A 230,686-nucleotide genomic window follows, 5' to 3' on the forward strand; every position below is an offset into this window, starting at 1 on the left:
TGATGAACCGTGTGCATTATAATGATCTATTAAAAAGCCCAAAGATGAAAAAACTAATGAATGAAGGATCCTTAGGACTTATGAACACAAGGGCCCCGGGAAGGCAAAGTGATCCTAAGTCTTATCTTACAATAGGGGCTGGAACAAGAGGAGAAGCAGATAAAAAAACAGCGGAATTTAGTCAATTAAAAAAAGAAATTTCAGAAATATATTCAAGAAGGACAGGCCTTTTGAAAGAAGAAGGTGCTGTAAATTTAGAAATAAATAATTTAATTAGTCAAAATACTAGGGGAGACTATGGTGCTATACCTGGAAACCTTGGTGAAACACTTTCACAAAATGGTTTAAGTACAGCCCTGTTAGGGAGCAATATTTTAAAAGACAGCAATTTTAATCCAGCAGGATTCATTGCTATGGATCAAAAAGGTTATATTGCTCAATCAAAAATAGAAGATCAGTTCATTCAAATAGACCCTGCGAGTCCCATGGGATTTAAAACAGATTATACTAAGTTATATGATGCTTTTCAAAAATCATATGAAAAAAATAATTTTATCGTTATTGAAACTGGAGATACATGGAGACTTGATGAGTACGCAGTAAATCTGACAGAAGAATTATACCAACAACATAAAAACAAGATGATAACGGAACTTGCAGACTTTATTGAAAAAATCATCACAACTCCCCCAAAAAGCACGCCGGTTATGATTCTATCCCCATATCCTTCAAATGTTTATTCAGAGCAAGGGGATAGACTTACGCCAATCTTGTATTTTGGTCAAGAAAATGTAGCTGGGTTACTTACTTCAAATACAACAAGAAGAAAAGGAATCGTTGGGAATATAGACGTTGCACCGACGGTTCTTCAACATTTTAATATAGATTTTAAACAAATGACCGGGAGTCCCATAACAAGTATAAAAGAAATAAACCAAGTAGATTACATTTTAGGTCTAAACGAAAAAACTGTTTTTGTTTCAACGAATAGATACAATGTGCTATATAGTTATGCAACCTTCCACATAATTGTAGCTATGTTAGCAATATTGGTTATTTTACTCAACAATAATTTTTTAGCAAAAAAAATAACAAATAAACTACGAAAATACATTTTAGATTTGTTATTAATAAGTGGGCTGATGCCTTGGGCAATGCTGATGATACCGATGTTCCGTATTACTAGCGTGGCACTTACCTATATTCTAATTATTTTATTGCCCTTAGTCGTTATTTACATTGCAAACATAGTTGCTAAAAGAGACCCGCTTAAATTGTTCATTACAATAACAGGACTGGTATCTTTAAGTATACTAACGGATATTTTGCTTGGACAGCAACTTTTAAAACAATCACTTTTAAGCTACGACCCTATAATAGGCGCCCGTTACTATGGACTTGGAAATGAATATCTAGGCATATTAATCGGATCCTACCTTATTTTCTTGTGTAGTATTAGAGAAAGGTACAGAACTTCCATTAAAAAAATAACTACATTATTTTTTATAGCCCTAGTACTAATAAGTGCCCCTATATTCGGAGCAAATGTTGGAGGAACAATTACTGCTGCCTTTATTTTTATGTTTACATACTTAAAATTAAAAAATACTGATATAAAAATAAAACATATTTACTTTATCCTTTTAATGATAATATTAACTGTAGGAATAATTGCTAGCATTGATCTATTTTTAGTTGACTCAAAGTCCCATTTAGCCAGGGCAATCAGTCAAGTTAATGATCAAGGAATAGAAGTGATGTTTCAAATTCTAACTCGGAAAATTTCAATGAACTTACGCCTGATTAATGTAACTGTCTGGAGTAGAGTGCTGCTAACGGCGATAGTTGTATTAGGCATATTGTTTTATAAACCAAAAGGTATTTTAAAAGAAATGAAAAGAAAATACCCTGACATTACCGTGGCTTGGAATAGTATTATTCTAGCTTGTATACTTGTTTTCTTAGTAAATGATTCCGGTGTTGTAGCAGCAGCAACAACAAGTATTTATCTTTTAGTACCATTGCTTTATTTAGTTATTTACCACTTAGAAAATGAATTTTAACTACAAAGACATATATTTTAATTAATATGAAGCCATGAATTTTCTCATAGCATTCATTACCTATGGAGTGTTTAATATTGGAAAAAATAAAACTGGGAAATACCCTGTTGAATGTTTCAAAATTATGCTTTGGAACATTAACAATGGGCCCACTACAAGCAAACCTAAGTCCAAAAGAGGGCGGTAGACTTTTGACCTATGCCTTACAGCAAGGAATAAACTTTCTAGACACAGCAGAGCTGTACGAAACCTATGACCATATAAAATGTGCATTAGAAAACATACCTAGGCAGGAACTGGTTATAGCTACAAAATCCTACGCTTATAGTAAAGAGACTGCAGAAGCAAGCTTAAATAAAGCACTAAAAGAAATGGATACCGACTATGTGGATATATTTTTATTACATGAGCAAGAGAGTATACATACAATAAGAGGGCACTATGAAGCCTTAGAATATTTTATAAGAAAAAAAGAACAAGGGTATATAAAAGCTTTAGGCTTATCAACCCATAGAATTGAAGCTGTAGAAGCATCTTTAAAAATAAAAGAAATAGAAGTACTCCATCCAATCGTTAATATGTTTGGACTAGGTATACAAGATGGAAATATAGAAACAATGCTTAAAACCTTAGAACAAGCCTACCAACAAGGCAAAGGTATTTATGGCATGAAACCCCTAGGTGGGGGGAACTTTATAAAAGACTATAAAAAATGCTTAGAATTTGTATTAAATATAAAACCTTTACACGCCGTTGCAATAGGGATGCAAACAATAGAAGAAATCCAAGCGAATGTACTGACCACTTTGAAAAAAGAAATTGACACAGCAATTTTAAATAAAATTAACAAAAAAAATCGCAAATTAATTATTCAAGACTGGTGCGAAACTTGTGAAAATTGTATACAGGCATGCAGCCATAAAGCTTTATCAAAGCAATCAACTCAAATTAAAATAGATCATAGCAAATGTGTATTATGCGGTTATTGTGCAAAATATTGTCCGCATTTTTGCATTAAGGTAATTTAGGAGGAATATCATGGAACGTATTATGGGATTAGATGTAGGAGACAAAACAATCGGTGTAGCATTAAGTGATTTAATGGGATGGACAGCCCAAGGTTTAAAAACAATATTTAGAAAAAGTAAAAAACAGGATTTCTTAGAGCTAAAAGAAATAGCAACACAAAATGATGTTAAAAAAATTGTTATCGGACTACCTAAAAATATGAATGCAACATTAGGACCCCAGGGAGAAAAGGTATTAAAGTTTAGTGAGGATTTAAAAAAACAACTCGACATAGAAATCGTACACTGGGATGAAAGATTAAGTACCGTAGCAGCCGAGAGATCACTTATCCAAGCGGATGTTAGTCGTAAAAAAAGAAAAGCGGTTATAGATAAAATGGCAGCAGTTTATATTTTACAAGGTTACTTAGATCGACAACAAACAAATTAATTATAAAAATTAGTGTTTTTTCTTGAAATTTGGTATATAATACAAATAAGCTTAAGAATAGAAAGGAGTTTTTAAAATGGAAGAAAGAGATGATTTAATTACGCTAGTCGATGAGGATGGCGTTGAGCAAGATTTTGATGTAATTATGACTTTAGAAGTTGAAGAAAAAGAATATGCGATTCTCTCTCCAGTAGACGCAGATGAAGAAGAGGATGCTTACATATTTAAATTAGTTGAAGATGGAAAAGGCGAATATATTTTAGAAGCGCTAGAAGATGATGATGAATATACAAACGTTGTTGCGGCATACGAAGCTATAGTTGAAGAAGAAATAGGCCGAGAAGAAGAGTAACAAATAACAGTATATTTAAAAAGAGATGGGCTTATGCCCATCTTTGTCTTTTTAATTAGAAAACATTGACATACCCTTTAAATATAGATATAATACTACATGAAAAGAGTTTTTAATTGAGAATAGCAGGTGATATATGTGGACAATTTATTAGAGACAATTAAAGAAAAACTTAAAGAAGAAGGCTTAAAATTAACGCCTCAACGAAGAGCAACCCTTGAAGTAATTATTAATAGTCAAGGGAAACATCTAACTACAGAGGAAATATATGATGAAGTCAAAGTTAATTGTCCAGAGATTGGATTAGCTACTGTTTATAGAACCTTACAACTATTAGATGAGCTTTCCATAATATCAAAAATTAATTTAGACGATGGCTGCAGCCGATATGAGCTTAACACCCACGATGATGACCACCAACATCATCACCTTATTTGTCAGCAATGTGGTCATATTATAGAAGTAGAACTAGATCTATTAGAACATCTTGAAGAAGAAATTGAAAAAAACTACGACTTTAAAATACATGATCATAAAGTTAAATTTTTCGGATTTTGTTCAAAATGCTGTTAGCCTTGTAGTTACTTCTACGGGCTTTTTTATTTGTGGAAATATCCTAACTGTTTTAAAATGAGAAAACAATTATTTTTATTTGACTAATAATTCAAGTATATAAAATTCGCATTTATTTATAACCTATTTTAAAATGACCAAGGGATAAAAAATTAAATTATTCTACATACTATCTATATAAAAAAGCGCTATAATTATAAAAATTATAACTTAATTATAAAAAACAAACTTGAATGTAATGATAGATAAATCTATTTTTATATAAAATAAAACTTTAAAAAAACGTACGGAAAAATTAAAAGGAGTGATTTAGCATTGAATCGTAAAACAGAAAAAATTAGAGTCATACCATTAGGAGGATTAAATGAAATTGGGAAAAACATGACTGCAATAGAGTATAAAGACGAGATACTTATTGTGGATTGTGGCCTAAGCTTTCCAGAGGACGAAATGCTTGGTATTGACATTGTTATCCCAGATATTTCTTATTTAATTAAAAATCAAGAAAAAGTAAAGGGAATTGTATTAACCCATGGTCACGAAGATCATATCGGGGCACTACCTTATGTACTCAAACGAATTAATGTGCCGGTTTATGGATCAAGATTAACATTAGGACTTGTAGAGTTTAAACTTAAAGAACACAAAATGTCCGACGTTGTCACTCGTAGAGTCGATCCAGGAGATAAAGTAACCATTGGAACTTTTGATGTTGAGTTTATAATATCAACCCACAGTATTCCTGATGCTTGTGCACTGGCAATACATACGCCACTAGGAGTTATTTTTCACACAGGAGACTTTAAAATTGACTACACACCAATTGGGGATATGATTGACCTGCATAAAATAGCAGAACTAGGTCAAAAAGGTGTTCTTTTAATGCTGGCAGATAGTACAAATGTTGAAAGAGCAGGAACGACAATGTCTGAAAGAAGTGTTGGTCAAACCTTTGAAAAGGTTTTTGGCAATACAACTAGCCGTATTATTGTAGCAACCTTTGCATCAAACGTACATCGTATACAACAAATTGTAGATGCCGCATTTAAATTCAATAGAAAAATTGTCGTGTCTGGTAGAAGTATGGTAAACGTTGTTTCTGTAGCCCATGAGCTAGGAGCCCTTAATATACCAGATGGGATGATCATAGACGTTAATGATATGGATAAATATAACGATGATGAAATCGTAATCGTAACAACAGGAAGCCAAGGAGAGCCAATGGCAGCCCTTTCAAGAATGGCTAGCTCTGATCATAGAAAACTAGACATAAGACCAGGAGATACAGTTGTTATTTCAGCAACACCAATTCCAGGTAACGAAAAGTCAGTTACAAGAGTGATTAATCAACTATTTGAAAAAGGTGCTGACGTAATATACGAAAGTTTAGCCGACGTTCATGTATCCGGCCATGCTTGTCAAGAAGAACTGAAATTAATGCATCGATTAGCCCAACCTAAATATTTCATGCCAGTTCACGGTGAGTTTAGACATCTTAAACAACATGGTAAACTAGCCGAAAGTTTAGGGATGGATAAAGAAAATATATTTACGATGCAAAACGGTTCCGTATTAGAAATAGGACAGAATTTTGCAAAACTAAATGGCAGTGTACCATCCGGCAGAGTGTTAGTAGATGGTTTAGGAGTAGGAGACGTAGGTAACATCGTACTAAGAGATAGAAAACATCTTTCTGAAGATGGTCTAATGGTGGTTGTTGTAACAATCAATAAAGCAACTGGAAAAATAGCAGCAGGACCAGATATTATCTCAAGAGGTTTTGTTTATGTAAGAGAGTCAGAATACTTACTAGAAGAAGCGAAAAAAGTCATTAAAACCGCCCTACAAAAATGTGAGGAACAAAATATCACTGAGTGGTCTCAACTTAAAAATGCAATTAGAGACAGCTTAAAAGATTTCTTATATAGCAAAACCAAAAGAAGACCGATGATATTACCAGTAATTATGGAAGTATAAAATAGAAAACAAATCAGTCAGTGTACGATACACATCGTATCCTGACTGTTTTTTACTCAAAAAGGAGTGGTATGCTTGAGTGAAATCACACATTCATACGTTGAGAATTACATTCGTTCAATACTTCCGGATCAAGAAGGACTATTGAAAGAAATGGAGCAGTACGCTAATGATAACCATGTACCCATTGTTCACAAAGAAGTAGCAGCACTAATCAAAGTGCTAACAAAATCAGTACAAGCAAAAAAAGTACTTGAAGTAGGTATGGCAATAGGTTATTCCTCAATGATTTTTATTGAATCAATGGGAAAAGATGGGCACATCACAACAATAGAACGGGATGATAAAATGTATGAGCTAGCACTAAATTACATAGAAAAAGCCGGTATAGCAAATCAAGTAAAAATCATAAAAGAGGATGCCCTGGAAGTACTAAAACATCTAGAGGGAACATATGACCTGATCTTTCTTGATGGCGCAAAAGGACACTACAATGAGTTTCTTGAGGATTGTCTACGGCTTCTAAAAAAGGGTGGGATTATCATTTCCGATAACATCCTATTCAAAGGAATGGTTGCAACGGATGACTTAGTCACACGAAGAAAAAGAACCATCGTAAATAGAATGAGAGACTACTTATCCTACATAAGTCATCATCCCAAATTAGAAACGAGTATTTTGCCAATAGGTGATGGTGTAGCGATTAGTTATAAAAAGTAGGAGGGATTACATGGACAAAGTAGAACTGTTAGCCCCTGCAGGAGATTTAGAAAGACTAAAAATAGCAGTATTATATGGTGCCGATGCGGTTTACGTTGGCGGCGAGATTTTTGGTATGAGAGCCGCAGCGAAAAACTTTACCATAGAGCAATTAAAAGAAGGGGTAGAGTTTGCCCATGCTTACGGAAAAAAAGTTTTTGTAACCGCAAACATCATCCCCCACAATGAAGACCTAGATGCCCTACCAGAATACCTAAAAGCTATAGAAGAAATAAATGTAGATGCGGTTATCGTAGCTGATCCAGGTACATTTTCTACCGTCAAAGAAATAGTGCCAAACATGGAAGTACATATTAGTACCCAAGCAAACAATACAAATTATATGACCATAAATTTTTGGCATAAACTTGGTGCAAAAAGAGTTGTGCTAGCAAGAGAACTAGCCTTTGAAGAAATCAAAGAAATAAGAGAACACATTGACAAAGACTTAGACCTAGAAGCCTTTGTCCACGGAGCAATGTGCATGTCCTACTCCGGACGTTGTCTACTAAGTAACTACATGACGGGACGAGATGCCAATCGAGGTGAGTGTGCCCAACCCTGTCGTTGGAACTACCACCTAGTAGAAGAAAAGCGCCCTGGGGAATACATTCAAGTTTTTGAAGATGAAAAGGGAACTTATTTTATGAATTCAAAGGACCTATGCATGATCGAGTACATTCCACAGATTATTCAATCCGGGATTAATAGCTTAAAAATCGAAGGCAGAATGAAAACTTCCTATTACGTTGCTGTTGTTGTTAGGGCTTACCGTATGGCAATTGATGCCTATTACGAAGATCCAAACAGTTGGCACTTTAAACAAGATTGGTTACATGAAATAAAAACCGTTAGTCATAGAGATTTAACAACAGGATTTTATCTTAACAAACCAGATCATACAGATCATATCTATGATAGCAATAAAAGCTATGTTCGAGGATATCAATTTATTGGACTTGTGTTAGACTATGATAAAGAAACCCAAATTGCTACAATAGAGCAAAGAAATCGTTTCTATAGTAGTGATGAGATCGAAATCATAGGACCAGGAAAAGTACAATACAAAACCAAAGTAGGAGAAATGACAGACAAAGAAGGGAATGTCGTAGAAGTAGCACCCCACCCAAAACAAATTTTAAAAATAAAAGTACCCTTTGACCTAAAACCCTACTATATCTTAAGAAAAGAACTTAAAGAAGAACAACAATTAAAATAAACGCTTGTTATCCTGAACTTCTTAAAGAATAATATTTTAAATAAAGCAGTTTCGAATTCATTCGAAAGTAACACCCATCTGGATTTATTCAAAATATATCAAACTTAAATTAAGTACTAAGTTTACCCCCTAGATTATTTGTTAATAATAACAATAGTCAGGGGGTTTACCTATGAGAAAAGAAAGAAAAGAAAAAGAAAGAAAAATGAATACAACAAAAAATAGACTTAAATCAATCGGATATATATCAAGCGCATTACTACTTTTACTAGTGATGCGGTTGTTTTATCTACAAGTGATTATGCATGATTACTATAGCCATATGGCCGATAATCAAAGCGGATACAAAATAAACATAGACTGTGGTCGTGGTAATATATTAGACAGAAACTATAAGCAACTAACGAATAAAACAAATGAAAGAAAGATAATAGTAGACAGAAGAATTTTTAACGCAAGTGAAGAAAATCTAAATACACTAATGCAATTTAGTCCAAGAGAAGAAGTACAATCATTAACAAATAGTGTAAGAGCAACCCAAGAGTTAACATTGCTAGACCCTACAGTCAACTGGAATGATCCGAAAATCATTGCAATGAGAGGGGTTTTTGTTGTTGATAAATTTATAAGGTATGATAGTGATCAATTAGCCCCCCATCTTCTAGGCTACTTACATAATGACACACAGGAAGGTATTACTGGTGTAGAGGCATCTTTTAATCACATTTTGATGGGGGCTCCATATAAACAAAGATTTACCTTAGATGGAAAAAAAAGAATTGTGCCATCCCAAGGGAGTGTTATGGTACATAATGAAGAAATAAGAAAAAACCTACGGTTAACCATTGATCATTCCATACAAGAAATAGCCGAGGAGGCCTTAGAAAAGGAGAACCATAATGGCGCTGTCGTTATTTCCGATGTGACAACAGGAGAAATACTTGCCCTTGCAAGCACACCAAAATTCAATCCAAATAAAACAAATCAGTATAATAATAGGGAACTTATAAACAAAGCAACAAGCCCGTACAGCCCAGCTTCAATATTTAAAATAATTTTAGCTATAGAGGCATTAGAACAAAATCTTGTAACCCTAGACCAAGTCTTCTACTGTAAGGGCGTAGAAGATGGATTTGGCTGTATGGCGCATGATCATGAAGACGGAGAAGTAGCCCTTACCTTCAAAGAAGCCTTTGCTTCATCCTGTAATTCTACTTTTATACAACTAGGAAAACAAATAGGTGGAAAAAAAATTAAGCAGCGAGCCAAAAGCTTAGGATTAGGAGATTTTGAATTAGATGGTTTGGTTAAAATATCAAGTGCACTACCCACTGGAGACCATTTACTTGGCAGAGCAATAGGAAATATATCAATGGGGCAGGGGCAAGTAGAAACAACTCCAGTACAAGTTAATCAATTGATACAAATTATAGCCAATAATGGTGTTAAAAAACCACTTTATATAACAAAAGACATAGTGGACGATGAAAATAATCTACTAGAAGTTTTAGCTATATCTCAACAAGAAGAAAGGGTACTTACCTCAGAAACAACAAATAAAATTCAAGAAATGATGCAGTCAGTCACAAAAGAGGGAACAGGTACAAGAGTAGAAGAATTAGGAGAGGTGACTGCAGGAAAAACTGGCACTGCCCAGCGTGGAGGTAACCAAGAAAATAACGCCTGGTTTGCAGGCTATTATCCAATAGATAATCCTAAATATGCAATTACAGTGTTTATAGAAGCAGGACAATCTGGAAGCAGAGTTGCAGTACCAGTTTTTAAAGAAATAGTAGAAAAGTTAATACAATTGGAATTTTAAAAAAATAAAGATTTTTAATAGATGAACTTGAAAGTCGATAAATTTGAAGCAGGGAAGGTATATTTTTTATATTTATTCGACTAAACCTAATGATGCAATTTCCTCGTGCAAGAGAACAATCTTGCACTTTATTTTTTTATTAAGTACAGAAGTATCTATATTTATTTTAAAACAAATTGAAACATAGACAAAGCATTGAAATTTTAATTGTTCCGTACATGCACACATAACACAATACCCTCATATTATTTTAATATGACCAATTTATTTTTTTCACAATTTTAAAGATATGGGGGGAGATTTTAAAATGTTAGGTGTATTAGTAGGGTTACTACCAGCAATAACAAATCCCATAGTGTTGGCCGTTTCATATATATCGAGCAATACTTCTTTTCCAAAACCACTTTCCAAAGAAGAAGAGGAAAAGTACTTAGCACTTTTTGAACAAGGAGACGAAGATGCAAGAAATATTTTAGTAGAGCGTAACCTACGTTTAGTAGCACATATCGTTAAAAAATATGGAAATGTTGGGTTTGACGTAGATGACCTTATCTCTATTGGAACAATAGGACTAATAAAAGGCATTACCACTTTTAATCGAGAAAAAGGCACCCGCCTTGCCACATATGCAGCGCGGTGTATTGAAAATGAAATCTTAATGACAATTAGATCAAGTAAAAAAATAAAAACAGAAGTATCCTTGCAAGAACCTATAGGCATAGACAGAGAAGGAAATGAAATATCCCTAATAGATGTATTAGGTACAGACACGGATGAAGTTATAAACGAAGTAGAGCTAAAGCTCCAAGTAAAAAAACTCTACGAAAAAATGAAGAGCATACTTAAAAAAAGAGAGCAAATCGTTTTAGAAATGCGATATGGACTGTGCCAAAAAAGCAGTAAAACCCAAAGAGAAATAGCAAAAACCCTTGGCATATCAAGATCCTATGTTTCTAGGATTGAAAAAAGAGCCATAAAAAAACTTTACCAAGCCCTAGAAGCAAACAAAGATTAATGATAATTATAACAAAAATAGCTTCAATAACGGAGGCTGTTTTTGTTTTGGTGAAATAACATTATAAATATTTTTTAAGTCATAACAAAAGTGGCTAAAGAGGGACAATTTGTTATTTATTCAATCATGCCTGATGGAGTATTCCACAAATATCCACAATTAGACAAAATCCCTAGTAATAATGAGGAATCCTATCTAATTATATAATTAAATGTTGAAATTTAAATATTTCCAAGGCAATAAATAGGCCTAAAGTCCAATTATAAATTCCTTTTTAAAATTAAACATAAAAACGTTCTTTTACCAATAATTATGATATAATATATTAAAGATAAAAACATAAAATAAGGAAGTGAAGGCATGAAAAAATCTATAAGAGCTTGTAGGAAATGTAGAAAACCAATACATGAAAAATCCCTTCACGAATACTGTGAAAGCTGCTATAAAAAAATAGAAGAAGTTTTTGAACAAATTAGAGACTATTTAAGAGAATTTCCAGGCGCAACTTCCTATGAAATGGAGCAAAGACTTGGCATACCCGTTCATGTGATAAATAACTTCGTAAAAGATGGCCGTTTAGTAGAAATGCCCAACGAATTTCTCAATATACAGTGTATCAAATGTAATTGTTTGCTTTTATCTGCTTATCACAAATATTGCCCAGCCTGCGAAGTAAAAATGATAAGAGAATTAGACGATGCAAAAGAAGCCCTTACACCAAAACAAATAAATACAAAAGAAAAAGGAAAAATGCACTTTAAATCATTCAATCGATAATATAATAATGTATTGTAACCTTAATTAGGGTCATTCTATAGAATTATGCATGCCGGTTTGTCATTCTGAGCTTCGCGAAGAATATCAATTTAAATTTTGCAGACCCAAAATAGACCTTAGATTGTCATTCTGAGCATCAGCGAAGAATCTCGGTTTTGACTTTATAGATTTAAATTAGATTCTAGCCTGTCATTCTAAGCACCGCGAAGAATCTCGGTTTTGACTTTGTAGACTTAAATTAGATTCTCACTTGTCATTCTGAGCATCAGCGAAGAATCTCGGTTTTGACTTTATAGATTTAAATTAGATTCTCACCTGTCATTCTGAGCACCAGCGAAGAATCTCGCTTCTCAACAAAAAAATACTATAATTACTAATTAAATAAAAATAAACAAAAGAGGTGAAAACATGAAACTACTCACACCCCATATGTACGCAGAATCAATTTTTGACATAAACCTAGAAAAACTAAAAGAAAAAAACATTAAAGGACTTATCATCGACATAGACAACACCCTAGTAGCCTGGGATATAAAATACGCTAATGAAAAAACAACAAAATGGCTACAAAGTCTTCAAAAAGAGGGCTTTAAAGTCTGTCTTGTTTCGAATAACACAGAAAATCGTGTAGTAACTTTCAACGAAGCCCTAAAACTACCAGCCATCCATAGAGCCAACAAACCCAGAAGAAAAGCATTTAAAAAAGCATTAAAAATTCTAGAAACCGACATTGACACAACAGCAATTATTGGGGACCAAATTTTTACTGATATATTAGGGGGCAATCGAATGGGATTATTCACCGTACTTGTTGTACCTATTGTCAGCAAAGAATTCTGGTGGACAAACTTCGTCAGAAAAATCGAAAGACATGTCTTAAGGGTCGTTTTAAAAGATCATATTAAGGAGGGGGACAAATGATAAATATAGACGGAAAAACAAAAACTGTATGCCTAATTGGTAACCCTGTGGCACACAGTTTTTCTCCTTTTATACACAACTTTGGATTTGATTTACATAAAATAAATGCTGTATACCTAGCCCACAATGTTCAAGGTGAAGACCTAAAACAAGCAGTGGAGGGCATAAAAGTACTAGGATACCTAGGTGCAAATGTTACATATCCACATAAAACTGAAATAATCAAACACCTAGATGAATTAACCGAAAGTGCTAAATTTATCGGCGCCGTTAACACCATTCAAAATCAGAATGGAAAATTAATTGGACACAACACCGACGGGGATGGATTTGTTGCAGGACTTAAAAATAAAGGACATAATTTGGACAAGAAGACAATATATATTTTAGGAGCAGGGGGCGCAGCTAGAAGTATAATATTCTCCCTTTGCAAAACCTTTCAGTGTAATATTACTCTCTGTAATAGAAACCTTGAAAAAGCTCAGCAAATACAACAAACCGTTAATGAACACCCAAATCTATTAGGAAAAATAGACACCTGCTTAACCCCAGATCAAATAGATACAAACAAAACAATAGACGTGATCATAAATTGTACACCTATAGGAATGGAAGAAACGATGAATCAAATTCCCTTTGAACAGCATATTACCTTTAATGAACGTATGTTAGTTTGTGACCTCATATATCAACCTTATACAACCAAACTTCTACAAATCGCATTAGATCATAGCGCCAAAGTACACTATGGTTTAGACATGTTAATCTACCAAGGAATCCTATCCTTTGAAATTTGGACAAATGAAACCCTTCCTTACAATGAAATTGATGCATTATTAAAAAGAAAGCTGTATTAAATATAAACAATATTCCTTTGAACTTTCAGATTAATCTTTAATTATGATTGAAATTAAATCATAACCCTGATACAATGAAAGAAAATGTACATATTTCATACCATGTATCGATGGATCATATACATCTAAGGAAAAATATTTGAGGGGGATAAAAATGAAAAAATATTTTTCAAACCAAAGAGGCGCAAGCTTAACCTTAGTCCTAGTAGTGTTTTTAGTACTAAGCGTATTTGCAGCCGCCATTATTAACGTAACCTCCTCTGATCATAAAGAAACCCTATACCAAGAAAGAAATATGCAAGCCTACTATTTAGCCCGTTCAGGCGCAGAGGCAGTAGCCCAAAGAATAATTGATAAACCAGATGAAATTAATAATATTCTTGAAAAAGAAGGAAATGTAGTAGGTGAAAATATTGACATTGAAGTAGAAAAAGATAGCGACAACATCATCATTGAATCAACAGCAACAGTAGAATTTGGTAAAGGTACAACCAGTGAAACTGTGGTTATAAAGTTAATGGGTAAAGGTTCCGAAGGTGAATCAGTTAACTCTGGTTTTGATTATGCAATTGCTACTAGGGGAAATATATTAGGTGCTGGAGTCATCAATGGTAACGTTCGAACACTAGATGGTAATAGAAACAACGTTGAACCAGTGGTAAACGGGGAGGTAGATGGTGGGGAAGTTATTTTCCCTGAAATACCATCCTCAACAAGCTTTGATGAGGATATACATCCAATTAATGAAGAACAGCTTCAGCTCCCAACCCCCACATGGCCTCCAATAAGTGAAAAGAAAATAGAATATCCAAATCATTCGGTGTTCTCAAATTGGGGTTTAGGGGCAGGAACAAAAGTCATCATTGATACAGGTGCTAATAAAAACAATGTGCTTTTTATAAAAATTAATAATTTAGTTAATATAGGAGCTGCATTAGCTGGTGCCCCTATCGATATTGAGGTTACTGGTAATGGAACGTTATTATTAGAAACTAATGGATTTCAAATCACAAATGCCCACGCAAGTATTAGAACAACAGGGAATACAAAAGTTATTCTACACAACAGAAGCAATACTGTTCAGCTTACGGTCGGTGGAAGTGGAGCAAATATAAATATTATTAATGAGTCTAATATAGAGACATTACTTAATACAGGTGGAAACCTAACGGGTTCGATTTATGCCAAAGGGGATGTAAGGATTCAAAGTGGCTCCTCTGTAACACATCCTTCTTTCGGTAATGAAGATGGTGATTTAGAACCAATACCCTCAGGTGATGCAACTATAACTTATTCCCATGATCGAAAGGTTTATATAAATTAGTTTAATTTTAAATCAACCCTGAAAGGAGAATGCCCACCATGAAAAAACAAATGAATCAAAAAGGCCTTACACTAATTGAAGTATTGGTTTCCTTAGCACTTATCGGTCTAATCATGGTGAGTCTCATTCCTATTTTGACCTTTGGATTTAGACATGTTTTTCGTGGGGGCCACCGTACAACCGTAGCATTTGAAGCCCAGCAAGAAATTGAATCTGCCATTAGTGCAGGAACCTCAGATGGCGAAGTTGAATCAATGACAATACGTTTTGGCGACAAAGAAGACGGAAAAATTAAAGTTAACGGAACTTGGATCAAAGAAGGAAATATAAAATACTTTGTACCATTTGTACCGAATGAACAATAAGGAAAGGAGTTAGCCACTTATGTATAAAAAAATTATCAAAAATAACAAAGGCATTACATTGGTAGAATTAATTGTTGCCATGGCAATTGTTTCGATAATTGGTGGACTAACGATTTCCATGTTTTCCTTTGGTATTACAGCATTTAGTAGAAGTGATCAACAGTATCAAATACAATCAGACCTAAGGTTTGCTACCCAATTTATAACAAGGGAAGTAAGGAATGCAGGAAGTGTAGATTTACAGGGAAATATTCAGGATTTCGAACAAGACTTCGAACAAAGCTTGGAACAAGGCTACAATTATATTTATTATAAAAACGGGGAGCTCAAGTATAAAGCATCCACAGGGGAAAAACATTCCTTATTAAAAAATGTACAAATAGATGATCAAGAGATATTTTCTAGTAGTGATAATTTATTAAAAATCGAACTAAATGGAAACAAAAACAACGAAAGCTTTAGTCTGACTACAAAAGTAGCATTAACCAACGCAAAACTAGATACGGAAAACAAAGGCAACGTCATAAAATTTTCGAAGTGATATACAATAACATATTTTACCTATATAAATTCACTTTTTTGAGAAGGGAATCCTACAGCAGTGTAGAATAATATACAAAAAAGAAGCAAAATTCTCAAGGAAAAGCATGCAAAGTATAAATTTTCCAAATAAAAGTGCTTGATATACAAACAACTTGATAAAAAAGTTTGCCTAAAGTATTTTTAATTTGAGGCTAACTTAGGAACAGATGAATCACAGGTGTATTTGGACGCTTAAGCTGTGAGGATGTAGTGGCGTAACCGACCAAAAATACCTAAATGTTTTTGGTTTTTTTAAACAACAAATATCAGAATATTAAACCACTAATATGTTAAAATTCACATCAATAAGGAGGGGCTCATGAACAATTCTAAACGGAAACGATTAGGAGATTTACTCATAGAAGCGGGTCATATTACAACTGAGCAGCTCTACCATGTTCTTCACTTACAGAAAGTAACAGGGAAAAAACTAGGAGAAATCCTAGTAGATGAAAACTTCGTAACGGAAAAACAGGTTGTTGAAACCCTCGAAAGACAGCTAGGTTTTATTTATGTTGATTTAAACCAAACCTTTATCGATCCAGAAATACCAATTTTAATAGATGAAAAATTAGCGAAAAGATACTTTTTAATTGCTATTGATAGAAAGGATAATCAATTAACCGTTGCAATGACAGATCCCCTTAATATTTTCGCCTTAGATGATATTAAAATCGCCACGGGTTTTGATGTAGAGCCGGTAATAGCTACTAAGCAGGAAATTTTATCCGCAATAAATCAGTACTATGAAAAAGACACAGCGGAGGACGCCTTTAAAGAGTTTAAACAAAGTTTTGATATAAATGAAGAAGACATTGACGACGAAACCCTCAGTGAAGTTAACAATGCCCCGATAGTTCGGATTGTTAACTCCCTTATAAAACAAGGGGTAAAAATGAGGGCAAGTGACATACATATAGAACCCTTTGAGGACCATGTAAAAGTCCGGGTAAGAATCGACGGTGACTTACAGGAAATAATGAAGCCAGAAAAATCAACCCACTCAGCTATTGCCACCCGTATTAAAATTATGGGAAAAATGGATATTGCAGAAAAAAGAATTCCTCAAGACGGTCGTATTGAAACCCATGTTGAAGATAAACCCATTGACCTACGTATTTCAGTATTACCAACAGTGCATGGAGAAAAAATTGTTATAAGAATTTCTGACAGAGAAAATTTCAATATGACAAAGGAACAGCTAGGCTTTACAGATCATAACCTAAAGTTATTTGATCATATAATTAAAAATCCTAACGGGATTATTCTTGTAACAGGACCAACCGGTAGTGGTAAAAGTACCACCCTGTATACAACCCTACAAGAAATAAGTACACCAGATAAAAACATTGTTACCGTCGAAGACCCAGTTGAAAATCAAATTAATGGAATCAATCAGGTTCAGGTAAACAATAAAGCTGGTATGACCTTTGCAAACGCACTACGGTCTATTTTGAGGCAAGATCCTGACATCATTATGATTGGAGAAATTCGTGATGCAGAAACCGCACAGATAGCCGTAAAAGCCTCTATTACAGGTCATTTAGTATTAAGTACAATGCATACCAATGATACAGCATCAACCGTAACTAGACTTGTAGATATGGGGCTAGAATCTTATTTGGTATCATCGTCATTAGTGGGTGTTGTTGCCCAAAGACTAGTAAAAAGGATTTGTGAAAAATGCAAAATATCCTTTCAAGCAGATCCATTACAAAAAGAATTATTATATAAACAGGCAGATGAAACAGTAACCTTACATAAAGGTACTGGGTGTCGCCATTGTAACGAAACGGGGTATAAGGGGAGAATTGCTATACACGAAGTGATGGCAATTAATAAAGATTTAAGAATATTAATAGATAAAGAAGCCACAATAGACGAGATTAGAGATGCGGCAGTAAATCAAGGTATGATTACCCTAAAACAAAACTGCGTACAATTAGCACTACAGGGGATCACAACCACTGATGAAGTAATAAGAGTGGCCTATAGCTTGGATTAAGGGGGATACGCATGAATGCTATAGCATTACTAGAAAAAACACTAAATGCCGGTGCTTCTGACTTGCACATAACCGTTGGTGTTCCACCGGTTATCAGAATTAATGGGGACTTAGAACGATTAAAAGAGAATGCATTATTACCAAAAGATACAGAAGATTTGGTAAAACAACTACTGAACCATCAGCAGTTCAAAGAACTAAACGAAAATGGAGAGTTGGATCTATCCTACTCCTTATCTAGTCTAGGCCGTTTCAGGATAAATATGTACAAACAGCGAGGTAGTTACGGTATGGCAGTTAGGGTTGTAGCTGGGAAAATACCCTCCTTTGAGGAACTTAAGCTACCAGATTCCGTAAAGGATTTAGCAAGAAAAAGACGGGGGTTAATTCTAGTAACAGGCCCTACGGGAAGTGGTAAATCTACAACCTTAGCAGCAATGATTGACTTGATAAATAAAGAAAGAAGTGGCCACATATTAACCCTAGAGGACCCTATCGAATACTTACATAAGCATAATAAAAGCATTGTTAACCAAAGGGAAATCGGTCACGATTCTAAAAACTTTACCAATGCCTTAAGGGCATCCCTAAGGCAAGACCCAGAGGTTATTCTTGTTGGAGAGATGAGAGACTTAGAAACGATAAGTATAGCAATTACTGCAGCAGAAACCGGTCACTTAGTTCTATCTACTTTACATACTTTGGGAGCTGCAAAAACAATAGATCGTGTAATAGACGTTTTTCCACCCTACCAACAACAGCAAATAAGAGTTCAATTAGCTTCAGTAATAGAAGGGGTTATATCCCAACAACTAATACCAACCGCTGATGGAGAAAATCGAATTGGGGCCTTTGAAGTGATGATAGCAACAACTGCCATAAAAAACATGATCAGGGAAGGCAAAACCCATCAAGTCGCAAATGCAATTGCAACTGGCTCAAAATATGGGATGCAAACCATGGATAACGTGCTTTTAAAGTATTATCGAAACGCAATTATTACAAGAAAAACTTTTTTAAGCCAGGCAACAGACAAGGAGTTTGCACTTAAATACGGCGGATATTAAAGAAATGTAAGGGGTGAGCTTATGGCAACCTACAAATACAAGGCAATAACTAATGAAGGAAAAAATATAGAGGGTACCTACGAAGCATCAGACCAAGGTCAGGTTGTAAAAATGATAAGGGAACAAAAACAAATCCCTATAAAAATAAAAGAAATGAAAAAACAAAAAGACCTTGAAGACTTCTCCTTCGGGGGAAAAGTCAATGCTAGAGAAATTGCGGTCTTCTGCCGCCAATTTCATACCATGTTAAATTCAGGCGTACCTATTGTAAAATGCTTAGACATTTTGCGAAGACAGACAGAAAACAAAAAGCTAAAAGAATCCCTAAATGAAATTTATGGAGATGTTCAAAAAGGTTTAATACTTTCCGATGCCCTAAAAAAACACAGAAAAGTATTTCCTGACCTCCTAGTAAATATGATAAAATCCGGAGAGCTTAGTGGAAGTCTTGATTCAGTAATAGACCGTATGGCAACCCACTACGAAAAGGAATTTAAAATTAACAACAAAGTAAAAAGTGCCATGATGTACCCATTAATCGTTGCTATTGTAGCAGTATGTGTAGTTATTTTTATGCTGATGTTTGTATTCCCAACGTTTTTAGAAATGTTTGATGGAAGCGACCAGCCACTACCCGGTATAACCCAGCTACTATTAAATATCAGTGATTTAATGAGGGAATTTTGGTACATCTTATTCGGAGGTATTTTCGCAATTGTTTTTGGTACAAAAGCCGCTTATGAAACAGAAAAGGGCAAAAAAAATATTGATGGTTTAATCCTTAAAATGCCCGTGATCAAAAACTCTATGCAAAAAATATACACATCTAGGTTTACAAGGACCCTAGCCACCTTGTTAGCAAGTGGGCTACCCTTAATACAAAGCTTAGATACCTCTGGAGAAATTATCGGCAATGCAGTTATGAGAGATGGACTGATACAAACAAAAGAAGACGTTAGAAAAGGTGCAGACCTTTCAAAAGCTGTAAAAAGAACGGGACTTTTTCCACCTATGGTAGACTCCATGATCCAAATAGGAGAAGAGTCCGGCTCCCTAGACAGCATTCTTCAAGAAACAGCAAATTTCTATGACGAAGAAACCGAAACCGCCATACAAAAGATGGTCGCATTAATTGAACCTCTTATGATCGTTACAATGGCATTAATCATCGGCTTTATTGTAATTGCAATGATCCTTCCGATGTTTGAAATGATGAATACTATATAATTATCTAATAAATAAAAGTTTCGATGTTAAATAAACTTAAACCTTTTGAAAGGGGTGATGCACTAAAGAAAAATTGGCAAGGAAACAAAAGTTTCATTTAGTTATCTAAATTATAATAAAAAGGAGAGATTTAAAATGATTCAAGGAATTCAGAAAAGATTAAGAAACAGAAAAGGATTTACCCTAATTGAGTTAATCGTAGTAATCGCAATTCTTGGTATATTAGCAGCGATTGCAGTGCCAAGACTAGGTTCTTCAAGAGATGCTGCAGCGAACACAACTCATAATGGAAATGTACGTACTCTGCAAAGTGCAGCAATGATGTTTATAGCTGAAGAAGGAACGCCAAGCGAAGAGGAAACATGGAATAAAACCAAATTCGACGCAGATGAGGATGATATGGGCAAAAACGCAAGAAAATATCTTCAAGACTGGCCAGAAGTACCAAGAGGTTCAGAAGCATATACAGAAGATGCTGAATACGAAGTTAAAATTGGTACCAATGGGGATGTTACAGTCACTCCTGAAGCAGCTTCATTGGACTAAATTCATTTAGTAAATGTTAAACAATAAAGGCTTTATCCTAATTGAGCTGGTTATTGTTATTGGTACAATAAGCATATTAGCTTTTTTAGTGGTACCTAAATATGTAGATTATTCTGACTTGGCTAAAGAAAGGGTTGTCGAATCCGATGCTAGGGTTATTCAAGGGGTGGTTGCAGTATACTATGCAAACAATCAAGCGTTCCCAAAAATTTTAGAGGATTTGGAAGCCTATCTTGATGTTAATGGCTTGAAAAACCGGTATAAAGATATTGATTTTGACGCTAATACAGGGAAGGTTACCCTTGTAGTAGACGAATAATAAACTTAAAGTGAGAGGTTGTAAATATATGGAAGAAACTATCTTTATAACAATTGTTGCTATTTTAATAGGTTCATTTCTAAATGTGGTTATTTATCGCATACCTAAAAATGAGTCAATCGTATTTCCAGCCTCTCATTGCTTCAGTTGTAATGCTGACTTAAAGGCCTGGGATTTGATTCCGGTTTTAAGTTACCTATCAACAAAGGGTAAATGCAGATACTGCGGGGAAGGTATTTCCCTGCAGTATCCTATTATTGAACTAATGAACGGTTTGCTTTATTTCCTATTATACCTTCAGTTTGGCTTATCGATACAATTTTTGTTTGTTGCACTATTAACCAGCTTATTATTAGCTGTTAGTGTAATTGACTTGTACCATCAAATTATACCCGATGAAATGGTGTTGTTTGGCATTGGCCTTTGGTTCGCTTATAAAGTATCCAGTTACTTTACAAATGCTCAAATAGGAGTAGTTGATAGCATTGCTGGATTTTTATTAGGTGGTGGAATATTGCTACTCATTGCTATTGTTTCAAAAGGAGGCATGGGTGGTGGTGATATTAAGCTTATGGGAATGCTAGGGTTATGGCTCGGGTGGAAATATACGTTGCTGACCATGTTCTTATCCTTTTTTATTGGGGCTATAATCACCCTTGGTTTACTGGCACTTAAGTTAAAAGGCAGAAAGGATTTTATTCCCTTTGGACCTTTTATTGCAATAGCTGCCTTTCTAATGATCATCTATGGGGATATTATTTTTGACGCATATCTAAAATTGGTTTTCAGTTTTTAAACCATTTTAAATACTTTCAAAGGGATTGAAAGTATTTAATTAAGAAAATAATGTAATGGTGCAGAAACTTTGTCTACATAATATTATTATGTTATTTTCTTAGTTAAATACAATTTTCATTCTTTTGTTAGTCCTATCTTAATATAAAAGGGGGAGTCGATCTTGAAAAGCAAGCTAAAAACCATGCTTGGCAAAGAAATGATTGCGATTGACATCGGAAGCCAATCAACGCAGTTAGTTGAAGGAGTAAAGTTTAAAAAGGGAATTGTTGTTAAAAAAGCTGTTAGCTTCGAGACGCCAAAGGATACTTATGAAAATGGCCATATAATAGATTTTAACAAAGTAAGTAATTACTTAGATAGTAAACTGACAGAGCATAAATTTAAATCTAATTTACCAACGGTTTGCACCCTAGAAAGTTCTAACATTATTACCCGTGAGATTTCACTTCCTTATACAAAACCTAAAGACTTAAGAAGGTCTATTGAATATGAGGTTGGCCAATATTTGCCCGTTGAGGTCAATAAATATGTTGTACAATACAAATTAATAGAAGTATTTTTTGAAAGGGACGTAAAAAAAGCTAGGATTTTAATTGCAGCTCTACCAAGGGACATAGCAGAGGACTATTTTAACTTGGTAAATAGCTTGCATCTAAAACCCCAAGCTTTAGATATTCATTCAAATGCGATAAATCAATTGTTTGATCCAAAATTCGAAATTAATGATGGGATACATATTCAAGATAAAACCCTAGCACTCCTTGACATTGGTTATAACCAGCTAAATGTAATAATTGTAAAAAATGGAATCTTTAAGTTTAGTCGTTTATTAAACATTGGTATTAAAGATATTGATACGAACATTATGGATGCCTTAGGCATTAATATGGAAGAAGCGACAAAAAGGCGTAACCTAATTAGAGATTTAAGAGATAATGCTGATGCTACAGAATATGGAAAAACAATAAAAGCTGCCCAGGATGCTGTTGATTCATGGAACGAAGCAATACAACGGATTTTTAGATACTATACCAGTCGTAGCTCGGAAAATAATATCAATATGATTTATATTTATGGTGGTGCAGTACATATTACAGGATTAAATGGTTATTTAAAAGCTTTCTTTAACCTACCAACTTATAAAATCGAAAAAGTCAATAGTGTTGAATTTAAAAATGATCCGGGAAATATTAGTCCATTCTTAAATTCTATTGGCGCCATAATGGGACGATAGGAGGTAAGAAAATGAAAAACATTAACTTTTTTGAACCATTCTTAAGTAATAAAGAATTACAAACATTTAATATCAAGCGGGTACTAATGCCTGTTGTTTTTGCTATTTTTATACTGATGATGGTATATCCATTACTTAATTTTGTACAAATTCAGTCGATGCGTTCAGATATAACAAGTTTAGAAAAGACCTTAAACAATCCAACTATTCGTGAAAAGTCCACTGTCATTCAAGAGAAAAAAGCACAAAACACGGAAATGAAAAACCAAATTCGTACAATTGCAACGATTGATAATAAAGTGGATGTATTAAATAAAATCGATGAAGATATGTTGTTTGAGTTTAGGAGTTTAATACCGGATCCTGTTGTGCTAACAAGTATGACCTTCGTAGGTTATAACGGTCAGGTGCATGGAATTGCAAGGAATACACAAGCAATAGCAGAATTTGAAAACAGACTAAGAAACAATAATCGCTTTGAACAAATTTTTATACCAAGCATCTCTAAACAAGATTCAGGTTATCAGTTCTCGATATCATTTGTAGCAAAGGATGTGGAATTATGGGAGGAATAAGCATTTCAAAAAGAGAAAAAACAATTTTAATGGCCCTAGGCGTTGTTGTTTTTCTGTGGGGATATAATAACTTAATACTAACCCGTCAAGTTTCACAAGTTACAAATTTATCAGAGGAATTAGCAACAAAAGAAATGGAATATATGGAAATACAGAACAATTTAAATTTGGAGCAACAAATTGAAAATGAGTACGAAAGATTAACGGAAGAAATTATAAAAGCGGCTGAAAACTATTTCACTCATTTAAATCAAGAGGAACTAATTTTATTACTGAATATTTTTTCAAATAAGAGCAATATACAGTTTAGCAACATGGGCTTTACCCAACCAAGGATAGAATACTTAGATGAAGACGAGAATATTCCACTAGAAGTGGTAAGCTTAAGTTTAGCTTATACTGGCAGCAATAGTGGGTTAGATCGCTTAATAAGAGAAATCGAGGAATTCGATAAAAAGATTATGATTAGTCAATTAAGCACTGGAACTGACGACCAAGGCATTTCAGGGAATATGACTTTAGACTTCTATACATTAGGCGAAATAATAGCCTACAGAGATAGTATTTTTGATGAATCCTATCCAACCCTTAACCCAAAAGTTAATCCATTTGCTTCGAACAGTGGAAGAATACAACAAAATGACATGGCTTCAGAAGAACCTACTGAAGATGAGACTGAAACAGATTTGGTAACCGAAGGTGAAGTAGAAGAAAATGAAGAACTTGAAGATGAAGAACGAGAAGATGATCAATCAGATACTGATGAAACCCTGAAAGAAAATGAAGAATAGTTATTGAATCATTAGGAGACAATTTGACGTCACTCCTCTAAAATATGATCTGCGATTATATTTTATGAGTTTGTCGGTTGTCTCATCTTTTTTGAAAAATTGGCTATTGATTTTATCTTCGAAAGTTATATATTTTATAAAATCTAGCAATACTGCTTTTATTTTGTTTTTATTATTGTTTGTAGATTAGTCCATAATAGTGTAAAATATAGAAGGTATAGTGATATTAAAATATACGTTGTTATATTTAGAGGTGATTTTTTGTCTAAAAAAAGAAGCAACATTCACAGAAAGAAAAAAGCAAAATTGACAGGTGAAATACGTGGTCTTATAATTATTGCGATTGGTTTACTACTAACTGCAAGTATGCATAATGGAGCAGGGCATATTGGCGGAGGCATTAGATACCTTCTTCTAGGTTTGTTTTCTAGCCCTGCATTTTTGATTCCATATATAGTGATTGTTACGGGAGTACTAGTATTTACAAACAACTTATTTATTAAAAGCAAAGGGAAACAACTATACTTTTTATTTATATTTTTAAGTCTAACCGTTTTAAAAACCTTAATGGATCAACTGATATTAAATCAACTTTTTAACGATTCATTTACAAATATGCTTAGCAATGCATTTCAATTAGGTACAAATAACATTACAGGTGGAACCTTCGGTGTTACAATTTCATTTATATTAGTGCATCTTTTTGGCTATACCGGGACATATATTATTATCATTACTGGGCTTATTGTGCTAACAATGATAAATTTTAATATATCATTGTTGCAAAACATAAATAAGGTTAATACATATTTACCAAATGTTAAAAAATATTTTATAAAACTTAAAAACAAAGTATTACCCACAAAAAACAATGTAAAGAATACAGAAAAAATAGAAGAACAAAGCGATGATAAAATAGAAGAAAAAATTAAAATTTTAGATTATACGGAAACGAAAAAAGAACCTGTTAAGTCTCAGTCGAAACCAGATATGGTAGATAAAGAAGACAACTTTGAGGATGACTTGGATAATTTACATTCAACACAAGAAATAGAGAATGAGAACTTTAGTTTACCAAGTACAGATTTATTAAACCAATTAGATTCTGAACAACATCAAAAAGAAGATAAAAAAAGTATCCATAAGAAGGCTATAAAGCTAGAAGAAACACTGAAAAATTTTGGTGTACAAGCTAAGATAATACAAGTAAGTAAAGGTCCAACAGTAACAAGGTTTGAACTACAACCTGCTACAGGGGTTAAGGTAAGTAAAATTGTAAATTTAAGTGATGACATAGCCCTTAATCTAGCTGCCTCTGCAATAAGAATAGAAGCACCAATTCCAGGTAAAGCCGCTGTGGGTATAGAAATACCAAACGATAATATTTCAATGGTAACATTAAAGGAAATACTTGATCACGATGAGTATAAAACTAATCGTTTAAATGTTCCCTTTGCTTTAGGTAAAGATGTTTCTGGCAGTCCACTAATAACAGATATTACAAAAATGCCACATTTGCTTATTGCAGGAGCAACCGGTTCAGGTAAGAGTGTTTGTATTAATACATTAATATTAAGTATTTTATATAGTGCTACACCGGAATCTGTACGCTTACTTTTGATCGATCCAAAGGTAGTTGAATTAAACCAATATAACGGGATTCCGCATTTACTTATACCTGTAGTAACAGAACCTAAACGAGCAACAAAAGCGCTAAATTGGGCAGTACAAGAAATGAATCAGCGATATAAGTTGTTTGCTGAAAGTGGAGTAAAGGATATTACAGGCTATAATTCTAAATTTAGTGATAACAAACTACCTTATATTGTAATTGTAATTGATGAGTTAGCGGATCTGATGATGGTAGCATCTAATGATGTGGAAGATACCATATGTAGACTAGCACAAATGGCAAGAGCTGCGGGACTGCACTTAATTATAGCTACCCAAAGACCTTCTGTTGATGTTATAACCGGTGTAATTAAAGCAAATATTCCTTCAAGAATAGCTTTTTCCGTTACATCACAGACGGATTCACGTACTATTTTAGACAGTGGTGGTGCTGAGAAGCTACTAGGTAAAGGTGATATGTTGTTCTATCCAACAGGATTTACAAAGCCATCTAGAATTCAAGGTGCTTTCGTTTCCGAAAATGAGGTTGAAAGAGTCGTTTCCTTTGTTAAAAACCAAGTAGAAAATCCAGGTTATGAGTCAGAGGTTATTGAGACACTTAATGAGAATAACGATAGAAGTACGAAGGAAGAACTAGATGAGTTATATGATGATGCTTTACAAATAGTGATAGAAAGTCAACAGGCATCTATTTCTATGCTTCAGAGGCGGCTAAAAATTGGCTATAATCGAGCGGCAAGACTAATAGATTCTTTAGAAAAGACAGGCATTGTTGGTGGACACGAAGGAAGCAAACCTAGACAGGTATTAGTAGATCATGAGTCTTTAAAAAATTAATATTAAAATGTTATAACGGAAGGAAATTTAAAATGAACTTAAACATATATATGGAATCATTAGGATGTTCAAAAAACTTAGTCGACGCTGAAGTTATGCTTGGGATATTAAATAAGCATGGATATAAATTAACAACAAACATTGCAAACGCCGATGTTATAATTGTAAATACATGTGGATTTATAGAATCAGCAAAACAAGAATCCATTAATAAAATTATTGAAATAGGTAGTTTGAAAGAAGCTAGATTAAAACATTTAATAGTATCTGGATGTTTAGCCGAACGTTATCACGAAGATTTAATAAGTGAATTGCCAGAAATAGATGCCGTAGTTGGTACAGGAAATTACGATAAAATTATTGATATCATTAATGATGCGTTTGCAGGGAAAAAAGTAGTAAAAGTAGGCAATACTGGAAATGACTATGATGAGAGTCTACCAAGGGTATATACAACACCAAAACACACCGCCTATGTTAGAATATCTGATGGATGCGATAATCACTGTACATACTGTATTATTCCAAAATTAAGAGGAAAATACAGAAGTAGAAAAATGGAAAATATAGTAAAGGAAGTCCGAGACTTAGGAAAAAAAGGTGTTAAAGAAATTATACTAATAGCACAAGATACTACTCAGTATGGCGTAGATATATACAATAAATTTAGTTTGCCTGAGTTATTAAATAAATTGAGTAATATTGAAGAAATAAAATGGATACGAATATTATATAGTTATCCTGAAAGAATAACCGACGATCTAATAGAAACAATTGCAAATAACGAAAAAATATGTAAATATTTAGATATGCCTATTCAGCACTGTAGTGATGATATCCTAAAGCGAATGAATCGTAGAACCAGTAAAGAAAATCTAATAAATCTAATAACAAAACTAAAGAAATCTATTCCTGACATAATATTAAGAACTACGTTGATTGTTGGATTTCCAGGTGAGACAGAAGAAAATTTTGAAGAATTAAAAAGTTTTGTAGAAGATGTAAAATTCGATAGATTAGGTGTATTCACATATTCAAAAGAAGAGGGTACGCCAGCAGCTATGTTACCAGAACAGATTGATGAGAAAATAAAAATAACTCGCCAAGAAAATATCATGAAAATACAACAAAACATATCCTTAGAAAAGAATAAAAGTAAATTAGGAAAATGTATAGAAGTATTAATTGAAGAAAAGTTTGATGATAACGATGAATATATTGGTCGAACAAAAGGGGATTCTCCAGAAATAGATGGATTGGTTTATGTAAAGTCAAAAAGACCATTAGAAATTGGACAAATGGTCATTGTCGAAGTGAATCAAACCCTAGAATATGATTTAATAGGAGAGGTTAAGGATGAATTTAGCAAATAAACTAACGCTTTTAAGGATTTTTTTAATACCTGTATTTATGGTATTTCTTCTAAATAGAGTAAATATACCCTATGGAGCTGGCATTGCTGCAGGTATTTTTATACTTGCTGCTATTACAGATGCTTTAGATGGATATATTGCAAGGAAAAAAAATCAGATCACTACATTTGGTAAGTTTATGGATCCGCTTGCGGATAAACTCCTTATTTCTTCTGCTTTAATATCCTTAGTTCAAATGGGAAAAATTTCGGCTATAGTTGTTATCATTATAATCGCAAGGGAATTTACAATTAGTATTTTAAGAGCAGTAGCTGCATCTGAAGGCGTCGTAATTGCGGCTAGTTGGTGGGGAAAAATGAAAACAGTAACGCAAATTGTGGCCATTATAGCACTTCTTATAAACAATTATCCTTTTAGTTACATTAACTTTCCTTTTGACGTTTATATGACATGGGTCGCTGTTTTCTTTACAGTTATATCGGGTATTGATTATATAAGGATCAATAAACATATTTTAAAAAGTGAGTAATTCGCTTTAATATTGTTGACTTTTTGTTGAGGTAGAAATATAATATAATCAAACAGAACATACGTTCGACTAGAAAGGTAGGTGAACCAGAAATTTTCTGGTACTCATGGAAAAGAAAAAAGCATTAGAAATTGCAATTAATCAAATTGAAAAACAATTTGGCAAAGGTTCGATTATGAAATTAGGTGAAGAAAGTAAACTTAACTTAGAGAGCATTCCCACAGGGTCAATAGACTTAAATATTGCCTTAGGTATTGGTGGGGTCCCAAGAGGAAGAATAGTAGAAGTTTACGGACCAGAATCTTCTGGAAAAACAACAATAGCACTACATATAATAGCAGAAGCTCAAAAAAAGGGCGGACACGCTGCTTTTGTTGACGCAGAACATGCACTAGATCCTGTATATGCTAGAAAACTTGGAGTTGATATTGATAATTTAGTGGTTTCACAGCCGGATACAGGGGAACAAAGTTTAGAAATTGTTGAAGCACTTGTACGAAGTGGCGCCGTTGACGTAGTTGTTGTTGACTCTGTTGCTGCTTTAGTACCAAAAGCTGAAATTGAAGGAGAAATGGGCGACAGTCATGTGGGCCTACAAGCAAGACTTATGTCCCAAGCACTAAGAAAACTTGCTGGTGCTGTTAATAAATCTAGAACAACATGTATTTTTATAAATCAGCTTCGTGAAAAAGTCGGAATTATGTTTGGTAGTCCTGAAACTACACCAGGGGGACGTGCCTTAAAGTTTTACTCTTCAATAAGGCTTGATGTAAGAAAAATTGACATTATAAAAAATGGCAATGAAATTATGGGTAACAGAACTAGAGTAAAAGTAGTAAAAAATAAAGTAGCACCTCCCTTTAGACAATCTGAATTTGACATTATGTACGGAGAAGGGATTTCAAGAGAAGGGGATGTACTTGATGTAGCAACTGGACTTGAAATTGTAAAAAAATCAGGGGCTTGGTACAGTTATAATGGCAATAAATTAGGCCAAGGTAGAGAAAATTCTAAACAGTTTTTAAAAGACAATGAAGATTTGTTTATAGAAATTGAAAATGAAATAAGAAAACACTATAATCTTCCTTTAAACGAAGTAAAATCTAGCACTACAAAAAATAAAGATAAAGAAGTAACTGCCTAGACACAAAGAACAGGATAGCAATTATCCTGTTCTTTGTGTCTTTTTAACATACATAATATTGCTTGACACTTGATTCAAAAAGATATAAAATGAAAAAGACAAACCATTATATGGTGATTTTTAAAAGAAAGTTAAAGATGAAATTACATTATTAATCAAAAGTAAGATTCTGTAATTTGAAAACTTAATAAGGAGGTGTCCACATATCGAAAATTTTCTAAAAATACTAGTTGCACTAGTCGCAGCTTTAGTAGGATGCCTTATCGGCTATTTTATTCGAAAAAACATTGCGGAAGGTAAAATTAATAGTGCAGAGGAAATAGCAAAAAAATTAGTTGAAGAAGCAGAAAAAGATGCTGAAACTACTAAAAAAGAAATACTATTAGAAGCCAAAGAAGAAGTGCATAGGCTACGCAATGAGTTTGAACGAGAAAGCAGAGAAAGGCGAAATGAACAACAAAGAGTTGAAAGAAGATTAATCCAAAAAGAAGAATCATTGGATAGAAAATCTGAAGTTTTGGAACAAAAAGATGATAAACTAACTAAAAAATTAAAAGACCTAGAAGAGAGACAAGCAGATATTGAAGCCATTTACGAAAAAGAAACTTTAAAGCTTGAAGAGATATCTGGATTAAGTTGTGAAGAAGCGAAAGATATTATATTAAATAAGATTCAAAAAGAAGTTACTCATGAATCAGCAATGATGATCAAAGATATTGAATCTAAAGCGAAAGAAACTGCTGAGAAAAAAGCTAGAGAAATAATTGCTTATTCAATACAAAGATGTGCTGCCGATCACGTTGCAGAAACAACCGTAACGGTAGTTCAACTTCCTAATGATGAAATGAAGGGAAGAATCATAGGACGAGAAGGACGAAATATTCGTACCCTTGAGACATTAACAGGAATAGATCTTATAATTGATGACACTCCTGAAGCTGTAATACTATCAGGATTTGATCCAATACGTCGAGAAACTGCTAGAATTGCTCTAGAAAAGTTAATTGTCGATGGAAGAATCCATCCTGCAAGAATTGAAGAAATGGTCGATAAAGCTAAACGTGAAGTAGAGACCATTATAAAAGAAGAAGGGGAACAAGCTACCTTTGAAACAGGTGTACATGGCTTACACCCTGAGTTAGTTAAGTTACTTGGAAGATTAAAATATAGAACAAGCTATGGTCAAAATATGCTTAAACACTCTATGGAAGTAGCTTACTTAGCTGGAATAATGGCCTCCGAGTTAGGTGTAGATGTTAAAATTGCTAAACGAGCAGGTTTATTACATGACATTGGCAAAGCAATTGATCATGAAGTCGAAGGAACACATGTTGAAATTGGCATGGAGCTTTTAAGAAAATATAGAGAGTCTAAAGAAGTTATACATGCAATGTCTACCCACCATGGTGACTATGAGCCTCAAACTGTTGAAGCAGTATTAGTTACAGCCGCGGATGCAATTTCAGCAGCAAGACCTGGTGCTCGTAGAGAAACTTTAGAATCCTATATAAAACGATTAGAAAAACTTGAGGAAATAGCAAATAGTTACGAAGGTATAGAAAAGTCTTATGCTATTCAAGCTGGTAGAGAAATTAGAATACTTGTAAAACCTGAAGTTTATAATGACGATGAAACAGTTCTGTTAGCAAGGGATATGACTAAGCGCATAGAAAGTGATTTAGAATATCCGGGTCAAATTAAAATAAATATTATAAGAGAGACTCGTGCTATTGAATATGCAAAATAATAAAAGAAACAAAGAGTTTATGTATATATAACATAACTTTTTGTTTCTTTTTATTTTGTAAAATTTTAAATAATTAATGAAGGTATTTTTTCAAAAAGGTAGAATATAAAATTTAAGGTGATTTTAAAAATGAAAATACTTGGGGGGCTAATATAATGGAAGTACTAAAAGTATCGTCAAAATCAAATCCTAATTCTGTAGCAGGCGCTTTAGCCGGTGTATTAAGAGAAAACGGTGGAGTCGAAATTCAAGCCATAGGCGCTGGGGCTCTAAATCAAGCAGTGAAAGCAGTAGCTATTGCTAGAGGCTTTGTTGCACCAAGTGGTCTAGATTTAATTTGTATCCCAGCCTTCACAGACGTTACCATAGATGGTGAGAATAGAACGGCTATTAAACTAATAATAGAACCAAGGTAACTTTTAAAAAATCTGCTGATGAGGCAGATTTTTTTATATAGTAAGATAGGTAAGATAGGTCACTTTTTTTATTATATAGCTACTACTTTATAAAATTGAACTTTTATAGGATAATATTAAATAGCATATACTAATTGAATAAAGGAGGTTAAAATTAATATGGACCTTATCGATATGCACACCCATACAACATCATCTGATGGCTCATTATCTTCTAAATCCCTTATTGATTATGCAATAAAAAAAGGATTACAGGGGCTTTCGATTACTGATCATGATACGGTTGAAGGTTTGCCGGATGCAGTTGCCTATGCGAAAAAGTTTGAAAATTTCACATTTATTCCTGGCATTGAGCTAAGTACAGAATATAAGTCCGAGGAAATACATATTTTAGGTTATAATATAGACTTTAAGTCAAATAGTCTTATAACACTTTTAGATAAAATAAAGTTTCATAGGGAAAGTCGTGCAGAAAAAATAATAAACAAACTGAATAGTATTGGTATGGATATATCTTATGAGGAAGTGAGTAAATATGCTAAAGGAGTAATAGGCCGTCCACATATTGCACAAGTATTAATAGAAAAAAATTATGTAGAAACATTTGATGAAGCCTTTAGACTATATCTTAATATAAATGCACCAGCATATGTGCCCAGATATAAAATTACACCAAAGGAAGCAGTTGATGTAATAAGGCTGGCTGGAGGCTACGCTGTTTTAGCACATCCAGGCTTAATAAATAATAGGGATATAACTCAAGAAATTATTTCTTGCAAAATCAATGGATTAGAGGTTTTTTATCCCACACATACAGAAGATGATATATCAGACTTTCTTAAAATCTCTAACAAACACAATCTGATAACTACAGGGGGATCAGACTTTCACCGAATACCTGATAAAACAAGCAAACGTGCTGATTTAGGAACAAGTTCAGTGCCTGTAAAATTAATAGAAAATATGATTAGCGTTTAGATACATAATATTATATTGTTTTTAAAAAAAAGGATATATAAATTTATTGGAGAATATTAATCTTTTAGTAGTAAAAATCAATTGAAAAGTGGAGGTTAAGTATGGACATAAAATTATCTAATAAAAATCTAGGTCTTACGCCATCTGTAACTTTATCTATCGATGCAAAAGCTAAGGAAATGAAGGCTAAGGGAATAAATGTAATCGGATTTGGGGTAGGTGAACCTGACTTTAATACACCTGATAATATTAGATTAAAAGCAATAAATGCTATAGAGAATAAAAATTTAGGATATACACCTGCTTCTGGTTTACCAGAATTAAAAGAAGTAATTTGTAAAAAGTTAAAAAAAGATAATAATTTAGATTATGAAAAAGAAAATATTATCGTTTCAAATGGAGCGAAACATTCATTATATAATGTATTTCAAGCTATTTGTAATCCAGGTGATGAAGTAATTATTCCAACACCATATTGGGTAAGCTATCCGGAACTAGTAAAAATGGCTGATGCAACACCTGTTTATATAGAATGCTCTGAGGAAAATTCATTTAAAATGGATACCGAAGTGCTTAAAGAATCGATCACAAAAAATACGAAAGCTATTATTTTAAATAGCCCTTCTAATCCTACTGGATCAGTTTATACAAAAAATGAACTTGAAGAAATAGCAGAAATTGCCGTAGAAAATAATATATTAGTAGTTTCAGATGAAATTTATGAAAAATTAATTTATGATAATTTTGAACATGTAAGTATTGCAAGCTTAAACGATGAAATAAAAGACTTAACCATCGTTGTTAATGGAATGTCGAAAGCATATGCTATGACAGGCTGGAGAATAGGTTATACAGCTTCAAATAAATCAATTGCTAAGGTTATGTCAAATATACAGAGTCATTCAACATCAAATCCAAATACGATTGCTCAATACGCAAGTATCGAAGGAATTCAGGGAAGTCAACAGTTTATCGAAGAAATGCGTTTATCCTTTGATGAAAGAAGAAAATATATGGTTGATAGAATTAATAATATTGAAGGGTTGTCTTGTATTGTACCTAAGGGTGCATTTTACATCATGATGAATATCACTGAATTTATTGGTAAAGAGATAAAAGGAAAATTAATCATGAACTCTGTTGATTTTTCAGAATTACTTCTTGAAAAAGCTAATGTTGCAATTGTACCGGGAAAAGCTTTTGGTTCTGACAACTTCATGCGTATATCATATGCCAACTCAATGGAAAATATAAAAGAAGGATTAACAAGAATAGAAGCTTTTTTACAAGAAAAAACTGAGTAGAGACAGGTTTAAGCAATGAGGAAATTGTATAGATTTTCAATTATAAAATTATACAATTTCCTCAAGTAATAAAGTTCAGAACAAAGATTAATTACTTTCACTTGATAAAAAAATGAGAAGGTATTTCTTGTGAAAATCAAAAAGCTATATTATTTAAAAGAACCGAGGTGAACTGATGCGACTACAAAAATTTCTTGCAGCCTGTGGAGTAGCATCTAGACGAAAAAGTGAAGAGTTAATCAAAGATGGTTTTATAAAAGTAAATAATACGGTTATAAAAGAAATGGGCCATAAAATTGATCCTAATAAAGACATTGTTACTTACCAAAACAAAAGGGTAACTATTTCAGAAAAAAAAATCTATATACTTTTAAATAAACCAACTGGGTATGTAACGACAGTTTCTGATCAATTTAATCGTGATAAAGTAACCGACCTAGTGCAAATTAATAAAAGAATTCATCCTATAGGAAGGTTAGATTATAACACTTCTGGATTGTTATTACTAACTGATGACGGAGAATTAACATATAAACTAACCCACCCAAAACATAAAGTAGAAAAAGTATACATTGCTAAAATAAAAGGCACACCATCGAAAGATAATATAAATAAATTTCAAAAAGGGCTTGAAATTGATAATTATAAAACACAACCAGCGTATTTTGAAATTTTAAATTCCCAATCTGATATGAGTACTGTTAAGATTATTATAACAGAGGGCAGAAATAGACAAGTAAGAAAGATGTGTCAGGCCATAGGGCATCCTGTAATTAGTTTACAAAGGATTGCAGTAGGCAAACTTAATATTGGTAATTTAGAACTAGGTAAGTGGAGATTTCTTACAGAAAAAGAAATTAATTATTTGAAAAAACTATAAAAAAGGTAGGTTTGTATGATTACGATTAAAGAGTTAGAGGCTAATTCAATTGCAAATCTAATAGAATTTATTAATAAAAATAGAGGTGAAATAAAGACTGATTCTAGTCATAATATTAAATTTATGACAGTATATGATGGTAAAAGTATCATCGGTTACTCAAAATTAAACTTACACGCAGATTCAATAGCAATTATTGAAGATATATTTATCTCCGAAGGATTTAGGAATAAAGGATTAGGAGATGCGCTTTTTAAAGCGTCTCTACATTACTTAGAATATAATCAAATTGAGAATGTGGCTATAAAGGCCTGTACTGAAATGACTCAATTTTATCTTAATAGAGGGGCTAAACATGTAAAAGAAGCATTAACTATAAATAATCAACTTCCTATTGATCATATAGATGCTTATTTATTTTGTGATCCCAAAGTAATACGACAACAAAATTGTTGTCGATAGAAAGGGGTAAAAATGTCAACATTAAGAGCAACAAAATTTGTACAAAGGATATTATCAGACAAGCTAGCAAAAGAGTGTAATGCAATAGATGCAACTATGGGTAATGGTTATGACACCTTATTTTTAGCAAATTCTATTGGAACTTCAGGAAAATTGTTTTCTTTTGACATTCAGGAAACAGCACTTATTAACACAAAAAACTTGTTAGATCAGCATGGGTTTGAAAAAAAGGATAACTTGTTTTTAATAAATGATAGTCATGCTAATATCTTAAAATACGTTAACGAACCAATTGATGTAGCAATGTTTAACTTTGGTTATTTGCCTGGAGGTAACCATGAAATTGTAACAAAACCCCAATCAAGTATAACTGCACTTAAGTCAGTTATGCAGTTACTTAAAAAGAAAGGTATTATTTCATTAATTATTTATTATGGGCATATCGGAGGAGAAATTGAGAAAAATAAAATTATAGACTTCATTAATACATTAAACTATAATGAATTTTCAGTTTTACATTGTAGTTATCTAAATCAAGATAATAATCCACCTATTATTATCTTGATTGAAAAAAAGTGAAGATTATAAGTAGTTGCCTATAAAAATGTTACTATCATAGAGGGGTTTTTATATGAAAAAACTTAAGGTTACCGAAACAGTTTTACGTGATGCCCATCAGTCGTTATTAGCAACAAGAATGAGAACTTCTGAAATGCTCCCTATACTTGAAACTTTAGATGAAATAGGATATCATTCCTTGGAAGTATGGGGTGGTGCAACATTTGATGCTTGCTTAAGATTTTTAAATGAGGATCCATGGGAAAGATTGCGTATAATACGCAAGAAAGTGAAAAATACAAAACTACAAATGCTATTAAGAGGACAAAATATTTTAGGTTATAAACATTTTTCAGATGACGTAGTAAGAGAATTTGTAAAAAAATCTATTCACAATGGGATAGATATAATTAGAATATTTGATGCTTTAAATGATATAAGAAATCTAGAAACAGCTTTTGATGAAACGATTAAACAGGGTGGTCATGCACAAGGTGCGATTTCCTATACGATTAGTCCTGTTCATAATTTAAATCATTATATTAAAAAAGCAAAAGAAATGGAGAATTTAGGTGTACACTCAATCTGCATCAAAGATATGGCGGGTATATTAACACCCTATGTTGCATTTGACTTAATTAGTGCGATAAAGAGTGAAGTTAAGGTGCCCATACAATTACACACACATTATACTAGTGGTATAGCATCTATGACTTATATTAAGGCAATAGAAGCTGGTATAGATATTGTTGATGTAGCCATATCTCCCTTAGCTTTAGGTACATCTCAGCCGGCTACTGAATCTTTAGTAGCTGCGTTAAAGGATACCCCATATGATACAGGATTAGATTTAACAGCTTTAAATCAAGTTACTGAATATTTTAGGCCTTTAAGAGATAAATACTTAGATGAAGGACTAATTGATCCTAAAGTACTGGGAGTAGACGCTAAAACACTGGTATACCAAGTGCCAGGTGGTATGCTGTCAAATCTTATTAATCAATTAAAGGAACAAAATAAACTTGACAAGTTTGAAGAAGTGTTAGATGAAATCCCTAGAGTAAGAAAGGACTTAGGTTTTCCACCACTAGTAACACCGACAAGTCAGATTGTTGGAACACAAGCAGTACTTAATGTAATAACTGGTGAAAGATACAAAATGTCTTCAAAAGAAGTAAAAGATATTGTACGAGGACAATATGGTAAAACGGAAGTACCAATAAATGAAGCTATTAAAAAACAAATAATTGGAGATCAGGAGGTAATTACCTGTAGACCGGCTGATCTAATCGAACCACAGTTAGACTATCTGCGAGAACAGATAAAAGAGTATATTGAACAGGATGAAGATATATTATCATATGCTTTATTTCCACAAGTTGCGAACGCTTTCTTTAAAAAACGTTGGGCAAAGAAATACAAAATTGAGACAACTTTATATAATGAAAAAAATAAAATTCACCCAATATAAATATAGCTCCTTTAAATGTAGGAGCTATTCAAATACAATTATTATGCAAGTATATTTTATTTAGCTTATTACTTGTATACATTTTAACAGTTACTGTAGAATTATAAGGGATTGGTTGATTACATTTTAAACACAGTAGGTTTTTACTTTTAACAACTTCATAGTTAAATGCAACTTCAAGATTACTATATTTTTTCCAGCTTTTCCAACCCTCTTTACATAACTTGCTACGTGTTTTGTAATCCGCATAGACCCACTTTAAAATTCTGTGAAAATGAAATGGATATTTAGTATAGGTTATAAAACTAGAGGGCAAACCTAGCTTTATGGCATAATCTTCAAAAGACTTCTCGATAATACTTTGTAATGGTTCTTTAATTTCTGTACTAAAGTAATTATAGTTATTTTTATCAAACCATAGTTTAAGTTTATCGAACATATAACCTCTACAAACCTCTATTCGTTCATCCTTTGTAACGCCCATTTTCTTAAAAATATTTTCTATTATTTTAGTAACGTAATCTATATATACTTTTTTTTCAAAGTTTTCACCACTGTATAATTTAAGTGGTATTATTTCATACTCATATTCTTTAGTCTCAACTCTGAGAACTCCAATAATTGTTCCACCTAATAAACTACCGCTTCCTGCATCGTCTATTTGAATCAAAATATCACCTCACACTAATATTATGTATTATTATAAAATTAAAAATACAAATTAAAATACATTTAAATCTAAGGAGGAAAAAACATGAGAATATTAATAAGTAATGATGACGGAATTTTTTCTCAAGGAATACACGTTTTAGCCAAAATGTTAAATGAAATTGCAGAAGTAATCGTTATTGCACCAGATGCTGAAAGAAGTGCTACGGGTCATGCAATAACCATGCATCAACCACTTAGAGTAAAAAAAGTTGATTTTTTTAATTCGGATATAGAAGCTTACGCTGTAAATGGTACACCAGCTGATTGCATTAAATTAGGTGTACAAGCAATACTAAAGGATAGAAATGTGGATTTAGTTGTATCTGGCATTAACAATGGGCCTAACTTAGGAACAGATGTTATATATTCAGGGACTGTTTCTGCTGCTGTAGAAGCTGCAATATTAGAAATCCCTTCTATAGCTGTTTCCATGGGAAGCAGAAATATATCGACTTATAATGACGCAGCGGGATTTATAAAAAAAATTTCCAGTGACATACTTAATAGTAAAGAAATCCTTCAAGAAACAATTATTAATGTGAACTATCCTACATGTCCTCTTAATGAAATTTCAGGAGTAAAGATAACTACTCTAGGGATTACAAAATACGATAATAGCTTTAGTGAAAGAAAAGATCCTAGGGGTAATTCATACTATTGGATGTGTGGCGATGTTATTGAAATGGAGCAAGATAAGGAAAGCGATATACTAGCCCTAAAAGATAATTATATTTCTGTATCTCCCATACATTTTGACTTAACAAACTATAAAACATTTGAAAAATTACGTAGCTTAGGGTTAGAAAAATATCAGTAGATTTGAAATACTATTAATGATATAATTTTTTAAGTAGTTTATTATGAAAAATAGGATGATAATTATGAGTGATGATAGAAAAGATTTATTAGTTTATATACAAAAGAAAATTCCTAGCTTAAGTAAAAGTCATAGATTAATTGCAAATTATATACTCGAACATTATGATAAAGCAGCTTTTTTAACTGCATCTAAACTTGCCATTAATGTTCACGTTAGTGAAGCGACTGTTGTTAGATTTGCAAATGCCCTTGGATTTGAAGGATATCCAGATTTACAAAAAGAATTACGAGAACTAGTAAAGACCAAGTTAACAACGGTTCAAAGAGTCGAGATGTCTCCTGACTATTCGACTCACTCTAAAACATTAAAGAAAGTTTTAAAATCAGATATTGAAAATATTCGTTTAACATTAGAAAATATAGACCATGAAACTTTTCAAAATATAGTTAATGAGATTCTTAATGCAAAAAAAATATATATAGTTGGCCTAAGAAGTTCTTCTGCTTTAGCTGAATATTTAGGCTTCTATTTAAATTTAATTTTAGATAATGTAGTTTTTGTTAGGTATGGTATAAGCGATATGTTCGAACAAATAATGAGGATTTCTGAAGAAGATCTTCTTATAGGAATAAGCTATCCAAGGTATGCCAATAGAACGATAGAATTAATGAATTATGCACAAGAACAAGGTGTTAAAATTATAGGTTTAACAGATAGTACTTCATCTCCAATATATAATTTGGCTGATTATGCTTTAATTGCGGGAAGTAATATGGCTTCTTTTGTTGACTCATTAGTTGCGCCATTAAGTTTAATCAACGCGTTAATTGTATCTGTAGGGATGTGTGAAAAAGAAGAAATAACTAACTATTTTAATAAATTAGAGACCATATGGGACCGTTATAATGTTTATAATTCTAAAAAGAGATAAATAGGGAAGATAATTATGAAAAAAGTTTTTTTGGTAAGACATGGACAAACTGTTTGGAATTCTTTGGGAATAACCCAAGGTAAAAAAGACTCTAGTTTATCTGAGCAAGGAATTTATGAGGTTAAAGAACTTACTAAAGTTTTGAGTAGGGGTAATATTGATATTATTTATACAAGTAGCCTTGGACGAGCAAAGCAAACTGCAAATATAATTTCAAGTGGGATTAATATTCCGATAACTGAACAAGAGGGTGAAGGTTTAAAAGAATTTGATTATGGATTATGGGAAGGAAAAACATTAGATGAAATTAAAGCTAAGTATCCTGATCAGCTAAGTTTATGGCTGACCGACCCTGAAAACGCGAAAATTCCTTATGGTGAGAATATTTTAAACGCTCAAGATAGAATTTATAAAACAATTCTTAATATAGCCAGCTCTAATAAGTCAAAAAATGTTTTAATTGTTAGCCATAGTACGATGATGAAATTGTTTTTTATAAAATTATTAAATATGAATCTTAATAGTATGATAAAGCTTAAGCTGAGTAATTGCTCTATTAGTACTATGATTTTTGTAAATAACCAACTTATACTTCAAAAATTTAATGAAAATGTTCACAGGAGATAGTTACATAATGATTAATCGTAGAATTGTGATTATTGGTGCTGGACCAGCAGGTATATTAGCATCAATAATAGCTAGTAAGAATAATAACCAGGTCATATTATTAGAAAAGAATAGAGAAATCGGAAAAAAACTTTCCATAACCGGCGGTGGAAGGTGTAATATTACAAACAATTGTGATATTGATACCTTTATAAAGAATACTGTTAGTAATTCTCGTTTTTTATATTCTAGCTTTAATACTTTTGACAATCAAGACTTAATGAATTTTTTAGAAGGTAATGGATTAAATTTAAAGGTAGAGGAACTTGGAAGAGTGTTTCCTGCCTCAAACGCCTCTTCAGAGGTTATTGATTTCTTTTTAGAATTGATCCAAAAAGAAAGAATTGATTTAAGACTTAACACACAGGTAAAAGGTATAAAGGCAGATAAGGAAGCAGTTTATTCTGTGATCCTAAGTGATAATAGTGAAATAAAAGCAGATAGTATTATTTGTACAACTGGAGGAATGTCCTATCCGAATACCGGAAGTACTGGTGATGGCTATAATATTGTAGAAAAACTTGGCCATAAGATTGTAGATATAAAACCGGCACTAAGTCCTATAGAAATTGATGAAGAATGGGCTAAATCGCTTATGGGTTTATCCTTAACTAATATAGCTGTTACGTGCAAAATTAAAATAAAGAATAAGGTGAAAAAGAGCATTCATAAAGGATCAATTATTTTTACTCATTATGGTGTCTCTGGGCCAGTAATTCTTGAGATATCTTCAAAGATTAACCGTTATATTTTAGATGATAAATATGAGATAACGTTTTTTCTTGATTTTTTACCGGATATTTCTGATTCACAATTTGAATTAGATTTTAAGCACTATACTTCTCAAAAAGAGGTTACTACCTCTATTTTGCAATTTTTAAATAGATATATGCCCAAAAATCTAAGTAGAAAATTATTAGATATTTTAAAAATTGATAGGAGTACAAGCATTCAGACAATATCAAAAAATGAATTAAGCCAACTAATCGACATAATGAAGCGTTCAAAAATGACACCAATTAGACTTAGAGGAATTAAAGAAGCTATTGTAACCTCAGGAGGTGTTTCTACAAAAGAAATAGATCCTAAAACAATGGAGTCAAAGTTAATAAAAGGATTGTACTTTGCAGGTGAAATAATTGACGTTGATGCGTTAAGTGGTGGGTTTAATTTACAAATAGCCTTTTCTACAGGGTATGTGGCTGGTAGCAATGCATAAATTAAATGGCAGTGATAATAAGGAGTGAAAGATAATATGAAACACGTTCAAATTGCTATAGATGGACCTGCAGGTGCTGGAAAAAGTACTATTGCAAAAAAATTAGCGCTTAAACTAGAGATTTTGTATATTGACACAGGTGCAATGTATAGAGCATTAACATATAAAGTTTTAAAAAATGGTTTGTCAATTCACGATGATCAATCAATAGTTGAGATGGCAACTACAACAGAAATCAATTTTAATGGCGGAGATATTTGTTTAGATGGCGAGAATGTTTCCATACCGGTTAGGAGCCAAGATGTAACTAAATCTGTATCATTCATTGCACAAATACCTGAAGTTAGAGAAATATTAGTGGAAATGCAAAGAAATATTGCTGCTAATAATCATGTAGTAATGGATGGTAGAGATATTGGGTCTAATGTTTTACCTAATGCAGATTTTAAATTTTTTGTTACAGCTACAGTTGCTGAGCGGGCGAAAAGAAGATATCTTGAATTAAAGACTAAAAATACTGAAGTAACACTTGATCAAATTGAAAATGATATTAAACTTAGAGATAAAATGGATAGTGAAAGAACTGCTTCACCCCTTATTAAAGCGGAAGATGCTATTACTATTGATACAACATCAAAAGGAATTAACGAGGTAGTTGAGTTAATACTTAACTCACTTAAATTATGCATTTGCCATATTAACGGAGGGAATTTAATTGAAGAGAGAGCATAAATACGAGATAGATTCACATGATATTCAAAAACAACAAGAGTATATAGAAGCCCTTAATCAAAAAAACATAGAACACTTACACTTAACCGGACAACCTAAAAATGCTATGATCGTTACTTATGGTTGTCAAATGAATGAACATGACTCTGAGAAGTTATGGGCTATGTTAAAACAAATGAATTATAATGAAACAAAAAATAAAGAAGATGCAAATATAGTTATTTTTAACACTTGTTGTGTGAGAGAAAATGCAGAGTTAAAAGTATATGGAAATCTAGGTGCATTAAAAAATTTAAAGAAGAAAAATGAAGATTTAATTATTGCTGTTTGTGGTTGCATGATGCAGCAAACAGAAATAGTGGATGCTATAAAGAAAAAATACCCTTTTGTTGACCTTGTTTTTGGAACACATAATCTACATAGATTCCCAGAACTACTTGCTAACTGCAAGCAATCAAATAATATGCTTGTTGAAGTTTGGGAAAATGAAGGTGAAATTATTGAAGGAATCCCGTCTCAAAGAAAGCATGACTTAAAAGCTTTTGTAAACATTATGTATGGATGTAATAACTTCTGTACTTATTGTATTGTGCCTTATACACGAGGACGAGAAAGAAGTAGAGACCTTAAAGATATTGTTAAAGAAGCTGAAACATTAATTGATAATGGAACAAAAGAAATTACGTTATTAGGACAAAACGTAAACTCATATAGAAGTACCAATCAAAATGAAATAGATTTTGCTGATTTATTATTAGAACTAAATAAGGTTGAAGGATTAGATAGAATTAGATTTATGACATCCCATCCTAAAGATCTTTCTGATAAATTAATTGAAGCAGTAGCAACGGGAGATAAATTATGTGAACATATTCATTTACCCTTTCAAGCAGGTAGTAATAAAATACTAAAAGAAATGAATAGAAGTTATACTAAAGAAAGTTATTTAGACCTGGTATCTAGAATAAAAAATCGAATACCTTCTGTCTCACTTACAACTGATATAATTGTTGGATTTCCTGGAGAAACCGAAGAAGATTTTGAAGATACATTAGATATTGTAAAAAAAGTTAGATTTGATTCTGCATTTACTTTCCTATATTCAACTAGAAAAGGCACACCAGCTGCAAATATGGAAAATCATGTAGACGAAAAAGTTAAGCACGAACGATTTAATAGACTTCTAGAAGTTATAAATAATATTAGTGCGGAGATAAATAAAAGTTACGAAAATAAAGTTGTTGAAGTGCTAGTGGAAGGTAAAAGCAAAACTGATTCAAGTAAATTAATGGGAAGAACACGTCAAAATAAACTTGTTAATTTTGAGGGGGATATAAGCTACATTGGTAGCTTAGTAGATGTTGAAATCATAGAAGCTAAAACATTTTCATTAAATGGAAGGTTGATAAAAAAATAGAATGCTTAGCATTCTTTTTTTTATTAACTGAGGAAATTGCATAATTACATTATTGAAGGTTTTCATAGAATAAATATACAAAATGTTACCTGAGGTCACGCCTTATTTGTTGACTTGGATCATTGAATTTACAGCCAAAAATCAAATTGACAAATTCGAAGCAGGGGAAGGTATATTTTTTATATTTATTCGTCTAAATTTAATTATGCAATTTCCTCAACTAGTATTTATTTGTTATAATTAAATTGTGATTTATTTATAGGAGGGTAAAATTAATGAAAAAACTTACTCCAATGATGCAACAATATATGCAGATAAAAGATAAACATAAAGATTCGTTAATTTTTTTTAGATTAGGTGATTTTTACGAGCTTTTCTTTGATGATGCAATAATTGCTGCGAGGGAATTAGAAATAGTTCTAACTGGACGAGAATGTGGTATGAAGGAAAAAGCACCTATGTGTGGTGTGCCTCATCATTCAGTTGATACATACATAGATAGATTAATTTCAAAAGGATACAAAGTTGCGATCTGTGAACAAATTGAGGACGCATCTAGTGCCGTAGGTATTGTAAAAAGAGATGTAGTGAGGGTTATAACTCCTGGCACTTTAATAGATACAAAGTTGTTAGATGAGAAGACGAATAATTATTTAGTAGCAGTTTATGGTGAGTCTGAAAGTTGGGGTTTAGCATACACGGATATTTCTACAGGTGAACTTTTTGCTACTGAGTTAATTGGATCTAACAGCGATGCTATGTTAATGAATGAATTTGGTAAAGTTGAACCAAAAGAAATTATTTATTTTACTGAAAGTAATACGCAGAGTCAATTTCTTAAAAAAATACAACCTAGTTTTAATTATTATCTGAATTCATATAGTATGGATAATAACGAAATAGATGAGAAAATACTACAAATAGAAAGTTCATTTAATGTTATAAACCAGAATCAAATACACAGTGATAACATTAGCTTAAAAGCAACATGTCTATTACTGGAGTATATTAATGAAACCCAGAAAAGAACATTATCTCATATAAACAATCTAAATATATATAATATTAATAAAACAATGCCCTTAGACATTGTAACAAGAAACAATTTAGAGTTAACGGAAACTTTAAGAGCTAGAACTAAAAAGGGCTCATTATTATGGTTACTTGATAAGACTATTACAGCTATGGGTGGGCGAACACTAAAAAAATGGGTAGATCAACCTCTAATTGATGAAGTAGCGATAAAAGAAAGACTTAATGCAATTGAATTTTTAAAAGAGAATATTATATTAAAGTCTGAATTAAAAGCGTGTCTAAAGAAGGTTTATGACATTGAACGTATATCTGCTAAAATATCATATGGCTCTGTTAATCCTAGAGATTTAATTAGTTTAAAGATTTCTTTAGAACAAATACCTGAACTCAAAAGTATATTTAATGGGTGTAATAATAAACTTTTCTCTAATGTATTAGAAAATATAGAAGTACATGACGAGATTACAAATATGATAGATCATTCAATCATAGATGATCCTCCTACAAATATTAAAGACGGTGGAATAATAAAAACAGGTTATAATACTGAGCTAGATGAACTAAGACGAGGAATAACTGAAGGGAAGTTGTGGATTACAGACTTAGAAAAAAAGCAAAAAGAAATAACAGGTATAAAGTCTTTAAAAGTAGGTTTCAATAAAGTTTTTGGCTATTATATTGAGGTTACAAAGAGTAATTTACATCTAGTACCCGATCATTTTATAAGAAAACAAACTTTGGCAAATTGTGAAAGGTATATAACCTCTGAACTAAAGGAAGTAGAATCTAAGATTGTTGGTGCACAAGATAAAATAGTTATCCTAGAATATAATCTATTTATTGAAATCAGAAAGCATTTAGAAAAATACTTATTATCAATTCAGCGTACTGCTAAATTCTTAGGGCAATTAGATGTTATATACTCTTTAGCACAAGTAGCTGAAGAAAATAACTATATAAAACCTAATATAAACAATAGCAATACAATATCCATAAAAGAGGGACGTCACCCCGTAGTTGAAAAAGTTATGGATAATGAACTTTTCATTCCAAATAATACTAAAATTGATACAAATACTAATAGAATGTCCATCATAACTGGTCCAAATATGGCTGGTAAATCAACTTATATGAGGCAGGTAGCTTTAATTGTTTTGATGGCGCAAATAGGCTCATTTATTCCTGCCAAAGAGGCTGAAATTGGTATAGTTGATCGCATTTTTACTCGAGTAGGTGCAAGTGACGATTTATCACAGGGTCAGAGTACTTTTATGGTTGAAATGAGTGAAGTGGCACACATATTAAAAAATGCGTCTTCAAAAAGTTTGCTTATTTTAGATGAAGTAGGTCGTGGAACAAGTACATTTGATGGACTTAGTATTGCGTGGGCAATAATAGAATATATAAACAATAATATAAAAGCAAAAACCTTTTTTTCAACTCACTATCACGAGTTAACAAAGCTAGAAAATGAAATACCACATGTAAAAAATTATCGTGTAGCAATAAAAGAAAATGGAGATGAAATTGTTTTTTTACGTAAAATTATAGAAGGAAGCGCTGATAAATCATATGGTATTCAAGTTGCTAACCTTGCTGGACTTCCTGAAGGTGTAATTAAGAGGTCAAAACAGTTACTTAAAGACTTAGAAAAGCCTAATAAGACTATGGATAACAATTTTAGTGATCAATTTAATGAGAAAAGTGTACAAGCTAAAAATCATGAAGTAAATGAAGAAGCATTTGAAATATTAAAAAAGATTAATATTATGGAAACAACACCTATAGAAGCTTTTAATATTCTATATAAACTTTGTCAAGAAATAAAAAGTAAGTGAGGGGGCTTTTATGATTCAATATATACAAACTTTAGATGACACTGTCATTAATAAAATTGCTGCTGGTGAAGTTGTAGAGGGTCCCTACTCAGTAGTAAAAGAACTAACAGAAAATGCAATAGATGCAAAAGCAGATACAATTGTTGTTGAAATAAAAGAAGGCGGTAAAAAGTATATAAGGGTTACTGATAATGGTACAGGAATTAAAGATGAAGAAATTGAAAAAGCTTTTTTACGTCATACTACATCAAAAATTAATAAAATTAATGATTTAGACACTTTATTAACGCTTGGGTTTAGAGGAGAAGCTTTAGCTAGTATTGCATCTGTTTCACAAATAGAGTTGATAACAAAAACACAGGAACAAGAACACGGTATGCATATAGAAATTATAGGTGGCAAAGTTGTCAATAAAAAAGAAATTGGTTGTCCAACAGGCACTACAATTATTATAAGAAACTTATTTTTTAATACTCCTGCAAGATTAAAATTTATGAAGAGTACCCAGGCTGAAACTACTAAAATTTCTGAAATAATCTCAAGATTGTCATTGAGTAAAGATTCAGTGAGTTTTAAGTTTATTAACAATAATAAAGTTATGTTTACTACATCAAGGAATAGTAATTTGAGAGATAGAATACTTAATATTTTTGGTAAAGAAATTGGTAAAAATTTAATTGAAATAAATGGTGTATTTGATACTTTCAAAGTAAAGGGTTATATAGGACAACCTAATTTTGTAAGAGGAAACCGGTCATATGAAATTACATATGTTAACGGTAGGTTTATTAAGAGTAAATTAATATTTAGTGCTATAGAGGATGCATATAAAGGAACCGTTATTATTAATAAATTTCCGATTTGTTTTCTTTATATTGATATTGAACCTTCACAAATAGACATTAACGTACATCCATCCAAAACAGAGGTAAAGATATTAAATGAACAAAGTGTATATAACCAATTATTTAACTTAATAAGAAATACATTAACCTCATATACAAAGTTTACAGAATTAGAAATTAAAAATCAAAATCAAAATAAGTCAGCTAATACTTTTGATTCCCACAATTTAGATTATGCTGCTGCTGATCATTATAAAAATGACTTTGTCAAAAGTGTTCCTCAAGAAAATAAAAGTAGAGAAAGCATTGTAAAAGAAAACAGTACAGATTATAACTTGGAAATTGAAAAATACTTCCAGAAAAAATTAGATAGAAACGATATAGAAGAGGAAGATACTAATCAACAAGATGATTTTTTAAGTCATCTTTTAGTTGATTATAAAATCATAGGACAAATATTTAACACATACATTATGTTAGAAAAGGAAAATTCAATTTATTTAATAGACCAACATGCAGCTCATGAAAGACTTTTGTACAATAATTTAGTAGAACAACTTAACAATGAGAAAATACTTAGTCAACAACTTATTCAGCCATATGTTTTAGAATTTTCTAATGATGATTGCCTTATATTAGAAAAACATATCGAAAAATTCAGGAATTTAGGCTTCAATATAGAAAATTTTGGGGATAATACTTATGTAATAAGAAGTGTACCTCTTATTATGGATCAATTAAGGAACTTTAACTTTTTATACGATATAATTGATAACATTAAGAGTCAAAACAAATTTAACAGTGACTTAATGTTTGATGACATCTTAATAAAGAAAGCGTGTAAGGCAGCAATAAAAGCTTTGGATAAATTAGATATAATTGAGGTTGAAAACTTAATTAATGATATCTTAACTCTAGAACCTCCTTTGACTTGTCCACATGGTAGACCAATAATTCTAACCTTAACAAAACAAGATATAGAGAAAAGTTTTAAAAGAATACAGTAGGGAGCGATATAATCTTGAAAAACAATGTTGTCATTATCGTTGGACCCACAGCGGTTGGAAAAACACAAACATCAATCCAAATTGCAAAGAGATTTAATGGTGAAATTATTTCTGCTGATTCAATGCAAATTTATAAGTACATGGATATAGGAACGGCTAAACCTAGTGTACAGGAACAGGAAGGGATTCAACATCATTTAATTAATGTGATTCCACCAGATGAGGAGTTCTCAGTTGCTGTATTTCAAGAAAATGCCAAAAAATTATTAAATGATATTACAATAAGAAATAACCTTCCAATTGTTGTTGGGGGTACAGGATTGTATATAAATTCACTTTTATTTCATATGGATTTTTCAAAAACACAGATCAATTCGGCTCTGCGTGATAAGTTAAAACAAGAATCAATTGATTATGGTAACCAATATCTCCATGATAAATTAAAAAGTTTAGCTCCTGATGTTGCGGATAGAATTCACAAAAACAATGTTAAGAGAGTGATCAGAGCAATAGAAGTATGTATGCAAGGTGAAAATTTTAAAGATTTTAGTAAAGAGTTAAAGTTAAATTGTGATTACAATTATATAATAATTGGTTTAACTAGACAAAGAGAGGAATTATACGAAAGAATTAATAAAAGAGTGGATATAATGATATCAGAGGGCCTAATTAATGAAGTCAAGAAATTGCTCGATAGTGGGTATTCTAGTGAATTAGTATCAATGAAAGGCTTAGGTTACAAAGAAGTTATACAATACTTAAATAATGTAATAGATTATAATGAAATGGTTAACATATTAAAACGAGATACACGTAGATATGCAAAGAGACAACTAACTTGGTTTAGGAGATTTGAATTTATCAAATGGTATAATATTTCCGAATATGAATCAGATCATAATTTAGAATCTGATATCAAAAAATATATAGAAGATAGACTTAACTGAGCTAAATAATATGAGGAGGCGTTTTACAGTGAAAAATACAAATATTAATTTACAGGACTTGTTGCTTAACGAGTTAAGAAAAGAAAGTATTCCGACTACTATTTACTTAGTAAATGGCTTTCAAATAAAAGGATATGTAAAGGGGTTTGACAACTATACTATTCTTTTAGATTCGGATGGAAAACAACAACTAATATACAAGCATGCAATATCCACTATAACTCCAAGTCAATTAATTAATTTAAAAATATCTACAAAAAAAGAGGCTGATTAATAAATAAGTGTAGCTTTCTTAATTTTAAATGGCAAATTATATTATTATGCGCATATAAAGGGGACAAACTATGAATCAACTTAGAAAATTTAATGATAAAATTTCAGATGATCTATTCAATAAAATAAAAAACGTTGAAACATCGATTAAAGATCAGCATTCTCAAATAGAGCTTATTAAGGAATATAATCAATATAAAATATTAGATGCTATGCAATCATCAAATTTGAGTGATCAGCACTTTAATTGGACAACGGGATATGGCTATAACGATATTGGCAGAGAAAAAACTGAAGAGATCTATGCCAAAGTATTCTGTACGGAGGATGCAATTGTACGGCCAAATATTGTAAATGGCACCCATGCCCTAAGTCTTTGTTTAACATCTATACTTTCACATGGGGATGAAATGATAGCAGTAACTTCAAAACCCTATGACACTTTAGATGAATTAATAGGTTTAAAGGGTAATTATAAATTTAGTTTAATTAACAAAGGCGTTCTCTATAAACAAATTGATTTCCTCGAAGATGGCAATATTGATTTTCAAAATATTTCAGAATCTATAAATACTAAAACTAAACTAATTTATATACAGCGTTCAACCGGTTATGGCTTTAGAAATGCTGTTGACATAGAAACCATTGAAAAAGTTATTAAATTAGTTAAAAAGGTTGATCCATCTATAATATGTATGGTGGACAATTGTTATGGTGAATTTATTGAAGAGAAAGAACCTACAGAAGTAGGAGCCGATGTTATTGCAGGATCACTTATAAAAAATCCTGGTGGCGGATTAGCATTAACTGGTGGATATATTGTAGGTAGAAAGAAAATTATTGAAGATATTTCTTATCAACTAACTTCCCCTGGTATAGGAAAAGAATGCGGTCTTACTTTTGGACAGACAAGAACAGTATTGCAAGGATTATTCCTGGCTCCTCAAACTGTTAGTGAAGCTGTAAAAGGTGCAGTATTTTGCTCAAAACTTTTTGAAGATGAAGGATATGAAGTAAAACCTAGATTTAATGATAAGAGAAGTGATATTATCCAAGCAATAAAACTAGGATCTAAAGATAAAATTATTGATTTTTGTAAAGGTGTTCAGGCATCTTCACCGGTGGACTCATTCGTCTCACCAGAGCCATGGGATATGCCAGGATACGATAGTCCTGTTATCATGGCTGCAGGAGCATTTGTGCAGGGATCATCAATAGAGCTTAGTTCAGATGCTCCAATAAAAGAACCTTATGTAGTTTATTTCCAAGGTGGACTAACATATGCACATTCTAAATTAGGGGCCATAAAAGCTTTCACAAATATAAAACACCTATAATAGATACTAAACTAAAGCAATTTGAAAATCATGGAGCTTTAGTTTAGTATTTCTACATTTTCCTTAAAACAGCCACTACTTTACCTAGTATTTTTACATCATCTACAATAATAGGCTCCATAAAATCATTTTCTGGTTGAAGTCTTACATGATTTTCTTCTAAAAAAAATCTTTTAACAGTAGCTTCTTCATCATCAATTAATGCAACAACAATATCACTATTTGATGCATAAGATTGTTTTTTTACAACTATCATATCTCCATCTAATATTGCAGCATTTATCATACTATCTCCTTTTACATTTAACATAAATACATCATTCTCATTATTTACAAAGTCAGATGGAAGCGGAAAAGTATGCTCAATATTTTCTACTGCAAGAATAGGATTACCTGCTGTAACATTACCGACTAACGGGATATTTTTAATATTTAAATTTGTATCTGTGTGCTCGTTATTACCATACTTTGTATCGTTATCTAGAATTTCAATTGCTCTGGGTTTAGTTGGATCACGCCTAATGTATCCTTTTGACTCTAGTTTAGCTAAATAACTATGTACAGTAGAAGTAGACTTGAAACCTACAGCATGACATATCTCCCGAACAGAAGGGGGATACCCTTTAGTACGCAGTTCTTTTTTTAAAAAAGATAAGACTTGTAATAGATTGTTATTTAAATCTTCATACACAATTATAGATCTCCTTTCAAAATTCCTAATTATATCAATGATTATAACATATTTACAATAGACTATCAAACGTGTGTTCGTTATTGTTAGTCATCAATCCATTCAAAGTTTTTAATTATTTCTCTTTTAACATCTTTTTTATGGGCTGCATATAACTGTGTAGTTGTAATATTGTCATGATCTAAGAGGTTTTGAACATCATATATTGAAAATCCTTGCTGAATTAATGAAGTAGCAGCAGTAGCTCTCAATTTATGGGGACTATATCCATTTCCTTTATCCATTCCCAAAACAAGTGAAGTATATTTCTTTGTTAGATTACGAATTGTTCGCACTGTCATACGCTTTTTTTGTAAAGATAAGAATAAAGCATCTCTATTATCATCATCTAAGTTATTATTATCAGGACGTTCTTTTTCTAAATAATCGTTTATCACTTGTTCACAAGTACGATTGATTGGCATGAGTACTTCTTTTCCTCTTTTTCTATATATCTTAAATTCACCACGATTAAAATTAAATGAAGAAATATTTAATTGTTGTAATTCACTAATTCTTAATCCATATGTTAAAAATAAGACAATGATTGCTCGATCTCTATACTTTGTTTTACCCCAATAAATCTTTTCTTTTTCAGTAAGCATATTACCAGATTCAATTAGATCTATAAGTTTTACTACCTCATCTATGTCTAATCGTTTTATTGCGTCGGGCTGTGGTTTAGGTAGTTTTATAGGATTAAATCCATCAGTTATATTCTTTTCAATCATTCCGTCTCTATAGAGATACTTAAAAAAAACTGAGAGAGAGGATTTTTTTCTTGAGAGAGTCCGTACATTATTTTCCATAATTCTAAAAGAGTTTTCGTTCTCTATTACATAACGTGAGCAGTAGTTACCTATAAAGTGATTGACATCTCTAGAAGTAATTTTATTAAAATCTTCTATTTTAATATCTTGTACAATATTAGTAGAGCAAAGTGTAGTTTCTTTTATTAAGTAGTTACAAAAAAATAGAATATCTTCAAGATAGGCTAGTCTTGTTGATATAGCAACAGCATTTTTTAAATATAGAAAAAAGTCTTGCATAAAGAAGGGGAGTTGCCTTTCAATCAGGAGACACTGTTCAATAGTTTCTTGTTCATTATAAACAATGTTATCAGGCTTATCAGTTTTATTATGTATTTTAAGTTTTCTTTTCATTTTACCAGCTCCATAAATAATTATACTATTTATTATAATAGCTTAATTTAGAAATGTATATAGTCAAACTATTAACTATTCCCTAAATATACATTTAAAGAATAGTATACTTATATTGTTTTTCTCTACTATGCATTTTTATACTTTATGTGGTTATCTTTTGTAAATTATATATAACTCAATTTTAAATAATTAAATTCATTTATAGATTTATTAACTCTAGGTAGTAAATTGATATCTATTTCTTTTATATATTCATGTAATTTCTTCAATTTTATATATTAATTTGCGCTTTTCGACAATATCATTTATTTTCTTCTTCTCTACCAATTGAAAGTTGGTTTCAATTAATAAGACAAGGCGTTAGCCCTGTCTTAATACTTTAGATTAATTTTTCATTATATATGTCTAATAAATCTAATCTTTTTATTTTACTTTCTAGCTCCTTCTTATCTGTTGTATATAAACCTAATTTTTTCATAATAGCGAAATAATCCGATCCTGCAAAAGTGTACCGTCTCTTTAAGCCTTCTGCTAATTTTATTTGGTCATTTTGATATGCAATCAGGTGTCCTGATGCTGTATTTCGTGGTAATTCAAGTAAAGGCATACCTAGTACAAGACGCACGCTATTATGACCAGCTAAACTACCTGTTGCGATCGCTTCGGTATGCCCTACAAATAGTCCTGCTTTTTCTCCTGCACATAGTAAATTATCGATATTTTTCACTTTCATGTTATTATGTCTAGGTGCAATTGATAAATAACGTACTGAATTACCTACTCCACCTGCATATGGATCTTCAAATTTTGCATTTTCTAGTCCAGGTATCTTTCGAAGCTTATTTAATGGATAAAATGATGACATAAGCTTAGCATGACCAGTATCTAACAAAATTATATTTTCCGCATATTCTTTTAACGCATATTGCTGACAAACTTTTATATTTAGCTTATCATGATTAATATCTTCATTTGGAACAGGCAGTATAACAACCCCATTTTTATTTAATTTATCTCTTATTTCCTTTGACAGTGAATCTTTGTTCAATTTACATGATCCACTAAAAGCTCCGTAGGAGCCATCACTTCTCTGTCCAAGGGTATCATCTACTCCTGCTTTTTGACTTATGCTTACCCTAGGCCCAAATGAAGGACATCTTAATATACACATAGCACATCCATTACCATACTTCAAACAATTTCCCATGGATCCTGTGGAGCCAGTTGCTTCTATAAAAACATCAGCTTCAACTATATTATTATTAAACAATTCAATAGCAGTTATTTTTTTGTTTTTTTTCACAACATCTACTACTCTGTTTTCTAAATTTAGTTTAATCCCTAATGAAATTAAAAGATTTCTTACTTTTGACTCTACAAGGGTTACATCATATAAACTAGCATGTTTATGCCCTGGAAATTCAATACTCTTATGTCTTGAACACTTATCAGTTATTTCAAATAATTCCTTTGCACCTAGCAATATACTTTCTTCAGTAGCAGTAAACCTGCCATTGTTTCTCATTATTCCTCCTACATTGCCTAAGCCTAATAACATATCTGTTCTCTCATATATTTCAACTTCTGCACCTGCTTTTCTAGCAGTTATTGCAGCAGCACATCCTGCCCAGCCACCACCTATTACAACTATTTTTGCCACGTGAACCCCCCCTGTAAATTAAAGTAGATAATTATTAGAAAATAAAGACTTTACTTAATATTTAATTGCGTTTTACATGTTTTAATAGGTATACCAGAAATATCATACGTAGTACATGATCCACAGATCCCCTCACCACAACATATTTCACTGTTGTTTGTAGTAATAATCTTTTTATCTTGTAAGTTTTGGGTGTGATCGATTAACTGCTTATATACATAGTCTGACGCCCCAACAAAAACTAGATTATAGCTATGGTCAGCTAATATTTTATCAAGTTTTTTATATGCTTGATTTGAAAATAGATCCAAATTTTCAATTATTCTTACTTTGTCTGTTTCTCTTATAAAATCATGTCCAGGGGAGCCAATATCTAAAACTACATCTATATTTTCTGACCTTCTTGATAAGTACTTAATTAATAATAAAGCAGGGGCTTGGGCAACCCCTCTTGTAATAATTAAGGGTTTAGGATTTTCGATCTGTTTGAGATTTTCAAGACCGTATAACCCATTCCAGTAAGGACCTCTAACTAGTATTGAATCCTCTACATCTTGAATAGTTTTAGTTTTAACCCCAAATACTTGTACTGCTATTTTCACTTCATTTTTAAATGTATCTACATCCATAATGGACATTGGTATATCAAAAAAATGATTCATATTTTTATTTCTAATAAAGATATATGCTCCTGGCTGATTTAACTGCCGTGCTAATGTATGAGGTGCTTTAAAGGTTATAACTATTAATTTTTGAAACTTTTCTTTCTTAACTATTTTTACCTCTATAGATTCTCTTGTATTTTTTACACTATTCCCACAAAATTTAAATTCTTGGTAAACACAAAATCCATCCCAGCTACAATTACAAAACTTCTTATCCTGTAAATGCGAACATGTTATACAATCCATGGTTTCCGCAAGGTAACAAGGACAATATTCACTACCGACATCAATACATCTAGTATGTTTTTTAGTCATACATCGTCCCTCCTATTACAAAAAAATATCCTAGTAATAGAATATTTTTTTTAGTGGGTTTTGTTACAAATTTACATAGAAAAAACCAGTACAGTACCTAATTTTAACTTTATAGATATAAAAAAGTGGCTTTTAAAAAGCCACTCTTAAACAAAACTTAGTATTCAGATATAATTTAGTTTAAAATAAAAATCTCATAACTTTTTCTTTAAAAGTTAACTTTTCTATACTTTCTTCGATAATTAATTCAGTACTGTCTAGTAACTTTCCATTCTTATAAGTCTGCAATAATCCTATTTTTGTCCCTTTAGTTACAGGGGCATCGATTATATTAGGTGCTTTAACAACCGATATAATATCACTATCTGACTCAGATACAGGAACTATTAATTCTTTTTTTGTCACTGAGTAAGTTGCTTCTTTTTTACCATCTACAATAGATATATTATGTATTTTTTCACCTTTAGTAAAGTGTGTATATGGTTTATATAAATCAAAACAATAGTCAAAAAGTTCCATTGTTGTATTAAACCAATTACCATCATTTAATGTAACTGCAATAAGCTGCATACCTTCTCTTGTGGCTGATGCAACTAAGCACCTTCCGGATTTTTTTGTAAACCCTGTTTTTACTCCATCACCACCATCATATTGTGATAAAATTTTATTTTTATTGGAGAAATACTTATAACTTGATGATCTTTCTGCTACCCACATTTTAGTACTTACTATCTCTCTAAAAGTAGGGTTACTAAGGGCTTCTTTTGTAATTAACCCAAGATCATATGCTGTAGTATAATGATTAACATCATATAAACCATTTGGATTTACAAAGTTTGTATTATTAGCACCTATTTCACTAGCTCTAGTATTCATCAAATCTACAAATTCTTCAACTGATCCCCCTATTTCACATGCAATTGCAATGGCAGCATCATTGCCTGATCTTAACATAAGTCCGTAAACTAAATCCTTCATTTTAATTTTTTCATTTGCTTCTAAATAAATTGATGAACCTTCTATCCCTTGGGCACTTGGGTGTACTGTTACAATTTTATCTAGATCAGCATTTTCTATAGCGAGTAATGCTGTCATTATCTTTGTCGTGCTTGCCATTGGTAACTTTTCATATATATTCTTTTCATATAGAATCGTACCACTTGATACATCTAAAACGATTGCTGCCTGTCCTGATGCTTGAATTCCTCCCGAGACATCTACAGTGCCGAATAAAACGTTAATACAAATTGAAACAATCAATACTACTATATACTTTAATTTTTTTTTCAAGTTATCACCTCTCATTTTTTATAATATTTTACTTACTTTAGTATGAACTAAACAATTTTATTATATTTATCGATAATAAAAAAAGATAAGCATTTATAAACTTATCTCGTTATCATCTGTAATATATTTAATTTTACAGCCAAATTCTTTGCCTATTTTTCTAGCTTCTTCAAGGTCATCCTCACTCCAAATTGACCAACTACCCTTAATATGATTATTTACAACTATTTCAACCTTGTTTTTGTATATTCTCATTATTTTATTACTATTCTGTTGTGTTTTCATCTGTTCAACCTGATAAGCAATAGCCTCTTCTACATCAACATTTAATACTTTTAAAGCAATAAACATACAACTCATAGCATCTTTTAACTCTCGTTTTGCTTTTGCTATATCATCATTCATCAAAGCCTTTAGTGATTCTGCAACTTCTTCATTAAGATGACTGATAGCTGTTTTAGGATCGTTTGTGCTATATTTTCTATTGTTCCATATTAACTCTATAGCTTCTTTTATATCCACGTGCTACAACTCCTTACTACTAACTTAATCTATATATACATTATACTTTTTATAAGCAAAATATACAAATTAATTAAAAAGAGGACTGAAATATCAGTCCTCTTAAATATTTTGGCCATTATTGTTTATATTTTCTGTGTTTTTATTCTTACTATTATTCATCATACTTTGTAATCCAGTCATTACTTTAGGTGTCATACTCAATATATTATCTATCATATTGGATTTTTGGTCTACTGGCATTAATTTCATTTGTCCGTTTCCTACAACCATAAATGCTACCGGTTGAACAGATACACCTGCTCCCGTACCACCTGCAAATGGAAACTGATCTGGAGGTTTAATTTCTAATTCATTCTCATCTTCATGTTTATGTTTCTTTATTTCATTAGTGAAATCACCACCGCCAGATGCAAAACCAAAGGATACTTTTGATATTGGAACAATTACTGTACCTTCAGGTGTTTCTACTGGATCTCCAACAATAGTATTTACATCCACCATTTCCTTTATACTTTCCATTGTTGTTTTCATTAACATTTCAATTGGATGCGTATTCATTTTATCACCAACCTCTAATTTATTTTAATTAAAACAATTTTTATACAGGCAGTAATAATATGTGTTATTTTCAGTGAAAATATACAGTTAATCTTTGTCCTAAAAATACTTTGATTAAAATCAGGCTGTACTTTTATAACTGGTTGATTCATATTACCTATATTATTTGACATAATACTGATAATATTCCCTTTCAACATCCAAGACAAACCTAAAAGCACTGCAGTTTCGGCTGCGTCATTAGTTCCGATAATTGTTTCCCATAAAATTTTTTCAAGATTTAACTTTCTTTTAAAATATGTTATAGCTTTTTTATACTTTCGATTAATTAATATAAATTTCTCTTTCAGTAAGTTAATTTCTCTGTAATTAAATAGCCGGTCCACTTTACTTTTCTTTGCGTTAACAGATCCAACTTTTGCATAGGTATCAATTTCAGTTTCTATAATATCTTTATTCTTTGAGAATAAATTCATCATTTCAATGAAGGGTATTTTTTTTGTAAACGAAATGAGCCCAAATAAAAATCTCATATTTAGTTCTACATAATCATCTTCACCTTTTCGCAACACCAATATATGTATTTTAACACTTGATAATAATACGATAGCTATTAAAATCAAGAGACCTATTCCTATATATATCTTCAAATTCTCCACCTCAATAATGCCAAATATGTATTTTTGTATTCTTTCCAAATATTTAATATATACACATATTAAATTAATTTATTAACTTATACATATTTACATAAAAAATATTGACATTTATATTAAATACTTTATATTTAATAAGTGAATAATTGTTTTGCTTAGATGTAAAATAATGCTGTAGTATTTTAAAATATCAGTTTTAGGAGGAGATATAATGGAATTATGGTATACAGAGGAACACACTGAAAATGTAAAGTTTTCTATGAAAGTGAAGGAGCATATTTATTCTGGTAAAAGTGACTATCAAAAAGTTGATGTATTAGATACTTATGAATTTGGGAAATTACTAACTTTAGATGGACTAGTAATGGTTACTGAAAAAGATGAATTCATATATCATGATATGATCGTACACGTGCCTATGGCAGTTAATCCAGCTATTAAAAATGTTTTAGTAATTGGTGGTGGCGATGGAGGAACAGTAAGAGAATTAATGAAATATAAATCAATTGAACATGTTGATATGGTTGAAATAGATAAAATGGTATGTGATGTGTCTAAAGAATATTTTCCGACAATATCGTGCGAACTGGATAATGAGCGTGTATCATTATATTATGAAGATGGAATAAAGTTTATAAAAAATAAAGTTAATAAATATGATTTGATAATTGTTGATTCCACTGACCCGATTGGACCTGGGGAAGGATTATTTACGAAAGAATTTTACTCCGACTGTTACCAAGCTCTAAGTGATAATGGCATTTTAACTAATCAAAGTGAAGGTGTCATTTATAATGATTTAGCAAAAGAACTAATTCGATCCCATAGTAAGATTAAAGATATATTTCCAATTTCTAAAATTTATCAAGGGAGTATACCAACTTACCCAACAGGATACTGGCTTTTTGGATTTGCTTCAAAAAAATTGGACCCTCTAAAAGACTTAGATCATAAAGCTTGGGAACAATTAAGTATACAAACAAAATACTATAACACAGACTTACATAAAGGTGCTTTTTATCTTCCAAATCATGTTAAGGAGATTATAGAAAATGGAAATGTTTAATAAGTATTGTTTTATTGGATGTAATAGTACTTATGAAAATTCTTCTGTTGTTTTATTTGGTGCCCCTTACGATGGAACTAGTTCTTTTCGTCCTGGATCTAGATTTGCATCTAGTAGAATACGAATAGATTCCTATGGACTCGAAACTTATAGTCCTTATCTTGATAAAGACTTAGAAAACTTTACAGTACACGATGCAGGGGATCTAGAGTTTACATTTGGTAATCGTGATACTGTCTTAAACCAGATTAAACATTTTACTGAATCAATTTATAGTCAAGGTAAGCTACCCCTAATGATTGGTGGAGAACACCTTGTAACTTTACCTGCTGTTGAAGCTGCTTTACAATACCATGAAGATTTAGTAATTCTTCATTTTGATGCTCATACTGATTTAAGAACAGAATATTTAGGTGAAAAAAAATCTCATGCTACCGTTATAAGGAATATCTGGGAATTAGTTGGTGATAACCGTATATATCAATTCTGTATACGATCAGGATTAAAAGAAGAGTTTGAATGGGCGGATAATGGACATACAACATTAAATAAATTTAATTTCAATAATCTAGAAGATATAATTAAAAAGGTTGAAAATAAGCCAGTATATTTAACTATCGACTTAGATGTTTTAGATCCATCAATTTTCCCTGGTACAGGAACACCAGAACCAGGTGGTATATCTTTTTCTGATATGATGAATATTATAGGTTTAATTGCCCCATTAAATATTATTGGAGCAGATGTAGTTGAATTGGCCCCTGACTATGATGCAACAGGTGTATCAACTGCAGTAGCATCAAAAATTATAAGAGAGATTCTTCTAACAATAAGTAAATAATACCTAAAAAGATAGAATAACTGTGTATTCTATCTTTTTAAGATTTTAATTGCTCAATAAATCTTTTTCTATGCTGTTATTTGTTATATCATTATTTGTTTTATGTAAGTCTTTAATATCTGGTAAATCATCGACTGATTTCAGTCCGAAAGTTTTGAGAAAGTTAAGAGTAGTTCCGTATAAAATTGGTCTACCTGTTTTCTCTAGTCTCCCTGCTTCAGAAATAAGGTCTTTTTCTAATAATGTATTAATTGCCTTATCGCATTTTACTCCACGTATTTCCTCTATACCTGTTCTTGTAATAGGTTGTTTATATGCAATAATCGATAAAGTCTCTAGAGCTGCTTGTGTTAATCCCTTATTGTTTTTGGGTTCAATTAGTTTTTGTAAATATTTATGAAAATCAGGTTTTGTAGCTAACTGATAATAACCATTCATTTCTACAATTTGTATACCTCTCGTAGATAAACTATACTCTTCTTTCATCTCTTCAATTGCATTTTTCACTATATCTTGTTTTGCTTCAACAATTTTACTCAAATCATTTATTGAAATAGGTTCTGACCATGCAAACATAACAGCTTCAAGCACTGCCTTAATTGTTGGTTTATTCATTTTAATTTCACCTCTAGTTATTACTCAGTATCTTTATATCACAGAATAAGCTGTTTTGACATACTATAATTTTTTTAGATTTAATTAGTTCTAAAACTGCAAGAAAAGTTGTAATCAAATCAATTTTATCAGAATGATTAGAAAAGCATTTACTAAAACTAATTTGAGAATTATCATTTAATAAATATAGGATATCTTTCATTTTTTCTTCTATAGTTATAGTATCTCTTTTCATGCTTCTAAAGTTAATACTAGTATTACTGCTGTTACTTTTGGGACTATTAATAATCTTTTGAAAAGCTTTTAATAAATCATTAATTTCAACTTGTTGAAATTGGTCCTCACTGTTTGTTTCTTCTATTAATATTTCTTCTTTTTTCTTATAGAAAACTTTATTATTTTTTTCTTCCCTTATCTTGAATTGCTTTGCTATCTCTTTGTACTTCTTATATTCGACCATCTTCCGTACTAACTCTTCTCTTGGATCCTCTTCATCTTCTTCTATAAGATTACTTTTTTCCTGGGGCAATAACATTTTTGATTTAATTTCTATAAGAGTTGCAGCCATAATAAGAAATTCGCTTGTTATATCTAAATCCAATTGCTTCATTTTATTTAAATAACTTAAATATTGTTCTGTAATTTGATTTATCGGTATATCATATAAGTCAACTTTATTTTTGTCTATTAAATGAAATAATAAATCAAAGGGTCCCTCAAAAGCTTCAATTTTTATCTTGTATGCCATAGTCTTTCACCTCTAGATAAATAACACAGTTAAATTTAAAATACTATATACTAAGAAATCAACAATCGGAAATAGTACTTTTTCAATTACTCCTAAATATAATAGAAGAATTAAAAAAATAAAAGAATATCTCTCTAACTTATAAAATAAATTTTCCATCTTTGATGGTAACAATAACATAAGAATTTTAGATCCATCTAATGGTGGTATAGGAAATAAGTTAAATACGCCGAGTATGACATTAATATAGACCGCGCTTAACAAAATCTGATTCAGATAAGGATTTACTAGAAAATTAGTCTGTACTCCTAATATTATAGTAAGTACAATTGCCAAAATAAAGTTAGATAAAGGTCCTGATATTGACACTATAAAATAACCTAATTTTCTTCTTTTAAAATTATTAGGATTTACAGGTACGGGTTTAGCCCAACCAAAACCAAAAATAAAAAGCATAAAGAACCCAAAAGGATCAATATGTTTTATTGGATTCAAGCTTAATCTACCATACTTTTTAGCAGTATGATCACCTAAGTAATAAGCAGATAAACCATGAGAATACTCGTGTACTGTTAAAGCCAGTAATATCCCTGGTAAAATATATATAATTCGATTAATATTCATAATTCTATCTAGCATTCTCATAGGTCCTTTCTATTTAGACGGCTGATATATTCCCTAGCATATTTAATTTCATCTTCTTTATTTTTAAGGTTTCCTAATACCTTCTCCTTAAGTATTTCACGAAAAATACTTTTATATATTGGTCCTGGGATAACTCCTAATTCCTTTATATCGGAGCCTTTAATTTCGAGAATAATTTTACGTAGATTTTGGAGATAAAATATTAAGCTTTTCTTTATATTGGGATTATCAGTATCATTATAATAATAAACAATAGATTCTAGACTATATTTTTTTAGCTCTTCATATACATAAAATGAATTTTTATCTATATCAGAAAGTAAATCATATATATCATCTTTCTTTTTTAATGTATTGATTACTTCAATGGTTGTTTTTGCACTAGTAGTAATTATACTTATGATATCTTCTATATCTTTTAAAGGTACATCACTTAACAGCTGAATAACTATAATTATATACTTATTTATATCTTTAGTAATACATAATTCTTCAACTGATTTATCAATTTCTTCTATTTTTATCAATACTTTAGTAGTAATATTGAATTGGGGGTGTAAGGATTTCAATATATTGTAACAGTTTAATAGTTCTAGAGAATTTTTTAAATATTTATCTTCTTTGAGTATATGATTAATCTCTGCTCTGACTCTATCATTACTCAATTTTTTCAACATATTATCATGTATGGCTTTAATTAATAAATTCTTTGTATTTTTTTCTATATCAAATCCTAAGCGTGCAGAAAATCTTATTGCTCTAAAAATACGCGTAGGATCTTCAATGAAACTAAGATTATATAGCACTCGTAATTGTTGATTCCCTATATCCCCAAGTCCTCCGAATGGATCTATTAGCCTTCCAAACTCGATTGTATTTATCTTCAAAGCAATACAATTAATAGTAAAATCTCTTCTGAAAAGATCGTTTCTTATTGAACTATTTTCAATCTTAGGTAATGCTGCAGGGTGCTCATAATATTCTCTCCTAGCAGTAACAATATCAATTTGTTGGCCAGATGGTAAGATAACAGAAGCAGTATTAAACTTATCATGTATATCTATCTCTCCACCAAAGTAACCGCTTACTTCCTTAGCAAAGGCTATTCCCTCTCCTTCAACAACGATATCCATGTCATAGTTTTCCCTATTCATAACTAGATCACGTACAAATCCTCCGACAACATATACATTGCAAGCTAATTGATCTGCAACTTTACTAAGTTTTAGGATTATATTATATTGATCTTGTGGTAAATTCTTAATTTTTTCAGCAAGGTTTGTATATTCTAACTCCTTATTTTTAAATAATGTTTCATACCACCTAGGATAATCTCCACCATGAAAGGTTTTTATTATATTTGATCTTGTAACAATACCAATAACTTCATCATGTTTTAACACAGGTAAACGACCAATATTATATTTAGTCAATAATTCACTAACCTTATCAACTGACTCGTCATAATTTACTGTTTTAACATCTACAGACATAAATCCTTTTACAGGTGCATGTTTTAGATTGTGTATAATTGCTTTGTCTATGTCTGTTCTCGAAACCATACCAGTTATTCTTCCATATTCATTTACTACAGGCATTCCTGAATGCCCATGTCTTAACATTATATTATGTGCTTCTTCAATAGTCATATTTTCATATAATGATTTAACTGGAAAATTCATTATATCCTCAGCAGTTATTGATGGCTCCAGTTTTATATGAATTATACTTAATAGCTGGTTTTTTATATTAATAGGATCGCCGTCTTTAATTACTGCAGAAGCAGCACTGCTATGACCCTTGCCACCAAAATCAACCAGTACTTCTCTTAAATCCATTTTTATATTCGTTGAAATTCTGCTAACAATATAACAGCGATTTTCCATTTTTACTATATTAAATATAGCATCAGTTTTAACTAAGTCAATCATTTTATTTGTAATGTACCCTAATTCACCAATAAATTCATCAGTTTTAAATGTACAAATTATAAGTTTATGCCCATTTATAAATATTTCTTCCCTTTCTGAAAGAAGTCTTATTAAGAGATTGCTGTGTTTCTCATTAAGATTAAATTGTAGATACTTTTTAACAACTTCTAAATTTGCACCTTTATCTAAAAGATAAGCAACTGCTGTGGCATCATTAGGTTTAGTTTGCTCAAAAGTTAAGCAATTGGTATCAGCATATACACCTAATAGGCACAATGTTGCTTCAAAGTTGGATAAAATGATATTATTTTTTATTATTTCTTCAATTAGTATACTTGTACATGATCCTAAGATTTTAATTGTCTTATTTGCATTTTGTATTGTATCGTTATTACATGAATGATGATCATAAATTGTAATTGGGATATCTTTTTTTAGTATACTTTTAAATTTTCCAATTCTATTATATTTATTTTCATCTACTATTATTAATTCAGTTATTGAACTAATATCTATTTGATTAATTTGTTTTATTATTAAAATGTTTTTATATAGATTATAAAATTTTTTTACTTCCTTATCCAAAGAACCAGAAAAAACCATTACGCTGTTTGGATAAATCTTAGAACAAGCAACCATACTTGCTAGTCCATCAAAATCTAAATTTTGATGGCTTGTTATTACTCGCATATATGACCATCCCTTTTAAAAATATGTATAAGTAAATTATATCATATTAAAATCTTTACAAAAAGAAAGTAGTACAATGAATGTACTACTTTAATCATATATAATTAGTTTTAATTTCTAATGGCCAGTCATCCCTCTGAACATTCTACCCATTATTGTAAATATTGAAGATCTTTCTACTGATTCATTACTTACGATATTAGCCTTTTTAACTTCTTTTCCGTCCATAGTAATAATTATTTCGCCAATTTTATCACCTTTTTTTATAGGTGCATATATATTATCTTTTAAAACTATCTCTTTTTCCATACTTTGTTCTTCGCCTTTTTTTACTAGCATGTATATATCATCTTCAACGGTACTACTAATACTAGAATTCTTTCCTTTATCTACAGTAACATTTCCCAAACTTTCACCTTTTTTTGCAATTTCTATTGTATTGTAATTAGCAAAACCATAATCTAATAGCTTAGCACTTTCTGAAAAACGTATTGGTGATGTTGGTGCCCCTAGGACAACAGCAATAAATGAATTATTCCCTCTTGTAGCTGATGCTGATAAGCAGTGTTTTGCTTCACTTGTATATCCTGTCTTTAAACCATTAGCGCCTTTATATGAACGTATTAACTTATTAGTGTTAACTAATTGTTGTGTTGATTGCTTTTTAGTTCCAACTACAACTTCATCCATCCAAGTGTTCAACCATACCATAACTGTTTCATGTTTTAATAGCTCCTTCGACATTAATGCAATGTCATATGCAGATGTAACGTGACCTTCTTCAGGTAAACCATTAGTATTTTTGAATGTAGTGTTTTCCATCCCTAACTCTTTTGCTCTATCATTCATTTTTTGTACAAACAATTCTTCTGATCCTGAAATAAACTCTGCTATGGCAACACATGCATCATTTGACGAACGTATAGCAATTCCTTTCATTAGTTCCTCTATCGTTTTAATCTCACCTGGTTCTAAGTATAGTTGGGTTCCACCCATTTTTGAAGCTCTTTCACTGACAACAACCTGATCATCTAAACTAATTTTTTCTTCCTCTAATGCTTCCATAGCCAATAACATAGTCATAATTTTTGTAATACTTGCTGGTGGTAGTGCTTCGTGTATATTTTTTTCATATAGAACTGTTCGAGTGGATGCGTCAATTAGAATGGCAGCTCTAGCATCAACATCAAATAGTTGTGCTTCTGCAATATTTATATTTATGCACATAATGGAGAATATCAACAAACTAGACATAATGTACTTAAATTTAAGTTTATTCTTCAATACAATAACCTCCTCTTCTTTTATAAGATTATGATTTCCATAGAATCATTACCTTATGCACCAGAAGAGTTAATCTATTACAGAGTATCTTTAGTAATAATGTCAAAAATTAGAGGTCTAGTTTCAGGACGTCGTTGTGTTATTTTGTAAGCACTTACTAATTTTTCAATAGCTAATATTTTCTTGTTTATATCATTACTATGAATATACGCTAAAGGTTCCCCTGCTTCTACATAATCTCCACATTTTTTGTTAAGTACAATTCCTACTGCCAAATCAATATTAGAGTCTTTTGTCATTCTTCCTGCACCAAGTAACATTGCGGCCGTTCCTACAACATTAGCCTGAATATTTTCTATATAACCGGATTCTTTAGATAATACTGGGTGAATATCACTAGCTTGTGGTAATAAATCTGTGTTGTCAATGCAACTAATTTCGCCGCCTTGACTTAAAATAAATTTCTTAAAGGTCTCCAGTGCTAATCCAGAAGATATTACGTTTTTAATTTCTTCTTTTCCCTGCTCAATGTTATCAACACGTTTACCTAATAAAAGCATATAAGCACCTAACTCTATACATAATTTTTTTAAGTCATCAGGACCTTGATCCTTTAATATATCTATTGCTTCTTTAACTTCTAAACAATTACCTATAGCCCATCCCAAGGGTTGATCCATATCAGAAATCATAGCAACTGTTTCTCGTTTCATGTTCAATCCTATCTTCACCATTTCTTTCGCAAGAGAAATAGAGTCGTCTAAATTCTGCATAAAGGCACCACTGCCGGTTTTTACGTCTAAAACAATAGCATCTGCACCAGATGCAAGTTTTTTACTCATTATACTACTAGCAATTAACGATATATTATCGACAGTTGATGTAACATCTCTTAATGAATATAATTTTTTATCTGCAGGCACTAAGTTATTACTTTGACCTATTACAGAAATTCCAATTTCATTTACCTGTTTAATAAAATTTTCTTTAGATAAAGTAGTATTTAATTTTGGGATTGACTCTAGTTTATCAACAGTACCGCCTGTATGACCTAGTCCTCTTCCTGACATTTTTGCTACAGGTACACCGCAGGCTGCAACAATAGGAGCTAGAGCAATAGTTGTCTTATCACCAACACCACCTGTACTGTGTTTGTCAACCTTAATACCATTTATTAATGTAAGATCGATAGTCTCCCCTGAATTCATCATTGCTCTTGTAAGATTAGTAGTCTCATCACTATCTAATTTTTGGAAATAAATCGCCATTAATAGTGCTGATACTTGATAGTCCGGAATATTCCCTAAGGTATACTCCTGTATGAAAAAATTTATTTCTTCTTCTAATAACTTAAAACCATTTCTTTTTTTTACTATAATGTCAATCATTCTCACTAAGATGCGCTCCCTTGTAATTTATTTTAAAATGAAAAGATTATTAATCTTTTTCAATAATCTCAGTCATAAAACTATTGCCATGAGGTAATTTTGAAACACCTAATAAATCTGAAATTGTAGCACCAATATCAGAAAATGTTTCCCTGGTTCCAATGTTTACATTGTTTTTTATTTTTTTACCATAAATTAATACAGGTATATACTCCCTAGTATGATCTGTTCCTTTAAATGTTGGGTCATTGCCGTGATCTGCAGTAAATATAATAACATCATCATCTTTAAGGGCACTTAGTATTTCAGGAATCCGTAAATCCATTTGCTCTAATGCATGTCTATACCCTTTAACATCTCTTCTATGCCCATACTCCGAGTCAAAATCTACTAAATTTGTAAATATTATCCCTTTATTATCAGCTTTTATAAATTCGACAGTTCTTGTAATACCTTCGGTATTGTTTTTAGTAGGAACATATTTTGTTATGCCCTTACCATTAAAAATATCATTAATCTTACCAATACCTATAACATCTAATCCTGCTTCAACAGTCTTATCTAAGATAGTATCTTTAAAAGGATCTAAAGAAAAATCTTTTCTATTTGGTGTCCTCTTAAACGCTCCAGGTGCTCCGATAAATGGACGTGCAATAATTCTTGCTACAGCATAATCTCCTAACATAATATCACGAGCTTTTCTGCACATATCATATAATTCCTCTAAAGATATTATATCTTCATGAGCTGCAATTTGAAAAACACTATCTGCTGAAGTATATATAATTGGACTTCCATTCATTATATGTTCCTGGCCTAAATCTTCTATAATCTTTGTACCTGAGGCAGGTATATTCCCAATAACTTTTCGCCCTATAGCTTTTTCGAATGTGTCGATAATTTCTTTAGGAAACCCATTTGGAAATGTCCTAAAAGGTTTTTCTAATGGTAACCCAACAAGTTCCCAGTGCCCAGTAGTTGTGTCTTTACCATTTGATAACTCTTTTGCTTTACCGTAGCAACCGATAGGGTTAGAAACAGATTTAATAAATTCAAAATCATCAATATTTCCTATGCCAAGTTCTCTTAGATTTTTTAAGTTTATCCCATTTTCTTTTTTAATTATATTACCAAGTGTATTGGCACCTTCATCTCCAAATTCTAGAGCATCTGGTAGAGCTCCAATGCCCACACTGTCCATAACAAATAATATTACTCTATTAATCATATTTGGCCTCCTACTTTTTACATTTATCATACCCTATAATTGTATTTTGTAATTAAATATGTAAAATTTTATTACAAATAAAATAAGGCCTGTATTTCAGGCCCTTGGGTGGGTTTTATTATATACATCTTTTATTTTATTTTCAGTTAGATGTGTGTATATCTGGGTAGTTGATATGTCAGAATGCCCTAACATCTCTTGTACAGATTTTAAATCAGCACCATTTTGTATTAGATGTGTTGCAAAAGAATGTCTTAGGGTATGAGGTGTTATTGCTTTATCTGTATCTAGTTTTTTTGTATATGTTTTTATAATTTTCCAAAAACCTTGTCTAGTTAGTTTATTACCTTGACAATTTAAAAAAAGACTCTGATCATTAACATTTTTTTGGGTTATTAAATTCCTTGCCTCAGTGAGATATTTTTCTAAACACTTAATTGCAATTGACCCTAAAGGGATAATACGCTCCTTTGTTTCTGTATTACATCTTAAATATCCTAATTCTAAATTGAGGTCAGATGTTTTTAGGGTTATTAATTCTGTTACACGTATCCCAGTGGCATAAAGCAACTCGAGCATAGCTTTATCCCTTAAGCCTTTAAATGTTGTTTCATTGGGTTGGTTAAGTAACAGATCAACTTCCCTCAAAGTTAAAATGTTAGGCAATTTTTTTTCGCACTTTGGTGTATTTAACTTTAAAGTTGGGTTTTCATCAATTAGTTTTTGCGTAAGTAAAAACTGATAAAAACAGCGTATAGAAGCTAAATTTCTTGAAATTGTAGAAACGGCCTTTCCTAAATTTTGCAAATACATCATATAAGAGATAACAGTTGTTTTATTTGTTTCTGTAATTTCAGCAATACCGTTTTTTTCTATGTAATTAAAATATTGTTTTATATCTCGATTATATGATTCAAGGGAATTTTTAGAAAGTTGCTTATCCTTAATCAAGTAGACTTCAAATTTACACATTAAATCTTTCATTCTTTTTAACCCCTTTTATCTATAAAAAATATCTTAGTTTATACTTTCTACAAAAACATCTAAATTCCTGCAAAATAAAGAAAACAATTTACAAAATATGCGATTTTAGAACTTTATGTCAATTAAACACTTTAAATATTAATTTTATAAAAATTGGTCCAATAAATCCTTCAATCAGACTCGCTACAACAATAATGCACGTTAATATTAAGTAGAACATTGAATACATAATCACCCTTTTAGATAAATCCATCTGTTTTGAACTCTTTCTAAAAGTGTTTAAGGCAAATGATATCGAAATTTGTGTAGCAAGCATAAAAGTAGCAATAATAATCAGATTTTGTGGTAATACACCTAAAAAAAGTACCATTAAACCGATTCCACTAAACTTTTCTATTAATAATCCAGTACTAAATCCAATTATAAATCCTTTAAAAATAATTATTAAGATTATAAAGGGTGCAGTCAAGATTAAAAGACCTAATATCCATGATAGTCCTAAAAGAGGTAAATTATTAGATAATGATTGTCGTACTATTTCAATGCCTGCAAATTCATTACTAATAAAATTTTGAAAAAATCCATCAAGAAAATAAAATAATTCTTCTTTATGGTGTTTGTCTACAACTTTAATAGTAAAAGAACCTACGGAAATACCTACCAAATAAAAGAACACAAGCACTGAATAAATAATCATATTGCTTTTTATATGCTTCTTTACCTGTCTTATAAATTGATATACCACATGTTTTCCTCCTACTCTTTCGTATGCTACTATAATTCATATGCTAACGCAGGAGGATTTATGACTTGTCTTTATTTGACTTCTTCTATCATACGGCTATAATACAATATTGACATAACAGTCTTTGAGTCTTTAATTTCTCCATTTAATATTGCGCTCAAAGCATGATTTATATCCATTTTAACTATTTCTAAATTTTCACCATCATCAGGGCTAGCTAGCCCTGATTCTAAGTTTAAAGCTAAATAAATATGTATTTCCTCATTAGTAAAACCAGGTGAAGAATAAAAACTCAACATTTTTTTTACATTACTTGATGTATACCCAGTCTCTTCTTTTAGTTCTCTCAATGCAGCACTTTGTGGGTCCTCTTTTAATTCAATTCTACCTGCTGGTATTTCAAGTATTGATCTCTCTATAGGTTTTCTATATTGTTTAACTAAAATAATATTACCGTCATACGTGATTGGTAATACACCGGCAGCACCTTTATGTTCAACTACTTCTCTTTTAGAATATTTTTTATCTGCTAATTCAACTGTTTCAACTTTTAGATTTATGATTTTCCCATCATAGATTTTTTCAGTTTTAATTGTTTTCTCCATATCTATTAGCCACCTTTAGATAAATATTTATACGTAAACATACTTGATGCACTACAAGTTAAAAAATATGCTGCATCTTCATTAAAATTTCTACCCATTGTTCTAACCGTAAGATCAAAATGATGTAGTGCTTTCTTTAACATCGACTTTTTCTCCATTACTATATTATGTTTTTTGTTTAAATTTAGGTTCTCTATTTGTTGGCATATATAATTATACTGAAATTCTTCTAATTGATAAAGACTTATCGTACATTTAGTTTTAACGATATTATCAAAAACTGTTAAGCTATGATGACTTATACCATAATGACGTTCTCTTTGGTCACTAAAGCTTATTCTTGGCACACCAATTGCCATACCTCCCAAATCATTAACCGCATCTAGTATATGACCTTGCTCAATGCCAGAAAATCCATACCTAGTACCTGTACCGACAATTCCTGGTCCCATAGAAACAACAATTACATCACACTTTATAATCTCTTTAGCAGCAATCAATCCATTATATATATTAACTGCTTCTAAATCACCACCAAATGCATGACCTATTGTAATTGTCCCATTAATTAAATTTTTGTCAGTTAATATATTAACCGTGTCACTTAAATGTATAGGTAGACCTGCACCATCAGTCATAATGTATGCAATTTTTATATCTGTATTAAGATATTTTAGTGTTGAAACGATAGGTACCAGCATGCTATGAAGAGAACAGACAATCACAGGAGTTCCCTCTAATGATCTGAAACTATTAAAAATACTGTGATACTGACTGTTTTGTTCTTCAGCACTCATAACACATAATTGATAGGGAGTATATCTTAACTTCATTATGTGTCCTTTGTGTTCATTGCATAATTCACCAGTATTAAGATTATATATTACAAAGTGATAGCCTCCCGTTCCTAATTTTAAATTCTCTGCTGTCGTATTTATAAGTAAATCATCACCTATATTAACATTTCCCGTCATTTTATTATAATTAATAGCTAGTCCTTCATAATCATTGTTTAGCTTAACTCGTATTATAGTCTTATGTTTAAGCTTTTTTACTATTTCGATAACACTTCCTACCATAATATCAATCATAAAAACTCACCTGTTATTCTGACCTAATTTATCAAGAAAATTAAGAATAGAATTTCCTTCAATTATCTTGGTTAAAGAATACCTTTCAGTAATTATATGCATAAGCAGTAAAAATATCATAATCACAATTCTTGCGTTTAATGAGTAACTAATTGACATGATGATTCCTATACTAACACCTAAACTATTAGACCCAACATCCCCCATCATACTCAAACCCTTAATATCTTGAGGAAAGTAGGTTATAGCAAAACCTAGAATAATATATATGTATGGCTTCAAATTGGACTCAGCGGTTAATATGAATATAGCTAATATGATAATTATTATTTTTAAAGCTCTTCCAGGTCTTAAATCCATTAGATTAATAAAATTGCACGATAACGCAATAATTATTGCATTAATAAATATAGAATAATAACAGTTTGATAAAATTAAACTTACTACAACAGCAACTAATCCTCCAAAAATTAGTTTTAAAAATCCTGTTGTGATATCCCCTTTTATACAAGCTCTTAGGTGGCCTTTAAAACCTAATGACGTTCGATCACCCATAAGGTCATCAAGTAAACCGATAAAAGACATCGCTATTATAGAAAAAAGAAAGCACAGTGTAATAACTATATTTTGATTTGATGTAGAAATTAAAAACAAAAACGTAATGATAGTGACTAAAGGATATACTACTCCCATACAACATGGGACTAGCTCTCCTCTATAATTTCTAGCATATCTTTTTTTTCTAGATATAAGTTTGGAAATTGGTTGTTTAATTAGAAGCGTAGTTAAAATAGTAATAAGAAAAAATAATATATGCATTTTATAAGACCGCCCAGCGACAAAATTTATATTACTTCTTTATTAAAGCTTTTAGCACTTGTAAAAGCTGTTTTGCTCTATGTTTAAAGCCTTGAAAATTTCTTTTAGTCTCATTATGTGTCATATTGACGTTGATCTCTTTCACAGTATATCCTTTGTTTATTATATTAACTAACATGCTAACCTCTATTCCAAAATCGTCAGGTAAAGTAATATTAGTCAGTACATTAGTCTTAAAAGCTCTTTGACCACATAAAGAAGCATGAAATAATTGTCCGGTTCGTAGATATACACCATATCGTGCTGTACTCTTAACAAATCCAAAGCCTCCTTTTGTTTTAGCTTTAGGAAATCTTCCTATCACGACATCTACATTGTCATACAATAATGGTGTAATGAGTTTATAAACTTCTTTAGCACTGCTTCCTAAGTCACCGTCTAGAAAGACGATAATGTCTGAAAAATCAATAACTTCTCTTATTCCTGCTTTAATAGCCGCTCCTTTTCCCACATTAACGCTAAACCTATTCACTGATATTCCTTCTATATTACTTAATATACTAAACGTATTATCTGTTGACCCATCATCTACTACATGAATATTATTTATTAAATCAACTGATTGAATCGCCTTTATCGTTTCTTCTATTTTAAATTCTTCATTATATGCAGGTACGATAACCGAAATCGTTTTATTCAAAACAAAACACTCCTTTATTCTTATAGTGAAGTAAAGGGGAATAAATCTTCTGCATGTTTCTTGTTACCAAAATTTCCATATATACCATTAAGTACATAGACTAAAGTGGTTCTTCCTAATAAGCTATCTACATTATCTATTGTAGGTATATTATGTTCTTTAAATAATGGCACATACGAGTCGGCTGGTACTATGTTAGAATTTTCTACTGCTATTATTTTAATATTTTTTCTTTTTAAGTTTATGATCATATCTTTTACAAGACTATCTTCACTAATTAAGCCTGTATTAATAATAATATAGGAAGGAATTACATCAATAGATTCATATATATTTATCTTTAATAAATCATTTGGGTACATAAAATTAATTAATTCCGTTTTATTCTTAGTTAGAATAAAACTTATAATATAGTTAACAAATTCTTCAGATAAATTATTTAAACTCACATTAGGTAAATTTACATCCATCTCTTCCATATTTATAAAATCCTCAGAAATTTCAATACTAGTTACAACTTTTCCTCCTGCTTGATTAATTGTTTCGATCATTTTTTCTACGTCTCTATACTGTCCATTAATATTTAATATTGAGACACTAATATCCTCTAACTTATCTTTTATGAGTTCTTTATGAAACCTACTTAAATACTCACTCCTAATTTCAACATCAGTTTTCAATGTTTTATTATATTTTGTTAAGTAATATTTTTCATTTTTATATGTTTCAAATTGCTCCTCTAAATTATTTATTAGTAATCGCTGTTGTTCTATAAACAAAGTATCTTGTACTAAATTTGACCCAATTAATATACCAATAGTTAAAGAAATAAATATTGCAATTATTGAAGAGATAAAATATCGATAATCTACTCCCATTAATACCTCCTATAAATCTAAAAATAATCTTAATCTTAGCTTCAAAATTTCCAATATTAACGGTTGGCTTATAATTAAGATAACTAAAATCGGTAACATTGCTGCTAGACACAATGATGTTATATATTTTAAAGGAAACTTCTTACTATAAAGTTTACTTACACCTCTTGCATCTATAAGTTTTGATCCAACCTTTAATCTAACTAAAAAAGTACTACCCATACCTTTTCTTCCTTTTTCTAAAAAGTCAATCATATTGGTGTGTGTCCCTACTGCTACAATTAAATCTGCGCCATTTTCATAGGCTAATAACATAGCAACATCCTCACTTGTTCCAGCAGCAGGAAAAAGTGATTTGTTTAATTTTAACTTTTCAATTCTTTTTAAGCCTGGTGCTCTACCATCTGTATATGCATGTACAATAATTTCTTGACATTTAAGTAATGTCTTATCACTAACACTATCCATATCTCCAATAATTATATCTGGTGTACACCCAAAATCAACCAGTGCATCAGCACCACCATCAACACCTATTAACACTGGTCTCACATCCCTTATGTATGGTAAAATAGTGATTAGATCGTCTCTATAATTTTGTCCTCTAACTACAATTACAACTTGTTTATTTTTTAATTGAGTAGATAAATTAGGCATTGAAATATTACTATCAGTAATTATAGCCTTTTCTTGTTTTGCATAGGTTAAAGTGTTATCAATAAATTTTTCGAGTTCAATTTCTAAATTTTGTTTTGCTAATTCATGTAATACACCTAACTTTTCCGAGGACATAAGCTCTAACTGGGCAATCTCATTTTTATTTAAAAAAAGCTTGTTATGATTAATTAGTACAACATCATTATCAGTAACCTTTTCAAAAATATTATTTTCTTTTAAGACATCGTATAATGGTATATGATGTTTTAAAAGAACCTGTGGCCCTAGATTAGGATAACGCCCACTAACAGATTCTTCACAATTTATTACAGCAGATACATTCTTTTCGACCAAGGACATAGCTGCCATTTCATCTAAGTCCTGATGCTTAATGATAGCAATATCTTTATAATTTAATTTGTTGATTAGTTTTTTTGTGCTTTTTCCTAACTTAACCGGAGCTTTTACTTTAATCATCTTCTGTCCTCCAATTATAGTATCTGTATTATTTGACTAAAAATGCTACTTTGTATTATAATTTTCTAATTATTTAATTTTATCTTATTGCGAGGTGATATTATGAAAGATAAGTATTATAATAAGGCATTAAATTATTTAAGCTACAAGGCACGAACTAAACAAGAAGTTTATAATTATTTATTAGAAAAAGAAGCTACAGATGAACAAGCACAACTAGTACTTAAAAAACTTATTTATTATAATATGGTAAATGATGAGGTTTATACAAATAGTTATATTATTACTCAAAAACTCAATAATAAGAGTCCAAAAAAAATTAAAAATGAATTAATAACTAGAGGGGTAAGTATTATAATTATTGAAAATGTAATTGAGAAATTATATACTATCGAGGATGAACTATCAGTTGCTACTAAACAAATGGAGAAATTTCTTAGAACAGCAAAAGCAGCACCATTTAATCAGATAAAAAATAAAGTTTATAATAAATTATTAAGTCAAGGATTTTCTTCTACTACAATTAATCAATGTATTGAAGAACTTAACAATAATCTTGAGTTAAATAGTTGGTTGAAAGAAAATGAAACTAAAATCAAAGACACGGCTCTACAAATCGGCTATAAATATTATGATAAATATCGTAAAAAAAAGAATATCAACACATACAAAATTAAAGGGAATATATATAATACACTTCTTAGAAAAGGGTATGCAACTGAACTGTGTAGAGAAGTAATAGAAGAAATTTTTACATAAAAAAACCGCCCATTCAATTTAACAAAAAATATGAATGAGAGGTTTTTTGTTTATTACTTAAATTTATTGCTTTAAAAATAGTTTATGCGTTTTTAAATTACCATATCATTATTTACTTTGTTATAATTTCAATTTCAACTAACTTTTTGTTCCAATCTTAACTTATCAGCAACCATAGCAATGAACTCTGAATTTGTTGGCTTTCCTTTGTCATTGTTAACAGTATATCCAAATAAATTATCTATTGTATCTACTTTTCCTCTACTCCAAGCTACTTCGATTGCATGTCGTATTGCACGTTCTACTCTACTAGGAGTAGTATTGAATTTTTTTGCTATAGCTGGATACAATTCCTTTGTTACACCACTTAAAAGTTCAAGATTAGCTACTACCATAGTAATTGCTTCTCTCAAATATAAATATCCTTTTATATGAGCAGGTACACCAATTTCATGAATTATATTTGTTATTTCCGCCTCTAAACTCCTATTGTTTTTAATAAGAGAATTGTTTTTGTTTGGATTCACTTGTATAGATTGGTTAGAATTATTAACATTTGTAGTAATACCTCTTACTACCTGCCTAACTCTTTCAATGAGAACATCAAAATCAAAAGGTTTTATAACATAATAATCTGCACCTAAAGTAATAGCTTCTTGTGTTATTTTGTCTTGCCCTACTGCAGATAATACAATGATTTTGGGTTTGTTGGATAATCTTATCTTATTTAGCTTTTCTAAAACACCAATCCCATCAAGATGAGGCATAATAATATCTAATATTACAAGATCTGGCTCTTTTTCTTCAATTAGTTTGACTGCTTCTAAACCATCTTTTGCAATACCAGTAATATTAATATCCTCTTGCTTTTGTAGATACTCTACTAAAATATCACAAAAATCCTCATTGTCGTCTGCGATTAAAACATTAATTAATTGGTTATTCACCGTAATTCCCCCCTGATATTCACTTTTTTTTTTTCCTATTGTTAACTATTCGACAATCAATATAACATTCCTTCTCCCCTAATAAAATTATCTTAATTTTATTGCCATAATCGTTCTACTTTAAGAGCTAAATTTCAACAATAATTTATGAAATTTTATCGAATATTCTCGATTGATCAATCATCCACTCGATATATAGTCCATATCCTCGAGTAGGATCATTAATGAGTACATGAGTAACTGATCCAATTAATTTATTATTCTGTATGATTGGACTTCCACTCATTCCTTGTACAATGCCACCAGTTTTATCCAGTAGTCTATCATCTGTAATTTCGATCACCATACTTTTAATACTAGGACTATTTTGAGGTGTAGCTTTTACAATCTCAATATCATAACGCTCTACCTTATTATCTTCTGTAGTTGTTAATATATAAGCTGGGCCTTCTACTACTTCGTGTTGATAACCTATTGGAATCGAAGAGATCTTACTATCTGTTACCTCTCTTGTTATTTCACCATATACACCAAATTCTGTATTCTGTTCTAATTTACCTAAAGGTTGCCGCACATCATAGAATATGCCTTTAAGTTCCCCTGGTTTTCCTTTTTTTCCTTGTTCAACTGACACTATTTTTGATCTTATTACTTCCCCGTCTTTTACAGAAAGTAAAGAACCAGTATCAGCATCGGTAATAGCATGACCAAGAGCACCAAACTTTTTTGATTCCTCATGATAAAATGTCAAAGTACCTACACCAGCTGTTTTATCCCGAACCCAAAGTCCCAATCTATACTTTCCATCCTCACTTGATTTTATAGGTTCAACCTTCACGTTGTAATAGTTATTATTTCTTTCTAGTTTTAAATTTACAATATTCCCATCGCTTTCTTCTAATAACTCTGTAACATGCAGTGAGTTTAAAACTTTAATATCATTAATTTTATGAAGTGTATCTCCTATTTTAATACCGTGTTCCTCGCCAATATTTCGTTTAACATGTTCATTATCAATAATATCAGCTATGCCTACTACAAGTACTCCTTTAGTATTCATTCTAACACCAATGGATTGTCCTCCAGGTATTACATCTAACTGAGGTACAACATTTACTCTAACATTTTTATATGGTACAAGCCCAAATAACTTTAATTGAATGTCGAAAGCACCTTCATCTATTGCTTCAAGCATCAATTGATTTTTTACACTTACTATTTGATTTCTGAAAAAACTTTTTTTCTCATATTCGAAAATTTCATTTTGTTCAATTACACTATATGAAAAAGGAAATCTTGAATTTAGTATATGGCTATTACCTAAGCTAATATTGTATTCCTCCGGAATTCTACCACTAAATTCATTAAACGCAATATAACCTGTTACAAATAACACAAAAATAAGCATAATACATGCAAATTTTTTAGTATTTTTTATTATCATAGGTTCATCTCCCTATCAAACTTTAAAAATATTTTCATTAACATTAATTTGACCTTTTTCGGAGATGATTATAATTAAAAAAAAATAAAAAAGATGTTATATACATCCTTTTTATTTAAAAATTTCATATTATATAGCTTTATTAGTAGCATTATCTATCAATTCTTTAGCATGTTTAAGCGTAATGTCTGTTAATTTGCCTCCTAGAAGTCTGCCCACTTCATTTACTTTGCCTTCTTCATCTAACTTGATCACTTGTGTTTGTGTATTGTTTTTTGCTATTTTTTTCTCAATTAAAAAATGTTCTTCTGCCATAGATGCAATTTGTGGCAAGTGAGTGATACATATAACTTGGTGTGTGTTAGCAACTTTTTTTAACTTTTCCGCTACCACTTGTGCTGTATTTCCACTTATACCAGTGTCAACCTCATCGAAAATAAGGGTTTCTATATTATCAGCATCTGCTAATATGGTTTTAAAAGCGAGCATAATACGTGATATTTCTCCACCTGAAGCTATTTTTGTTAAAGGTTTTAAATCTTCTCCTATATTAGTAGAAATTAAGAATTCAACTTGATCTAAACCTTTTTCTAAAAAGTAATATTCACCATTTTCAAATTTTTTATTATTAAAAGATATTTCAAAAGAAACATTGCCCATATTTAAAGTAGTCAATATATTAAGTAAGTCCTTCTCAAATTTTTTAGCAACTTTTTTTCTTATTTTGCTTATATTAGTTGCTAATTTAACTAAGGATTCTTTTTGCTCAAAAATGTCCTTTTCATACGTTTTAATTTTTTCTTCACTCGATAATAATTCTTCTAACTCCTCACTTACCTGTTCACGGTAATTAAGAATCTCTTCAATGCTTGTACCATATTTCCTTTTAAGATTATTTATTAAATTTAGCCTTTCTTCAAATTGGTTTAATGTATTTCCATCAAATTCAACACTATCAGTATAGGCCCTCATTTCTCTAGCTAAATCTTCTATCTTGTACTTAATTTCCTCCATACTTTCGTAGTATGTATTAAGGGAACTATCCAGATCTGAAATTGTAGCTAGACTTCTTGCGTTTCTTGATATCAAGTCTATAGCAGCAGTTGATTGGTGACCATTATATAAGTCATTACAAGCATTGTCTACGATCGAATGTATCTTCTCACTATTCGATAAAATTCTTATATTTTCTTCTACCTTAATATCTTCACCAGTTTCAAGATAGGCTGAATCAATCTCATTCAGCTGAAATTGTAGCAAGTCAATTTTACGCTCTCGCTCCATCTTATCATTACAAATAGATTCTAACTCTTTGCAAAGCGTAACATAACTTTTATATCTAGTTTTATATTCCGACAAAGTTTTGGCTAGTTCATTTGTACCATATGCATCTAGCATATTAATATGATTTGTAGAATTAAGTAAAGATTGGTGTTCGTGCTGTCCGAGAACATCTATCAAATACTTAGATAGCAACTTTAAAACAGATTGGTTTACAATAACACCATTTATTCTTGCAACGCTTCTACCCGCAGCATAAAGTTCTCTAGTAATAATTAAATTTTCATCATCTTCATAATCAATTCCAAAGTTAGCTAATATTTCATTAATTTCATTATCATTATTAATTTGGAATACACCTTGGATTACAGATTTAGAAGTTCCACTACGTATTAATTCCCTATTCGCCCGTTCTCCAAGTATCATACTAATTGCACCAATAATAATTGATTTTCCAGCGCCAGTTTCACCTGTTAATACGTTTAGACCCTCACCAAAAGTTAGTTTAAGGGAATCAATCAATGCAAAATCTTTTATTGCTAACTCCAATAACATATATGTTCACCACCCTATTGAGTTAGAGTTATAAATTTCTGTTTCATCTCTTCCATTTGATTAACATCTTTTATTACAACAAATATTGTATCGTCACCTGCTACCGTTCCAACAACACCCTCAAGATTTGCAGCATCAATTGCTGATGCCCCGGCCTGACCACCAGCTGGTATTGTCTTTATAACAAGTATATTTCCCGCATGATCAATTGAAGTTATTACATCTTTAAAGACTCTAACCATTCGTTCTGATAAAATTGAATTTTGGCTCTCTAAGGTACCATATTTGTACTTTCCATTTTTTGATAATACTTTTATTAATCTTAATTCTTTAATATCTCTTGAAACTGTTGCCTGCGTTACTTTAAATCCATTATTTTTTAACGCTTCAGATAATTCTTCTTGGGTTTCTATTTCTTGACTTTCAATTAATTCTAGTATTTTTGAATGCCTTGTATATTTCATAATTACCTCCTATAATTTTAAATATGAAGAATAATAAATATCCACTAATGATGTATATTTATTATTCTTCATATTTAGATAATATCCTTCAAATATAAAATATAAACATTAAAAGTAATGATTATGCAGTAAAAAAAGTGGCTATCGCCACTTTATTACTTTAAGTTTATTAGGTAATAAAACCCAACCTCTTTTAACCATTTTTTATGTTTCTATTTTATTAAAAAAGTATGTGAGTCATTTACAATATCTTCAATGTTTTTAAGGTCAAACTGTCCCATGTCCTTATTATTGAGTAAATGTAATAAGTACTCAATGTTACCCTCAGGTCCCTTTACAGGGGAAAAGGTTATATTTAAAATAGAAAAGTCTAAGTTAATAGCGTATGAAGTAATCTCTCTAATAACTTCAATATGCGTGCTCTTTTCTCTTACAACGCCTTTTTTTCCAACTTTATCCCTTCCTGCTTCAAATTGCGGTTTAATCAACGCTACAACTTCTGAGTTTTCTTTTAACAAATCTTTCAAAACAGGTAACACTAATTTTAAAGATATAAAAGAAACGTCTATTGAGGCGAATTCAATCGAATCACTTATGTCGTTCTTAGTAACATTTCTTATATTAGTTCTTTCCATTACAACAACTTTTTCGTCCTGTCGCAACTTCCAGTCTAGCTGTCCATATCCTACATCGACAGCATATATTTTTTTTGCACCATTTAATAGCATACAATGGGTAAATCCACCTGTAGAAGCACCAATATCCATGCAAATTTTATTATCTACACTTAAGTCAAAGGTTTTGAGTGCTTTTTCTAGTTTTAGGCCACCACGACTTACATAGGGATATAGAGCACCTTTGATTAAAATATCAGACTCAACATTTACTAAGGTTCCTGCTTTGTCAATCTTTTGTTGTTCTACAAATACTAAGCCGGCCATAATAGCTCTTTTTGCTTTTTCTCTAGTTTCAAATAGTGCTTTTTCAACAAGTAAAACATCTAACCTTTTTTTATTCATTTGTGCACATCCTTAATCACAATTAAAAACTATACTTTACTATTTTACTATCGAAATCGTCAATAATTGTATCTACAATATTTTCAGCTGTCAAACCATAAACTTGAAATAATGTATCCATATCACCATGTTCTATAAATCGGTCCGGGAGGCCAAATATTTTTACCTCTTTTGTAATACCATTATTATTTAGTATACTTTGAATTTGGGAACCAAATCCACCTAGTTTATAATTATCTTCCACAACATAAACATTTTTGCATTTGCTCGTTCTCTGTAATATTGTCTTTTCGTCAATTGGTTTTATAAACCTTGGATTTAATAAAGTTGTTTTAATCCCACTGCTATTTAACTGATAGCATGCTTCTAAAGCTATGTTGTTTAAATGACCAGTAGCTATTACTAGTGCATCATTACCCGTTTCATAGATTATTTCTGCAGATTTTTTTTCTAAGGAAAGATTTGAACAGTGTTCAATTGTGCTAGCTTCACCTCTTGGATATCTTATAGCTAAAGGGCCATCAAAGGTAAGAGAATACTTCAACATTTCTTTAAGTTCAACGCCATCTTTTGGCGATAATATGGTTAAGTTAGGAATCGGAAATAACATAGAGATATCCATTATTCCATGATGTGTTTCCCCATCATTACCAACAATTCCTGCTCTATCAATTAAGAATGTAACAGACAAGTTCTGGAGACATACGTCATGTATCACCTGATCTAATCCTCTTAGTAAAAATGTTGAATATACAGCAAAATATGGCTTATGCCCTGCGGCTGCAATGCCGGCAGCAAATGTAACTGCATGCTGTTCAGCAATACCCACATCAAAAAAACGATTAGGATACTTTTTTGAGAAATCCATTAATCCCGTACCTGCAGGCATAGCAGCTGTAATAGCAACAACTTCTTCTTTTTCTTTAGCTAGTTCTAATAGTGTATCACCAACAATGTCAGAATAAGTAATTTGCTTGCTTCCAAGAGACTGACCGGTTTTCGTATCGAAAGGACCTACCCCGTGATATTTTTCTGGTTTATTTTCGGCGTGAGAATATCCTTTACCCTTCTTTGTTATAACATGAAGTAAGATAGGACCTGAAATGTTTCTAATATTCTTAAAAGCACTACAAAGTTCTTCATAATTGTGACCATCAATAGGCCCAACATACGTAAAACCTAATTCCTCAAAAAACACACCGGGGATAAAAAAGTGCTTTACGCAATCTTTTGCTTTTTCTGCGGTCTTATAGACACTTTTTCCTATCGCTGGTATTCTTTCAATAAAATGTTCTACATCATCTTTAAATCTTGAATAGATAGGTGTAGTTCTAATTTTATTTAGATAATTTGATATGCCACCAACATTTTCTGATATAGACATTTCATTATCATTCAGAACAACAATTACATCTTTTTTGCTTTGGCCTGCGTGATTTAACGCTTCAAGTGCCATACCACCTGTTAATGCCCCATCACCAATCACTGCAACAACGGCATTTTTTTCATTTTTTAAATCACGAGCCGAAGCCATACCTAGGGCAGCAGAAATTGAAGTACTACTATGACCAGTGTCAAAATGATCATGTTCACTTTCATACCGTTTTGGAAAACCGCTTATTCCTTGATATTGTCGTAACGTATGAAATCTGTCTTTTCTTCCTGTAATCAGTTTATGTACATAACTCTGATGACCTACATCCCATATAATTTTATCCGTAGGGCTGTTAAAACTACTATGGAGCGCTAACGTTAGTTCTACAACTCCTAGGTTAGATGCTAGATGTCCACCTGTTTTCGATACATTATCTATTAAAAACTCTCTTATCTCATTTGAGAGTGTATTTACGTCTCTGGAATTAAGTTTTTTTAAGTCTTCTGGAGACTTAATTTTATCAAGTAGTTTCATCTAATTACTCTCTCCTGTTCTTAGACTGATCTTTTATTATAGATGTACCAATCTTTTTATCAATATAATTTAATGCACGAGCAGTATTGAATACTATAATATGGGATTGGTTTATAGAGAGACTTTTCCCAATAGCCTTACCACCTACTGTTAAAGAGGCTACAAAAGCAGTAATTAATATTGTTAGTATAGCTCGGTTAATAAGAACGGGCCCTTTAGCTAATTGTAAAATAATATTAGCCCCAGCGACTCCACTTACAATACCGCATATATCTCCTACAACATCATTACAAAAATTTGAAACTGTACTGGCATTTTTAAGCAAATTAATTGCGTACCTAGCACCCTCCACTCTATCAGATGCCATAGCATGAAATGGCTTGTCAGAAGCTACTGTAACTGCAATACCTATCATGTCACTAAAAACTCCTAAGAATACTATTATGATTAATATAATAAATGATATGATCACTGTTGTATTCATCAAAACAACTTCTGCTGCTATACTAAATAAGATTGTAAGCAAAAATGTCCAAATTGAAACAACTATAACCCATTTCAAGTTATATTTCTTCCATAATCCAGTCGTACCATTACTTTTTTTTACATTTCTATTATTTTTATTTTTACCGTCCTTCGACAAATATATCCCTCCGAATCAAAGTAATAGCCATAATATAACGACTTCTTTTGATTTGGTTTTTTATGTAAACAAAAATTTAAAGCTGATAGCTAAGCCATCAGCTTTATCAGTGGTAATACGATAAGTAAATTTTACGGCTTAGGTCCAGTTAGTTTTCCCAAACTAGTACTGTCTGTCACCATAACAGCGGTTTCCCTTTAAACTAATTTCTATCTTGTCGCCATAGATAGGACTGGATTACCACTTAGTCCGCACTGTAATCCTTAACGTATCTCTGATGAACAGTCTAGGGGTTTTCCCCAACAACTTACTTTACTCTTAGCCTCTTTTGCAGAATTGGTTTCAAATAGCGATAACTTTAAATATCGGGCCCTGATCTCTAAAGTCTGATCTATTTATCTGCCAATTCCACTCAAGGCAGGCTACACTATGGTAAACCATAGGTTTCACCATTTATTTTATTAAATGGCCTCCACGAAGCGAGGGTCATCGCCCGCATGCCATTGCGGATCGCCCCCATCTCCTTACTCCCTGAAAAAACCCACGACTGGGCGTCGCAAGCAAAAACAAGGAACTTCATCGATATGCCCTTTGGCGGATTTTTAGCCCCGCCTTCAAAGCAAAATAAGTTGACTAGAATACTGTACCACTGAAATTAAATATATCTGATATTATAGCATAATCTTCAGTAGAATTCAAATATCATACTATTAATATTGCAATTATAATGCCTAAGATTCCACCAACTAGTACCTCAAAAGGCGTGTGTCCAACTAATTCTTTTAATCTTTTTTCATTTTTTTGTTTCAACTGCTTCTTGTTTTTATTATGTAAATCTGCAATCATTTTATTAATAATAACAGCTTGCTTACCAACGGCATTTCTTACTCCAGCAGCATCATACATTACAACCATGGCAAATCCAAAAGAAAGAGCAAAAAGCGGTGAATCCCAACCTTCAGTTAACCCGATACTTGTTGTTAACGCCATAACAAAAGCCGAATGTGAACTTGGCATTCCCCCTGAACCTACAAATCTTGATACATTAAATCTTTTATCAACTAAATAGGTATGTATCACTTTAAGGGACTGAGCAATAAACCAGGCAAGTAATGAAACTAACAAGATATTATTATTGCTAACCGCTTCAAAAAAATTCATTTAATCTCCTCCTTATAGATGCACTAGTATTCACGGTCAATTAGATATTGACTTAAACTTAATAAGAAGTTAGCTTTTTCTCCATACCCTTGAAGAACGTCATGAATACTTTCAGTAAGCTCCTTAACTTTATTAATGGAAAAATCTAATCCGTACATAACAGGATAAGTAGATTTTTTCTTTTCTTCATCACTACCAACCTTCTTACCTAATTTTTCAGTATCTCCTACGACATCTAATATATCATCCTTTATTTGGAAGGCTAACCCTAGATTTTTCCCAACTAAGCTCATATTTTGTATATCTTTTTCAGTTCCCTGACCAATAATAGCCCCTACTTTAAAGCAGGCAGTTAGTAAAGCAGCAGTTTTGTTCATATGGATATATTCCAGTGTACTCGCATTTATTTCTTTATTTTCACTTTCTAAATCTACTATTTGGCCACCTATCATGCCATTTATTCCTGCAGCTTTTGATATTTCATACATTGCTTTAATATGAGACATTGAGTTTTCTTTATTAATAGCATTAGCGAGCATAATCTCAAATGCATAATTCAATAAGCCATCTCCTGCTAAAACAGCTAAGCCTTCTCCGTAAACTTTATGGTTAGTAGGTTTTCCACGGCGAAAGTCATCATTATCCATAGCAGGTAAGTCATCATGAATTAATGAATAAGTATGTATCATTTCTAAAGCACAAGCATAGGGTAAAACTTCTTCGTTGTTTGTCCCAAAAACATTATAGGTTCCTAAAACTATAATTGGGCGTATTCTTTTTCCTCCAGCGAATAAGCTGTACTTCATTGCTTCAATAAGTTTTTTGTTATCCGATTTCTTAAAGTCAAAATACTGATTTAGATGTTTATTCGTTAAGCTAATATAATCTTGGTTTTTTTCCTTGAAGTTCAATTTTATTCCTCCAATTCATCTAGGGTAAGAGGTGTTTCTGTTAATTCTTTATTTTCATCTATAATTAGTGAAATTTTATGCTCTACTTCATTGAGTTTAGAATGACAAAGCCTGTAAAGTTCAATGCCTTCTTGAAACAAGAGAAGTGCGTCATCTAATGATAACTCCTTATTCTCTAATTGCTCAATTACTTTTTCTAATTGATTCAGTGATTTTTCGTAATCCATTTTCTTCGTCAAGTGCCTTGTCCTCCCTTATTAATTCATTTACTGTACACTTTGCATATCCATCTAAGAAATTTACAAATAAATTTTCATCAATCTGTATGTTTTTAACACTATTGACTGCTTTTTCATTTTTATCATAGACAACCGCATAACCTCTGGTAAGAATAGATAAAGGATTTAGACTATCAAGCCGCTTAGCTTGACTAAGTAATTTATTCTTTTTGGTACTAAAAAAATAGTCCATTAATTTATTTAAATCTTTACCAATTTGATCTACATATTGCTGTTCACTAAAAACACGATCAAAAGGGTGCCTAAAGTATTGGTTGTTTTTAATATAATCAAGATTCTTTCTATGTACATTCATTCTTTCATTCATTTTACTTATTAGTCGCTTATGTATCCCATCAATATATGCTTGCTGCTCTTTATAGCTCGGTACAGCAAGTTCTGCTGCTGTTGATGGCGTATTCGCCCTTATATCTGCAACAAAGTCAGCTATAGTAAAATCTGTCTCGTGTCCAACTGCTGAAATTATTGGTATCTTGCTATTAAAAATTGCTTTTGCAACAAGTTCTTCATTAAATGACCATAATTCTTCTATAGACCCTCCACCCCTAGCAATAATAATAACATCTATATCTAATTTAGATTTGTTGATCTTGTTTATTGCTTTTGTTATCGATTCTGCAGAACCTTCACCTTGAACAGGAACAGGATAAATTGATAATTGAACCTTAGGAAACCTTCTTAATGTTACAGTTATTATATCTCTTATTACTGCACCAGTTAACGAAGTTACTACCCCGATTTTTCTTGGTCTAAAAGGTAAATCTTTTTTATAACTAATATCAAAGAATCCTTCCTTTTCTAACCGTTCCTTTAATTGTGTATAGGCTTTATATAGATCACCAAGCCCTTTTTCTTCAATCTCGGAGGCATATAGTTGATATTGTCCGTCCCGTTCATAGACAGAGATATACCCACGTATAATGACAGCCATCCCATTTTTAATTTGTATATCTAATTTTTCAGTATAAGACTTGAACATAATACAATTTATTTTTGACTGTTTATCTTTTAATGTAAAGTAAATATGTCCACTATGATGATATTTTACATTAGATAGTTCACCTTCAATTTTTATATTATGCAAAATTGGATCGCTGACTAAAAGTCTTTTTATATAATCGTTTGCTTGAGATACACTAAGGGTTTTGATATTCATTTAAACCGCCTCTTCTGCTTCTTTCGCTGCTTTTAATGTGTTCTTCATCAACATTGCGATTGTCATCGGGCCAACTCCTCCTGGTACTGGGGTAATATAGCCTGCTTTCTTATAACATAAATCATACTTAACGTCGCCAACTAATTTTCCATCTATCATCGATGTCCCAGCATCAATGATGACTGTGCCATCCTTAATCATATCGTCGGTTATTAGACCTGGGCTACCAACTGCTGAAATAATTATGTCACTTCTTAAACATAGTTTTTGTAAATCTTTAGATTTCGAATGACATATTGTTACTGTTGCATTTTCATTTAGCAGCAAGTCTGCTGTTGGCTTACCAACAATATTGCTCCGTCCTACAACTAACGCTTCTTTTCCTTCTATCTCTATACCCACTTTTTTTAATAATTGTATAATACCTTTTGGTGTACAAGGAATAAAAGAAGCTCTGTTTAGTTGTAAATTCCCGATATTAACTGGATTAAAGCCATCTACATCTTTCTGAGGCAAGATACTTTCATTAATCGTAAACTCATTAATATGCTTAGGCAATGGTAATTGTACAAGAATACCATGGATCTCGGTATCAGCATTTAATTCTTGTATAACCTGTAATAACTCCTTCTCTGTTATTGTACTATCCAATTTTATAACCCTCGAATGTATGCCAACATAATGACACATTTTTTCTTTCATATCTACATATGTTCTGGAAGCCTCATCATCACCGACTAATACAACAGCTAAACCAGGGCGTATATCCTTTTTAAATTGGTTTATATGTAATTTTATTTCCTCTATAATCTCACTAGCTATTTCTTTCCCATCTATAATTTTTGCCCCCACTTTAATTACTCCCCTTTTTCTACAAGTTTACCAAGTATTCCATTAATGAATGAGCTTGAATCATCAGTACTAAACTTCTTTCCCAACTCTAAAGCTTCATTTATTGAAACATTTACAGGAATATCTTCTAAATAATTTATTTCTGTAACTGCTAGTCTTAAAATCGCTAAATCAACTTTAGCTATTCTATCAAATTCCCAGCTAACAGCCACTTTTTTTAATAGATCATCTATATTTTCTTTATTATTTAAAAAAGCATCAATAAGAGATTTTATGTATTCTTTTTGATTCCCAACATATAACTCATCATTTATGAAACGATCAGCAATACGTTTATCAAAGTTTTTATTAATGTTCATTTCAAACAATATCTGCATGCATGTTTCCCTAGCTAATCTTCTATTCATTTGCTTACCTCCTAAAGTAAATGCTATCCGCATTATTTCCTAATTCTAACTTTTTAATCCAACACTTAAACTCAAACGCTTAACCATTTTATATAGTAGCAACTCGTATATAACATAACTAACCCTCTTTGATTGAGAGGGTTAGTTATTAATACTATATTTAACTAATTAATTACTCTTTGATTCTTGCGGAAAGTTTACACCCTGAACATGGATATTTACTTCCGTAGCCTTAATACCAATCATCGTTTCTACTACTTTTTTTACATTGCTTTGTATATCCCAAGCAATATCAGGTATTTTTGTACCATAATCAACAATGATATATAGATCAATTGCAACTTCATTGCTAGAAATTTCCAACTTAACACCTTTAGATAAGCTTCTCTTTCCCAACTTTTCTGCAATTCCATTTGCAAGTCCGCCACTCATTCCTGCTACTCCTGCTACTTCAGTTGCTGCTAACCCAACTATCGTTGCTACAACCTCTTCTGCAATCTTTACTTCTCCATGTTCTAAAGTATTTATAGCATCCACATTATTCCCTCCAATAACTACAATAAACTACAAGTATTATACCAAATTTAAATCATATTTACAAACAATTCTATTTTTTATTCATTATAATTACGTTATCTAAAGGAATTGTACTTGCTTCTCTCCTAATTACATCTAAAATCTGAGCAACATCTTTTTCATTTAATGAAGTAGCGTGGACAACTGTACTAATCGAATCATCCGTTAAGTAAACAAGTGCATCATTAAAACCTTTTGCCTTTATCATATTTTCAATAACTACTTCTCTGTCAACGTTAGAAATTACACTTAACTTTAAATCCTCAGCTTGACTTTTCATCTCCGCACTCGTAGTTTCATCTACTATGATTTGATTTAAATGGCTGATCATTTCACTTCTTGTCTTGTCTCTTTCGATACGTCCCTCTATAAAGTAAGCACTGCTTTGCATCATCTCTTGGCTAGTAATTGATTCCGATAGATTTGTAGAAGCCTCTTGTGTTAATTCTAACATTCGACCTTCATCTCTACTGTCTACTACTGCTACTTCTTTATCACTTAATTCATTATCATCTGGCTCCTCTTCGCTGTCATTTTCAAGTATTACACTATCATCTTCAAAGAATACATCTTCATCGTTTAATAAGTCCGACAACATGCCGCTTTCTTCCATCATTGATAATTTATACTGCTCTAATTCGCTCGATGTTTGTAATAATGACTCTTTGTTGAGGTTATAATTAACATAACCAATTAAACATAACATCATTACTAAAGAAAATATTACAAAATTTTTTTTCCTTTTTTCAGTACTCATATATTCTCCCCCTTATATCATTGTTAGTGGTTATTTAGGATAAATTTGCACCTTATGACCAGGTACTTGTAATACTGTCTTAACAGCATCATAGAGTTTAGACTTAACTACTATATTTTCTGCCCCTTCTGCAACTACAATAACACCATTTACATTTGGTTTTATCTCTTTAAGTACTAAGGGAGATTGTGATTGACTATCATTTGATGTAACTACGGTTTGTGTGTCACTTTGTGATAGTACTGTTCGAGTCCCTCCATTAGCATCCTGTTCTTCAGTTGTATCTTGCGTACTCACAGTATTTGATGCAGGTATGATTTCTGTCCCTGTTTCAAAAGTTACCATAACAGTAGCTTCTCCCACACCCCTGATATTTTCCAATATAGCCTTAAGTCTTTGCTCTATTACCTCTTCTTCTGTTTTGGGTCCATTTGTATCTTGTACGTAGACATCATCCATTGGACTTTGCATAATATCTTTTGTACTGGATCCCTTAGTCGTAAAAAGATCTCCATAGGCAATAAGTCCAATAATTAGAATAGCAACAACAACAATTATATTTGCAACATATTTTTTTGACATAAATTGTTTTAACTTTTCCGTTAGTTTATTAAGATCCATCTACATTTCCCTCCTCACTCGTATTTTTATTTTTAATATATATATTTATATTTTCTTCTGGTAGATTATAAAACTCACTAAGATCTGTCTTTATACTTTGGCTTTTTTTATTGCTAAGTATCTTTCCCTCCCTTTCTACTTCTTGTTTCTTATTTAAATTTATATCTATGTTAACTGTTTCAATATCATTACTGTCCTTTTTAGGGCTAGTATTTATTAAGTCTTCTACTAAGTACAATTCGATAGATTTAATTAATCCAAAATTTTCATTATCTTTATATATTTCTAATACAATTTCTTTAGGGGTAAATTCAGTAGTCTGTTTTATTCGGTTTTTCATCTGTTCTATTAAATTAGATTTATAAATGTCTATAATTAATTGGTCTTGATTACTTTCCAGATTCTTAACTCTACTATGGGTAGTAATTGTCTCTAACTCATTTGAAGCTTGGACAACAGTATCACTAAAATTTAAACCTCGGTTATATATATGCATCACTGGATTTAATATAACTACAATTATTAACAATCCAACAACAACATTTATATACTTTTTATTTTTATTATTTGGAATGATTATTTCTATAAAGGTTACAAAGATAATGACAGATATAATTGTAATTATCCAGTTTCTTAAAAATTCCATATTTTATCACCTCATCATGACAGTTATATTACTCGTACTTACAATTATTGTTATTGTTATAAAGAAAATAATTGCCACAGATGTAATTGTTGCAAAGAGAAGGACTAAAGATCCGCTCATCTCATTTAAACACTTCACTAAATTGTTTTGAGATAATGGTTCAATTACTGCAGCACATAGTTTATATATAACTATTAGCGCTATTATTTTGATAATCGGTAATAGACAAATTAGAAAAATTGTTATAAATCCAATAGCGCCTAAAGCATTTTTTAATATTAATGAGCATCCTATAACAGTATCCATTGCATCTGCTAAAAAACCACCTACGATCGGGATAAATTTGTCAACTGCAAACTTAGCAGTACGTATGGTTACTCCATCAACTGTGGATGATGTTAACCCTTGTACAGAAATAACACCAACAAAAATAGTAAATATAAATCCCAATATAACTGCTGCAATTTGTTTTAAAAATGTTGCTAGTTTTGATACTTGTATTTTAGTTGAAAAATTATTAACAATTGATAAAACCGCTGAAAATAATATTAGAGGTAATACTACATTTTTTATTATTGTTCCTATAAAACCTATTGCGCCTAATAAAAAAGGATGTAAAAAAGCAGATGAAGCAATACCCCCTACTGCTAAAAGCATGGCAAGTAATATTGGTAATAAAACTTGCATAAAAGTAACCATTGTATCTATTGTTTCACTAGCTAAGTTAACAGCTATATAAAAGCTTCTTATTGTTAAACTGCCTATAACTAAGTAACATACGTTATATGCTAGCTTCCCTACTGCATCATTTTCAAATGCACTCTGCAAATTACTTAAGATTCCACAAATTACTGATAGAATTACTATTTGTCCAAGCAATTTCCAGTTTGCTACTATTTCTCTAAAAAGATACTGTAAGCTACTATTAATAATTTCTCTAAAAGATACGATTTCTTCCCCTCTAATTAGCTTTAATAAAAAATTTCTTATTTCAAGTTGTGGTACTAAATCATTTAGATCATGACTTACCCCATCTAAAATTTCTTGCAGCTCCTCGGTTTCTATATCATCCATTTGGTTAATAATGATTTCTTCAGGATTAATTATTCTGCTACTTTCTTCGGCATGTACAGAAAAAGGGAATACAATATAAAAGATTATAATAAAACTTACTAGTTTCTTCATAGATTCACATCCTCATCTTACGGTACAATATTTACAATCAGGTCCATAAGAGAAACTAAAATAGGCACAGATAAAAACATAATTAAAATTTTACCAGCGAACTCTATTTTACTAGCAATAACTCCTTCACCAGCATCTTTACAGATTTGCGCGCCGAACTCAGCTACATATGCTATGCCAATAATCTTAATAATTGTTGATAGATAAATCTCCTCAATTTGTATACTGCTAGCAAGTTGGTCTAAAACTACAAATACTGCTTGCAGGCGGGAAATAACAAACATAAAGATGAAAATTCCAGCTACAACACTTATATACATACCAATCTCTGGACTTTGTTTCTTCACTAATACAGATAGGATCGTTGCTATAAACCCAATTGCAACAATTTGAAAAATTTCCATATAATCACTTCCTTAATATAACTGAAACATGGTTTTAACCGTATCAAATAAGTGACTGATCATATTAATAACAATCATTAATACAACAACAATCCCTACTAAGGTTGTCATCATTGCTTGTTCTTCTCTACCTGCTCTTATTAGTACTTGATTTAAGACAGATACTAATATTCCAATAGCTGCAATCTTAAAAATCATGTCAACATCGATAATCATGTTTTTCCCCCTCTTCCTTTACAGTGTGTAGTGTTTATTTATATTAAAAAAATAATATTACAATCGTTACTCCGAATAAGAAGCCCAAGTTTTTACAAAGTTTTACATTGTTATTTTGAGCCAGTATTGCGGCTTCGTAATTTCTTTTTATTTCTTCCATGGCAAGCCTTATATGCTTCACTTGATCCTCTATGTCCGATGTTCCTAAATTGTTTCCTAATTGAACTAATAGTTCGATATCATCAGCACTTAATACTGTATTTTTTGTCTCTATGTGTATTGCTTCTTTCCATGCGTTAAAAAATGTACTCCCATCCTTTTTATCAAGTATATCTACGGTTTTAGAAAACACTCTATTTATATCTTGGTTATCCCGTGTAGATATTTTTCTTAATAAAAAGGGTAGCGGTGTAGCACAATACACAATTTCAGATTCTAATGTTTGAAGCGTTCCGATAATATTGTTTAATGATTTAGTTCTTTGGATATATGCATTCGCATAAATAATGCCTATAAGTGTACTGCCTACTACAATCAATATAGAAAGTATCATTTTTATCATCATGAAAAATCACCCTACTTTGTTTTTAATACTAGCTTTCGTTAATTCTTTTAACGTAATACCATCTAGTACCTTTTCTATCGTTCCAACCCCTTTTGAATTTGATAAAACAACTACCCTTTCAAAAACACCCCTTTTTATAAGGTCTCCTATATACATTCTCTGTAAAATATCATCCAAGGTTTTACCATGAACAGTAGTAATTAATTTTATCCCTGCTAATAATGCTTCTTCTATGGCATTAATGTCTTCTCCACGACCTATTTCATCAGTAGCAATAATATTAGGGGACATCGCCCTAACTAACATCATCATTCCAATCGCTTTTGGACATGCATCAAGCACATCAACTCTTGGTCCTAAATCATTTTGAGGTACCCCTTGAAAACATGCAGCTATTTCGGATCGTTCATCTACGACGCCAATTTTTTGACCACTAATACCTAATTCAGGAACGCCCTCACTAAAATTTCTAATAATATCTCTTAGTAAAGTTGTTTTTCCGCATTGGGGTGGAGAAACAATAATTGTATTTATAAACTCCTTTTTGTCATTCACCATATATTTAAGAATAGACGAAGCTATTCCTTTTTTCTCTTTTGAAATACGTATGTTCAATCCAGAAAACTCTTTCATTGATTTTATCTCATTTTTTGAAAGTAGAACCTTGCCAACGATTCCAACTCTATGCCCCCCTTGTACTGTTATATAACCGTTTTTCATCTCCTCTTCAACAGAATAAATAGAATAATTTGTTATAAACTGAAGGGTATTTTCAATATTCTTTTTAGTTACTATGTAACTAGCATTGGCACTTTCTTTTGTCTTTCCATTCACATCAATGAAGTGGTCTTTTCCATTACAATAAATCATCAATGGCCTGTGTACTCGTAATCGTACCTCTTCAATTGCATTTAATATGTCTTTAGGCAATTTACTAACTAATGCCCTAATTTCGGGACATAAAAACATTTCAATCTGATGAAAATAGTTTGGTTGCATTTGATTCATCATAACCTGTCCCCCCTTATATAAATATACATATTGTCGTACAAGCATTTTTATGCTAAAAATTCAAAAAAAAAAAATGGACAGACCAACAATCGTTGGTCTGTCCGTTAAAATTATGCTGTTTTAGTCTTCTTCTTCGAAAACAGTACAAGTGTCTACATGATCGTTACAATCACATACATGTCCAGTTTCTTCATACTCGATTTCTAAATCATCCACATCTAGTAATTCATCGCAATTTGGACACGCAATTGCATCGTTTTCAGAATTATCGTCATATAAGATTTCATCTTCTACATAGAATTTTCTGTCACATGTAGGACACTCTACTTCAACATAGTCAATTTCTTCATCTTCATCAAGTTCATAAAGATCATCTTCCACATCACCTAAATCCTCATCGATTGATTCAACATACTCTTCTAAACTTTCCTGTTCTGCTTGCATATGTTGCATCTCATCTGCAAAATCTTCTAAGGCATCAATGATTCCTAATAGTAGTTTGCCCTTTTTTGATTCCTCTGTTACTCCCATACCTTCTGATAACCCTTTAAGATATGCAACTCTTTCTTGTAAATGTGACATTATGAAACCTCCTTTTTTAAAATTCTTTTTATATTATTTCATAACTAACTTTTTTTATACTCTAGACATATATTCTTCTGTACGAGTATCGATACGAACAACATCTCCCTCATTTACAAACAAAGGAACTTGTACAACTGCACCGGTTTCAACAGTAGCAGCCTTTGTTACGTTAGAAGCTGTATCCCCTTTAACTCCAGGCTCAGTTTCTGTTACGGTTAATTCAACAAAGTTTGGTGGATCTACCTGAAAAGCTTTTCCTTGATAAAATCTAATGACAGCATTATCATTTTCCTTTAAAAATTTAATCGCACCTTCCACATCACTGTATACTAAAGGTACTTGATCATAAGTTTCATTATCCATGAAGTAATAAAATTCACCGTCATTATATAAGTATTGCATTTCCTTATTTTCAATGTGCGCCTTAGGAAATTTATCAGAAGGATTAAATGCTTCTTCTCTTGTAGCCCCGGTTTTTAAATTTTTATACTTTGTTCTTACAAAAGCAGCTCCTTTTCCTGGCTTAACATGTTGGAAATCTAAAACGACAAATGGCTCTCCGTTCATTTCGAATGTCACGCCTTTTCTAAAATCACCTGCTGATATCATGTTTATCCCTCCAAGTTCTTATGTAATTCATGAGATAGCTTATATTTACTTTCTCATTTTATATATTAAGTTCTATTAATTCTTTAGTTGATTTTGATAGAACTTCATACCCGTCATCTGTTACTACTACTAAATCTTCAATTCGAACACCACCAAAGTCAGGTATATAGATTCCAGGTTCTATAGTAATTACCATACCAGGCTTTAACGGTTCTTCGCCTAAAACACTTATATGAGGCAATTCATGTACTTCTAACCCTACCCCATGTCCTAAACCATGTCCAAAATATTGACCAAATCCTTTTTTCGCAATAATATTTCTTGCAATTTCATCTAATTCCTTACCTGTTATACCAGGTTTCACTGCCCTTAGGGCTGTTTCTTGTGCTTTTAAAACAGTATTATATATTTCCAGTTGTTTTGTATTAGCTTCTCCAATCACAATGGTTCTAGTCATATCAGAGCAATAGCCATGGTATACACAACCAAAATCAAAGGTGACAAAATCACCTTTTGTTATTTTTTTATTAGACGCAACTCCATGGGGTAAAGAAGAACGTTTACCAGAAGCAACAATGAAGTCAAAGCTATTTGCACTTGCGCCTTTTTTCTTCATAAAAAACTCTAGTTCCAAAGAGATTTCTCTTTCCACCATATTAGGCTGTATAAAACTTAATATATGATCAAAGGCTTCATCCGCTAAGGAAGCAGCTTTTTTTATGTAGTCTACTTCTGTCTGAGATTTAGCCATTCTTAACTTATTCACTTTATTACCTAAAGGTACTAGGTCAATATTATACTTTTTATTATATAGTTTATTATATTGCTGATATGTCATATATTCATCTTCAAATCCAACACGCTTTAAATTAAGTTTTTGAAAAATATTTTCAATTGGATTTTCTTTATTAATCTCTACTACCTTAAAGTCTTCACATTGTGATTTAGCTTGTTCAATATATCGAAAATCAACAAGTATATAAGGTGCTTCTTTTGTTATTACTAAAAAACCAACTGATCCTGTAAAATTAGAAATGTACCTTCTGTTTTCTGGTTTAGCAATAAGCACAGCATCTATATTTTCAGATGTAAGTATGCTTTGTGCCTTATTTAATCTTTCCTTTTGCAAAAAGATCACTTCCTAGCTTTATTATTTTGGTTCTTGTTTAGAATAGCATTCAAACCTAAGATGTAGCTATGTGATCCAAATCCACTTATTTGTCCGATACAACCTTCAGCTGTTACACTTTTTTTCCTAAAATCTTCCCTTGTATGTATATTGCTCAAATGAACTTCCACAGTCGGTAAGTTCGTAGCCTTAATAGCATCAAGGATCGCGATACTATAGTGTGTATATGCGGCAGGATTTATGATCATTCCACAAGCATTTTTATGCTTATGAATAGTGTCTATAATTTCCCCTTCACTATTCAACTGAAATATCTCTAAGGTTATGTTATACTTTTTTGCTTCATTATATAACATCTCATTAATTTCTTCTAAAGTTGTTGATCCATATATTTCTGGTTCTCTTGTTCCTAATAAATTTAAATTAGGTCCATGTATAACAATATATTTTTCCATGGTTACTAAACACTTCCTTTAGTTTAAATCATCTATCATCATACCACAACTCCTAGTATTTGAATAGATAATCTTTCCTTCGCATACCTTTAAGTAGTATTTGTTAAATTTAAAAGTTTCACGTATTTGGTCTATTATGCTTCGGCCTACTTTTAACTCGATCAATTGCAAATGTAATCGCTTTTGTTACATCGGTATCGAACTGTACAGACATTTCATTTACTCTATAGTATATTTCTCCATCGTCAGAAGTAAAATATTTTGGTTCTAGATAATTTAAAGCAATTGCTTTTATATCTGCCATGCATCTTTCACACTGACATATATCATATTTACCCACTATAACTGGTAATAACCTTTCTACTACACTTTCCATATGGTTTTTTACAATCATTTTTTAGTCCTCCTTAAAATATACTTTCTTTAATTTAAATCTACTATGTATCTGTTAAAACAAATGTAGTATGATCCTGGTAAATTTTGTATATTTCTTTTTCTAATCGTTTAACATATAACTATAAAATAGTATTATACACCAAAGCTTTGATAATAACGAATAATTTCAAAGGGTTTTATTTTTGTTTTCGGTAAATTATATTCATCAACGCCATCAATTATATCTACTGGTAATTCTATTTCTATTTTTATAAATCGCCTTGCTCTGTCATATTGTCCTTTCACTTTTACTTCAATTCTATTGTTAAATGGTTCATAATTTTCAATTTTAACCTCATAATGATGGGGTTTGGTATATTCTGCAAAAGGATTTATACGTTTTATCTCTATCCTATTCTTGTGTATATTAAAATAGCTACGAAACAGTTCGCAAAACTGTGGTAGGTTATATATCATACTGTCCACATCTCCTGCATTTAAATATTTTACTTTATATTCTTTTAGCAGTTCTAAGTAACTATATATTATTTCTTCACAGATTTCATTTAACTCATATAAAAAAGTATCCACCCCGGTTTCAGCCATATAGTGAGCTTTAGTAGCATTAATACTAGACTGAGTTAACTTATAGTGATTAATAACCAATTGATGTGCAGTCATAATCATAATCGAAATAATTAATCCTACAATTAATGTTACAACCAGAAGAGATCCTTTGCTATTTGTTAAATACTTTTTCATAGACATTACCTAACTTTATATGGGATATATATTTTTGTTTTTACTGAATCATTATTTTTACTCGATATAACTTTAATTTCAATCAACTTGCCTTCAATAATTTCTGTTACTCTAATATCTTCTATAAAAGTTGCTAAAACATTATGTTCATTACGCATATTAACTCTTATTTGATTGGTGGACCGATTAAAGTATAATAAAGTGTTAAATTGATTTCGCTGATTCCCACTTAAATCGACTCTCACATGTTTCTCTTGAGAATTAAAACCTTCAAAAGTTGTTCTTGACCGATGAAATGTAATCCTTGTTTGATCCATTTCTCGTAATGTTTTTTCAATATAACTCATAGCAAATCTAGTATGATAGTTGTGTGCTACACCTTCTATTTGTTTACTGGTTTGTCGATAAGCAAAGTTCAAGTAGGTAGATAGCGTCATTAAAATAATGGCACTAAAACTCAATGCTATGAGTATTTCAATTAAGGTAAAACCTTTATTATTTTTAAATACTTGCATGATTAATTACCTTTCAAATTTAAATGCTTTATATTGTAATTGTAATTGCTCAAAGTCCTCAGGTTTAATTTTAAACTCTTTATAATAAAAATCGCTCTTGTCTAAATGATTTAATAAAACACTTTTTCGATGTAGTATTGTTTCCGGCTGATTCAAATTATCTTTAATAATCATAGTCACATTATAGTATGGCTTATCTTCAATTTTTTCGTTTACGACAAAATCAATAATGTTGATATTATAATCATAAGTCGTAAGGTCTACTGGATCTTCTTCGTAAAAAAAATTAGTTGCTTTTAATTCTTCCATCACACCTTGTGCTATTTTGATATTTTTATACTGTTGGTCACTTAGCTGCTTAAATTGTATCGATTGAGCCAGTAATGTAAAAGTTGCTGTAAACATGATTGACAATATTAAAAGTGCGCCAATTACTTCTATAAGAATAATGCCTTTTTCTTCTTTTATTTTCAATTCAAAAACACCACCAGTCTTAAAACCTAGTCAAGATAATTTATTTGAACTCTGCCCGTAGCAATTAAGGTTTCTACTTGTACCCTTTTACCTCTTTGGTTTCTAAAAGTAAGTTGTAAGTAATTGGTTGTCCCACTACGACTATAAACTACATAATTACGATTCTTAGATTCAATTTCTATTCCTCTAGGTATTCTGTTTTGAAATACAACCTCTGATAGGGAAAAATTTTCCCTTATTCGATAGGTATTATCCACAATTTCAAAACGATAGGATCTTGATTCATCAATACTTAACTGTTGTGCCATTTGCTTGGCACTTCTTACTTCTTCTGCTAGATTCTTTAAACTTGTATCATGGTAGAAATTCAAATTGATTGGATTAGCTAAAGTCAGTATGATCCCAAGAATGGAAAGGACTAATATTAATTCAATTAATGTGTAACCGCAATTGTTTTTCATCATAATTCTTCCTTTTATTAACGTAATCATAATATTATTCTCCAATAAATTACATATTCCTGCAAAATTCTAGAAAGTTATAAAAAAATTAAGTAACTAGTTGTAGAAGGAATATCTTTAAGTAAAAGGTTATGGTTTTTAAGTTCTTTATAAATATTAGGAATTGTTAATGCTCAAGCTTTTTTTATTCAAAAAATAATGCACTTATTAAGAATACCTGCTAGAATTTAGTTGTTCAAACTAAAATTAAAGAAGGTATATCAATAAGTGCACTCTAATATATCAATAATCTATTAAATTTAAAAGGGTAAAAGTAAATAAAATTTCTCATGGTGGTCCTTTATAAGATTTTTCTATACAAATCTGCGTGAACATATTCTCGTTGCCAATGAAAACAGTACCGTATTTTTAATCACATTAATTACGATACTCCTCTCTTTCTAAGTTGATTTGTATTAATGAGTGTAAGGTAATGCTGAAATCAACAAATATAAATCTATTTTGCTTTGGGTGAGAAAAATAGGATATTAAGTGTTCTTCTTAATTAAACTAAAAGTCATTTGGTGAGTTAGTTGCTTATTTCATAACTTCTGAGAGCAATTTTATAAAATTTGTCAATGAGAAAAACATTTTTAGCGGCGAAGTTCTTTAAGTATTAAAACGTAGTTATTTGGTTATAGAAACTTTCATAGAGTTCGAAAGCGAACCCATTAATTGTTCTATCTGAGAAATAATTAAAAATTATATGTTAAGTTTAATCCTATGTTTACAGCACAGGTTTATTAACTGAACTTTCTCTTATATTCTCTTACTACTTTAAATAAGCATTACTGTAATAAAGGAGCGAGATAAAATATAATCCCCCCCTTTGACAAAACACTAATAAAAAACATTTGCAGTAACATATCTTATAAAAAGTTTGTGTAAACAAGCTATAATTTTATTAGAAGAATATTAAACTGTAATTAGTGATTTCAATTTATTAATTGCCTGATTTAAACCACCAACTTCATTAATTAATTTTAAGTCAACAGCCTCTTTTCCTATTAAAATCGTTCCTACGTCGTTTGCTAACTCATCTGTTGTATTCATTAACTTTAAAATTGATTCTTTATCAACATCAGATGTTCTATCTATAAAGTCTATTATTCTATCTTGCATTTTACTAAAATACCTAAAAGTCTGAGGAACTCCAATAACTAGTCCGTTCATTCTTATGGGGTGTATAGTCATAGTGGCAGAGGGAGCAATAAAAGAATACAGTCCTGAAGTTGCAAGTGGAACGCCTATACTATGGCTCCCTCCAAGAACTAAAGTTACTACAGGTTTTGATAGACTATTTATTAATTCTGATAATGCTAGTCCTGCTTCAACGTCTCCTCCCACAGTATTTAATATAACTAACATACCTTGTATTTTAGGGTTATTTTCCACAGCAACTAGTTGTGGTATGATATGTTCGTATTTTGTGGCCTTGTTTTGTGGTGGGGAAGCTAAGTGACCTTCAATATGACCTATAATAGTTAATGTATGTATATTTTCAGCAGACTCTGGAATATTAATAGTTCCCAAACTATTAATATTTTGCACTTCCTTATTATTTTCATTGTTAGTTGATCGCTGTTGATCTTGATTTATAAAACTCATATATTCACCTCAAATTTCTTTATCATCTTATGTAATATTATTGTTAGCTATTTATCAACAACTATTCTAAATTTTATTAAAAGATTTAAACCATTTATTTTTTTAAATCAATTAGTAAGTGTGTTTTTTCTTATTGTCATCCTCAAGTTCAATGATAATCATATCTGTACCGATTCTTTTAACGGATTCCCATGGAATTTCCATCGCTGAGTTATTAGAAAAAAAATTTAGTAAACTTTTGCGATCAGGTATTAATAATGAAATTATTCTACCGGTTTTTTCATCTATCAATAAATCTGATTCTGCAACTATCCCAAGACGACTACCATCATTCAAGTTTACAATTTCTTTACCACCAATTGTACTAAATAACATCTTATCTACCTCCTATTTTTATTCTTATATCTATATTACTATTTTTTCTTAATATTCATAATTAAAATTTAAAATCCACTATCTATTTGACAGTGGATTTTAAATTAACTACATATTAAGATATTTTTTTACTTTGTCAGATTCATCTTCTTTGCTAATTGTTGTAGATGCAAGATTTTCAAAGTTAATTATTTCTCTTATAATAAGGTCTATGTCCTCCATGGTTACATCATCTATTTTTTGAATGATATCATTTTGCGTATAAGTCTTATTCAGTAAAAGTTCTGATTTGCCCATTGCAGACATTCTACTACTAGTACTTTCTAAACTTATTATATAACTTCCTTTTAACTGTTCTTGTGATTTTTTTAATTCATCGTATGTAAATCCAGTCTTTGATATGTCTTTTAATTCGTTACTTAATAAAGAACATACTTGGCTTAAATTTTTTTGAGCTAGCCCAGCATAAATATTGAATAGACCAGCATCTTCATATACAGATGGGTATGAATAAATAGAATAAACTAAACCGTGATCTTCACGAATTTTTTGGAAAAGTCGTGAACTCATACTGCCACCAAAAATATTATTTAGAACATACATAGGATATAATAATTCTGAGTTTAAATTGAAACCTCTAAACCCTAGGCACAAATGTGTTTGTTCAATATTTTTTTGCTTATATTCGTGCATAAAATTATATGTTACATTATTATTACTGCTGTTCTTTTGATTTGGTAAGTTCTTTTCCCATCCAGAAAACTTATCTTCGATCTTACTTATTAATTCTTTATATGAAAAATTACCTACTACTGAAATAACAGAATTATTTGCTACATAATGCTTGTTTAAAAATTTTTTCATAGCAATACGATCAATTTTGATAAGTGATTCTTCTGTTCCTAGAATAGGAAGTCCCAAGGAACTTTCTCTAAAAATGGATTTTGTATGCAACTCATGCACTGTATCTTCAGCTGAATCTTCGTACATATTTATTTCTTCGTGTATAACACCCCGCTCTTTAATTAACTCAGCATCGTCTATATTTGAGTTAAATAATATATCAGCTAATATATCTAAAACTGAATCAATGTAAGTATTTAATACTTTAATATAGTAACATGTATATTCTTTGCTCGTGAAGGCATTAATTTGTCCACCTATATTATCAATTTCTTCTGCAATTTGTTTTGAAGATCTTTTTGCTGTGCCTTTAAAAAGCATATGTTCAATAAAGTGAGATATTCCGTTATTATAATTTTTCTCATATCTACTTCCAATTTTTATCCAGATTCCAATTGTAACTGATTTAACATGATTTATTTCTTCTGTTACAATTCTTAATCCATTATTTAATTTGTGTTTATTGTACATTTTTCCTCCTATTTTAGTATATCACTTACTCTTCCAACTTTCATTTGCTTCTCTTCTAGCTTATCAATTAATATTGGCAAAGCTTTTGCAGTTTCTGGCATTGGATGCATAAGTACAATTGAGCCCGCATGATCATTTTTACTTATAACTCTGTCTACTATTATATCTTTAGTACTGCCTGATCTCCAGTCTATTGTATCAATTGACCATAAGATTGTTGTATATCCAAGTTTTTCTGCTGCAACCAATGTATTTTGATTATAGGAACCAGAAGGTGGAGCAAATAAGTTTAGTTTTTTATTGTTTAGGTAAGGTAATATTATTTCATCTGCTTTTGATATCTGTTCAATATTTTTTTCAAGTGATAAATTACCATAATTTAAATGTTGATACCCATGGCTACCAATCTCATGCCCTTCATCTATGATAAGTTTAAAAATATCTGGAAACTCTTTTGCCCATCGACCAGTAACAAAAAAAGTAATTTTAACATCCTTATCTCTTAAAATTTCAAGCATATCAGGAATAACTTCATTACCCCAATCAACATTACAAGCAAAAGCAATATAATTGCTTGTATCGTCACCTCTTTCCACTGGCTGTATTGATTGATTAAGACTTATAACTGGTTCTGTTTTATTTTTATCATCTCCAGATAGACTATACCCAATAATTGAAACAATTAGAATAAAAATCAGTGCAAAAACGATAAAAAAGAGTGTCCTTTTATTAATTATAAATATCATAATACATCCTCCTTTAAAGACTGATACCTTTCTTATAGTTTATTTGTGATATCCGTCACTTATTCGAATGTATTTTTAAAATTAATAAAAAAACATAAACCATTATGTGGTTTATGTAATTTATTTTATATTATTGTTCCTTGGGTAACAGGGCTTTAATTGATAAACTAATTTTTCCCTGTTTGTCTATATCTATTACTTTTACATTAACTTCTTGATTTGTTGCTAAAACATCTTCTACTTTAGCTACTCTTTCGTGAGCTATATTTGAAACATGAACCAGTCCTTCTTTACCTGGAAGAATTTCAACAAAAGCTCCAAAGTTCATAATTTTTATCACTTTTCCTTTATAAACTTCTCCAATTTCAGGTTCTTTTATAATATTTTCTATTTGTGAAAGTGCTTTTTCTGCGGCTTCTTGTGATTCAGCAGCAATAAATATAGTGCCATCATTCTCAATATCAATTTTAACTCCTGTATCATCAATTATTTTATTAATTGTTTTTCCACCTGTACCTATAACATCTCTAATTTTGTCAGGATTAATTTTAAATTTAAGAATTCTTGGCGCAAATGGAGATAATTGTTCTCGTGGAGAGTCAATTGTTTCTTTCATTTTTTGTAAAATATAATTTCTACCTGTTTTTGCTTGATCTAGGGCGTTTTTGAGTATGTCTCTATCGATTCCTGCAATTTTAATATCCATTTGAATTGCTGTTATTCCTTTTCCTGTTCCTGCTACTTTAAAGTCCATATCACCTAAAGCATCTTCCATACCTTGTATATCAGATAATATAGCTACATCTTCCCCTTCTTTTACAAGTCCCATTGCAATCCCAGCAACCATACTTTTAATAGGTACACCTGCATCTAGTAATGCTAATGTACTTCCACAAACACTGGCTTGGGACGTAGATCCATTTGATGCAAGGATTTCAGATACTAATCTAATAGCATATGGAAATTCTTCTTTACTTGGAATCATAGGCTCTAATGCTCTTTCTGCTAATGCACCATGTCCGATTTCTCTTCGACCTGGGCCTCTAAGAAATCTAGCTTCTCCAACACTATATGGAGGAAAATTATAATGATGCATGTACCTTTTAGATTCTTCTTCACCCAAACCATCAATTTTCTGAACTTCACCTAATGGTCCAAGTGTTGCTACTGTTAAGGCTTGAGTTTGTCCTCGTGTAAATAGACCTGATCCATGTGTTCTTGGTAGAATACCTACTTCAGAAAATATTGGTCTAACTTCATCAAGACTACGATCATCTGGTCTAACTTTTTCTTTTGTTATCATAAACCTTAACTGTTCTTTAACTATGCTTCCAAGTACTTCTTTAACTTGTTTTAACCTATCATCAAATTTTTCAGAAAAATATTCGATTGTATCCTCTTTAACTTTATCTAGGTTTTCACTTCTTTCATGCTTGTCAAAAGTTTTAAGTGCATTTAGCACTTTATTTGTAGCATAATTTCGCACTTCTTCATTAAGATCGTCATCAACTACACTTAGTTTTAGCTCCTGCTTTTCTTTACCTACTTCATCTACAATCTCATCAATAAATGATATAATTTTCTTTATCTCGTTATGACCAAACATGAATGCATCTAACATTTCTTCCTCAGATATTTCTTGACTACCTGCTTCAATCATCATTATTGCATCTTTTGTACCTGAAAGTACTAAATCTAAATCGCTTTTGTCTCTTTGTATGCTTGTTGGATTGATAATAAACTCTCCATTTATCATACCAACATTTACAGATGCTATTGGTCCTTGAAAAGGAATATCTGAAATAGATAATGCAATAGAAGAGCCTATCATAGCAGTAATATCAGGAGGGCAGTCCTGATCTACAGATAAAACAGTTGCAATAACTTGTACATCATTTCTATATCCTTTAGGAAACAATGGTCTTATTGGTCTATCTATAAGTCTAGATGTAAGAATAGCTTTTTCTGATGGTCTCGCTTCTCTTTTTATGAATCCTCCAGGAATTTTTCCAACAGCATATAATTTTTCTTCATAATCTACACTTAGCGGGAAAAAATCGATACCTTCTTTCGGCTCCTTAGATGCTGTTGCGTTTACAAGTACTACGGTTTCTCCATACGTGACTAAGCACGAACCATTTGATAATTGTGCTAATTTACCAGTTTCCACTATAAACGGACGTCCTGCAATTTCTGTTTTAAATACTTTATGCACACAATTTCCTCCTTTCATTTATTAGCATAATACATAAGTTATTCTATAGTCTTAGTAAAAAATATATAAATCATTCTTTAGGTATGTATAAATTTTCATTAGATATAAATATAGAGCGGGTATACCCGCTCATAGCAATTATTTTCTCAGTCCTAATTTTTCAATTAGTTCTCTATATCTTTCGATATTTTTATTTTTCACATAGTTTAAAAGATTTCTTCTTTTACCAACCATTTTAAGTAATCCTCTTCTTGAGTGATGATCTTTTTTATGAGTTTTCAAGTGATCGTTCAAGTGATTAATTCTCTCCGTTAATAACGCAATTTGTACTTCTGGAGAACCAGTGTCGGTATCATGCACTTTATAGGTTTCAATTAATGATTTCTTTTCAACTTTTGCCATAGTCGTTCACCTCCTTAAAAATTATCCCCTTATTCTAAGTAACTGTCGGTGAGTCATATTACCGAGAATAGGTTCATTTCATATCCGCTATAAGTCTAACATATCTTTATTATCTTGTAAATATTTTTTTGCATTTTTTATATCTTTATCTATTTGCAACGATAATTCACTAGTATTTTTAAATTTTATCTGCTTTCTTATTTTTTCGTAAAATTCAATCGTTATAGTCCTATCGTATAGTGGTTCATAATAATTTATAATATAAGTTTCAATACTGGTATATTGATTATTAAACGTTGGGTTTGTTCCAATAGAAGTTAACCCTTGATATCTAACTCCATCTATCGTAACTACTGTTATATAAACGCCTTCTGTAGGTATAATCTGATTAGGTTCAACTTCTATGTTCGCAGTAGGATAGCCCATAGTTCTTCCTCTTTTTTTCCCATTTATAACGTGACTCTTAATGAGAAAAGGCCTCCCTAAATAAGTATTAGCTCCAGTTATATTACCATTTTTAATATGGCTTCTTATTATAGAGCTACTAACTTTTTCATCGTTAATTTCTACAGGTTCGATTACAATAACATCAAAACCATATTTTTCACCATATGTTTTTAAAAGAGAAACATCTCCTTGAGCCTTATAACCAAATCTATAATCAAATCCAACGACTACAAATTTACAATTTAAAGTATTTATCAATATTTTTATTACAAACTCTTCTGCACTTAAGCTCATGATAGTTTCGCTAAAAGTATCAAAAAAGAGAGTGTCAAGATTAAATGACTTTAATATCTCCACTTTGTTGTAAAAATTTGTAATGTGCATTTTGAAATTTTGCTTTTTAACAAGACTTTGAGGATGATTTAAAAAAGTATAAACACATGACTCCATATCTTCTAACTTGCTTTTTTCAACTAATGTTTTGATCAATTTCTGATGGCCTAAATGAATACCATCAAAGTTGCCAAGAGCAACACCTCTAGATATATTTTTATTGATTTGTTCATATTTATTTAGTACTCTCATAAATTTATATTGCCCCTCTTTAAATAAGTAGCCTAGAAAATTTCAATAATAATGCGTTATTTGATGGATCATTTTGTATTTTTCCTAAACCAACAAATTTGTTCTCTAAATAAATAGCCACTGTCTGATCTTGGTCACAATGTCCACATGTAGTAAAATATTTTTCACTAATTGGATTTCCATTTAAGGCTAGTTTCTTTTGTGATGGATGTATATGAATTTTTGGTATATGTGTTAGAGGATAATCTATTGGTAATAGATGTTTTTTTATTAAATTAGTTTGGTTAAGCTCTTCAATTGAAATTGTTGAATCAATATCAAACTTACCTGCTCGTGTTCTAAGTAGAAATGACATTGTTCCACCACATTCTAATGCTTGGCCAATATCATGACATAACGTTCTAATATAGGTTCCTTTAGAACATTCAACATCAAATAAAACTCTGTTATCCTTAATATAAACAATATGTATTTTATAAATTTCTATACGTCTTGATTTTCTTTCTATTTCAATTCCTTCTCTTGCAAAATCATAAAGTTTTTTTCCACCGACCTTTAATGCAGAGTACATTGGTGGGACTTGGTTATACACGCCTACAAAGCTTAATATAGTCCTGATGATATCTTCTTTTGATTTATTTATAGTCTTTGTTTTTAAAATCTGTCCATCTGTATCTTGTGTATCCGTTTCAATTCCAAGTAATAACTCAGCACGATAAGATTTAGTATCGTTTAGTAAGTAATTTGAGATTTTTGTTGCTTTTCCAATACATATTGGTAATACACCCGCAGCACTTGGATCAAGGGTCCCTGTATGTCCCACTTTTTTAATATTAGTTTTTTTTCTAATAATATTAACTACATCATGAGAGGACATTCCAGGAGGTTTTAAGATATTTATTATACCTTCCATAAAAGTCACCTACCCAAATAAATAGATAAAATATCTTTTATTTTGTTTTTAATTTCAATTGGAGTACATGTTGTTGTTATTCCTGCGGCCTTTTTGTGACCACCACCATTAAAATGGCGAGCAATTTCACTAACGTCAAAATTACTCTTTGATCTTAGGCTTACTTTAGTACTATTAAATTGTTCTTTAATAAGAATAGCAACTTCTATACCTTTAATATCTCGCGCAAAGTTGACTACACTATCTACTTCATCAATAGTTACTCCATAAGATTTAACCTGTTCACATGTAATTGTTACGAATGAAACTTTACCACCCATAGTTACTTCTAAATTGCTCAAAATAGATCCAGTAAGCTTAACACTTTGTAAAGAATTGTTTTGATATAAATTAAAAGAAATATTTTCAATGTCAATACCAGTTTTCACAAGTTTTGAAACAATTTCATGAGTTTTATAGGTTGTGTTACTGTAAGTAAAGTTACCAGTATCGGTTAAAATTCCTGTATATAAACAAGTTGCAATGTTTTTATCAATTATAAAATTATCTTCTAAAATGTGATAGATAATTTCACAAGTAGCAGATGCATCATGATCTACAATATTTACATCTCCAAACATAGTATTACTGATGTGATGATCAATATTAATTACCGTTTTACTTTGATTTAAAATGCGTTTACATTCACCTAAACGATCCTCATCTCCACAATCCAAAACAAAACAGAAGTCATATTTACACTCTGGATAATTGTCATATTTTGTCAACAAATCAATATTAGGTAGAAATTTAAATTTTAATGGTACTATATCAGTGTTATATATTGTTATATCATCGCATATTTTATTTAATGCTATACCTAATCCTATTGTAGAACCTAAACTATCTCCATCTGGATTTATATGAGATATGACTGCAACTTTACTAGTCTGATTAATCTTCTGTATGAGATTGTTTATCATTAAGTTTATCACTTTCTTCACTTCTCTTTTTTTCACCTGTTTCGATTTTGGATATTAGTTCTTGCATGGCCATTCCTTTTTGGATAGATTCATCTAATTTAAAGATTATTTCAGGTACATAACGTATTTTAATATGTTTACCAATTTCTCTTCTAACAAACCCTGCAGATTTCTTTAGTCCATCTAATGTTTCCCTTTTTTCTCTCTCTGTACCTAAAATGCTTATATAGATTGTTGCATATCTAAGATCACGAGTTGCTTCTACTGATGTGATGCTTGTCATGGAGGATATTCTTGGATCTTTCAAACTATTTCTAATAATTAGACTTACACTTTTTTTAATTTCTTCATTTAGTCTATTGGTTCTTGGATAAGCCAAAGGTTAATCTTCCTTTCCTCTACCTTTTAATTTCTTCCATAATATATGCCTCAATAATATCATTTTCTTTTAGATCATTGTAGTTATCAATACTAATACCACACTCATAACCAGTGGCCACTTCTTTCACATCATCTTTGAATCGTTTTAGTGAACTGATATCACCATCGTGTACAACTATACCATCTCTAACCAAGCGAACGTTAGCATTTCTTTTAATTTTTCCTTCTATAACATAGCAACCCGCAACAGTACCAGCTCCTGGGACTTTAAATGTTAATCTAACTTCTGCTTTCCCAAGTTGAACTTCTTTATATTCAGGATCTAGCATACCTTTCATTGCAGACTCTAGGTCTTCTAGAGCATTATATATGATTTTGTATAAACGAACATCAACCTCTTCTTTATCAGCTAAGGAGACTGCTCCAGAAGAAGGACGAACATTAAAACCAATAATAATAGCATTTGAAGCAGATGCTAGCATTACATCCGACTCAGTAATAGCTCCTACCCCACCATGAATTGACTTAACAATTACTTTATCATTAGATAATTTACTTAAAGATTGTCTAACTGCTTGGACAGACCCTTGGACATCTGCTTTAACAATAACATTTAATTCTTTTATTGCTCCTTGTTCAACTTGGTTATAGAGTGCATCTAAAGAAATTTTTTGACTTGCTTTTAGTTGTTCTTCTTTAATTTTGTTAATTCTATTATTTGCAATTTCTCTCGCTGTTTTATCATCTGAAATAGCGTTGAGTTGATCACCAGCTCCTGGTACATCAGATAATCCTGTAATTTCAACAGCAGTAGATGGACCAGCAACTTTAACCCGTTTACCATCACTGTTAATCATTGCACGTACACGACCATATGTCGTTCCAATGACTATGGAATCACCTACATTTAGCGTTCCATTTTGAACTATAATAGTTGCTACTGGGCCTTTGCCCTTATCTAATTCCGCTTCAATAACTGTACCTACCGCACTTCTATTAGGATTTGCTTTTAACTCCTCCATTTCAGCTACTAGTAGAATCATCTCTAATAAAGTATCAATGTTTGTGCCTTGCATTGCTGATACAGATACACTGACAACATCCCCACCCCATTCTTCAATGAGAATGTCATTATCTGCCAATTCTTGCTTTACTCTATCTGGATTTGCATCTGGTTTATCCATTTTATTAATTGCTACAATAATTGGCACTTCAGCTGCTTTAGCGTGATTAATAGCTTCAATTGTCTGAGGCATAACTCCATCATCAGCTGCAACAACTAAAATAGCTATATCAGTAACTTTTGCCCCTCTAGCACGCATAGCAGTAAAAGCTTCATGTCCTGGGGTATCAAGAAAAACAATATTCTTATCGTTTAGTTTAATTTCAGACGCTCCTATATGTTGCGTAATTCCGCCTGCCTCTCTCTGGGTAATCTTAGTTTTTCGTATAGCGTCTAGTAATGAGGTTTTCCCATGATCAACGTGTCCCATTACGGTTACAACAGGTGATCTAGGTTTAAGATCCTCAATATTATCTTCAACGTGAACAATAAAATCGGATTCTTCCACATCTTCGGGTTCATTTTTTAATAGCTCAATATCGTAAAGTTGTGCTACTTTTTCAGCTGACTCAAAATCAATCTCTTGATTTATAGTTGCCATTACACCCATGTGTATTAATTTTGAGATAATTTCATTAACACTCTTACCAATTGTTTCTGCAAAATCTTTTACCGTAATCTTTTCATTAATTTCAAGAATGTTTGATTCTTCTGAGACATTATTATTATTTTTCTTCTCGTTGATTTTTTCCTGATTAATATCTTCATTTTGTATTATATGATCTTTAATTGTTTCTTCACCCGTTTCTTTATTTTCCGATTTTGTAGCGATTTCTTTCAAGTATTGTTGTAATAGCTCTGCACTCTCTTCGTCCACAGTGCTCATATGATTTGAGACATCGATAGATAAATCTGATAATTTTTCAATTAATTCTTTGTTACTTAATCCTAAAGTTTTTGCCAATTGGTATACTCTAATTTTTGACAAATGGACCACCCCCTATTTGTTTATGTAGCATCATTTTCTATGATTTCTAAAATTTTAGTGGCAAGATTTTTATCTTTTATAATGATTACAGCTCTCGAAGGACTACCTATTACACGACCTATCTCATCTTTTGTTGATTTATAGATCAATGGCACATCATAATACTTTGATTTATTTTGAAATATTTTCTTTGTATTTTCAGATGCATCACTTGCAACAATAATTAAAGAAGGTTTTTTTTTGACTTCGATCCTGCATGATTGTTCTCCTGATACCAAATTTCCAGACTTTTTTGCAAAACCAATTAAAGTTTTCACTTTATCATTCAGCATTTTTTTGAATCTCCTCCATTAAATGTTCATATACTTCAGGGGAAATTTCAGATTTAAACGCTCTATTAAATGCTTTAGATTTATAAGCTACTTCAAAACATTTTTGTTTATTGCAAATATAGGCACCTCGTCCAGGTGCTTTGCCTTTAAGGTCAATACTTACATTTCCAAGTTTATCTTTTACAACCCTAATTAACTGACGTTTATCTTTCATATCTGAACATCCTAGACATTTTCTTAAAGGTGTTTTTCTTTTCTTCAACATAATCACCCCTATTAACTACTTTGCTTGACTCTCAGCCTTAATATCGATTTTCCAGCCTGTTAATTTAGCTGCAAGTCTTGCATTTTGTCCTTCTTTTCCAATAGCTAATGATAATTGATAGTCAGGTACAATTACTTTAGCGGTTTTCAGTTCTTCATCAATATCTACATTAATTACTTTTGCAGGACTTAATGCGCTAGTAATATACTCTATAGGATCTTCGCTATACTTAATTATATCAATCTTTTCCCCTTTTAACTCATCTACAATAATCTGAACACGACCACCTTTCGGTCCAACGCAAGCACCAACTGGATCTACATTAGCATCTGTAGATGTCACAGCAATTTTGGTTCTAGAACCAGCTTCACGAGAAATGCTTTTAATTTCAACTATACCATCATGTATTTCAGGAACCTCTAACTCAAAAAGTCTTTTAATTAAACCAGGATGTGTTCTTGACAAAGCTATTTGTGGGCCTTTAGTTGTTCTTTTAACTTCAAATATGTAGCACTTTATTCTATCACCATGATTATACTGCTCTGTAGGCATCTGTTCACTAGGTGCTAAAACAGCTTCTGTCTTTCCTAAACTTATATAAACGATCCCTTTAGCTGTTCTTGAAACTGAACCCGTTATAATATCAGATTCTCTATTAATGAATTGATCGTAAACGACATCTCTTTCAGCTTCTCTAATTCTTTGTACAACAACTTGTTTTGCAGTTTGTGCTGCTATTCGTCCGAAATTTTTAGGTGTGACTTCACTTTCTATAACATCATCAATTTCATATTTTGGATTAATTGCTTTAGCATCTTCTAGACTTATATCTAGCAATTCATCTTCAACCGTATCCACTACATTTTTTTGTGAATAAACATGTACTTCTCCATTTTCTCTATTTATTGAAACTCTAACATTCTGTGAGGTGCCAAAATTTCTTTTATAACTTGATATTAGAGCTGCTTCTAAGGCATCAATTAGTATATCTTTATTTATCCCCTTGTCTTTTTGTATTTGTTCAAGTGCTTCAATGAATTCAGAATTCATCCTTATATCCCCCCTTAAAATTTAATAGCCAATTTTGTAATTGCAACTTTATCTATAGGTATTTCTATACTATTACCATCTACTTTAAGATTCAGATTATTATTTTCAAGTCCTATTAATTCACCTTCTAAATGTTTTTTTCCATTGAAAGGTTCATACAGTTTAACTTCAACATCTCTTCCTTTAAACTTTATGTAGTCTTCCTCAGTCTTTAAAGGTCTATCTAATCCTGGAGAGGATACCTCTAAGAAATAGTTTTCTTCAATTGGATCATATTCATCAAGCTTTTCACTCAAGTGTTCACTTACTATTTGGCAATCATCTAATGTGATTCCCTCTGGTTTATCTATGTATACTCTTAAATATCTATGTGGTCCTTCTTTCTTGAATTCTATATCAACAAGCTCGAATTTCTCACTTTCTAATATTGGATGAACAAGTTCTATAACAATTTGTTCAACTTTATTTTTTCCCATTCACTTTTCCTCCTTATTTAGTTGTAGTTGTTTTTATAAAAAGCATTTTACTTACATAGTTGTATATTTTGTAATCTTTGCTATTATTATTCTATTTTATACTTTATAAAAAAAGTTGTTTCAATAAAAGTAAAGAGTGGGCAAATGCACCCACTCTAGTTCTATATTGATTATACTGTTTTTATAGTATAACACAAAGGTTGTAACACTGCAAGTTAAAACAAGGAAAGTTGGTTAGTTTCAGGTAAATCACCAAGGCAACCATGAATTGATAATTTTTCTATAACTGTTTTTGTTAACTTTGCACGTTCTCTCAAATTCTCTTTAGATAAAAATGCACCCTTTTCTCTTGCTACAACAATATTTCTAGCAGCATTTTGACCAACTCCCTGGAGCGCCTTTAAAGGAGGTAGTAAAGTAGACTGTTTAACAATAAATTTATCTGAATCTGATTTATATAAATCTATTGGGAGCAACTCCATACCCCTATATAGCATTTCTAAAACAACCTCTAATACAGTAAGTAAATTTTTTTCCTTTGCAGTTACATTATTACCTAATGATTCTATTTCTTTAATTGTTCTACATATTTCTTCTTTTCCTTTAAGGACTAAATTTATATCAAAATCGTCTGCTCGTGTTGTAAAGTATGTTGCATAAAAGGCTTCTGGATAGTGAACTTTGTAATATGCAATTCTAAAGGACATCATAACATAAGCAACTGCATGAGCTTTTGGAAACATATACTTAATTTTTTTACAAGAGTCAATATACCAATTAGGCACATTATTACTCTTCATAATTGCTTCATCTTCTTCAGAGAGGCCTTTTCCTTTTCTTACATTTTCCATAATTTTAAAAGATTTTTTAGCTGGTAATCCTTTCAATATTAAATAGTTCATAATATCATCTCTAGTGGATATAACATCCTTTAACTGCGCTGTATTACTTCGAACAAGATCTTGAGCGTTATTTAGCCATACATCTGTTCCATGTGAAAGTCCACTAATACGTACAAGTTCAGCAAAAGTAGTTGGTTTTGTATCAATTAGCATTTGTCTAACAAACTTTGTGCCAAACTCTGGGATTCCCATTGTACCAACTTCATATTTAAATTCTGATGAATTAATATTTAGGGATTCTACACTCGTAAATAAACTCATCGTTTCAGGATCATCCAAAGATATTTTTGTTGCATCAGTTCCCGTTATATCTTCTAACATTCTTATTATAGTAGGGACATCATGACCAAGTATATCCAACTTAAGCAGTCTCCCACTAATCGCTTGATAATCAAAGTGTGTAGTAATAACATCGGAATTAATGTCATTTGCAGGATATTGTATTGGACAAAAGTCATAAATGTCTTTGTCTGCAGGAACAATCATGACGCCACCTGGATGCTGCCCAGAAGTTCTTTTTACACCTGTACATCCTTGAGTTAATCTACTTATTTCTGCATTTGAACAAACCTTGCTTTTTTCTTCCATATATTTTCTTACAAAGCCATATGCTGTTTTATCAGCAATAGTACCTATGGTACCAGCTCTAAAAACTTTCCCTTCTCCGAAAAGCTCTTCCGTATATTTATGTGCTTCACTTTGATATTCACCTGCAAAGTTTAAGTCAATATCGGGTTCTTTATCACCTTCAAAACCTAAGAATACTTCAAAAGGAATATCATGACCATCTTTTATTAAGTTGGAATCACAATTAGGACAAGCTTTATCTAGTAAGTCGGCACCTGATCCCACTGAACCATCGGTATAGAAATAGGAATATTTGCAATTATTACAAACATAATGAGGAGGCAGAGGATTTACTTCTGTTATATCACTCATCGTTGCAGCAAAAGAAGATCCTACGGATCCCCTTGATCCAACTAAGTAACCATCTTCTAAAGATTTTGCTACTAACTTATGGGCTATAATATACATTACTGCATAGCCATTAGAAATAATTGAATTTAGTTCTCTATCAAGTCTGTTTTTAACTATGTCTGGAAGAGGGTCACCATAAAGTTTGTACGCATTATCAAAACAGAGGTTTCTTAAATCCTCTTCAGAACCTTGGATTATAGGAGGAAATGTCCCCTCTGGAATAGGTATTAAGTTATCAATTTGTTTATCTATTATATTTGGATTGTCTACTACAACTTCATAAGCTTTATCAGATCCTAAATATTCAAATTCCTTTAGCATTTCGTCCGTTGTCTTCAGATAGAGAGGTGGTTGATGACCAGAATCATCAAATCCTTGGCCTGTCATGAGTATTCGTCTATATACCTCGTCTTTTGAATCTAAAAAATGAACGTCGCCAGTTGCTACTACAGGGAGATTGTTTTTTTCTCCAATCTGTAATATATCCCTATTAATATTTTTGAGATCCTCTTCACTTCTTAAGAGACCTTTATCAAGTAAAAATTGATTGTTTTTTAATGGCTGTATTTCAAGATAATCATATAGCTTGACAATGTTTTCAATTTCTTCTTCACTCTTATTTTTAAGTAAAGCTTGGTACAATTCTCCAGCTTCACATGCGGAACCAACGATTAAACCATCCCTGTATTTATTTAAGAGACTTTTTGGTATCCTTGGTTTTTTATAAAAATAAGTTAGATGGGATTCTGAAACTATTTTATATAAGTTTTTTAATCCCGTTTTATTCTTTGCAAGAATTATTATATGAAATGTGTCAAGCTTTCTGAAGTCAACATTGTTTTTTAGTAACTCTTCTACATCTTTTAAATAAAATATCCCTTTACGTTTCATTATCTCAATAAATTTGATGAATATTTGAGCAGTAGCAAGGGCATCATCAATTGCTCTATGATGATTTTCAAGTGAGATTTTAAAATACCTGGCAATAGTATTTAGTTTATGTCTTTTTAGGTCTGTTAACAACACTCTGGATAACTTAAGCGTATCTAATACGGAGTTTTTTATTGTGTAATTTAATTTTTTACAACTCTCCTGAATAAACCCTAAATCAAAGTCAGAATTATGTGCAACAAGACAACTATTACCACAAAATTTTATAAACTGTGGTAATATTTCCTCTATTGTCGGTGAGTCCTGTACCATTTCATTTGTGATTCCGGTTAGTTTTATTATTTCATCAGGTATAACCATTTGTGGATTTACAAAGCTAGAGAATTTATCAATTATTTCACCATTCTTTACCTTAATAGCACCTATTTCTGTAATGCTATGGTATTTATTTGACAATCCGGTTGTTTCAATGTCAAATACGACAAATTCATCGTCGAATGATCTCTGGTCATTAAACTGTTGGGTGGAAATCTGATCATTTACAAAATAACCTTCAATTCCGTATATAATTTTTATGTTATTTTTTTTACCCGCATCCATTGCTTCCGGATATGCCTGTACTACACCGTGATCGGTAATAGCTATAGACTTATGTCCCCATTCAGCAGCTTTTTTTATAAGTTGCTTTGTTGTGGACATACCATCCATAGCTGACATATTCGTGTGTAAGTGTAACTCTACTCTTTTATTAGGACTTTTGTCAGTCTTATGTGTTACATTAGGTACATTTATAATATCGGAGGCTATAAGAACATTTTCTTTTAAAAACTTGTCAAAAACAATATTCCCTTTTATTCGTATCTTAAGTTCATTTTTTAGTATATTAAGGTCTAAGTCCTTGTTTTTACGTTCAAATATCTTTACGACTATTGAATTTGTATAGTCTGTAACAGATAAAATATAGATATTATTTCCATTATTTAATGTTTTACACTCAAAATCAAAGATATCTCCTTCAATGATTACTTGTCCTGATTCATTATATATATCTTCTATGTTTGTAACCTCTCCATTAAAAGTTTTACCTAAAATGATATTATTCTTTTTTTGTTCACTTGAATGTGTTTTTTTATTTTCTTTATTTAGAATTTGCTCTTTCATAACTTGTTCTAAATATACGCTACTTTCTTTGATTTTATCTTCTTGATATTTGGTTACACTGAATCCATCTTTATAGCTTTTTATTTCACATTTTATCAAAAAATTAAACCTATTTGAAAAATAGGCTTCTATTTTTTTATTCACATTTCTCTCTATGGCTTTAATTAAGATAACTTCCTCTAATTCAATTATTAACTTATTTTCATCAAGTGTCCAGTTCATCTTATCGTGCATTTGCTTTGTAGAAGGAAGTAATTTATTAAAAATAAATATAATATTACCCCAATTTAATTCAATTAATTCAAATAAATCCCCATATTTTAAGTTGTATTGAATATTTATATTAACATCTTTCAACATCATAAGTGATTTTAATGAATTTCTTATATTTAATAACGTTTCTTCACTTAAGATATTATTACTTGATATAAATATATCTAACTGTTTTTTCTGTCTATAAAACTTTATATTATTAATTTGACAGCCTTCTTTAGGCACATCAAAATTCAAACCAAGTCTTAATACAAAATCACTAAAGCTTAACAATTGCATAACAATTATATCCCCCCTTTAACTTTAGTGTATCATATATTTTACAATATCTTTATACATTTTTATTCTCCAATATAATCCTTTTGTTAAGCCAAACTTTTCTTCTTTAATAGCATGACTTATGCCTTCTAAAGGAACCTGTACGGTCTTTATATTATCATCTCTAAGCATCTTTGATATGGCAATTTCTGCATTATACCCACTCATGTCTAGATCTATTATATTTTGAATTAATGATTTTTTAAAGGCTCTTTGTCCAGACAAGCATGGTGTAAGTTTTTGAGCAAAACTGGTAAAAAACCTGCCAGACTTAAAAACTCCTATAGTCATTTCATAATCGTCTATTACTAAAGGCTTAATTAAAGATTCAATATGTTCAGTACTTAGACCTATTAGATCAGCATCTAGGAAAACAATAATTTCAGATTGACAGTCTTTAAGTCCAGCCTTTAAAGCTTCAGCTTTGCCTTTATTGCATTTAAATTTAATCAGTTTAATACCTGAAAACATGCTAACTTCTTGACAAGTTCTGTCATCAGAACCATCATCAATAACGATGATATCTGTGATGATAGATGATTTTATAACTGGCTGTAAAACCGTACCTATCCGCTTTTCCTCATTGTATGCAGGGATAATAGCAGATACTCTCATAGAAGGCCTCCTTAAAATTTTTCTATTTCTTCAATTAATGTCATTACTATATCTTTTTCAGGAATTTTTTTTATAATCTTACCCTTCTTGAACAATAATGCTGAGTTAACTCCCCCTGCAATTCCAATATCTGCTTCCCTTGCTTCGCCCGGCCCATTAACTGCACACCCCATTACTGCAATTTTTAAAGGTTTCTTAATATGATTTATTTTATTTTCTATAGTATTTGCTAGTTCTATTAAGTTTATTTCACATCTTCCACATGTCGGGCAGGAGATAATAGTGACTTCATTTTCGAGGAGATTTAATGATTTTAAAATTTCCCTTCCAACTTTCACCTCTTCAACAGGGTCACCAGTTAAGGACACGCGTATTGTATCCCCTATGCCGTTTAGTAATAATGTTCCAATACCTATAGCAGACTTAATTGTGCCACTATAAAGAGTTCCCGCTTCTGTAATACCGACATGAAGTGGATAGTCAACTTGCTTTGAAATCAAATTGTATGCGTCAACAGTTAGCTTAATATTACTAGCTTTTAAAGATATTACTGTATTGTAAAATCCTAAATCTTCTAAAATTTCTACATGTCTTAAAGCACTTTCTACAAGAGCTTCAGCTGTTACACTAGTATATTTATTCAATAAATCCTTATCTAACGAACCTGCATTTACACCTATCCTAATAGGTATATTATGTGCTTTTGCAGATAAAACTAGTTCTTTTACTTTACTTTCCTCACCAATATTGCCCGGGTTAATTCTTAATGCATCTACTCCATTCTTTATAGCTTCTAAAGCTAGTCTATGATCAAAATGTATATCCGCAACAATTGGTATAGAGGTTTTTTGCTTGATTTTTTTTATAGACTGAGCAGCATCAAAATTTGGTACTGCAATTCTAACAATATCACATGATGCTTCTTCGAGTCTTAAAATTTGATTTACTGTTGATTCTACATCATTAGTATCTGTTGTAGTCATTGATTGAACAGATATTGGGTTTGTACTGCCTATTAGGACGTCACCACATTTTATTTCTTTTGTTTTTTTTCTCATAATTCATACCACCTATACAAAAAGTCCTGTTATATCTTTGTAAGTAACCATAATCATCATAAGTATTAATAAAGTAAAACCAATAATATGAATCATACCTTCTTTTTCTGGATCAATAGGTCTTCCTCTAAATGCTTCTACAATTAAGAAAAGTATACGACTTCCATCTAAAGCTGGTATTGGCAATAAATTCATAATAGCTAAATTTATGCTAATTAATCCCGCTAATTGAGTAACATATATCCAGCCTGCTCTACTAGCTTCACTTACTAGGCTAATTATTCCTACTGGCCCTACTACATCATCTAAAACATTTTCTTGTCTAACTATTAAACCCCTAAAGAAGTCAAATATTCCAGTTATAATCATTCGAGTTTGTTTAAGGCTATTTTCTATAGCTAACATTACTGATCTATTTGTAACAGGATAAATTCCAATCATATATTGATTAGTGTCTTCTGAAATTATAGGTGTAATTCGTTTTGTAATTACTTCATTATCTCTTAATAATTCGACATTTATAGTTTCTCCCTGTGACATATTTATTTCTTCTACAATATTATCCCATGTAGATATTTTTTTATTATTAACTGAGACAATCTCATCTCCTGGTTGAACATCAACATAATGAGCAGGAGAATCTTCGGCTATATCATTAATTGTCGTTGTAGGTACTCCTGTAATATTATAGAATATAACAGTAAACAGTATAACCCCTAGAATAATATTCATAATCGGGCCTGCTATAACAACACCAATTCTATGTAAAACAGGCTTATTATTAAAACTTCTTTGGTCATTAGATTTTTCATCTTCACCTTCCATCCGAACATACCCACCTAAAGGAAGTAATCTGAGAGAGTAAGTTGTTTCACCTTTTTTAAAATTAACTATTTTAGGCCCCATTCCAATTGCAAATTCATGGACTTTTATACCCACCCATTTTGCGACTCCAAAATGTCCTAATTCGTGTATGAAAACAAGTAAACCGAACACAATGATTGCAACTATAGCAGTAACCATTTCAACACCTACCTTTTATAATTATCTATAATCCACTTTCTTGACCAGTTATCAACTTCAATTAGCTCTTCTACAGAATTATACTCAAATGTGCTATGTACATTCATTATTTCCTGTATATACGACGATATATCGTAAAAATTTATCTTTTCTTGTAAATAAAGATTAACTAACTCTTCGTTTGCAGCATTTAAAACACAAGGCATAGTGCCTCCAATTTTAATCGAATCAAAACATAGTTTTAAGCAGGGAAATTTCTTAATATCTGGTTGTTCGAATGTTAAGGTGCTTAACTTTGAAAAATCTAGCGGTTGAATGTGTGATTGTAATCGATTTGGATATGTTAGAGCATACTGTATTGCTATTCTCATATCAGGCAAACCAAGTTGTGCAATAATTGAAGTGTCATTAAACTCAACCATTGAGTGAATAATGCTTTGAGGGTGAATAACTACTTCTATTCTTTCCATATCTATGTCAAATAACCATTTTGCTTCTATTGCTTCTAGTCCTTTATTCATTAGAGTTGCAGAATCAATTGATATTTTTTTACCCATGGACCAATTAGGATGCTTCAATGCTTCTTTATAAGTTGCCTTATTTATTTGCTCATACTGCCATTCACGAAAAGGTCCTCCAGAGGCTGTTAATAGTATCTTTGATAATGTCTTTTTATCTTCTCCTACCAAACATTGAAAAATAGCAGAATGCTCACTATCAACTGGTATTATTTTGACATTGTTTTTCTTTGCTTTCTCCATTACCAATTTTCCAGCTACAACAAGTGTTTCTTTATTAGCTAATGCAATATCAATCCCGCACTCTATAGCTTTTAATGTAGGTAATACCCCTATACTTCCAACTACAGAATTGAGTAATAATTCGACTTCATCATAAGTAGCTACTTCGATCAGTCCATTAATAGATGAAACAACTTTAACACTTGAGGTTACTTTACTTCTTAAAACTGCAGCTTTTTCTTCATTAAATACAGCAACTATTTTAGGTTTAAATTCATGAATTTGTATTTCTAAAGCCTCTATATTATTCATAACAGCTAGCCCTACTACATCAAAATGATCCATATTGTTTCTTATAACGTCTAGTGTCTGTGTTCCTATCGAACCTGTTGATCCTAGAATACTAACTTTTTTTTTCAACGTTGTCACCCCATTAAATATTTATGACATATGTATTATTGTATTATAAAATTTAAGTAATAAAATACTATTGGTGATACAAAAATTATACTGTCAAATCTGTCCAATATACCTCCATGACCGGGTATAAGTTTTCCAAAATCTTTTATCTCTACATATCTCTTAATTTTCGAAGCAAATAAATCACCTGCTTGTGATAATATACTTCCTATTATTCCTAAAAATAATAACATAATATTACTACCCAAAACAAATATGTTTCCAAAAATTAGAGTTGCTATCACGCTGCCTAAAATACCACCTACTGAACCTTCTAAAGTTTTTTTAGGGCTTACCTTAGGACATAGTTTTCTTTTGCCAAAATACACACCAGAAAAATATGCAAATGTATCTGTTGCCCATGCAATTATAAAGATAAGCCATACTCCTATAGCATTCTCACTGTTTATTGATAGTATCATATGACCAATCATAATACTAATGTATATAATTCCAAAAAAAGTAATCATAATGTCAAGGATGCTGTGGTTATCTTTAGCTAGTAAAATAAGGCTACATATAAAAAATATTATTGCTAAGAGAGGGAGTAACATTTCAGAATAATCAAAGAAAAAAAGTGTCATGATTAAAAAAGAAGATAAATATCCTATTGAATAAAATGGCGTATATTCTTTATTTGAAAAAGCGTTATAAAATTCGTTTATACCTATAATACTTACTAAAGTAACTGCAATATAAAAAAAAGCACCTCCTAATGATACGATAACTATCAATAAAGGTAATCCAATAATACTTGCTAGTATTCTTTTAAACATATTATACCCCCATTCATTTTACAGAACCAAATCGTCGCTCTCTATTTTGGTAACCCTTTATTGCATTTTCTAAATCCATTGGTGTAAAGTCTGGCCATAAGATATCTGTAAACCAAAATTCTGTATATGCACATTGCCAAAGAAGAAAATTACTTAATCTATATTCACCACTTGTTCTAATTAATAGATCAGGATCTGGAATCCCTTTTGTATCTAAATTTTGATTAATTATATGCTCATCTATATCTTCTACTTTATAGTTATTTTCAATAATCTTTTTAACTGCTCTAGTGATTTCATTTCTTCCCCCGTAATTTAATGCTATTGATAACGTAAGTTTCTTATTCATTTTGGTCATTTCTTCAACCTTAGTTATTTGGTTAATAAGTTCATCTGAAAATAAAGTTATATCACCTATCACAGTTATTTTAACTCCATTTTTATGTAAACGAATTGATTCTTTTTTTAGAAACTCTTTCAAAAGCTTCATTAAAGCTGAAACTTCTTTTTCAGGTCGATTCCAATTTTCTGTCGAAAAAGCGAATAGGGTTAGGTATTTAATACCTATGTCAGCGGATTTTTTAACTATATTTTTTAAAGCCTCTACGCCAGCCCTGTGACCTAAACTTCTAGGGATATTTCTTTGATTTGCCCATCTCCCATTTCCATCCATTATTATAGCAATATGATTAGGAACATTTTGATTATTATTATTATTGAGATTATCTGTTTTATTAATCACTAACTTCACCCCGAGTATTTTAAAGCCCCAAAAATGGGGCTTTAAAATAAGATATAATTATTTCAACTTCATTTAAAGATATATTCCTTTGTCCAACTACTCTCTTTATTCCATCCATTTTTTTTGCATCTTTTCCATAGGTTTCATTAACCGTATATTGCATATTTAACTCATTTAATATGAAAAGTGCATCATTTAATTCAAATCCTAAGACATCAACACTTTTTTGCAATTTTAAACCTCCATTACTTCATTCTCCTTTTTAGAAGCTAGTTCATCAACTATTTTAATAAACTTATCTGTTGTATCTTGTACTTTTTCTAAGTATATTTTAAGTTCGTCTTCAGTTAATTCATTATCTTTATGTAACTTTTTAAGCGCATCATTTGAGTTTCTTCGTTCATTTCTTAATGCAATTTTACTATCTTCAGCAGTTCTTTTAACAATTTTTATTAAGTCTCTTCTTCTTTCTTCAGTTAACTGAGGAATATTAAGTCTAATTAATTTTCCATCATTTGAAGGGTTAATCCCTAAATCTGACTGTTGAATTGCTTTATCAATTAAGTTTAATATTGATGTGTCGTAGGGTTGAATAGTTATTAATCGAGGCTCAGGTGCGGTTACAGATGCTAGTTGTTTTATTGGTGTAATGGCACCATAATAATCAATACTAATTCTATCAAGCATTGCAGGATTCGCTCTTCCAGCCCTAATTGTAACCAACTCATTCTTTAAAGCATCGATTGTTTTGTTCATTTTTTCTTCTTGTAACCTAATAACATTTTCAGGCATTAATTATCCTCCTTTTTGTTTTCATTCTTTTCACTATATATATATGTTCCAATATCTTCACCTAGGATTATTTTGCTAATATTTTCAGGGTTGTCTAAACCAAATACTTTTATTGGTATCTTGTTGTCCATACATAAAGATGTAGCAGTTGAATCCATAACCTTTAAGCCTAGTTTTAGTACGTCTAAGTATGTTAACTGATCGAACTTTTTTGCATCTTCACTTATATTAGGGTCTTTATCATACACTGCATCAACCTTTTTAGCTAATAAAATTACTTCAGCTTCAATTTCTGCTGCTCTCAGTGCAGCAGTTGTATCTGTTGAGAAGTAAGGATTTCCTGTCCCAGCAGCGAAAATAACAACTCTATTTTTTTCTAAATGTCTAACTGATTTTCTACGAATATAGGGCTCTGCAATTTGTCTCATTTCTATAGCTGTTTGTACACGTGTTGAAATATCGATATTTTCAAGAGCGTCTTGTAAGGCTAAACCATTTATAACTGTAGCAAGCATGCCCATATAATCTGCAGTAGTTCGATCCATCCCTTCACCGGTACGACCTCTCCAAAAATTACCTCCACCTACAACAATTGCAACCTCAACACCTAGGTTAAGGATATATTTGATTTGTTTTGCTATATCATTTATTGTATCTGTATCTAAACCAAAACCTTTGTCTCCTGCTAAAGCTTCTCCACTTAGCTTTAATAATACTCTCTTATACTGAGGTTTCATCATTGTCATTCGCTTTCCTCCAATCATAGATCTCCATGACAGATATGTATATTCACCATAAAAGAGAACACAACTGTGTTCTCTATATTATAATAAAAGTTATTGACCCATTTGTTTAGCAACTTCTTCTGCAAAGTTTTCTTCTTTCTTTTCAATTCCTTCGCCAACTTCATATCTTGTAAATCTTCTAATCGTTATATTTTCTCCAATTTTAGAGATTTTTTCTGTTAAAAGATTTCCTATCGTTACATCTGGGTTTTTAACAAAACTTTGTTCTAACAAACATACCTCTTTATAATACTTTTCAATTCTACCTTCTACCATTTTATCAACAATTTTTTCTGGTTTACCTTCATTTAGGGCTTGATTCCTTAAAATTTCTTTTTCTTTTTCAATAATGTCTGCTGGCACATCTTCTTTGCTTACATATTGAGGATTAGCAGCTGCGATTTGTAAAGATACATCTTTAACAAAGTCTTTAAATTCTTGATTTTTAGCAACAAAATCTGTTTCTGAATTTACCTCTACTAAAACTCCTATTCTTCCACCATGTATGTATGCTTCAACTAAGCCTTCAGATGCAACTCTTCCTGCTTTTTTTGCTACAGCAGCTAGTCCTTTTTCACGAAGAATTTCAACTGCTTTATCCATATTACCTTCTGCATTAGTTAATGCTTTTTTACAATCCATCATACCCGCACCTGTTTTTTCTCTTAACTCTTTTACCATTGCTGCAGTAATATTCATATTTTACGCCTCCTAATATTATTAAAGGTAAGAGTGTAAGGAAAATTCCTTATGCCCTTACCCTTTTGTTATATCTTTTATTTATTCTTCTTGTTCACCTTGTTTTCCTTCTAATACTGCATTAGCCATTGTAGCAGTTAATAACTTAACAGCTCTAATAGCATCATCATTTCCTGGTATTACATAGTCTACATCTTCAGGATCACAATTAGTATCAACTATTGATACAACAGGTATTCCTAAAATCTCTGCTTCCTTAACTGCAATTCTTTCTTTTCTTGGGTCAACTACAAAAATAGCCCCTGGCATATCCTTCATTTCTTTAATTCCACCTAAAAATCTTTCTAGCTTTTCTTTTTCTGCTCTAAGTTGAATTACCTCTTTTTTCGGCAGAACTTCGAAAGTACCATCTTCTTCCATTTTTTCTAGTTCGAATAATCTATCGATTCTAATTTTAATAGTTTGATAGTTTGTTAACATTCCACCTAACCATCTTTGATTAACATAAAACATGCCACATCTTTTCGCTTCTTCTTCAATTGCCTCTTGAGCTTGTTTTTTTGTACCTACAAAAAGAACATTTTTACCTTCTGCTGCAACTTCCTTGATAAAATTATAAGCTTCCTCTACTTTTTTTACAGTTTTTTGAAGATCTATAATGTAGATACCATTTCTTTCTGTGAAAATGTATTCTGCCATCTTTGGATTCCATCTTCTTGTTTGATGGCCAAAATGTACACCTGCTTCCAATAACTGCTTCATTGATATTACTGACATTTTTTCTCCTCCTTTTGTTTTTCCTCCACTTCAATCATTTCTCATAGGGACCAATGGCACAGCCTATAAGATCACGAAGTGTGTGTGTTATATCACCTTAAGTATTCTAACATAGTGTAGTTTAAATATCAATATTCAATTTTAAATATTTTAGATTTTATTATTATTAACCTGATAATAAAATTTAAACACAATTTTATGGAGATGCAATAATAGCTAATATTTCTTCCACTGAGGCTTCTTTAGGTAAAGCTTTAACCCCAAAATGTAGTTTGTTTGTTAGTTTTAATGAATGAGCAATTTTTGTGAATTCTTTAGCATCATTTATTATGTTTTTTTCAAAAAGTAAATCTGCTATTTTGTCTGTTGTTAACCCACGTGGAATGTCTACCTCAATATAGTCACTTTCCTTAATTACCTCTTTATTTTCATCTATTTCTTCAAGTATTTCTTCTGACAAATCAGCAGGAGTATCATCGTGTTGATCATTCTCGAAATCTACAAATGCACTCTGTTCATTTTCATTGTTAATAGTGTCCAACTTAGAATGAAAAATTAAGTTTAATGAAGAAGTAATAATAACCCCGATTCCAATACCTATGATAATACTTCGTATTGAGAATTTATGCAAATTATTCACCTCATTTTATTAATCTAAGAACCATTTCTACTTCTCTTTGACTTTTACTTAAGCATGCTGCTATTTCATTAGATTTTTTTCCTTCATTATACATACTTATAATATCTTTATTTTTTTTTATAAACTTATTGTAATTTAGAACATTTTTAAAACTTTTACCTTCAATATATTCAGGTGAGGTATTAACTGGATTGTATTTATTATCATTTTGCTCAACTAATTTTTCTAATGAGGTTATTGCATCAGTAAACTGATGCTGCATTTTCAAAATATCTTCTCTTATTGAATCTATTTCAAAGTTTAATTTATTATTTAATTTGTCTTCTTTTTCTATATACATTGAGTGAATATCTTGATTATGAATATTATCCTCTTTTTTTACAGTAATATATAGAGAAATAGTAACGACAATAATGCCTAAAACTAACAGAATTATGTTAAAATTCATAAAACACCCCTCTAGATTAAAATATCAAATATTTTACCTTTCTTTTTTAAGCTAACATTCTTACCTATATTTTGTTGTTTCTCTTTTGATTCAGTATTTTTATTTCTTTTTTTACCATGGTGTTTCTTTTCCTTTTCTTCACTTTTATCTCTATTCAAACCTTTATAACATTCTTCTGAAAGCAGTACTTTTTTCTCATTATTTTTAGTATTAATTTGATTATTTATCTGAGCGTGATTTACAGCATGTCGTAATTTATTTATTTCATGATTCTGTAATTTTGATTCAGCATGACTATTAAGTATAGATCCTTGATATTCAATAGGTTTTATTGACAATCAAATCACCATCCTATTTTTCGTAGGCACCAACAGATACCTCACCATCAATTAGGCTCAATGTACAAGTTGTTAATTCATCGTAAATTTGTCGTATAACGTTTGATATAACAATTTTTGCACCTGGGTATATAACTTTTGAGACATGTACTTTTCCAGCTTTAGTTGACTGCAACTTAGATTCTACAATATTAAATTCTTTTATTAACTCATCATGATTAGTTTTAAGGACTTTGTATGCTTTTACAGATTTTATTAGAATCTCTTCTTTATTTTTAGGCAGTTTTGAATTTTTTGATATCTTGTTTAATAAATCTATTGTTTTTTTAAGACTTTCTAGTTTTTTCTCAATGTCATTTATTTCTTCTTTTAAATTTTCAGATCTACTTTTTTCATCCGGATCAATACCAACTTCAATTTTTGTAAGCGTTCCCATATGGGAACCAATAATTTTCGCACTAATATGTTCTCCTGCTCGAACCTCTCCTCCAACAATAAGACCTTTTTTACCGGATATTGTTATGTTTTTCTTAGCCATCGTATTACTATGCAATAAACAGTCAGCTTCAATACTTCCATAGGTCCTAATTTGTGTGTTTTCAATATACTTTGCAATCAAATTTCCTGTACACTCTAAATAAGCTTGATTATTTCCTTGTACTCCTCTATTTAAAATAATATCCCCAGATGATGTAAGACGAGCTCCTTCAACTACACCATGTACTAGAATATCCCCTGCTGAATCAATAGAGAATCCCGATTTAACATTTCCTTTTACAATGACTCTACCATTGAATGTTATATTACCAGTCGAGTTATCGACGTCCCCTTTAACTTCGTAGACTTCTTCAACATTAATTATACCATTTTTTATAACTGCTTGACCATCAATATTAGCATGTAATTTCAAACTATCTTCACTAAGATATACATTTTTTCCAAGTTTAAAAAGAGTATCCTTTCCTGGAATTGCAGAAACAACATTACCAAATATATCTTGCCCATTTGTACCTTTTGTAGAAGGATTTATTTCTGCTAATATAGTATCCTTCTTTACATTACTTATTAAATTTAATTGTTTAAAATCTACATTCCCATCTTCTAAAATTGCCGGGGTGTTTTTTTGTTCAATATCAATATGATATACAACTTTGGCATCTACACCATTTTGTGGCTCGGTTCCAGACGCTATTATTACTTTTTTATTGTAGATTTTATTATCTAATATATAATTTATTTTCTCATAATCAATACCATAAACTATTCCTAGTTCAGAAATTTTTTTCTTAAAATCACTTAATGTCACATCATCGCCGCCATCGGGCTCCAATACCATAGCACTACAATATAAATTATTTTTTGATACATCTAATACAATTTCAGCATTAATTTTCTTCTCATTTTGGGCTGGCGCAATATAAATATAACCTGATGTAGAATTTTTAATAGCGTTATTAATAGCATCTTTATTAACGTCGATTATTTCCTTTTTAGCTAAATAGTCATTTATTTCTTTTTGTAATACGCTACTGCTTTTAAAATTAGTAATGCTTAAATAGACACCCTCATCTTTATATATTACAGTGAATTTTTTTTCGTTATTTTCTGTACAATTAATAGTATTTTTATCATCATTAGTACCTTTATAAAGAGTATTATTTTTTTTAGTTAATTTAACAACTACTTTTGATTTTCTCAGAAAACCTTTTACTTCCTTAAGTATTTCAATATCTACTTCTTCTATTGTTACATTTAACATACTAAGACCTTTTGTAACTGCCTCATTATATGTAGGTCCTTCTGATACTAAATAGTTTTTTAAATCCATAATTTCACCCCTTTTCCCCAATCGATATTAGCCTTCATTTTCTAGTTCTATTTTGATTTTTTTTATAGCTTTTGAATGTATTTGGGATATTCTAGATTCTGAAATCCCCATAATAAAAGCAATTTCTTTATACGTAACTTCATCATAGTAATACAAAGAAATTACCTGTTTTTCTTTTTCAGGTAATTTATCTATAATATTTCTAATAATGTTTATTCTCTCTTTATTACAAAATAATTGTTCCGGCTCATTTTCAGCATCTTCTCTATTTATAAGAGTTCCGTTTGATAGTGTTTCTTCAAAGGAAAGGAAATTGAAACTATTTGTTTGTTGTATTATATTATCTAATTCTTTTCTAGTAATATTCAGCTCGTTTGCAACTTCTGCTTCAGTTGGATTTCTGCCAAGTTTGTTTTCAAGTTTTATATAGGTTTGATCGACAAGCTTAGATTTTTGTCGTACTGATCTTGGTACCCAGTCTAAGTTACGTAATTGATCAATAATTGCCCCTCTTATTCTTATTTGCGCATAAGTTTCAAACTTAATTTCTTTTTTGATATCATACTTTTCAATTGCATCTATAAGTCCAAAAATTCCATAACCAATTAAATCGTCGTACTCGATATTTGAATTATAAGATAAATATAATCTACCCGATATAATTTTAACTAAGTGTACATACTTTTCGATAAGTTGATTTTTTGCTTCCGAGTTGCTTTCGTTTTTATACTTTATCCATAGGGCTTTATTGTTCATTGTAACCTCCTGGGACATAATGAAATATATTATATTTCCTTAATTCCATGGCCAATTGTTTTAACAATTAGTTTTCCAGAACTTGAGTATAATTCAATTGTTCTACCGTGATTTCCACCTACATCTTCAGCTATAACTGGAATATTAAATGACTTAAGGATATCTTTTGTTGCTATTGAGTTTCTATGTCCTATTTTCATAATATCATTACTGTTTGCAAAAGAAAACATTTGTGACCCACCAGCAATTTTAGCTGTTAGTTTCCTTTTGTTACATCCCAATTGTAACATTTCCTTTATAAGTAATTCTATAGCAGTATCAGCAAATTTTGCCTTATTTGTATTATTTTTTATTTGTTTGCTATCTGGTAACATTATATGTGCTAAACCAGCACATTTTGTGGTTGAATCATATAGTGCTATTCCTATACATGAGCCTAATCCTAATGTAGTCAATATCTTTGGGTATTTTACAGCCTTTAAATCTGCCATACCTACTTTTAGAATTTCCTGCATCTAACTATCCACCCCTAGACTTTTTAACAATACTCCAAAGGAATCAACATCAGGAATTAAGAAAAACTTTGCCTTTACTAATTCATTTCCCTCTTTCAATACAGTCTCGATTAAAAGTACTTTGTCACTAACATGGCCAAACTGTATAGCAGGTACGCTTAATATAGCTCCAGCCATATCTACACATAATGAAGGTACAGAAAGTGTTAAGTTGAGTCCTGTAAGAGTTGATAGAGATGAAATATATGACCCCGATAATATGTTCCCTATTTCTTGCAGTGCAGATCGATCCATTTGGTCTAGTTCGCCTGTATAATCACTCTTGTCCATAAGAATATTTGTTAATTGTTTTGATGATACTATATCTAGTAAGAACATAATGTTCCCATGGATATCACCTTCTACACCGAAATAAATACCAGCAACAACTGCTTCTTCACCGCCTAGAATCTGAGTAATATCACTATAATTGAGAATTTTGATGATTGGTACGTCCATGTCAACCTTTTTATTTATCATAGTCGCTAATGCTGTTGCGGCATTTCCAGCTCCGATATTACCAATTTCTTTTAAAATATCTATATGCATACTATTTAGGTCACTTACAGAAAAAGTCAATTTAAAACCTCCTTATAATTAGGCAGTTTCTATATCAAAAATTTTAAATACATCTAAAAGTATAATCATCCTATTATCAACTTTTCCTATTCCACTAATATATTCGTCTTCTCCTTCATTAACTAAATTAGAAGTGTTATCAATAATATCTTTTTCAATAGTTAATACTTCTGAAGATGAGTCAACTAGTATCCCAATAATCATGTCTTCAACTAAAAGGATAATTATTCTAGTTTCATCTGTGTACTCTGTTGTTGAAAAACCAAATCTTTTTCTTAAATCTACAACAGGTACTACTTCTCCTCTTAGATTAATGACTCCCTCTACATATTTCTGTGATCCTGGTATCCTTGTTATTGTAGATATTTTTTCTATAGTCTCAACATAATTAATAGCAATTCCATAAGACTCATTTTCTAAATTAAAAATTACATATTGATTATTTGTGTCATTTAAATTATCCAAAGGTAAAACCTCCTTTTTAAAAAAATGAGTTTGTATCGACAATTAAAGCAACAGAACCATTGCCTAAAATTGTTGCTCCTGCAATACCATTTATATTTGCTAAAAATTTACCAAGTGATTTTATTACTATTTCTTGTTGACCAATTAATCTATCTACAAGAATACCAGCAGTCTTATCACCTTTTTTAACAATAACAATTGAATGTTCCGATTCTTCTGTATTTGTATCTGTTACATCCAATAATTTAGAGAGTCTTAATATTGGAAGAGTAGTATTCCTAAATAATACAACTTCATTTCCTTGAATTCTTCTTATCTTCTCAGGATGTATAGTTGTAATTTCTTTAATATTATTTAACGGTATTGCATATTTTTCTTCTCCTACAACTACTAATAAAGCCTGTATTATTGCTAGAGTTAGCGGCAATCTAATAATAAATTTTGAACCCTTGCCTTCTATTGATTCAACCTCTACTGTACCTCCTAGAGATTCAATTTTTGTTTTAACAACATCAAGGCCTACGCCTCTTCCAGAAATGTCCGAAATCTTGTCTGCTGTACTAAATCCAGGTGCAAAAAGCAACTGTATTATTTGACTATCATCCATCATTTGACTTTGTTGGATTGATATTACATTGTTATTTAATGCTTTGGTTTTAACTTTTTCTATGTCAATTCCTTTGCCATCGTCTTCTACTTCTATGACGACACTATTACCATCAGGATATGCAGTGAGTTTTACTGTGCCAGTTTTATCTTTATTTAGTTTAATTCTCTGCTCTGTTTCTTCTATGCCATGGTCTATTGAATTTCTTATTAAATGGATTAATGGATCTCCTATCTCATCTATAACAGTTCTATCTACCTCTGTTTCAGCTCCAGACATAATAAGTGATATTTCTTTACCTAGATCTTTTGATAGATCTCTTACCATTCTAGGGAAACGATTAAATACACGTTCTATTGGTACCATCCTAACTTTCATGACTGCATCATGGAGGCTAGTCGTAATTCGTTCCAACTGTTCTGTTGCTTCATTCATACTTTGTTTATCTTCAGATACCGAACCATCTATATCTTCTAATCGAGTTTTTATTATAATTAACTCGCTTACTAGATTCATCAAGTTGTCAAGTCTATCAATATCTACTCTTACTGTTTTATTAGTTTTTGCTTTTTTATTTTTATTTTCAGTAGGTTGCTCTACTTGACTGGAACTATTAGAAGAAGTTATTTCCTCTTTAAGAGAGGATTGATCATCATTCTTATTAGCATTAGATGTAATATTATCTTTTTTTAATACTGTAAACTCAATACTTTCGATATCAGATATTGTAGTTAATTCTTTAGTTATATCTTCCTTGTCATGCTCTGTGATTAAAATAATTTCAAAAGAAAGATCAAATTTTTCATCTTCTATGTCTTCTATGCTTGGATTTGAATCGACAATTTCAGCAATTTTTTCAATTGAATTTATAATTATATAGGCTCTAGCTGACTTTAACATGCATTTTTCATCTAAAGATATTTTCAACTTATAACAGTTTAATTTTTTATCTATTGCTGTTTCTATAACATTACCAACATACTCACCAACTTGAATTTCTTGTCTGTTTTTCTGAATCGATGATTCAGAATTAACTTCAATATCCTTTTTTCCTGAGTTGTCTTTTGTAAGTAGTAACTCTAGTTTTTTAATTAAAGTGTCAGATGATATATTGCCTTCTGTCATATCGTTTTCAATCTGAGTAATATATAGTTCTAGCTGATCAAAACATTCAAATATTATATCAATAACATTGGAACTTATTTCCATTTTTCCATTACGCAACTCATCAAGAACATTCTCCATTTGATGCGTTAAATTAAGGATATTATTAAAACCCATGGTTCCAGACATACCTTTTAATGTATGTGCAACTCTAAAAATTTCATTAAGTAAGCTCTTATCCTCTGGTGTATCTTCAAGTTTTAATAAGATTTCATTCATTCCTTGTAAATGTTCTTTTGATTCTTCAATAAATATATCTAAATATTGGCTCATATCCATTTACTACACCCCCAACCTTATTATAATATTCTTTATTATATCTTCTAAAGGAGTAATTTCATCAACTACTCCTGTTTTTATTACGCTTTTTGGCATTCCATATACAATGCAGCTCTTTTCATCTTGTGCAATAATGTAAGCTCCCTTGTTATTCTTTAAGTTTATAATTCCAGTTGTTCCATCGGAGCCCATACCTGTCATAACAACACCGATAATTTGTCGTCTTATTTTAGAGTTGGCTAAAGAGTTAAAAAGAACATCCCCCGAGGGTCTATGTCCAGAAACTGGTTCATCTTTTGTAAGCTGAATACTTATCCCAGACTCATTATCTATTGCTTTCATATGATATCCACCAGGAGCTATATAAACTTTTCCCTGTTTTACCGCTTCGCCGTTTTCTGCCTCTTTTACATGTATACTCGAAATATTGTCAAGTCGTTGAGCTAAAGATTTTGTGAAATTTGGTGGCATATGTTGAACTATAAGAATACTGGCAGAAATGTTTGCTGGAATAAGTGGTAAGATGTACTGTAATGCTCTTGGCCCACCTGTTGAAATTGCAATTGCTATGACGGTTTGCTTGCTTTTTTCCGGCAAAGGTAATGTTTTTTTGATTATTTTCTTTTGGTAATACTCTTTTGAATTATATATTTTAGCTTTATAGGCTGTTTTTACTTTGGTTATAATTAAGTTTTTATTCTTTTCAATATTCAACTTAAATATATTAGTGGGCTTTTGTACAAAATCAACTGCCCCAAAATCTAAAGCACTAAGAGTAGCTTCTGCTCCTTCATAAGTAAGACTACTTAACATAACTATTGGAACAGGATTCTCATTCATTATTCTTTTTACAGCTTCTATTCCATTCATGACCGGCATTTCTACATCCATTGTTACAACATCTGGCTTTAAATCTGCAACTTTTTCAATTGCTTCTATTCCATTTTTAGCAAACCCTATAACTTCTATATTATTATCAGAATCTAGTATATCTTTTAGCACTTTTTGTATAAATAATGAATCATCGACTATTAGAACTTTAATCAGTTTATCAGACATATTCAAATCAGTCCTCTTTTTCTTAATAATCTTTGTTCTTTAAAGATATACGATATAATTTTATTTCGGTCATGCTCAGTGATTCCTATGAAATTTATACCCAAATTATAACTATTATTACCAATATCCTTTTCTTTTCTGACAATTTTACCTGTTGCTTTTAACAAACCATCCTCAAGATGTAAGATGCATTCAACCTTATTGTTTAAGCCAAAATTATTTTTACAATTAATCTGTGCTCCACCACCACTTAAATCTTTAGTAAAGCATACTTCTTCTATGTTGTTGTCATTTGACTTTATTGTTATCTTGCTTCTCACTTGGAGCCTGAAGTAAAAACGCCGCTGTTCTTTTTTGACTTTGCTAATAGGTTGTATTAGATATCCTTTTACATTTTTATTAACTAAGTCTATTACTTCGCCAACAAAACTAAATATTCCTTTTTCTTCTCTGAAAAATATAATTTTTACTTTAAGACCGATTTCTAATGGATAAGGTGTCCCTTTTGAGAAAGGCATAGATAAAAAAAGTGTATTCTTATTCTTATCTTCTACTTGACTAATAAGTGACCCTGTTCCATGAGTATTATCATTTTTTTTAACTTCTATCTCAACTCTTTCACCGATCTTTAAATCTGTTATAATATTCATATTGCCCACCCCTATCTAAACAACCTAATAACTTTATTGAAAAAACCACCAAGTTCTGTTCTTTGTTTGTGTGATTCTCCACTAAACTTGTTTGCAATTGATATAATATTTTTGCTTATATTCGACTTTGGAAATTGCAATATAAAAGGATTTTGTAGTTTGACGGCTTTACTAACATGATAATCTTCAACAACAAACCCTAGTTTCTTAATTTTTATGCCTAAAAATTTTTCGCATGCCTTTTCTAACTTTTCAAAAGTAACACTGCCTTCATTTGGTGTTTCAGCTCTGTTAATTACAACCTTAATATTAGTACTATTTCCTGTGTTGCTTATTGTCTTAATCATAGCATATGCATCTGTCATAGATGTTGGCTCTGGCGTTGCTACAATAATAGTTTCTTGAGATGCTAAGACAAACGACATTACGGATTTAGATAACCCAGCACCTGTATCTATTAGTATTATATCTGCATATTGGCAGATTTCCTCTATTTTTTCAACTATACGATCAATATGTGCTTGTGGTAAGTCAACTAAATCTAAAATGCCTGATCCACCAGAAATTATCTTTATTCCGTTTGGTCCATCCGTCATTATTTCTTTTACACTTCTGTCTGTTTTTATTACATCTAGCAATGTGTACTTTGAGAATGTTCCTAAGACTACATCAACATTGGCTAAACCTAAATCAGCATCTATAATAACAACCCTTTTGTTCATATTGCTAAGAGCTATTGCAAAATTAATTGTAAAATTTGTTTTTCCAACTCCACCTTTTCCACTTGTTACACAAACAATTCTAGTATCATTCCCTAACTTACTTTTATTATTGATTAGTTCTCGCAGTTTCATTGCTTGATCATTCATTCATGTTCCTCCTTTAAAAGGAGTCTTGTTATGGTTTCAGCATTTAATATCTCAATATCATCTGGGACACTTTGTCCCGTTGTTAAATATGATAGTGGTTTTTGAGTTTCATATGCAACGTTTAGAATAGACCCGAATGATGAAGCTTCATCTGACTTAGTAAAAATTATGTTATAGTCGTCAAATACATTAAATATATTAATTATCTCTTTTAAATCATTATTTCTAGTGGTGCAGCTCATTACTAAATAAATTTCCTTTTCTTCTACTTCATCTATAAGATCTTTGAGTTCGTTGATTTGATTATTATTTTTATGACTTCTACCTGCTGTGTCTATCATAATCATTTCGCAGTCTTTAAGTTTATTTAATGCCTCATGTATTTCACCATTGCTATAAATAACCTCCATAGGCATATTGAGTATATTACAATATGTTTTTAACTGCTCTACCGCTGCGATTCTATAAGTATCTGCACTAATCAACCCTACTTTTTTACCGTCTTTAAGACAATGTTTTGCTGCTAGTTTTGCTATTGTAGTAGTTTTGCCAACACCAGTTGGCCCTACAAAAAAAACTATTTTACCGTTTATTTCGTGATGAGATTTTTTTATATATTTCTCTATAGATAGTTTGAAATTTTCAAAATCAACTTGCTCATTTGTACCAAAATCGTTTTTGTTGTTATATAAGAGGGAAAAGTCATTAATGATATCATTTAATACATTATCATAAATCTCTTGCGAAACAAGTCGATCGTACAAATCCAGAAATTTATCATCTATATGTGAACGGATATCTTTTTCAGCTGAAGGCATTTTTTTCATTACTGATTGTAACATTTCTTTAATTTCAGTAATTTCGTTATCTAAGCCATCAGATTTTTTGTTTTCCTGTTTCATGATTGCTACTTTTTTAATTAGATTCTCTTCTGGCAAAGTATTAGATTTTACATGTTGTGTTTTCTTGTTTTCAATAATTTGCTCTTCTCGTGCTGCAACAATTTCGATATTTGGTTTTTTAAATAGACCAAAAAATCCTTTTGGTTTAATTGTACGTTGATGAAGAATAACCGCATCAGTACCTAGCTCTTTTTTAACTTTCTGCATTGCTTCGTAGTTGTTACTTGCAATAAATTTTTTAACTTTCATTATGCACTCACCACTCCTACAGATTCTACTTCAACAGAAGGATCTATTTCATTATAAGAAAGAACTATTAAATCCGAGGTCAGCTGCTCAGATAATCTTTTAAAATAAAGTCTTACTATTGGTGCTGTTATAACTACTGGTTGTTCACCAATTGAAATGAGTTTTTGAAGCTCTCTCGACAAGTTCCCAATCATTTTTTGAACTGTATTAGGGTCTAATGAGACATAAGTCCCACTTTCTGTTTGTTGAACGGATTCTATTATTTTCTGTTCCAATCCTTTATCTACGGTTAAAACTGGTGTAGGCTGTGACAGTATGAATTGTTTTGTAATAGCTCTACTTAATGCTTGTCTTGTATATTCAGTTAACATATCTGTATCTTTTGTAATTTGACAATAATCAGCAAGTGTCTCCAATATTGAAACTAGATCTCGAATAGATATACTTTCTTTTAAAAGATTGCAAAGCACTTTTTGTATATCCCCTAAACTAAGTGGATTTGGAGTTATTTCATCTACAAGGGCAGGATGATTTTCTCTAACATTGTCAATTAGCTTTTTGACCTCTTGCCTACCAAGCAATTCATGTGCATGTTTTTTTATAACTTCTGTTAAATGCGTAGCAATTATTGAAGGAGGGTCTACTACTGTAAATCCTAATATCTCAGCATTTTCCCTTTCAGACTCATTAATCCATTTGGCAGGTAGTCCAAACGCAGGTTCTACAGTGTCTACTCCCTCAAGTTCACCTTCTACATTCCCAGGATTCATTGCTAGGTAATGGTCAAACATAATATCACCTGAAGTTACCTCAATACCTTTAATCTTTATTACATATTGGTTTGGTTCTAATTGTATATTATCTCTTAGTCTGATCATCGGCACGACAATTCCTAACTCTAAAGCACATTGTCGTCTGATCATAACTAGTCTATCAAACAAATCTCCACCCTGACTTGAATCTGCTAAAGGTAATATACCATATCCAAATTCTAGTTCAATTGGATCAACATTTAATAGTGGTATTACATTTTCAGGTTTTCTTTTTTCTTCAACAGCTTCTTCAATTTCATCAGGCTGTGATTCGATAGCTTCTTGTGTCATTGTTTTTCTAAGCATAAACCCTAAAATAAGAAAAATAATTCCTAAAAACAAAAATGGTGCAGTAGGAAGCTGTGTAAAACCTAAGAATGTTATTACTCCTGATAAAACAAACATTACTTTAGGTTGATTAAATAGCTGTTGTAATAAATCAGTTCCCAAGTTTCCTTCTGATGCTGCCCTTGTAACGACAATACCAGTTGCTGTTGAAATTAAAAGAGCAGGAATTTGGCTGGCTAATCCATCTCCAACAGTCAGTAATGTATACTTTTGTATTGCATCACCAAAAGCTAATCCTTCGAAGCTCATACCTATTATAAATCCAGCGAGTATATTTATAATTGCAATAACAATTCCTGCAATAGCATCACCTTTTACAAATTTTGAAGCCCCGTCCATTGATCCATAAAAATCAGCTTCTCGCTGTATTTTTTGGCGTCGGTCCCTTGCTTCTGCATCACTTATAAGTCCAGCATTTAAGTCTGCATCTATTGCCATTTGTTTTCCTGGCATAGCATCTAAAGTAAACCTAGCAGCAACTTCCGCTACCCTCTCCGACCCCTTTGTGATAACTAGAAACTGTACAACAATTATAATTGCAAATATTATAAACCCTACTACAGCATTCCCTTGTATTACATAGTTTCCAAAGGTCTCTACAAGTTCACCAGCGTTACCAGTTAATAAAATATATCTTGTTGTTGTAATGTTCAGTGCAAGCCGGAATAAAGTAGTAAGCAACAATATAGATGGAAAAATTGAAAAATGTAGTGCTTCTTTTGTATACATTGCGATTAGCATAATTAATAATGCTATTGAAATATTCAAGCTTAGTAAGACGTTTACTAACCATAAAGGTATTGGAATAATAATGATTATAATAATAGATATTATTGCTAAGGCAACTAATATATCACCATGTTTCATGGTCTAACCTCCATCATCTTGTTTCGTTTAATTGATAAACATATGCTAGTACTTCTGCTACAGATTCGTATAAATCTGGGGGTATAGAATCACCAATATCTACTACACTATATAAAGTTCTAGCTAAAGGTTTATTTTCTACAACCGGGATACTATGTTCCCCGGCAATTTTTTTAATATTTTGAGCAATTAAATCTTGACCCTTGGCTACAACTCTTGGAGCTGAAAACTCCTTTGGATTATATATTATTGCAACTGCAAAGTGTGTAGGGTTTGTAATAATAACATCTGCTTTTGGGATTTCCTGCATCATTCGACTCATGGACATTTGTCTTTGTTTCTCTTTTATTTTTGATTTAATTTCAGGATTTCCTTCAGTTTGTTTATGCTCTTGTTTAATTTCATGTTTTGACATTTTAAGATTTTTCTCATAATCATATTTTTGAAATAAATAATCTATGATTGCAATTGCAATTAAGGCTGCTCCTGCTCTCATAGCTATATTCGTAGTTACATTTATAATGGTATTAATAGAAATTTGTATTTCTGTACCAATTAAACTCATAATCGTACTTATATTATTAATAGCATATCTATACACAAAAAAACCAACCAGTATAATTTTTAATATCGATTTAATTAGTTCAATTAACGACTTCATTGAAAAAAGTTTCTTAAATCCCTGTATTGGGTTGAGCTTGCTTAATTTAGGTTTTAAAGGTTTAAGTGTAAATAAATAACCTACTTGTACATAGCTACTTAAAACTCCAATTACAAGACACAACATCCCTATGGGGAGTACAATCTTAAACATATTTAATATTGTCATCATATATATTCTGTTTATAGCACCTTGTGAAAACTCGTAATTAACACTTAAATAATTTTCATATAGTAACACTGTAAAGCTTTTCATTGACGAGCCTATAAAATTTGAGAATAAATATAGCGAAGCAAATGCACCTAACAGTACTAAAGCTGAGTTTATTTCTTTACTTTGTAGTACTTGTCCTTCTTCTCTAGATTCTTTTCTCTTTTTGGGAGTCGGTTTTTCAGTTTTTTCTTCCGAAAACAGTTGTAGATTAATTATAAATTCCATATAATCATACCTCTAGACATTATTTCTAACAAGTTATAAGTAGCATGAAACATTCTATCAAATAAACGTTCTGAAAAAGGAATAAAAAATTGCATTGTTATTAAAATTGTAATTAATCCTATCGTTATTTTTAAAGGCATTCCTATTATAAATACATTCATTTGAGGCATCGTTCTTGCTAAAATACCTAGTAATACATTGGCTAGGAAAATCATAGCTAAAATTGGTGCACTCAGTTTAAATGCAAATATAAAAACATCCGTCATTACAACTGTTAAATGTTCAATAAAAAACTCATTTATCGGATAAATTCTTCCTAGTGGTATAATAGCATAACTTTGAACTAAGGTTCTAATAATAAAGTGATGTCCATTAACTGCTATAAAAATCAAAGTAAAAATAACATTATAAAGGTTACCCATGATTGGTATTTGTGTATTGGTTTGTGGGTCAAGAACATTAACCATTGCAAAGCCAACTTGAGTGTCAACAATTGTCCCTGCTAAGTAAAGGCTACTAAAGTACATTGCACCCACTAAACCTATAATTACACCAATACCAAACTCAAAAAAACTTAAGTATAACATGTTTAGAAAGCTTTGTGCTATTGTTTGGTTAACAGGTGTAATAGTTGGTAGTAAAATTAAAGAAACTATTACAGATAGTGCTGCCTTTGTTAACATTGGAATATTGTTTCTACTAAATACTGGTGCAGCAACAAATATACCAGATACTCTAATTAATATAAGAATAAATGTTGCGGTATTACTGGTTATAAAGTTTATAAGCAAATTCATATATTATCACTCTTTTTATTGAATAAAAGTACTTAAATCAGTAAATAATCTAGTTGTAAAGTTTACAATAGTAGCCAGCAGCCATGGACCAAAAATTACAACAGATCCAAAAATAGCTACTATCTTCGGTATAAAGGCTAAAGTTGCCTCTTGAATTTGAGTAGTAGCTTGAAAAATACTGACAGCTAGTCCAACAATTAGTCCTATACCTAACATTGGTGCTGACATAATTAAAATTGTAAAGAGGGTCTGCTGCCCTAATTCGATAATTAATCCTTCATTCATTATTAACACCTACTATCTAAACCCCATTACTAGGGATTGTGTTATAATATTCCAGCCATCTACCATAATAAATAAGAGAAGTTTAAAGGGTAAAGATATCATTGCAGGCGGAAGCATCATCATACCCATAGACATAAGTGTGCTTGCTACAACCATATCAATAACAATAAAAGGTAGAAACAATATAAAGCCAATTTGAAAGGCTGTCTTTAATTCACTTATTATAAAGGCTGGTATTAAAGCAGTATTAGGGACATCATTTATTGTCTGTACTTGATAATTACCTAACTCAAGAAAAAGTTCTAAATCTTGTTCCCTTGTTTGCCTTAGCATAAATTCTCTTAACGGTTCCATTGTGTTAGATAATGCTTCACCTTGTGATATTTCTTCATTTAAATACGGTTGTAAAGCGTTGTCATTTATATTGTTAATAACAGGTGTCATTACAAAAAATGTTAGAAATAACGCAAATCCAAGAATTACTTGGGTTGGGGGTGTTTGCTGTGTTGCTATTGCATTTCTTAAAAAAGATAATACAATAACAATACGGGTAAAGCTTGTCATCATAATTAATATTGCTGGTGCAATTGATAAAACTGTTAGTATCAACAGTAATTGTATACTTGATGTTACTTCTTGAGGATTTTCGGCCTCTGTTATATTTAAGTTAACATTAGGAACTGGTATGGTAGGTTCACCTGAAACATACAATCCATTTATCGTATTAATCGCTATTACAAAAAAGAGTATCAAAGAAAATGCTATAATAAGTTTTTTAATATTTTTATTAGACTGTTCATTTATATTACCCTTTATCTTTATCACCCTTTTATTTATGGTCATCTAACCTAAAGATTTCTTTAATATATTTAATTGTACTCTTTTGGTTTTTTTTATCTGACTTGTTAAAATCTTCTAAAGATTTGTTCCATTCATTTTTATCAATTATATCTAATAACTGTGTGGTTTTATAATGCTGTAAAACAACATAGACTTTCTCATTTATCATGAGGGCTATGACACTCATATTTGAACTGAGTATGGTTTTTTCTAATATTTTAATTCTTTTAGTCCGTTGTATAAAATTTGATTTTTCTGCAACAATCTTTGTTGTAATATAGGCCCCTATAATAATTAAAGTGAACACAAACAGTATAAAAAACAATTGAAAAACATTAATCCCAGTAAAACTTATCAATCTTAACCCAACACTTTCTTTACTGCTTCAATTACACGATCAGCTTGAAACGGTTTAACAATAAAATCTTTAGCTCCAGCTTGTATTGCTTCAATAACCATTGCTTGTTGTCCCATTGCGGAGCACATTATAATTTTAGCATCTGAATCTATTTTTTTTATTTCTTTAACAGCCTGAATACCATCGATTTCCGGCATAGTAATATCCATAATTGTTAAGATGGGATTTAGCTCTTTGAATTGTTCTATTGCTTTTGCCCCATTTTCGGCTTCTCCTACAACTTCAAAACCGTTTTTAGTTAAAACATCCTTAATCATCATTCTCATAAACGCAGCGTCATCAACTACTAATATTCCTTTAGACATGATATTTCCCCCTTAAGTCATTTTATTTTATATATCTACAAATAATAAAGTATATATATATTATACTATTATATATTACATAATTTTTTCATAGATTGTAACCCCTAATTTATTCAATATTAATGATTATAGCTTATTAAACCTTTTAGTCGGATTAATAATATCTGTAATCCTAATACCATAGTTTTCGTCAATTACAACAACTTCACCTTTAGCAACATACTGTCCATTTACAAGTATATCTAAGGGTTCACCCACTAATTTATCAAGTTCTACTATTGTACCTGGACCAAATTCAAGAACTTCACTAATTTTCTTAACCGTTCTTCCTAGTTCGACGGTAACCTTTAGAGGTACATCTTGAATTAGATCAATATTTTCCGGCGTAGACTTTTGAGATGTGCTATCAAATGATTGAAACTGTAAAGGCTGTACATTAATATTTTTCTGTGGTTGTTTATCCTCTAAATTTATATTTTGTTGTCCTCGATTACTTTCTTCTGAAAAAGATGTATTAATATCATTATGACTCACTGTAGCATCAATATTTGCGTCGGTTTCATCTTCGCCTAAACTTTCACCTAACATTAATGCATCAACCATCTCTTTTGCAAAATCCAGCGGAATAATCTGCATAATTTCACTATCTATTAAATCACCAATAACCATTCTAAAGGCTATTCTTACAAAATATGATTCAATATCAGAAAAAGCAGTACTTAAGTCGTCTTCTTTAAGGTTAAGTTGTATTGATCTTGGTGGGTGAATGTCAATTTTTTTTGAGAACATCTCTGATAGAGATGTAGACGCTGAACCTACCATTTGATTCATCGCTTCGCTGATAGCACTTAGATGCAGCTCTGAGATAGGGTCTTTTGAAATTGTTCCTTCCCCACCCATCATTAAATCCGTTATAACTTTTACATCGTCTTCTTTTATAATTAAAATATTCGTTCCTTCAATACCCTCTTTGTACCTTACATCTACAGCAACAAAAGGAAGCGGGTACTGTTCAGATAGTTCTTTTATATCAGTTACAGAAACTTTTGGTGTTGTTATAGTTACTTTTTGACCAAGTAAAGTTGAAAGTGTTGTAGCAGACGTACCCATGCTTATATTTCCTATTTCACCTATTGCATCTTTTTCATCATCCGAAAAGTTGGGAACAGCTTCATTGTTCTCATTTTCCTCAGATTCAGATGAAACACTACTACCTGTTAACAAAGCATCTATTTCTTCTTGTGATAACATATCAGTCATTAAAATTCATCCCCTTTCTTAATTACCTGGGCTAGTTTTACTGCTAATTTACTTTTCATTGTTCCTGGCATGCCATAATATTTTAATTGATCACCTACGTAGACCTCCAATTCCTCTGTTAGAAACTGATCTAAGGGTATGACATCTCCTAACTGAAGTTCAAGAAAATCTTTAACAGTAATTTCTGTAGAACCTAGTTGTGCACTAAGCGTTACGTTGCTTTTTTCAACCCTATGTTGTAAAGTCTTTTTATCTTCATCAGTAACTGTTTTGCTAATGCTTGAAAACCAAAACTTTGTGCTCAATTTATCTATAATAGGCTCTATGACAATATGAGGTATGCAAATATGCAACATTCCTTCGATATCTCCAATTTTTAGGCTTAAAGTTATTAATGCTATTGTTTCGTTAGGAGAAACAAGCTGTGCAAATTGGGAATTTGTCTCTATTTTATCAAGTTTAGGGTCTAGCTCAATTACGTTTTCCCATGGATCTATCATTAACTCTAGAATTTGTCTAGTTATTTTTTTTATTAATGTTGTTTCAATCTCTGTAAATGTACGCACTTCATCAAATGATTTACCGCTTCCACCTAAAATCCTATCTATAAGTGTAAATGCAATTGTAGGAGAAAGATCCATCATAATTTGCCCAGTTAGTGGTTCAAAATTTACAATTGATAATACAGCAGGGTTTACTATTGAATTACTAAACTCATGATACGAAAGCTCTTCTACTGAAAAAACTTCTGCTTGTACATAGCTCCTTAAGTATCCAGATAAAAATGTATTTAGGCTTCTTGAAAAGTTTTCATGTATGATCTGTAAAGTTCTTAACTGATCTTTTGCCAATTTTTTCGGACTTTTAAAGTCGTATGGTTTAACTTGTTTCTCTTGTTTATCCTCCGTTATCTCATCAACATCAACTTCACCACTATTTAAAGCTTTAAGCAAATCATCTATTTCATTTTGAGACATAACATCTGACAATTGCATCACCACCTACTAATATCGTATGTACTTTAATATATACTATTGTATTATAAATTCGTTGAAATATATATTTGTAATTTTATCCGTATTTATAATTAAGGAAATCTCTCTAATGAGCTCATTTTTAAGATCAATTTGTCCTTCAGAATCAGATATCTCGTCTGGTTCCTTATCTAAAAAAGTGTTTATAACACGGTCTCTTATTTTTGAATCATTTTCTTCCATTACTGATAATAGTCTTCTATCTGATGTTTCTATAACAATCTCTGCTTTAATAAAGCTTCTTGTACCACTTAAGTTAGTCGTAAATGAACCTATATTAAATTCATAAGTTGATATTGGTTTAGCAGAAGTTTCTCCTTCATTTGGTGATCTAAGTAAAAAATAAGCAACGGTGCTAAAGAATATTGCAGATAATATAATTGCACTAACAATAACAATAATAATTTTTTTCTTTTCCATTAAGCCCCCTCCTTTTCTAATCTACTGATATAAATTGCTCAGATCTCATTATAACTACATCGACACGTCTATTCTTTTGCTTGTTTTCATCAGTATCATTTGGCGCAATTGGATGGTACTTACTGAATCCTGTTGCTGAAAAACGTTCTGGCTTAACACCGACATCTTCTATGAAAAATCTTACAACACTGGTTGCTCTGGCTGTTGACAGCTCCCAATTTGTTTCATATGGAGACCATCTTCCCGTTGGAACAGTATCCGTATGCCCTTCTACTCTAATGCTTTTTTCTTGATACAGTGGCCGTTCTAGAAATTCTGATATTTCCGTTAAAATTTCCTTTGCTCCAGGTCTTAACTCTGCTCGACCGGAATCAAAAAGAATATTATCTTGAAACCTTAACATCAACCCTCTAGTTTCTAAGGTTAATAGAACATCTGCATTTAGTGATCTATCATCTAGAAATTCTTGCAAATCTTCTTTTAATTTGCGGAAATCTTCTAATTCCGCCTCTTCTCTTTCAATCATGTCGTCTATTGTAGTGTCCGTCACATAGTCTGTATCATCGATAGTCTGCCCTGATTCCAGCACTCCAAGAGAACCTTGAAAAGACTGAATAACGGCTTCGAATTTTGCAGAATCAACTTCTGAAAAAGCAAATAATAATACAAAGAAACACAATAATAAGGTGACCATGTCACCATAAGTATTCATCCATTCCGGTGCACCTTTTTTCCCTTCACCTTCACCTTTATTTCTTCTAGCCATTAAGCCTCAACACCTTCCTCAGTTTCTTCTGCAGCCTCTCGAAGTTTAGGTGGTAAAAATGCTTTTAGCTTTTCTTCTATAATCCTTGGGTTTTCACCTGCTTGTATAGATAATAATCCTTCTACCATAATTTCTTTTCTTAAGATTTCTTCTTTACTACGTAATTTCAGTTTGCTAGCTATCGGTATAAATAGCAAGTTAGCTAGTAGTGATCCGTAGAATGTTGTTACAAGAGCTACAGACATACTTGGTCCAATTGATGATGGATCATCTAAAGTCCTTAGCATGTTGATGAGGCCGATTAGTGTACCAATCATACCAAAGGCTGGTGATAATGTTCCCATTGTTTCAAATATACCTTGACCACTTTTATGACGTTCTTCAATGAAATTTAGTTCTGTCTCTAATAGGTTTCTAACTAATTCTGGATCTGTACCATCTACAATAAGCATAATCCCTTTCATTAAGAACTTATCATCCACTTCTTCTGCTGCTTCTTCTAGAGCAAGTAGTCCTTCTTTTCTTGCTGTATTTGCTAAATTGATAATCTTGTTTATAATTTCTTGAGGCTGTATATTTTGATTTGAAAAAGCTTTGGATACAATTTTCATTGCCTCAAAAACTTTTGCTATGGGATAAGCTACAAAAGTTGCAGATATTGTACCACCAAGAACAATTAATGCACCGGCAAGATCAAGAAACGCATTTATTTCTCCATTTACTAAAATACCACCCACGATAAAAACTAAACCAATTAGAATTCCGACTATAGTTGCTATATCCAATTCTCCACCTCTTTCCCCTTAACTCAGTGCACTTTGAGCATAGTTAGTAAAAATTTTTCTTTTATATTCAATGATGCGATTAACCACTTCATCACTATTTTCCAACACAAGTATTTTTTGTCCGTTTATTAATGTAATCATCGTATCGGGTGTTTCTTCTACAGTCTGTATTAGTTCTGCATTGAGTATAAAATCGGTATTATTAAATCGTTTTAATTTAATCATTACATCACCCTTTTATTCTCTCTAGCAGTTTAAACTGCTAGAGAGTAAGTGTATTAAACCTATCGTTTCAAGTTAACTAATTCCTGTAACATTTCATCACTAGTTGTAATGACTCTTGAACTTGCTTGAAACCCTCTTTGAGTCGTAATCATATCTGTAAATTCCCTAGATAAATCAACATTTGACATTTCTAGCGCACCAGGGTTTAACGCCCCTAATCCACCTGTCCCTGGACTACCAACAATTGGATCGCCAGAGTTTGAAGTCACTCTGTACAGGTTTGACCCTGTTTTTTCAAGTCCTGCTGGATTACTAAACCCAGCTAATCCTATTTGTCCAATTGATCTCATTTGTCCATTTGTAAAGTACCCGGTGATTACACCCGTGGCGTCAATAGCAAAGTCTTCTAAATTTCCTTGTTGATACCCTATGATTCTAGTTGCAGAAGCGTCAGACTCATTAGCAAATTGAGTTATACCACTCAGATCAATTTTGAAATTAAAAGGATTCGCTCCATTATCAAGTGGTTGATCTTTATCTTCGCCGCTTCCTACTGGTATGACAAGTTCTTCTCCATCAGCTAATTTACCTTCATTAAATCTTATAGTGTGTGTATCATCGGGGGCATCATTTCCAACTTTAACGAGCTTATCATCCTCCACTTGCCAAACTTCATATTCATTTGCACCAGTTTTAATAAAGGCTAGACGAACATCATGTGTTCCACCAAGTTCATCGTATACTGTAAATGTGGTATCCCGTGCGATGTTATCCGAGATGTTACCAATTGATTTATCGATTGTACCGTTTTCTTGTATAATGTTTTGTGCAAAACCTAAGCTTGCTATATCACCGGCTAAATTTATTTCAGCTTCTTCTCCAGTGTCAGAGGTTTTAAATGTTAATACTCCATCAACATTTATAGTTACCGATATTTCATCTTCACCTATACTATCATTTATACTATCATTTATTCTTGTTACCAAAATATCTTTTGTTAGTTCTTCACCATCAACCATTGTTAAATCAATCGTTAATTGTGTATTATTAATAGTAATATCAATATTTTCACTTTCACCTAACGTCTCTATGTTAACCGGATTATCTGCTGTAGCATTAGCTGGTAAAGTTGGATATTCTCCTAATGAACTCGTATTCGCATTTAAGTTGCCTGTAAATGTTACCCCTACATCAGGCTCTCCGTCAATTGTTCCTGTTGATTGGGCAGGAACTGTTTCTGCCTTTGAAATTTGCATTGTGCTTAGTTGTGTTGAAAAATTACCATCACCAATATGTTCATATCCCATTACTTTGTACCCATCTGGTGTTACTAGGCTCCCATCTTCATCTAAAGAGAAGTTTCCTGCTCTAGTGTAACTTCTTGTTGTCCCTCCATCATCAGAAACAATGAAGAAACCGTCTCCGTTAATCATTGCATCGGTATTATATCCTGTTGACTCAACTGCACCTCTTACATGAAAAGTATCCATTGAGGCAACGCTTACACCTAACCCTACCTGTCTTGGGTTCGTTCCCCCTCTGTTTCCTTGAGCTGCTCCTGCTCCTTGTAAAGTTTGATTGAAAACTTCTTGAAAAGTTACTCTACCACCTTTAAACCCTACTGTATTTACATTTGCAATGTTATTGCCGATTACATCCATTTTGGTTTGATGTGAGTTCAGCCCTGAAATAGCTGAAAACATAGATCTCATCATTTTTAATGACCCCCTATTTTAATTTTATTACACTTTATCTGTCAGTCAAAAGTGTGTAGCCTCCTTTAGCAGGTCCGGCCTTAAATAATTACTGTACCATCAATATTCGTGAAAACACTGTCTTTAAGCTGTTCTTCAACTGCTGCTGTAATGATTGTTTTATTCTTTACATTGGCAATAAAAGCCCTGTTTTCCATTAAAATTAAGGTTTCTTTTATGCCTTTTTTTGCAGCTTTTTCTAATGCTTCATCCATCTTTTTTATATCTTGGGTACTAAGTTTAATATCTCTCTGATTTAGCCTTTCTGTTGCATGTTTTGAAAAAGTAAGACTCTTTGCACTTTCCTTCTTTTTTAAAATTTCTTCAAAGCTTATTTTTTGATTAATGTTTGTATTTATTTTGTTGTTTGCGTTTTGTTGTATTTTGTTATTGTGAATTTTATTATAGGTAATCATATAGTCACCTCACTTCTTACTTTTATTTCCTAGTCTTCATACTTACTCACCTTATTTGATAAGTACTTAACAGATTCGCTTAACGCTTTAATGTTATCTAATATTGCCGTTTTGCTCTTAACCATATTGTTGTTCATATGTTCTAAATGAGTTAGCATGGACTTATTATTTTTTTCTGCTGTTTCATTTAGGTTTTGCATTTGCTCCAAGGAACTAAACTGGGCCATTTGTGCAATAAATTCTCGATCCTCCATTGGACTTAATGGATCTTGATTTTGTAGCTGCGTTACTAAAAGTTTTAAGAAAGCATCTTTATCCATATCATTATTAAAGGTTCTATTTTTTTGTCCTTCAAAATACCTGTATTTATTCTCTGCTGGGTTTACTCCACTCATTATTACCCTCCTTATCCAATCATATCAAAACTGCTTTTTTCTAAGTAAGGATTTGTTTCCATTCTTTCAAAAGACCCTACTATATTAAGTTCATCGTCTACATTATTCAAAGCTCTATTTTGTCTTTTTTTGCTTTGATAATATGCTTCTTTTTGTTTGAAAGCACTAGAATCCTGTCCAACATTTACTTCTAAATTTGTTACCGTTAGGCCTTTTTCTGACAACGCATTTCTTAAATCATTTATATTTTGTTCAATTATTTCTTTTGTCTGTACTGTTTCAGTAAAAATTTGTGCGGTTACAATATTTTCTCTGCTAGTTATTTTAAATGATAGTTTACCCAGATTTTCTGGTACAAGCTGGATTGAAATTTCGCTATTGCCGTTTCTGTGAATTTTATGAAGCTTTAATTCACTTATAACCTGGTTTAATATATTGCTTGACTGATTAATTAACGTTGGCTTTTCATCCACTATGTTTTCTGCTGTCATTTGTATAAACAAGTCTTTATTTAAAACATTTTCTGTATCTTGTTTTGTGTTCGATATATCTAATTTTTCATCTAGTGTGAACTTTATATCTTTGTTTTCTTTTTCTACATATAGCTTATCTAACTTAGGATTCAGGTGACTGATTTCTTCTGTATGTTTTCGTGGTTTGTTAATTATGTCATCTTCTTTTGTTGCTTGTTCTCCTAGATTAGTCGTACTTACGTCTAATTCTATTTCTTCTTCATTTTGCAGAGGTGTTGTGGTCATTGCTTCTCTCTTTAATTCAATATAGTTATTTAAGGCATCCAACATAACTACTAATTTTTGTTCTTCTTGATCACCTTGTCCTTCTACTTCTATATACATTAGATTAACTTGTAGATTTACTAATAGATCGCTATCTAAGTCCAAAGTATCGTCTGATAGTAAGTTTTTAATTTTTTCTAATAAACCCATCAATGTTTTATCTTCATTACTAAAATTTTTAATTATATTTAATAAACTAACTAATTCTTTCACTTCATTTTCTTCTAACTCAGTTGATTTGCCAGATTCATAATGAGTTTTGTCTAAAGTCTGTGACTTTCCATAGGTAGTTGTATTGTTTTCTGTTTTATCAAATAATCTTTTATTATGTTTTTTGTCAGTAATTTCGTTGTTTTTTTGAGAAGACTGTTCTTGAGTATGATGAGCTGTATTGAACATACTTTCAAGGACTTTATCAAACGAAAGTTTATCTGCTTCATTTTTTTGATTGTTTCCACATGTTATATTGCGTTCATTTAACAAGCCATTAATAAGACTTTGACCAATTTCAATCATTTCTTCACCTCCTTTCAAGTAAATTGCTAATTAATTACATCATTAACATTTCAGAAAGTTCTGCTGCTTGCTTCGCACTAAGTTGATCTAAAATATTTGATAATATTCTAGGGTTTATATTTTTTAATGCATCAATTATTAACTGCTGTTGTGTATAAACTATTCTTTCTTCGTCATTAATTATATAGGTTATAAAAACCTCGTCATTTGTAAACATTTCCTCAACTAAGTTTGTTAATTCTCCAATTCCCATTCTTTGATATGCTGTTACCAATTCATTAAGATTTCGATCATATTCTCGATAAATGTGGATTGCTTCAGCTAATTCAACAGATTTATTAGATGGTACTCCATTTAATTGCTCGTAATCATTGATTTTATCGTATAATTCCAAAACCAAATCATTGTCTTGTACTCGTGAAAGAATTTTAGCGCCTTTTTTTGTAGTTAAATTTGAGTATATAACTGCTAACTCATCTGTAGTATATTTATTTGTCGAACCCAATTCATGTTTTACTTCTTCAATATCTTTTCTTTCATAGATTTGGGCTGATCTTTCCAGTGCTTTTCTTTTATTGTTTAGTGCTATGATTCTATTGTCAATCTCTCTTGTTATATTTAGTGATAGTGAATCGAAAATACTTTGTCTTATATTTGTATCAGTATGAGATAGTATTTCAGCAGCATCATCTAATGGCATTTTGTAAATGACTTGTGCTAACTCTTCCACTGTCAGAGCTCTATTTCTGAAGATGTTTTCTACCTCATAAATGGCATCTACTGTATCCAAGTTGGATATGTAATTGGCCTTATCATTTAGATTCTGGAATTGTTCTGAATCAATTTCATTAGCAATTCTAAACAGGGTTTGATCTTCTAGTTCAATTTTTCTTAATGTTTCTTTTACATCATTCATTTTTCGTGGATTTTTATTATTTAGGCGTAGTAATAGATCATTGTACAGTTCAATATCTTCTCCTTTTATAGCTAATAGCTTATCCACAAGTCTATCTTCATCTAAGGATATATAGTGATCAACTACAACTTCCTTTAAACTTTCTTTTTCATCTCTAGTTGGTTTGCTTTCAAAGTATGTTCCAATGTTACCAGGCAATACTGATAAAACATCATTGGCTGCATATTGAAAATTGTTGTTAGAAAAATATAGAATTACTGATGTTATTATAGGTAATGTTAAGAAGGAAATGACAAATGCAATAATGATTTTACCTGTAGACATCTTTTCTTGAGATTTTGACATTTGCTACCTCCTTTGCTTTACCGAACTATTAAATGATACAAATGAATCAATTTTTTCTTCTTCTTCTTTTTCTAATAAGTATTTGTGTTGAATTTTGTCTTTTTCTTTGATTTTTTCAAACATTTTTGTTTCCTTTTTAGCTAAAGCTAACCCTGTTTTGCATACTTCTACGTCGCTTTTCTTCTTTTTTACTTTGTTTTCTTGTAAATTAATTAAGGAGTCAAAGTGATACACATTACTTGAAGCTTCCTTTAATGTGCTTATACTAACAATTTTTGATGTTTTATCTCTATATTGTTCAATGGATTCTTCTCTTTTTCTAATTAGGTCACTTAATCTTTTTTTTTCATGTTCTAAATTTTGCAGCGCTTTTCCTAGTTCAAGTTTTTTGTTTTCCTCTAGTTTTTCTTTGATATTGAGTAAGCTTTGAAAACGATATTTAAAATGTTGCATCATTTTCATACTCCTTTTTTATATTATAGTAAGTTTTTCATCATAGCTATTGTTTCATCGTAAGACGTATTATCTTCAGTACTTTGTTGTAAGAAACTATTAATCCCTTCAATATGTTCTAAAGCGTAATCAATCTTATTATTTGAACCTTTTGAGTATGCTCCAATGTTGATTAAATCTTCTGCTTCGTTATAAGTTGAAATGATTTCCTTAATTGCATTTGCTTTAATTATATGATCTTTCAATACAATATTTGGCATTACACGACTAATACTTGAAAGTATATCAATAGCTGGATAATGATTTTTATTTGCTATTTTCCTTGAGAGTACTATATGACCGTCAAGAATACCTCTGACTGCATCAGCTATAGGTTCATTCATATCATCTCCATCAACTAAAACAGTGTATAATCCAGTGATGGAACCCTTATCAGAAGTGCCAGATCGTTCTAATAACCTTGGTAAAACAGCAAAAACTGATGGTGTATATCCTTTTGTAACAGGCGGCTCCCCTATAGCAAGTCCAACTTCTCTTTGGGCCATGGAAAATCTAGTTAAAGAATCCATTAATAACATAACATTTTTTCCTTGATCTCTAAAATATTCTGCAATAGAAGTTGCTAATAGCGCCCCTTTCATTCTGATAAGTGGAGGTTGGTCTGATGTTGCAACGATAAGAATAGACTTTTTTAGTCCTTCTTCTTTTAGGTCATTTTCAATAAATTCTTTGACCTCACGACCCCGTTCTCCGATTAATGCTATTACATTTACTTCTGCATCTGTATTTCTCGCAATCATACCAAGCAAAGTACTCTTACCTACACCACTACCAGCGAAAATTCCAATTCTTTGTCCATTCCCACAAGTAAGTAGAGCGTCAATAGCTCTTACTCCTAATGCCAGTGGCTCTTTGATTCTTGTTCTCTTTAGTGGATTTGGTGGCTTATTCCAAACTGGGTAACTTTCAAAAATATTTATATGTCCTTTATCATCAAGGGGCTCCCCTAAGCCATCCAAAACTCTACCTAATAAATCTTCACTTACCTTTACCTTCATAGTGCTTCCAGTTGCTTCTACTTTACTACCAGGACCTATTCCTTCCATTTCTCCTAAAGGCATTAACAAAACTTTTTTATCTTTAAAACCAACTACTTCAGCAAGAATTGGTTGATTCTTATCTAAAGTATATACTTTGCAAACTTCGCCAACTCTTACTGCTGGCCCATTAGCTTCTATCGTTAATCCAATTACTTGAGATACGCTACCTATATATTTAATTAAGTTTAGTTCATCAAGTGATTTAGTATATTTATCTAGTGTTATTGATGTCATTTTAATCACTCACTTTTTAAAAGGTCATTAAAAGTAGATTCAATTTGTTGTATTTGTGCTTGGATGCTGCAATCAATTTTACCTGACAATGTTTCAATAATCACATCACCTGAATTTAAAGACTTATCGCATTTTAATTCAATCGTGTCTATCCCCTCTGCCATTGCATAGATCAAATTTTTATATTCGTTAACATGGTCGAAGTCGGATTCAGAAACCCGTATTAACAATGATTCCCTGAAAGTGCATTTTTCGATTCCGGTTCTAATTAAGTTCAAAATAAATTCGTGATTTTTATCTAGTTCATGTTGTGCAACTTTTTTTATTGTGTCGATTACAAGTTGAATTAAATCTTCTTCTAATTTTTTTGCTAGTTCTTTTTGTTCTTTATAAGTTTTTTGTTTAAGATGCATTATGTCATCTATAAGAGATTGATATTCATTATACCCTTTTTTCTTGCCGGCTTCTAAACCATCTTTGTAGCCTTGTTCTCTAGCTTCTTGTAGTATAATTTCTTTTTGATTTTCTGCATCTTCAATTATATCACTTGCTTCTTTTTTTGCATCACTTATGATCTTATTTTTTTCTACCTCTATATTTTGGTAAAGTTGCTTTTCTTTTTTTTCTAGATTAAACTCGTCATTTTCAGTCAATTGTTGTTCATTTGAGGGTTGGGATAAGTCTAAGGATTTTTTATGTCCAAGTGTTATATTTTGTGATTTGTAAACTTTAGACAATTATTTCATCTCCTCCACCTCTTGCTATTATTATTTCACCAGCTTCTTCTAGACTTCTAATAACATTAACAATTTTCTGTTGTGATTCTTCAACATCTCGAAGTCTAACTGGACCCATAAACTCCATATCTTCCTTAAGCATTTCAGCCATACGCTTGGACATATTTGCAAAGATAACTTCTGAAACTTCTTCTGTTGCACCTTTGAGCGCGATCGTAAGGTCATTATTATCGACATCTTTAATGAATCTCTGAATGGAAGCACTGTCTAAGTTGATGATGTCTTCAAATACGAACATTCTCTTTCTAATTTCATCTGCCAACTCCGCGTCTTGAATTTCTAGAGTATCCATTATATTTTTCTCTGTCCCTCTATCTACTGCATTTAATATGTCTACTATGGATTCTAACCCACCTGCTGAGGTATAGTCCTGATTTACTAAAGATGAAAGTTTTCTTTCAAGTACGATCTCAACCTCTTTAATAATTTCCGGTGATGTACGATCCATTGTAGCAATTCGCTTTGCAACATCCGATTGTTTAGCTTGAGGAAGTGCAGATAAAATTTGAGCTGCTTGATTAAAAGGTAGATAGGCTAAAATTAGTGCTATCGTTTGTGGATGTTCATTTTGTATATAATTAAGCAGTTGTGCTGGGTCAGCTTTTCTTGCGAAATCAAAAGGTTTAACTTGAAGTGATGCTGTTAACTTATTTATTACATCCATTGCTTTTTGTGAGCCCAATGCTTTTTCTAATACATCTTTAGCATAATTTATACCACCTTCTGATATATACTCTTGAGCGATACAAATTTGATAAAATTCATCGAGAATTCTTTCTTTTTCATCGGGTGATACTTTTCGCATATTCGCTATTTCTAGTGTTAATTCTTCAATCTCTTCATCATTTAAGTGCTTAAATATTTGTGCAGAGTATTCCGGCCCTAAACTTATTAGCAATACTGCAGCTTTCTCTCGACCAGATATTTCTCCTTTTACGCCTCTTTTTCCCATTATTCCACCTCTAATCTTCACTCAGCCAATTTCTTAGAAGTTGAGCTACAGCATCTGGTTTTTTGTTTACAAGTTTTTCTACCTGTTGTTTCACTTCTGAACCTGTAAGCTCTAAATCAATATCTTCAATTACTTGTTTTTGCTCTGGCAATTCTTCATCTATTGATTTAACATTTCTATTACGCTTTGTTATGCTATTAAAACCGAAGTATAGTATACCTAAGACTAATACCGCCAATATTGGTAGTGACCACAATGGAATATTAGAGCCATCAGGCCTACTTAATGTGCTATCAATAGCTTCTTTCCATTGATCTTCTAGGGATGTATTAAATGGTCTTACCCCTAACTCTACTACTCTTGTTTCTAGCCCCGCTGCCGCAGAAATCATGCTTACTAACTCGGATCTTTCTGTATCAGATAAATCTCCTTCTGCTAAAGCATCGGAATTTACATAGACTGCTACAGTAACATCTTGAATTTGTCCTTGAGCTTTTACGATTTTTTGTCTTATTTCATCAATCTCGTAATTAATTGTTTTACTTGCCTCTGAATATACTGACCCATATTCATCCATTTCAATATACTGTGGTATATCATCTGTGTTAGGATCTGTACCAGGCACACCTGCTGCCCCAGCATCTAATACGTTTTGTTCTAAAGATTGCATGCTTCTAACTATACCCTCTGTTTCACCTTCAATAGGCGGTGAAAACTCGGTTATCTCGGTTACTTGACTATCAAAGTCTAAGGTTACATTTGCAGTTACAACAACATTACCATAACCATATACAGTAGCTAAAAATTCGGTAATACTGTTCTCTAGATCATCTTTTACTGTCTGCTGTAGAGAAAATTGTTCATTTGAACCAGGTAATTTATTTGTGCCATTTAAATTAGCATTTAGTACCCGTCCGTCTGTTCCGTGTATTGTAACATTTTCTGGATCTAAACCTGGGACAGCATTAGCTACTAAACGTGTAATTCCATCTACACTTTGTGGATCTATGTTACTCCCACGACCTAGAGACAAGTAAACAGATGCTTTTGCATCCTCATTATCAGACATTATAAAACCAGTTCTTTCAGGTGTAGATAGATTTACAACTGCATTCTCTATGCCTGGTATTTGTTCAATTGTACTCCTTAAGTAGTTTTGTTTTTTAATTCTTGAATCTCTTGCGCGATCTTCGCTTGTCTGCATAAAGGAACTGCCTTCGAACAAGTCCTCTGATATGAAGTCAGTTGATATTCCTTGAGTTGCAACTAAAACTTGTGCTCTTTCTAAATCATTTCTAGGAACCTTTAAAACACTGCTAGTATCCCCAAAACGAACCTTAACATTATTACTCTCTAATATGGATTTAATTTCCCCTGATTCTTGGGGACTTAAGTTGCTGTGTAAGACAACATACCGAGGATTCATAAACACCAGAATCAGTATCGTTAGCGAAACTAATACAAGAATTGTTGAAACTAGCATTTTAATTTTCTGTTTTTTTTCTAAACTTTGGAAATATTCGTTTAGTTGCGTTCTCATTTGTTGCAATGATTCAGGCATTAAGTCACCTCTTTTCAGTTAAATTTCATATTTGCTATATTTGCATTCTCATGATTTCATTATATGCATCCAATACTTTGCTCCTAATTTCTAACATAAAACGCATTGAAATTTCGGCTTTCTCGGAAGCAATCATAGCTTCATGAATATTATCCAACTGACCAGAGGCTATTTTATCAGAATATTCGTTTGCTTGTTGGTCTAATTTATTAACCTGTTGAATTGATTGACTCAGAAATTCTGCAAAAGATGCTCCTTCAACTTTTTTATTAGCTTTAAACAATCCAAGATCATCTTTGTTAATATTTGTTATATTTTGAACTTGATTCATCACTGCTTCCTCCTATTATCTACCTAGCTCTAAAGCTTTCATCGCCATGTTTTTAGTAGAATTTAATGCTGTTACATTTGCTTCATACGCTCTTGTTGCAGTTATCATATTTGTCATTTCTGTTATTGTGTCAACATTTGGCATCAGAACATATCCTTCTTCATTTGCATCTGGATGCCCTGGGTCGTACACATTTTTAAATGGCGATTGGTCCTCTTTTATTCCTGATACTTCTACGCCTTTTGCATGTTTTTTTTGACGCATCTTTTAAGAAGTTAGAAAACGGTTGTTGTTCAGCAGCGTTAAATACAACAACCTGTCGTCTATAAGGACTTCCATTAGCTGTTCTTGTTGTGTTTGCATTTGCAATGTTTTTAGATATAACATCCATTCTTAACCTTTCAGCACTTAAACCTGATGCACTTGAATTTATAGAATTAAAAATACCCATTATTATCTCTTCCCTTCTGTGATGACTAATTTTACATTCTGTATTCGGTTGTTAAGATGTGTAGACATCGTATTATAATACAACTCATTCTTAGCTAGTTCCGCCATTTCCACATCAATATCAACGTTGTTTTTGTCTCTTCGGGTACTGTACTTATCTGATGTATGTATCCTGTAATCCTGCTTATTAATATTAAAAGGAATATGATTTTTATTTGTTATCTTTCCAGTCAAAGGTGCTTTACCCAGCTTATTTTTTAAAACATCCCCAAATTCAACATCCATACGTTTATAATTTGGCGTATTTGCATTCGCTATATTGTTTGATATTACTTCATTGCGTTTCCATGAAGCGTTCAATGCTCCTGTCATTTGGTTTATATCATTATATATATTCTTTAACATAGAGTACTAACCTCCTTCTGTTAAAATTTTAGTATTATTTTACAAAAAATATCTGACAAAATATAATTCTATATTTATCTTAATAAACCTTTTTTAAAAGACATTTTTTTTAAAATTATAGTGAACTATTTTATTTCATTCGATTTTATATGATAAATTTCCTTTTTTCCAAATACATTATACATCATTTAGGTCCTAAGTACTAGTCCATATAACAGATTATGTCGACCAATTATTGCATAAAAAAAGAAGCCTGTTATTCGGCTCCTTTTATTAACGTTTAAGTTTACTTAACTCATTTAACAGATATTTATTCAAAACCCTTATATGAGTACCTTTCATCCCTAGTGATCTTGATTCTATTACACCAGCACTTTCGAACTTTCTTAAAGCATTTACAATTACTGATCTGGTTATCCCAACGCGATCTGCTATTTTACTTGCTACAAGAAGTCCTTCATCCCCATCTAACTCATTGAATATATGCTCTACTGCTTCTAATTCAGAATATGATAACGTACCTATAGCCATCTGTACGACTGCTTTCTTTCTAGCTTCTTCTTCAATTTCTTCTGTTTGTGCTCTTAAGATTTCTAGACCAACAACCGTTGCACTGTATTCAGCCATTACTAGGTCTTCGTCTGTAAACTCACCTGTATGACGAGCCAAAACTAAAGTTCCTAATCGCTTCCCACTGCCATTTATAGGTACTATTGTAACTAATTTATTGTAGCTATCAGTGTCATACTTGAAAATTTTAAGTAATTCATCCTGAGTAATATTTGATTTTGTTTCAGAGATGTACAGTAATTGTTCATTATATTCATCAGGAAATCTTTTATTTCCCATTTTTTCATCTGTAATAATCGGACAATCTGATGAGTCAGTTAAACTCACCCCTAGTACTTTGCCTCTTGCACTTGATACATATGCGTTAGCATCTAATATCCTACTTAATATTCTACATAGCTCGTTAAAGGATATAACATGATCTGGTGATTGTTGTAATATTTTATTAATTCGTCGTGTTTTTTCTAATAACGTAGTTGACAAAATGCTTCCTCCTTTGTAGTGACAGATTTAAGCTCATCTATAGCTTCTTCTCTGTTTATATTTTTATACCTTTATAGTATGTATAAACATTTTAAGAGAGATGGGTTATTCTCATTCACTGTCCTATTCCCAATCAATTATAGCTAAGAATGTATTATTTTTCAATCACTTTTTCATATTTACATTCTTTATTTGTACACATTATTTTTTCACTTTTTTTATTGACTTTATGGACTAATATACTAGCGCATTGTGGGCAATTCTCATTTATCGGTTTCCCCCATGATACAAATCTACATTTAGGAAACTCACTACAGCCATAGAATAGCCTTCCTTTCTTGGATCTTCTCTCAACAATTTCACCATTTTCACAATCCGGACACGCTACCCCTATTTTATTTAATATAGGTTTTGTATGTGTACACTCTGGATAATTTGAACATGCCATGAACTTTCCAAATCTACCATGCTTAATGAGCATTTTATTACCACACTTCGTACAATCTTCATCAGTTTCCTCGACCATGTCAATTTCTTCCATATTTTCTTCAGCTTTTTTTAGCATATCTTCAAAAGGTATATAAAATTCCTTAATTATTCTTTTCCAATCACCTTTTCCTTCTTCGACTTTATCTAGATTTCTTTCTAGTTCCGCAGTGAAGTTCACATCAATAACTTGTGAAAAATATGCATCTAAAATTTCTGTTACTAATATTCCTAACTCTGTTGGCTTTAGTCCTTTACCTTCTTTTTCTACATAGCCTCTAGATAATATGGTTGTTATAGTTGGAGAATAGGTACTGGGCCTTCCTATTCCAAGTTCTTCCATGGATTTTACGAGAGATGCCTCTGTATATCTGGAAGGAGGTTGTGTAAAATGTTGTTTTGTTTCTGTGCTTTCCTTCTCAACCAATTCGCCTTCTTTTAGCTTAGGCAAGGTAGTATCGCTGGATAAACTTGCATATGAATATACTTCTAAAAATCCTCTGAACTTCAATCTTGAACCATTTGATTTGAAAATTACTCCATTTGATTCTAGTTCTACTGACACGGTATCATAGACACTTGGTGCCATCTGACTTGCTACAGTCCTTTCCCAGATCATCTTATAAAGTTTATGTTGATCCCTATTGAGTGATTCTTTCATATCATCCGGTTTTTTAAAAACATCTGTTGGTCGTATTGCTTCATGTGCATCCTGAACTTTCTTACCTGACTTCTTTACGCTAGCTTTTTGAGTTTTTTTAAGATATTCTTTACCATATTGTTTTTCAATGTGTTCATTAATCAATTTTGTCGATTCTTCGGAAATTCTTACTGAGTCAGTTCGAATATATGTAATTAAACCAACAGTTCCCGCTCCTTTGATATCTATTCCTTCGTATAATTGTTGTGCAAGGGACATCGTTTTTTTTGTAGAAAAGCCAAGTTTATTTGATGCCTCTTGCTGCAGGGTACTTGTTGTAAACGGTAAGTATGGCTGGCGTTTTTTTTCAGTTTCTTTAATGCTTTGTACTATTATTTCTGAATCTTTAATAGTATTTATTATTTTTTGTACTTCTTGTTCAGTATTTATCTCTTTTTTTCCATCTGAATCACTATAAAAGTTTGCTTCAAAATTTAATTTATTCGCTTTTAGTTTTAGTATTAAACTCCAATACTCTTGTGGAATAAAGTTTTCTATCTCCTCTTCTTTTAATTTTATCAATTTTGTAGCAACAGATTGAACCCGACCAGCACTAAGTCCCCGACGCATTTTTTGCCAAAGTAGTGGACTAATTTTATAACCAACCAATCTGTCTAAAACTCTTCTTGCTTGTTGAGCATCAACTAGATTCATGTTTATTTTTCTAGGGTTTTTTACTGCGTTTTTAATTGCAGTTTTTGTTATTTCATTAAATTCAATTCTACACTCTGTTTCATCATCAATATTCAATGCATTTGATAAATGCCATGAAATTGCTTCTCCTTCTCTGTCAGGGTCAGTTGCGAGTAGTATTTTTTTTGCCTTTTTAGCTTCGGCTTTTATTTCTTTTAAAACAGTACCCTTCCCTCTAATCGTAATATATTTAGGATTAAAGTTATCATCTATATCAACACCTAATTTACTTTTTGGAAGATCAATTACATGACCGACTGAAGCTTTTACGGTGTAATTATTACCGAGAAATTTCTTTATTGTTTTCGCCTTTGCGGGCGACTCTACTATAACTAAAGATTTTGGCACTTATTGTCACCTCCATATAGGTATTGTTGCAAGTAAAAAGCACAAGGCTCATTATAACAATTTATTTCACTGCTGTAAACACCTTGCCAGGCAGTTGAGAAATATAGCCTTTAAGTTGTAATATAGTCAATAAGGTATTTAATTCTGAAATGTTCATCTCGGTTTCGTAACAAAGCATGTCAATATGTATTGGTTTACTTTTAATTGTATTCAATACATTTAACTCCAAAGGACTTAAATCTACTTTATCTTTGGATGTTTTGTTATTTCTTAAATCATACTTAATACTTAATTCTTCCGTTATATCTTCTGCACTCAATAATATTTTTGCTCCGTCTTTTATTAACTTATTTGTTCCTTCACTACTTGTATTATTGATATTTCCAGGTAACGCATAAATCTCCTTTCCCTGCTCTAGACCAAATTCTGCTGTAATGAGTGATCCGCTTTTTTTCGCTGCTTCTATTATAACAATACCATCCGACAATCCACTTATTATACGATTTCTTGCCGGAAAATGATGTTTTAAAGGTAAAGTTCCTGGTGGATACTCTGTTAACACAACACCAGATTTTAAAACTCTATTCATAAGACCCTTGTTAGATGCCGGATAACATTGGTCTATACCACATCCTAAAACTGCTACGGTAAACCCTTCACCATCCAAACAGCCTCTATGTGCAGATGCATCTATACCTGAAGCTAGTCCACTTGCTACAATAATATCTAACTCAGCTAACTCTTTGGCAAATTTATACGCTGCCCAATTGCCATAAGGCGTGGCTTTCCGAGATCCTACTATTGAAATTAAAGGTTTGTCGTACTTATATTTTTCTCCCTTAATATAAATTACATACGGGGGATCATCTATCTGCTTTAATTTTTCAGGGTACCCTTCATCTAATATAGTTATTGTTTTAAAATCTTTATTAGTTATACTTTCTATAATGTTGTTTAAGTAAGTATTATTTCTATTTTTTTGTATTTTTTGTGCAATTATACTCTGTTTCTTAAAAACTGTATGGATATGTTTGTCATTCGCTTTCCAAAATTCTTGAAGGCTTCCAAAATAAGACTCTATTTGTTGTATTTTAGCAAAATTAATACTCCCTAAGTAATTAAACCATATTAATATATTTCTATCATTAACTAACAATTATATTACCTCCAAAAAAGGCTATTAATACTTCTATATTGCATTGCTTCAAGCATATGTTTACTACTTATTTGTTCACTTTGATCTAAATCGGCTATCGTTCTCGAGACTTTTATTATTCTATTTAATGCTCTAGCACTTAAGTTCATATTATGAAAGAACTCTTTCAATATATTATTTGTCTCTTTATCTAACTTACAGTATGTTTTAATTAGCGCTGGAGACAATTGTGAATTTGAAATAATTTTACTGCTATCATAACGTTTAGCTTGTTTTTGCCTTGCATACTCTACTCTCTCTCTAATCTGCTTAGAACTTTCATTCTCCGTGTTCTTTTTAGTAAGATCACCATATGATACAGCAGTTGTTTCCACAACCAAGTCAATTCTATCAAGAAGAGGACCTGATATTTTTCCTATGTATCGGCTTATTTGACCTGGCGAACATGTGCATTGATGACCGCTATCCGTACCATAAAAACCACAAGGACATGGATTCATTGAACAAACTAACATAAAGTTTGCAGGATAGCTAAATGTTCCATTAGCCCTTGAAATTGTAATTTTCCCATCTTCTAAAGGCTGTCTTAAGACTTCTAGTGTATTTCTATTAAACTCAGGAGTTTCATCTAAAAATAGTACACCATAATTACTTAAAGACACCTCGCCTGGCTTAGGGATTCTTCCTCCACCAGTAATAGATACCATCGAACTTGTATGATGTGGTGATCGAAAAGGCCTCTTTTTTACTAATCCTTGTCCTTCGTCTAAGATGCCCGCTACACTATAAATTTTAGTTATTTCTAAAGCTTCATCAAAGCTTAAGCTGGGTAAAATTGAAGGTAAGCTTTTTGCAGCTAGAGTCTTTCCGGACCCAGGTGGCCCTATCATTAACACATTGTGACTACCTGCTGCAGCAATTTCTAAAGCTCTTTTTAGGTTTTCTTGACCAGATATGTTGCAGAAGTCATCATCATAGTACTGATTAAGTTCACTTTTGGGATCTGCTCCATTACCAATAAAGGTTTTCATTTTTTTGATTCCTTTTATCCCTTCAATAAGCTGTTTTAATGAATCAACGCTAATTATCTCTACTCCATCTAGAATTTTTGCTTCTTCAATGTTTTCTGTAGGTATAACCATTTTTGTGAATCCTCGCTTCTTTGCCTCTAGAAGCATTGGTAAGACACCATAAACCCTCTTTACTTTTCCATCTAAGGATAATTCCCCTAGAACAACTGCTTTTTCAAATTCTTCTTTTAATTCAATTTGTTCATCTGCACTTAATAATGCTAATGCAATTGGTAAATCAAAGTGAGTTCCTTCTTTCTTCACATCAGCAGGAGATAAATTTATTGTAATGCGTTTCATAGGAAAAGAAAAACCACTGTTTATTAAAGCCGCGCGTACTCTCTCTTTTGATTCTTTCACAGCTACATCGGGTAGTCCAACAATATTTAGAGCTGGTAACCCATTTGAAATATCGACCTCAACTTCTATATCAGCAGCTACTAATCCATTTATATAACAAGTCTTAACTTTTGATAACATTTCATCCTCCTAAGTAATATAATTAATCTGTATATTCAAAATATTCTATAGGTAAGCATATTATCCTTTTTTTTATTAAATTTAATGCTAATTTTGTTACTTGACAATGTTCAAGAGCAATAAGTGTGTAAATTGACAACTATATATTATTATGGTAAACTTTTGTATTAACGACGTTCTCATCACTACTTACCCAATTCTAATTACCCTTACCCATATACTTATTAATACTTATTACACTGACAATTCTAAATATTTTTTAGATAACAATAAAAGGAGGAGTATAAATGCATGATGACAAAATCTCAAAAGGACGACAAATCTCTTTGGAACGTGCTAAACAATTAAAATCTAGAATAGACGATTATCTTAAAATTAAAGATTCTATACCAAGTGGTTTATCCTTAGAAAGCAAGAAAAGAATAGGAGATAAGAAAAAGCTAATCCTCGACCTTTTTAATGCTACAGAGGATGACTGGAACAACTGGAAATGGCAGTTAAGCAATCGTATTTCAGACCCTGATACATTAGCTAAAATTATAAAACTAACAGACAAAGAACTTGAGGACATTAAAAATGTAGGGAGTAAATTTAGATGGTCTATATCACCATATTACGCATCTCTAATTGATGACAAAAATAGATATTGTCCAATAAAACTTATGTCTCTTCCTAATATTGTAGAAATTCAAACTGATGAAGGTGATCAGGATCCTATGGGTGAAGAATTTACCAATCCTGCAGGATCTATAACTAGAAGATATCCTGATAGATTAATTATAAATGTAACTAACGAATGTGCAATGTATTGTAGACACTGTCAAAGAAGAAGAAATATAGGGTCACAAGATCTACATAGATCTAAAGAAGTTTTACAAGAGTCAATCGACTATATTAGAGAAAACCCAGAAATTCGCGATGTATTAATCACCGGCGGAGATGCTTTAACGCTTTCTGACGAAATGCTAGATTGGCTACTTGGCGAGTTGCATAGCATACCTTCAGTAGACTATGTTCGTTTAGGAACTAGAACTCTAGTTACTATTCCACAGAGAGTAACTGATAACTTACTTAACATACTTAAGAAGTATCAACCAACATTTGTTAATACTCACTTTAATCATCCTATTGAAATTACAGAAGAATCTAAAGAAGCATGTGATAAGTTAGCTAATATTGGAGTGCCCGTAGGAAACCAGGCTGTACTACTTAATGGTGTAAATAACGATAAATATGTTATGCGATTCCTAAATCATTCTTTATTAAAATGTCGTGTTAGACCGTATTATATATTCCATGCTAAACATGTTATAGGGACTACTCATTTTAATACATCTGTCGATGACGGAATTGAAATTATGGAATATTTAAGGGGTTATACATCCGGTATGGCAATACCAACCTATATCGTTAATGCCCCTGGCGGAAAAGGCAAAACTCCTATTTTACCTCAATATCTAATTTCAAGAGGAAAAGATTCTGTTAAAATTAGAACTTGGGAAGGCGAAGTAATCGATTATCCTAATTATCCAACACAAGATATATCTACTTTGATTTAACCTAACTAAAAAGAACTTAAAGATGCTAATCATCTTTAAGTTCTTTTTACTAAAATGCACTTTCTATATGGTTTATTTGATGACTGGATTGGTTATAATAAACTTCAATAACATCAAATCTATAATTATAACCCTTAGGCTTGTATTCTTGTATGTACCACTGTGCAACCCTTCTTATATTTTCTTGTTTTTTTAGGGTTACAGCTTCTCTAGGTAGACCATACTTATTATTTTTTCTTGTTTTTACTTCCACAAATATTATAACTTTATCTTTTTTTGCAATTATGTCTATTTCACCAATTTTAGTCCTATAATTAGTTTTAGTTACTTTATACTTATTATTAATAAAATACTCTAGCGCAATGGATTCACCAAAATCACCTAGCGTTCTACTCATTTGTTATCTCCTTTAAATTATTTCCTTCTGCAATAATTTTTTTAAAAAGGTTTTACGATGTAGTTCAGTTGGACCATATTTTAGAATTGCTTCATTGTGTTGCTTTGTTCCATACCCTTTATGCTGTTTAATTCCATAGTTTGGATACTGATTATCCCAATCAATACACATTCTATCACGTATTACCTTTGCAACAATCGAAGCAGCAGCTATACCATGAGATACATTATCACCTTTTGGTATTGATTTTTGTGGTATATCTAAATCAATAGTTTCAGCATCTATTAATATGTAATCAGGAACAAGATGCTTTTCATTAAAATCCTTTAAACTTAATACTGCTTTTTTCATAGCTACTTTTGTAGCATTCTTAATATTAATTTGGTCAATAAGATTTGAAGATGAAAGACCAACACCTATTGCAATAGCATTCTTTTTTATTTCCTCGTAGAGTAATTCTCTTTTTTTAGGTGATAACTTTTTAGAATCTTTTACACCTTCTATTACTAGTCCCTCTGGTAATATTACAGTTGCAGCTAACACAGGTCCAAAAAGGCAACCTCTCCCTACTTCATCACAAAAAGCTATATTCTTAAATCCTTTATTCCAAAGTCTTTGTTCATATTCTAAAATATCCACTGTTTCCCCCCTAATTTTTACACTGATCAATTAAATAAAGGCTCTTCTAGGGTTATGCTACCGATTTTACCACTTCTAAATTCATCAAGTATCATGTTTGATACCCTTGTGTAATCAATCTCTCCGCCACTTATTATACATCCTCTAGCACGAGCAATATAGTCGATAATTTCTATTGGAGTATCTAAGTCTACAACATTGTACCTATGAATCAGTTTGCTTTTGTTTGATATTAACAATTTCTCAATTAATTTATATGCTAGTGTCTCTGTATCCATTATTTCATCTTTTATCGCACCAGTAAATGCTAAATTTAAAGCAACATTCTCGTCTTCAAATTTAGGCCATAATATACCCGGAGTATCAAGTAATTCCATATTTCCTTTTAATCTTATCCATTGTTTTCCTTTTGTTACACCAGGTCTATCGCCAGTTTTTGCACTTTTTTTACCAGCTAATTTATTAATTAACGTTGACTTTCCTACATTCGGTATGCCAACTATCATTAAACGAATAGGCCTTTTAATTATTCCCTTTTTCTTTAGATTTTTCATTTTTTCTTCAGTTACATTATGGCATTCTAAAACAATATCTTTAACGCCCTGTCCGGTCAAAGTATTAACCGGTATAGCCTTTATATTATTTTCTTTATAATTCTTTACCCATTTATCTGTAAGGATTTTGTCCGCTAGATCTATTTTATTTAACACTACTACTTTTGGTTTATTAGTAATTATATTATCTATGATTGGATTTTTACTACTCACAGGAATACGACCATCAACTAATTCTATAACTGCATCTACAAGCTTTAGCTGCTCCTTTAATAGTTCTTTTGTTTTTTTCATGTGCCCTGGATACCAATTTATATTCATTTACAATTCCTCCCTTCTTTTTAAATTATATATTATAATGTACAATTAAAGGGACTGTTAAACAGTCCCTTTTTGTTATACAAATTTTTTCTCTTTAATTTTGAATGCTGCTTTTCCGATTCTATCACGTAAGTAGAATAATTTAGCTCTTCTTACTTGACCTCTTCTTACTACATCAATTTTGTCTATCTTAGGTGAGTGTAAAGGAAATGTTCTTTCTACTCCTACTCCGTAAGATATTCTTCTTACAGTAAAGGTTTCAGCTACTCCTCCACCTTGTTTTTTAATAACAATACCTTCAAACATTTGGATTCTTTCTCTTGTACCTTCTTTTACTTTTACGTGTACTTTAATAGTATCACCAGTATTAAATTTAGCTGCATCGCTTTTCATTTGTTGCTTTTCAATAGCAGATATAATATCCATAAGTGTCCCTCCTTCCTTCTTAGACGTTCATATGCACTCATAGAGGACCGCCCATAATCCTTTGTAATTATAACACACAAATATCTGTACTTCAAGGGTCAATCTAAATATTTTTTTATCTCTTCGATTTGTTTTTGATCTTCTTTGCTTAATCGTAATTTCCTAATCAAATCTGGTCTTCTTTTAAGAGTAACCTTGAGAGATTCATGTTTGCGCCAATATTCAATTTCTTTATGATTACCAGATAGCAATACTTTAGGGACTGAAATATCATTAAATGTTTTCGGTCTTGTATATTGTGGGTACTCTAGCAAACCTGAATAAAATGTTTCATCTTTAAAACTTTGGCTTTTTCCAAGCACACCTGGCAAAAGCCTAGTAATAGAGTCAATCATAACCGCAGCAGGTAATTCACCACCTGTTAGTACATAATCACCAATAGAAATTTCATCAGTAACAAGATGGTCAATCACTCTTTGGTCTATTCCTTCGTAGTGACCACAAAGAATAACTAAGTTCTCTTCTTTTGAAAAATCAATAGCTAACTTTTGATTAAAAGTTTTTCCTTTAGGGGACATATATATGGTTCTAACATTATTATTTAAGTGTTTAGTTGCATTTTTATAAGCATCAAAAAATGGCTGCGGAGTCATAACCATACCTGCACCTCCACCATATGGGTAATCATCCACTTTTTTGTGTTTATTACTAGCAAAATCTCTAATGTTGAGATATTCTATATTAATGATTTTATTATTTTGCGCTCTTTTTATAATACTTGCATCCATAAAGCCTTTAAACATTTCTGGGAATAAGGTTAATACTTTTATATTCATTCAATCATTCCTTCAATGGGCTTGACAATTATCTTCCCTTCTTCAAGTAAGATTTCCGGAACAAATTCATTAACGAAAGGAATCAAAATTTCTTTATTATTTTCGTCTTTTATAATGTACACCTCATTTGGTCCTGCTTTGATTATATCCACAACTTTACCTAAGTATTCATTAGCTACTGTAAAAGCATCTAAACCAATGATGTCTGATATATAATATGTATCTTCTGGTAAATTCCTTCTTTGTGTATGATCAATTAGCATATACTTTCCCTTAAACTGTTCAACTTCATTTATATGGTTATATCCTTTAAAAGAGAGTAATATATCCTTATGTCTATATTTAATTTTTTCTATATAGAACTTTTCAGAATAACCATCGATATTTATCCACTCTAATTCTTCAAATCGCTCATCATAATCTGACAGAGAAATTACTTTCAGCTCACCCTTTAGCCCATGAGTGTTCAATATTTTTCCAACTTTAAGCATCTTCATATGGTACACCTACTTATTTAATAATAACTAAGGATTAGGTAAACCTAATCCTTTATATAATCTCAACGATTACTCTTTTATTCTCTTTTGTTGCTGCAGATTTTACGACTGTTCTTATCGCTTTTGCAATTCTACCTTGTTTGCCTATTACTTTTCCCATATCTTCAGGAGCTACTTTTAACTCGACTATAGTTGACTGATTTCCTTCTACTTCATTAACAGACACTTGATCGGGGAAATCAACTAAAGCTTTCGCGATAACTTCTACTAAATCACCCATAATCATACCTCCTAAACGAAACATTTATTATTCTATAATTCCATTTTTCTTGAATAAATCTTTAACTGTTTCTGTAGGCTGTGCTCCATTGTTTAACCATTTAGAAGCTTTATCATTATCAATTCTTACTTCTTTCGGTTGAGATACTGGATTGTAGAAACCTATTTCTTCTATAAATCTTCCATCTCTAGGTGAACGAGCATCTGCTACAACAATTCTATAAAAAGGTTTGCTTTTAGAACCCATTCTTTTTAGTCTGATTTTAACCATTATTTACTCACCTCCTTCTAAATTATATGTTCAATTATTCCTAAAAAGGTAGTTTGAATTTACCGCCTTTTTTACCCATCTTATCCATATCTGTAAATTGTTTCATCATTTTTTTTGTCTGTTCAAACTGTTTAATCAGCCGATTAACCTTTTGCACACTTGTTCCACTTCCAATAGCTATACGCTTTCTTCTACTTCCATTGATAATAGATGGATTTTGTCGTTCCTCTTTTGTCATGGACTGAATAATTGCTTCAATATGAATTAGTTCCTTTTCATCAACTTGTAGATTTTTTAATTGTTTTCCACCTGCACCAGGAATCATATCCAGTATTTGACTTATCGGTCCCATATTCTTCATTTGTTCTAATTGCTCCAAAAAGTCTTCGAACGTAAATTGTTGTTTTCTAATTTTAGATTCAAGTTCTCTAGCTTTTTCTGCATCGTAATTGGCCTGAGCTTTTTCAATTAAACTTAGAACATCACCCATACCTAATATTCTCGATGCCATGCGATCAGGGTGAAAAGGTTCTAAGTCTGTTAGTTTTTCACCCATTCCAACAAATTTTATTGGTTTTTGAGCTACTGATCTGACAGACAATGCTGCTCCACCTCGAGTATCACCATCTAGCTTTGTTAAAATAACTCCATCTATACCTAAACTATCGTTAAAGTGTTGGGCAACATTAACTGCATCTTGCCCAGTCATTGAATCAACAACCAAAAGAATTTCATGTGGTTTTGTATTTCTTTTTACATTTTGTAATTCACCCATAAGCTCTTCATCAATATGAAGACGGCCTGCTGTATCGATAAGAATTACATCATTGCCTTGATTATCTCCAAACTCAATTCCAGCCTTTGCTATATCAACTGGACTTTGTTTATCTCCCATTGTGAAAACAGGGACATCAACTTGCCCTCCTACTACTTGTAATTGCTTTATTGCTGCCGGACGGTATATATCACCAGCAACTAACAAAGGCTTTTTACCTTGTTTTTTTAACAAACTGGCAAGCTTCCCACATGTGGTGGTTTTACCCGCACCTTGAAGTCCTACTAACATAATAACCGTTGGAGGCTTAGATGCAAAAGTAATCTTGCTTTCTGTTTTTCCCATCAAATCTGTTAATTCATCGTTAACAATTTTGACCACTTGTTGTCCTGGGGTTAAACTTTCAAGCACATCACTTCCGACTGCGCGCTCTTTTACTTTTCGCACAAAGTCTTTAACTACTTTAAAGTTAACATCAGCTTCAAGTAAGGCTAACTTTACCTCTCTCATGGCTTCTGATACATCTTTTTCTGTAAGTTTGCCTTTGCTTTTTAATTTTTTAAATGTGTTTTGTAGCTTTTCTGCTAATCCCTCAAATACCATTATAACCACCTCGGGGTTTTAATTGTAATCTAACAATGTTTCAAATAGTTTTTTAATTTCTTGAAATTCTTTTTTTGTATTTGGATCGTTTATACGTTCACTAACATCTTTTTCTAAATTTATAACCTTGTTAAATATATTCTCTATTGCTTTATTTTTTTTCTGGAATCTTTCAAAGAGTTTGAGTTTTTTTTCATATTCAAATAATATTTTCTCGGTTCTCTTTATATTATCGTAAACTGCTTGTCTAGATATATTTAATTCCTCTGCAATTTCTGATAATGATAAATCCTCATTATAATAATAAAACATAACTTCTTGTTGTTTTTGTGTTAATAGCTGACTATAAAAATCAAATATAAGCCCTACTTCAACTTTCTTCTCTATCATCATAACACATCCCAAAATGCATGTAAAGTAAATTAACTTTACATGCATTTTATATGATATCTTCTTGTATGTCAAGTGGATATTATTTAAGTAATTAATTTTCACCAAATAGCGCTTTTATAAACGTACTTGCTTCAAAATCTTGTAAATCCTCAACTTTTTCTCCCACACCAATTAATTTAACAGGTATATTTAGTTCTTTATTGATTGCAATTACAATTCCACCTTTTGCGGTGCCGTCTAATTTTGTTAATACTAATCCAGAAATATCAGCAACTTCTTTAAATGTTTTTGCTTGTTGTATTGCATTTTGACCTGTTGTAGCATCTAGTACTAGTAAGATTTCCTTCGTTGCATTCCCATACTCTCGTTCCACAACTTTGAAAACTTTATTTAACTCATTCATTAAATTTTTCTTATTATGAAGTCGCCCAGCTGTATCACATATTAGCACATCAACTTTTCTTGCTCTTGCAGATTGTATACCATCGTAAATAACTGCAGCAGGGTCGGAACCCTCTTGATGACTAATAACATCTACTCCAACTCTATCTCCCCAGATCTTTAGTTGATCAATGGCCGCTGCTCTAAAAGTATCCCCAGCAGCTAATAATACACTTTTGCCTTCACGCTTTAACTTATGAGCAATTTTACCAATAGATGTTGTTTTGCCTACACCATTAACACCTACTACTAAAATAATAGCAGGAGTAGGCTCTGTTAACAGTTTGTTTTCTGACTGTTGACTTAATATAACTGTCAATTTGTCTTTTAATAATTCTCTTATTTCCTCTGGATCAGTAATTTTATTATCGCGCACAGAATATTTTAGGTCCTCAATAATATCTAACGTTGTTTGTACCCCAATATCTGAGCTTATTAGAATTTCTTCCAAATCTTCAAAAAGGTCTTCATCAATTTTTTGATATGACTTAAGGAGTGTATCCACCTTATCTGTTATACCAAGTTTTGTTTTTGATAAACCTTCTTTTAATCTCTTGAATAACTGAAAACCTTTGCCTTCATCTTCATCAACTTCGGCAACATCATTATGCACATCTTCTAAGTTTTCTATTTGTTTTTCTTTTTTTGAACTATTGAACAACTTTTTTATCATTTTATAACCCTCCTAGCTAACTAGCTGCAATTTCATTCTCTATATCTACTAATCTTACTGAAACAAGTTTTGAAATTCCTTCTTGCTCCATTGTTACACCATAAAGTGCATCTGCAGCTTCCATAGTTCCTTTTCTATGGGTAACTACTATAAATTGAGTTCTTACAGATAATTCTTTTAAAAAGTCAGCAAATCTGAACACATTAGCATCATCTAAAGCTGCTTCTATTTCGTCTAAAATACAAAAAGGTGTTGGTTTAACAAGTAGAATAGCAAATAGTATAGATATAGCTGTTAATGCTCTTTCGCCGCCTGATAGCAATGTTAGATTCTGCAACTTTTTACCTGGCGGTTGTGCAACTATATCTATTCCACAATCTAAAATATTCTCTTCATCAAGAAGGATCAAGTCAGCTTTACCACCACCAAATAACTTTGTAAACACGTTATTAAAATTCTTTTTAATTATTTTAAACTGTTCAAGAAATTTGTTCTTTATTGTTACTTCAAGTTCTTGTATTACTTTTAATAATGATTTTTTAGCTAATATAAGATCTTCTTGTTGTGTATTTAAAAATTCATATCGTTTTTTTACTTCTTCATACATATCTATAGCTTCTAAATTTATGTTTCCTAAAGATTTAATTTCATGTTTATAGTCTTTTATCTTTTTCGATGTACTTGTTATATCACCTATATCAATCTTGACTTTTTGAGCATCAACATAAGTCATTTCATATTCATCCCATAATCTGTTGTAAAAGTTCTGTTGTTGCGCCTCCAATCTATTTCTCTTGATATCTAATTTGTAGATACTATTCTGTAAATCCGCTATTAATTTATCTACTTGATCATTTTCATTCTTTTTTGTTTCTCGGACAACAGCTAACTCGCGATTGCTATCACTTAGTCTTTCCATATCACTTTTTAACCCATTAGATTTTAAGCTTATTGTAATAAGCTGATCTTTATTTTTTAGTAGTTCTTCTGTAATTGTCTTTGTTTCACTAATTATTTCATCTTTTTGTTTTTGCTTCATTATAGCCTTTTCTTTGCTTGAACTAAGGTTTTGTTCCAAGGCGTTAATATCTTTCAGTAAAGAGTTTTTTTGCTCTTCTTTAGAAGATATGGTGATCTTTTTATCAACCATATCATCGCTTAGTTTTTGAATATTTGATGTTTCATCTGTGAGCACTTCTTTTGATTCAGCTATATCATTACGTATTTTATTTGTAAAATTCTCTGAATTTGTAATTTTATTATTTATATTTTCTAACTTTATTTGACTATCCTTAATAACATCTGTTAGTTTAAATTTCTCTTGTATATTCATTTGCTTAATTTTTTTTACTTGTTGGAATTCTTTATCTAATTGTTCTGACTTGTGGTTTAAAGAGTTCAAAATGAGCTTCTTGCCCTGGACGTTCTCTCTTACCTCTTGCTTGCAAGTCAATAGTTTTCTTTGATCATTTTCTAATTCTTCTATCTTACGTTCTTTGATATTCAAAGTATTTTTTAGATTAGCGACTTTTTCATTAAGCTTTTCAATCTCTTTTTTTCTTTCAAAAACACTACCGACGTTTCTGTTATTACTACCTCCAGTCAACGATCCACCCGTGTTTATAATGTCCCCATCCACAGTTACAATCTTAAACTTATACGCAAGCTTCTTTGCTAGTTCTATTCCTATATCCAAATTTTTAGTAACAATAACTCTATTAAGCAGACTTGAAACAATCCTACTATATTGTTGATCGAATTCCACTATTTCATAAGCAATACAGGCTTTATCGTTATAAGAATTTATGATTTTTTCTTCATGTATAGATATGCTTTTTTTCAAAATTGTAGATAAAGGTAGAATTGTAACTCTTCCTAATTTATGTTTCTTAAGATATTGTATTAGGTTTTTCCCTGTATCGTCAGTATCACAAACTATATTCTGTATTGAGGCTCCTAATGCTGTTTCAATTGCAACTTCATACCCATCTGGAACTTTAATTAAATCTGCAACTGCACCAAAGACTCCCTTTGAAAGATTCTTATTGTTTTTACATGCTTTTAATAGGTTTTTAGTTCCTTTGCTAAAACCTTCGTTTGCCCGTTCCATATCTTTAATAATGTTTAGTCTTGAGGCATTTTGACTTAAATCATTCTTGTTTTTTTCTAAGTTCTTATTTTCATTAATAATCAAGTTACGGATATCTTCTAGTTTTTTATCTAATTCTAGAGTTTGCGTATTTGACTTATCAATATCGTTCTTTACAGTCATAATCTCAGCAGTACATTTTTTAATATCCTCTTTTAATACTTTTTCTTGGTTCTCTGTATTGAATATTTGATCTGTTAACTGTTTTTCTCTATCATCCATAGTTTCTGTTAAAGTTATCAAGGATTTTGCCTCGGCTTTTAAGTCGGAGATTTTGTTAAGTTCCTCTATAATTTGTGTTTTAGATAACTCAACCTTGTATTCTTTATCTGTTTTTATCTTTACTAAATTATTATAATCATTCTCTTCCTCTTTTAATTGTAGATTAATTTGTTTTATTTCTTTCTTAATTTGATCTAAACATATTTGCTTGTCCTTTAATTCATTTGTTATATTTACTTCTTCATATTCAATTTCTTTCAGTTCTTTAAGTAATCTTTTAATATTAGTTTCGTTATTATGGATTTTCTCATTGTTTAATTTGATTGTCCCCTGCAAATCATGAAACTTATTTTCAAGATCGTGTCTTTTATCTTTCAAACTTGTAAATTGCTCTTCACCGTCTATAATATTTTGTTCAACAATACTTAGACGATCAGCAACAATTTCTTTTTGTGTCAGTTGCTCTTTCTTAGATTTTTCTAATACCTGTAATTGGTCTTTGATATGTTGTAACTCATGGTCTAATTTATCAATTTCTTTAATAAATAGACTAACCTCAAATTTCAATAATTTTTCTTTTATTTCTTTATATTGCTTAGCCTTTGTACTTTGTTTTTCTAAAGGTCCTAACTGACTTTCTAATTCGTTCATTATGTCGCTTATTCTAGATAAGTTCTCTTGAGTTGAGTTGAGTTTTTTCTCAGCTTCCATTTTTCGTGTTTTATATTTAACAATACCAGCTGCTTCTTCAAAAACAAGCCGACGATCCTCTGATTTGTTGCTCAATATTTCATCGATTTTCCCTTGACCTATAATGGAATATCCATCTTTCCCAATTCCTGTGTCCATTAATAGTTCCCTTATATCCTTTAGTCTACATAAGGTCTTATTGAGATAATATTCACTCTCACCTGTTCTATACACACGTCTTGTAATTGTAACTTCTTCGTATTCTGTATGTAAAATTTTTAACTTATTATCTAAAGTAATTGAGACTTCAGCCATTCCTAGTGGTTTTTTAGTTGTTGTCCCAGAAAATATCACGTCTTCAGCTTTGCTTCCCCTTAATGTTTTAATACTTTGTTCACCAAGGACCCATCTAATTGCATCTGATATATTGCTTTTACCACTTCCGTTCGGTCCAACAACTCCCGTAACACCCTGTTCAAAGTTTAATTCAATTTTTTGTGCAAAAGATTTAAAGCCTTGCATCTCAACTTTTTTCAAGTACATTAAAATTCCCCCTAGTACTCAATCATAACACATTAACCTCATCTATAGCCACTTTGGCAGCATTTTGTTCTGCTTCTTTTTTACTCTTTCCTTTGCCTTTCCCAATAACATTATCACCAATAGACACTTCTACATAAAAAATCTTATTGTGATCCGGGCCTTCTTCTCCAACTACAATATAAGAAATTTTCTCAAATGACTTACTTTGTAATAATTCCTGCAAATGAGTTTTGTAGTCTCTAAAAATGACACCTTTACTGGCTAACTCTATACTTGTCTTTAGTCTTTCTAAAACAAACTGATTAGCAGCAGATATTCCTCCATCAATATATAGGGCTCCTATTATTGCTTCAAAGGCATCTGCTAGAATAGATTCTCTTTTTCTTCCACCAGTACGCTCTTCACCTTTTCCTAACAGTAGAAATTTACCTAGATTAATCTCCTTTGCTGCACTAGCTAAAGAGGGCTCACATACAACATTTGCTCTTACTTTCGTTAATTCTCCTTCTGGCAAGTGGTTATATGTTTTAAAAATATAATCACTTACTACTAGTCCTAAAATTGCATCACCTAAAAACTCTAGTCTTTCATTGTACTTAATTTTCTTATTTTTTATCTCATTTGCATACGAACTATGTGTTAAAGCCTCGATTAATATATTTTTATTTTTAAAGCTATATTTTAATATTTTTTCTATATTAAAAAGATTTTGTTGAGATTCTGAAAAGAACTTCATATATCACCTCTGTTAATTAAATTCATTAATATTTTACTACTATCTTTTTATAAATGCAAAAATAAATTATAGGATATTATCCTATAATTTATTTTTATATTTAAATGAATTTTTTAAATAAAATGGTTGCATTATGGCCTCCAAAACCTAAAGAATTAGACAAAGCATAATTTATATTTTTTCCTCTAGCCACATTTGGAACATAGTCTAAATCACAGTCATCATCAGGTGTATCATAATTAATAGTTGGCGGCACTACATTTTTTTGTATTGCTAATGAACACACTATAGCCTCTATTCCACCAGCTCCACCTAATAAGTGCCCCGTCATAGATTTTGTTGAGCTCACACAGATATGTTTTGTATGATCCTTAAATACAGTTCTAATTGCCTTTGTCTCAAATTTATCATTAAAAGGCGTACTTGTTCCATGTGCATTTATATAGTCTATTTCATTATAGGAAATATTTGCATCTCTCAAAGCACTCTTCATAGATCTTGCAGCGCCTTCTCCATCTGGAGCGGGTGCAGTTATATGGTATGCATCAGCACTCATTCCATAACCAACTATCTCAGCATATATTTTTGCACCTCTTTTTTTGGCGTGCTCTAATTCTTCTAAAATTAATATGCCTGATCCTTCCCCCATAACAAATCCATCTCTGTTTAAATCAAACGGTCTACTCGCTTTTCGGGGTGATTCATTACTTGTAGACATTGCTTTCATTGCACAAAATCCAGCAAATGCTAAAGGTGTAATAGAAGCTTCCGCGCCACCAGTTACCATAACTTCAGCATCACCACGCTGAATAATCCTAAACGCGTCACCAACCGCATTTGTCGAAGAGGCACAAGCTGTTACAACTGTAGTATTTGGTCCCTTAGCGTTGAACATCATTGAAATCTGACCTGAAGCAATGTTAACTATCATCATTGGTATAAAGAATGGGCTGATTCTTCTAGGACCTTTTTCAACTAATTTTCTGCTTTGATCTTCAAAAGTTTCCATACCACCTATGCCTGCACCTAATACAACTCCAAATCTTTCTGAATTTATCGTATCGATATCTAGTTTAGCATCATCAATAGCCAGTTTAGACGCCGAGGTTGCAAACTGAGTAAACCTATCCATTCGCTTAATTTCTTTTTTCTCTATATAATCCTCAGGATTAAAGTCATTAACTTCCCCAGCTATCTTTGTAGGGTAGTCTGATACGTCAAATTTTGAAATAAAGTCTATTCCAGACTTACCATTAACAATTGAGTTCCAGAATTTATCTTTCCCTATTCCAACCGGCGTTATACAGCCTAGACCTGTTACAACAACTCTTCTAGTCATTATTTCCTCCTTCTAAATTCTTAGTCCCGTATAAATAAACGGGACTAAGAATTTTTATTACTTTTTCTGTTCTATATACTTAACAATATCACCAATATTTTTAAAGTTTTCAGCTTGCTCATCAGGGATTTCAACACCAAACTCATCTTCTATTGCCATAATAATTTCTACAGCATCTAAAGAGTCTGCTTCTAAATCCTCAACTAATGATGTTTTCGGTGTAACCTCCTCTAAATTATCTAAACCCAATTGCTCACCAATAATTTTCAGAACTTTTTCAAATACCATAATAAATTCCTCCTAAATATATTTTTTTATATTATTTAATGCTATATTTTATATAGCCATACCACCATCAACCGAAATAACTTGACCTGTTATATAACTTGATAATTCACTACTTAAGAATAATACTGTATTAGCAATATCTTCTGCTTTACCATATTTTTTAAGGGGAATACTTCCCAAAAGATTCTTTTTTACTTCTTCTGACAAGACAGTCGTCATATCAGTTTCTATAAATCCTGGTGCAATAGCATTAACGTTAATACCTTTTGGTGCTAATTCTTTTGCCATTGCTTTCGTGAAACCAATCACTCCTGCTTTTGAAGCACAGTAATTTGATTGTCCCGCATTACCTACTATCCCAACAACAGACGATATATTTATAATTTTCCCATATCTTTGTCTCATCATTTTTCTAGCGATAGCTTTTGTACATAAGAATACGCCCTTTAGATTTACATCCATTACCTTTTCCCAGTCTTCTTCTTTCATTCTAACTAAAAGATTGTCACGGGTAACTCCTGCATTATTTACTAAAATGTCAATACGCTCAAAATTTTCATCTATAATACTTATCATTTTTTCCACTTCTGATGCTATCGTTACATCAGCTTTAACAGCCAATGCCTTTACATTATAACTTTCAATTTCTAAAATTGTTTCTTGTGCTGCTTCACCATTATTAGTATAGTTAATAACAACATGAACCCCTTTTTTGGCTAGAGATATTGCAATTTCTTTTCCAATACCTCTTGACCCACCTGTTATCAAAGCACATTTTCCTTCTAAGTCCACTTCAGTCCCCCCCTTAATTTCTGTACTGTGATTTGCAAATCTGATAAATTATCAACGTTCAAAGTTTCAACGGATGCCCCTTCAAATTTAGCTATCTTCTTTATAAAATTAGATAAGGTTTTTCCTGGTCCGATTTCAACAAAGGTATCGAATCCTTCTTTCATCATCAAAATTATAACGTCATGCCATAATACAGAGTGACTAATTTGTTTAACTAAGTTTGGTATAATCTCCTCCCTATTGAGCAACTTTTTTGCATTTACATTTGTAACAACTGGAACAATAGGGTCTTGTATTTTTATTTTTTCTAACTCATTTAGTAACTTATCGCCAGCTTCTTTTAACAAGCTACAATGAAAAGGTGCACTAACTGGTAACATGACTGCTTTTTTCGCCCCAGCGTTTTTTGTTATTTCTATTGCTGCTTTAACAGCATTTACTTCTCCTGATATTACAATTTGACCAGGACTATTGTAGTTAGCAACCTCTACAACCCCATGTTTTCTACATTCCTCTAAACATGATATTAATCTATTTTTGTCCTGTCCTAGGATTGCAGCCATAGCACCTGCCCCCTGCGGCACCGTTTCTTGCATATATTTCCCTCGTTTTTTTACAAGCTTCACGGCATCTTTAAAGGCTAAAGCGTTAGCACTAACTAGTGCACTGTATTCACCTAAGCTTAATCCTGCAGCCATCTTACCTACAATACCTTCCTTCTCCAGAACTCTTAATATTGCAATACTTGTAGTCAAAATTGCCGGTTGTGTATTCTCTGTTTTTATAAGTTTATTATCTGGATCTTCAAAACAGAGTTTTGCCATGTCAAACCCAAGTTGTTCACTGGCCTCATCATATACGTCTTTAGCTTCAGTAAAGTTTGTAGCTATTTCTTTTCCCATCCCAGTGTATTGTGCTCCTTGACCAGGAAAAACAAATGCTATATTTCTCATTGGCTTCACCCCTTAAACAAAGTTACTCATGTTCTTTATTCTGTTTGACGCCTCATTGATAATATCTGTGATAATTTCTTCACATGTCTTTATGTCACAAATTTCACCTGCTACCTGCCCAATCATAACAGAACCATTAACAATATCTCCATCTTCAACTGCTAATTTGAGTTTTCCCGTCCCAAATTTTAACAATTCTTCTTTGCTACGACCTTCTTTTTCTAACTTCAGTAATTCTCTACTAAACGGATTCTTTAAAACTCTTACTGGATGACCAGTTGATCTAGCAGTAACAATTGCATCTCGATCTTTTGCTTGTATTACAGCTTCTTTATAATTTTTATGAGCTACACATTCTTGGGAACAAATAAATCTTGTGCCCATTTGGACTCCTTCAGCACCAAGGGCTAATGCGGCTACAAAACCGTCTCCGTTTACTATACCACCAGCTGCAATCAAAGGAATAGTTAACCTCCTGGAGACATGGGGTACTAAAGTGAAGGTTGTTAACTCACCAATATGCCCCCCTGCTTCAGTTCCTTCAACGATTACTGCGTCCGCTCCTAATGTTTCCATTCTTTTTGCTAATGCTACTGAAGGTACAACTGGGACGACTTTAGTACCTATTTCTTTTAGCTTTTTCATGTACTTCCCTGGATTGCCTGCGCCAGTGGTTATAACTGGTACTTTTTCTTTAAATACTACTTCCATTATTTCGTCTATATATGGAGATAAAAGCATTACATTAACACCATAAGGTTTTTGAGTTAATTGTTTAACTTTTTTTATTTCGTTCTCTAATACATCTGCTGGTGCATTTCCAGCAGCAATGATTCCAAGCCCACCTGCATTGGACACAGCAGCAGCGAGTTCAGCTGTAGAAATCCACGCCATACCCCCCTGGAGAACAGGGTATTTAATATTTAATAATTCACATACTCTTGTTTTAAACACATTAACCCTCCATTCCGTTATTATATTGTAACTTTTATACGCATTTTTAATTTTCTTATTTTGTCCATTTAATAATAGACGCTCCCCAAGTTAAGCCCCCGCCAAATCCAACAATTAAAACGTGACTACCTTTTGTTAAAAAACCTTTTTTTGCAGCTTCATCTAATGCAACGGGGACTGATGCTGCAGACATATTACCGTATAAATTTAGATTTACATAAACTTTATCCATTGATAGTTTTAAACGTTTTGCTGCAGCTTCAATTATTCTAATATTTGCTTGATGAGGGATTAAAAAGTCAATTTCATCCAAAGATAGATTGCTGTCTACCAAAGCTCTCAATGCTGATTTTTCCATGGCTCTAACAGCAAATTTAAAAACTTCATTACCATCCATCTTTATATAATGTAATTTGCTTTCAATTGTTTCAATACTTGCTGGCAATCTTGAACCTCCAGCTGGTTGAGTAAGCGTGTGCCCATTTTCACCATCTGCGCCTAAATATGATGATATAATACCACAATCATTTTCTGACTTTTGCAGAACAACTGCACCAGCACCATCACCAAAAAGAACACAAGTATCTCTATCTTCCCAATTTATAATTCTGGATAACGTCTCTGCACCGATAACCAAAACATTATGATACATGCCAGTTCGGATAAACTGGTTGCCTAAAGTGATCGCATATATAAATCCAGTACATGCTGCTCCTATATCAAATGCTGCTGCATTATATGCGCCTAAATTTTTCTGTACAATACATGCAGTAGATGGAAAAGACATATCAGGTGTTGCTGTTGCGACTATAATTAAGTCTAAGTCTTTGGCACTTAAATTTGCATCTAGTAAAGCTTTTTTTGAAGCTTCAGTAGCAAGATCAGATGTAGCTACATTGTCATCTGCTATTCTACGTTGTTTAATGCCAGTTCTTGTAGCAATCCATTCATCTGTCGTTTCAACAATTCTTTCTAAGTCATTATTAGTTATTATTTTTTCAGGAACATAACTTCCTGTACCAGATATTTTTGCATTATTTAGACTCTCCAACGATATCCTCTCCTAATGTTTGTATCTCTTTTGATATATCATTCACGACGTTATTTTCTATAGAAATTATTGACTGCTTTATTGCATTCATTATAGCTTTAGAATTTGAACTCCCATGTGCTTTTATTAAAATACCATCTACACCTAGAAAAGGTGTTCCCCCATATTCAGTGTAATCAAATCTTTTCTTAAAATCTACTAACCCTGGCTTCACTAGCGAAGCTCCTAATTTACGTAATGTATTTTTAGTAAACTCCTCTTTGAGTACACTAAATATAGTTGAAGCTATACCTTCTGTTAATTTAAGTATAATATTACCGGTAAATCCATCACAAATCATAACATCAGTCAACCCAGAAGGGATTTCTCGTGCTTCAATGTTTCCCTGGAAATTAATATTAGATTTTTTCATAAGCTGATATGATTCTTTTGCCAGATCATTTCCTTTAGTTTCTTCTACTCCAATATTAACTAGATGCACCCTTGGGTTACTTATTTTCAAAACCTTTGATGCGAAAACACTACCCATATGTGCAAACTCCAAAAAGTTCCTAGGCTTACAATTTGCATTTGCTCCTCCATCCATAAGCACTGATACACCATTAAGCGTTGGATATGGTATCGCTAATGCCGGCCTATCAATTCCCTTTATCCTGCCTAATATAAATAATCCCCCAGCAAGTAATGCTCCAGTATTACCTGCTGATATAATAGCCTCTGCTTTTCTTTCTTTAACCAAGTTTATTGCAACAACCATTGAAGAATTTTTTTTCTTTCTAATAGCAGAAACAGGTGAATCTTCATTTGTTATTATTTCATCGCAATGAATCACTTCAATTCTATCACTAGGATATTCATACTTTTTTAACTCATTTTTAATACTTGATTCATCTCCTGTAATTGCTATATCAACTTCATATAATTTAACTGCATCAACTGCACCTCTCACTGTTACTTCTGGTCCAAAATCGCCGCCCATTCCGTCTAAAACAACTTTCATCGTAACCCTCCTACTTATTTTTCAAGTGATACTAATATAAATTTACCTCTAAAAACCTGTATCTGATTAGCATTTATTTTAACATGAACAAAGTGCTTATTTTCTCTAACTCTAACAACTTCAGCTTTTGCAATCAATTTGTCACCAGAATTAACTGGATGGAGGTATTTAATATTAGATACACCAGTTAGTGCTACATCAGCATCAATAACTGCCATGGCTAAGGATTCTGCTTGTGAGAAAATATGATGTCCTCTCACTATCTTTGTTTTACTAAAAGCTAAGTCATTAGTTGTTTCTAATATTGAAATCCCACTTTTCCCTAATGTTAGGTCAACTAATTCTCCAACGATCTCCGTTCCTACAATACTTCTTACCTTATCATAATTTTTCTCAGCTACACCCTTTATGCGTTCTCTTAATTCAGGAATCCCTAGTTCTAGCCTATCTAATCTAATAGTTTGAATACTGACATTGAAAAGTTTGCATAAAGCCTCATCTGTTAAAAACGGGTCTTCTTTTATTAATTCTAAAAATTTATTTTGTCTTTCTGATTTAGATAATTTTGACTTTTTTTTCATTTTAACACCCCTGCATTAGTACTTATATTTAGTACCTAATACTAAAAATAAGTATATATTATGTATTCGCAAAAATCAAGTTTTTTCTGTTATTTTTAAAATACCCTCTGACTTGCATTTGTATCCGATTATTAAATTAAAACAAAAAACTAAAAAAAATAGCAATGAGTTATCACTGCTATTTCATAGATTTATTTATTTGTATCAATTACCTCTCTGTTCTTGTAATGTCCACACTCAGGACATACTCTATGAGGCAGTTTTGGCTCATGACATTGTGTACAACTCACAAAACCAGGTGCGACATATTTTGAATTCGCAGCTCTTCTCATATCTCTTTTAGATTTACTTGTTTTTCGTTTTGGTACCGCCATATTTAACACCTCCTTACTCGTTTTTAAAGAATTGCTTAAGTTTTAGTAGCCTAGGATCTATACCTTCCGTTTCAATATCACTTTCAGTCAGTTCGCAATTACAAGCTCCATCATTCAAATTCTTGCCACATTGAGTGCATAGACCTCTACAATCATTCGTACAAAGAATTTTCATTGGAATATTTGTAATAATGGCTTCTTCAACAATTTCATCAAGGTTAATTATAATATCATTATAAATATATACATCTTCATTTAACTTTTCTTCATTTGCATTATCTTCATGAATAAGTTCTATATTTACATTTGTATTATAATTGAAGTCAATTCCTTTTAAGCATCTACTACATTTCGTTCTCATTTTAGTTTTAACATCAGCTACAAAGAAAGTTTTACCTTCTAAGTCATATAGCACTCCTATTACATTTGCCGGTGTAACGACCTTAATTAAGTCACCATTGTAATTAATGTGCTCTAGCTCAATTGTGAAATCTATATCTTTTTTTGTACTATTATTATGCTTTATTTCCGTTAGATCAAACTTCAATATGTTCACCCCAATTTAAAATAAACTGACTTTCTAAAATGTGAACTGTAGTTTTATAAAATACTAACAAAACTGATTATACAAACGAAAACTATCTTTGTCAAGTATTTTGTCTTTATACCACATACATCACTAAAGGTAGGTTCCCCTACCTTTAGTAATATATCTTATATTAAATTAACTGTTTCTCTTGCTATAGTTAACTCTTCATTTGTAGGTATTAGTAATACCTTCACCGTTGAATCATCAGTTGTAACTACAGTTTCTTTTCCTCTAACATTGTTTCTTTCTTCATCAATTTTAATTCCTAGGAACTCAAGATTCTCACAAATCGCCGCTCTAGCAATTGCTGAGTTTTCACCAAGACCAGCTGTAAATACAACAGCATCTACTCCACCCATCTCTGCTGCAAAAGATCCAATATACTTTTTAACTTTATTATAGTAAACATCTAAGGCCAATTGAGCTCTTTTATTACCTTCAGCTGCTTCATTTTCAATGTCTCTAAAATCACTGCTTACACCTGAAATTCCAAGAACACCGGATTTTTTATTTACTAAGTTATTAATCTCGCTAACACTCATATTCTCTTTTTCCATTATAAAAGTAACAATTGCTGGATCTATATCTCCACATCTTGTTCCCATTGCTAATCCTTCTAATGGTGTAAAGCCCATTGTAGTATCAATAGATTGTCCATTTTTAACAGCCGCTATACTTGCTCCATTACCCAAGTGACATGTTATTAATTTTAAATCTTCAAGTGGTTTTCCTAGCATTGAAGCTGCTCTATCAGACACATACTTATGTGATGTACCATGGAATCCATATCTTCTAATTCCATATTTCTCGTAGTACTCATATGGTAATGCATAGATATATGATGATTCTGGCATTGTTTGGTGAAATGCAGTGTCAAATACTGCTACCATTGGAACATTTGGTAATATTTCTTCGCAAGCATTAATACCCATTAAATTTGGTGGATTATGTAGAGGAGCTAAATCTGAACACTCTTCTAGTGCGTTTTTAACCTCTTGAGTAATTACTACTGACCCAGAAAACTTTTCTCCGCCATGAACAACTCTATGTCCAACAGCACCTATTTCATCCATAGACTTAATTGCACCATGATTAGGGTCAATTAAGGCGTCTAAAACAATCTTAATAGCGGCCTTATGATTGTCCATTGTGTCTTCAATTACAACTTTTTCTTTTCCTGTAGCCTCATGCTTAACAAAAGAACCTTCGATTCCAATTCTTTCAGCAATCCCTATAGCTTCAACCCCCTCATTTTCCATATTAATAAGTTGGTACTTTAAAGATGAGCTTCCGCAGTTTAAAACTAATACTTTCATGATATAACCTCCTAAATATTTTTAAGAACTCTTTTGACAAATATAATGTCGTTTTAATACTAACATTTCAATAATAATAAATTTTGAAGTATTTTCAAGTTTTTATAAGATATTTATATGATTTTAGTCAATATTGAGTATAATTATACTACAAGATTGTATATAAGATTTGTGATTTTGCAAATTTTTATATAAACTTGTTTATAAATGAGGAAATTCAAATATATATTTTTTAATTTTCTCAAATCTATTATTTATGTTATATAAGAAAGGAAGTAAATATGAAAATTTTGGGGTTAGTTACAGAATACAATCCTTTTCATAATGGTCACCTTTATCATCTAGTTAAGTCTAAAGAAGTGACTAATTCTACACACACTATAGCAGTAATGAGTGGTAATTTTTTACAAAGAGGAGAGCCTTCTCTTTTACATAAATGGGCCCGAGCTGAAATGGCAGTAAAAAATGGTGTTGACTTAATTGTCGAGCTTCCTACAGCCTATGCCTGTTCTTCTGCTGAATTTTTTGCACGGGGTGCTGTTAGTTTACTTGAATCTTTAAAAGTAGTCGATTGTATTTCTTTTGGAAGCGAAAAAGGAGAAATCTCTTTATTAAGCACTATTGCTGATATTATTAATACAGCCCCACCTCAATACACTTACGAACTTAAACAAAGTATAAAAAAAGGCAATTCATTCCCCACTGCTCGATCTCATGCAATTGCAAAATATATAGCTGCTAATCAAGATATATATCCACGTATTCGTTTTGATGACGTTATAGACATAATTAAAAGTCCTAATAATATTTTGTCTATCGAATATTTAAAAGCAATAAAAAGCATTAATAGTAATATAACCCCTTACACTATTAAACGAATTGCTTCACATTACCATTCAACTTCAATTACGTCAAATATTGCAAGTGCTACAGCTATAAGAGAGCATTTAAAAAATGAGGTTGATATGAATAAAATTCAAAATGTAATTCCTGATTTATCATATCAAATTTTTAATAGTTATCTTAAAGATGGCTTGTCCCCAATATTTATAGAAAATTTACAGGAAATGATTTTTACAATAATACGAAGATCTACTCCAAATGAGTTGATAGACTTTTTTGATGTAGTTGAAGGTCTTGAAAATAAACTATACAAATGTGGTATAACTAATAACGACATAAACGATTTTTTAGAATGCGCAAATAGCAAAAGGTATACTATAACAAGAATAAAGAGAATTTTGATACACATATTACTTAACTTTAAAAAAAGCGATTTTATAAGATATAATAATTATGCCCCACCATATGCCCGTGTTCTTGCCTTTAATAATAAAGGGCGGGAAATTCTTAAACTTTGCAAAACTACTTCTAATATACCGATTATTAATAAGTTAAGTAAATACAAACCTGAAACTTCAATAGCTCAAGAAGTGCTTAATCTTGATATTAGAGCAACTAACATATACTCTTTGCTATTAAATTGCTCTAATGTCAGTTCAAAACAGCTTGATTATTTAGTAAGTTCAATATTTATAAAATAACCTTTTGTATTAAAATAGCATACGAATTAAACTTTACTAGTATATATAGTTATAACTGTTCCTTCATTGTTTAGGAGGGTGTTTATGCTACCTGTTATGGTAAATATATTAGTAATTTTTTTGATTTTCTTTCTAATTATATTTATAAAAAGAACATTTTATATTCATCGTGCTATCTCCTTATTTGTTAAGTACTTACCTATACTATCTGTTTTAACTATTGTTATTTGTATAGTTCTTCTGCCATCTATTTCAGTTAATGCAGCATATAATGGTCTACAAACTTGGTTCAGCGTTGTTGTACCAGCACTACTACCTTTTTTTATAGGTTCTGAATTGTTAATAAGACTTGGAGTAATAAAGTTTATTGGATCATTACTAGAAGTTGTTATGCGTCCAATATTTAACGTCCCTGGTGCTGGTTCATTTGCGTTTACGATGAGTATTACCTCTGGTTATCCTATTGGTGCAAAAATTGTAAGTAAACTTAGGTTGGATAATGAAATAAGCAGAATAGAAGGCCAACGACTCATTGCTTTTTGTAGTACATCCGGCCCATTATTTATGATTGGTGCTGTTGCTGTTGGTATGTTTAAGTCAGCAGAGATTGGATTGCTTATAGCTATGTCTCACTATTTAGCTATTCTTCTAATTGGTATTGGGTTTAGATTTTATAAATTCAATGAAACTAAAGAAATTAAATCCTCAAAGTATCCATCAATTAAGAAAGCATTTAAAGATTTAGACGTACATAATTCTCACTCCGAACCTTTTGGTGTGCAGTTAGGATCTGCTGTAAGTGAGTCGTTCAGTACTATGTTCATAATAGGTGGGTTTATCATCTTATTTTCAGTTATAATTGACATTTTAACTGTTCTAGGTCTCATCACTTTTCTGTCTAGTCTTATTAGTTCAGCCACGCTACCTATTTATGAATTAGATAAAACATTTGTAAGTGCGTTTTTGACAGGCTTTTTTGAAATCACAACAGGATGTAAATTGATTAGCGAAACAGCGGTAAATATTAGTCTGAAAATTGCTGCTGCATCATTTATTATTGCATGGAGTGGTTTTTCAATTCACGCTCAATGCATAAGTATTATTAGTAAAACGGATATCAGCAGTAATATATACCTACTGTCAAAACTCTTACATGGCTTTTTAGCTGGTTTTATAAGCTTTACTATCTATAGTCTGTTTCCAAGCTACTTTGCTGTTTCTACTGGATTAGTATCCTATTATAATTATTTAAGTATAAGCGAAAAATTCTTTTTTAATTTTTTTAATGCAGTTCAAATGTTTATATCTGTAGTAGTAGTTTTTTTAATTTTATCTATAATTGTACATTTTATTTTTTTATTATTAGACAAAATAACTAAGGGATGATATCACTTCATCCCTTTTAATTCTTCTCTATTTTTCTGTACAGTAGTTATTAAACTAGATAATGAGCCCTCTACATCTCCAAGAACCTCGTCTGCATAATGTCTAGCACCAAGTCTCATTTCTTTTGCATCACCTTTAGCTTGGGCTATAATTTGTTCTGCTTTTGCGTTAGCTTGTTTTGTTATTTCATCTTTTTCTACTAGCGAATTAATATGTTTATTTGCTTCAAGTAGCATAGTGTCTGCTTCATTTTGAGCCTCAACAATAATTTTCTGTCTTTCATCTTTAATCCACTTTGCTTGTTTAATTTCATCTGGTAGCTGAACCCTAATGTCTTTAACTAGTTCCAATATTTCTTTTTTATCAACTAATACTTTCTGTGACAATGGAATTGAAGCTGCACTATCTAAAATATCTTCAATTTCTTCTAATAATTTTAGTACATCCACTTAAAATCCCCCTCTCATTTTTATTGTCTTTTTAACAACTCAACTCTAACCCTTTCAGGTACTAAATCATTAATACACCCTCCATATTTTGCTACTTCCTTAACAATACTTGAACTCAAAAAAGAATTTTCACTGCTAGTCATTAAAAAAACAGTCTCTATATCATCATTTAATTTTTTATTCATCAGTGCCATTTGTAACTCATACTCAAAATCCGATACAGCCCTTAATCCTTTTATTATGCATTTAACATTGTTTTTCTTTGCGTAGTCAATTAGTAATCCTGAATAACTATCAACATTTACATTACTATATTTTTTTGTGACCTCTTCGATTAATTCCACTCTTTCCTCTAATGAAAACAGGGTTTTTTTACTGCTATTTGGAAGTACTACAACTATTACTTCATCAAATATTTTAGAAGCTCGTCCTATAATATCTAAATGTCCATTTGTTATTGGATCAAAACTGCCAGGGTATATTGCTTTCATTAAATATCCTCCTCATATTTGAAAAAGGAAATTTCGGATTTCCCATATTTTTTTGTTTTAAATTTTGTTAACATTTCAATTTCCTCATCTAATTCTATATCTGCTTCGTGTTCTGCAATAACAATACTGTCTGGGTGTACTAATTTTTCTATTGAAATCTGACTTAATATATTATTTAAGATATCTTTTGAGTAGGGAGGGTCTAAGAATACAATATCAAATTGTATGCCATCAGAGCTAAGCTTACTTATTGCTTGACTTGCACTCATTAATAAAACTTGTCCATCAGAAGTTAATTTTGACTTTTTTAAATTCTCATGTACTAAATCCAAACTTTCCTTTCGATTATCTACAAAATAACACTTTCTTGCTCCTCTAGAAAGAGCTTCAATTCCTAAACTTCCCGTACCCGCAAATAAGTCAAGAACATTCTTCCCATATAAATAATTATGTATAGCACTAAAAAGCGCTTCTTTCGTACGATCTTTTGTGGGTCTAATTTCATTGTCATTAGGTGTTATAAGTTGAATCCCTCTCGCAGTCCCAGCGATAACCCGCATAGATTACCTCCTAATTTCGAATCAACTTTAATTAGATAGATCCGATATTTTTTAAAACTTCCTTCAGTTTTTGGTTTAATAATGGATATTTATCCAATTTTAACTCCAAATCTTCTTCTAGTAGTTGTCTTACAGTATTTTGGACTTTATTTAATATCTTAATATGTTTAAAAAATTCCGCTATTTTAAGTTTCAGTAATCCATGTTGTTTTACACCAAAAAAATCGCCCGGTCCTCTTAATTCTAAATCTTTTTCTGAAATTATAAAGCCATCATTTGTAGACTTCATAATCTCCATTCTTTCATTTGCTAATTTATTATTTGCATTGTGTAAAAGATAACAATAAGATTGGCTACTACCTCTTCCAACTCTACCGCGCAATTGGTGTAACTGTGCTAAACCGAAACGCTCAGCATTCTCAATAATTATAATAGTAGCATTTGGCACATCAATGCCTACCTCTATTACAGTAGTAGATATCAGAATATTTAAGTTGTTATTTTTAAAATCCAACATCGTTTTTTCTTTTTCATTACTACTCATCTTACCATGAATGAACCCTATTTTATACTCCGGGAAATAAGACATTAACTCTTTTGTTTTCTCCATAACTGACTGAGCTTCAATTACTTCAGAATTCTCTACTAGGGGACAGACAACATATGCTTGCCTTCCAGTAGACAGTTCTTCTCTTATTAAATTATAGACTAAATTTTTATTGCTTATTCTTTCAGCATAAGTGATAATTTTCTTTCTTCCTTTTGGCAATTTATCAATTATAGAGATATCCAGGTCTCCATAATTAATCATTGCTAATGTTCTTGGTATTGGTGTAGCTGACATTACAAGAACATGGGGTGAAACCCCTTTTTGCATTAAGCTTCCTCTTTGCTTGACCCCAAACCTGTGTTGTTCATCTGTAATAACCAAAGCTAAGTCTTTAAAAACTACTGAACTTTGAATTATGGCATGTGTACCAATTACAATATGAAAATAACCAGTTTCTATTTTATTATGTAGTTCTTTCTTTTCTCTATTCTTTAAGCTTCCAGTTAGCAGGCATATTTTTACACCATATGGTTCTAATAATCGTTTAATAACATTAAAGTGTTGTTCTGCTAAAATTTCTGTAGGTGCCATTAACGCCCCTTGACAGTTATTTATTACACATTTATATAAAGAAATAATAGCAATAATAGTTTTTCCTGACCCCACATCTCCTTGTATCAAGCGATTCATAGGTTTCTCTGATTTTAGATCAGTAAAAACATCATTTAAAACTTTTTGCTGCGCTTCTGTTAAGTTAAATGGCAATTTACTTATAAAACCATCTAACCCCTTATTCTTTACTAGGGGTTTAGATGGTAATAACTCTTTATTGTCCTTTTTTAGCCTTAAAAGCCCTAACTGAAGTAATAAAAACTCTTCAAAAATTAATCGATATCTTGCTACCTTTAAAGCTTTTATTGATTCCGGAAAGTGTATATTTCGCAATGCATATTCTAATCCACAAAGCTTCATTCTTTTTCTAATATGTTCTGGAATGTAATCCGTTACTTGTGTCAAATATTTTTGTGCTTTTTTTTGGACATCTTTCATTTCCTTTTGAGTAATCCCTTCTGTAACGGAATACACTGGGATTATCTTTATTTTTTTGGAATGAGTGGACACAGATAAATTAAAATCGGGATTAACGAGTTCGAGCCCCATTACCCCTTTTTTAACCTGACCACTCACAGTAATTTTCTGTCCATACTTGATTTTATTCCTAATGTAGGGATTATTAAAAAATGTTATCCATAGTGTCCCTGTATTATCAGTCACAAGGCACCTTGAGATAAAATAACCCTTACTAGTCTTTTTACTTGTTATTTGTGACATAACTTGAACAACAATTGATACATGATCATCTATCACAATATCCTTAATCTGTTTTGTCCCATCTACCATTATATAAGTTCGTGGAAAATGAAATAAAAGGTCTTTAATATTGTAAATATCTAGGCGTTTATACTTTAATAACTTTTTAGGGCCTATTCCATTTATAGAATCTAGTTGATCATGCATCATTTTTCTTACACCTCTATATCTCTAAATCATTCTATTGAAAAAATATAATAATATATAGATTGTCCCCCATAATATAGTTCTATTTCATGTTCAGGGAATTTTTGTTCAATCTGTTTTGAAAGTAAATCAGCTTCTTCATTAGTCAGATCTTCACCATAAAATACTGTAACCATTTCATGTTCTTCTGTTACGATTTTGCTTAATAAATCTATTGATACTTTATTTACATCATCACCAACAGATTTAATATCATTGTTACCGATTCCTATTATATCACCTTTATTAATTGGTAAATCGTTAATGCTAGTATCTCTGACAGCATACGTTACTTGACCTGTAGTAATTTCTTTTAATGCTTCTGTCATCTGCTGCTCGTTTTCATCTGCAGTTGAAATATCGTTAAATGCTACTAGTGCAGCAATACCCTGTGGTACAGATTTAGATGGAATAACTTTAATATTTTCCTTTGATATTTCCTTTGCTTGATTTGCTGCCATAATAATGTTGCTATTATTTGGTAATATATAAATTGTTTCTGCATTCAACGCGTCAATAGCTTTAAGAAAATCTTCAGTGCTTGGGTTCATTGTTTGTCCACCTTCAATAACATGATCAACATTGAAGTCTTTAAATATATTTGTTAAACCTTCTCCCATTGTTACGGTAATAAACGCATATTTCTTTTTCTCTTCTTTTTTAGAACCATCTTTCTTATCAACTACATTTTCTTCAAAAACTTGATGGCTATGTTGTTTTCTCATATTGTCTATTTTAATATCAGATAATTCTCCCAACTTCAAACCTTGTTCCATTACTTCTCCAGGATTATTAGTATGAATATGTACTTTTGCAACATTTTCATTTCCAACAACTAACATAGAATCCCCATAAGTTTCTATAAGACTTTTAAATCTGTCTGTGTCAATATTGTCTCCGTTAATAATAAATTCAGTGCAATAACCAAATTCTATGTTTTCATCAAATACATAACTACTTACTTCGTTTTCTCCTTGTTCTTGTTCCTCTTCTATATTAACAGTCTCTCCAGTAATTGCTCCTAATCCACCTTGTAGTATCAGTACTAAGCCTTTCCCTCCAGAGTCTACAACGCCAGCTTCTTTTAGTACTTCTAACATGTCTGGAGTGCGTTTTAGCGTTTCTTCTGCTTCAAAAATTACTTTCTCTAAAAATGAGACTATATCCTTCTCTTTTTTACAAATCTCTAATGCTTTTTCGGCACTCTCCCTAGCTACAGTTAAAATTGTTCCTTCAGTAGGCTTCATGACAGCCTTATAAGCTGTATCAGATGCATTTTTAAATGCATTTGCTAAATCTGTAGTATTTAATTTTTCTTTATCTTTTACACCTTTAGCAAAACCTCTAAATAATTGAGAAAGTATAACACCAGAGTTACCCCTTGCTCCCATTAAAGAACCGTTTGCAACTGCGTCCGCAATAACAGATAGGGCATTCGATTTACTACTTTTAACTTCTTTAACTGCCGATTGCATTGTCAATGCCATATTTGTCCCTGTGTCCCCATCAGGCACAGGAAAAACATTTAATGCATTAACCAATTTTTTATTATTCTCAAGTGACTGAGCACCTGCAACAACCATATTTTTTAACAATTCACCATCAATATATTCAACTTTCAAATCCAGAACCTCCTTAAGTTACTTTTGGACTCGTACTCCTTGTACATTTATATTAACTTTTTTCACACTCATACCGGTTAAATTTTCGATATTGTATTTCACTTTTTCTATAATATTTGTTGCTACAACAGATATTCTTGTTCCAAACTCTACAATTACAAATAGATCGATTACAATTTCATCTTCTTCAGTTTGCACTTTTACGCCTTTGCTTAATTGGTCTCTTTTCAGTAACTCAACTAACCCACCTGCTGTAGATTTTGCTGCCATTCCAACTAGCCCATAGCATTCCATGGCTGATACTCCAGCTATCGAAGCAAGTACATGATCATCAATTGTTACAATACCAAGATTATTTACTAATTTCCCAGGCATATTATTCCTCCTTATATAAATATGTATATTATCTTATTGTAGCACATTCTCACAGCATATATAATATTTTATATTAATCAATTATATAGTTCAACAAAAACAACTCAATTATTAATATGATTGTAATTATTTATTTTAATTCACTATAAATTTAACATACTATTTTATTTTTCTGTTGCAAATTACTAATTTATATGATAATATTAATGTGTTTTAAAGACTGCCTTACTGAAGGAGGTGTTTGTAATGGCAAAAGTATGCGAAGTATGCGATAAAGGTAAAGTATTTGGTAATCAAGTAAGTCACTCAAATCGTCACAGTAAAAGAACTTGGGCGCCAAATTTGAGAAAAGTAAAGGCGATAATAAAAGGTGCACCAAAAAAAATCAATGTTTGTACTAGATGCTTAAGATCTGGTAAAGTAGAGAGATCTATCTAATGAATAGTGATGAAAATAAGAGAATCTTCTTTTTTAAATTAACACTGTAATTTAAAATCGAAGATTCTTTCGTTTTGTCACAATCATTGCTTTTTTAAGTATTAAAAAATAATATTCCCACTCCTACAAGTAAAGATGCTAAAATAAATAACCATAATTGACTAGGTATAATGTAAATAAACAGCATTGTGCCTACAATCAGTAAAATAGTACCAATAAATCGACTTATCGATAGTCCTCTTCTTCTTCTAAACACTCCAATCACCTACTTTTATATCTATAAATTAAAGCCTATTATATTAATAGTCCACTTAAAATAAAATATGCCTAAAACTAATAAGCATAGGCATTATTTCATTTATTGATTGTTTTAATTGCTAGTAGTAGACCTTCTTCTACAGATATTTTTACTAAACCGCCTTTAAATTCATTACTTATACTTCTAGAACTTCCCCTGATTAAGGTATCATTGTCTAATTTATACAACAATCCCTCGGATGTAACCCCTTCAACTCTAGTGGTAATAGGAATTAAAGATAAAATTTCTTTTTCTTCCCCAGATATATAAAGCATTTTACTTTTATTAACAATATGAATCTCAAAATCATCACCAATAATTTTGCTCGGTACGTTTTTATCTAACCCTTTTATTAATAAATAGACATTTCCTAAACTATGATCAAATCTAGACCCTATTGATCCATAAAAAGCAATTTCTGAGGGTTTTAACTTTAGTGCATCGTTCAACGCTAATTCAGTGTCAGTATAGTCTTTTTGTTTAGGGAATTGTTTGTACGGCGTATTATTATCTACTATCCACTTCATATCATCTTTAGATATGGAATCAAAGTCACCTACTAGTATATCCGGCAAGTAATTGATTTTGCGGAGGTGCTCAACAGCACCATCTGCACATATAATGTAGTCATGATTTTTAGCAAAAAAATTTAAGCGTTTCAAATTTTTTATTTCTCCATTTGTTACTATTAATACCTTCATATGAATACCTCACTTATCACTGGCCATTCTTTCTTAATAATCTAACATTTTCTTTAACTTGATCGTTTTTAAAGATCGCAGAACCGGCAACTATTACATTAGCTCCTGCTTCAGTAACTATATTAATATTATTGGGATTGATTCCTCCATCAACTTGAATATCAATGCTTAACCCCATACTATCTATAAGATTTTTTAGTTCCTTAATTTTTTTAACCATTGACTGGATAAATTTCTGGCCTCCAAATCCAGGATTTACTGACATAATTAAAACCATATCTATATCGTCCAATACATATTCAATTGCACTTAATGGTGTTGACGGATTTAACGCAACAGCCGCTTTAACATTATTATTTTTTATACTTTGAATTGTACGATGTAGATGTATACATGCTTCTGCATGAACAGTTATAATATCCGCTCCTGCTTTAGTAAATTCATCAACATATTGATCAGGATTGCTTATCATTAGATGTACATCTAATGGCATTTCTGTTCTACTTTTTATACTCTTAACAACTGGTGGACCTATTGTTATGTTTGGTACAAAGTGACCATCCATAACATCAATATGTAGCATATCACAGCCTGCATCTTCAACCTTTTTGATATCTCCTTGTAAGTCTGAAAAATCAGCTGATAAAATTGATGGTGCAATTTTAAACATGTTTAATACCTCCTGCTACTTTCTTTAATTTCTTTGTAAAACTGTATATAACTTTCATACCGCTCATTGTTAATAATATTTTCTGCAACAGCTTGTTTCACTTTACACCCAGGCTCATTAATATGAGAACAAGAAGCAAATTTACAACTTTCTATATAATCATTGAACTCTGGAAAGTAGTCAGATAAATCATTTATATCTATATAATCAATATCCAACGAACTGAAACCAGGCGTATCAACAACCCAACTATTATTGCTAATAGCTAGCAGTTCCGCGTGACGTGTAGTGTGCTTACCTCTTCCTGTTTTTACACTTACTTCACCAACTTCTAGATTGCTTCCTGTTATTTCTTTTAAAATTGATGATTTCCCAACACCAGACGGGCCTGCAAAAACACTTGTTTTATTCAATAATTTTTTTTTCAAGTCATCAAGATTTTGATTATTTATAATATTTGTTGTTAATATTTTATAGTTTGTTTTTTGATACCTACTTTTAATCATATCTAAAGCTTTATTATCTATTAAATCTGTTTTATTTAAGCAAATTAGAATATCTAGTCCTTTACTTTCTCCTAAGATTAAAAAGCGGTCTAAAAGAAAGAGATTTAAATCAGGTTGAACAATTGAAAATACAACTACAACTTGATCTATATTTGCTACTGTAGGTCTTATTAGTTCGTTATATCTAGGTTTAATCTCTTCAATCATTCCAATTCTTTTACTCTCATCAAGAATCTCTATTGTTACTTGGTCTCCAATTAGGGGAATGATTTTATTTTTTCTAAATATACCTCTTGCTTTACACTCAAATAATTCTCCATTAACATCTACATAATAAAAACCAGCAATACCTTTAGTAATCTTTCCTAATTTCATTACATCCCCCTCACACAGTTTTATTCATCATCATTTTCTGGCAATTCCACTACTTCGCCATCTTCTACTTGATCATCTTCCTCATCTTCCTCTTCTTCCTCTTCTCCCTCTTCTTCCTCTTCTTCATCAATTTCGGGAACACTTATCATTCCTCTACTAACAATCAAATTAACGGGAGTGTTCTCTTCAACCTCTTTATCAGGACTGATGCTTTGCTCTATCACTAACCCCTCATCATACATTTCACTAAACTCCCTAGTTATACTACCAACCCTTAAATTTTGCCTATTAATTAAGCTAGTTGCTTCATCAATTGTAAGCCCGATAAGGTTTGGCATATCTACCTCTTGAATTTCTGGTCCTTTACTAACTATATAATCAACTGATGCTCCTTCTCTTATTACTTCACCAGCAGCAGGACTTTGTTCTATTACAATTCCCTCAGGAAACTCTGAAAACTGATAGGTAACTTCTCCCCGTGTTAGTCTAGAATTTTGTAGTAATGTAGGCACATCTATAGCTTCTGTAAACTTAATTGTTGGTACTGTGGTAGTTCTAGTACCTTGACTTACATTCACTCTAACAGAAGATCCGTCTCTAACTATCATTCCCCCACTAGGACTCTGATTTATAATTTCATTTACTGGGATTGTTTCATGATGTTGAGTATTTATATCCATCATTAAACCTATTTCTTCTGCCCAAACTTTTGCATCATCAATATTCATTCCTACAAAATCAGGAACTTCTACATCTTCTGGTCTACTTCTATTTATTTGTACTACGGCATATACAATAGTTGATAGAATAAGTAAACCAATCAAAATAGCTATTACTATAATTCTTTTTTTATTTTTTCGATTTGATTTCGTTGTTTTCTTTGTTTTAGCTGGTCTCTCTTCTTGAACAATTGGCATTACTTGAGTTGGAGAATCATTCAAATTGTTTTCAGTTTCGTCTTCTGGAAAATTTAATGTATATTTTATACCTTTTAAACTAACCATAAGCTCATTAATACTCTGAAAGCGCTTAATTTGTTCTTTTTCCATAAGCTTTAATATAATGTTTTCAATAGACTTTGGTATATTTGGATTTATTTCAGTAGGTATTTTAGGCTCATCTTGTGTTTGCTTGAGAGCTACGGATACAGCATTTTCTGCCTCAAAGGGTAACTTTCCTGTCGCCATCTCATACATCACTATGCCTAGAGAGTAAAGATCTGACCTTTCATCAACATATCCTCCTCTTGCTTGTTCAGGAGAAAAATAATGCACAGATCCTATAACATTCCCTACATTTGTAAGTGTTGAGCTCGTAGCTGCTATTGCAATCCCAAAATCAGTAACTTTAATCCTATCGTCTTTCGTAATTAAAATATTATGTGGTTTAATATCTCTATGAATAACATGGTTTTCATGGGCATGCTTTAATGCATTAGCTATTTGCGTAGTATAATTAATTATAGTGTCTTTATCCAATGGGGCAGTTTCCAGTATATGTTCTTTTAACGTTTTACCGTCTAAATATTCCATAACTAAGTAATACGTATCTTCGTCTTGTCCAACGTCATACAGGTTAACTATATTCGGATGAGATAAGCTTGCAACTGCCTGTGACTCTCTTTTAAATTTTGCAACAGCTTCTTTATCATTAGTAAATTCAGGTCTCAATATCTTCACAGCTACGTATCGATTTAAGAGTGTACACTTTGCCTTATATACAATGGCCATCCCACCAGATCCTACTTTTTCTACTAGTTCATAACGCTTGCTTAGAATTTTCCCGATCATTGTTTCACCTTCTCCCTTAATTTCCTATAAGTACAAGGGTAATATTATCATATCCGCCTTTTTCATTCGCTATATTAACCAGTTGATAACAACTCTCTTTGTTTAGCCCTTGCTTTTCTAGCACGTGTGATAACTCATCATCATTTACTTGATTTGAAAATCCATCAGTACATAAAATAAAAATATCATTTTTATGTATTTTACTAGTCACTATGTCAACATTTATATTATTATCCGTTCCCAAAGCTCTAGTAATGATATTTTTTTTAGGATGTCTACGAGCTTCTCTTTCATTAATGCTACCATTTTTAAGTAATTCCGCCACCAGTGAATGATCCTCTGTTAGCTGAGTGGTTGTTTTGTCTCTATATACATAAGCCCTACTATCCCCAACATGCCCTATATAAGCTTTATCATTAAAGATTAAAATAAGCGTAGCGGTTGTTCCCATTCCATTACAATTTTTCTCGTTTAAAGACTTGCTGTATATTGCAGTATTTGCCTCTTCAAACGCCTGGATTATAAGGTCACTTATTTGATTTTCATCAAGTTCTTCAGAATTTAAATAACTAATCAACTGATCTTTTATAGTATGAATTGCTATTCTACTTGCAACATCGCCACTTTTGTGTCCTCCCATACCATCAGCAACTATATATAATCCATACTTATCTTCATAAATATAAAATCCGTCTTCATTTACACTCCTTACTCTTCCTATATCTGTACATCCCACTGACTTCATATAAAATCCCCCTTTCATTGAATTTAATTATTCGACAATGATATCTGTTTCCCTGCTTCTTACTATATTATATAATTTTGAATTTAATTAGTCTTTATTCTTAATATGACGGTTTCTTAGCTGCCCACAAGCAGCATCAATATCTGCACCCATTTCACGTCTAATTGTAGCTTCTATTCCATTTGTCTTAAGCTCTTTTTGAAATCGCTTTATATCTTGGTTATTGGACTTTATATAATCTTTTTCATCTATTGAATTTACAGGGATTAAATTTACATGACAAAGCAGTCCACTTAGTAAAGATGCTAATTTTTTAGCATGATTAACACTATCATTTACATCCTTTATAAGTGCATATTCAAAAGTGATTCTTCGATTATTCCTCTCTAAATAATAGTGGCATGCTTCTATTATTTGATCGATAGAATACTTATTTGCTACTGGCATGGTTTTTTTACGAACTTCATCACTTGCAGCATGTAGTGATATCGCTAAATTAATTGGAATTTGGTAATCAGCAAGCATTTTTATTTCTCTTACTAATCCACAAGTAGATAAAGTTATATGTCTATTTCCAATGTTTAATCCATTTTTATCATTGACAATATTTAAGAACTTTATGACTTCCTGAAAATTATGAAGTGGTTCGCCACTGCCCATCAGTACGATATTAGAAACTCTATTTCCTTGGTCTTTTTGCATACATAATATTTGGTCAATCATTTCACCAGCTCTTAAATTACGCACTAATCCACCCGTTGCGGACGCACAAAAAGTACAACCCATTGCACATCCAACTTGAGAAGAAATACAAGCTGTAATACCATGTTTATATATCATTGTTACACCTTCAACATAATTCCCATCACCAAGAGAAAATAAATATTTGGTTGTACCGTCTATTTTAGACACTAATTTGCTTTCTATATTTATATTTGTAATAAAGGATCGCTCATCTAAAGTGCTTTGCATTTTTTTAGAAATGTTAGTCATCTCTTCAAAAGATTTTACCCCTTCATTTACCCATTTGAATATCTGTTTAGCTCTAAATTTCTGTTCTCCTAGCTCTTTTGTAAGTTCTTCCATCTCATCATAAGACAAACTTAATAAATCAATCTTATTCAAAACTTTCCCTCCACAAATTTATATAATTTTCTTTAGTTTAGCTATAAAAAAACCATCAGTATGATGTATATTTGGGTAAAGTTGTATCGTACCTATGCCCTTATATGAAAGTCCGAGTGAAGATTCTATATCAACTATTTCAAAGTTTTTGTTTTGCTCTAGAAACTTTGAAATTACTTTGTCATTCTCATTTGGATCGATGGTACATGTGCTATAAAGTAATTCTCCACCTGGCTTTAAATAAATTGCCGCATTTTTTAAAATCTCGAATTGCATTTTCATTAGCTCGTTGATATCATCCGGTGTCTTCCTATATTTTATTTCGGGTTTTCTTCGAATAATACCAAGTCCTGAACAAGGTGCATCAACAAGTACCTTATCTGCTTTCTCAATTAAGGTATCATCTTGTTTCATTCCATCAAATTTTTGAGTATGGATTATTTTTACGCCCAACCTGCTACTATTGTCCTCAACAAGTTTTAGCTTATGATCATATATATCTCTCGCTAAAATTTTTCCTTTATTGTTCATTAACTGAGCTATATGTGTAGTTTTCCCTCCTGGAGCACAACACATGTCAATAATAAAATCACTCTCTTTAGGTTCCAGTGCTTTTGAAACAAGCATTGAACCAAAGTCTTGAATATGTATATACCCTTCTCTATACTCCTCCATTTCTTCTATTTTATTTATCCCTCTTATTATTACTGCTTCTTTGATTAAAGGGCATTTTGTTACTTTTAGCCCTTTCCCTTCAAGCTTTCCTATACATTCTTCTATCGAAATTTTCAATGTATTTACTCGTATATACAAGTCTGGTCTTTCATTATTTGCCTTTAATAGCTCCTCTGTAAAATCTTTATCGAAGTACTTCAAAAAACGCTGAACCATCCATTGTGGATGAGAGTACTTTACCATTAAGTACTTTTCAATATCCTTTTTCTTGTCAGGCAATGTTATATTTTCTTTATTCCTTATTATGTTTCTTAAAATAGCATTAATAAATCCAGAAGTTCTTTTATTATATTTTTTTGATAAATTTACAGATTCATTTACAGCAGCAAAGTCCGGTACTTTGTCTAAGAACATTATCTGGTAAATACCTAATCGTAAAATTGACAATGTCCATAAATTTATTTTATTTATTTTAACAGAAGAGAATTGAGTTATTATGTAATCAATATATATTAAATTTTCTAACGTGCCATATACTATTTCCGTAATAAAGTTTCTATCTATTGCAGTTGCATTCTTACCCTTAAGTTTTTTATTTATTAATAAATTTGAGAATGCTTTTTTTGATTCTATCTCATATACAATATTTAATGCGATTTCCCTGGTATTCATTAATATCCTCCTATTAGAATAAATTAAATGAAGGCGTTTAACGCCTTCATTATCTTCTTCTATTACTTATCATTATTAACCTTATTAATTGGGCTACTGCAGTAGCTGTTGCAGCTACATATGTTAAGGCTGCAGCATCTAGAACCTTCTTAGCAGCACCATATTCTTCCCTTGAAATAAATCCGTTTGCATCTAACAAATCCATCGCTCTGCTACTAGCATTAAACTCTACAGGAAGTGTGACTACTTGAAATAGTACTGCTGCAGCAAAAAGTAGGATACCTACATTTATTAATGGTGGAGAAAATATAAAACCTGCTATTACAAAGAACCAAGCTGCTGATGATCCGAAACTTGCAACAGGAAAAATAGCATTTCTTAAATTTAAAGGTACATAGCCATTTGCATGCTGTATAGCATGCCCTACTTCATGAGCAGCTACACTAACGGATGCAATTGAACTTCCTTGATGTACTTCTCTTGACAACCTGAGCACTCTTTTTCTCGGATCATAATGATCAGTTAGAGAACCTTGTGCTACTTCAATTGGCACATCTCTTAATCCATTTTTATCCAATAAAGTTCTTGCTACGTTGAATCCTGAATATCCTTTAGTTGCCCTTACATTTAAGTACCGGTGAAAAGTTGTTTTTACTTTGCTTTGTGCATACATCGCAAAAATGATTGCTGGTAATAATACAAGAATTTCTGTACCTGTTGGAAATATCATTCATTTGTCACTCCTTCATCAATTTTAAAATTGCATGTTCTACTTTTAGGGTATTTACCTCTGTATCAATACACGGACCATTCAACCGTTTATTTGTTACTGCTATAATTGGTATTTTTTTCACATCTTGTAATCCGTTCACTAAATCCCGTTCACATGCTACAGCTATAATTGCCTTAGGCCTAAGCTCCATAATAATTCTTCTAGCTATTGTTCCACCACTAGCTACTCTAAAGTTTACACCATACTTCTCATGTAAATCAATTAAAGGATTTACTTTGCAATTTCCACATTTTTTACAATTTTTTATATCGTTTGTAATTTTGTAGGGGCAAGAAGATTTCTGAAGACAATGTGGCGAGATTATTAATATTTCTTCTCCTGAGAGTCCATACTCTTCACTCATCACTAATTGATTATTTAAATTTGTATAGGAGCGCCTTATACTTTTCTTATCAATGGAAAAAACAACTCCAAAAAATTCTATTGCAGGATAAGTAATTCTTAACGCTTCTTTCGTCAATTTTATCATTATATTCGGTACATTTATATTATACCATAGTAGGATTATTGTTAAAATAATTTGTATTATCCATAGCAGTAATCCTAACAGAACCAATACTAAGATCGCGTTTACTACACTAAATACATATACACTTTGTAGTTGAGGTATAAAAATCAAAGTAAACAGTCCTACTATTAGCAATAAACATATAACCAGTAGTATACCAACAAATTTTAAACTCATATTACTCCCCTAAAATTATATTTTTATCAATTGTATTTCCCCTAAGAAAATCTTCTACTTTAAGTCTTTTTCCTCCACTGAATTGAAGCTCTTGTATTCTTAATATATCTTTTCCTGTTGCTACATCAATTCCGTTTTGGGTAATATCGATGATTGTTCCAGACCTATAGTTATGCTCTCCTTTTATTACGCTAGTCTTCCAAACTTTCATTTTCTTATTTAAATATGTTGTATATGCAGTAGGCCAAGGTATCGTTCCCCGTACTAAATTTCTAATTTCTTTAGCAGGCCTACACCAGTCAATCTCTCCTAAATCTTTAGTTAGTTTTTGACAGTACGTTGCTTCTTTATCATCTTGCTTTACTCTTCTCAATTTTCCATTTGTTATATCTTCTAGCGTTTTAATTAATAATTCAGATCCTAAGTTTGCTAATTTGTCATGTAAATCTCCAGCAGTGTCATCTTCATGAATATCTATAGATTCTTTTAAAATCATATCTCCTGTATCTAATCCTTCATCCATATACATAGTAGTTATTCCTGTTATGCTTTCACCATTTATAATTGCCCAATTTATTGGTGCAGCACCACGATATTTTGGCAATAGTGATGCATGTACATTAATACATCCTTTTAGAGGCAAGTCTAGTATACTTTTAGGTAATATTTGCCCATAGGCAACTACTATTATGACTTCTGGTACCAATTGTTTAATTAGATTAATTGTTGTTTCTTCCCTTATTTTTGTAGGCTGATATACTTTTAATCCGTGTTTAAGCGCAGCATCTTTAACTGGTGTATGGACTAGCCTTTTTCCTCTACCCTTTGGTTTGTCTGGCTGTGTGAATACTCCTACTACATCATATTTTTCATCAACTAACTTCTCTAAACAAGGGACAGCAAAATCCGGTGTCCCCATAAATAATACTTTCATAGTGTCACCTCACTTTTTAGCTTTATCGATAAACAATATTCCATTTAGATGATCTATTTCATGACAGATAGCCCTAGCGAATAAATCTTCTCCTTCTAAAGTCACCTCTTCATTTTTACGATTTAATCCTTTAACAGTTACTTTCTGTGGCCTTATTACCTCTGCTGACTTACCTGGTAGACTTAAACAACCTTCTGTATCGCTTTGTTCTCCAAAGCTATCAATAATTTCAGGGTTAATTAACTCCACAGCACCATAACCTACATCAATTACTATTATTCTTTTTAGTATTCCGATTTGTGGTGCAGCAAGTCCTACACCATCTGCATCATACATTGTTTCTTTCATGTCGTCTAATAATGTCAAGATACGTTTATCTATTATCTCCACAGGTTTGCTTTTTTTTCTTAAAATTGGATCATCATCTGTCCTAATTATTCTTATCGCCATAAAAATCACTCCTTAAACAGTATATATAGGATTCATATCAATACTTGTTAATATGTTTTTGGGTATAAATTTTTCTTTATTTTCTACTAAAAGATATTTTATGATGGACTTAAATAGCGGATGGCTATCTTTGCTTGATTTAATTAAAATATAAAACCTATACTTATTTTTAATTCTATAAATCATAGCTGCATTTGGTCCTAGTATATTTGTATCTACATCATTAAACCCTTTAGATTTAGATATGTATTTTATTATTTCAGTAATCTTTAGTACTACATTATAAACTTCATCTTCATTCTCTCCTGTAAAACCAATCGTTACTAATTTACTAAATGGGGGATAGTCAAAAGCTTTACGTATGCCAATTTCTTTGTTATAAAATGCTTTATAATCTTGTTTTGATGCCAAGGCTATACTATAATGGTCTGGATTATAAGTTTGAAGTACTACTTTCCCTGGATCTATCCCTCGTCCAGCTCTTCCTGCCACCTGAAGTGCTTGTTGAAACACTTTTTCAGGCGCTCTAAAGTCTGGCAAGTTAAGCATTGTATCTGCATTTATAATACCTACTAGTGTTACATTTGGAAAATCAAGTCCTTTTGTAATCATTTGGGTACCTATCATAATATCTATTTTTCCACTTTTAAATGATTCTAATATTTTATTATGTGCACCTTTTTTACCGGTAACATCTAAATCCATTCTGCTTATAGATGCGCTGGGAAAATATGATTGAATAACCTTCTCAAGTTTTTGTGTTCCAGTCCCAAAATATTTTATATATTTACTCGAACATTCTGGACATATTTTAGGTGCTTGATACTTATCTCCGCAATAATGACACTGTAAATCCTTAGAAGCCATATGAAATGTAAGAGAGATGTCGCACTGCTTACACTTTACAACATAGCCACATTTTCTGCAACTCACAAAGGTTGAATATCCCCTGCGGTTTAAAAAAAGTATTGTTTGTTTTTTAGATTCTAATGTGCTTTTTAACTCATTGTATAGTGTTCGGCTGAGGATACTTTTATTTCCTCCATCGAGTTCCTGACGCATATCTATAATACTTATCTCAGGTATTTGTGATTTATGAGCACGCTTTTTTAAATTGGTTAATATAATTTCATTTTGTACTGCATTATGATAGGTTTCAATGGACGGTGTTGCTGATCCCAATACTACAATAGCATTTTCCTTTTCGCTTCGATATTTTGCAACATCAAAGGCTGTATATTTGGGATTTAATTCCGATTTATAGGTTGTTTCATGTTCCTCATCAATAATTATTAACCCTAAATTATTTAAAGGTGCAAATATAGCAGAGCGTGCTCCAATTACAATATTGGCATCTCCGTTGGAGACTTTTCGCCATTCATCATAACGTTCTCCTTCTGACAGTCCACTATGGAATATAGCAATTCCATGGACAAATCTTCCTTTAAACCTTTCAATTGTCTGTGGTGTTAAGGATATCTCTGGAACTAATACAATGCCTTGCTTACCTTCTTTTATAGCATTCTCTATTAATTGTAAATATACTTCCGTCTTACCACTACCAGTAATTCCATGTATTAAGTATATATTTGATTTGTTATTCTCAATACCTTCTGTAATTTTATTAATAATCTCTTCCTGTTCATTTGTAGGTTGTAGTTTTGGAAAAGGCTTAAAATCAAGATTCAGTAGTGGGTCACGTTTATATTCTTTTTCTTCGATAATTGCAATTCCTTTATCTACAAGACCTTTAATTACTGCTCGACTAAAACCTAGATGATTTACTAATTCACTTAATTTTATTTCTTGTCTATCTTTTAATATTTTAAGTAAATCTAGTTGCTTTTTTGCATTTTTTAGATTAATTTTATCTTTATCTAATTTAGCTAATTTTACATACTTCTCTTTTATAATGTTTATTCTTGATTCAACAACTTCGTTAATGACTACAATACCTTCTTTATGTAAAGATTTTATTGCTCTATAGACTTCTCCATAAGAATAACTTTTATATAGTAATTCAAAGGTTACTTTCTCCTTTTTTTTAAGAAGTTCTATAATTCCAATTTGCACTTCTGTAAATTTTGATTTATTTTTCTCTACTTCCTCTTGGTTTAAATAAATAACACGTTTTTCTTTATTAACCAAGCCTGCTGGAATTAAACAGTGAATTGCCTCTATATATCTACACAAATATTTTTCTTTCAGCCAATAAACCATGTCTATTTGTTTTTTTGACAAAATTGGTTTATCGTCTAGGGGCCGTATAATATCCTTGAGATTAACCTTATCATTGCTGGTTATTGACCTAATGCTGAAGATATAAGCTTCTAATTTTCTATTACCTTTTCCGAAAGGAACCAATACCCGCATCCCTTCTTCGATCACGTTCTCTAACTCAAGTGGAATAGAGTAGTCAAATAGCTTATCTGTCTTATTCACGTTGTTGTTTACTATGACTGTCCCAATTTTCATTTTATTACATCTCCAACTTTTTATAATTATATATTATATCAAACTTCCCTTAAGTTAATAAAGATATTATAACAGAACATTATCGTTATGGATTATAAGTGCATTTTACTATCAAATAACTCTTCTTTATACATGTTCACTTGCTCTATCATATGACCGATATTTCCCTCACCAGCGTATTTATTTACATCAAAAAAGTCATGATCTAAGTCTGACCAAAATAACTTATTTACTTCCTCTACTAAGGTTACTTCTTGGTTAAGCTTACCTACGTACACTTCTACATAACATTCTTGAAAATAGTATTTAAAATCCATTAGATGCTTTAAAATAATGTTATCACCCTTAATCCCAGTTTCTTCATAAAGTTCTCTATATGCAGCGTCTATGCCAGTTTCTTCTGGCTCAATTTTACCGCCTACTAAATTGTATAGCCCTTTATACGGATCATGTTTACGTGTGCACATCAATAACCGATCCACCTTGGAATTGTATACCATAATGACGTTATAACCTTGCAACTTTCACACCACCTGCTTAATAATAATTTGAGAATAGTTAAGACAGAAGTATAAAGTTTTTAAAACAGCCCAAAACCATATACACTATGATTTCAAGCTGTTTTACTCTGTCATTTTTCTTTTATTATTTTATAATAAACTCTTTTGTTTTATCTAAAATTTTATCAGCTATTTCTTGTTTTAAAGCCTTGTCTATTTCATTAATATTATCATGTTTATCAATAAATTTCACAATATTTGTATCCGTTCCAAATCCAGCATCTTTTTCAGCCACATTATTTGCAACAATAAAATCCAGGTTTTTTCGCTTAACTTTGTCTTTTGCATATTCTATAACATTATTTGTTTCAGCTGCGAAACCTACTAGTACTTTATCGCCTTTTATTTTTCCTAGTTCAAGTAAAATGTCAGGATTTCTGACTAAGCTAATACTCATATCTCCATCCTTTTTCTTTACTTTCTGGTCATTAATTGTCTGTGGTCGATAGTCTGAAACAGCAGCAGTTTTTATAACTATGTGTTGACTCTCAAAATCCTCAAGTACAGCTTTATACATTTCTAACGCACTACTAACCGATATCAAATTTACATTAGCTGGTGGACTCAAGTTTGTAGGGCCCGAAATCAAAGTTACTTCCGCACCTCTTTTTGAAGCAGCCTCAGCTAAAGCATACCCCATTTTACCCGTAGAACGATTAGAAATAAAACGAACTGGATCTATCTTTTCTACGGTTGGTCCTGCTGTAATTAACACTTTTTTACCATTTAAATCTGATTTAACAGTTTGTAATTTATTTATATACTCGACTATATCTACTGGTTCTGCAAGCTTACCTGCTCCTATATCTCCGCAGGCAAGTCTCCCTGCTCCTGGATTAATAAATTCATACCCCAAACTTTTTAGTTTTATTATATTCCTCTGTACAATTTCATTTTCATACATTCTCGTATTCATGGCTGGTGCAAAAACTACTTTAGCTGTTGACGCCATAATTGTTGTAGATAATATATCATCAGCAATTCCATTAGCAACTTTACCAATTATATTCGCAGTGGCTGGGGCAATTAAAAGAATATCAGCTTTTTGGGCTAACGAAATATGTTCAATGTCCCAATACCGTGGTGTTTCAAACATATCAGTAACAACCATATTTTGACTAAGCGCTTGAAAAGTTTGTGGTTTTACAAACTCCATAGCTGATTTCGTCATAATTACATCAACATTTGCTTCTAACTTCTTTAATCTACTTACAATATCGCAAGCCTTATAAACAGCGATTCCGCCTGTTACTCCTAATACAATATTTTTTCCTTTAAGCATATTTCATCACCTACTTATCAATGTCGTCCGTTATGGCCTCATATGTTACAAAATTTTCATATATCTCTTTTGTTGCAATAGATACAGGTTTGTTTGACTCATGCTCTACATTAGGTTCATGGTCGTCAATTAATTGTCTTGCTCTTTTTGATGCAGCTATAACTAATGTATATCTACTATCAACCTTGTCTAATAGTTCGGTAATTGGTGGGTATAACATAATATCTTCCTCTCCTTATTATTCATTTTCGTCTGAAGCTTCATCATCTTTACTGGTTAATCTCTGTGCTACAGTTTCTGGCTGAACTGCTGATAATATTATATGATCACAATCCGTAACTATAACGGCTCTAGTTCTTCTACCATAAGTAGCATCTATAAGTACACCTTCATCTCTAGCCTCTTGAACAATTCGTTTAATTGGTGCTGACTCTGGACTAACAATTGCTATAATCCTATTAGCAGACACTATATTACCAAAGCCGATATTTATCAATTTGATACTCATATTGTACCCCCTTTATTCAATATTTTGCACTTGTTCTCTTATTTTTTCAAGTTCACTCTTTAATTCTACAACTATATTGGATATTATTATATCATTAGTTTTTGACCCAATTGTATTTACTTCCCTATTCATTTCTTGTATTATAAAGTCGAGTTTTCTTCCAACTGAATCAGTTTGATCAAGTGATTTTTCAAATTGTTTTATATGACTACTAAGTCGTACTACTTCTTCTGTAACATTACTTTTATCTGCATATATTGCTACTTCCATAGCCAAACGATTATCATCAATTTGTATGTCATCATCTAAAATTTCTGCTATCCTCTTTGTTAATTTTGTTTTATATTCAAGTAGAACAATTTCTCCTCTTTGGTTTACTTCATTAATTAGGTTAGACATATACTCTACTCGCATCAATAAATCTTCTTTAAGTTTATTTCCTTCTTCTTTTCTCATCAATATTAATTTATCAAGCGAATCTTCCAGACCATTTTGAAACGCCTTCCATACTTGATCTTTATCCTCAACTTTATCTTCTATTTTCAATATATCTGGAAACTTAATAAACGTTGACACACAAATGTCATTCTTAATGTTCAGTTCTTCTTCCAATACTTTTAGCGCGTCTAAATATTCTTTTGCTAACAAAACATTTGGCGTTACTCTTACATCCTTTTCACCTACTTGATCATAATTAATAAAAACATCCACTCTTCCTCTTTTTATTTTTTGCTTGAAAAGCTGTCTTATTTGATCCTCTAAGTAGGTAAATTTTTTAGGGCATTTTATATTAATATCCATATAACGGTTATTGACCGACTTTATTTCTATAGTAAAATATGTATTGTTGTATTGAAACTCACTTCTGCCAAATCCTGTCATACTCTTAATCACACGAATACCCCCCAAAGATATTTTTAGGTTTACTTTGCTAAATTTGAATAATATATACCTTCACAAATTACTTTCGCAGACCCTTCCATATATATATCTTTATTTTCTTCTATATTAATAGTTAATCTCCCCCCATCAGTTATTACTTCAACACTATTATTTACATAACCTAATTCATATGCTACCCCACAAACGCTAGTGACACCAGTTCCACATGCTAGAGTATATCCAGCACCTCGCTCCCAGGTCTTAACTTCTATTTTGCTTCTATTTATAATTTTTGCGAAATTAACGTTTGTATTATCAGGAAATTGGTTGTGTTTTTCTATAACTGGGCCTATTTTTTTAATGTGCTCTTCTTTCAGTTCATCTAAAAAAATAACCGTATGTGGCACTCCCATTAGTACTGTTGAGTAGTTTAAAGTTTCACCATCAACTATAAGTTGTTGATTAATACATTTATTTTGATCACATATAACAGGAATATCTTTTGGTTCAAAAATCATTTTGTCCATATTTACCCTTACCAATTGTTCTCTATTATTTTCATCTCCCATTTCAACCTCTTTAATTCCTGCTAAAGTTTCAATCCTAAAGAACTTTTCTTTTATCATTCCTGCATCATATACATACTTTGCAAAACACCTTATGCCATTTCCACACATATGCGCTCTTGAACCGTCGCTATTATAGTAATACATGAAAAAGTCTGCTTTCTCTGAGCCTTTTACAATCATTAATCCATCGGCACCTATACCAAAATGTCTATGACAGACTTCAGTTGCTAACTTACTAAATAATTCTTCATCAGGAAAGTCTTCATATTTCATAACTATGAAATCATTACCTGCACCTTGAAGCTTGCGAAATATAATATCCATTTTTTCTCTCCTTTATGTTAAAGGTTTAATTTTATATAACTTCTTTATACTAATACAATATAACAATTATAACAAATTTTATCCATTTATTAAATCTTTTTTCTACTTTGAATTGTTTTTACATTTATGTTATATTTACATTACTTTCGCTTAGGAGGAATGCATATGGCTTTAGATGGGTTAACTGTATCTGCAATTGTAGATGAATTATCACAACTCGTCTCTAATAATAGAATTGAAAAAATATATCAACCGGAGAAAGATGAAATTCTTATAATAATTAGAAGTAAAGGAAGCAATCGGAAGCTTTTGCTTTCCTGTCACAGTAATTATCCAAGAGCTCATTTTACCACTTTAAGTAAAGAAAATCCAGTTACCCCGCCTAGTTTTTGTATGTTACTTCGTAAAAACCTTACTGGGGGACGTATAATTTCAGTAACACAGCCTAATTTTGAACGAATTATAAATTTGGAGATTGAAACTTATGATGAGTTAAATATTAAAAAGTCAAAAATGTTAATTATTGAAATGATGGGAAAACATAGTAATATTATATTAGTTGACAATGAAACAAAAAAAATCATAGAAAGTATCAAACGTATTTCATTTGATATGAGTCGATTTCGACAAGTACTACCAGGACTTACCTACGAAATGCCACCAAATAATAAAAATAATCCGTTATCGTTATCAAACACCGACGATTTAACTGATATAATTGACAGGAAAACAACCATACAAATATATAAGGCGTTATATTCTCATTTTACAGGAATATCGCCTTTGATTGCTAAAGAAATATGTCACAATGCTAGTATTGATTTTGAGACACCCATAAATAAATTAGATGATCTAGAAATAAGAGATTTATTTTTTTCTTTAAGTTCAATTCTTACCATCGTTTCTTCTAAAAAATTTGAACACTTAATTTTTCAAGATGTATCAAACAAAAAGTATATAGACTTTAGTGTTATTCCAATTAAACACCTTAGTCATTACACAATTACAGAATTTGATTCTATAAGTGAGTTATTAGATAATTACTATAGCGTAAATGATCATATGCAACGGATAAAACAAAAATCTCAAACATTGAGAAAAAATATTAATACAAAGTTAGATAGACTGTATAACAAATTAATAAATTTAAAAAGAGACTATGACAAAGCTTTAAAAGGTGATCATTTTAAAATTTTAGGTGATTTAATTACAGCTAATCTTTATCAAATAAAATCAGGAGAAAGCAGCACAAAGGTAACAAATTTCTATAGTAGTACACAAGAAAACATTGAAATTAAGTTAGATAAGCGCTACAGCCCTTCAAAAAATGCACAAAACTACTATAAAAAATATACAAAATCGAAAAATGCACTGGTTGAAGTTGCTAAGCAAGTTAAAGTTGCTGAAAGTGAAATACGTTACTTAGAGCAAATACAAAATAGCATAGAACAATGTACTACGCTTCAGGATTTAGAAGAAATTTATACAGAATTAGTTGATGGTGGGTATGTTAAAGAAAAGTCTAACAAGAAAAAACAACATCATAAAAAAAATTCCAGTTTTCTATCCTTCAAATCAACCGATAACTTTAAAATACTAGTAGGTAAAAACAATAAACAAAATGAAGAGATTACATTTAAGCATGCAAATAAGACAGATATTTGGTTACACGTAAAAGATTTGCCAGGCTCCCATGTGATTGTTCAATTAGATGAAAGGCAACTTTCTGAAGTAGCTCTTACTGAAGCTGCATCTTTAGCAGCATTTTATAGTAAAGCTAGAAACTCAAGTAAAGTCGCCGTGGACTATACTACTCGAAAAAACGTTCGTAAACAAAAAGGCGGTAAACCTGGTATGGTTTTTTACGATCATTACTCTACTATACTAGTAGACGCTTTTGAAAAAGATATACAAAAAATAGAGAAGACAAGCTCAGACTAATCTAAGCTTGTCTTCTCTATTTAATTATAATAAATCCCCCCTAAATAAGGGGGGGGATACACACATCCAATATGCCGTTTTCCTATAAAATTCACACCCGCGATTCACTAAGTGGGTGACCTATTTTATTTCTTTGAATTCCCCTCTTAGGAGGCTTTTCATCGAAGATAAAAATATAATCTCCCGGATGTACATTGTCGGTTGAATTTTACAGTTCATAACAAACATCTTCGACATGTTATTAATTATATTATACACCATTTTCAGCAGTTTATTTAATCCACTTTTTGCCTATGAACACAGTAGCGCTTCATCATACTCTCCAACAATTTTATTAATCTCATCTTCATTTAATGTTTCTTTCCTTAATAATTCTTCCGCTACTTTTTCAACTAGACCAATATTTTCTCGTATCATTAATTTAGTCTCGTCATATAATTGTTTCATTTCTTTTTTGGTTAGTTGCTTTACATCATCATCAACGAAATTTCTGTTACCATATAAAACATCAAAGTTAACCATTCCTATTTCATCATGCATACCAAATTGCTTAATCATTGCTACTATAATCTCTGTTGCTTTTTGAATATCATTACTTGCACCCGTTGTAATATGATCACTACCAAATATTATTTCTTCAACTATTCTACCACCTAATGCTACCTTAACATGGTTTATCATATTCATTTTTGTATTATACATTCGATCCGGCGGTATGTTCATGCTAAAGCCACCAGCACCTTTTGTACTTGGTATAATTGTAACCTTTGTTACTTTATTATCTGGACATAAAATTTTAGTTACTACAGCATGTCCAGCTTCATGATAAGCAGTAATTTTTCGATCTACGTGAGATATACCACTTCGATCTTTTTTTTCTTCTCCTGCTATAACTGTATAAAAAGCTTTATCTAAATGGTTTTGGTTAATATATGGTGCATCTTCTCTTGCAGCATAAATGGCAGCTTCGTTTACTAGATTTTCTAATTTCGCGCCACTAAAATAAACCGTTTGTTGTGCTAAACCATCTAAATTAATTTCTGCATCTATAGGTCTATTTTGCGAATATAGTTTTAATATTTCCTGCCTTGCTTTAAGATCAGGTAATCCTACTTCTATTTGTCTGTCAAATCTTCCTGGTCTCAAAAGCGCATCATCTAAAATATCAATTCTATTTGTTGCTGCCATTACAATAATGCCTTCACTCCCTTTAAACCCAGACATCTCTGTTAATAATGCATTTAGCGTTCTATCGGACTCATCACTACCACCAAGACCACCACGATCTCTTTTTTTCCCTATAGCATCGATTTCATCAATAAATATAACACATTTCCCTTTGTCTTTTGCATCCTTAAATAAACTTCTTATACGACCAGCACCTAAGCCAGCATATACTTGAACAAAATCTGAACCTGAAACAGCAATGAAATCTACGCCAGCTTCACTTGCAAGCGCTTTAGCCATTATCGTTTTACCTGTTCCAGGAGGGCCATATAGTATGACACCTTTCGGCATCTTAGCACCATATCTAGTATACTTTTCCGGATTTTTTAGAAAATCCACAAGTTCTATCATATTTTCTTTTGCTTCTTCATTTCCAGCAATATCAGCAAAACGAACTGAAGAATCTTTTTGTGTAGAAAACTCAACCTTTGACATTTTATCATATTCTTTTGATGTTTGCCTTGTTCCCTTTTTGGATAAATAAATTGAAATACCAACCAAAACACCAATTAGTAGCACGAAACTCAAGACAGTATTCATATTTATTTGCCCATCTTGTTCATCTACCGAAACATCATTTAATAATAAAGTTTCTTTTAGTGTGTCTACCCGTGGATTGTCAGTGATAAATGTACTTCCATCACTCAGATTCCCTTCAATTTTAGAGGTTTCTGTCAAGTATACTTTCGTTACTTCTCCAGACTCTATTCCTGCTATAAAATCAGAATAACTCAATTCTATTTTTTCTTCACTTAAGATATAGTTATTAATAATAATAAATCCCAATACACTGGCAAGTAAAACTGCATATAAAACAATAGATATTTTTTTAATATTAAATTTTTTCATTTTTAACCCCTCCTTCAATATATTTTATAAAAAATTTAATATGTACAGGAGGTTTACATAACATTTTACAAGTATATCATGTTTTTTTAAAAAAAGAAAGCCCTCTAGGGACTTTAACTAGTTTTTCTATTAACTTGTTTCTTTGTCGGTCTTATCCTCTATCTCCTCTTTCATCTTTTTTTTAATCATTTTGCTGTTTAATATTTCATAATTTCCCATTGCTGCTGCAGCAACAATAAATGCGTTTAGAAAACTTAAATACATTGTTTCAAAAGTAATTTCACCCGTTATAAATTGATTAGAAAGCATTACTATCATAGCAACAAGTAAAGTTACAATCTTATTATCTATCCACTTTGGCGTATAATCTTTTATAAAATGTGTAACTATGTTCGTTACAATTACAGCTCCAGCAAATGTGGTAATAAAATCATTTGTGAGAAAATCGATACCTTCTAAACTCATAAATATACCCCTCCTAAATACTAGTAGTAGATAATTCCATTATATGTTTAAAAGATATCACTTGTTATATTTCGATTAACCACTTCTTTTCTTCTTCAAATATTCTAAGAACTCTTTCTTTGCTCTAGAATGGTCTAGATACTCTTCTTCACTTACTTTACCGTCTTTTTTAAGCTGTTCTAACATCTGAAGAAATTTTATACATATATTTTCTAACTCTACATCTTCATTAGTTTCCTCACGTAAGAACATTTTTTCACTTCCTTCTCCTAAAGTATTTAAATACATACACTACCAATTATATGTAATTATATCTAATAAATGTATTATTCTTTCCTTTTTATAAAATCCCTCTTATTTATAAATTTTAGATAAAAAAACTTATCTCTTTATTTCATCAATTTTGCGCATTTTTCAAAGTCTTTCGCAATATGCTCATATCTTTCGGCATTGAAGCTGTAATTTCTACAGTATTTTTAAATCTTGGTTGATATAATTTTAAATACCATGCATGTAAAGCTTGGCGATTAATATAGTTACTTACTCGTTCATTATATAAAGTATCACCTGTTATTGGATGTCCAATAAAATCCATATGTACTCTTATCTGATGTGTTCTTCCTGTTAGTAACTCAATTTCAAGTACGGTAGCATTATGTAATCGTTCTAGCACATAATATTTAGTGATTGACTCTTGACCCCTTTTATCTACTATACGCTTTATAGAATCATCATTTGGTCTGAAAATTGGTTCTAAAATTGTACCATTATCATTTTCAATAACGCCATCCACAATTGTTTTATACTTTTTTGTAACCAAATTGTTTTTCATCTGTTCAGATATGATATGATGAGCAAAGGCATTTTTTGCAATTATTAACAATCCGGATGTATCCATATCTAAACGATTAACAAACCTGATACGCCATTTCATATTATTTTTTAAAATATAATTTGAAAGACCATTTGCTATTGTCCCATTGGGATGACTCTTCGTTGGATGTACAACTATCCCAGGTTGTTTATTTATTACTAATAAATCAATATCTTCATACACTATATCTATTGGTATATTTTCTGGCTCAAATTGATCTGTGGGTTCAATTAACGCAATTTCAATTACATCCCCCGACTTTAATAGGGTATGATACCTTGCAAAGGAGTTATTTACTTTAATGGTTTTATCTTTCTTTAACTTTGTTAATAATCTACTAGAGATGTTTAGTTCCTCTTTTAATAATTGTTTTAACACTTTACCTTTCCACTTTTCATCAACTGTTACTATGATTTTATTTTCACTCTGTTTTTCTGGTATAAGCAAAGTAAATCCTCCTACTTTTTATATTAATATTTAGATAATTATTCCTTAGTTTCTCAGTTTATTTGTTTATTATAATTTTAAAATATTTGAGTTGACAATTTTTTTTTTTACATATATGTTTATTAGTAATAGAAAAATAGTAAATATATTAATGATCCATTATACTTTTAAGTGCCAAGGGAGTGTTACTCACATTGACTAAAAAAGGTTTAATCAATATTATTTATAATAATACAAATTTTTCAATAAACACAGCTAAATATCTTAAAGATCGGCTTATGGGCTTTGGTTATCAAGTTAGTGACCATTTTGATTTTAATGCTGAGTTAGTTATATGCATTGGTGGAGACGGTTCTTTTCTAAGAGCTTTACATCAACATGGTTTTCCGTCAATCCCTATAGTTGGAATAAATACAGGTCATTTAGGTTTTTTCACAGAAATAAATCCCAATGAGATTGATGACTTTTTAGAAAAGTATATCACTCAACAATATACTATATCAACTATTAACCCAGTGCAAGCTGATATATGTACTAGAAACGATTGTATTGAAGCTTTGGGTATTAATGAGATTGCCATTAAAGGCGATAAGTCAAGAACTATTCACTTAAATATATCTGTAGATGAGCACCTTATTCAGCGATTTAGTGGTGATGGTATCTTGGTTTCATCTTCTACAGGTAGTACTGCTTATAATTATTCCATTGGTGGTAGCTTAATTGACCCACGTCTTAGTGCTCTACAAGTGACGCCTCTAGCTCCAATTAACACAAATGCATACAGATGCTTTACATCTAGTGTTATTCTCCCATCTGATGCTGTTATAAAAGTCCATCCTGAGTATCATTTTGAAGATTCAATTGTTATCGTTAGTGACGGATTAGAGCATAGGTATTTTGGTATAAATGAAATCTCATTAAAAATGTCAGAACTAGAAATAAATTTACTCAAATTAGAAGGATCTAGTTTTTGGAGTAAAGCAATAGAAAAATTCTTATAATACATAATAAAAAAGTAACTACCCTTTATATATCTTCACTAAGGGTAGTTACTTTTTTGTTAATTTAAAGCATTCTCTGAATCAGAATTAAAAATTTCTTCGTTAAATTCACCCTCTGTTTTTGCAATAACAGTTGTGCAAACAGCGTCACCTGTGATATTAACTGCAGTTCTTGACATATCTAGCAACCTATCTATCCCCATAATCAATGCAACACCTTCTATCGGTAAACCAACAGACTGTAGCACCATTGATAACATAATTAAACCTACTCCCGGAACACCTGCTGTCCCTATTGACGCTAAAGTTGCTGTAATAATCACCGTTAAAATAGCACTAAAACCTAGGTCTATCCCATATACTTGGGAAATAAATACCGTTGCAACCCCTTGCATAATTGCAGTTCCATCCATATTTATTGTTGCACCTAAAGGTAAAGTAAAAGAAGCAATATTTTTTGAAACTCCAATTTCTTCTTCAATAGTTTCGATCGTTATTGGCAGTGTAGCCCCACTACTGGCTGTTGAAAAAGCGACAGATGTTGCAGGTAAGAACTTTTTAAAGAATCTTAAAGGACTTAAACCTGTAAAAATCTTCAATATGCCACCATAAGTCACTACAGCATGAAAAATTAATGCTACTATAACTGTCATCATATATTTTAATAATGGTACCATGGCTTCAAAACCTAAAGTGGAAAAGGTTGTAGCTATTAAACAAAAAACACCATATGGTGCAATTTCCATTACATAACTAACTAGTTTCATCATAAGTTCGTTTAATTGTTCAAACATATTAGCTACATCTTTTGTTTTTTCACCAAGGGCTGATAATCCAATACCAATAAACAATGCAAAAGCAATAACTTGTAACATATTTCCTGCTGCCATTGCATTAATTGGGTTACTTGGAATAATATCTATTATAACTTGTGCTAAAGGAATTGATTCTCCAATAGTAGGTTCACTAGTTACTACTTTAGACATATCTAAACCGACTCCTGGATTAACAACATAGGCAATACTTATTGCTATAGAAATAGCAACCGCTGTTGTAATCAGATAAAAGACTAGTGTTTTTAGACCTATTCTACCTAACTTTTTTACATCTCCCATGCTTGATGCACCATTAACTATAGAAATAAAAACAAGTGGAACTACCATCATCATAATAGCCCTTAAAAATAGTTGCCCTACAACTAGAAATACACCATTAATCAATATCGTGTCAGTAACATAATTAGTAGGAATATTATATAAGATAATTCCAGTTACCAAACCTGCTAATAGACCAACTAAAATTTTAAGCGTTAAACCCTTTTGTCTTGCCATATATTCTCCTCCTTTAAATTTGCATGTTATATTTGATATGCTTTCAATTTATTTTTTTAACATCTTGTGCAATCACTAATTTAATGCGAAAGTTGAAAAGTAGCTTTATTAGTATATCAATTTTTTGCAAGCAATACAATCTATTACTTCATAATTTATGTTTACCAATAAAAGTTATTGAATGTTCTTAAATATACTTACAGTAATTTAGTTACCCTTTTCAGATCGTCTAATATACTATATAATAGTGTAAATATTCTATTTTCCCCGGAGGGATTTTATGCGCTCGCTAATTCACTCAATTTCTCTTGATGCTGATAAATGTAAAGGATGTACAAATTGCATGAAAAGATGTCCTACAGAAGCTATTAGAGTAAAAAATAGCACATGTAATATTATAGATGATAGATGTATTAACTGTGGACATTGTATTCATGTATGCCAACATAATGCTTTAACTTGTATAACAGATGAATTAGAAAAAATTTTCGATTATAGGTATCGTATTGCCCTTATTGATCCTGTTATTTATTCACAATTTGATCTTGCATCTGATCCTAAACAAATATTACCTATTTTTAAACTAATGGGCTTTTCTGATATATTTGAAATATCCAAAGGTGCAGATATAATTACGTCTTTTACAAAAAAATATATTAATAAAAAATCTATTGATTATCCAATTATTTCCTCATCCTGTCCAACTGTTATTCGCCTTATTCAACTAAGGTTTCCTGAGTTAATTAAAAATATTTTACCTATTGACTCTCCTGTTGAAATTTCAGCTTCAATTGCAAGAAGCAAGGCGGTAGAGGGTACTGACTACAATGACAATGATATTGGTATCTTCTATATCTCACCATGTTCAGCACGTTTTTATAGTTTTCAACATCCAGTAGGAAGAAAGCATACTAATGTAACAGGTACAATTTCTATTAATTCTCTATTTTTAAAAATGAGTAAGGTGTTAGAAAGTTCAGGGGAAGATTTTCACTTCTATCCTTCTGGGCACGCAATAGGTTGGGCTCGAGCTGGAGGGCAAAGTCAAGCATTAGAAATTGACGATTTTTTAGCTGTAGATGGTATTGAAAATGTTATAAGTGTATTAGAAGAAATTGAAAATAATAAAATAAATGATTTACTATTTTTAGAATGTCAAGCATGTACAAACGGTTGTGTTGGGGGATGTTTAACCGTTGAAAACTCTTTTGTGGCCAGAAATCGCATTAGAAAAATATCACAACAATATTATAATTTTAACCCTAAAATTGAAAATATTGATACTTCAAACTTTCTACTAGAAGAACCTATTATACCATTGAATGTACTTAAATTAGACAAGAATTTACTTAAAGCGATTGAAAAAATGAAAAGAATAGATAAAGTTCTTGATTCACTTCCTAAGATTGATTGTGGCGCTTGCGGTTCCCCATCTTGTAAAGCCTTGGCGGAAGATATTGTTTTAGGCTTTTCTAAGCATGAAGACTGTATAATCCATTTAAAAAGACAAGTTAAAAATAAGTAAACACAACTCAAATAGAATTAATATTCAAAAACTGAAAAAAGCATGTATGGTGTATATAAACCATACATGCTTTTGCTTTTATTATATTACTATGAAACACCATCTTTTTGATAGTAGTCAACTAACTGTTTTAGTTCTTCTTGGGGTCTTATTAACTTAATCTCATTATTTTTTAACAAATACTCAGCAGGCTTAAATGAAAAGTTATAGTTAGAACACATGGAGTATCCATATGCCCCCGCATCGCAAATAACTAATAAATCTCCGTTTTGGGGTAAATTTATCATTCTTTCCTCTGCTAAACGATCTCCCGTTTCACATAGTGGGCCCACTACATCAACACTCTCTTCATGCTCACTATTATACTGTGTGAATATATGATGATATCCGTTGTATAAGCTCGGTCTAATTAAGGATGCCATAGATGCATCAGTTACTACAAACTTTTTATAGGGTGATTCTTTAACATATTCTACATTACCTACAAGGACACCAGCGTTTCCTATAAGAAATCTACCTAACTCTAAGATGACATGTAGATTAATTTTTTTAAGAATTGGTATAACTCTCTCTTTATACTCATCTAGAGGGAAATCTACTCCATTCTTCTCATAATCAATACCCCAACCACCACCAACATTAATAAACTCTAATTGATGGTCGTCTAAACTCTCTATAAATTCATAGCATTTTTCATATGCGTCTTCATATGGACTTATTGATAAAAGTTGAGAGCCAATGTGTACGTGTAAGCCTTTTATTTTAATGTATTGATGGTTTAGATATTTTTTTATAATTTGTTTTGCTGAATCTAAATCTATACCAAACTTATTTTTTTTCAAACCAGTTGATATATAAGGATGTGTTACTGGATCAACGTCAGGATTTATTCTTAAAGCTACCGTAATTTCTTTATCCTTTTCAAGAGCGATCTTCTCTAGTCTGTCAATTTCTTCTTGTGAATCTACATTTAGTGCTCTAGGGTTAAAGTCAACGACTTCAGATAAGAAACCCCTAGTTTTTCCATTGCCATTAACTATAACTTCATTATTGTGAAAGTTTACTAATTTAGCAGCTTCTAGCTCTCCTTTTGAGACAATATCTATTCCAACACCCATTTTCTTTAATTCTTCAAGTAGAAATAAATTATTATTAGATTTTGTAGCAAAGGATATATGATAGTCCATCCCTTTAAAAGTGTCTTCTACTTTAGATAAATTTCTTTTTATCTGTTCATATGAATATAAGTAAAAAGGAGTTGGTTTTCCTTGAGCAATATCTCTTAAGGGTGAGTTTTCCACATGCAATTCATTGTTTTTATACTGTATCATGTGTATCATCCCATCTATCTATTAATATATAATTCTTCTTATGCTCCCATAATCTCTCTTAACTCTTGAACTATTTCAGTTTTTGACTTAGTTTTATCATCAATTTTTTTAATTACTTTACCCGGCGTCCCTGCTACAACAACATTTTCTGGTACATCTTCTGTAACTACAGCTCCTGAAGCTATTACAGAACCTTTCCCCACTCGTACACCTTCTAAAATTACCGCATTAGCTCCAATTACAACGTCATCTTCAATAATTACAGGTGTTGCAGATGGCGGCTCTACTACTCCCGCTATTACAGCTCCTGCACCAATATGACAGTTTTTACCTATAGTTCCTCTACCACCAATAACTACATTCATATCGATCATTGTACCTTCACCAACTACAGCTCCAATATTAATTGATGCTCCCATCATTATAACTGCATTCTTATGGATTTCTACTTTTTCTCTAATAATTGCTCCTGGCTCAATACGTGCTGGAATATCTTTTAAATCTAATAACGGTATAGCTGAGTTTCTTCTATCATTTTCAAGTACAAAGTCTTCAATAGAGGAACTATTTTCTTCTAGAAGTTTAGAGATATTTTTCCATTCTCCAAAAACAATACCAGATGTACCATCTGTGAAATCTTTGCACTCATATTTCTTGAAGTCAATTCCTTTTAAGTTACCCTTCATATACACTTTAACTGGTGTCTTTTTCTCACTATCTTTTATATATTGTATTATCTCTCTTGCGTCCATCATTGTGCCTCCTCATTAGAATTTTTAACAATAAATCTTAATCTTCGGACTTAGGTCTGAAGATTTAATTCTTCAGGCCTAATACATCTTTCATGTTATAAAGACCTTCTTTTATATCATTTTTTAAAATAAACTTAGCAGCTTCTAAGGCGCCTTGTGCAAAAACTGATCTGTCATGTGCTTCATGGGTTATTTTAACTGTTTCTAAATCGTTAATAAAATTTGCCTCGTGAAATCCTACTATATTTCCACCACGTATAGCATGGATACCTATTTCACCTTTTTCTCTTGGACACTGTCCTTCTCTTCCATGGGCATGCTTAACTTTTCTCCCTAATCCATTTTCAATTGATTCCACAATAGTAACAGCACTTCCAGAAGGTGCATCCATCTTTCTATTATGATGGGATTCTAATACTTCAATATCCACTTTATCTTTTAGTACAGAAGCTACTTGTTCAACTAACGAAAATAGTAAGTTCATTCCTAAAGACATATTTGTAGCCTGTAATACAGGAATCTTTTCTGAGACTAATTTTATGTCATCTAAATGTTTCTTCTCAAACCCGGTTGTTCCTATTACAAGTGGTACGTTCTTTTCTTGACAGTAAGAAAGTACACTGTTAGTGGCCTCTGGATGGGAGAAATCAATCACTACATCAGGAATATCATTAACTTGTTCAGTTGAATTTGACATATCTATTCCTTCAATTGATGACCAATAGTTATCTTCTTTTGCCAACACTTCAATGTGCTGTCCCATTCGTCCACTCATACCCCATATTAATAATCTCATCCAATCCTTCCTTTCTATAAGATTTGTAAATTCTTCATTTCTTCTACTAGAAGCATCATATTGCTTTCTTCTATTGGTGTCAAAGGAAGTCTTAATTCATTATCAATATAGCCTAGTTTATGAACTGCAGCTTTTACAGGAATAGGATTTACTTCAGAAAACATCAAGTCTATTAACTTTTTGTATTTTAACTGTAACTGTAATGCCCCTTGTAAATCATTCGATGAAAATAGTGAACACATTTTTTGAAATTCTTTAGGTATTACATTCGCTATAACAGATATTACACCATGACCCCCACAAGCATAAATTGGAATAACATTATCATCATTTCCAGAATATATCTTAAAGTCTTCAGGTACTAGCCTCTTTATTTCAAGCACTTGTGAAAGATCCCCACTAGCTTCTTTTACAGCGACAATATTTTCTATTTTCGCAAGTTCTGCAACTGTCTCTGGGTTTATATTTACATTGGTTCTTCCAGGAACATTATAAAGTATGACAGGCAACTTAGTTGCTCCTGCAATTTCTGTATAATGCTTAATTAAACCCTTTTGAGTTGCTTTATTATAGTAAGGGGTAACAACCAGCACCCCATCTGCACCAAGTTCTTCTGCTATTTTAGTATTTGTTACAGATGCCGCAGTATTATTGGAACCTGTTCCAATTATAACTGGAATTCTTTTATCTACCTTTTGTACTGCTGTTTTAATTAATAATTCTCTCTCCTCATTGTCTAAGGTAGATGCCTCACCCGTTGTCCCTAACACAATTAGTGCTTGTGTATTATTATTAATATGAAAATCAATTAAATCTTCAAACTTTTTAATATCAACCTCACCATTTTTAAACGGCGTAACTACTGCAACTCCAGATCCATTAAACATGTTTACTCCTCCTTCTGTCATTTATTATTTTAATGATTCTAATGTTTCAAGGATTTGCACTGCATTTGTTGCTGCACCTTTTCTTAGGTTATCTGCAACTACCCATAAAGACAATGCTTTTGTGTTAAATAAGTCTTTTCTTAGTCTACCAACATAAGTTTCATCAGAGTTAGCTACTTCTAGTGGTGTTGGATATTCATTATTACTAGGATTATCTACAACCACAACCCCTGGTGCTTCCTCTAATATTCTTCTTGCATCGTCAATGTTTGGCTCTTTACTTAACTCCACATATATGGATTCACTATGAGAATATACTACTGGTATTCTTACAGTAGTTGCATTAACTTGAATTTTATCATCATTGAATATCTTTTGAGTTTCATAAACCATCTTTAATTCTTCTTTAGTAAAGCCATTATCATTAAATACATCTATATGAGGAAGACAATTAGCTGCAATCCTTTTAGGATACACTTCATTTGGATAATTTATGTCACTATTTTGACCTTCTAATTCAACAATTGCTTTATGCCCACTCCCAGATACAGCTTGGTAAGTTGAAACAACAACCCTCTCTATTCCATACTCTTTGTGTATTGGTGCTAGTGCCACAATCATTTGAATAGTAGAACAATTAGGATTTGCAATAATTCCTTTATACCCTTTTAGTACATCTGGATTAACTTCTGGAACAACTAATGGTATTCCTTCTGTCATTCTCCATTGTGAAGAGTTGTCTATAACTGTATTTCCTGCCTCAGCAGCTATTGGTGCATACTTTTCTGACACACTACCGCCAGCTGAAAATAATAGATAATCAAAAGAATCCTTCATTACTTCTTCTGTTAATAATTCTACTGTAATTTCCTTGCCATTAAAGGTTATTTTTTCTCCTGCAGATCTTGCAGATGCAA

The 230,686-nt window shown here is 31.5% G+C and carries 241 protein-coding genes, 1 other RNA gene, 1 pseudogene and 1 riboswitch (2 of these 244 cut by a window edge); of the genes and pseudogenes, 58 read left to right on the forward strand and 185 right to left on the reverse strand.

From position 1 onward, the window contains the following. From RH915_RS01245 to RH915_RS01425, 37 genes are all read left to right on the forward strand, one after another. On the forward strand, nt 1–2,063 hold the 3' portion of the coding sequence (locus tag RH915_RS01245; protein ID WP_310477435.1) for a hypothetical protein. Its footprint begins 127 nt before the window's first position; only the last 2,063 of its 2,190 coding nucleotides appear in the window; its start codon lies off the left edge, out of view; its stop codon occupies nt 2,061–2,063. 77 nt (nt 2,064–2,140) lie between these two features. Then, nucleotides 2,141–3,091: an aldo/keto reductase gene (locus RH915_RS01250; protein WP_310477436.1), complete on the forward strand. Its 951-nt coding sequence runs from the start codon at nt 2,141–2,143 to the stop codon at nt 3,089–3,091. A gap of 10 nt (nt 3,092–3,101) precedes the next feature. Beyond that, nucleotides 3,102–3,521, forward strand: a complete 420-nt coding sequence (ruvX, locus tag RH915_RS01255; RefSeq protein WP_310477437.1) for a Holliday junction resolvase RuvX — start codon at nt 3,102–3,104, stop codon at nt 3,519–3,521. Nucleotides 3,522–3,597: 76 nt separating this feature from the next. Further along, a complete protein-coding gene (locus RH915_RS01260; protein WP_310477438.1) occupies nt 3,598–3,873 on the forward strand; it encodes a DUF1292 domain-containing protein in 276 nt (91 codons plus the stop codon). A gap of 138 nt (nt 3,874–4,011) precedes the next feature. Beyond that, complete coding sequence (locus RH915_RS01265) at nt 4,012–4,446, forward strand: Fur family transcriptional regulator (protein WP_310477440.1); 435 nt, start codon at nt 4,012–4,014, stop codon at nt 4,444–4,446. A 315-nt stretch (nt 4,447–4,761) separates the two neighbouring features. Continuing rightward, on the forward strand, nt 4,762–6,423 hold the full coding sequence (locus RH915_RS01270; protein WP_310477441.1) for a ribonuclease J: 1,662 nt from the start codon (nt 4,762–4,764) through the stop codon (nt 6,421–6,423). Nucleotides 6,424–6,489: 66 nt separating this feature from the next. After that, the gene (locus RH915_RS01275; protein WP_334307722.1) at nt 6,490–7,143 is read left to right on the forward strand and encodes an O-methyltransferase; all 654 of its coding nucleotides are present in this window, start codon (nt 6,490–6,492) and stop codon (nt 7,141–7,143) included. A 10-nt stretch (nt 7,144–7,153) separates the two neighbouring features. After that, nucleotides 7,154–8,401 carry a peptidase U32 family protein gene (locus RH915_RS01280; protein ID WP_310477443.1) on the forward strand — a complete coding sequence of 416 codons (1,248 nt, stop codon included), beginning with the start codon at nt 7,154–7,156 and terminating at the stop codon, nt 8,399–8,401. Between the two features lie 172 nt (nt 8,402–8,573). Further along, complete coding sequence (locus tag RH915_RS01285) at nt 8,574–10,223, forward strand: peptidoglycan D,D-transpeptidase FtsI family protein (protein ID WP_310477444.1); 1,650 nt, start codon at nt 8,574–8,576, stop codon at nt 10,221–10,223. 307 nt (nt 10,224–10,530) lie between these two features. Next, a complete protein-coding gene (gene sigK, locus RH915_RS01290) occupies nt 10,531–11,238 on the forward strand; it encodes an RNA polymerase sporulation sigma factor SigK (RefSeq protein ID WP_310477445.1) in 708 nt (235 codons plus the stop codon). Nucleotides 11,239–11,598: 360 nt separating this feature from the next. Next, on the forward strand, nt 11,599–12,015 hold the full coding sequence (locus RH915_RS01295; RefSeq protein ID WP_310477446.1) for a hypothetical protein: 417 nt from the start codon (nt 11,599–11,601) through the stop codon (nt 12,013–12,015). Nucleotides 12,016–12,423: 408 nt separating this feature from the next. Then, nucleotides 12,424–12,936 carry a YqeG family HAD IIIA-type phosphatase gene (locus RH915_RS01300; RefSeq protein ID WP_310477447.1) on the forward strand — a complete coding sequence of 171 codons (513 nt, stop codon included), beginning with the start codon at nt 12,424–12,426 and terminating at the stop codon, nt 12,934–12,936. Next, nucleotides 12,933–13,793 (forward strand): shikimate dehydrogenase, encoded by an 861-nt coding sequence (gene aroE, locus RH915_RS01305; RefSeq protein ID WP_310477448.1) that lies wholly within the window; start codon nt 12,933–12,935, stop codon nt 13,791–13,793. Before RH915_RS01300 ends, aroE begins: the two co-directional genes overlap by 4 nt. Before the next feature lie 154 nt (nt 13,794–13,947). Next, nucleotides 13,948–15,117 carry a hypothetical protein gene (locus RH915_RS01310; protein ID WP_310477449.1) on the forward strand — a complete coding sequence of 390 codons (1,170 nt, stop codon included), beginning with the start codon at nt 13,948–13,950 and terminating at the stop codon, nt 15,115–15,117. 38 nt (nt 15,118–15,155) lie between these two features. Then, a complete protein-coding gene (locus RH915_RS01315; protein WP_310477450.1) occupies nt 15,156–15,482 on the forward strand; it encodes a PulJ/GspJ family protein in 327 nt (108 codons plus the stop codon). Nucleotides 15,483–15,501: 19 nt separating this feature from the next. Then, nucleotides 15,502–16,023: a PilW family protein gene (locus RH915_RS01320; protein ID WP_310477451.1), complete on the forward strand. Its 522-nt coding sequence runs from the start codon at nt 15,502–15,504 to the stop codon at nt 16,021–16,023. A gap of 192 nt (nt 16,024–16,215) precedes the next feature. Next, nucleotides 16,216–16,298, forward strand: a riboswitch (cyclic di-GMP riboswitch). Between the two features lie 85 nt (nt 16,299–16,383). Then, nucleotides 16,384–18,069 (forward strand): GspE/PulE family protein, encoded by a 1,686-nt coding sequence (locus RH915_RS01325; RefSeq protein ID WP_310477452.1) that lies wholly within the window; start codon nt 16,384–16,386, stop codon nt 18,067–18,069. A gap of 11 nt (nt 18,070–18,080) precedes the next feature. After that, on the forward strand, nt 18,081–19,136 hold the full coding sequence (locus RH915_RS01330) for a type IV pilus twitching motility protein PilT (RefSeq protein ID WP_310477453.1): 1,056 nt from the start codon (nt 18,081–18,083) through the stop codon (nt 19,134–19,136). 21 nt (nt 19,137–19,157) lie between these two features. Beyond that, nucleotides 19,158–20,363: a type II secretion system F family protein gene (locus RH915_RS01335; RefSeq protein WP_310477454.1), complete on the forward strand. Its 1,206-nt coding sequence runs from the start codon at nt 19,158–19,160 to the stop codon at nt 20,361–20,363. 135 nt (nt 20,364–20,498) lie between these two features. Further along, on the forward strand, nt 20,499–20,909 hold the full coding sequence (locus tag RH915_RS01340) for a type II secretion system protein (protein ID WP_310477455.1): 411 nt from the start codon (nt 20,499–20,501) through the stop codon (nt 20,907–20,909). A 13-nt stretch (nt 20,910–20,922) separates the two neighbouring features. Further along, complete coding sequence (locus RH915_RS01345; protein WP_310477456.1) at nt 20,923–21,228, forward strand: competence type IV pilus major pilin ComGC; 306 nt, start codon at nt 20,923–20,925, stop codon at nt 21,226–21,228. Nucleotides 21,229–21,256: 28 nt separating this feature from the next. After that, on the forward strand, nt 21,257–22,024 hold the full coding sequence (locus RH915_RS01350) for a prepilin peptidase (RefSeq protein ID WP_310477457.1): 768 nt from the start codon (nt 21,257–21,259) through the stop codon (nt 22,022–22,024). A gap of 162 nt (nt 22,025–22,186) precedes the next feature. Continuing rightward, nucleotides 22,187–23,260: a pilus assembly protein PilM gene (gene pilM, locus RH915_RS01355; RefSeq protein ID WP_310477458.1), complete on the forward strand. Its 1,074-nt coding sequence runs from the start codon at nt 22,187–22,189 to the stop codon at nt 23,258–23,260. 11 nt (nt 23,261–23,271) lie between these two features. Then, nucleotides 23,272–23,835: a PilN domain-containing protein gene (locus tag RH915_RS01360; RefSeq protein ID WP_310477459.1), complete on the forward strand. Its 564-nt coding sequence runs from the start codon at nt 23,272–23,274 to the stop codon at nt 23,833–23,835. Beyond that, the gene (locus RH915_RS01365) at nt 23,823–24,626 is read left to right on the forward strand and encodes a hypothetical protein (protein WP_310477460.1); all 804 of its coding nucleotides are present in this window, start codon (nt 23,823–23,825) and stop codon (nt 24,624–24,626) included. The genes RH915_RS01360 and RH915_RS01365 overlap by 13 nt, the downstream gene beginning before the upstream one ends. 261 nt (nt 24,627–24,887) lie before the next feature. Then, nucleotides 24,888–27,095, forward strand: coding sequence for an FtsK/SpoIIIE family DNA translocase (locus RH915_RS01370; protein ID WP_310477461.1), 2,208 nt, complete (start codon nt 24,888–24,890; stop codon nt 27,093–27,095). A gap of 32 nt (nt 27,096–27,127) precedes the next feature. Further along, nucleotides 27,128–28,468, forward strand: coding sequence for a 30S ribosomal protein S12 methylthiotransferase RimO (gene rimO / locus RH915_RS01375; protein ID WP_310477462.1), 1,341 nt, complete (start codon nt 27,128–27,130; stop codon nt 28,466–28,468). Next, the gene (pgsA, locus tag RH915_RS01380; RefSeq protein WP_310477463.1) at nt 28,452–28,997 is read left to right on the forward strand and encodes a CDP-diacylglycerol--glycerol-3-phosphate 3-phosphatidyltransferase; all 546 of its coding nucleotides are present in this window, start codon (nt 28,452–28,454) and stop codon (nt 28,995–28,997) included. The genes rimO and pgsA overlap by 17 nt, the downstream gene beginning before the upstream one ends. Before the next feature lie 106 nt (nt 28,998–29,103). Beyond that, complete coding sequence (gene recA / locus RH915_RS01385) at nt 29,104–30,141, forward strand: recombinase RecA (protein WP_310477464.1); 1,038 nt, start codon at nt 29,104–29,106, stop codon at nt 30,139–30,141. Between the two features lie 205 nt (nt 30,142–30,346). Next, on the forward strand, nt 30,347–31,888 hold the full coding sequence (gene rny / locus RH915_RS01390) for a ribonuclease Y (RefSeq protein WP_310477742.1): 1,542 nt from the start codon (nt 30,347–30,349) through the stop codon (nt 31,886–31,888). A 155-nt stretch (nt 31,889–32,043) separates the two neighbouring features. Further along, nucleotides 32,044–32,304: a stage V sporulation protein S gene (locus tag RH915_RS01395; protein ID WP_310477466.1), complete on the forward strand. Its 261-nt coding sequence runs from the start codon at nt 32,044–32,046 to the stop codon at nt 32,302–32,304. Between the two features lie 159 nt (nt 32,305–32,463). Beyond that, entirely contained in the window at nt 32,464–33,282 is an 819-nt protein-coding gene (locus RH915_RS01400) for a PHP domain-containing protein (RefSeq protein ID WP_310477467.1), read from the forward strand. A 101-nt stretch (nt 33,283–33,383) separates the two neighbouring features. Next, nucleotides 33,384–34,586 (forward strand): pyridoxal phosphate-dependent aminotransferase, encoded by a 1,203-nt coding sequence (locus tag RH915_RS01405; RefSeq protein WP_331618240.1) that lies wholly within the window; start codon nt 33,384–33,386, stop codon nt 34,584–34,586. 175 nt (nt 34,587–34,761) lie between these two features. Beyond that, nucleotides 34,762–35,466, forward strand: coding sequence for a pseudouridine synthase (locus RH915_RS01410; protein ID WP_310477468.1), 705 nt, complete (start codon nt 34,762–34,764; stop codon nt 35,464–35,466). Between the two features lie 15 nt (nt 35,467–35,481). Beyond that, entirely contained in the window at nt 35,482–35,928 is a 447-nt protein-coding gene (locus RH915_RS01415) for a GNAT family N-acetyltransferase (RefSeq protein WP_310477469.1), read from the forward strand. Nucleotides 35,929–35,940: 12 nt separating this feature from the next. Next, a complete protein-coding gene (locus tag RH915_RS01420; RefSeq protein ID WP_310477470.1) occupies nt 35,941–36,507 on the forward strand; it encodes a tRNA (mnm(5)s(2)U34)-methyltransferase in 567 nt (188 codons plus the stop codon). 52 nt (nt 36,508–36,559) lie between these two features. Then, nucleotides 36,560–37,957, forward strand: coding sequence for an oxaloacetate decarboxylase subunit alpha (locus RH915_RS01425; RefSeq protein ID WP_310477471.1), 1,398 nt, complete (start codon nt 36,560–36,562; stop codon nt 37,955–37,957). A gap of 28 nt (nt 37,958–37,985) precedes the next feature. On the opposite strand, the gene RH915_RS01430 is transcribed toward RH915_RS01425, so the two are convergent. Beyond that, the gene (locus RH915_RS01430) at nt 37,986–38,627 is read right to left on the reverse strand and encodes a hypothetical protein (RefSeq protein WP_310477472.1); all 642 of its coding nucleotides are present in this window, start codon (nt 38,625–38,627) and stop codon (nt 37,986–37,988) included. An 84-nt stretch (nt 38,628–38,711) separates the two neighbouring features. Here RH915_RS01430 and surE point away from each other — a divergent pair, with 84 nt between their 5' ends. From surE to RH915_RS01485, 11 genes are all read left to right on the forward strand, one after another. After that, the gene (gene surE / locus RH915_RS01435; protein WP_310477473.1) at nt 38,712–39,485 is read left to right on the forward strand and encodes a 5'/3'-nucleotidase SurE; all 774 of its coding nucleotides are present in this window, start codon (nt 38,712–38,714) and stop codon (nt 39,483–39,485) included. 64 nt (nt 39,486–39,549) lie between these two features. Beyond that, entirely contained in the window at nt 39,550–40,419 is an 870-nt protein-coding gene (locus tag RH915_RS01440) for a MurR/RpiR family transcriptional regulator (protein WP_310477474.1), read from the forward strand. Between the two features lie 15 nt (nt 40,420–40,434). Then, complete coding sequence (locus RH915_RS01445; RefSeq protein ID WP_310477475.1) at nt 40,435–41,046, forward strand: histidine phosphatase family protein; 612 nt, start codon at nt 40,435–40,437, stop codon at nt 41,044–41,046. A 7-nt stretch (nt 41,047–41,053) separates the two neighbouring features. After that, entirely contained in the window at nt 41,054–42,304 is a 1,251-nt protein-coding gene (locus RH915_RS01450; protein ID WP_310477476.1) for an NAD(P)/FAD-dependent oxidoreductase, read from the forward strand. 36 nt (nt 42,305–42,340) lie between these two features. Beyond that, on the forward strand, nt 42,341–43,036 hold the full coding sequence (gene cmk / locus RH915_RS01455) for a (d)CMP kinase (RefSeq protein ID WP_310477477.1): 696 nt from the start codon (nt 42,341–42,343) through the stop codon (nt 43,034–43,036). Then, nucleotides 43,020–44,453, forward strand: coding sequence for a tRNA (N6-isopentenyl adenosine(37)-C2)-methylthiotransferase MiaB (gene miaB / locus RH915_RS01460; protein WP_331618241.1), 1,434 nt, complete (start codon nt 43,020–43,022; stop codon nt 44,451–44,453). Before cmk ends, miaB begins: the two co-directional genes overlap by 17 nt. 275 nt (nt 44,454–44,728) lie before the next feature. Beyond that, complete coding sequence (gene mutS / locus RH915_RS01465) at nt 44,729–47,326, forward strand: DNA mismatch repair protein MutS (RefSeq protein WP_310477479.1); 2,598 nt, start codon at nt 44,729–44,731, stop codon at nt 47,324–47,326. Between the two features lie 10 nt (nt 47,327–47,336). Then, nucleotides 47,337–49,178 (forward strand): DNA mismatch repair endonuclease MutL, encoded by a 1,842-nt coding sequence (gene mutL / locus RH915_RS01470; RefSeq protein WP_310477480.1) that lies wholly within the window; start codon nt 47,337–47,339, stop codon nt 49,176–49,178. A 14-nt stretch (nt 49,179–49,192) separates the two neighbouring features. After that, nucleotides 49,193–50,125 (forward strand): tRNA (adenosine(37)-N6)-dimethylallyltransferase MiaA, encoded by a 933-nt coding sequence (gene miaA, locus RH915_RS01475; RefSeq protein WP_310477481.1) that lies wholly within the window; start codon nt 49,193–49,195, stop codon nt 50,123–50,125. 28 nt (nt 50,126–50,153) lie between these two features. After that, nucleotides 50,154–50,399 carry an RNA chaperone Hfq gene (gene hfq, locus RH915_RS01480; RefSeq protein WP_310477483.1) on the forward strand — a complete coding sequence of 82 codons (246 nt, stop codon included), beginning with the start codon at nt 50,154–50,156 and terminating at the stop codon, nt 50,397–50,399. A 70-nt stretch (nt 50,400–50,469) separates the two neighbouring features. Then, on the forward strand, nt 50,470–51,735 hold the full coding sequence (locus RH915_RS01485) for a methionine gamma-lyase family protein (protein WP_310477484.1): 1,266 nt from the start codon (nt 50,470–50,472) through the stop codon (nt 51,733–51,735). Nucleotides 51,736–51,787: 52 nt separating this feature from the next. Here the strand turns inward: RH915_RS01485 and lexA are convergent, their stop codons facing one another. The 8 genes from lexA to RH915_RS01525 form a co-directional block, all read right to left on the reverse strand. Next, nucleotides 51,788–52,426 (reverse strand): transcriptional repressor LexA, encoded by a 639-nt coding sequence (gene lexA / locus RH915_RS01490; RefSeq protein WP_310477485.1) that lies wholly within the window; start codon nt 52,424–52,426, stop codon nt 51,788–51,790. 86 nt (nt 52,427–52,512) lie between these two features. After that, nucleotides 52,513–53,628, reverse strand: a complete 1,116-nt coding sequence (locus RH915_RS01495) for a tyrosine-type recombinase/integrase (RefSeq protein WP_310477486.1) — start codon at nt 53,626–53,628, stop codon at nt 52,513–52,515. Nucleotides 53,629–54,010: 382 nt separating this feature from the next. Next, nucleotides 54,011–55,291 carry an FAD-dependent oxidoreductase gene (locus RH915_RS01500; RefSeq protein ID WP_310477487.1) on the reverse strand — a complete coding sequence of 427 codons (1,281 nt, stop codon included), beginning with the start codon at nt 55,289–55,291 and terminating at the stop codon, nt 54,011–54,013. A gap of 50 nt (nt 55,292–55,341) precedes the next feature. After that, nucleotides 55,342–56,271: a sulfide/dihydroorotate dehydrogenase-like FAD/NAD-binding protein gene (locus RH915_RS01505; RefSeq protein WP_310477488.1), complete on the reverse strand. Its 930-nt coding sequence runs from the start codon at nt 56,269–56,271 to the stop codon at nt 55,342–55,344. A 180-nt stretch (nt 56,272–56,451) separates the two neighbouring features. Continuing rightward, complete coding sequence (locus RH915_RS01510; RefSeq protein ID WP_310477490.1) at nt 56,452–57,561, reverse strand: D-alanyl-D-alanine carboxypeptidase family protein; 1,110 nt, start codon at nt 57,559–57,561, stop codon at nt 56,452–56,454. Between the two features lie 93 nt (nt 57,562–57,654). Beyond that, nucleotides 57,655–58,083 carry a hypothetical protein gene (locus RH915_RS01515; RefSeq protein ID WP_310477493.1) on the reverse strand — a complete coding sequence of 143 codons (429 nt, stop codon included), beginning with the start codon at nt 58,081–58,083 and terminating at the stop codon, nt 57,655–57,657. Nucleotides 58,084–58,185: 102 nt separating this feature from the next. Continuing rightward, nucleotides 58,186–58,644 (reverse strand): GerW family sporulation protein, encoded by a 459-nt coding sequence (ytfJ, locus tag RH915_RS01520; protein ID WP_310477494.1) that lies wholly within the window; start codon nt 58,642–58,644, stop codon nt 58,186–58,188. Between the two features lie 14 nt (nt 58,645–58,658). Beyond that, nucleotides 58,659–59,294 (reverse strand): DUF2953 domain-containing protein, encoded by a 636-nt coding sequence (locus tag RH915_RS01525; RefSeq protein ID WP_310477496.1) that lies wholly within the window; start codon nt 59,292–59,294, stop codon nt 58,659–58,661. A gap of 217 nt (nt 59,295–59,511) precedes the next feature. Between RH915_RS01525 and speE the strand changes: the two genes are divergently transcribed. Both speE and speB read left to right on the forward strand, forming a co-directional pair. Further along, nucleotides 59,512–60,366 carry a polyamine aminopropyltransferase gene (gene speE, locus RH915_RS01530; RefSeq protein WP_310477497.1) on the forward strand — a complete coding sequence of 285 codons (855 nt, stop codon included), beginning with the start codon at nt 59,512–59,514 and terminating at the stop codon, nt 60,364–60,366. After that, complete coding sequence (gene speB, locus RH915_RS01535) at nt 60,353–61,207, forward strand: agmatinase (RefSeq protein WP_310477498.1); 855 nt, start codon at nt 60,353–60,355, stop codon at nt 61,205–61,207. The genes speE and speB overlap by 14 nt, the downstream gene beginning before the upstream one ends. 45 nt (nt 61,208–61,252) lie before the next feature. Here speB and scpB read toward each other — a convergent pair whose 3' ends face one another. The 15 genes from scpB to steA form a co-directional block, all read right to left on the reverse strand. Beyond that, a complete protein-coding gene (gene scpB / locus RH915_RS01540; RefSeq protein ID WP_310477499.1) occupies nt 61,253–61,822 on the reverse strand; it encodes an SMC-Scp complex subunit ScpB in 570 nt (189 codons plus the stop codon). A 13-nt stretch (nt 61,823–61,835) separates the two neighbouring features. After that, entirely contained in the window at nt 61,836–62,570 is a 735-nt protein-coding gene (locus RH915_RS01545) for a segregation and condensation protein A (protein ID WP_310477500.1), read from the reverse strand. 12 nt (nt 62,571–62,582) lie between these two features. Then, nucleotides 62,583–63,209 (reverse strand): site-2 protease family protein, encoded by a 627-nt coding sequence (locus tag RH915_RS01550; protein WP_310477502.1) that lies wholly within the window; start codon nt 63,207–63,209, stop codon nt 62,583–62,585. A 2-nt stretch (nt 63,210–63,211) separates the two neighbouring features. Further along, complete coding sequence (locus RH915_RS01555; protein ID WP_310477503.1) at nt 63,212–65,836, reverse strand: CBS domain-containing protein; 2,625 nt, start codon at nt 65,834–65,836, stop codon at nt 63,212–63,214. Between the two features lie 117 nt (nt 65,837–65,953). Beyond that, the gene (locus RH915_RS01560; protein WP_310477504.1) at nt 65,954–67,120 is read right to left on the reverse strand and encodes a D-alanyl-D-alanine carboxypeptidase family protein; all 1,167 of its coding nucleotides are present in this window, start codon (nt 67,118–67,120) and stop codon (nt 65,954–65,956) included. Between the two features lie 77 nt (nt 67,121–67,197). After that, a complete protein-coding gene (locus tag RH915_RS01565) occupies nt 67,198–68,514 on the reverse strand; it encodes a pyrimidine-nucleoside phosphorylase (RefSeq protein ID WP_310477506.1) in 1,317 nt (438 codons plus the stop codon). A 43-nt stretch (nt 68,515–68,557) separates the two neighbouring features. After that, entirely contained in the window at nt 68,558–69,736 is a 1,179-nt protein-coding gene (locus tag RH915_RS01570) for a phosphopentomutase (protein ID WP_310477507.1), read from the reverse strand. Between the two features lie 96 nt (nt 69,737–69,832). Continuing rightward, nucleotides 69,833–70,720 (reverse strand): site-specific tyrosine recombinase XerD, encoded by an 888-nt coding sequence (gene xerD, locus RH915_RS01575; protein ID WP_310477509.1) that lies wholly within the window; start codon nt 70,718–70,720, stop codon nt 69,833–69,835. A gap of 118 nt (nt 70,721–70,838) precedes the next feature. Next, nucleotides 70,839–71,465 (reverse strand): stage II sporulation protein M, encoded by a 627-nt coding sequence (gene spoIIM, locus RH915_RS01580; RefSeq protein WP_310477511.1) that lies wholly within the window; start codon nt 71,463–71,465, stop codon nt 70,839–70,841. Between the two features lie 71 nt (nt 71,466–71,536). Continuing rightward, complete coding sequence (locus RH915_RS01585; protein WP_310477512.1) at nt 71,537–72,070, reverse strand: NUDIX hydrolase; 534 nt, start codon at nt 72,068–72,070, stop codon at nt 71,537–71,539. A gap of 5 nt (nt 72,071–72,075) precedes the next feature. After that, nucleotides 72,076–73,161: a DUF3866 family protein gene (locus RH915_RS01590; protein WP_310477513.1), complete on the reverse strand. Its 1,086-nt coding sequence runs from the start codon at nt 73,159–73,161 to the stop codon at nt 72,076–72,078. A gap of 6 nt (nt 73,162–73,167) precedes the next feature. After that, entirely contained in the window at nt 73,168–73,980 is an 813-nt protein-coding gene (locus RH915_RS01595; protein ID WP_310477515.1) for a glycosyl transferase, read from the reverse strand. Between the two features lie 31 nt (nt 73,981–74,011). Beyond that, the gene (locus tag RH915_RS01600) at nt 74,012–74,680 is read right to left on the reverse strand and encodes a glycosyltransferase family 2 protein (RefSeq protein ID WP_310477517.1); all 669 of its coding nucleotides are present in this window, start codon (nt 74,678–74,680) and stop codon (nt 74,012–74,014) included. 20 nt (nt 74,681–74,700) lie between these two features. Further along, on the reverse strand, nt 74,701–75,558 hold the full coding sequence (locus RH915_RS01605) for a copper transporter (protein ID WP_310477518.1): 858 nt from the start codon (nt 75,556–75,558) through the stop codon (nt 74,701–74,703). A gap of 9 nt (nt 75,559–75,567) precedes the next feature. Then, complete coding sequence (gene steA, locus RH915_RS01610) at nt 75,568–76,692, reverse strand: putative cytokinetic ring protein SteA (protein WP_310477519.1); 1,125 nt, start codon at nt 76,690–76,692, stop codon at nt 75,568–75,570. 102 nt (nt 76,693–76,794) lie between these two features. Between steA and RH915_RS01615 the strand changes: the two genes are divergently transcribed. Then, complete coding sequence (locus RH915_RS01615; protein ID WP_310477521.1) at nt 76,795–77,451, forward strand: regulatory protein RecX; 657 nt, start codon at nt 76,795–76,797, stop codon at nt 77,449–77,451. Between the two features lie 134 nt (nt 77,452–77,585). On the opposite strand, the gene spo0A is transcribed toward RH915_RS01615, so the two are convergent. From spo0A to RH915_RS02120, 101 genes and pseudogenes are all read right to left on the reverse strand, one after another. After that, nucleotides 77,586–78,398 (reverse strand): sporulation transcription factor Spo0A, encoded by an 813-nt coding sequence (spo0A, locus tag RH915_RS01620; RefSeq protein WP_310477523.1) that lies wholly within the window; start codon nt 78,396–78,398, stop codon nt 77,586–77,588. Between the two features lie 145 nt (nt 78,399–78,543). Beyond that, entirely contained in the window at nt 78,544–79,842 is a 1,299-nt protein-coding gene (spoIVB, locus tag RH915_RS01625; protein WP_310477524.1) for a SpoIVB peptidase, read from the reverse strand. Nucleotides 79,843–79,971: 129 nt separating this feature from the next. Next, nucleotides 79,972–81,678 (reverse strand): DNA repair protein RecN, encoded by a 1,707-nt coding sequence (gene recN, locus RH915_RS01630; RefSeq protein WP_310477526.1) that lies wholly within the window; start codon nt 81,676–81,678, stop codon nt 79,972–79,974. Nucleotides 81,679–81,692: 14 nt separating this feature from the next. Beyond that, nucleotides 81,693–82,142: an arginine repressor gene (locus RH915_RS01635; RefSeq protein ID WP_310477528.1), complete on the reverse strand. Its 450-nt coding sequence runs from the start codon at nt 82,140–82,142 to the stop codon at nt 81,693–81,695. 212 nt (nt 82,143–82,354) lie between these two features. Then, the gene (locus RH915_RS01640) at nt 82,355–83,161 is read right to left on the reverse strand and encodes a TlyA family RNA methyltransferase (RefSeq protein ID WP_310477529.1); all 807 of its coding nucleotides are present in this window, start codon (nt 83,159–83,161) and stop codon (nt 82,355–82,357) included. A gap of 22 nt (nt 83,162–83,183) precedes the next feature. Next, the gene (dxs, locus tag RH915_RS01645; RefSeq protein ID WP_310477530.1) at nt 83,184–85,070 is read right to left on the reverse strand and encodes a 1-deoxy-D-xylulose-5-phosphate synthase; all 1,887 of its coding nucleotides are present in this window, start codon (nt 85,068–85,070) and stop codon (nt 83,184–83,186) included. Nucleotides 85,071–85,074: 4 nt separating this feature from the next. Next, a complete protein-coding gene (locus tag RH915_RS01650) occupies nt 85,075–85,713 on the reverse strand; it encodes a hypothetical protein (RefSeq protein WP_310477531.1) in 639 nt (212 codons plus the stop codon). Nucleotides 85,714–86,415: 702 nt separating this feature from the next. Further along, nucleotides 86,416–86,874 (reverse strand): divergent PAP2 family protein, encoded by a 459-nt coding sequence (locus RH915_RS01655; protein WP_310477532.1) that lies wholly within the window; start codon nt 86,872–86,874, stop codon nt 86,416–86,418. Nucleotides 86,875–86,897: 23 nt separating this feature from the next. Next, nucleotides 86,898–87,785 (reverse strand): polyprenyl synthetase family protein, encoded by an 888-nt coding sequence (locus tag RH915_RS01660; protein ID WP_310477533.1) that lies wholly within the window; start codon nt 87,783–87,785, stop codon nt 86,898–86,900. A 2-nt stretch (nt 87,786–87,787) separates the two neighbouring features. Continuing rightward, nucleotides 87,788–88,024, reverse strand: coding sequence for an exodeoxyribonuclease VII small subunit (gene xseB, locus RH915_RS01665; protein ID WP_310477534.1), 237 nt, complete (start codon nt 88,022–88,024; stop codon nt 87,788–87,790). Beyond that, the gene (gene xseA, locus RH915_RS01670; RefSeq protein ID WP_310477536.1) at nt 87,969–89,240 is read right to left on the reverse strand and encodes an exodeoxyribonuclease VII large subunit; all 1,272 of its coding nucleotides are present in this window, start codon (nt 89,238–89,240) and stop codon (nt 87,969–87,971) included. Before xseA ends, xseB begins: the two co-directional genes overlap by 56 nt. Next, nucleotides 89,241–90,092 (reverse strand): bifunctional 5,10-methylenetetrahydrofolate dehydrogenase/5,10-methenyltetrahydrofolate cyclohydrolase, encoded by an 852-nt coding sequence (locus RH915_RS01675; protein ID WP_310477537.1) that lies wholly within the window; start codon nt 90,090–90,092, stop codon nt 89,241–89,243. A gap of 5 nt (nt 90,093–90,097) precedes the next feature. Continuing rightward, nucleotides 90,098–90,499, reverse strand: a complete 402-nt coding sequence (gene nusB, locus RH915_RS01680) for a transcription antitermination factor NusB (protein ID WP_310477538.1) — start codon at nt 90,497–90,499, stop codon at nt 90,098–90,100. Between the two features lie 168 nt (nt 90,500–90,667). Continuing rightward, a complete protein-coding gene (locus RH915_RS01685; RefSeq protein WP_310477539.1) occupies nt 90,668–91,036 on the reverse strand; it encodes an Asp23/Gls24 family envelope stress response protein in 369 nt (122 codons plus the stop codon). A gap of 70 nt (nt 91,037–91,106) precedes the next feature. After that, nucleotides 91,107–91,832 carry a SpoIIIAH-like family protein gene (locus RH915_RS01690; RefSeq protein ID WP_310477540.1) on the reverse strand — a complete coding sequence of 242 codons (726 nt, stop codon included), beginning with the start codon at nt 91,830–91,832 and terminating at the stop codon, nt 91,107–91,109. Nucleotides 91,833–91,862: 30 nt separating this feature from the next. Further along, nucleotides 91,863–92,453, reverse strand: coding sequence for a stage III sporulation protein AG (gene spoIIIAG / locus RH915_RS01695; protein ID WP_310477541.1), 591 nt, complete (start codon nt 92,451–92,453; stop codon nt 91,863–91,865). Then, complete coding sequence (gene spoIIIAF, locus RH915_RS01700) at nt 92,443–93,099, reverse strand: stage III sporulation protein AF (RefSeq protein ID WP_310477542.1); 657 nt, start codon at nt 93,097–93,099, stop codon at nt 92,443–92,445. Before spoIIIAF ends, spoIIIAG begins: the two co-directional genes overlap by 11 nt. 6 nt (nt 93,100–93,105) lie before the next feature. Continuing rightward, complete coding sequence (gene spoIIIAE, locus RH915_RS01705) at nt 93,106–94,284, reverse strand: stage III sporulation protein AE (protein ID WP_310477543.1); 1,179 nt, start codon at nt 94,282–94,284, stop codon at nt 93,106–93,108. A gap of 17 nt (nt 94,285–94,301) precedes the next feature. Then, the gene (gene spoIIIAD / locus RH915_RS01710; RefSeq protein WP_310477544.1) at nt 94,302–94,688 is read right to left on the reverse strand and encodes a stage III sporulation protein AD; all 387 of its coding nucleotides are present in this window, start codon (nt 94,686–94,688) and stop codon (nt 94,302–94,304) included. A gap of 12 nt (nt 94,689–94,700) precedes the next feature. Then, nucleotides 94,701–94,904: a stage III sporulation protein AC gene (spoIIIAC, locus tag RH915_RS01715; RefSeq protein WP_331618244.1), complete on the reverse strand. Its 204-nt coding sequence runs from the start codon at nt 94,902–94,904 to the stop codon at nt 94,701–94,703. Nucleotides 94,905–94,947: 43 nt separating this feature from the next. Continuing rightward, nucleotides 94,948–95,469, reverse strand: a complete 522-nt coding sequence (spoIIIAB, locus tag RH915_RS01720) for a stage III sporulation protein SpoIIIAB (protein ID WP_310477545.1) — start codon at nt 95,467–95,469, stop codon at nt 94,948–94,950. 6 nt (nt 95,470–95,475) lie between these two features. Further along, a complete protein-coding gene (spoIIIAA, locus tag RH915_RS01725; protein ID WP_310477546.1) occupies nt 95,476–96,480 on the reverse strand; it encodes a stage III sporulation protein AA in 1,005 nt (334 codons plus the stop codon). Between the two features lie 120 nt (nt 96,481–96,600). Next, the gene (locus RH915_RS01730; RefSeq protein ID WP_310477547.1) at nt 96,601–97,062 is read right to left on the reverse strand and encodes a CD1247 N-terminal domain-containing protein; all 462 of its coding nucleotides are present in this window, start codon (nt 97,060–97,062) and stop codon (nt 96,601–96,603) included. A gap of 54 nt (nt 97,063–97,116) precedes the next feature. Further along, the gene (gene efp / locus RH915_RS01735) at nt 97,117–97,674 is read right to left on the reverse strand and encodes an elongation factor P (protein WP_310477548.1); all 558 of its coding nucleotides are present in this window, start codon (nt 97,672–97,674) and stop codon (nt 97,117–97,119) included. A gap of 58 nt (nt 97,675–97,732) precedes the next feature. Next, on the reverse strand, nt 97,733–98,803 hold the full coding sequence (locus RH915_RS01740) for a M24 family metallopeptidase (RefSeq protein WP_310477549.1): 1,071 nt from the start codon (nt 98,801–98,803) through the stop codon (nt 97,733–97,735). Nucleotides 98,804–98,808: 5 nt separating this feature from the next. Beyond that, a complete protein-coding gene (aroQ, locus tag RH915_RS01745) occupies nt 98,809–99,258 on the reverse strand; it encodes a type II 3-dehydroquinate dehydratase (RefSeq protein ID WP_310477550.1) in 450 nt (149 codons plus the stop codon). 118 nt (nt 99,259–99,376) lie between these two features. Then, nucleotides 99,377–99,652 carry a late competence development ComFB family protein gene (locus RH915_RS01750; protein ID WP_310477551.1) on the reverse strand — a complete coding sequence of 92 codons (276 nt, stop codon included), beginning with the start codon at nt 99,650–99,652 and terminating at the stop codon, nt 99,377–99,379. 134 nt (nt 99,653–99,786) lie between these two features. Beyond that, nucleotides 99,787–100,395, reverse strand: a complete 609-nt coding sequence (locus tag RH915_RS01755) for a hypothetical protein (RefSeq protein ID WP_310477553.1) — start codon at nt 100,393–100,395, stop codon at nt 99,787–99,789. Between the two features lie 5 nt (nt 100,396–100,400). Beyond that, complete coding sequence (locus RH915_RS01760) at nt 100,401–100,910, reverse strand: PulJ/GspJ family protein (protein WP_310477554.1); 510 nt, start codon at nt 100,908–100,910, stop codon at nt 100,401–100,403. Between the two features lie 6 nt (nt 100,911–100,916). Beyond that, entirely contained in the window at nt 100,917–101,384 is a 468-nt protein-coding gene (locus RH915_RS01765; RefSeq protein WP_310477555.1) for a type IV pilus modification PilV family protein, read from the reverse strand. 26 nt (nt 101,385–101,410) lie between these two features. Continuing rightward, nucleotides 101,411–101,875, reverse strand: coding sequence for a prepilin-type N-terminal cleavage/methylation domain-containing protein (locus RH915_RS01770; protein WP_310477557.1), 465 nt, complete (start codon nt 101,873–101,875; stop codon nt 101,411–101,413). A gap of 924 nt (nt 101,876–102,799) precedes the next feature. Next, nucleotides 102,800–103,492, reverse strand: coding sequence for a ClpP family protease (locus RH915_RS01775; protein WP_310477558.1), 693 nt, complete (start codon nt 103,490–103,492; stop codon nt 102,800–102,802). A 111-nt stretch (nt 103,493–103,603) separates the two neighbouring features. Continuing rightward, entirely contained in the window at nt 103,604–103,867 is a 264-nt protein-coding gene (locus RH915_RS01780; protein ID WP_310477560.1) for a YlmC/YmxH family sporulation protein, read from the reverse strand. Nucleotides 103,868–103,975: 108 nt separating this feature from the next. Further along, nucleotides 103,976–105,241: a M16 family metallopeptidase gene (locus tag RH915_RS01785; protein WP_310477561.1), complete on the reverse strand. Its 1,266-nt coding sequence runs from the start codon at nt 105,239–105,241 to the stop codon at nt 103,976–103,978. 8 nt (nt 105,242–105,249) lie between these two features. Continuing rightward, nucleotides 105,250–105,987 carry a polysaccharide deacetylase family protein gene (locus RH915_RS01790; protein ID WP_310477563.1) on the reverse strand — a complete coding sequence of 246 codons (738 nt, stop codon included), beginning with the start codon at nt 105,985–105,987 and terminating at the stop codon, nt 105,250–105,252. Between the two features lie 130 nt (nt 105,988–106,117). After that, nucleotides 106,118–108,202: a polyribonucleotide nucleotidyltransferase gene (locus tag RH915_RS01795; RefSeq protein ID WP_310477564.1), complete on the reverse strand. Its 2,085-nt coding sequence runs from the start codon at nt 108,200–108,202 to the stop codon at nt 106,118–106,120. 138 nt (nt 108,203–108,340) lie between these two features. Next, nucleotides 108,341–108,604 carry a 30S ribosomal protein S15 gene (gene rpsO / locus RH915_RS01800; protein ID WP_310477565.1) on the reverse strand — a complete coding sequence of 88 codons (264 nt, stop codon included), beginning with the start codon at nt 108,602–108,604 and terminating at the stop codon, nt 108,341–108,343. Between the two features lie 87 nt (nt 108,605–108,691). Then, a complete protein-coding gene (locus RH915_RS01805) occupies nt 108,692–109,636 on the reverse strand; it encodes a bifunctional riboflavin kinase/FAD synthetase (protein WP_310477566.1) in 945 nt (314 codons plus the stop codon). A gap of 19 nt (nt 109,637–109,655) precedes the next feature. After that, nucleotides 109,656–110,549 (reverse strand): tRNA pseudouridine(55) synthase TruB, encoded by an 894-nt coding sequence (gene truB, locus RH915_RS01810; protein WP_310477567.1) that lies wholly within the window; start codon nt 110,547–110,549, stop codon nt 109,656–109,658. A gap of 5 nt (nt 110,550–110,554) precedes the next feature. After that, the gene (locus RH915_RS01815; RefSeq protein WP_310477568.1) at nt 110,555–111,523 is read right to left on the reverse strand and encodes a DHH family phosphoesterase; all 969 of its coding nucleotides are present in this window, start codon (nt 111,521–111,523) and stop codon (nt 110,555–110,557) included. Then, on the reverse strand, nt 111,483–111,890 hold the full coding sequence (gene rbfA, locus RH915_RS01820; RefSeq protein ID WP_310477569.1) for a 30S ribosome-binding factor RbfA: 408 nt from the start codon (nt 111,888–111,890) through the stop codon (nt 111,483–111,485). The genes RH915_RS01815 and rbfA overlap by 41 nt, the downstream gene beginning before the upstream one ends. A 19-nt stretch (nt 111,891–111,909) precedes the next feature. Then, the gene (gene infB, locus RH915_RS01825) at nt 111,910–113,943 is read right to left on the reverse strand and encodes a translation initiation factor IF-2 (RefSeq protein ID WP_310477570.1); all 2,034 of its coding nucleotides are present in this window, start codon (nt 113,941–113,943) and stop codon (nt 111,910–111,912) included. Nucleotides 113,944–113,963: 20 nt separating this feature from the next. After that, nucleotides 113,964–114,275, reverse strand: coding sequence for a L7Ae/L30e/S12e/Gadd45 family ribosomal protein (locus RH915_RS01830; RefSeq protein ID WP_310477571.1), 312 nt, complete (start codon nt 114,273–114,275; stop codon nt 113,964–113,966). After that, nucleotides 114,265–114,540: an RNase P modulator RnpM gene (gene rnpM, locus RH915_RS01835; RefSeq protein ID WP_334307723.1), complete on the reverse strand. Its 276-nt coding sequence runs from the start codon at nt 114,538–114,540 to the stop codon at nt 114,265–114,267. Before rnpM ends, RH915_RS01830 begins: the two co-directional genes overlap by 11 nt. A 15-nt stretch (nt 114,541–114,555) precedes the next feature. Then, nucleotides 114,556–115,590, reverse strand: a complete 1,035-nt coding sequence (gene nusA / locus RH915_RS01840) for a transcription termination factor NusA (protein WP_310477573.1) — start codon at nt 115,588–115,590, stop codon at nt 114,556–114,558. Nucleotides 115,591–115,604: 14 nt separating this feature from the next. Continuing rightward, on the reverse strand, nt 115,605–116,066 hold the full coding sequence (gene rimP / locus RH915_RS01845) for a ribosome maturation factor RimP (RefSeq protein ID WP_310477574.1): 462 nt from the start codon (nt 116,064–116,066) through the stop codon (nt 115,605–115,607). 215 nt (nt 116,067–116,281) lie between these two features. Next, nucleotides 116,282–120,550 carry a PolC-type DNA polymerase III gene (locus RH915_RS01850; protein ID WP_310477575.1) on the reverse strand — a complete coding sequence of 1,423 codons (4,269 nt, stop codon included), beginning with the start codon at nt 120,548–120,550 and terminating at the stop codon, nt 116,282–116,284. A 24-nt stretch (nt 120,551–120,574) separates the two neighbouring features. Continuing rightward, nucleotides 120,575–121,204, reverse strand: coding sequence for a glycosyltransferase family 2 protein (locus RH915_RS01855; RefSeq protein WP_310477576.1), 630 nt, complete (start codon nt 121,202–121,204; stop codon nt 120,575–120,577). A gap of 11 nt (nt 121,205–121,215) precedes the next feature. After that, complete coding sequence (ispG, locus tag RH915_RS01860; RefSeq protein WP_331618245.1) at nt 121,216–122,262, reverse strand: flavodoxin-dependent (E)-4-hydroxy-3-methylbut-2-enyl-diphosphate synthase; 1,047 nt, start codon at nt 122,260–122,262, stop codon at nt 121,216–121,218. 12 nt (nt 122,263–122,274) lie between these two features. Beyond that, entirely contained in the window at nt 122,275–123,285 is a 1,011-nt protein-coding gene (gene rseP / locus RH915_RS01865) for an RIP metalloprotease RseP (RefSeq protein WP_310477578.1), read from the reverse strand. 8 nt (nt 123,286–123,293) lie between these two features. Beyond that, nucleotides 123,294–124,445, reverse strand: coding sequence for a 1-deoxy-D-xylulose-5-phosphate reductoisomerase (locus RH915_RS01870; protein ID WP_310477579.1), 1,152 nt, complete (start codon nt 124,443–124,445; stop codon nt 123,294–123,296). A 35-nt stretch (nt 124,446–124,480) separates the two neighbouring features. Next, the gene (locus RH915_RS01875) at nt 124,481–125,260 is read right to left on the reverse strand and encodes a phosphatidate cytidylyltransferase (RefSeq protein WP_310477580.1); all 780 of its coding nucleotides are present in this window, start codon (nt 125,258–125,260) and stop codon (nt 124,481–124,483) included. A gap of 13 nt (nt 125,261–125,273) precedes the next feature. After that, complete coding sequence (locus RH915_RS01880) at nt 125,274–126,002, reverse strand: isoprenyl transferase (RefSeq protein ID WP_331618246.1); 729 nt, start codon at nt 126,000–126,002, stop codon at nt 125,274–125,276. 19 nt (nt 126,003–126,021) lie between these two features. Then, entirely contained in the window at nt 126,022–126,234 is a 213-nt protein-coding gene (locus RH915_RS01885) for a hypothetical protein (RefSeq protein ID WP_310477582.1), read from the reverse strand. Between the two features lie 2 nt (nt 126,235–126,236). Then, nucleotides 126,237–126,794: a ribosome recycling factor gene (gene frr / locus RH915_RS01890; RefSeq protein WP_310477584.1), complete on the reverse strand. Its 558-nt coding sequence runs from the start codon at nt 126,792–126,794 to the stop codon at nt 126,237–126,239. Then, nucleotides 126,794–127,534: a UMP kinase gene (gene pyrH, locus RH915_RS01895; RefSeq protein ID WP_310477747.1), complete on the reverse strand. Its 741-nt coding sequence runs from the start codon at nt 127,532–127,534 to the stop codon at nt 126,794–126,796. The genes frr and pyrH overlap by 1 nt, the downstream gene beginning before the upstream one ends. Before the next feature lie 96 nt (nt 127,535–127,630). After that, a complete protein-coding gene (gene tsf, locus RH915_RS01900; RefSeq protein WP_310477586.1) occupies nt 127,631–128,278 on the reverse strand; it encodes a translation elongation factor Ts in 648 nt (215 codons plus the stop codon). 81 nt (nt 128,279–128,359) lie between these two features. After that, a complete protein-coding gene (rpsB, locus tag RH915_RS01905; protein WP_310477588.1) occupies nt 128,360–129,055 on the reverse strand; it encodes a 30S ribosomal protein S2 in 696 nt (231 codons plus the stop codon). 196 nt (nt 129,056–129,251) lie between these two features. After that, nucleotides 129,252–129,686 carry a hypothetical protein gene (locus tag RH915_RS01910; protein WP_310477589.1) on the reverse strand — a complete coding sequence of 145 codons (435 nt, stop codon included), beginning with the start codon at nt 129,684–129,686 and terminating at the stop codon, nt 129,252–129,254. A gap of 10 nt (nt 129,687–129,696) precedes the next feature. Continuing rightward, complete coding sequence (locus tag RH915_RS01915; protein WP_310477590.1) at nt 129,697–130,143, reverse strand: DUF6115 domain-containing protein; 447 nt, start codon at nt 130,141–130,143, stop codon at nt 129,697–129,699. An 11-nt stretch (nt 130,144–130,154) separates the two neighbouring features. Then, nucleotides 130,155–130,481 (reverse strand): hypothetical protein, encoded by a 327-nt coding sequence (locus RH915_RS01920; protein WP_310477593.1) that lies wholly within the window; start codon nt 130,479–130,481, stop codon nt 130,155–130,157. Between the two features lie 13 nt (nt 130,482–130,494). Further along, the gene (locus RH915_RS01925) at nt 130,495–132,309 is read right to left on the reverse strand and encodes a FapA family protein (RefSeq protein WP_310477594.1); all 1,815 of its coding nucleotides are present in this window, start codon (nt 132,307–132,309) and stop codon (nt 130,495–130,497) included. Nucleotides 132,310–132,336: 27 nt separating this feature from the next. Beyond that, complete coding sequence (locus RH915_RS01930) at nt 132,337–133,065, reverse strand: FliA/WhiG family RNA polymerase sigma factor (RefSeq protein ID WP_310477595.1); 729 nt, start codon at nt 133,063–133,065, stop codon at nt 132,337–132,339. Nucleotides 133,066–133,094: 29 nt separating this feature from the next. Then, a complete protein-coding gene (locus RH915_RS01935) occupies nt 133,095–133,580 on the reverse strand; it encodes a chemotaxis protein CheD (RefSeq protein WP_310477596.1) in 486 nt (161 codons plus the stop codon). Further along, nucleotides 133,581–134,198, reverse strand: a complete 618-nt coding sequence (locus RH915_RS01940; RefSeq protein ID WP_310477598.1) for a chemotaxis protein CheC — start codon at nt 134,196–134,198, stop codon at nt 133,581–133,583. It abuts the gene before it with no gap. A gap of 18 nt (nt 134,199–134,216) precedes the next feature. Continuing rightward, nucleotides 134,217–134,663, reverse strand: a complete 447-nt coding sequence (locus tag RH915_RS01945; RefSeq protein ID WP_310477599.1) for a chemotaxis protein CheW — start codon at nt 134,661–134,663, stop codon at nt 134,217–134,219. Nucleotides 134,664–134,679: 16 nt separating this feature from the next. Beyond that, nucleotides 134,680–136,713 (reverse strand): chemotaxis protein CheA, encoded by a 2,034-nt coding sequence (locus tag RH915_RS01950; protein WP_310477600.1) that lies wholly within the window; start codon nt 136,711–136,713, stop codon nt 134,680–134,682. 3 nt (nt 136,714–136,716) lie between these two features. Next, nucleotides 136,717–137,772, reverse strand: a complete 1,056-nt coding sequence (locus RH915_RS01955) for a protein-glutamate methylesterase/protein-glutamine glutaminase (protein WP_310477748.1) — start codon at nt 137,770–137,772, stop codon at nt 136,717–136,719. Nucleotides 137,773–137,774: 2 nt separating this feature from the next. Next, entirely contained in the window at nt 137,775–138,422 is a 648-nt protein-coding gene (locus tag RH915_RS01960) for a flagellar brake protein (protein ID WP_310477601.1), read from the reverse strand. An 11-nt stretch (nt 138,423–138,433) separates the two neighbouring features. Next, complete coding sequence (locus tag RH915_RS01965; RefSeq protein WP_310477602.1) at nt 138,434–139,291, reverse strand: MinD/ParA family protein; 858 nt, start codon at nt 139,289–139,291, stop codon at nt 138,434–138,436. Further along, the gene (flhF, locus tag RH915_RS01970; RefSeq protein ID WP_310477603.1) at nt 139,288–140,442 is read right to left on the reverse strand and encodes a flagellar biosynthesis protein FlhF; all 1,155 of its coding nucleotides are present in this window, start codon (nt 140,440–140,442) and stop codon (nt 139,288–139,290) included. The genes RH915_RS01965 and flhF overlap by 4 nt, the downstream gene beginning before the upstream one ends. Continuing rightward, complete coding sequence (gene flhA, locus RH915_RS01975) at nt 140,442–142,469, reverse strand: flagellar biosynthesis protein FlhA (protein WP_310477604.1); 2,028 nt, start codon at nt 142,467–142,469, stop codon at nt 140,442–140,444. The genes flhF and flhA overlap by 1 nt, the downstream gene beginning before the upstream one ends. 13 nt (nt 142,470–142,482) lie before the next feature. After that, nucleotides 142,483–143,568, reverse strand: coding sequence for a flagellar biosynthesis protein FlhB (gene flhB / locus RH915_RS01980; RefSeq protein ID WP_310477605.1), 1,086 nt, complete (start codon nt 143,566–143,568; stop codon nt 142,483–142,485). Further along, nucleotides 143,556–144,365 (reverse strand): flagellar biosynthetic protein FliR, encoded by an 810-nt coding sequence (fliR, locus tag RH915_RS01985; RefSeq protein WP_310477606.1) that lies wholly within the window; start codon nt 144,363–144,365, stop codon nt 143,556–143,558. The genes flhB and fliR overlap by 13 nt, the downstream gene beginning before the upstream one ends. Before the next feature lie 15 nt (nt 144,366–144,380). Further along, nucleotides 144,381–144,650 (reverse strand): flagellar biosynthesis protein FliQ, encoded by a 270-nt coding sequence (gene fliQ / locus RH915_RS01990; protein WP_310477608.1) that lies wholly within the window; start codon nt 144,648–144,650, stop codon nt 144,381–144,383. A 12-nt stretch (nt 144,651–144,662) separates the two neighbouring features. After that, nucleotides 144,663–145,475: a flagellar type III secretion system pore protein FliP gene (gene fliP, locus RH915_RS01995; RefSeq protein ID WP_310477610.1), complete on the reverse strand. Its 813-nt coding sequence runs from the start codon at nt 145,473–145,475 to the stop codon at nt 144,663–144,665. Nucleotides 145,476–145,479: 4 nt separating this feature from the next. Further along, nucleotides 145,480–145,848 (reverse strand): hypothetical protein, encoded by a 369-nt coding sequence (locus tag RH915_RS02000; RefSeq protein ID WP_310477612.1) that lies wholly within the window; start codon nt 145,846–145,848, stop codon nt 145,480–145,482. 2 nt (nt 145,849–145,850) lie between these two features. Next, complete coding sequence (locus RH915_RS02005) at nt 145,851–146,213, reverse strand: response regulator (protein ID WP_310477614.1); 363 nt, start codon at nt 146,211–146,213, stop codon at nt 145,851–145,853. 126 nt (nt 146,214–146,339) lie between these two features. Further along, complete coding sequence (gene fliY / locus RH915_RS02010; protein ID WP_310477616.1) at nt 146,340–147,473, reverse strand: flagellar motor switch phosphatase FliY; 1,134 nt, start codon at nt 147,471–147,473, stop codon at nt 146,340–146,342. Then, the gene (gene fliM, locus RH915_RS02015) at nt 147,473–148,462 is read right to left on the reverse strand and encodes a flagellar motor switch protein FliM (protein ID WP_310477617.1); all 990 of its coding nucleotides are present in this window, start codon (nt 148,460–148,462) and stop codon (nt 147,473–147,475) included. The genes fliY and fliM overlap by 1 nt, the downstream gene beginning before the upstream one ends. A 42-nt stretch (nt 148,463–148,504) precedes the next feature. Beyond that, nucleotides 148,505–148,927 (reverse strand): flagellar basal body-associated FliL family protein, encoded by a 423-nt coding sequence (locus tag RH915_RS02020; RefSeq protein ID WP_310477619.1) that lies wholly within the window; start codon nt 148,925–148,927, stop codon nt 148,505–148,507. A gap of 16 nt (nt 148,928–148,943) precedes the next feature. Beyond that, nucleotides 148,944–149,693, reverse strand: coding sequence for a flagellar motor protein MotB (locus RH915_RS02025; RefSeq protein ID WP_310477620.1), 750 nt, complete (start codon nt 149,691–149,693; stop codon nt 148,944–148,946). Beyond that, a complete protein-coding gene (locus RH915_RS02030; RefSeq protein WP_310477622.1) occupies nt 149,693–150,478 on the reverse strand; it encodes a flagellar motor protein in 786 nt (261 codons plus the stop codon). Before RH915_RS02030 ends, RH915_RS02025 begins: the two co-directional genes overlap by 1 nt. 18 nt (nt 150,479–150,496) lie before the next feature. Then, nucleotides 150,497–150,703, reverse strand: coding sequence for a flagellar FlbD family protein (locus RH915_RS02035; protein ID WP_310477623.1), 207 nt, complete (start codon nt 150,701–150,703; stop codon nt 150,497–150,499). Between the two features lie 59 nt (nt 150,704–150,762). Then, nucleotides 150,763–152,418, reverse strand: a complete 1,656-nt coding sequence (locus RH915_RS02040) for a flagellar hook protein FlgE (RefSeq protein WP_310477624.1) — start codon at nt 152,416–152,418, stop codon at nt 150,763–150,765. 80 nt (nt 152,419–152,498) lie between these two features. Next, nucleotides 152,499–152,873, reverse strand: a complete 375-nt coding sequence (locus RH915_RS02045; protein WP_310477625.1) for a TIGR02530 family flagellar biosynthesis protein — start codon at nt 152,871–152,873, stop codon at nt 152,499–152,501. 29 nt (nt 152,874–152,902) lie between these two features. Further along, nucleotides 152,903–153,268 carry a flagellar hook assembly protein FlgD gene (locus tag RH915_RS02050; protein ID WP_310477626.1) on the reverse strand — a complete coding sequence of 122 codons (366 nt, stop codon included), beginning with the start codon at nt 153,266–153,268 and terminating at the stop codon, nt 152,903–152,905. Between the two features lie 11 nt (nt 153,269–153,279). Then, the gene (locus RH915_RS02055; RefSeq protein WP_310477628.1) at nt 153,280–154,581 is read right to left on the reverse strand and encodes a flagellar hook-length control protein FliK; all 1,302 of its coding nucleotides are present in this window, start codon (nt 154,579–154,581) and stop codon (nt 153,280–153,282) included. A 34-nt stretch (nt 154,582–154,615) separates the two neighbouring features. Further along, complete coding sequence (locus RH915_RS02060) at nt 154,616–155,842, reverse strand: hypothetical protein (protein WP_310477629.1); 1,227 nt, start codon at nt 155,840–155,842, stop codon at nt 154,616–154,618. A 3-nt stretch (nt 155,843–155,845) separates the two neighbouring features. Next, on the reverse strand, nt 155,846–156,298 hold the full coding sequence (gene fliJ, locus RH915_RS02065) for a flagellar export protein FliJ (RefSeq protein ID WP_310477630.1): 453 nt from the start codon (nt 156,296–156,298) through the stop codon (nt 155,846–155,848). 20 nt (nt 156,299–156,318) lie between these two features. Continuing rightward, entirely contained in the window at nt 156,319–157,629 is a 1,311-nt protein-coding gene (fliI, locus tag RH915_RS02070; protein ID WP_310477632.1) for a flagellar protein export ATPase FliI, read from the reverse strand. A 5-nt stretch (nt 157,630–157,634) separates the two neighbouring features. Beyond that, entirely contained in the window at nt 157,635–158,366 is a 732-nt protein-coding gene (locus RH915_RS02075) for a FliH/SctL family protein (RefSeq protein ID WP_310477633.1), read from the reverse strand. After that, nucleotides 158,359–159,378, reverse strand: a complete 1,020-nt coding sequence (gene fliG, locus RH915_RS02080; protein ID WP_310477634.1) for a flagellar motor switch protein FliG — start codon at nt 159,376–159,378, stop codon at nt 158,359–158,361. Before fliG ends, RH915_RS02075 begins: the two co-directional genes overlap by 8 nt. A gap of 10 nt (nt 159,379–159,388) precedes the next feature. After that, nucleotides 159,389–160,939 carry a flagellar basal-body MS-ring/collar protein FliF gene (fliF, locus tag RH915_RS02085; protein WP_310477635.1) on the reverse strand — a complete coding sequence of 517 codons (1,551 nt, stop codon included), beginning with the start codon at nt 160,937–160,939 and terminating at the stop codon, nt 159,389–159,391. Between the two features lie 34 nt (nt 160,940–160,973). Beyond that, on the reverse strand, nt 160,974–161,270 hold the full coding sequence (gene fliE / locus RH915_RS02090; RefSeq protein WP_310477637.1) for a flagellar hook-basal body complex protein FliE: 297 nt from the start codon (nt 161,268–161,270) through the stop codon (nt 160,974–160,976). 15 nt (nt 161,271–161,285) lie between these two features. After that, a pseudogene (gene flgC, locus RH915_RS11480) lies at nt 161,286–161,721 on the reverse strand (flagellar basal body rod protein FlgC). Nucleotides 161,722–161,723: 2 nt separating this feature from the next. After that, complete coding sequence (flgB, locus tag RH915_RS02100) at nt 161,724–162,125, reverse strand: flagellar basal body rod protein FlgB (protein WP_310477638.1); 402 nt, start codon at nt 162,123–162,125, stop codon at nt 161,724–161,726. Between the two features lie 273 nt (nt 162,126–162,398). After that, nucleotides 162,399–163,178 carry a GTP-sensing pleiotropic transcriptional regulator CodY gene (gene codY / locus RH915_RS02105; protein ID WP_310477639.1) on the reverse strand — a complete coding sequence of 260 codons (780 nt, stop codon included), beginning with the start codon at nt 163,176–163,178 and terminating at the stop codon, nt 162,399–162,401. A gap of 154 nt (nt 163,179–163,332) precedes the next feature. After that, complete coding sequence (gene topA, locus RH915_RS02110; protein WP_310477640.1) at nt 163,333–165,405, reverse strand: type I DNA topoisomerase; 2,073 nt, start codon at nt 165,403–165,405, stop codon at nt 163,333–163,335. A 61-nt stretch (nt 165,406–165,466) separates the two neighbouring features. Beyond that, nucleotides 165,467–166,561: a DNA-processing protein DprA gene (gene dprA, locus RH915_RS02115; protein WP_310477641.1), complete on the reverse strand. Its 1,095-nt coding sequence runs from the start codon at nt 166,559–166,561 to the stop codon at nt 165,467–165,469. Nucleotides 166,562–166,566: 5 nt separating this feature from the next. Then, nucleotides 166,567–168,111: a YifB family Mg chelatase-like AAA ATPase gene (locus RH915_RS02120; RefSeq protein ID WP_310477642.1), complete on the reverse strand. Its 1,545-nt coding sequence runs from the start codon at nt 168,109–168,111 to the stop codon at nt 166,567–166,569. A 287-nt stretch (nt 168,112–168,398) separates the two neighbouring features. Here RH915_RS02120 and eam point away from each other — a divergent pair, with 287 nt between their 5' ends. Beyond that, nucleotides 168,399–169,670 carry a glutamate 2,3-aminomutase gene (gene eam, locus RH915_RS02125; RefSeq protein WP_310477643.1) on the forward strand — a complete coding sequence of 424 codons (1,272 nt, stop codon included), beginning with the start codon at nt 168,399–168,401 and terminating at the stop codon, nt 169,668–169,670. A 49-nt stretch (nt 169,671–169,719) separates the two neighbouring features. On the opposite strand, the gene RH915_RS02130 is transcribed toward eam, so the two are convergent. From RH915_RS02130 to RH915_RS02245, 24 genes are all read right to left on the reverse strand, one after another. Then, entirely contained in the window at nt 169,720–170,067 is a 348-nt protein-coding gene (locus tag RH915_RS02130; RefSeq protein ID WP_310477645.1) for a YraN family protein, read from the reverse strand. A gap of 12 nt (nt 170,068–170,079) precedes the next feature. Next, nucleotides 170,080–170,706, reverse strand: a complete 627-nt coding sequence (locus RH915_RS02135; RefSeq protein WP_310477647.1) for a ribonuclease HII — start codon at nt 170,704–170,706, stop codon at nt 170,080–170,082. 26 nt (nt 170,707–170,732) lie between these two features. Further along, complete coding sequence (ylqF, locus tag RH915_RS02140) at nt 170,733–171,581, reverse strand: ribosome biogenesis GTPase YlqF (protein ID WP_310477648.1); 849 nt, start codon at nt 171,579–171,581, stop codon at nt 170,733–170,735. Between the two features lie 75 nt (nt 171,582–171,656). Further along, nucleotides 171,657–172,007 carry a 50S ribosomal protein L19 gene (rplS, locus tag RH915_RS02145; protein WP_310477649.1) on the reverse strand — a complete coding sequence of 117 codons (351 nt, stop codon included), beginning with the start codon at nt 172,005–172,007 and terminating at the stop codon, nt 171,657–171,659. 98 nt (nt 172,008–172,105) lie between these two features. Further along, nucleotides 172,106–172,843: a tRNA (guanosine(37)-N1)-methyltransferase TrmD gene (trmD, locus tag RH915_RS02150; protein ID WP_310477651.1), complete on the reverse strand. Its 738-nt coding sequence runs from the start codon at nt 172,841–172,843 to the stop codon at nt 172,106–172,108. Then, nucleotides 172,840–173,340: a ribosome maturation factor RimM gene (gene rimM, locus RH915_RS02155; RefSeq protein ID WP_310477652.1), complete on the reverse strand. Its 501-nt coding sequence runs from the start codon at nt 173,338–173,340 to the stop codon at nt 172,840–172,842. The genes trmD and rimM overlap by 4 nt, the downstream gene beginning before the upstream one ends. A gap of 52 nt (nt 173,341–173,392) precedes the next feature. Beyond that, the gene (locus RH915_RS02160) at nt 173,393–173,620 is read right to left on the reverse strand and encodes a KH domain-containing protein (RefSeq protein WP_310477654.1); all 228 of its coding nucleotides are present in this window, start codon (nt 173,618–173,620) and stop codon (nt 173,393–173,395) included. A gap of 27 nt (nt 173,621–173,647) precedes the next feature. Beyond that, nucleotides 173,648–173,893: a 30S ribosomal protein S16 gene (gene rpsP / locus RH915_RS02165; protein ID WP_310477749.1), complete on the reverse strand. Its 246-nt coding sequence runs from the start codon at nt 173,891–173,893 to the stop codon at nt 173,648–173,650. A 37-nt stretch (nt 173,894–173,930) separates the two neighbouring features. After that, nucleotides 173,931–175,268, reverse strand: coding sequence for a signal recognition particle protein (gene ffh / locus RH915_RS02170; RefSeq protein ID WP_310477655.1), 1,338 nt, complete (start codon nt 175,266–175,268; stop codon nt 173,931–173,933). A gap of 18 nt (nt 175,269–175,286) precedes the next feature. Continuing rightward, a complete protein-coding gene (locus tag RH915_RS02175; protein ID WP_310477656.1) occupies nt 175,287–175,658 on the reverse strand; it encodes a putative DNA-binding protein in 372 nt (123 codons plus the stop codon). Nucleotides 175,659–175,752: 94 nt separating this feature from the next. Further along, nucleotides 175,753–176,775: a signal recognition particle-docking protein FtsY gene (gene ftsY / locus RH915_RS02180; RefSeq protein WP_310477657.1), complete on the reverse strand. Its 1,023-nt coding sequence runs from the start codon at nt 176,773–176,775 to the stop codon at nt 175,753–175,755. A 16-nt stretch (nt 176,776–176,791) separates the two neighbouring features. Then, complete coding sequence (gene smc, locus RH915_RS02185) at nt 176,792–180,379, reverse strand: chromosome segregation protein SMC (RefSeq protein ID WP_310477658.1); 3,588 nt, start codon at nt 180,377–180,379, stop codon at nt 176,792–176,794. Nucleotides 180,380–180,401: 22 nt separating this feature from the next. Further along, entirely contained in the window at nt 180,402–181,115 is a 714-nt protein-coding gene (gene rnc, locus RH915_RS02190) for a ribonuclease III (protein ID WP_310477659.1), read from the reverse strand. Nucleotides 181,116–181,215: 100 nt separating this feature from the next. Continuing rightward, nucleotides 181,216–182,454, reverse strand: coding sequence for a beta-ketoacyl-ACP synthase II (gene fabF, locus RH915_RS02195; protein WP_310477660.1), 1,239 nt, complete (start codon nt 182,452–182,454; stop codon nt 181,216–181,218). Nucleotides 182,455–182,511: 57 nt separating this feature from the next. Continuing rightward, nucleotides 182,512–182,742 (reverse strand): acyl carrier protein, encoded by a 231-nt coding sequence (gene acpP / locus RH915_RS02200; protein ID WP_310477661.1) that lies wholly within the window; start codon nt 182,740–182,742, stop codon nt 182,512–182,514. A gap of 48 nt (nt 182,743–182,790) precedes the next feature. After that, nucleotides 182,791–183,534 (reverse strand): 3-oxoacyl-[acyl-carrier-protein] reductase, encoded by a 744-nt coding sequence (gene fabG, locus RH915_RS02205; protein WP_310477662.1) that lies wholly within the window; start codon nt 183,532–183,534, stop codon nt 182,791–182,793. After that, nucleotides 183,525–184,487, reverse strand: a complete 963-nt coding sequence (gene fabD, locus RH915_RS02210) for an ACP S-malonyltransferase (RefSeq protein ID WP_310477663.1) — start codon at nt 184,485–184,487, stop codon at nt 183,525–183,527. The genes fabG and fabD overlap by 10 nt, the downstream gene beginning before the upstream one ends. 12 nt (nt 184,488–184,499) lie before the next feature. Further along, nucleotides 184,500–185,441: an enoyl-[acyl-carrier-protein] reductase FabK gene (gene fabK, locus RH915_RS02215; protein ID WP_310477664.1), complete on the reverse strand. Its 942-nt coding sequence runs from the start codon at nt 185,439–185,441 to the stop codon at nt 184,500–184,502. Between the two features lie 55 nt (nt 185,442–185,496). Beyond that, nucleotides 185,497–186,492, reverse strand: a complete 996-nt coding sequence (locus RH915_RS02220) for a beta-ketoacyl-ACP synthase III (RefSeq protein WP_310477665.1) — start codon at nt 186,490–186,492, stop codon at nt 185,497–185,499. Further along, the gene (gene plsX, locus RH915_RS02225) at nt 186,476–187,492 is read right to left on the reverse strand and encodes a phosphate acyltransferase PlsX (protein ID WP_310477666.1); all 1,017 of its coding nucleotides are present in this window, start codon (nt 187,490–187,492) and stop codon (nt 186,476–186,478) included. Before plsX ends, RH915_RS02220 begins: the two co-directional genes overlap by 17 nt. Nucleotides 187,493–187,506: 14 nt before the next feature. Beyond that, the gene (gene fapR, locus RH915_RS02230) at nt 187,507–188,073 is read right to left on the reverse strand and encodes a transcription factor FapR (RefSeq protein WP_310477667.1); all 567 of its coding nucleotides are present in this window, start codon (nt 188,071–188,073) and stop codon (nt 187,507–187,509) included. Nucleotides 188,074–188,264: 191 nt separating this feature from the next. After that, nucleotides 188,265–188,447 (reverse strand): 50S ribosomal protein L32, encoded by a 183-nt coding sequence (rpmF, locus tag RH915_RS02235; protein ID WP_310477668.1) that lies wholly within the window; start codon nt 188,445–188,447, stop codon nt 188,265–188,267. A 13-nt stretch (nt 188,448–188,460) separates the two neighbouring features. Next, nucleotides 188,461–188,994, reverse strand: coding sequence for a YceD family protein (locus tag RH915_RS02240; protein ID WP_310477669.1), 534 nt, complete (start codon nt 188,992–188,994; stop codon nt 188,461–188,463). A gap of 167 nt (nt 188,995–189,161) precedes the next feature. After that, on the reverse strand, nt 189,162–190,352 hold the full coding sequence (locus RH915_RS02245; protein WP_310477670.1) for an acetate/propionate family kinase: 1,191 nt from the start codon (nt 190,350–190,352) through the stop codon (nt 189,162–189,164). A gap of 281 nt (nt 190,353–190,633) precedes the next feature. Between RH915_RS02245 and RH915_RS02250 the strand changes: the two genes are divergently transcribed. Both RH915_RS02250 and ylbJ read left to right on the forward strand, forming a co-directional pair. After that, complete coding sequence (locus tag RH915_RS02250) at nt 190,634–191,896, forward strand: nucleotidyltransferase (RefSeq protein ID WP_310477671.1); 1,263 nt, start codon at nt 190,634–190,636, stop codon at nt 191,894–191,896. An 84-nt stretch (nt 191,897–191,980) separates the two neighbouring features. After that, nucleotides 191,981–193,282, forward strand: a complete 1,302-nt coding sequence (ylbJ, locus tag RH915_RS02255) for a sporulation integral membrane protein YlbJ (protein WP_310477672.1) — start codon at nt 191,981–191,983, stop codon at nt 193,280–193,282. Nucleotides 193,283–193,284: 2 nt separating this feature from the next. Here ylbJ and RH915_RS02260 read toward each other — a convergent pair whose 3' ends face one another. From RH915_RS02260 to RH915_RS02285, 6 genes are read right to left on the reverse strand one after another with little or no spacing between them, the layout of a single operon-like run. After that, on the reverse strand, nt 193,285–193,731 hold the full coding sequence (locus RH915_RS02260) for an ATPase (RefSeq protein ID WP_310477673.1): 447 nt from the start codon (nt 193,729–193,731) through the stop codon (nt 193,285–193,287). 20 nt (nt 193,732–193,751) lie between these two features. Continuing rightward, complete coding sequence (gene coaD, locus RH915_RS02265; protein ID WP_310477674.1) at nt 193,752–194,222, reverse strand: pantetheine-phosphate adenylyltransferase; 471 nt, start codon at nt 194,220–194,222, stop codon at nt 193,752–193,754. After that, on the reverse strand, nt 194,222–194,782 hold the full coding sequence (gene rsmD / locus RH915_RS02270) for a 16S rRNA (guanine(966)-N(2))-methyltransferase RsmD (protein ID WP_310477675.1): 561 nt from the start codon (nt 194,780–194,782) through the stop codon (nt 194,222–194,224). Before rsmD ends, coaD begins: the two co-directional genes overlap by 1 nt. A gap of 31 nt (nt 194,783–194,813) precedes the next feature. Further along, nucleotides 194,814–196,853, reverse strand: a complete 2,040-nt coding sequence (gene recG, locus RH915_RS02275; RefSeq protein ID WP_310477676.1) for an ATP-dependent DNA helicase RecG — start codon at nt 196,851–196,853, stop codon at nt 194,814–194,816. A 26-nt stretch (nt 196,854–196,879) separates the two neighbouring features. Continuing rightward, a complete protein-coding gene (locus RH915_RS02280) occupies nt 196,880–198,511 on the reverse strand; it encodes a DAK2 domain-containing protein (protein WP_310477677.1) in 1,632 nt (543 codons plus the stop codon). A gap of 18 nt (nt 198,512–198,529) precedes the next feature. Further along, complete coding sequence (locus tag RH915_RS02285; RefSeq protein ID WP_310477678.1) at nt 198,530–198,886, reverse strand: Asp23/Gls24 family envelope stress response protein; 357 nt, start codon at nt 198,884–198,886, stop codon at nt 198,530–198,532. 246 nt (nt 198,887–199,132) lie between these two features. On the opposite strand from RH915_RS02285, the gene rpmB reads away from it, so the two are divergent. Beyond that, nucleotides 199,133–199,324, forward strand: coding sequence for a 50S ribosomal protein L28 (gene rpmB, locus RH915_RS02290; RefSeq protein ID WP_310477679.1), 192 nt, complete (start codon nt 199,133–199,135; stop codon nt 199,322–199,324). 94 nt (nt 199,325–199,418) lie between these two features. On the opposite strand, the gene RH915_RS02295 is transcribed toward rpmB, so the two are convergent. The 19 genes from RH915_RS02295 to dapF all read right to left on the reverse strand — a co-directional run bounded on the left by RH915_RS02295 (nt 199,419) and on the right by dapF (nt 216,343). Continuing rightward, nucleotides 199,419–199,580, reverse strand: a complete 162-nt coding sequence (locus RH915_RS02295) for a hypothetical protein (protein ID WP_310477680.1) — start codon at nt 199,578–199,580, stop codon at nt 199,419–199,421. Nucleotides 199,581–199,678: 98 nt separating this feature from the next. Further along, nucleotides 199,679–200,323, reverse strand: coding sequence for a thiamine diphosphokinase (locus tag RH915_RS02300; RefSeq protein WP_310477681.1), 645 nt, complete (start codon nt 200,321–200,323; stop codon nt 199,679–199,681). 16 nt (nt 200,324–200,339) lie between these two features. Further along, nucleotides 200,340–200,993, reverse strand: a complete 654-nt coding sequence (rpe, locus tag RH915_RS02305; protein ID WP_310477682.1) for a ribulose-phosphate 3-epimerase — start codon at nt 200,991–200,993, stop codon at nt 200,340–200,342. 2 nt (nt 200,994–200,995) lie between these two features. Then, nucleotides 200,996–201,874 carry a ribosome small subunit-dependent GTPase A gene (gene rsgA, locus RH915_RS02310; RefSeq protein WP_310477683.1) on the reverse strand — a complete coding sequence of 293 codons (879 nt, stop codon included), beginning with the start codon at nt 201,872–201,874 and terminating at the stop codon, nt 200,996–200,998. A 20-nt stretch (nt 201,875–201,894) separates the two neighbouring features. After that, nucleotides 201,895–203,664, reverse strand: coding sequence for a Stk1 family PASTA domain-containing Ser/Thr kinase (gene pknB, locus RH915_RS02315; RefSeq protein WP_310477684.1), 1,770 nt, complete (start codon nt 203,662–203,664; stop codon nt 201,895–201,897). Nucleotides 203,665–203,680: 16 nt separating this feature from the next. Continuing rightward, nucleotides 203,681–204,409: a Stp1/IreP family PP2C-type Ser/Thr phosphatase gene (locus RH915_RS02320; protein ID WP_310477685.1), complete on the reverse strand. Its 729-nt coding sequence runs from the start codon at nt 204,407–204,409 to the stop codon at nt 203,681–203,683. A gap of 87 nt (nt 204,410–204,496) precedes the next feature. After that, nucleotides 204,497–205,534, reverse strand: a complete 1,038-nt coding sequence (rlmN, locus tag RH915_RS02325; protein ID WP_310477686.1) for a 23S rRNA (adenine(2503)-C(2))-methyltransferase RlmN — start codon at nt 205,532–205,534, stop codon at nt 204,497–204,499. Between the two features lie 18 nt (nt 205,535–205,552). Then, nucleotides 205,553–206,881, reverse strand: coding sequence for a 16S rRNA (cytosine(967)-C(5))-methyltransferase RsmB (gene rsmB / locus RH915_RS02330; RefSeq protein ID WP_310477687.1), 1,329 nt, complete (start codon nt 206,879–206,881; stop codon nt 205,553–205,555). Between the two features lie 49 nt (nt 206,882–206,930). Further along, complete coding sequence (locus RH915_RS02335; protein WP_310477688.1) at nt 206,931–207,611, reverse strand: zinc metallopeptidase; 681 nt, start codon at nt 207,609–207,611, stop codon at nt 206,931–206,933. A 7-nt stretch (nt 207,612–207,618) separates the two neighbouring features. Further along, nucleotides 207,619–208,359 (reverse strand): DUF116 domain-containing protein, encoded by a 741-nt coding sequence (locus RH915_RS02340; RefSeq protein ID WP_310477689.1) that lies wholly within the window; start codon nt 208,357–208,359, stop codon nt 207,619–207,621. 1 nt (nt 208,360) lies between these two features. Next, on the reverse strand, nt 208,361–209,293 hold the full coding sequence (fmt, locus tag RH915_RS02345) for a methionyl-tRNA formyltransferase (protein WP_310477690.1): 933 nt from the start codon (nt 209,291–209,293) through the stop codon (nt 208,361–208,363). A gap of 9 nt (nt 209,294–209,302) precedes the next feature. Further along, a complete protein-coding gene (def, locus tag RH915_RS02350) occupies nt 209,303–209,743 on the reverse strand; it encodes a peptide deformylase (protein ID WP_310477691.1) in 441 nt (146 codons plus the stop codon). Between the two features lie 12 nt (nt 209,744–209,755). Next, nucleotides 209,756–212,218, reverse strand: a complete 2,463-nt coding sequence (gene priA / locus RH915_RS02355; protein WP_310477692.1) for a primosomal protein N' — start codon at nt 212,216–212,218, stop codon at nt 209,756–209,758. A gap of 92 nt (nt 212,219–212,310) precedes the next feature. Then, nucleotides 212,311–212,718, reverse strand: a complete 408-nt coding sequence (locus tag RH915_RS02360) for an NUDIX hydrolase (protein ID WP_310477750.1) — start codon at nt 212,716–212,718, stop codon at nt 212,311–212,313. A gap of 145 nt (nt 212,719–212,863) precedes the next feature. Continuing rightward, nucleotides 212,864–214,060, reverse strand: a complete 1,197-nt coding sequence (gene coaBC, locus RH915_RS02365; protein WP_310477693.1) for a bifunctional phosphopantothenoylcysteine decarboxylase/phosphopantothenate--cysteine ligase CoaBC — start codon at nt 214,058–214,060, stop codon at nt 212,864–212,866. 10 nt (nt 214,061–214,070) lie between these two features. Further along, nucleotides 214,071–214,280, reverse strand: coding sequence for a DNA-directed RNA polymerase subunit omega (gene rpoZ / locus RH915_RS02370; protein ID WP_310477694.1), 210 nt, complete (start codon nt 214,278–214,280; stop codon nt 214,071–214,073). Nucleotides 214,281–214,298: 18 nt separating this feature from the next. Continuing rightward, nucleotides 214,299–214,568: an extracellular matrix/biofilm regulator RemA gene (gene remA / locus RH915_RS02375; RefSeq protein ID WP_310477695.1), complete on the reverse strand. Its 270-nt coding sequence runs from the start codon at nt 214,566–214,568 to the stop codon at nt 214,299–214,301. A gap of 12 nt (nt 214,569–214,580) precedes the next feature. Further along, complete coding sequence (locus RH915_RS02380; protein ID WP_310477696.1) at nt 214,581–215,462, reverse strand: YicC/YloC family endoribonuclease; 882 nt, start codon at nt 215,460–215,462, stop codon at nt 214,581–214,583. Nucleotides 215,463–215,491: 29 nt separating this feature from the next. Next, on the reverse strand, nt 215,492–216,343 hold the full coding sequence (dapF, locus tag RH915_RS02385; protein WP_310477697.1) for a diaminopimelate epimerase: 852 nt from the start codon (nt 216,341–216,343) through the stop codon (nt 215,492–215,494). A gap of 165 nt (nt 216,344–216,508) precedes the next feature. Here dapF and RH915_RS02390 point away from each other — a divergent pair, with 165 nt between their 5' ends. Further along, a complete protein-coding gene (locus RH915_RS02390) occupies nt 216,509–218,284 on the forward strand; it encodes an Rqc2 family fibronectin-binding protein (RefSeq protein ID WP_310477698.1) in 1,776 nt (591 codons plus the stop codon). Between the two features lie 59 nt (nt 218,285–218,343). On the opposite strand, the gene ssrS is transcribed toward RH915_RS02390, so the two are convergent. The 5 genes from ssrS to RH915_RS02415 all read right to left on the reverse strand — a co-directional run bounded on the left by ssrS (nt 218,344) and on the right by RH915_RS02415 (nt 222,146). After that, nucleotides 218,344–218,523, reverse strand: a non-coding RNA gene (gene ssrS / locus RH915_RS02395) — 6S RNA. Between the two features lie 52 nt (nt 218,524–218,575). Beyond that, nucleotides 218,576–220,360 carry an ATP-dependent metallopeptidase FtsH/Yme1/Tma family protein gene (locus RH915_RS02400; protein WP_310477699.1) on the reverse strand — a complete coding sequence of 595 codons (1,785 nt, stop codon included), beginning with the start codon at nt 220,358–220,360 and terminating at the stop codon, nt 218,576–218,578. A gap of 129 nt (nt 220,361–220,489) precedes the next feature. Next, complete coding sequence (locus RH915_RS02405) at nt 220,490–220,825, reverse strand: hypothetical protein (RefSeq protein WP_310477700.1); 336 nt, start codon at nt 220,823–220,825, stop codon at nt 220,490–220,492. Nucleotides 220,826–220,900: 75 nt separating this feature from the next. Next, nucleotides 220,901–221,077: a hypothetical protein gene (locus RH915_RS02410; protein WP_310477701.1), complete on the reverse strand. Its 177-nt coding sequence runs from the start codon at nt 221,075–221,077 to the stop codon at nt 220,901–220,903. Nucleotides 221,078–221,222: 145 nt separating this feature from the next. After that, complete coding sequence (locus RH915_RS02415; protein WP_310477702.1) at nt 221,223–222,146, reverse strand: RluA family pseudouridine synthase; 924 nt, start codon at nt 222,144–222,146, stop codon at nt 221,223–221,225. Nucleotides 222,147–222,340: 194 nt separating this feature from the next. Between RH915_RS02415 and RH915_RS02420 the strand changes: the two genes are divergently transcribed. Continuing rightward, nucleotides 222,341–223,147: an NAD(+)/NADH kinase gene (locus RH915_RS02420; protein WP_310477703.1), complete on the forward strand. Its 807-nt coding sequence runs from the start codon at nt 222,341–222,343 to the stop codon at nt 223,145–223,147. A gap of 59 nt (nt 223,148–223,206) precedes the next feature. On the opposite strand, the gene RH915_RS02425 is transcribed toward RH915_RS02420, so the two are convergent. Then, nucleotides 223,207–224,478 (reverse strand): dicarboxylate/amino acid:cation symporter, encoded by a 1,272-nt coding sequence (locus RH915_RS02425; RefSeq protein ID WP_310477704.1) that lies wholly within the window; start codon nt 224,476–224,478, stop codon nt 223,207–223,209. A gap of 280 nt (nt 224,479–224,758) precedes the next feature. Here RH915_RS02425 and RH915_RS02430 point away from each other — a divergent pair, with 280 nt between their 5' ends. Next, nucleotides 224,759–226,003, forward strand: a complete 1,245-nt coding sequence (locus RH915_RS02430; RefSeq protein ID WP_310477705.1) for a [Fe-Fe] hydrogenase large subunit C-terminal domain-containing protein — start codon at nt 224,759–224,761, stop codon at nt 226,001–226,003. Between the two features lie 89 nt (nt 226,004–226,092). Here the strand turns inward: RH915_RS02430 and lysA are convergent, their stop codons facing one another. From lysA to RH915_RS02455, 5 genes are all read right to left on the reverse strand, one after another. Next, nucleotides 226,093–227,334 carry a diaminopimelate decarboxylase gene (gene lysA / locus RH915_RS02435; RefSeq protein WP_310477706.1) on the reverse strand — a complete coding sequence of 414 codons (1,242 nt, stop codon included), beginning with the start codon at nt 227,332–227,334 and terminating at the stop codon, nt 226,093–226,095. A gap of 38 nt (nt 227,335–227,372) precedes the next feature. After that, on the reverse strand, nt 227,373–228,086 hold the full coding sequence (gene dapD / locus RH915_RS02440) for a 2,3,4,5-tetrahydropyridine-2,6-dicarboxylate N-acetyltransferase (protein ID WP_310477707.1): 714 nt from the start codon (nt 228,084–228,086) through the stop codon (nt 227,373–227,375). 64 nt (nt 228,087–228,150) lie between these two features. Continuing rightward, nucleotides 228,151–228,882, reverse strand: coding sequence for a 4-hydroxy-tetrahydrodipicolinate reductase (gene dapB, locus RH915_RS02445; RefSeq protein WP_310477708.1), 732 nt, complete (start codon nt 228,880–228,882; stop codon nt 228,151–228,153). A 14-nt stretch (nt 228,883–228,896) separates the two neighbouring features. Continuing rightward, on the reverse strand, nt 228,897–229,769 hold the full coding sequence (gene dapA, locus RH915_RS02450; RefSeq protein WP_310477709.1) for a 4-hydroxy-tetrahydrodipicolinate synthase: 873 nt from the start codon (nt 229,767–229,769) through the stop codon (nt 228,897–228,899). 24 nt (nt 229,770–229,793) lie between these two features. After that, a protein-coding gene (locus RH915_RS02455; protein ID WP_310477710.1) for an aspartate-semialdehyde dehydrogenase crosses the window boundary here: on the reverse strand, nt 229,794–230,686 show its 3' portion. 103 nt of this gene lie beyond the right edge of the window; 893 of the gene's 996 nt are visible here — the last part of the coding sequence; the start codon falls outside the window, past its right edge; it ends in the stop codon at nt 229,794–229,796.

Origin of the sequence: Serpentinicella sp. ANB-PHB4, assembly GCF_031432315.1 — a bacterium.
In the GTDB taxonomy this organism is placed as follows: Bacteria; Bacillota; Clostridia; order Peptostreptococcales; family Natronincolaceae; genus Serpentinicella.

Coding starts and splice junctions, on each gene's coding strand:
- RH915_RS01770 (WP_310477557.1), bottom strand. CDS start 101,875: ATGATTACGTTAATAAAAGGAAGAATTATGATGAAAAACAATTGCGGT.
- RH915_RS01730 (WP_310477547.1), bottom strand. CDS start 97,062: ATGTCACATTTACAAGAAAGAGTTGCATATCTTAAAGGGTTATCAGAA.
- RH915_RS01850 (WP_310477575.1), bottom strand. CDS start 120,550: ATGCAATTGTTAAGCTTTAGTGATTTTGTATTAAGACTTGGTTTGAAT.
- RH915_RS02405 (WP_310477700.1), bottom strand. CDS start 220,825: ATGAGTTTAGAAGGTATCGATTTTCTCACAAATGATTTTATTACCACA.
- rsmB (WP_310477687.1), bottom strand. CDS start 206,881: ATGAATACCAGGGAAATCGCATTAAATATTGTATATGAGATAGAATCA.
- RH915_RS01300 (WP_310477447.1), top strand. CDS start 12,424: ATGAAACTACTCACACCCCATATGTACGCAGAATCAATTTTTGACATA.
- aroQ (WP_310477550.1), bottom strand. CDS start 99,258: ATGGAAAAATATATTGTTATACATGGACCTAATTTAAATTTATTAGGA.
- RH915_RS01280 (WP_310477443.1), top strand. CDS start 7,154: ATGGACAAAGTAGAACTGTTAGCCCCTGCAGGAGATTTAGAAAGACTA.
- rseP (WP_310477578.1), bottom strand. CDS start 123,285: ATGGTTACTGCTATAGTTGCAATCATTGTGTTCGGTTTACTTGTTTTC.
- RH915_RS01315 (WP_310477450.1), top strand. CDS start 15,156: ATGAAAAAACAAATGAATCAAAAAGGCCTTACACTAATTGAAGTATTG.
- RH915_RS02045 (WP_310477625.1), bottom strand. CDS start 152,873: ATGATTACCTATAATAAAATTCACAATAACAAAATACAACAAAACGCA.
- RH915_RS01935 (WP_310477596.1), bottom strand. CDS start 133,580: ATGCAGGAAATTCTAAAAGTAGGTATGGCAGATTTAAAGGCTGTAAAA.
- truB (WP_310477567.1), bottom strand. CDS start 110,549: ATGGAAGGTATAATAAATATCTTAAAACCTCCTGGAATGTCCTCTCAT.
- fapR (WP_310477667.1), bottom strand. CDS start 188,073: ATGAAAAAAAAGTCAAAATTATCTAAATCAGAAAGACAAAATAAATTT.
- RH915_RS01780 (WP_310477560.1), bottom strand. CDS start 103,867: ATGTTATTTAGTACAATTGGTGGTAAAGAAATTGTAAACTTGAATGAT.
- RH915_RS01445 (WP_310477475.1), top strand. CDS start 40,435: ATGAAAAAAGTTTTTTTGGTAAGACATGGACAAACTGTTTGGAATTCT.
- RH915_RS01640 (WP_310477529.1), bottom strand. CDS start 83,161: ATGAATAAAAAAAGGTTAGATGTTTTACTTGTTGAAAAAGCACTATTT.
- flhB (WP_310477605.1), bottom strand. CDS start 143,568: ATGGAATTTATAATTAATCTACAACTGTTTTCGGAAGAAAAAACTGAA.
- mutL (WP_310477480.1), top strand. CDS start 47,337: ATGATTCAATATATACAAACTTTAGATGACACTGTCATTAATAAAATT.
- RH915_RS02040 (WP_310477624.1), bottom strand. CDS start 152,418: ATGATGAGATCTATGTTTTCAGCTATTTCAGGGCTGAACTCACATCAA.
- rsgA (WP_310477683.1), bottom strand. CDS start 201,874: ATGAAATTAGGAAAGATTACTAAAGGTATTGCTGGTTTTTATTATGTA.
- RH915_RS01855 (WP_310477576.1), bottom strand. CDS start 121,204: ATGAGAGTATCTGCTATTATCCCTGCATACAATGAGGAAAAGCGGATA.
- rnc (WP_310477659.1), bottom strand. CDS start 181,115: ATGAAGTTCTTTTCAGAATCTCAACAAAATCTTTTTAATATAGAAAAA.
- speB (WP_310477498.1), top strand. CDS start 60,353: ATGGAAATGTTTAATAAGTATTGTTTTATTGGATGTAATAGTACTTAT.
- RH915_RS01605 (WP_310477518.1), bottom strand. CDS start 75,558: ATGGGAGTAGATTATCGATATTTTATCTCTTCAATAATTGCAATATTT.
- RH915_RS02250 (WP_310477671.1), top strand. CDS start 190,634: ATGAAAATTTTGGGGTTAGTTACAGAATACAATCCTTTTCATAATGGT.
- fliE (WP_310477637.1), bottom strand. CDS start 161,270: ATGAATCAAGTTCAAAATATAACAAATATTAACAAAGATGATCTTGGA.
- fabF (WP_310477660.1), bottom strand. CDS start 182,454: ATGACTAGAAGAGTTGTTGTAACAGGTCTAGGCTGTATAACGCCGGTT.
- RH915_RS01950 (WP_310477600.1), bottom strand. CDS start 136,713: ATGGATATGAGCCAATATTTAGATATATTTATTGAAGAATCAAAAGAA.
- pgsA (WP_310477463.1), top strand. CDS start 28,452: ATGAATTTAGCAAATAAACTAACGCTTTTAAGGATTTTTTTAATACCT.
- RH915_RS01505 (WP_310477488.1), bottom strand. CDS start 56,271: ATGACTAAAAAACATACTAGATGTATTGATGTCGGTAGTGAATATTGT.
- RH915_RS01805 (WP_310477566.1), bottom strand. CDS start 109,636: ATGAGAGTACTAAATAAATATGAACAAATCAATAAAAATATATCTAGA.
- RH915_RS02120 (WP_310477642.1), bottom strand. CDS start 168,111: ATGTTATCAAAAGTTAAGACTTGTTATATAAATGGATTAGTAGCTGCT.
- fabD (WP_310477663.1), bottom strand. CDS start 184,487: ATGAGAAATATAGCATTTGTTTTTCCTGGTCAAGGAGCACAATACACT.
- RH915_RS01310 (WP_310477449.1), top strand. CDS start 13,948: ATGAAAAAATATTTTTCAAACCAAAGAGGCGCAAGCTTAACCTTAGTC.
- RH915_RS02060 (WP_310477629.1), bottom strand. CDS start 155,842: ATGTCAAAATCTCAAGAAAAGATGTCTACAGGTAAAATCATTATTGCA.
- RH915_RS02320 (WP_310477685.1), bottom strand. CDS start 204,409: ATGAAGTCAGTGGGATGTACAGATATAGGAAGAGTAAGGAGTGTAAAT.
- acpP (WP_310477661.1), bottom strand. CDS start 182,742: ATGGTATTTGAAAAAGTTCTGAAAATTATTGGTGAGCAATTGGGTTTA.
- RH915_RS02360 (WP_310477750.1), bottom strand. CDS start 212,718: ATGGTATACAATTCCAAGGTGGATCGGTTATTGATGTGCACACGTAAA.
- flgB (WP_310477638.1), bottom strand. CDS start 162,125: ATGTTAAAGAATATATATAATGATATAAACCAAATGACAGGAGCATTG.
- dapA (WP_310477709.1), bottom strand. CDS start 229,769: ATGTTTAATGGATCTGGAGTTGCAGTAGTTACGCCGTTTAAAAATGGT.
- dxs (WP_310477530.1), bottom strand. CDS start 85,070: ATGAAACTACTTGATAAAATTAAGTCTCCAGAAGACTTAAAAAAACTT.
- RH915_RS02035 (WP_310477623.1), bottom strand. CDS start 150,703: ATGATTAAATTAAAACGATTTAATAATACCGATTTTATACTCAATGCA.
- RH915_RS01595 (WP_310477515.1), bottom strand. CDS start 73,980: ATGCATATATTATTTTTTCTTATTACTATTTTAACTACGCTTCTAATT.
- RH915_RS01755 (WP_310477553.1), bottom strand. CDS start 100,395: ATGAAAAAGTATTTAACAAATAGCAAAGGATCTCTTCTGGTTGTAACA.
- RH915_RS01925 (WP_310477594.1), bottom strand. CDS start 132,309: ATGGATTTAAAAAACTATTTAGTATCAGAAGGACCTACATATAATGAG.
- RH915_RS02430 (WP_310477705.1), top strand. CDS start 224,759: ATGCGCTCGCTAATTCACTCAATTTCTCTTGATGCTGATAAATGTAAA.
- RH915_RS02300 (WP_310477681.1), bottom strand. CDS start 200,323: ATGAAGGTATTAATAGTAACAAATGGAGAAATAAAAAATTTGAAACGC.
- RH915_RS01585 (WP_310477512.1), bottom strand. CDS start 72,070: ATGGAGAAAACAATTAAAACTGAAAAAATCTATGATGGGAAAATCATA.
- ylbJ (WP_310477672.1), top strand. CDS start 191,981: ATGCTACCTGTTATGGTAAATATATTAGTAATTTTTTTGATTTTCTTT.
- fliQ (WP_310477608.1), bottom strand. CDS start 144,650: ATGAATGAAGGATTAATTATCGAATTAGGGCAGCAGACCCTCTTTACA.
- rimP (WP_310477574.1), bottom strand. CDS start 116,066: ATGGGAAAAAATAAAGTTGAACAAATTGTTATAGAACTTGTTCATCCA.
- RH915_RS02005 (WP_310477614.1), bottom strand. CDS start 146,213: ATGTCTAAAGGAATATTAGTAGTTGATGACGCTGCGTTTATGAGAATG.
- frr (WP_310477584.1), bottom strand. CDS start 126,794: ATGCCTGAAAATGTTATTAGGTTACAAGAAGAAAAAATGAACAAAACA.
- fliY (WP_310477616.1), bottom strand. CDS start 147,473: ATGACTGATATGTTATCACAAGAAGAAATAGATGCTTTGTTAACAGGT.
- RH915_RS01960 (WP_310477601.1), bottom strand. CDS start 138,422: ATGAATATTATAACAGATTTAAAGATCGGTGAAAGAGTTGAGATAGAA.
- remA (WP_310477695.1), bottom strand. CDS start 214,568: ATGAGTATCAAATTGATAAATATCGGCTTTGGTAATATAGTGTCTGCT.
- RH915_RS01775 (WP_310477558.1), bottom strand. CDS start 103,492: ATGAGTTTTATAAATCAAGATCAACAGCGATCAACTAACAATGAAAAT.
- RH915_RS02175 (WP_310477656.1), bottom strand. CDS start 175,658: ATGATAGAGAAGAAAGTTGAAGTAGGGCTTATATTTGATTTTTATAGT.
- sigK (WP_310477445.1), top strand. CDS start 10,531: ATGTTAGGTGTATTAGTAGGGTTACTACCAGCAATAACAAATCCCATA.
- def (WP_310477691.1), bottom strand. CDS start 209,743: ATGGCGATAAGAATAATTAGGACAGATGATGATCCAATTTTAAGAAAA.
- smc (WP_310477658.1), bottom strand. CDS start 180,379: ATGTACTTGAAAAAAGTTGAGATGCAAGGCTTTAAATCTTTTGCACAA.
- efp (WP_310477548.1), bottom strand. CDS start 97,674: ATGATATCAGCAGGTGATTTTAGAAAAGGCGTGACATTCGAAATGAAC.
- aroE (WP_310477448.1), top strand. CDS start 12,933: ATGATAAATATAGACGGAAAAACAAAAACTGTATGCCTAATTGGTAAC.
- dapF (WP_310477697.1), bottom strand. CDS start 216,343: ATGGATATTATATTTCGCAAGCTTCAAGGTGCAGGTAATGATTTCATA.
- lysA (WP_310477706.1), bottom strand. CDS start 227,334: ATGATACAGTATAAAAACAATGAATTGCATGTGGAAAACTCACCCTTA.
- RH915_RS01930 (WP_310477595.1), bottom strand. CDS start 133,065: ATGAACAATAAAGCCCTATGGATAAAGTATAAAAACGAAAGCAACTCG.
- rpsB (WP_310477588.1), bottom strand. CDS start 129,055: ATGTCAGTAATATCAATGAAGCAGTTATTGGAAGCAGGTGTACATTTT.
- RH915_RS01590 (WP_310477513.1), bottom strand. CDS start 73,161: ATGATTGATATTATGGTAGGAAGTGTTATCGAAATAGTAAAAAAGCTT.
- RH915_RS01400 (WP_310477467.1), top strand. CDS start 32,464: ATGGACCTTATCGATATGCACACCCATACAACATCATCTGATGGCTCA.
- RH915_RS01790 (WP_310477563.1), bottom strand. CDS start 105,987: ATGATATTTATAATTAATAAAAGGACACTCTTTTTTATCGTTTTTGCA.
- RH915_RS01405 (WP_331618240.1), top strand. CDS start 33,384: ATGGACATAAAATTATCTAATAAAAATCTAGGTCTTACGCCATCTGTA.
- spoIIIAF (WP_310477542.1), bottom strand. CDS start 93,099: ATGGAATTTTTAAGAAACTGGATAATTACAATTATATCTGTCATTATC.
- RH915_RS01550 (WP_310477502.1), bottom strand. CDS start 63,209: ATGCTAGATAGAATTATGAATATTAATCGAATTATATATATTTTACCA.
- RH915_RS01340 (WP_310477455.1), top strand. CDS start 20,499: ATGATTCAAGGAATTCAGAAAAGATTAAGAAACAGAAAAGGATTTACC.
- RH915_RS01690 (WP_310477540.1), bottom strand. CDS start 91,832: ATGAGTACTGAAAAAAGGAAAAAAAATTTTGTAATATTTTCTTTAGTA.
- rsmD (WP_310477675.1), bottom strand. CDS start 194,782: ATGCGGGTTATCGCTGGGACTGCGAGAGGGATTCAACTTATAACACCT.
- fliI (WP_310477632.1), bottom strand. CDS start 157,629: ATGACATCAATAACACTAGATAAATATACTAAATCACTTGATGAACTA.
- ytfJ (WP_310477494.1), bottom strand. CDS start 58,644: ATGAATACGCATCCAATTGAAATGTTAATGAAAACAACAATGGAAAGT.
- recA (WP_310477464.1), top strand. CDS start 29,104: ATGGAAAAGAAAAAAGCATTAGAAATTGCAATTAATCAAATTGAAAAA.
- rpmB (WP_310477679.1), top strand. CDS start 199,133: ATGGCAAAAGTATGCGAAGTATGCGATAAAGGTAAAGTATTTGGTAAT.
- spoIIIAG (WP_310477541.1), bottom strand. CDS start 92,453: ATGGATCTTAATAAACTAACGGAAAAGTTAAAACAATTTATGTCAAAA.
- fliR (WP_310477606.1), bottom strand. CDS start 144,365: ATGAATTTGCTTATAAACTTTATAACCAGTAATACCGCAACATTTATT.
- RH915_RS01295 (WP_310477446.1), top strand. CDS start 11,599: ATGAAAAAATCTATAAGAGCTTGTAGGAAATGTAGAAAACCAATACAT.
- flhF (WP_310477603.1), bottom strand. CDS start 140,442: ATGAAAGTTAAAAAATTTATTGCAAGTAACAACTACGAAGCAATGCAG.
- pknB (WP_310477684.1), bottom strand. CDS start 203,664: ATGATCGGGAAAATTCTAAGCAAGCGTTATGAACTAGTAGAAAAAGTA.
- spoIVB (WP_310477524.1), bottom strand. CDS start 79,842: ATGATAATAAAAAATACTAAAAAATTTGCATGTATTATGCTTATTTTT.
- eam (WP_310477643.1), top strand. CDS start 168,399: ATGCATGATGACAAAATCTCAAAAGGACGACAAATCTCTTTGGAACGT.
- RH915_RS02025 (WP_310477620.1), bottom strand. CDS start 149,693: ATGGCTAGAAGAAATAAAGGTGAAGGTGAAGGGAAAAAAGGTGCACCG.
- spoIIIAE (WP_310477543.1), bottom strand. CDS start 94,284: ATGAAGAAACTAGTAAGTTTTATTATAATCTTTTATATTGTATTCCCT.
- RH915_RS01955 (WP_310477748.1), bottom strand. CDS start 137,772: ATGTCTGATAAACTGATTAAAGTTCTAATAGTCGATGATTCATTATTT.
- rpsO (WP_310477565.1), bottom strand. CDS start 108,604: ATGGCAAAAGTTGAAAAGAAATCATTAATTGAAACCTATAAAGTGCAT.
- RH915_RS01335 (WP_310477454.1), top strand. CDS start 19,158: ATGGCAACCTACAAATACAAGGCAATAACTAATGAAGGAAAAAATATA.
- RH915_RS01360 (WP_310477459.1), top strand. CDS start 23,272: ATGAAAAACATTAACTTTTTTGAACCATTCTTAAGTAATAAAGAATTA.
- RH915_RS01285 (WP_310477444.1), top strand. CDS start 8,574: ATGAGAAAAGAAAGAAAAGAAAAAGAAAGAAAAATGAATACAACAAAA.
- RH915_RS02335 (WP_310477688.1), bottom strand. CDS start 207,611: ATGATATTTCCAACAGGTACAGAAATTCTTGTATTATTACCAGCAATC.
- RH915_RS01415 (WP_310477469.1), top strand. CDS start 35,482: ATGATTACGATTAAAGAGTTAGAGGCTAATTCAATTGCAAATCTAATA.
- ftsY (WP_310477657.1), bottom strand. CDS start 176,775: ATGATAAAAAAGTTGTTCAATAGTTCAAAAAAAGAAAAACAAATAGAA.
- priA (WP_310477692.1), bottom strand. CDS start 212,218: ATGAAAATTGGGACAGTCATAGTAAACAACAACGTGAATAAGACAGAT.
- recG (WP_310477676.1), bottom strand. CDS start 196,853: ATGATGCATGATCAACTAGATTCTATAAATGGAATAGGCCCTAAAAAG.
- RH915_RS02285 (WP_310477678.1), bottom strand. CDS start 198,886: ATGCCTGGGAAATTAGTAAATAATCTTGGTATTGTAACAATTGATGAT.
- mutS (WP_310477479.1), top strand. CDS start 44,729: ATGAAAAAACTTACTCCAATGATGCAACAATATATGCAGATAAAAGAT.
- ffh (WP_310477655.1), bottom strand. CDS start 175,268: ATGGTATTTGAGGGATTAGCAGAAAAGCTACAAAACACATTTAAAAAA.
- fliJ (WP_310477630.1), bottom strand. CDS start 156,298: ATGATGCAACATTTTAAATATCGTTTTCAAAGCTTACTCAATATCAAA.
- pyrH (WP_310477747.1), bottom strand. CDS start 127,534: ATGATGAAACCTCAGTATAAGAGAGTATTATTAAAGCTAAGTGGAGAA.
- tsf (WP_310477586.1), bottom strand. CDS start 128,278: ATGAATATTACTGCAGCAATGGTAAAAGAGTTAAGAGAAAAAACAGGT.
- RH915_RS01750 (WP_310477551.1), bottom strand. CDS start 99,652: ATGATTGTAAAAAACCATATGGAAAGTGTAGTAGAAAGGTTATTACCA.
- RH915_RS01365 (WP_310477460.1), top strand. CDS start 23,823: ATGGGAGGAATAAGCATTTCAAAAAGAGAAAAAACAATTTTAATGGCC.
- RH915_RS01410 (WP_310477468.1), top strand. CDS start 34,762: ATGCGACTACAAAAATTTCTTGCAGCCTGTGGAGTAGCATCTAGACGA.
- rpoZ (WP_310477694.1), bottom strand. CDS start 214,280: ATGTTATACCCACCAATTACCGAACTATTAGACAAGGTTGATAGTAGA.
- fliF (WP_310477635.1), bottom strand. CDS start 160,939: ATGCCTGAATCATTGCAACAAATGAGAACGCAACTAAACGAATATTTC.
- RH915_RS02400 (WP_310477699.1), bottom strand. CDS start 220,360: ATGAAAAAATTTAATATTAAAAAAATATCTATTGTTTTATATGCAGTT.
- spoIIIAC (WP_331618244.1), bottom strand. CDS start 94,904: ATGATTATCGATGTTGACATGATTTTTAAGATTGCAGCTATTGGAATA.
- xseA (WP_310477536.1), bottom strand. CDS start 89,240: ATGAATATCAAAACCCTTAGTGTATCTCAAGCAAACGATTATATAAAA.
- speE (WP_310477497.1), top strand. CDS start 59,512: ATGGAATTATGGTATACAGAGGAACACACTGAAAATGTAAAGTTTTCT.
- RH915_RS01915 (WP_310477590.1), bottom strand. CDS start 130,143: ATGAATTTTAACATAATTCTGTTAGTTTTAGGCATTATTGTCGTTACT.
- RH915_RS01785 (WP_310477561.1), bottom strand. CDS start 105,241: ATGTACAATAAACACAAATTAAATAATGGATTAAGAATTGTAACAGAA.
- rplS (WP_310477649.1), bottom strand. CDS start 172,007: ATGGATATTATATCTGCTATTGAAAAGCAACAAATGAAAAGCGATGCA.
- RH915_RS02160 (WP_310477654.1), bottom strand. CDS start 173,620: ATGGGTGATTTAGTAGAAGTTATCGCGAAAGCTTTAGTTGATTTCCCC.
- RH915_RS01555 (WP_310477503.1), bottom strand. CDS start 65,836: ATGCGAGTAATAACAAGCCATCAAAATTTAGATTTTGATGGACTAGCA.
- RH915_RS01545 (WP_310477500.1), bottom strand. CDS start 62,570: ATGGCATACAAGATAAAAATTGAAGCTTTTGAGGGACCCTTTGATTTA.
- RH915_RS02020 (WP_310477619.1), bottom strand. CDS start 148,927: ATGGAAAAGAAAAAAATTATTATTGTTATTGTTAGTGCAATTATATTA.
- RH915_RS01425 (WP_310477471.1), top strand. CDS start 36,560: ATGAAAAAACTTAAGGTTACCGAAACAGTTTTACGTGATGCCCATCAG.
- cmk (WP_310477477.1), top strand. CDS start 42,341: ATGAAACACGTTCAAATTGCTATAGATGGACCTGCAGGTGCTGGAAAA.
- RH915_RS01260 (WP_310477438.1), top strand. CDS start 3,598: ATGGAAGAAAGAGATGATTTAATTACGCTAGTCGATGAGGATGGCGTT.
- RH915_RS02425 (WP_310477704.1), bottom strand. CDS start 224,478: ATGGCAAGACAAAAGGGTTTAACGCTTAAAATTTTAGTTGGTCTATTA.
- RH915_RS01320 (WP_310477451.1), top strand. CDS start 15,502: ATGTATAAAAAAATTATCAAAAATAACAAAGGCATTACATTGGTAGAA.
- RH915_RS02130 (WP_310477645.1), bottom strand. CDS start 170,067: ATGAGTAGAACGCTAGGTGATTTTGGTGAATCCATTGCGCTAGAGTAT.
- RH915_RS01440 (WP_310477474.1), top strand. CDS start 39,550: ATGAGTGATGATAGAAAAGATTTATTAGTTTATATACAAAAGAAAATT.
- rpe (WP_310477682.1), bottom strand. CDS start 200,993: ATGTTTAAAATTGCACCATCAATTTTATCAGCTGATTTTTCAGACTTA.
- trmD (WP_310477651.1), bottom strand. CDS start 172,843: ATGAATATAAAAGTATTAACCTTATTCCCAGAAATGTTTAAAGGCTTT.
- nusA (WP_310477573.1), bottom strand. CDS start 115,590: ATGAATTCTGAATTCATTGAAGCACTTGAACAAATACAAAAAGACAAG.
- spoIIIAD (WP_310477544.1), bottom strand. CDS start 94,688: ATGGAAATTTTTCAAATTGTTGCAATTGGGTTTATAGCAACGATCCTA.
- flhA (WP_310477604.1), bottom strand. CDS start 142,469: ATGAAACATGGTGATATATTAGTTGCCTTAGCAATAATATCTATTATT.
- rpmF (WP_310477668.1), bottom strand. CDS start 188,447: ATGGCGGTACCAAAACGAAAAACAAGTAAATCTAAAAGAGATATGAGA.
- RH915_RS02050 (WP_310477626.1), bottom strand. CDS start 153,268: ATGAGTGGAGTAAACCCAGCAGAGAATAAATACAGGTATTTTGAAGGA.
- ispG (WP_331618245.1), bottom strand. CDS start 122,262: ATGAGAAAAAAAACAAAAGAAATAAAATGTGGTGACGTCCTAATAGGC.
- RH915_RS02390 (WP_310477698.1), top strand. CDS start 216,509: ATGGCTTTAGATGGGTTAACTGTATCTGCAATTGTAGATGAATTATCA.
- plsX (WP_310477666.1), bottom strand. CDS start 187,492: ATGAAAGTTGTTTTAGACGGAATGGGCGGCGATTTTGGACCAGAAGTA.
- RH915_RS01350 (WP_310477457.1), top strand. CDS start 21,257: ATGGAAGAAACTATCTTTATAACAATTGTTGCTATTTTAATAGGTTCA.
- xerD (WP_310477509.1), bottom strand. CDS start 70,720: ATGAAAGATTTAATGTGTAAATTTGAAGTCTACTTGATTAAGGATAAG.
- spoIIIAA (WP_310477546.1), bottom strand. CDS start 96,480: ATGATGAATCAAATGCAACCAAACTATTTTCATCAGATTGAAATGTTT.
- dapD (WP_310477707.1), bottom strand. CDS start 228,086: ATGGACGCAAGAGAGATAATACAATATATAAAAGATAGTGAGAAAAAG.
- RH915_RS01420 (WP_310477470.1), top strand. CDS start 35,941: ATGTCAACATTAAGAGCAACAAAATTTGTACAAAGGATATTATCAGAC.
- nusB (WP_310477538.1), bottom strand. CDS start 90,499: ATGAATAGAAGATTAGCTAGGGAAACATGCATGCAGATATTGTTTGAA.
- coaD (WP_310477674.1), bottom strand. CDS start 194,222: ATGAAAGCAATATACCCTGGCAGTTTTGATCCAATAACAAATGGACAT.
- RH915_RS01345 (WP_310477456.1), top strand. CDS start 20,923: ATGTTAAACAATAAAGGCTTTATCCTAATTGAGCTGGTTATTGTTATT.
- RH915_RS02245 (WP_310477670.1), bottom strand. CDS start 190,352: ATGAAAGTATTAGTTTTAAACTGCGGAAGCTCATCTTTAAAGTACCAA.
- rnpM (WP_334307723.1), bottom strand. CDS start 114,540: ATGTTGAAGAAAAGAAAAACACCTTTAAGAAAATGTCTAGGATGTTCA.
- RH915_RS02055 (WP_310477628.1), bottom strand. CDS start 154,581: ATGATTGAAATTGGTCAAAGTCTTATTAATGGCTTGTTAAATGAACGC.
- RH915_RS01615 (WP_310477521.1), top strand. CDS start 76,795: ATGAAAGATAAGTATTATAATAAGGCATTAAATTATTTAAGCTACAAG.
- spoIIIAB (WP_310477545.1), bottom strand. CDS start 95,469: ATGATGATAAAAATGATACTTTCTATATTGATTGTAGTAGGCAGTACA.
- coaBC (WP_310477693.1), bottom strand. CDS start 214,060: ATGCTTAAAGGAAAAAATATTGTATTAGGAGTAACAGGCGGAATCGCT.
- RH915_RS01830 (WP_310477571.1), bottom strand. CDS start 114,275: ATGCTGAATGATAAAGTGAAAACTTTAATTGGTTTTGCAAAAAAGTCT.
- RH915_RS01965 (WP_310477602.1), bottom strand. CDS start 139,291: ATGAATGATCAAGCAATGAAACTGCGAGAACTAATCAATAATAAAAGT.
- ylqF (WP_310477648.1), bottom strand. CDS start 171,581: ATGAATATAAATTGGTATCCAGGGCACATGAAAAAAACAAAAGAACTA.
- rimM (WP_310477652.1), bottom strand. CDS start 173,340: ATGAAGATGCTTAAAGTTGGAAAAATATTGAACACTCATGGGCTAAAG.
- fliG (WP_310477634.1), bottom strand. CDS start 159,378: ATGGGAAAAAGAGGCGTAAAAGGAGAAATATCTGGTCGAGAGAAAGCT.
- surE (WP_310477473.1), top strand. CDS start 38,712: ATGAGAATATTAATAAGTAATGATGACGGAATTTTTTCTCAAGGAATA.
- scpB (WP_310477499.1), bottom strand. CDS start 61,822: ATGAATAAACCAACAATTAAGGCAGTGCTTGAAGCTGTTATGTTTGCA.
- RH915_RS01570 (WP_310477507.1), bottom strand. CDS start 69,736: ATGATTAATAGAGTAATATTATTTGTTATGGACAGTGTGGGCATTGGA.
- RH915_RS01395 (WP_310477466.1), top strand. CDS start 32,044: ATGGAAGTACTAAAAGTATCGTCAAAATCAAATCCTAATTCTGTAGCA.
- RH915_RS01635 (WP_310477528.1), bottom strand. CDS start 82,142: ATGAAATATACAAGGCATTCAAAAATACTAGAATTAATTGAAAGTCAA.
- fmt (WP_310477690.1), bottom strand. CDS start 209,293: ATGAAAGTATTATTTATGGGGACACCGGATTTTGCTGTCCCTTGTTTA.
- RH915_RS01495 (WP_310477486.1), bottom strand. CDS start 53,628: ATGAAAAGAAAACTTAAAATACATAATAAAACTGATAAGCCTGATAAC.
- RH915_RS01450 (WP_310477476.1), top strand. CDS start 41,054: ATGATTAATCGTAGAATTGTGATTATTGGTGCTGGACCAGCAGGTATA.
- dapB (WP_310477708.1), bottom strand. CDS start 228,882: ATGAGATTATTAATATGGGGTATGAGTGGACGAATGGGACAGCACATT.
- RH915_RS01330 (WP_310477453.1), top strand. CDS start 18,081: ATGAATGCTATAGCATTACTAGAAAAAACACTAAATGCCGGTGCTTCT.
- RH915_RS01485 (WP_310477484.1), top strand. CDS start 50,470: ATGAATCAACTTAGAAAATTTAATGATAAAATTTCAGATGATCTATTC.
- rimO (WP_310477462.1), top strand. CDS start 27,128: ATGAACTTAAACATATATATGGAATCATTAGGATGTTCAAAAAACTTA.
- RH915_RS02410 (WP_310477701.1), bottom strand. CDS start 221,077: ATGTTCTTACGTGAGGAAACTAATGAAGATGTAGAGTTAGAAAATATA.
- RH915_RS02340 (WP_310477689.1), bottom strand. CDS start 208,359: ATGAGTTTAAAATTTGTTGGTATACTACTGGTTATATGTTTATTGCTA.
- RH915_RS01760 (WP_310477554.1), bottom strand. CDS start 100,910: ATGCAAGTATTTAAAAATAATAAAGGTTTTACCTTAATTGAAATACTC.
- steA (WP_310477519.1), bottom strand. CDS start 76,692: ATGATTAAAGTAAAAGCTCCGGTTAAGTTAGGAAAAAGCACAAAAAAA.
- RH915_RS01655 (WP_310477532.1), bottom strand. CDS start 86,874: ATGAATTTTTTTGAAGCGGTTAGCAATAATAATATCTTGTTAGTTTCA.
- RH915_RS01325 (WP_310477452.1), top strand. CDS start 16,384: ATGAACAATTCTAAACGGAAACGATTAGGAGATTTACTCATAGAAGCG.
- ruvX (WP_310477437.1), top strand. CDS start 3,102: ATGGAACGTATTATGGGATTAGATGTAGGAGACAAAACAATCGGTGTA.
- recN (WP_310477526.1), bottom strand. CDS start 81,678: ATGTTATTGGAGTTAGCAATAAAAGATTTTGCATTGATTGATTCCCTT.
- RH915_RS01875 (WP_310477580.1), bottom strand. CDS start 125,260: ATGTTTAAAAGAATACTAGCAAGTATTATTGGATTACCTTTATTGATA.